Source organism: Lachnospira pectinoschiza (assembly GCF_020564355.1).
Taxonomy (GTDB): domain Bacteria; phylum Bacillota; class Clostridia; order Lachnospirales; family Lachnospiraceae; genus Lachnospira; species Lachnospira intestinalis.
In genome coordinates this window covers 288,357-519,042 of the sequence record NZ_JAJCRR010000002.1, presented here as the reverse complement: position 1 = coordinate 519,042, position 230,686 = coordinate 288,357, and the positions used below count along the sequence as shown (strand labels likewise).

The window sequence follows — 230,686 nt, the reverse complement described above, 5'->3', positions numbered from 1 at the left end:
AGACTGTGCATGGTCTGGCTGGCTACCTGACCGATACTCTCTCCAGTAACAAGTCCCAGACAGCCGCTTTCTTTACCGAGTTCTTCGGCAATGCGCATCATGTATCTTCTCATGATGATTGTCAGTTCGTCATGCGGGCATTTCTCGTAAATGGCAAGCTGGATATCGGTAAAGTTAACAACATTTAATGTAATCGGACCGGAATATTTTGCAACCAGCTTTGCAAGGTCAATAACCTTCTGCTTTGCCCGCTCGCTCGTATATGGCGGTGCATGGAAATACGTTGCTTCCAGTTCGACACCGCGCTTTGCAACCATGTATCCGGCAACCGGGCTGTCGATACCGCCCGAAAGCAGTAACATTGCTTTTCCGGCTGTGCCGACTGGCATACCGCCCGGGCCCGGAATTTCTGTTGAATAAATATTAATCTTATTACGGATTTCAATCTGAAGTAAAACGTCCGGATTATGTACGTCAACGCTTAATTCAGGAAATGCGTCTAATAATCTTCCGCCCATTTCCATGTTGATTTCCATGGAATCCATCGGGTAATTCTTTCTTGCACGTCTGGCATTGACCTTAAAAGAAAAATGCTTATCCGGGTATGCGGAGTCGAAATACTTAATAACAGTATCGGCAAGGTCATCAAATCCGTTGTCTTCAATCTGTACAACCGGGCAGATGCCGATAATACCGAATACGGTCTTTAAGGCTTCTACGGCTTCATCAAAATCAAAATCGCTGACAGCCGTTGCATAGATACGTCCGTTTTCTTTGGTTACTTCAAATTCGCCGTCTGTTTTCTTTAAGGCATAGCGAATCTGTCTTACAAGGGCGTCTTCAAAAAGATAACGGTTCTTTCCTTTGACACCGATTTCTCCGTATTTAATCAAAAATGCTTTATACATAATTCTCCATTCCGGGAACACTTATATTTCCCGCCGGATAACTTTGGCGGAAGCTGTAAGGAATAATGACCGGTGGTGTTCCCTGCACCGCTCATTGATGTATTATATCATGATATTTTAGTGCCGTGTATATTTACGCAGTACCGGAAGCAGTTCTTTTAAAGCTTCCAGTGTCATATCCAGTTCTTCCTTTGTTGTTTCAAAGCTGAAACTGAAACGGATTGTGGAATCCAGCAAATCCGGGTCTAAGTGGATTGCAACCAGTGTGTTGCTTAATCCCGGTTTATTGGACGAGCAGGCAGAACCGGAGGATACGTAAATCTTCCTATCTTCCAGCGCGTGTAATAAAACTTCCGCGCGGACACCGCGAAATGATGCACTGACGATATGCGGTGCGGATTCCCGTCCCATACAGCCGTTGATTGTCACGTCTGGAAGCTTTTGCAGTTCTTCGATAAAATAACTGCGCAAATCATACATTTTCTGTATTTTTTCATCGAAGGCGCTGTTATAAATCAGTCCTGCGGCAACGCCCAGTCCTGCGATTCCCGGCACATTTTCCGTACCGGAACGCATGGCTTTCTGCTGTCCGCCGCCTAAAATAATGGGCTTTATCTTTGTTTTTTCTTTCACATACAAAAATCCGGTGCCTTTCGGTCCGTGGATTTTGTGTCCGCTGACAGACAGTAAATCAATATTTAACTTTTTCGGAACAATTTTAAATTTTCCATATGCCTGAATGGCATCTACATGATATACAATTTCAGGATTGAACTGCTTGACAATCTGACCGATTTCTTCAATGGGTTCAACCGTTCCGATTTCGTTGTTGGCATACATTACCGATACAAGAATCGTTTCCGAATCGAGCGCTTCACGCAGGGCATCTATGGATACTCTGCCCTGTGCATCAACCGGAAGGTAGGTTACGCGAAAGCCCTGCTCCTCCAGAAAGTTAAACGGCTCTTTGACGGAAGAATGTTCCACGCTTGATACGATAACGTGATTCCCGCGGCGCTTGTTTGCCATAGCTGTTCCGATAATTGCCATATTGTTGGATTCCGTTCCGCCGGACGTAAAAACCAATTCTTTTTCCTGACATTTCAGGCTTCTGGCAATCGTGGCGGCGGCCTGTTTGATATACTGTTCGGCATCGACACCTTTCATATGCTTAGAGGACGGATTGCCATAATCGTCCTGCATTGCTTTTACAACCGTTTCAACAACTTCTCTGGCACATTTCGTTGTTGCGGAGTTGTCTAAATATGCTTCCATGATTTTCTCCCATGTGATTATTGTTCTAAATGATACATCAGGACGGATAACAGCATCATGCCGGCGGTTTCTGTCCGCAAAATGCGTTTTCCGAGCGTGATGATTTCACAGCCTGCTTCTTTTGCAAGCTCTAATTCGTCCAAATCAAAGCCGCCCTCCGGACCGATAAAAACAGCGATGTCCTGACCCGGGGTAATATTTTCAATAAGCCGTTTGGTCTTTTCCATGCCGTCTGCACATTCATACGGCAGTAACTTTATCTGACAGTTTTCTGCCATTTTCACTGCCTGTGCAAAGGTTACAACATCGGATACCTGAGGCAGGATACTGCGTTTACTCTGCTTTGCCGCGCTTTCTGCAATGGCATTCCAGCGTTTGACTTTGGATTCGGCTTTTTTGGCATCGAGTTTGACGACACTCCGCTTCATGGCAACCGGAATTACCTCAAAAGCGCCAAGTTCAACCGCTTTCTGAATGACCAGTTCCATTTTATCTGCTTTGGGAAGTCCCTGAAACAGATAGATTTTGGAAGCCAGTTCCCTGCCGCGCTCGTCAACCGAGTCAATGTCCGCACGGATATGCTCTTCGTCAATCTGTGCGATATGGCAGGTGTAGTCAATATTATCCCCACTGCTGATTAACAAAGAATCTCCTGTTTTTAAGCGCAGTACATTTTTAATATGATTCACGTCCGAACCTACAATATCAATATAGGTGTCATGAATATGCTCATGCTCTGAAAAAAAATGATACATTTCCTCTCCGTTCCGAGAACATTTTTCTCTGAATCCTGCTTATCTGCGGCGGGCAGTTACGTTGACCCATTCGCCGTCATGATTTACTTCTACAATTTCAAGTTCAGGGTTCTTTTTAAAAGCGTCAACGACTTCCTGCTCTTTGGTGTTGATAATACCGGAAGTGATAAAATATGCGCCGTGCTTCATATGCTGTGTAATTTCTGCAGAAAGCGGCTCTAATACATCGGCTAAAATGTTGGCACATACAATGTCGTAACATTCGTATCCGCATTTGTCCTGAACCGCCTTGTCGTCAATGATATTTCCTTCAATGACTTCCAGCTGTGCGGCAGAAATGTCGTTCTGCTCTGCATTTTCATGGGAAGCAATAATCGCATTCGGATCAAGGTCTGTGCCAAATGCATGCTTTGCGCCGTATTTTAAAGCAACAACGGATAAAATACCACTGCCACAGCCGACATCAAGGACTTCTTCACCGCCCTTGATATATTTCTGAAGCTGGCGGATCACCATACGGGTCGTTTCGTGAGAACCCGTACCGAATGCCGTACCCGGATCAATGCTTAAAACCGCATGTCCTTTCATTTCTTCTGTTAACGGCTCCCATGTCGGTTTGATATATAAGTCACCGATGGTAAAGGTATGCCAGTACTGCTTCCAGTTGTTAATCCAGTCCTTATCTTCTGTCTGGGATTCGGAAATTGTTCCTGCACCGACATTGCAGAACAGGCGCAGTTCTTCCAGACCGTCCTTGACCTTGTCCATAATTGTATTGTCGTCTTCATCGGAGTCAATATAGAAATTGACTTTTGCACTGCCGTCATCCGGCGGTAAATCCGGGATAAAATCGACAAACATCGTCTTTGCTTCTTCCTGTGTCAGCTGTACATTATCTTCAATTTCGATTCCTTCAATGCCCAGTTCTCCGAGCATACTGCTGATAAAATCAACAGCTTCGGTTGTTGTCTGGATTGAGTATTTATTCCACTTCATTTGTTTTCTCCATTCATATAAACATTTACATATGCAGGAAAGCTTCGTAACCTCTGTAGGTTTCGTAAAGGTCTGCCTTGCTGATAACTTCAAACGGTGCGTGCATGTTCTGTACGGCAACACCGCTGTCAACGACATTCATGCCATAATTGCCCATGATATAAGCAATGGTTCCGCCGCCGCCTGCATCGACCTTGCCAAGTTCTGAAGTCTGATAGGTAACATTGGCATCATCCATAACCTTTCTTAATGCGGCAAGGTATTCTGCCGAAGCGTCATTAGAACCGCTCTTTCCGCGAGCGCCGGTATATTTCATAAAGACCATGCCATTTCCGAAGAAGGACGTATTTTTCTTTTCGCTGACACTTGCGTAGTTCGGGTCAAATGCCGCATTGACATCAGATGAGAGCATATTGGAAGCGGTCAGTGCGCGGCGCAGCTTTAATTCAGAATACTGTCCCATGCGTTCCATAACTTCTGCTGTCATATTTTCAAAGAAACGGGAGTGCATACCGGTTGCACCGACACTACCGATTTCTTCTTTGTCGACAAGTACGCATACACCTGTTTTGTCCAGATTATCTGCATTTAACAGGGCGGCTAAGGAAGGATAAGCGCAGACTTTATCGTCATGGCCGTAACCCATAATCATGCTTCTGTCGATACCGTAATCTCTTGCAGGACCGGCAGGAACAGCTTCAAGCTCGGCAGAGATAAAATCTTCTTCTTCAATGCCGTATTTTTCCTTTAACAGCGCAAGAATATTTTTCTTAACGGCTTCCTTTGCATCTTTTCCGTCTTCTTCTTTTTCATAAGACGGCATACTGCCGACAAGAATATCTAAATTTTCACCTTCAATAACTTTGTCGGCCTTTTTGCTCATCTGTTCACCGGCAAGATGAATCAGCAAATCCGATACGCCGACAACCGGGTCAGAAGCATCTTCACCAATGCAGACTTCCACGACACTGCCGTCTTTTAAAGCAACTACGCCGTGTAAGGCAAGCGGAAGTGCAACCCACTGATATTTTTTAATGCCGCCATAGTAGTGCGTATCCATTAATACCAGTTCAGAATCTTCATATAACGGCACCTGCTTAATATCAAGGCGTGGGGAGTCGATATGTGCGCCTAAAATGTTCATGCCCTTTTCTAACGGTTCTTTTCCGATGTGGTATAATACAACGGCTTTTTCCTTATTAACCGCATATACTTTATCACCGGCTGACAGTGTCTCATTTTTGGCAATGACATCCTGTAAATCACGGTAGCCCCGTTCTTTTGCAAGCCGTACTGCCTCTTTTACACATTCACGTTCTGTTTTACAGCAGGAAATGAACTGTCTGTACGCTTCAGAAAAATCAAAAACTGTTTTTAAATCCTCTTTGCCATATTTTTTCCATGCGTTTTTTCTTTCCATAATGATTGACTTCCTTTCTAAAATCTTTTTATATATCGAGTGTAATCTGTTCCGATTCGTCCGCTGCCTGCTCCTGTGCCTGCCGTTCATCAGCTTCGACTTCCATCTCAACCTCATCCTTGAACTGCTCTACTAAATCTTCACTGATGACAGGAAGCTCATCAATCGACTGTACACCGAATACTCTTAAAAATTCTTCTGTTGTACCGAAAAGCATTGGGCGTCCCGGTGCATCAAGCCTGCCAAGTTCTTTGGCAAGTCCGAATTCAACCAGCTTGTTTACAGCATGGTCACTGCTCACACCACGGATTTTTTCAATCTCCATTTTGGTAATAGGCTGTTTATAAGCGATAATCGAGAGCGTTTCCAAAAGCACATCGGACAATGCATATTTTCGCGGCTGGCTGGCAACTTTAATCAGATTTTCATAATATTCCTGTTTGGTGCATAACTGAAATGCATTCTCCAGTTCAATGATTTTAATGCCGCGGTCTTCCGCTTCGTATTTATCCATCATATTATGTACAATTTTTCTGGTGGTATCCTCATCGTGGTCAATGGCAGCGGCAAGTTTTGATACCTCCACCGATTCTCCCATTGTAAACAGCACCGCTTCAATCGCGGCTTCTGCCTGTTTTAACTCCATTTCCATTTTTTATTCCTCTTCAATATCTTCAATTAAATCCGGGTCTTTTACAACCGTGATTTCGATGTCTGCCATCGTATTTTCCTGCTGTACCGTGACAAAACCTGTTTTAATCAATTCCAGTATGACAAGAAATGTTACAATCACCGAAACTTTTGACGAATTTTTACTTAACATCTGACGGAAGCTGAACTGCTTATGTTCTTTTAAATAAGAACGTACCTGCACCAGTTTTTCTGACATACTGACTTCTTCTTTTTCGATTTTTCCGAATTTGCTCCGGATTGGGTCAATCTTTTCTTCCTGACGCTTTAAAACGTCCTGAAAAATCTGATTGAGCCGGTGCAGTGTTAAATCTCCGATAAGCTCCTCTAAATTGACAGGCGGGCGGTATGCGGCGACTTCTTTTGGAACGGTTGGTTCTTTATAAAAGGCGCGCTCCGCATCAATCTGCCGGTCCTTTAATTCATACGACATATATTTGAAAAGCTTGTACTCCAGCAGTTTTTCAACAAGTTCGGCTCTCGGATCTTCCTCAACACCTTCTTCGTTGACTTCTTTTGGCAGAAGCATTTTAGATTTAATATCCAGAAGGGTCGCTGCCATGACTAAAAATTCACTGACAACGTTTAAATCCTCTTTGTCCATCTGATTGACGTATTCCATGTACTGTTCCGTAATCATTGCAATCGGAATATCATAAATGTTTACTTTGTTTTTATCAATCAGGTGTAGTAAAAGGTCTAATGGTCCCTCGAACACCTGTAATTTTACATTAATTCCCATTATTTTTCCCACTTCTGCGTATACTAATTTTAACCGTACTTTATATTGTAACGAAAACCTGCAACAAATGCAATATTTTTATCTTTATCTTATCCGAAAAATAGTTTATAATAATAAAATCACCGTAAAGAAAGGGTCATTTTATGAGAATTATCTTTATGATTCAGGAAATTGCGCGCAAGCTGACAAAGGATAATCTTACCGGCTATGCGGCACAGTCCTGTTTTTACATTATATTAAGCATTTTCCCGTGTCTTTTGCTGCTGATGAGCTTGTTTAAGTTCCTTCCGCTGACAGAAGATGCCCTTTTACTGATGCTCAAAGGTGTAATTCCTGTCCAGCTGGAACCATTTCTGGTTTCCATTATTGAAGATTTATATGATAATTCATCGGCAGCATTAACATCCATTACTACGGTTGCAACCATTTGGGCGGCAGGAAAAGGCTTTCTTGCAATCATGCAGGAATTAAATATTATTTACGATACCCAAAAGAAACGAAACTGGCTGTTACAGCGGCTGATGTCTACGGTCTATACAATTGCACTGCTGGTTTTAATTATTGCGACCCTGCTGCTGCTGGTCTTTGGCAACCAGCTGATCGGATTGATTGAAGTTTTTATTCCTCGGCTTGCAGTGATTTTATCGGCAATATTAAATAACCGTATGATTTTATTTCCGTCATTTATGATTCTGCTGTTTTTGCTGATGTATTTATTTATTCCAACAAGAAAGTCCAGCATTACAAAGGAATTTCCGGGAGCGGTTTTCTCGGCAGTCGGCTGGTACGGATTTTCCTACTGCTATTCGCTCTACGTTGCACATTCACCGAATTTTTCATATATGTACGGCAGTCTGACAACATTGATTTTTGCACTGGTGTGGATTTATGTATGTATGCTGATTCTGTTTTTTGGTGCGGAATTAAATACACTGATTGCCAGTCAGACACTCCGCCCGCTTCTGCCGAAGTTTTCACGGAAAAAGAAAAAAGAAGCGGAAAGAAAATAAGACTTGTTAAAAAAAATAACAAATTAAAAACAAAAAGCCGCAGAAGGCAGTTGACTTCATTTTCACCGGTCAGGGTGAAAACAAGAAATCAAAATACTTTCTGCGGTTGTTTTATTTTTGTTCGATTGCCGTTCCCGGATAGAAAAACTGTAAAATCTGCTGATAATTCATTGTGTCTTTTACCATTTCATTGACTGCATTCTGGCTCATGCCGATGCCGTGTCCGTATCCGCCGCCGATAATGCGGTAGCCGCTTAAAGAGCCTTTCTCGTATACCGGTTTAAAGATACAGAAGGTACTCGGAAGCGATGCCATTTTTGTCGTTCCGGTGTTGGTCGTCATTTCTGCATCTGTCATACCGAATAACCCGCGGATACAGGATTCGCTGTCAATGCGCACCGTTGCCGCACTGCCGCAGACAGTCACACTTTTTACCGCACCACCCGCCGCCCGTTCATTGACGGTAACAGATGTAATCGTGCCGATGTCCGTTATTTTCTGTGACTGGAAACTGCCGTCTGCCTGCTGTGTCAGAATTTTTGACGGAGCTGACAGATATTTTTCATACAGCTTTGCGTTAAAACTGTTGGAAAGTGCTGTAATATCTGCCTGTAATTCCCAGCGGTAAAGCGCATATCCGGCATCGTAATCATTTTCATCTTTTGACGTAATAAAAGCTTCAAAAGCGGCTTCATCCGTCAAATCCAGCTCCTTTTGTGAACGGCTGACAAAGCGGCTTACAAAATACGGATAAGACGATGAATCTGAACCCCAGATGCTGACATCCGTCGTTACACCACAGGAGGTCGAATAATAATAAGTCTGCACGACTTCACCATTATAGGTCAGAATCTGTCCGCGCGTATTCTGAATGGCTTCATTGGAAGATGACTGCTCCGATGTATTGTTGTATACCTGATACATCGTGGAATCATCCACATGCGCACCGTATTCACTGTAAGCACCGTTTTCCAGATGTTTGTAAGCATAGCTTCTGGCACAAACGGCCTGCACCTTTAAGGCTTCTACGGCAAAGCTTGCAGGCATTTCACTTGGTACAACACGCTTCAGATAGGATTCGACCGGCACATCATTGACAATCACAATGCCGTCATCTGCAGCCGCCAGTTCGATACTGCCCTCATAAGACGGCACACCCTGGCTGCGCATCACCGACAAAATAGAGATTTCACCGCCGTTATCCGGTGTGACGGTCACTCGTCCCTGTAAAAGCAGTTCATTATCCGGTGTCAGCTCAAAGACGTCCCCCGCGTTGTAGCGTGTCTGTTGTTCATTTGTACTGACCATAAAGCTTTTAGAACACGTCAGCCGTACATTTTCATGGAAAATGCTTTTAAACCCGGTATTTTTCAAAATAACGCGGATATTCTGCACATTCAGCGGTTTAGAGATAACCGCACCGCAGATTTTGCCTTCTGCAACGATAAAATCCTGTAAGGAATAACCCACAATAATATCCTGATAAGTCTTTACGGCAAAGCCGTTGTAAATGTCATAAATCATAAACGCATCGTCTAATGCGACTTTTCCGTAGCCCTGCACTTCCACATAGTCTTTTGTGACGGCCTGTACCATGCCGGTAATCGTATCGGTTTTGGTATTAATCTGTGTGACACTGCCGTTTTCCACCTTTAAATCAGCAAGCACATTTTCAACAGGCGCTGTCAGTCCCGGGATTTTAAAAATGCGGTCTGCGCCGTAGACATTGGTTTCAACTGTGGTATCCGTACTGGATTTAATCCAGATGTTTTTATATTCTACCTCGTTTTCCACAGTATCTTCAACTGCAAGAATTTCTTTGCCGCAGGTATACATTGTTACTGTCTTATCAATCTTATCGTCCAGCACAATTCCTGTAAAACGGTAGGTGCCTTTGGTGGTGTAGGCTTCCCACTCCCCCGCCTGTTTAAGCGTTGCGGGCGTGCCTGCAATCCCCGCCTGTATTTTAACAACCTGTTCACCGTTTTTCATATAAGGAAGCAGCTGCATAAATACGTCTAAAAATTCCTGTTTTGTCATCGCTTTCGCACTGTTTTGAAGTTCTGCAAGAACCGTTTCCGGCACTTCCAGTTTCTTTGCCAGTGCATATGTATCCTTAAAACGCACCGCTGCCTGCGGCTTTTTAATTTTAAGCAGACCGGCTTCGCTGACAGCATTGACATAACCGGAATACCAGTATTTACCGGTGTCATCCGTTCCGGACGTCTTAAAATCCGTTGCGGCATAAGCAAGCATTTTAGAAGCTTCTGCCATGGTAAAGATATCTGTACTTTTCTTTTTTGTAAAAAGAACTGCCGCTAAAATAAGAAAAATACAAAGAAACAGTCCTGCCATTATCCAAATTCGTTTTCGCTTTTTTAAAATCACACCCGTCCCCTTCTATACTGATTTGTATGAACCGAATAAACGCTATTCATGATTTTATGCGGTTATAAATTAAGATATAAATGAAAAAAACTTCCTTTTATCATCATTATGCGGATAAAAAGAAGTTTGTCTGTACTTTGTCAATTAAACATTCCCAAAATGCCGTTGCCTGCGTTTTCGACTCCTAGCTTAGCTAGGTGGGTTACCGCATTCATTCCGCTGCCTTCCACTGACTAAGGAGGCTTGACATTGAAAATGAAGATATAGGAGTCCCGTGCGAATAATGTAGGATCAAAATAAACAGGCTGGCGAACACCCCAGGAAATGCCCTATTCAATTGTATCTCGTTTTCGTTAAACGTATTATACAACAATCTTTGTCTTTACACAATATCTTATGTAAAATTTCATATTTTATTCTTAAATGTTGTTACTGGAAGCTGATTTTTCCAACCGGTTTATTTGGAACATCTGCCTTTGTATCTGCCTGCGGCATGGTTTTTACATAATCAATGTCTTCTATTGCTTCTGCCGATAAGCGGATTGCTTCCGTTACCTGTTCTGGGGAAATGCCCATTTTATCAGCAACCTCCTGAATGGTCGGTTTGCGTTCCAGTTCATTTCTTAAACGTTTTGCCCAATCGTTGACAAGATTGACCTTTCCTAGCACTCTGCCCGCGACCTGATTGGATTCTTTCTGTTCATCAATCATCATTTCAAGACTGCCCTCAACCAGTTCACGGACTTCTTTTTCAATGCCGTGAAGGACTTCGAGCAAATCCTGCGTATTTCCTTCTTTAATCTTATCTTTCCATTCGTAATTGTTTGCCCACTGCTTCTGGCCGATATAGGACAGCATTGCCAGATTACCTTCCTGCACCAGATCGCAGGCAAGCACACCTTTGCCGCGGTACGGGGTAATCCATTCGGTAACTTTGCCTAAAAAAGACTGCGATAAAAGTTCCAGTGAATTTTTATCATTATCTTCAACAATATTCATTAACAGAAATGCAAGACTGGTATCGGAAAGCATATCCACCTGCTTTAAATCTTCCAGATACAGCTGTAAATATTTCTCATCTTCTGCATAGTCGAGTGATTCCTCAAGCTGTTTCGCACCCGCCTGTTCTTCCTGTTTGGTTTCCTCGGCTTCCTGCTTCTGGATTTCTTCCGCTTCCGCGGTTTCCATCATTTTTAAAAATTCATTATCTTCGGAAGCTGCGCCTTTGATTTTAATATTATTTGCCATCAGATAGCCGTAAACCATCTGTAGTTTACCGTCATCTAAATCTAAATCTTTAAAATAACTGAGTACATCGTCTTTGGTAATAAAGCCGCCATTGACTTTGGCATATTCTTTTAAGCCGTTCATGGCTTCCATAAATGCCGCCTGTGTATCATTTTGTGCTGACATAAGTCCCTCCTGCAATTTGCTTGGACTATTATATAATGAATTTTATAAAATGACAATGGTTTAAATCCGAATGCATACGCTTAAATTGAAGAATTATTCACGCTGTATTCTACAAGTCCGCTGACTGCCAGCCGCTTACGCACAGCCGGACCGACTGCCGCAACGAGGATTGTTTTTATTAAATCTCCCAGTAAAAACGGAACAACACCGCCCATTAAAGCTGCCTTAAAAGAAAGCCCTGCAACATACGCATACCAGATTGTACCAAATGCCGCGCTGACTGCTTTGCCGAGCCACATTCCCGCAAAAGCAATCACAGGCTTGTTATACCAGCGGTCAATAAAGAAGCCGCTGACCATTGCCATAAAAATGAAACCGACAAGGTATCCGCCGGTCGGACCGGCAAGCTTTTGCACTCCGGATGAAAAATTAGAAAATACCGGTACACCGCACATTCCGATTAAAAGATAAATCAGATAACTGATAACAGTGCGTCTGGTTCCTGCTACATATAAAATGAAATAGATTGCCAGATTGGTCAGCGAAATCGGTACCAGTGTAAACGGCAGCCGGATTGACAGCGGCCCCATCACACAAATAATTGCTGCCATCAGTCCGATAATTACCATGTCTTTTGTTTTTTCAGCATTGATTTTATTCATTTTCTTCTCCCGTTCTATAAATTATTTTTCAGTTGGTTTCTTTTTCAAAATATATCCTTTTTCCTCTAAAATGTTTCTGTCCTGCTCCATACTGCTTCCACCGGTTGTCAGAAGATTTCCGGTCAGTGCGGCATTGATACCGGACAAAAACAGTTCCCCGCCGCCATCTTTAAAATAATTTCTGCCTGCAGCAATCCGCACATCTGCTTTCGGATTGATATAACGCAGTATGGCGACGGTTCTTAATATATCTTCCTGCGTCATCGGCTCAAGTTCTCCAAACGGTGTGCCTTTTACAGGAATTAAGATATTAATCGGGATGGAACGGATACCCAGTTCTGCGAGCGTAAATGCCATGCTAAGACGGTCTTTCCATGTTTCACCCATGCCGACAATGCCGCCGGTACAAAGTTCTAAGCCCGCTTCCTGAATCCGCTTAATTTCATGGATTTTATCTTCAAAGCTGTGTGTTGTACAGACATTCGGAAAATTTTCCTCGGACGTTTCAATATTTTCATGATACATGGAAACACCGGCTTCTTTTAACTGTTTTAATTTTTCTTCCGATACAAAACCGTGGGATGCACACAAAATCATATCCGGAAATTCCTCATGCATTTTTTTGTACGCATGAAGTGCTTTTTCAAAGTCTTCATCTTTAATGGCGCGTCCCGCCGTTACGATGCAGTAGCGGTCTACTCCCTGCTCCCATGCTTCGCGGCAGCCGGATAAAATGGCTTCTTCATCAATAAAATCTCCTGCCTGACAGGCGGTGTGATGATGTGCGGACTGTGAGCAGAATTTACAGTTTTCACTGCATGCACCGCTTTTTCCGTTGATAATTGCACACAAATCCGCGCGTGTTCCGCATAAATTTTTACGGATATAATCCGCACCTTCACACAATTCATTAATATCCGCTTCCAGTAAAAACGAACAATCTTCTTCTCTTGTCAGCCGTCTTCCGCCGACAATTTCTTTTGCAAGTTCTAACATACTAATCTCCATTTCTGAGCAACTTGTTGCGAAACGGCGATGAAAATTTGTGCATGCGTTTTCTCATCTGCCATCATAGCACTTTATTTTTGCTCATAAACAAAGTGCTGTGTAAAAAATCAGCACATCAGTGTGTTTTTTTACACGATCTCCGTTTTGTTGTAAATTGTAAACCTCTTAAAAAATTAAGTTTACAACTAATTTAATACCTGCGCCGTTAAATGTCAACATAAAAATCTACAAAGTTAACACTTGTTGTTACAAATTTCACATACATTGACAAATCTCTCATAATTGCTTATAGTTAATTTAATTGCAATATTGCAAAATAAAGAAAGATGAGGTTTTAAAATCATGAGAATTGCATTGATTAATGAAAACAGCCAGGCTGCAAAAAATGAAATGGTTTATAACACTTTAAAGAAGGTTGCAGAAAGCAAGGGACATACAGTTGATAATTACGGTATGTATGCTGCTGACGATGCTGCACAGCTGACATATGTACAGAACGGTATTTTAGCTGCTCTTTTAATTAACAGCGGTGCTGCTGATTTCGTTGTAACAGGCTGCGGTACAGGTGAAGGCGCCATGCTTGCATTAAATTCATTCCCGGGTGTTCTGTGCGGACATGTTGTAGACCCTTCAGATGCATATATGTTTATGCAGATTAATGACGGTAATGCCATTTCACTCCCATTTGCAAAGGGCTTTGGCTGGGGTGCTGAATTAAATCTTACATACATTTTTGAAAAATTATTTGAAGGCGAACCGGGCGGCGGTTATCCAAAGGAAAGAGTTGTTCCGGAACAGAGAAATAAGAAGATTCTTGATGGAGTAAGAAAGGTTGCTTTCAAAGACAGCTTAATCGACATTTTAAAGAACCTTGATCAGGACCTTGTAAAGGGTGCTGTTGCCGGTGAAAAATTCCAGGAATTATTCTTTGCAAACTGCAAGAATCAGGAAATTGCAGATTATGTAAAGACACTGCTTGCATAGTAGATTTTGTATAATTTCATCTGAAATTGTGCGATAATATAAATGCATAAAAAGCTGCCCCGCGCTTTCCGTCCGTAGAGGACATTGAAAGTGCGGGGTTTTATTAATTCTTATTAATTATTCATTTATCATATTGATTTATCAAAAAATTTTAGCGGTTATGCTACTGCTGTTTTAATAAATCCGGCATGTACCAGTATTTTATGAAGCTGTCTGCCAAGCATGACACCGGCAATCAGTTTTATACAGTCACCGATAATAAACGGAAAAACACACGCTGCCATAGTCTGCATAAATGTCGTGTGCATGATATACATAAACCACAATGTTCCAAACAGATAATCAACGGCTGTTCCGATAAACCAGCCAATCAGTGTTGGAATCAGTTTTCTGTGTGATACTTCCATCACAATTCCACCAATCAGTGCCATTGCAATAAAGCCAATCAGATATCCGCCTGTCGGTCCGGCAAGTTTGCCAAGTCCACCGGCATAGCCGGAAAAAACCGGAAGACCGACCATTCCCAGAAGCAGATACAGACAGTAACTAATGGTTCCCTGTGCGGTACCAAGCACCCCGACTGCAATATAAATAACCAGATTGGTCAGCGTAATCGGAACCGGCCCAATCGGCACGGCAAGCGGCCCTGCAATACACATGACGGCTGCCATCAGTGCCATGAAAATTAATTGTGTTAAAGAAAATTTTTTCTTCTGCATTGTTTTATCCTTCTTTTTGTCCTATAAATTGAACGGACAGTCCTTTGTCTACGATGCCTGCTGTCTGTTCTTTTATTAGTTTACAATTTGAAAGAAGAATTGTCAACCTATATTTAAAATTAGTTTACAACGTGCATTGATATGTTACTTTCCTACTACAATATTGTCCTGATATATTCTGCCTGTTTTGCAAAGGTAAAGGTCTGTACCTTTGCAAATGCCCGCGCGGCGGTCTGCGCTCTGAAATCCTCGTCCGGTACATACGTATTTAACAAATCCGGCAACGCTTCAATACGATCCAGTGAATACGCAATATAATCCTGCTGCGGCGTAAAACAGGTATCCATCATGCTGCTGGAATCCGTGATACTCACCGCACCGTTGTACATTGCATTCAGCACACGGTCATGAATACCAGATTTAAACCACGGCATAACATTTAATACAAAGGCAGATTCCGCAATGGCAGATAAACTGTCTCGATATGACATCTGCGGCAGAACTGTCACGTTTGAAAATTCACCAATGCTGCTCTCCTGATATTTTTCACCAAAAATGCGTACCGGCAAACCACTTTTGGCAGCAGCTTCCAGTACTCGCTCACGATATAATGCACGGACATAGACATCTGCCAGAAAATTGCTCTGCGCAAACACCGGAAATGTCATTCCGGTATCATATTCCTTATACACCTGCATCGCCGCAGCTTCAAAGGTGCAATGCGTATCCGAAAGCAGACAGTCTAAAACGGCCTTGGTATATTTTTGCATACTGTCTGGCAGTGCAGTGATTAATTCATAATAGTCACGTGGATTCAGATACGTTGCTGGAAATAAAATGCCCTCTTTTCTGTGCTGTTCTGATTTTACTGCATTTTCCGCTTTAGCTGCACCAACAGACAGGGTATGGACACTTTTAATATGCGGATACCATTTACTTATATATTTGTTATGGTCATCATCAATGCAGATGACATGATAATTCTCCAGCAAAACACTCAGATTCGCATGATGATATACCGGATGATCCAGAATATAGTTATAGAACGGAGCCTGTATGTGATTTAAAAAGGGTGTTCCGTCATCCAATACTGCTCCCGGCAGTTTTGAATTGTAATCAATGACGGCATCAAACGACTGTCCGCATAAAGCCTCCAAATCTTTCATCGTCTGCCTCCGGAAGTCAAACCAAGTTACTTCTATACCGGCATTTTCTAATGCTTTACCAAGACACGATGAAAAAAAGCGTGTCGAATCATAGGCAATGCCGTTCATTTGAAAAAGCAGTATTTTCTTCATGATTCCTCCACGCGGATATACTGAATCATACCCGGTCCCAGCTGTCTGGTCGGCCTTGCCGTAAATCCATGTTTTTCATAAAAAACTTCTCTGCCTTTTGCACACATCAGACAAAGCATCATCCGGGAATCTTTTAATGTAATGCTTTTCACATAAGCAATCAGTCGTTCAATCAACATACTGCCGATGTGCCGGCTCTGATATTCCGGAATAATAATCAAATCCTGAATATAGCAGATCACAGCCCCATCGCCGACAATCCGTCCCATGCCAATCGGACACTCATCATCATATACTGTAATAATCTTCAGGCTGTGGTCTAATGCCTGCTGTGCCTGTTCCGTCGTCAAAGAAACCCAGCCAACCTGTTGTCTTAAAGAAAGATATATGGAAACGTCTTTTATATCTTCTGCAAATGTAATCATAACTGTTCCACCTTCGTATATTTCCTCAAAAAAGATAACGACAGTATACACGTTTTCATATAAAAAGTCTATAAAATCAACGAATTTTATATGTGTTTTCCGTCTAAATATGATATAATAAACATAATATCGTTAATAAACGAATCGTCATATCAGGCAGGACGAAAAGCATGATAACAAAGGAGATAAACAATGATTACAGTGGCAAAAGACGGCTCCGGTGACTATACTTCTGTTCAGGAGGCCATCGACAGCATTACTTCCGTACCGGAAACGGTTTTTATTAAGAATGGTATTTATAAAGAACGGGTAGAGATTCATAAAGACAATATTACACTCATCGGTGAAAATGCAGACGGCACGGTGATTACCAATAATTATTATGCATTTATGCCAATGGAGGACGGAAGTAAACGCGGAACATTCCGTTCGTATACTTTTTTTGTGCAGGCAAATCATTTTAATGCATACAACATCACATTTGAAAATTCTGCAGGTTTCGGAAAAAAGGTCGGTCAGGCAATTGCGGTATATGCCGAAGGAGATGATCTGGTTTTTAAAAACTGTCATATGCTCGGACATCAGGACACGCTCTTTACCGGTCCGCTTCCGATGAAAGAAAAACAACCGGGTGGATTTGTCGGTCCGACAGAATTTGCACCGCGCATTCCCGGACGTCAGTTATATGAAGATTGTTTTATCAGTGGTGAAGTCGATTTTATCTTCGGCAGTGCAATCTGTTATTTTAAAAACTGTGAATTATATGCTTTAAACAGAAACGAAACGATTAACAGTTATTATACTGCACCATCTACATATGAAGGCCAAAAGTATGGTTACGTATTTGAAAGCTGCTCTTTTAGTGGGAATTGTCCGCCGCGGACAACGATGCTTTCACGTCCATGGCGGATTTATGCAAAAGTTGTCCTGCTCCGCTGTGATTTAAGTGAACAGGTATCAGAAACCGGATTTCACGACTGGAATAAACCGGAATCGCACGAAACCTGTTATTATGCTGAATATGCCTGTACAGGAAAAGGTTATGTACCGGAAAGACGCCCGGATTATGTACACCAGCTGACAGAACGTGAAGCGGGTGAATATACACGGGAAAAAGTTTTCGGAAGATAGGCTTTGACTTCTTTCATCTTTAAAATGAATTTTATAAAAAATGAGATGTCCCCTGCCGGTCTGATACCGGTAACGGAAACATCTCATTTTTTATGTTAATTTTATTGTACTTGTTGTACCTGTCGCTTATGCTGATTATTTTTTCAACTCCATCGTCCCCAGTATTGCATTAGCACTGCCAACTGTCAGAGTTGTATTTTCAAGACTCTGTGCAAAAATTTCCGGAATCTGAAAAACTGCGGCAGCAGTATAGCTTTGTCCTGCCGGTATAGTAACACTCTTTAAATTCGTCATATCATTTTTTAAAATCGTCTTTGACTTTGTAAAAGTTGTTCCTTCAATGCCAAGCTTTATCACTGCGTTAGAAGATGCAGTATTCAGTGTAATATCTGAGCCGGTTGTATTGGTCAATTCAAATTCAAGTGCTACAACCACACAGGAATTATTTGCCGGTACACTCACGGAATACTGTTCATTCGGATAACGCTGACCTGATACTGTCTGTGTATAGGAAAGTGAAATTCCCGAATTTAATCCTAATACCTGCTTTAATGAATTCAGCACCTCATCAGAGGAAGTCACTGCTTTTGTTTCTCCTGCTGTTGACTGTGTTGCTGATGCCGTTGAAGAAGGATTCTGTGCAGCTGTTGTTGCAGTCATGGCAGAAGGCCGGGTTGCAGGCTGGGTCGTCTGCTGTACAGTATTTGTGCCGGTCGCTGTATGATTCTTATTGTTGTTCCTGCTCTCACTCTGTTTTTTTGCTGCAGCAAGTTTTTCATATTCCCACTGGTTCTCATAGGAATGTTTTAAAAGAACACCCGCAATATATTCCGATACCATATCATTTTGTTCTGTATTTAATGTAACATTACTGCCACAGCCTGTTACTGTAAGCATACAGCCTACCCCAATGCATAACGCTGCAATTTTTTTCATCTTGTAACCACCTCATTTAGTCTATTCCAATATTTAACAGTTCCTACTGCTCTATTAAAATATTATACCATAGCTTTACCGTCCAGGTCAAACCAGAATTCTACACCATTGGATTTATTGATGACACCAAATCCTTTTCCATAAGAATCCATGATGGCTTTTACAATAGAAAGTCCAATACCGTTGCCGCCGTACTCTCTGGTACGCGCCTTATCAACCTTATAAAACTTCTGCCAGATATTCGGAATATCTTCCTCCGGAATATTTTTTCCGGTGTTAAATACATGTACCCGCACATCATCACCGATACGTTCTACAGAAACTTCAATCCGATTTTCAAAATCGCAGTGGTTAATGGCATTGGTAATATAGTTGGTTACAACTTCTTCTATTTTATATTCATCGGACCACACATCAATATGTTCATCGCGCTGGTTAAATTCTATCTGTATTCCTTTTTGGGATGCCCGCAGTTCATTTGCATTTACAATAGAAGTAATCAGTTCAATAATATCAAAACGCTCCATAACAAGTTCTTCGTTGCCGAATTCAATCTGATTTAATGTGAGCAGTTTTTTTACCATATTATTCATCTTACCGGCTTCATCAATGATGACACCGCAGTAAAAGTCCATACTTTCAGGGTCATCGCTGATGCCCTCTTTTAAGCCCTCTGCATAACCCTGGATTAAGGCAATCGGTGTTTTTAATTCATGCGATACATTGGATAAAAATTCCGTCCGCACTTCTTCCATTTTAACTTTGCGGTCAATATCCCTTTGCAGTTCTTTGTTCGCTGATTTTAACTGTGAGATATTTTCTTCAAGCTTCTTTGACATATTATTCATGCTGTTTCCAAGTACACCGATTTCACTCTTATCTTTTCCGTGATATTTCACATCAAAATCCAGATTGGACATTCTCTCTGCAATATCGGAAAGCTGCTGAATCGGTTTTGTAATATAACTTGAAAAAATGTATGCCGCAATGACACCAATAATCAAAATACCGATTCCCACATAAGTAATGAAGGTATTAGAAATGGATACGTTATCCTTAATCCCCTGTAATGCCATACGAAGCATAATACTGTCTCCATTGGAGAGTGTACCGAACAACTCGTAATAATCATCACCCAGACGGTTATCATAAACCTTTTGCAGTGTATATAAATCTGTCTGTGTCATAATATCACGGCTTTCTTCTATTCCACTATCTGACATATTAATGGAAACATCGTCTTTATTCTTCGGATTATTTTTATCCGGGCTGCCATTGTCTAAATTTCCTTTATCCGGATTGTTATTATCCGGATTACTCATATCCTGCATATCGCCCGGCACATTTTCATTGTTTGAATTTTGCTGCGGTGCCGAATCGGACGTTCCGAATACATCTTTATTAAAAATACTGCGGAGCAGGCGGTTTATCATATCCTGTTCGCCGTTAATATTAGAATACACGGTTGTCCAGTCACTATTTACCACGATAACAGACATTGCCGCACTGCCGGTAAGCTGTTCAATACTATCACTCATCTGGGATTCAGAAACAGTTCCCGCATCGTAATCGCTCATAATCTGATCAATTTTGGAATATGTATTTAACATACATTCCTGCTTATCTGAAAAATAAAATTTTTCAGACAGTGTACTGTTTAAAATCAGCAAAAGTACAACCAGACTGGTAATAATAACAGTCAGTAATAATGTAATTTTAACTTTAATCGAATGTCTGCCCATAACTATACCTCAAACTTATATCCCATACCCCAGATGGTTTTAATGCAGTCCCCTTTTTCACCCATCTTTTTACGCAGCTTTTTGACATGTGTATCAATCGTTCTGGCATCCCCGAAATAATCGTAATTCCATACATTATTTAAAATCTTTTCTCTTGAAAGAGCAATTCCTTTATTTTCCACAAAATAAGATAACAGTTCAAATTCTTTGAAACTCAGCTCAATTTCTTCCCCATCAATTTTAACCATGTGTGCGGCTTTATCAATTTCAATTCCGCCGATGTTAATACACTCGCTGCCATCTACCATATACGCACGGCGTACCAGAGCATCCACTCTGGCAGTCAGAATTTTCGGGCTGAATGGTTTTGAAATGTATTCATCCGCACCGCAGTCAAAGCCCTGTAATTCATCACGTTCTTCACCTTTTGCCGTCAACATAATAATTGGCACTTTGGAATCCTTGCGAATCTGTTTGCAGACTTCCCATCCGTCCATTTTCGGCATCATAACATCGAGGATTACAAGTGCAATATCTTTATCCGCATAAAATTTATCAATTGCTTCTTCACCATCACCGGCTTCAATGACTTCATAATTTTTACGTGACAGGAAATCATTTACCAGCTTGCGCATTCTGCTTTCATCATCTACCATTAAAACTTTTAATTTATTCATTCGTAATATCCTCCTGACTTTTTACCTTTGTGCCGATTATATCGTAAGAATATGTTAAAAATGTGTTTTTTAAAATTATTTTTGCTGATTTAATGCACGTTCTCTTGCATTTAATGATTCTTCCTGTGACTGCAGTTCTTCCTGCCATGAAGCATACTTATCCTGAAGGTTTACTTCGTAATTGATTACATTTGCATTGGAACTGTGCAGTGTAATATAAATCATTGCCACAATTACAACAACCAGTACAACATTTACAATCACAGATATAACAAAATTGTCTTTATAATGATTTCGTTCCTTTGTCAGCTTACGGATTTCGCTTTTATGTTCCGTAAGCTCTCTGCGGCCCTCCATCATTTCTTTTGTTTCATTATTAATCGGAATCGGCCTGATTTTTTCATTTGGCACATCCGGTGAAAGATATAAAAACTGCTGCAGCTCTTTTAAATAATTCATGCCAATCAGTGTATTAAACAGTTTTTTATCAATAATGTCATGATACAAAATATATACCTGTTTTGCATTGGTACTGTCTGTTTTTGATGACATATATTTAATTGCCGCCAGCTCATCCTTTGCCGCCTGTGCGCCTTCTTTTGTCTTAAAGGTATATCCTCCGACAGAATATTCCTTTGCCGGATTCTTTGATTCGTTTTTTGCCATATTATTCCTCATTTCTGAGCGACTTTGTCGCGAAGAGGCGATGAGAATTTCGCGCAGGCGATTTCTCATCTGCCATCATAGGGATTTGCTTTCGCCCAGAAACAAATCCCTGTGTGAAAAATAAGCACATCAGTGTTATTTTTCACACTATCCACATTTCTGAGCGACTTTGTCGCTAATTTACTATTATTTTACTTATTGTGTGCTTTAAAGTCAATAAAAGTCACAAGATAATTCTTGACGAAGCCGTTACCGCGTGCTATAGTAGTAAATAATCAGCGTTATGACTGGTTGACCGAAAATATTCCGGTGTATACACTCGGGGTAGTAAAGGTTTCGACAGGGGTTTTGAAGCTGGTGAAGCTATCCGCAGGTGATGCGTCAACTCACAAATCTAAATATAAACGCTAACGAAAATTTAGCTTACGCTGCCTAGTTGCAGCAGTCTGACCTAGAGTACCCGTACTTTAGGACCCAGGCTTCGACTATACGGGAAACGACGCCGGTAAAGCTTTGAACCGGTGGGCGTATTATGAAGCTACTAAAGGTATCAGGGTGTTGATTTCCTGCTACCGGAGGGAATGAGGGTTTACCCACAATAACCAACTATGATAGTAGAAGAACAGTGAATGGGCTTTTGGACACGGGTTCGACTCCCGTCTACTCCACTATTAAAAAAGGCTTTGAAATACCGTATTTTATGGTGTTTCGGGCTTTTTTTATTGCCATTTTACAGTATTTTAAACCGTTTTAAACCGTCTTAAATTAAAAAAAGTGTTGTCAAAATTCAGGCTATTGTAATGATCAAAACGGCTCATCCTATAAACTGAAACGGATGAAGCTAAAAATATCAGCAATGTATCAGAATAAACGTGAAAGTAAAAAGGAACGCATTGACTAAAATTTACACCACCGCTCTGCAGAACCGATAATCTGCCCTGCAAAGCGGTGGTGTTTTTATTTTATAGTTTTCTGCTTTTATTAAATTACAACGGGTTGTATATGCTTAATAGAGATTGCGTACTTTAAATTCTTTCTCTGCCTCCCGCTTCTGATCCTTCTTTGCAATGGAATCACGCTTATCGTAGAGCTTTTTACCACGACCAAGTCCGATTTCCATTTTCACACGGCCTTTGCTTAAATAAACCTGCAATGGCACAATTGTATATCCTTTCTGCGCAATCTGTCCGGCAAGCTTGTTGATTTCGCTCTGGTGCAGTAATAGCTTTTTCGGGCGGAGCGGGTCTTTATTAAAAATGTTGCCTTTTTCGTAAGGTGTAATATTCATATTATTAATAAATACTTCGCCGTTCTGAATCTGAATATATGCCTCCTTAATAGAGCATTTTCCCATGCGGATAGATTTCACTTCCGTTCCGTGCAGAACCAGTCCTGCCTCGTATTTATCCTCTATAAAATAATCAAAATAGGCCTTTTTATTATTGGAAATCAGTCGGTTTGCGTTTTTTTGTTCTGCCATTCTCCCATTCTCCTTCTGATAATTCAAAATCAATCGTTCTTAAAATTTTATTGGTTGCAACAACTTTGACCGTGACCTTCTGTCCGAGTTTGAAGGTTCTTCCGGTGGTTTCATTAACCATTTCGTAATGGTTTTCGTCATAAATGTAATACCCGTCCCGCAGCGATGTCACAGAAACCATGCCTTCAATCGTGCTTGGCAGTTCCACATACATGCCCCATGCCGTCATTCCGGAAATCACGCCGTCGAATTCTTCGCCCATGTGTTTTTCCATATATTCAACCATTTTGACTTTATCGGTATCACGTTCTGCATCATCGGCACGCCGTTCCGTTGTGCTGGTATGCTTTGCCACCTCCGGCAGAAGATTCTGATAGTGCTTGAAACGTGTCTGTTTCAGTCCACCGTGCAGATTTTCTTTAATAATCCGGTGAATCTGTAAATCCGGGTATCTGCGGATTGGAGACGTAAAATGACAGTAATATTTTGCTGCAAGTCCGAAGTGTCCGACACATTCTGTTGTGTACTGTGCTCTTTTCATTGAACGCAGTGTCAGACGTGCAATCAGATTTTCCTCGTCTGTTCCGTCAATTTTTTCTAAAAGCTTTTGCAGTTCCTTTGGATGAATTTCATCACCGGTATGAATGGAATATCCAAAATTATTAATAAATGTGCTTAGCTTTTGAATTTTTTCCATATCCGGGTTTTCGTGGCTTCTGTATAAAAATGGTATTTCCTGCCAGAAATAATCCTCTGCAACCGTTTCATTAGCTATCAGCATAAATTCCTCGATGATTTTGGTCGCAACATTTCTGTCATACGGCTTGACTTCCAAAGGATGACCGTCCTTATCCAAAATAATCTTCGTTTCAGGAAAGTCAAAATCAATCGAACCGCGCTGAAAACGTTTCTTTCTTAAAATTGCCGCAAGTTCTCCCATGCGTTCAAACATCGGAATAAGTTCTTTGTATTCTTCAATCACAGAAGCCTCTTTATCGACAAGAATTTTCTTTACATTCGTATAAGTCATACGGCGGTTGACATTGATTAATGTTTCACAAATACGGTGTCCCACCACATTTCCTTTATTATCAATGTCCATTATACAGCTTAATGCCAGACGGTCACAGCCCTGATTTAAGGAGCAGATTCCATTTGACAATTTGTGAGGAAGCATCGGGATAACACGATCCACAAGGTAAACACTGGTTCCACGCTTATACGCTTCTTTATCCAGCACGCTGTTTTCTGTCACATAATGGCTTACATCTGCAATATGCACACCGAGCTGGTAGCCCTTTTCATTTGCAGTCAGCGTAATAGCATCATCAAGGTCCTTGGCGTCCTCGCCGTCAATCGTAACCGTATCAACATCGCGGAAATCAACACGCCCCGCCTTGTCCTTTTCGTCTACCTCATCGGGAATATTTTTTAAATACTGCATGACCGCATCTGGAAATTCCACCGGTAAATCATAGGCTTTAACAATAGACAATACATCGGTGCCGGGGTCATTGATATGACCGATAATATCAATGACCTGACCTTCCGGGTTCTTGCCGTGACTGCCGTAATTGGTAATTTTTACGACAACCTTATGACCATTCATTGCACCCATTGATTTTTCCTGCGGCACAAAAATATCAACCGGAATTTTTCCATTATCCGGTACAACAAATCCGTATGTTCTGTTTTTTTGAAATGTACCGACCAGCTCGGTAAGCTGATGCTCAAGCACACCGATAATTTTCCCCTCACAGCGCTTGTTACCCTGCTTCTTATGGGTAATCGTCACCTTTACTTTATCCATATGGAATGCGCCTCCGGTGTCCGATTCCTGAATAAAAATATCTTCATCCCAGCCGTCTACCGTAACAAAGCCGAAACCTCTCCTGGTGCTGGTAAATATACCGACAACCGCCGTATTATCCGGTTTTCCGTATTTTCCTTTCTTTGAAACGCCAATCGTTCCGTCACTGACTAAGCTGTCTAACACCTCTTGAAGTTCCCCTCTCTGTGATTTTGGAATCTGCAAAAGAATCGCAATTTCCTTTGTTTTCATCGGTACATAAAATTCATTTTCCAAAATCAATTCAGCGATTAACTTTTTACGTTTTTCAAGCTGTTCTTTATTCATTCTCCACCGAACCTTTCCTGATGCGCTTTTATTTACTGATAATTTCTGACGTTAGAGGCATCTACCTTTTCAAACGGAACCCATACGTACTTTTCATTTTCTGCAGCACCGTCCAAATCCTTGATACTGCCGCCCTGTGCCAGAATCTTTCCTGCCTGAATCAGGCGTTCTCCTTGTCCTGTTGCAGACTGGTAAACCGTAAAGTTCATTGTACCGTTGGTAATTGCCGCACAGCCGTCAGCCGTTGCATCAATTCCTAATATTAAAATGTCATTTCTTCCAGCTTTTTTGCATGCGTCCGCAACACCTAATGCCATGGTATCATTGTTGCAGATGACAGCATTGCATTTCTGATTCGTCTTTAAAAAGATTGTAAACAGTTCTTCTGCACGGGTCTGGTCCCAGTCTGCATGGTCTTCAAACATATAATGAATCGTTTTTCCGGACGTATTCAGCGTATTTTTAACAGCATCTGTCCTGCCCTTTGTTGCGGAATGGCTGTCCGGTCCTTTAATAATTGCCACATTTAATTCTGAAAGCGACTTTAACTGCTCTAAAACATATTCTGCCTGATACTGTCCCGCATCTGCTTCATTTGAGCCTACATAAATGTATTTTCCGGCTTTTAAGCGGGAAGCGTCCGGTGACGTGTTAAAAAATACAATCGGAATATCGCCTGCCAGTGCCTCCAGTTCCAGTGCCGTATCGGCATCAACCATATTACATAAAATAACGTCATATTTTTCGGATACGGCTTTTTTAATATGTTCAACCTGCTTTTCAATGGAACTTTCCGCATCCAGTACGTCTAACTGTACATTATTTTCCGAAGCGGTCTTTTTTGCCTGATTCACAAGCGTGGTACGAAAGGCATCTGCCTGTCCCAGCGATAAAAGCATTTTCACACTGCCGCCCGCGGACGAACCGGATTTTGCAGACTGTGTACAGCCGCCTAAAATCAGACAGCCCGCAAGCATTGTAATACATAAAAACCAACTGATTATCTTTTTCATTTTATCTTACCTCCATACTCAGACTTTTACCGGTATCAGCTTAAATCTGGAACTGCTCTATCTGTGATGAAAGTTGATTTGCCGATACTGCTAAATTTTCAGATGCGGATTCAACCTGTTCGCTGTTTCTTGTAATATTCTTTGCCTGTGTAAGCATGGATTCCGAAGTTGCAAGAATTTCATCGGAACTTGCCGCCTGTTCTTCACAGATAGCGGCAACATTGGTTGCAACCTCATCGACTTCGCCAATCTTGCTTACAACATTTTTCATCAATTCGTTTGTATCCTGTATGTTACTGAAAATTGTATGGAAGGTGTCCACAGCCGCATGAATCAGACCTGCACTGCCGGCGATTTCACAGGCACTGCTTCCTGCCTGGGATACGGCATTTTCTACCAGCTTATTGATTTCGTTAATTAATTCCGTAATATTGGCAACGGAATCGGCACTGTTTTTAGCCAGCGTACCGATTTCGGAAGCAACAACCGCAAAACCTCTGCCCGCTTCTCCGGCTCTCGCCGCTTCAATCGAAGCATTTAAGGACAAGAGATTGGTTTCTTCCGCAATACTGCCAATCAGATTGGTAATGTCAACAATTTCACCGGAAGCGGTGCCGACCTTGTCAACGGCCTCCTGTAAGTTATGAATAGAAAGCTCAATGCCCTCCAGCGCTTTGCTGACTTTTTCCATATCCTGACGGCCTTTTTCGGATACCTCAACCGTTTCACGCATTTTAACATCGACAACATCGCTGTCTTTCTTGGTATCGGCGGCAACTCCGGCAAGCTGTGTTGCGTTTTCCGCAATTTCATTGACAGAAACCGCAAGCTGGTCTACCGTAGAATTCAACTCACCCATAGAGCGTGACTGGATTTCCGTTGCCGAATTTAACTCTGTCGATACGCTCTTGCTGGACTGCGCCTGTTCGCTTAATATCTGGGAAACCTGTCCAATCTGCGTAATCATCTGTTTCATGGATTCGATAAAATGCTGGACACTGTAGCCCATTACAGCGATTTCATCATTGCCGCGCGGATTGACGGATACAGTGAAATCACCAGATGCCATTTGTGTAATCACATTTGTCATTTCCTTAACAGGCTTTACAACAACATGTGTCATTCTTTCAATCAATACGCAGAGCAGAATAATGCAGATAACGCCGATTACAATCATTCGCGTTCTTAATGCGACCAAATCCGCGAGTACCGTACTCTTAGGAATGTAAGATACCAGAATCCAGTCTGTTCCCTGTACTTCCTGAGAAACGGTCATTTCACCGTCAATCGTTGTAAAATCGTAGTTCTGGTCGTTAATGCGCTGTGCCATGTCCTGATAAAAGCTGCTCTGCCCCGATGCACCGAGTTTTTGCGAAATCAAAGACGAATCGCGGTCGGCTAAAATCGTACCGCTGTTTTTGTCAACCAGAAATGTCTGCGCATCGTCCATTTCAATAAATGAATTGACAATGATAGAAATGCGGTCCAAAGTCATATCTGCGGATATGACACGTATTCTGTCCGAATTGTCTTTTAATATACCCGATGCACTGATGACATTGACACCCTCTGCATTTTTATAAGCTGAACCGATTGTCATATTGACACGGGTCAGACCTTCGGTATACCATGTGCTTTTTGTCGGACTGCTCTCACTCTTTGTAGATTTGGAAGCCTTTAACAAATTGCCGTTACTGTCGGATACATATAATCCGTCCGGATAATTGTCGCTGTAGCCATAATAGCTGTCCAAAATCGTCTGAAGCTGTGCATCGTCTGGATTTAACTGTTCAATCGTTGTCTTTGCCATTTGAAAAGACGAAAGATTCTCATCTAACCACGATTCAATCTTTGATGTCTGGTTTTCAACCGAAGATTCCAACAGATTCTGCGAATAATTTTCAATGATATGTGCGGATGCCAGATACGATACCAATACCAGCACAACGACAATCGCAATGACTACCGGCGTAATGACACCCAGCAATTTTGCTTTAATTGATATGTTTCCGCGTTTTTTCATAAAACCAACCCCTTTATATATTTTCACTTCTGCAAAAAATAAAACCTGAATCCTCCATTGTTTTACGGAGAATCCAGGTTTCTTTTTAAAAATTAATATTTAATATAGCTGCCAGAACAAAGAAAGCAACACCTAATATCTTTGTAAATAATACCAGTTTTCCTTCCATTGAACGGCCTTTGTTTCTGCCCCAGTAAGTATCAGCGGCTCCACTGATTGTACCAGACAGACCCTGCTGCTTGCTTTCCTGCATTAAAACAACGATTGATAATGCTATACATACTAATATAAAGATTCCCATTAAAACAATTCGTATAATATCACCAGCCGACATTCCGAACATTTATCACACCTCCTATTGTGTCGAAGCTTACGATTCTATTCATTAAATTATAATCGCATACTATTATCATTATAGCACACCTATACGTGCAACACAATAGAAATTTATGAATTCTTTTTAACAAGCAGGGATTCGCCTGTCATTTCCTTTGGTTTTTCCATACCCATAATTTCAATCAGTGTCGGTACGATATCACAAAGCTTTCCGCCTTCTTTTAATGTATACGCTTCATCGTAGTTTACAAGAATGAACGGAACCGGATTGGTTGTATGTGCCGTAAACGGTTCTCCGGTCTTATAATCAATTAACTGTTCTGCATTTCCGTGATCAGCGCAGATAAACATAGTTCCGTCAACTTCCTTTAATGCTTCTACAGCCTTGCCTACACAGGTATCTACAGTTTCAATTGCCTTTACAACGGCAGACTCAATACCGGTATGTCCGACCATATCCGGGTTTGCAAAGTTGATGATAATAACATCATACTTATCTGAACGGATAGCAGCTGTTAACTTATCGCAGACTTCCGGTGCACTCATTTCCGGCTGTAAATCATAAGTTGCAACCTTCGGTGACTTTACAAGGATTCTGTCTTCACCCTTGTTTGGTTCTTCTACACCACCGTTGAAGAAGAATGTTACGTGTGCGTATTTTTCTGTCTCGGCAATACGGGCCTGTGTCTTGTTGTTTGCTGCTAAAAATTCACCAAATGTATTGGTAATCTTTTCTTTCTTGAATGCTACATACTTATTGCCGATTGTTACATCGTAATCTGTGAAGCATACATAGTGGACTTTCTTTCTTGCGCCTCTGTCAAAGCCTGTAAATTCATCATCGCAGAAACATCTTGTGATTTCTCTTGCTCTGTCCGGTCTGAAGTTAAAGCAGATAACAGAATCTCCGTCTTTAATCGTTGCTAATGGCTTACCATCCTTCTTTACAACAGTCGGCACAACAAATTCATCCGTTTTCCCATCTTCATAAGATGCGGCGATAGCACACTTTGCACATTCTGCCTCATTTCCTTCACCCTTTACAAGTGCATTATAAGCAGCTTCTACTCTGTCCCATCTGTTATCTCTGTCCATTACATAATAACGTCCCATAATAGAAGCAATCTGTCCAACACCTAATTCTTCCATTTTGTCGGATAACTGGCTGATAAATTCTTTTCCTCCGTCCGGTGCTGTATCACGTCCGTCCATAAAGCCGTGAACATAGACATTCTTAATACCGTTTCTCTTTGCCAGTTCCAACAGGGCATATAAATGTGTAATGTGGCTGTGCACACCGCCGTTTGATAACAGGCCGAATAAATGTAAGTCTGAATTGTTCTCCTTGCAGTTTTTAATTGCGCCTAAAAGTTCTTCGTTTTCAAAGAAATCACCATCTTCTATTGCTTTTGTGATTCTTGTCAGTTCCTGATATACAATACGTCCGGCACCCATATTTAAATGTCCTACTTCAGAGTTACCCATCTGTCCGTCCGGAAGTCCGACTGCAAGACCGCTTGCATAGCCTTTTACATAAGGATATTCCTTCATTAATTTATCCATTACCGGTGTATTCGCTGCAGCAATACCATTTCCTTTTGTATTATCATTTAATCCATATCCATCAAGTATCATTAAAACAACTGGTTTTTTACTCATTGTATTTCTCCTTTTAACATTTTCCATAATCGGTACAATATACCTAAAGAATCATATCATATTTTGCGCAAAAATAAAAGTGCTAATTATTATAATTATGGCACTTCACATTAAAAAACTGCTGCAAAAAGAACTCCATCAGAAACCATTCCTTCTGCAGCAGTTATGTATTTTTATTGATAATTTACAATTTTTGAAAATTCAGGTTTTAAACTGGCACCGCCGACAAGACCACCGTCAATATCCGGTTCAGAAAACAGCTGCAATGCGTTGCCTGCATTCACACTGCCGCCATATAAAATACGGATAGCATCCGCAATCTGTGTACCATAAATATCGCGGATAATTCCACGGATAGAACAACATACCTCCTGTGCCTGCTGTGTAGTTGCCACTCGCCCCGTTCCAATTGCCCAGATTGGTTCATAAGCAATAATACAACGCTGAGCATTTTCCGGTGATACATACCTTAATGCACTTACAATCTGTTTTTTAATCAATGTAAGTGTAATACCTGCTTCTCTTTCTTCTAATGTTTCACCACAGCAGATAATCGGAATAATATCATGTTCAATGGCTTTCCTGATTTTTCGGTTTACCATTTCATTGTCTTCTTTAAAATACTGTCTTCTTTCCGAATGGCCGATAATCACATAGGATACACCGGCATCAACCAGCATCTGTGGAGAAACCTCACCTGTATAGGCTCCCTTTTCTTCATAATACATATTTTCAGCTCCCACGCTGATTTTTGTACCTTTGCAGGCTTCTACAACCGGAACGATATCAATAGATGGAACGCAAAAGATAACGTCCACATCTGAATTCTCCATATTGGGCTTAAGTTCCTTAACAAGAGCCACTGCCTCACTCGGTGTCATGTTCATTTTCCAGTTACCTGCTACAACTTTCCTGCGCATAAAATAATCCTCCTCAAACTGTATTATTTTTTGTCATACATATTTGGTTATTCCGTCGCTTTCTTTTAAGTAAATTATAACACATCTTTCTAAATAATACTAGAATTTATAAAAATTTATATCCAATTATTTCAATAAATACAATTTATAAAATTTATGCGGATTTTTTTACAAAATAAAGAAACAGTCATACGCAATATTTCAGATAAAACCACTGAATGTATGACTGTTTTCCTATATTTTTATTATGTCAGTAATATTTCATCAAATGTTACTTATTACTTATCATTAGCTGCAACAACACCCGGAAGTTCTTTTCCTTCAAGGAACTCTAAAGATGCACCGCCACCGGTTGAAATGTGAGTCATCTTATCACCAAAACCAAGATTGTTAACAGCTGCAGCTGAGTCACCGCCACCGATGATTGTTGTAGCATCCTTTAATGATGCCAGTTCTTCTGCAACAGCGATTGTACCCTTTGCAAAGTTTTCAAATTCAAATACACCCATTGGGCCGTTCCATACAACAGTCTTTGCATCTGCTAAAGCTTCCTTGTAAAGTTCACAGGTCTTTGGTCCGATATCCATGCCCATGTCATCATCAGCCTGGCAGCCCGCATCTACTACATGAAATGGTGTATCATTTTTGAATTCCTTTGTCACAACAGTGTCAATCGGAATCAACATTTTAACGCCCTTCTTTTCAGCCTTTTCCATCATTTCTTTAGCATAATCAAGATAATCATCTTCTACGAGTGACTGTCCTACATTGCCGCCCTTTGCTTTCTGGAATGTATAAGACATACCACCACCGATGATTAATGTATCTACCTTATCAAGCAGATTGTTGATAACAGAAATCTTTGAAGATACTTTCGAACCACCAAGGATTGCTACGAAAGGTCTTACCGGATTGTTGACTGCATTGCCGAGGAAATCGATTTCCTTCTGCATTAAATAGCCGACAACAGCTGTATCTACAAACTGTGTAACACCAACATTTGAGCAGTGAGCTCTGTGTGCTGTACCGAAAGCATCGTTTACGAATACATCACAGATAGAAGCTAAATCCTTAGAGAATGCTTCACCATTCTTTGTTTCTTCTGCTCTGAATCTGGTGTTTTCAAGTAAAATAACGTCACCGTCATTCATAGCTGCAACAGCAGCCTTTGCATTTTCACCTACAACAGTATCATCTGCTGCAAACTTCACTTCCTGTCCTAACAGTGCAGAAAGTCTTTCAGCAACCGGTTCAAGAGAAAATGCTGCATCCGGTCCCTTCGGCTTTCCTAAATGAGAGCAAAGGATAACCTTACCACCGTCTGAGATTAACTTCTTGATTGTAGGAAGTGCTGCAACCAGTCTTGTTTCATCTGTAATCTTCTTTCCGTCTAACGGCACGTTAAAATCACATCTGCATAATACTCTCTTGCCTTTTACGTTAATATCATCAACTGACTTCTTATTAAGCATAATGAATCCTCCTTGTTTTGCGAAGCAAAATGCGACTGCCCTATGCAGGAGCAGAGGATTTTGCCTCCTTGTTTTTGCGGGACAGTGCCACGCGATAGTAAAATACCGGAGAAAGAAGACTATAGCTTCATTCCCCGGCTTTCATTCCGGCACAAAGCCGAATTTATATTAGTTTAATTCAGCAAAATACTTGATTGTTCTTACCATCTGGCTTGTGTATGAATTTTCGTTATCATACCAAGAAACAACCTGAACCTGGCAGCCGCCGTTTGGAAGGTCATTTACCATTGTCTGAGTAGCATCAAATAATGAACCAAATCTCATACCAACGATATCGCTTGAAACGATAAGTTCTTCGTTGTAACCGAAGCTTTCTGTTGCAGCAGCCTTCATAGCAGCATTAACTTCATCAACAGTAACCTTCTTAGATACTACAGCGTTAAGAATTGTTGTAGAACCTGTAGGAGTAGGAACTCTCTGAGCAGCTCCGATAAGCTTTCCGTTTAACTCAGGGATAACAAGACCGATGGCCTTAGCAGCACCTGTTGAGTTAGGTACGATGTTGCAGGCACCTGCTCTTGATCTTCTTAAATCACCCTTTCTCTGTGGTCCGTCAAGGATCATCTGATCACCTGTGTAAGCGTGAATTGTGCACATGATACCTGATTCGATTGAAGCACAGTCATTAAGAGCCTTAGCCATAGGAGCTAAGCAGTTTGTTGTACAAGAAGCTGCTGAGATAATCTTATCATCTGCTGTTAATGTTTCATGGTTTACATTATAAACGATTGTCTTTAAATCATTACCGGCCGGAGCTGAGATAACAACCTTCTTAGCACCTGCATTGATATGAGCCTGAGCCTTTTCCTTAGATGTGTAGAAACCTGAGCATTCAAGAACTACATCTACATCAAGAGCTCCCCATGGGCAGTTGTTAGCATCTGGCTCTTTGTAAATCTTAATTGTCTTACCCTTTACTGTGATTGTACCAGCTTCGTCATCAGCTGTTACCTGGTTTTCTTCGCCGAAACCAACGTATCTTCCCTGTGATGAATCATACTTTAAAAGATGAGCTAACATCTTTGGGCTTGTTAAATCGTTAATAGCTACTACTTCGTATCCTTCTGCACCGAACATCTGTCTGAATGCAAGTCTACCGATACGTCCAAAACCATTAATCGCAACTTTTACTGACATAAAATCATTCCTCCTAAAATAGAATTTTTATTGAGTTTGTTAATAAATAATCAACTATGGTGTATTTTACCGAATTCATTCCAAAATATCAAGTATTAATTCCCTTTTTTTACAAATTACCGTCCATTTTCTATTATTTGTCCAAAAAAAACGGTAAATTTAAAAATTATTTAGCGGTATTTTCTTCTTGTATACAATCGACAATATTATTGGCGTGATCTGACATTCTTTCAAGATTAGAAAGAATATCTAAGAACACAACACCGTTTGACGGAATACAAAGCCCCGCGGACAAACGTTCGATATGTTTGTTACGCAGTTCTTCTTCCAAATCATCGACCTCGTCTTCAATTCTCAGGACATTCTGAATTGCCTGACGGCTTCCGGTTCCTCTCGCCTTAACAGCTTCTTCAAAACAATGCACAACTTTATCCCACAGCTGATTAAGTTCCTGTGTTCCTTTTTCGGAAAAAATTATCTGATGTTCAATCTTATATTTTGCCAGCTCCGCAATATTTTCCGCATGGTCGGATACTCTTTCAATATCAATAATCGCATGAAACAGATTTTTAACCAGCAGATGCTGTTCCTGTGTGATTGATAAATTGTTGACCTTAATTAAAAAGTCTGTCAGATACTTTTCATATAAATCGACTTTATGTTCGATTTCATAGACCTTATCTACCATCGTCTGGTCATTTTTCTGTGTTGCCTCTGCCGCATATTTAATATTATCCAATGCCAGATTACCCATGGCAATCACTTCATTTTTAGCCGTTTCTACTGCAACGGACGGCTGACCTAACAGACGGGAATCAAAATGTCTTGCAATTTCTGCTGCAACGGCATCTTTGGCTTCCAGTTCCGCAAAATCGTCCTGCTTTTCGTTTTCACGCACAATCAGACCGGAAATTTTTACAAGCAGATTGGCAAACGGGAACATTACCAGTGTACATGTAATATTAAAGAATGTATGGAATACGGAAATTTCCACGCTTGTAATATTATGTGCCGCAAGTGCCGGATAAATACTGAACAGAATAAATCCGACGGTACCGAATAAAAGTGCCCCTGCAATATTAAATAAAATATGCATACAGGCTGCACGTTTTGCAGTTCTCGTTGTTCCGGCACTTGAAATCAGTGCAGTCACACAGGAACCGATATTCTGTCCCAGTGTAATATAAATTGCCGCATTGGTTGTTACCACTCCGTTTAAAGCCAGTGTCTGTAAAATTCCGACAGAGGCGGAGGAACTTTGTAAAACCGCGGTTACAATAATACCAATTAAAATACCTAAAAACGGATTGCTTCCCACAATCTGGAATGCCTGTGAGAAAATAGGCGCATCTGTATACGGTGCAATCGAAGAAGACATAAATGTCAGACCTTCAAACAGCAGACCGATTCCGACGATAATCTCTCCTGCATTTTTTACTTTATCCTTTTTTGAAAATAAAATAACAAATGCACCGATACCGATTAAAAATGGGGCATAAAATGACGGATTCATTACCTTCGCCGCATCTCCAAGCTGTCCTAAAGATACAATCCATGCGGTAATGGTCGTACCGATATTGGCACCCATAATAACACCAACTGCCTGAACCAGTGTCATCAGTCCCGCATTAACAAAACCAACAACCATAACCGTTGTTGCACCGCTGCTTTGAATAATCGCTGTGATAACGGCACCTACGATGATTGCCAACAACCGGTTACTTGTAAGATAGCCCAATAATTTTTTCATCTTACCGCCGGCGGAACGCTGCATACCGTCTGCCATCGTGTTCATACCGTAGAGGAACATTCCGATTCCTCCTGCAAATTCAAACAAACTGCTGATATACTCGATATTCACTTCTACTCCTGTCTGCACATTTTCTTTCGTAATGTAAAAAGTACGTGCTTTTTGTGTAAAATTTTTTTAACAATTCCTTTACATCATAACAATTGTCTGCTTAATTTTCAAGTTGAAATCTTACACTATTCTTCAAATTTATTTTATGATATACTAAAAGAGCTATGATAAATGCCGTTAACACGGCGGATTGGAGATATAATGCAAGGCTTTGAAAATTTATCGGACTGCCACTTACACTGCCATTTTTCTTCGGATTCTGAAGCTTCACCGGAATCTATGATAGATAACGCAGTCAGACTGGGGCTGTCTCACATCTGTTTTACAGACCACAATGACTATGATTACCCGAAAGAAGATGGAAAAACCGTCTTTTTGTTGGATTTAGATGCTTATTTAGAAAAAATATCTGTATTAAAGAAAATTTATAAAGATAAAATTGATGTCCGGATCGGTGTGGAACAGGGTCTGCAGCCACATCTTTGTGAACAAATTAACAATTATGACCCTGCACACCGGCTGGATTTTATCATTGGATCAACACATTTAGTGGACGGAAGTGACCCTTATTATCCATCTTTTTGGGAACATCACTCACCAAAGGAAAGTATCTGTACTTATTTTGAAAATATTTACAAAAGTATCTGCTGCTGCGATAATTTTGACGTTTACGGACATTTAGACTACGTTGTCCGCTATGCACCTAAGAAAGATGCAGACTACCAGCCTGCGGATTACACGGACTTGCTGGATATGATTTTAAAAAAACTGATTGAAAACGGAAAAGGCATTGAAATCAATACAGCAGGACTTCGTTATGGTTTAAAAGAGGCAAATCCATGCTGTTTTATTTTGAAACGTTACCGCGAACTGGGCGGCGAAATCCTCACAACCGGTTCCGACGCCCATAAGCCGCAGGATATGGCATTTGCTTTTGATATTATTGTGGATTTACTCAAAGACTGCGGTTTTTCTTATTACACGCTTTTCCATCAGCGAAAGCCCGAATTTATCCGCCTTTAAAATATTTTCACAAAAAGTTCTGGTAATCCTCGGACTGTTCCCGCAATTGGGCAATATCATTTTTCAGGCAATTCACAACGTAATCAATTTCCTGGCGGGTGATTTCTTCATTAATGGTAAAACGGACTGTTGCGAAACTTAATTCATCCGGCAGTCCGATAGATTTTAATACGTGTGAAGGCATACCGGAGCCTGTAGAACAGGCAGAACCCGCCGATGCACAAATTCCCTGCTTATCCAGCATTACAATCAACGTCCCGCCATCAACAAACTGAAAGCTGAAATTCATGTTTCCCGGAAGCCGCTTTCTGCTGTCCCCGTTTAAACGTGAAAAAGGAATCTCTGTAAGAACTCTGTGAATCATATAATCCCGCATCCGCATTTCATATTGTGTCCGCACCGGTTTATTTGCCATGGCAGTCTGCGCCGCCTTTGCAAAACCGATAATCCCTGCCGTATTTTCCGTGCCTGAGCGCATCCCACGCTCCTGTCCGCCGCCGTGGATAAACGGTGTCTTTACACAGCCCTCGCGGATATATAAAAATCCAATTCCCTTCGGTCCGTTTAATTTGTGTGCACTGGTACTGAGCATATCAATCTGCATGGCATTGACATCAATATCCATATTCGTATATGCCTGCACTGCATCCGTATGAAACAAAATACGGTGTCTGCGTGCAAATGCACCAATTTGCGCAACCGGCTGAATTGTGCCAATCTCATTATTGGCTGCCATTACTGAAATTAAGAATGTATCCGGACGGACTGCCCGCTGAATATCCGTAAGACGGACAATCCCATTTTCAGCCGGACGGATATAAGTCACATAAAACCCTTCCTTTTCAACTGCTTCACAGCTTTTTAAAATTGCATGATGTTCCATTGCTGTTGTAATAATGTGTCCCCTGCGGTGTTCCTCGGCTGCAATTTTGACTGCCCAGTTGTCCGATTCTGTTCCACCTGATGTAATATAGATTTCTTGCGGCTTTGCCTGAATGGTCTTGGCAAGAAATGCCTCTGCGTTATTTATATCGTTTTTTACATCTGCTGAAAATGTATAAGCACCGGATGGATTGGCATACCGTTTTCCCATATAAGGCAGCATCGCATTGATAACTTCCGGGTGCAGCCGGGTTGTTGCGGCATTGTCCATATAAATCATACTGCCATCCCCTTTTTTCATTTCTTATTAATAATATATTCAATGCATGCATATATTGATAATAATTGTTTGACATTCCGGTTGGTTACAACGATGAACTTTTCATTTAATAAAAATGCTGTATTAAAAGGAACTGTAATTTTGACACTGGCTGGTATTATCAGCCGGATTGCGGGATTTTTTTACCGTATTTTTTTAACCCGCCAGATTGGTGCTGATGGTATAGGAATGTTCCAGCTTGTCACACCGGTGCTTGGCATTGCATTTGCGCTATGCTCTGCCGGTATTCAGACTGCCATTTCACGATTTTGTGCTGCAAAAAAATTTCAAAGTACATGGCTTTTTGCCGGTTTAGCCGTTGCACTTCCGCTATCTGTTCTTTTTACATTTTTCACCTATGCTTACGCAGATTTTATTGCTGTACGGATTTTTCTAAACAAAGACTGCTCCCGTTTTATCCAGATTCTTGCAATTGCTATTCCATTTTGTACTTTTCACAACTGCGTAAACGGCTATTATCTCGGAAAAAAGCAGGCTGGACTCCCTGCATTTTCCCAGCTGTTTGAACAGTTTGCACGGATTGGTGCCGTTTATTTGTACACTGTATACTGTACACAAAACGAACGTCCTGTTTCTGTTTTATGCGCCGTTTACGGTAATCTTGCCGGTGAAGCAGCTTCCTGCCTGATTTGTATCCTTGCTCTGCTGATTGATAAAACCGTAACATTCCGGTTTCATTCTTTACCTGAATGTATCAAAAAAACCGTGGTGTTTTCTATTCCGCTGACTGCCAACCGTCTTTTAATGCATCTGTTGCAAAGTGGAGAATCTATTTTGATTCCGGCACAGCTTGTGCTTTTTGGCAATACGCAGAATGAGGCTTTAAGTATTTATGGTATTCTTATGGGGATGTCCCTTCCGCTTATTTTGTTTCCGTCTGCCATAACCAATTCCATGGCTGTCATGCTTCTGCCGGAAGTTTCCGGTGCGCAGGCAGACGGTGACAATGCACGGATTGTACATACTTTGAACCGCTCCCTGCAAATCTGTATGGCAATGGGATTTTTAAGCACCGCACTTTTCTTATTTTATGGTGCTAAAATGGGGGCTATTTTGTTTAAAGAACCGCTTGTTGAAAATTTTGTCATGATTCTTGCATGGCTGTGTCCTTTTTACTATCTGACAACAACACTTGGCAGTATTTTAAACGGTCTTGGCTGTACTACCCTGACCTGTGTCCAGACCATTGCCGGAATTCTTGTGCGCATTGCTTTTCTTGTTCTGCTCGTTCCCAAAACCGGTATCCGCGGATATCTGATTGGCACGCTGGTTTCACAGATTTTGGTCTGCATTGCACATTTTCTATATTTAAACCATCTGTTTCATATCGGTTTTCCGGTCTGGAAATACATCCTGCAGCCGCTTTTATATACAGCTGTTTCAATTTTATTTTCACAGATGTTCTGCCGTTTATTGCTGTTTTTAGGAACGGACTCACTGTTTTTCCGGCTTTTTACCGGTGCCTGCTGTGCCGTCTTTATTTTTGTGGTATTAATAAAATCTTCATTTCTGACAGCAGAACGCACCCGGCTGTGAGCAGCCCCACGTAGTTTTAAATCTTTTAATTCCGGCATTATTTCATACAATTACTGCGGCAGTACGGCATCCAGCAGTGCGGGTGCCGTATCCCACTCACCCCTGCGTGTTTCATACTGCTCATGCAGCCAGTTAATTGCTTCTTTGCGGCCTTCAACACTGCTTTCAAAATACTGTGTTGTCTTTTTTTCATCTGGAACTGCTATCGAAGCATACGGTCCTAACCAAACCTGTACCATCAATTTAAAATCCGGTTTTTCTCCGGTATTTTTTATCAGATAACGCATACCGTGATGTTCACCTGTATATACTCCGCCATACTTAAAAAAATTGTATGGCATAATTTCTTTTTCATCCATCATTTTAACCTTTTCTCCTTTTCGCCGGCTTTTCCGCCATGCACGAGCAGGAAAATGAATTTTCCTGCTCTGTCGGGCGTTCGCCCTATCGTCCGGAAGTCTAGAAAAGAACTTTGTGCAAGCACAGTTCTTTTCTAGACTTCCGGACGGCATGGCTCATTGCTTACGCACATTATAACATGATTTTATATGTTTTTTTATATAATTTTATGCTGTTTAAAGATTTACACAGAACATTTGTTTTGATATACTGTTAAAAATAAGGAGGTTTTTCATGAGCGATTTTCCATCACACATTATTTATCATATTGATGTAAACAGCGCATTTCTTTCATGGACTGCTGTAAAGCGGCTTCGTGACAATCCGGAAGCGTTAGATATCCGGACAATTCCGGCTGTTATCGGCGGAGATGAAAAGAAACGGCATGGCATTGTTCTTGCAAAGTCTGTTCCCGCTAAAGCCTATGGCATCCAGACAGGAGAGCCTCTTGTACAGACCCGGAAAAAATGTCCTGATATTTTAATTGTTCCGCCTGATTTTGCAACATATGTATCCATGTCCGAACAGCTTATGAATTTTTTGAAACAGACTGCGCCTGTTGTTGAACAATATAGCATTGATGAAGCATTTTGTGATATGACAGGTACCGGTCTGTTGTACGGCGATCCGGTTGCTTTTGCACACCAGCTTAAAGACGATATTTTAAACCGCTTTGGCTTTACAGTTAATATCGGTATTTCAACAAATAAACTGCTTGCTAAAATGGCATCTGATTTTAAGAAACCAAATCTTGTGCATACACTTTTTCCTGAAGAAATCCCCAAAAAAATGTGGCCGCTCCCTGTGGGAGAACTGTTTTTTGTCGGACCTTCAATGTGCAAAAAGCTGGAAGCCCTGGGGATTCATACGATTGGTGATGTTGCCGCCAGCAATCCGCAGCTGCTTGTGAGCCATTTTAAAAAGCACGGAGAACTGATCTGGAATTATGCAAATGGATTTGATATTGAACTGCCGGTAAACCACAAAGCTGCCAATAAAAGCTTTGGCAATTCTGTTACACTGCATTTTGATGTTACAGATGCTGAAAATGCAAAGACCATTCTTCTTTCCCTCAGCGAAACAGTCGGTGCACGAATCCGCGCAGAACACGCTTATATTGGTGTGGTGTCTGTCACAATTGTTGATAATGAATTTCGACACCTATCCCGTCAATGTACGCTTTCTACACCAACAGATATAACAGAAATCATCTATGAAAATGCCTGCCGGCTGTTTGATCTGACATGGAATCATGTTCCAATCCGTCTGCTCGGTGTTTCCACGGCACATGCGACAGACACTGCTTTTCATCAAATTAACCTTTTTGATGAAGATAAAAATGAACGGTTTGCGATGTTGAATAAAGCGGTTGATTCCATTCGGGATAAATATGGTGAAGACAGTATTAAACGGGCACGTTTTTTAGATAATGGCTGCACCCATATGTCCGGAGGCTTAAACCGCGAAAAACGCAGTCACAAAAAGAACTCTTAATTTTTTGGAGATTCAGCCGATATACATAAAAGTATAATGGTACAATGCTTATACAAAAATACACCAAACAAAATGCGATTAAAATAAATGTCAGTCTGACAGAATGGAGTGTTTATAGATGTCTATTACAATTAATGCTTCGGCAATTTTAAATAATTTGACAGCAAACAATTCTTATGCTTTTTCATCGACAAAAAGAATTGTAAAGTACAACAGCGATGCAGATGAAACCCGTCAGAGTGCTTCTTCACTCAAGCATAAATTACGTTCTTTAAAAGATATTGATACATCGGACGGACCTACTGCACGTACACAGAATAAAATCAAAAGTTTTGTAAATACCTATAATGATTTAATGTCTTCCGCATCCGGTATAACCGGTTCCAAGAAACTCACAAAGTACATGGATAAAATGGACAGCCTGTTTTCCGAATATGAAGATTCATTAAAAAGTCTTGGTATTACACGTACTTCAACGAATAAATTAAAATTCGATACTACCAATTTTTCAGATGTAACAAGCACAAAACTGGATGCTGTTTTTGGTGAAGATGAGCATTTTGTAAGTGACAGCATTAAATATGCCAAAGCTATTTCTTCTGCTGCGCAGCAGGCTTTAAATACACCAGAGAATGTACTTGGAACAACCACTATTTCTGTATCTGCCGATAATACAGCCCTGGCTCAGTCTGATCAGCTCTTAGCAGCTGCCACAAAAAATCTGTATTTAACAGACTATGCATCCGTGCAGGCGCAAACCTTAGTTACCTATTTAAAAAATTATACAGAACAGTATAACAATACATTGCAAAACCATACTTCCGCTGATTTAAATTCAACAGAAAACGGTTATCTGAATGCTATGAAAAATGCAACACAGAATGTAAAGAACCAGCTTCTGCCTGTCGGCATTACAGTCACCGATGACGGTACACTTTCTTTTGACGAAACAGCCGTTTCTTCGGATAATATCGAAAATGTAAAAAATCTGTTTGGTTCTTCATCTTCTTATGGAACAATTATAAAAGGATATGCCGAAAAACTTTTTTCAAGTCTTGTGCAGGCAGATTCATCTGATTTAAATATTGATTACTACGCATAAAAAGAAGTGGGTAAACATTTTATGCTTACCCACTTCTTTTAACTATCACTATCTTAATTTTTCCAAAAACATCAGCAGAAAACTGATAAACAGCAATATGCAAGATATCCAGATAACATGAATCCCATAACAGACAGATAAAATACCACCAATGCCCGCACCAATGGCAAAGAAAAAGATAATTCCAAAATAATAAAAGGTCTGCCGCAGATGTTCAGCTTTTTTATCTCTTAAATACAAAGACAATGCGGCTGTTCCGCTTCTTAAATTTCCGATACACATTGTGCTTGCATAAGAATAGCCACCCACTTTGCGGAATGTCTGCACCTGCATTGCACAGGCAAACGATACCATTACGGTTGCTATCATATTATAAGCATTTGGAATAAATCCTACAATCGCGAGTATCCCTATTTCGGCCAACAAAATTCCCTGCCGCCAGTGCATTTTTTTAGCATACTTGAAGCGGTTCTGTACATTTTCTGCAACAAAGACCCCAAATACAAATGCCAGTAAAGGGAACAAATACCGCAGCCCAATCTGCCATTCCCGGTTCATAAAATGCTGGCTCATCAGGACAACATTTCCCGTCTGGGCATTTGAAAAAACCTCATCTCTTGTATTGTATGTATACGCATCCTGAAAGCCTCCGGACAATGCCAGAAATACACTGTTTACAAATGCTTCAGACATCTGTTTTTCTGACAGCAGATGTTTTATCCAAGTCTGTTTATGACTGCTCAATGCACGCACCTCCAAAGTCTGATTAAGCAATTTCTAATTTATCTTTAATCTTCCGGATATCATTTTCCATTATATTCGTCCGGACAAGAAGGAGTTCCTTTTCGTTTTCTACCTTCAATGCTTCATCCAGTTTTCTGCACAAATCGGCATGTCCCTCTGCAATAATTCTGATATTGCGGTTTGTTTCATTCTCAATGGTCATTTCAATACTGGATACACGGCCTTTTAAATCCCGTATGTCCGTTTTCATGCCTTGCATATCAGTCTTCATTCCCCGCATATCAGTCTTCGTACCTTGCATATCAGTCTTCATACCCTGCATATCAGTCTTCATACCTTGCATATCAGTCTTCATACCCTGCATATCAGTCTTCATTTCTTTCATATCCGACTTCATGTTCTGCATATCTGCCTTCATATTCTGCATGTCAGTCTTCATTTCCTGCATATCGTTTTTCATATTCTGCATATCAGAATAAATTGCCTGTAACATTTCGTTTTCTGTCATAGAATGTCCTCCCCTTATAATTAGTGCCACTCATACGGTGTGCTTTGGTATACGTAATAGTTGAGCCAATTCGTATATAGATTATTGGCATGGCTTCTCCATGATAATATCGGTCTTTGCGTCGGATCATCATCGGGATAATAATGTACCGGTAAAGTCGGCATAATGCCTTTTTTCACATCCCGCTTATACTCCTGATCCAGTGTCATACGGTCATATTCAGGATGTCCCATTACAAAAATCTGTTTGCCTTCCTGTGCCATGACAATATATATTCCGGCTTCTTTTGAATCCGCCAGCACTTTCAATTTCGGATTGTTTAAAATATCCTCCCGGCAGGCCTCCGTATAGCGTGAATGCGGTGCCATAAAAAAGTCATCAAATCCACGTACCAGCGGTTCTTTTTTATTCATTACATGATGGCGGTATATTCCGGATAACTTCTTTTCCAGCTGTACCTTTTTTACCCCGTAATGATAATATAATCCCGCCTGTGCCGCCCAGCAGATATGAAGTGTTGACGTAATATGTGTTTTAGACCACTCCATAATCTGAGATAATTCTTTCCAGTAATTCACCTCATCAAAATTCATCTTTTCAACCGGTGCACCTGTAATAATCATCCCATCAAATTTGCGGTGTTTAATATCTTCAAATACCTCATAAAACTTCTTCAAATGGGAAGCTGAGGTGTTTTTTGAAATGTGTGTTGCCATCTGCAGAAAAGTAATATCAATCTGTAACGGTGTGTTTGAAAGTCCCCGCAGAAGCTGTAATTCCGTATCCTGCTTAATCGGCATCAGATTCAGAATTAAAATCTGCAATTCACGGAAATCCTGTGTCATTGCTCTATGTTCATCCATTACAAATATATTTTCATTTTCCAGTTCTGCCTTTGCCGGCAAATCACTCTGTATTTTAATTGGCATAATTTCCTCATTTCCGCACAACGCTTTTATTCCTGTTGGTTTGTGCTTACGCAGTCACACTATAGCATATTTTCTCTTTATCGGCAACCGTCATCATCTGCCATCATCATTCATCGGTGCCATTTCAAGGAATTCGTTTTCTGTTATTACAGGAACTCCCAGTTTTGCCGCAGTCTTATTTTTAGATGACGTAGAATGGCTGTCGTTATTAATCAGGTATGATGTCTTTCCTGTCACAGAACCGGTCACCTTGCCGCCAAGCTGTTCAATGCGTTCTTTTAACTGATTTCTGTTTTCAAAATGTTCCAATGAACCTGTAATTACAAACACTTTACCGGTAAGAATCTGATTATTCTGATTGTCCGGCGCTTTTTCAATGTGCATTTCCTGCAGCAGCTTATAAAATTCTTCTTTATTTTTTTCATTTTCAAAATAGGAAGCAAATGTATCTGCAATGACTGCACCTACGCCGTCTATTTTCTCAAGTTCCTGTCTTCCGGCATGAATTATTTTTTCTATATCGTTACCTAATGCCTGCACAATCATCTTGGCATTGGAAAGTCCTACATTTGCAATGCCAAGTCCGTAAATAAATTTCGGCAGCGTTGTATTTCTTGAATTTTCAACAGATGTCAGCAGATTCTCATAGGATTTTTCCCCGAATCCGTCTAAAGCAATAATTTCATCACGGAATTTTTCCAAATGGTATAAATCACAGAAATTTTTTAAAAATCCGTGCTGAATAAATTTTTCCAGTGTTGCCTCTGACAATCCATCGATATTCAATGCATCTCTTGATACAAAATGGGCAAAACTTTTTACATGTTTCGCCTGACAGTCTTCATTGATACAGTAAAGTGTTTTGACATCATTAACCTGTTTAATCTGCGTTTTCCCGCCGCATACCGGACAGACTTCCGGAATCTCTAAATTACCGCTTTGTGTAAGATTTTCTGCAATCTGCGGAATAATCATATTCGCCTTAAATACTTTAATGCGATCACCAATACCAAGTTTTAAACTTTCAACAATACTGATATTATGCACACTTGCACGACTGACCTGCGTGCCTTCAAGCTCTACCGGGTCAAAAACGGCAACCGGATTAATCAGACCGGTTCTTGAAGCACTCCATTCTATTTCTCGCAGTGTCGTTTCTGCGGTTTCATCTGTCCATTTAAACGCCATCGCATTTCTTGGAAACTTTGCTGTTCTTCCCAAAGAATCTCCATATGCAATATCATCATATAAGATTACCAGACCGTCTGACGGAAAATCATTTGTTACAATTGTTTTTTCAAACCATTCTATCGTGTCTAAAATCGTGTCTTTTGTAACCATTTTATATTCAACAACCGAAAACCCCTGATCTTTAAGCCACTCAAACTGTCGTTGTCTGGAATTATCAAAATCAACATCCTGTGCCGATACCAGTGTAAATGCAAAAAAATGGACATTACGCTGTGCCGTAATTTCATTATTTAACTGTCTGACAGATCCGCTGCATAAATTTCTCGGATTTTTATATTTTGCATCGGCTTCCGGAATCTGTTCGTTAATACGCTCAAAATCTGAATACGTAATAATCGCTTCTCCACGCAGAACAAGTTTTCCTTTAAAAGGAATGGTCACAGGAACATTTTTAAATACTCTGGCATTATTGGTAATAATTTCTCCTACTTCGCCATTTCCTCTTGTAACAGCTTTTTGCAGTTGTCCATTGTCATAGGTCAATACAATTGTCAGACCGTCCAGCTTCCATGAAAGCAGACCTTTCTGACTGCCAAGCCACTCTGCCAGCGCTTCCGGACTTTTCGTCTTATCAAGACTTAACATTGGAGATTCATGACGTTCTTTAGGCAGTTCACTAAGCACCTCGTAGCCGACATTTACGGTCGGACTATTTGAAAGAATATAACCTGTTTCTTTTTCAAGCATACCCAATTCATCATATAAAGCATCATATTCATAATTAGACATCAGTTCCCTGCCCTCTGAATAATAGCTTTTCCCTGCCTTATTGAGTAATTCTACCAATTCTTTAATTCTGTCCATTTTACTTTGCTGAATCATATAACTGCTCCTTTAACTGCTGATATTCTGCTTCTGTCACATTCCGGTATTCTCCGGGCTTTAAATCTCCCAATAAAATATTCATGATACGGATTCTTTTGAGCTGCACAACTTCCCTTCCCTGTGTACTGCACATACGCCGGATCTGCCGGTTTAATCCCTGTGTAAGGATAATGCGGAAGGTTTTCTTTCCCAATGCGGTTACTTTGCACGGTTTCGTTGTTCTGTCTAACTCCGCCAGATATATTCCTCCAGACATTGCCTTAATAAATGAATCATCAATCTCTTTATTTACGGTTACAATGTATTCCTTTTCGTGACCGTTGGCTGAACGGAGAATTTTATCCATCATCTCTCCGTTATTTGTCATTAAAATTAACCCTTCTGAATCTTTATCCAGCCTGCCAACCGGGTAGATTCTTTTAGGATACCCAATATAATCAACAATATTATTATCACCCTGATTTGCCGTTGTCGTACACACGATTCCCGTTGGTTTGTAAAATGCCAGCAAAATCTTTTCATCTTCTTCTATAATTGATTTTCCATCGACAAAAACTGTCTGTCCATCTGTCACTTTACTTCCCATTTGTGCAGGAATGCCGTCTATGGTTACTCTGCCCTGTTCTAACAGGCGGTCTGCTTCCCTTCTGGAGCAATATCCCGCACTGCTTAAATATTTATTAATACGAACTTCCATGTTTTCTCCAATTCTTATTTCACAAGCTATTTTAATATTTTAACAAATTTTAAAATTTAATTCAATTTGTTCTTTTAGATAAAAGCTGTGTTTTAAATTATTTCACCTGTGTGATATTACCCTGCTTGTCGATATGCCATACCTGCTCGCAAAGTTCATCCGGGTAGTTTTTCAGTTCATCGATGGTTAAATGCCCTACCGAATCATACCATTCCTCGTCACCGGGGATTCTTTTAATGATGGTGTCGTTATAGACGGTCGATGCCGCCTTTACAAGGATAATGCGGCGCTGTTTCCACTGGGCATACAGTTTTACCGTGGCGTGGTTTACGGTTGTAAGGTTCTTTACCGTATCCTGCGGCTGGTATTCCGTTCCCTGTCCGTCCGTTCTTGTATTCCATCCCATAAAGGTAAATCCCGTCCTTTCCGGCTTCTGCTCCGGAAGAACGACTTCCTCTCCATACTGCACTTCCATTCTTTCAGGCACGTTTCTTGCGGCAGTGCCTGCATTGCCGTCAAATTCGATATAGTAGGTAATCGGTGTCACCGTTTCATCCCAGACGGCATACATGACCGTATTTTTCTTTAAGACATAATCTGCATTGCATGGGAAGCGTGTTTCGCTCTCCGGGCTGTTTTGGGCCCATATCGCAAATGCATAGGAATGGGTATAGCCGTCAAGGTCAACGGATTCCTTTACACTTTCGCCAAGCTGTAATTTAAAGCCCTTTACTTCCTGCGGGGCAGCCGCATTGCAGTACACGGTTTTCGTTACCGGCTTTGTGGTGTCATTTTCCGTTCCGCCGTTTAATTCATAGGTCAGTGTTACGTCTGCCCGGCACACGGTATAGTAGGTAATGCTGTCCGGGATTTTTAAATGTTCCTCCCCGGACTTTACCTCCATCTTTTCAGCACCTTCCGCGATGATGTCTGCCCTGCTGTTAAATCCTACTGCCGTAACATCCGACACATTTTCCCATCCGCCATAGGCACTGCACTGTGGCGCATCGATAAGGGCATAGGTGTCGTTGTTGTACATGGAGCCTTCCCTCTTATAGGTCTGTGCAAAGTCCACGAATGTCACGGTGATGTCCTTGCGGTACACGGCATAGAGTGTGACGTTTCCGGTGACGGTGTACCGGGTAAGTCCTGTTTCTGAATCACTTTCTGTATTCCATCCGGCATGTTCCCAGCCGTTTTTGTATGCTGCAACGGAAATGTCGGCATCCGCACCGTAGTAGGTCTTTACGGTTTCCTTATCCGCCGACGTACCGCCGTTTGTTCTGTAGTCATAGGTAACGGTGCATACCGTCCTGTCATAATAAAGTCTGACCGTGGTATTTCCCTTAACTTCCGTCTGCGTGCGGTTTCCATTCTCCTGAATCGTCTTATTTTCATTGAATGAAAGCCCCTTTATTTCACGGGCAAGGGTTTTATGTACCAGTGTTTCGCCGTAGTACGGTGTTAAAGCTTCTGCCACGGACGGTTTGTCCGGATAGTTTCCTGCCGTATCCATGTAGTAATGCTCAACGGTGACGGTATATTCATTGGTCTGTGATGCAGAACATGCCTTTAACGTGACATTTTCTTCCGGCATGACAAATGTTACCGGATTTGATGTCTTTGATGTGCCGTTTCTGAAGGTAAGGCGGGACTCCGTTTCAAATCCTGCCCACTTATAGGTATACTGCGCGGTCTTTTCACTGAGCGTAACGGATGCCGTTACATTTTCTCCCCAGCGGTATGTACCCTCCCCGCTTTTTGCACTGAAAGCATCGGCATTGTCGTATGTTACTGTTACATTGTAAGTCTGTCTGTAAATATCAACGCTTGTTGTATAGCCCTCGGTCTGGTACTGTCCGCTGACTGTATATTTTACTACCGCCGGTCTTACCCACTTATCTGTATCAAGACTGCCAAAATCATAATCAACCGTATCCCCGGTCCTGAAATCCTTATCAAAAATGGTGGTGTATGAAGTCCATGTGCCGTCTGCATTTTCATAACGTACACGTATCTTCTGGTTAAAAATAAGGTTTTCAGACCGTGTTGTATATTTTGCATACAGCGTTGTATTTCCTGCCGGTGTATATGTATCTCCTGCGCCGCCGACACGATTTGTAAGGGCAGAATCCAGATACCAGCCGTCGAAAGTATAACTTACATTCTTTCCGTCAATCTCAACGGAAGCTTTTTCTGCATTTGGAAGTGTAACTGTGCCGTTGGTATAATCTGCTTTTACATTTACCGTGCCGCCGTTTGCGGTCAGGTTTTTAAACCTCACGGACGGCAGCCAGTAGGAAGCACCGGTAAACTGTCTGTTTTCCGATATGCCGAATGCCCTGTAGTGCATGATTGCACGGATGGTATCATAGACATTTCCCGCGGCATTTAAAATGTCGGGATTGCCGTTGTAATATGCCGCCCAGTTTAATGTCCCGATCGTCCAGTCATATAAACCCTGCACCTCACCGTGAGTGGTATTGCTGTCCAGCTGTTCATTCCAGCCGTTAAATTCTGCCTGTGCATTGGTGTTTTCTTCACCGGTTGCTGCCGTGCCGCCGTTGGTTTCATAGCTTACGGTGTAGGCTCTTTTGGCTTTCAGGAAATCATAGGTTTTGTCATATTCGTATGTTCTTACCGTATCTATTGTCGCATTTCCGTTTTCATCAAGAAGCGTGCCGCCGTCTGCGTTGTAGTCCACTTTATAATTACTGTTTGTCCATTCTGCTGATAAGTTGATGGTGTTGTCCCACAGATACCACTGCTGGTTTTCGCCACCGTAGTAGTTACACAGCTGGAGGTTTGTGCCGTTGTCCGTGCTTCCGTAGAGAAGGTCTAACACAAGGTTTGGGTCAAGCTTTGAGCGGATATAGAAGTATCCGTCCCCCGCCATCTGAAGCGTCCACTTTTGGTTGTCACCGCCGTGGTATGCCCACTGCTGGATGTTTGCGCCGTTATTTCCGCCATCTATGCCTGTGCCAATGGCGGCATCCAGTACCTTTCCCGTTGCATTGTTCCGGATGACCCAGTACGGCAGTCCGTCTTCAAAGCCCGCAAACACAAAGGCATACATCTGTGCATTGCCGTTTACACAGTCCCATATCTGTGCATTTGCGCCGTCCGCATAGCTTGCCGCGCTGATGTCAACGCACTGATACCTGCCGCCGCATTTTGTACGGATACTGGTAAGCGTGCCGGAAGACGGAAGCGTACCGCCGCCGTCACGGCCTCCGGTAAGATTTAAGAACTGGTCTTTTATTTCCCATGTACTTCCGGATACCGATGTGTAGCCTGTTCTCTTAAATAAGAAGTTTTCCGCAGTGTTTCCGTCATATGCCGCATTATAGGAACGGTAAAAATCAGACATGTTGTCAGCTCCGTTTCCCATGTAGCTTACAAAGCAGTCTGCCTGTACCCACTGGGCTTCAAAGGTGGCATCCTCAAACAGGGATGACCAGTATTTTCCATCAGTGAACATTTCTGCGAGCTGTCCGGCATCATAAACCTTTCCTGCCTGCTTGCCGCCTGTGGATGTAATCTTCCAGCCAGTGAAGACATAACCGTTTCTTGTCGGTGTCTGCGGTACGGATACGTTTTCAATTCCTAACCGCTGCATGGTAACTGCACTGCCTGAACCATTGACCTGTCCGCCGTTTAAGTTAAAGGTATAGGTAAATGGGTCTGTTATCATGGTGAAGACATGAAAACGGTCTGGAATATCCGCCTTTTTAAGTGCTAAATTACTACCACTTCCCACAGTTTCATCTCCATTATTCCACCTAAAAATTGGCACAACATATCTTACCTTATTCTGTCTGGTACTTATATCCTCGCCATTCGGGTATCCACTCTTACCATATCCTGTATCACCGTTTTCCGTAACTCCGACCGTCCATGTGCCGCTTGAGCCACGCCAGCCACCGTCAAATACAATATTTCCGTTTTCATCATACTCACCTACAGACCAGTAAAACTGCAGCCCTGCATTTTCAGTTAAACCGCCTGCATCTGCTGTATCTTCCTGTGCTGCTACAATCGTAAGCCGCTGACCGGAATTAACCCTTATTTTTCTAGTATAGGTAACTCTTGATGAAGCTTCCAATCTGATATCATCAAAAAAATGGCTTCTGTCAGAGTAGATTTTCCCAACATCATTCGTATAATTACCACCATATGTCCTAACATCAGTCATAGAGTGCTGTCCTTCACCCAATCCTGTTCTAAACTCCATATATGCAAGACTGTTCCATGTGTCATAAGCCGCCCATGTCTGGCTTACATATGTGCCTAAACTTACTGCAATGAGTAACACCGCCGTAAGCGCTGTAATAAGTTTCTTATGCTTTTTTATAAATCGCATACTTTATTCCTCCTTTTAAATAGAATCTGTTGTAAATGAGTTACAAATAAACCCGATTAATAGTTACAATATAAATATACTAGACAAAAACTTTAAAACAGATAAACAAAATACCGCCTGTGGAAGTTTCACAAGCGGTATTTCATATATCTTATATTTAATTGTTTTATTATTATCCTACATATCTGAACCAGTTTAAATAAACATCAACTACTCCATTGTGAATATATGGGCGTAAATCTTGAACATCAAAACTACTTAAATCCGTTTCCTCTTTGGTACAGAAAAATTTTCCATCTTCAAGTACAATCGAATTAATCACATAACAATCATCAGTACTAGGATAATCAGATGGTTTCCATCTATTTTCTGCATACACCGGCTCTGCGATATTGCCATCCTTATCTACTTGTACTGTAACATATTCAATATATTCAACAGGTCCGGTCAAATCCGGCTGAGCTGTGACATTCCCTGTTGTATTTGCCAGTTCCGGTGTTCTGCCATGATGTCTGACCTCAATCACAACCGTATCAATGACCTGACCGTTTCTGACTTCCTTGCCGTCTACCGTGCCGGAGTATTCTGTCGCTACCCTGCCGTTTACGACGTACCATGTATTTTCGCCGTCTGCGGCAAATCCGTTGTAACCAAAGTCAACCGTTCCGTTATTAAACTTCCATGTGCCGTACTCGTTGCTGCATAAGCCGTTAAAGCCGAAGTTTACCGAACCGTTATTGACTTTCCACCAGCCGTAGTCATTTAATGCCATACCGTCAAATGCGAAATCAATCGCACCGCCGTTAAAATACCACCATGTATTGGTTGCTTCATCAAAGTCCAGTCCGTTGACGCCAAAATCAATGCTGCCGTTTACAAACTTCCACCAGCCATAGTCATTTAAGGCAATGCCGCTGTAGTTAAAGTCAACCGTTCCGTTGTCATACTTCCACCAGCCGTACTCATTTACACCCATGCCGCTGTAGCTGCCGTCCAGTCCGCCGTTATTGACATACCACCAACCGTACTGGTTTAACACCATTCCTGAATAAGAAAAATCAACTTCACCGTTATTAACCTTCCACCAGCCGTATTCGTTTAAGGCAATGCCGTCATAGTCATAGTCAATCTGTCCGTTTTTGTAGCAGTGCCATGTATCCCCGTCAAGCACAAGGCTTTCATCGGAACTGTCCACATACTTCTGTACGGAATAATCGGATGCGTAAGTCTTTACCCCTCCTGCACCCAGTGTCGCCATTGCTACTACCGCAGCTGTCATGCCGATAACTGCCGCCTTGTCTGCTTTTTTTAATAATGCTTTTAATCTTGTCATAAAATTTTTTTTCCTTTTTTAGCGTTGTATTTTATTATAATGGAACAGACCCCGCCTGTCTATCGATAAATTACCGTGCAGCATTAAATTTTCAAGGTGCTTTTATTTTTTTTAATTTAATTCAATTAATCATTGCCAAAAATGATTTTTTGTTGTAAAATAATTGAGTTCGTACATGTAGCTCAGTGGATAGAGCGTTCGCCTCCGGAGCGAAAGGCCGTGGGTTCGACCCCCATCATGTACATCCATTTTACAGCGGCAGTGTTACTGCCGCTGTTTTTTGTTCTATCAGAAATTGATGTGTAATATTTCTTTAAGTCCCCAATATCCTGCATAAATGCCGATTCTGTTTTAAATACCACACAGCATTCCGGCTGAAAAATCCGGTATTTAAAATGACATCGTAATAAATCCATCACTGCGGCGGTATATATACACTTTATCCGACAATACTTCTTCCCTTGATACGCCGTCAGTATTGACTTCCCGCACCATATCCTCCAGATTCATCGCATCGTAACGTGCCAGTTTGGGCAGCAGAATCACCTCATGAATGGAGGAGGGAAGAATATATAAGTCTGTCTGGAGCGTATCGGCAAACTTTTTCAAGACATCCTCATAAAAGATACACGCTGCGCCATTAAGCCTTGTATTATTGGTCAGCACATACATTTCCGCTGCCATAAGCAGTTCCTTTTCCATTTTTAAATCCTCTAATACCAGTCCTATCAGGGAAGACAGCGGATAAATCTGGCTCTGCAACAAGCCCGGCGTATTACTGACAGCAATTTCATGCACCTGCTGTTCTGTCACATGCCAGCCCTCCAGATGGTTGTTATATATTAATGCCGTTGCCGTTTCTCCTTCTGACTGGCTGAGCAGGCAATAATATACTACTGCAAGGTCTAATACCCTCTTATGCGGAATCTTTTTTAATAATTTTTCGTTCTTGGAATAATTAATGACTTTATATGCGATGGTTTGTTTCACCCTATCGAAATCCTGAAACCAGTCCGGACAAATTTGAATGTTATCTTTATTTTCATTATATATGTGAAGAATCTCTCTGACAATATCCTCTACCGTCCTGCCGTTTTGATACTGTTTATAAAACCCGTTCAGATAAATTGTCGGCGATATATGTTTTCCTTCTTCCATAATGACCAGACCGTCCAGTTCACAGCCATTATTTTTGATAACATGATTAATGCTTACAACACCTCCTCTGCCTGTTTCTTTTTTTGCATACTCCTGTACACACTGTAAAAAATCCCCGTACTCCATGTTACTCTCCTTTGCATAAAATATTAATTTAAATATACTTGAAAATTCAAGATATTCACAAATAAATAATGGATTATTCCGGACGTGCCGGCTGATTTATGGATTGCTCCCTTGTTGAATTTTAAGAACCTTTTACACAAAATACTGCCTGTGAAAAAGGATTATTGAAAATCTGTTATTAGTATATGCTATCTTTTGATATTTGTCAACTAATATTTTTTTGTTATGAATAAGCATTTACATTCCTGCCGGAAGCGATTATAATTTCTAATATATACTACAGCAAGGAGAACCATATGCTTACTTACTCTTTTGATAATACCGGCTCTGACAGCCTTTACGAACATTTATACAAATGTATTAAAAATGATATATTATCCGGTGAACTTGCACCGGATTACAAACTGCCTTCCAAGCGCTCTTTTGCCAAAAATCTCGGCATCAGCACCATTACCGTTGAAAATGCATATGCCCAGTTAATTGCCGAAGGATACATCTATTCCCTGCCCAAAAAAGGCTACTATGTGACCGATATTGCGGCTGTAGGACAGCCTGTTTTTGCTGCTTCCTATTCACATTCACAGCCTGAAAATACGAATTTTTTGTCTGCCGCCCATACATCTTTAACATTTTCAAAACAACCTGATGCAAATACTTCTTATCAGATTGACTTTTCGACCAATCACGCAAGCGGCGCCAATTTTCCGTTTTATACATGGGCAAAGCTGATGAAGGAAGTCATGTCTGACTGCAGCAGCGAATTGCTGACCCCTTCTCCTGCTGCCGGCATTTTAGAACTGCGTGAAGCCATAGCACGGCATTTGTCCGATTTCCGCGGCATGAAAGTCCTGCCGGAACAGATTATTGTCGGTGCCGGTACGGAATACCTGTACGGTCTTTTAATCCAGCTTTTCGGAACAGATCAGACCTTTGCCGTTGAAGACCCCGGATACAGCAAAATCCGCATGATTTATGAAAGCCACGGCGTAGACTGTCTGTGTCTTCCTTTAGATAATGAAGGAATTCATATGGCGGCGCTTTCTGCCTGCAATGCGGACATTTTACATTTATCGCCGTCACACCACTATCCGACCGGTATCGTAACCCCGGTCAGCCGCCGCTACGAACTGTTAGGCTGGGCTTCCAAAGAGCCTTCCAGATACATCATTGAAGACGATTATGACAGTGAATTCCGCCTGCTTGGCAAACCGATTCCGTCATTGCAAAGCATTGATGTGATGAATAAGGTTATTTATATGAATACCTTTACCAAAAGTCTCGCACCGACAATCCGTATCAGTTACATGGTTCTGCCGCTCCCGTTAATGGAGCAGTTTAACCGGCGGCTTGGCTTTTATTCCTGTACGGTATCGAATTTTGAACAGTACACGCTGGCGCGCTTTATCCGTGAAGGACATTTTGAAAAGCATATCAACCGTATGCGCATTTATTACCGCAATCAGCGCGACTTTCTAATCTCTGCCATTAAAAAAAGCCCGCTTGATGCACTTGTAACTATTCAGGAAAAGGATGCCGGTCTGCATTTCCTGATGAAAGTAGATACGTCTATGAGTGATGAACAGCTTACACAAAAAGCAAAAGAGGCAGGTCTTAAAATCACCTGCCTCTCCCAGTATTATTTTCATCGGGACATTGCCGTAAACCACACGCTCGTTATTAATTATTCTGCCTTAAAGACAGATACGATTGCCAAAGCTGTTGAACTGCTGTACCAATGCCTTATTTAAGTTTTTCAAGCACTTCAAGAATCAGCTTCCATGTTCTTTCTACAGATGCAATATCAAGATGTTCATTTGTTGTATGAATATCCAAAATATTCGGACCGAATGAAATGCAATCCAGTCCCGGAATCTTTTCAGAGAACAGTCCACATTCCACGCCTGCGTGAATTGTCTGAATCAGCGGTTTTTCATGATAAAGTTCTTCATAAACCTCACAGATAATCTCGCGCAGCTTGGAATCTTTCTTATATTCCCATGCCGGATAAGGACCGTCTATTGTACAGCTTCCACCTAAAAATTCAGTCAGGCTGTACAGCTTTTCAATGAGCCATTCTTTTTCGGAACCTACACTGCTTCTTACAGAATAACACAATCTGACACAGTCTTGCGTTTCCTTAATAATACCCAGATTTAAAGACGTCTGTACCAGTCCCTTAATATCATTGCTCATCTTTACAACACCGTATGGCAGATGTACCAGTGCAAGCATTAACTTCATCGTGCAGGATGGGTGATATACGAGCGTTTCTTTTTCTTCATTATCTTCTGTTATCACAATCTGCATATCCGGGTCGGTTACTTCGTATTCACGCTTTAACGTTGCCGTAATCTTTTCCATAGTTTCTGTAAATGTCTGCGCATCCGACGGCTGGATTAATAATTCCAGTTTACCGACCTTTGCAATCGCATTATCTTTTTCACCGCCGGAAATTGATGTCACAAAGAAAGACATTTCATTGTTTAATTCCATTAAAATTCTGCCCATTAAGACATTCGTATTGGCACGCTGGCAGATGATTTCCGTACCGGAATGTCCGCCGGTAAATCCTTTTAAAGTGAGTGTACGTCCGACACCGGTTTCTGTACCTTTTGTCACAGGAATGTCACAGCGTACGGAAGCACCGCCCGCACAGCCTGCTAAGAAAATACCTTCATCTTCGGAATCCATATTCAGCATGATTTTTCCATTTAAATCAGAAAGGTCGATTGCCGCAGCACCCAGCATACCGATTTCTTCATCAACAGTAAATACGGCTTCCAGCGGCGGGTGTGGAATATCCGTAGACGCTAACAGGGCAAGGCTGTATGCAACCGCAATACCGTCATCTCCACCGAGTGAAGTCTGTTTTGCAGATAAATATCCGTCCTGAATCTCTAAATCCAGTCCTTCTTTTTCCATATCCTTTACACAGTCTTCTTCTTTTACCGCAACCATATCAATATGTCCCTGCAAAATAACTGCCGGGCTGTTTTCATATCCTGACGTACCGTCTTTCCAGATAATTACATTCAGACTTTCATCCTGTCTGTATTTTAATCCGTGCTGTTTTGCAAAATCAACACAATAATCACTAATCTGCTTTACATTTCCTGAACCGTGTGGAATCTTACAAATTTCTTTAAAATAATGAAATACTTCTTTTGGCTCTAACTGTTCTAATGTCATATAACTCTCCATTCCGCAGACATTGAAAATCCAATCTCCTTGCCACACCCGCCCCAAAGAACGGATTACAAAAAAGCCTTTTTACTGTAATGTCTGCAACATCATCATTTTATAAAATGCATTTTACCACTGCATTTCGTTACTAGTATAGTGCAAATGTCTTATTTTATCAACTCTTATTCATACACTTTTTCACCGCTTAAAAACTTGTTTAAAATGTCCGCCAGCGGCTCCATGGCATTTTTAACTTCTTCTACCGTATTGGTCTGTGCCCCGGCTTCAATCAGCATGGAACGTCCCCGCTCATGCAGACAGTAACGGTATGCGTTGACATAAATATTTCTCAGAAAATCCGGATAATAAGCCTTTCCAATCAGCTGCATCTGAAGGCTCATCGCCAGATTGTCATCACGATACGGATTGTACAGATAGCCGATATCCCCATTGACACGACTGTAACTTAAACCGTTAAAAAACATAATTTTAGCCATTTTTTTGCCATCAACTTCCGTTAAAAGATGCGTGGTTTCCGCCACACCGTCCCGGTGCAGATCAATCACAACCTCTATCGACGGATTTTCCTGCAAAATCTTTGCAATACCTTCTTCCGCATATGTATACGCCTTGCTTCTGTCAAGCTTACCGTCAACATAATCGTAAACACTCGTATCATGAATCACCTGATAACCGTACTTTTGTGTCAGCAGCTCCGTCAGATAGTCGCCCACCCCCACAATCGTTGTTGTGGGGTCACCTGCCACGGAATCTGCAAATGTTTCCTGCGAATGGGTATGGAAAATCAAAATCTGCGGCTTGGTGACATCCTTTGTAATAGACAAATCTTTATTTAAAAATTCTTCCGGTCTTAAAATATTTTCTGTCAACGATGTAATGCTTGTTACCGTATAGAATTTGGAAACAAACGAAAAATCACATAGCTGGGCTTTAGAAAATACCGTACCTGTTACCGTATTTCTTGAAATAACCTGGCGGGCATCCGCATTTTTTCCCTGCTGTGCCTGTGTGTCTGCATTTTGCGCACTGTTATCCGGCTGTGCCGCATTTGAAGTATTTTCCTGCGATGGTACCGTCCGGTCTGTCTGCTCAGCTGAGATTTGCACATCCGCAGCATTTTCGGAAGATTTACCGGAAGTATTTTCCGAATCCTGCGCCGGATTTCCCTGTGCAATGCCATCCGCCGCAGTGTAAACCGCTCCTGTATTTTCATTTGCCATTAAATACTCATTAATAGGACAAATATCATTGATTACATTTTCAAAAAATGTGAAATCGTCATTGTCCACATTTTTAATATAGGCATAGGACGGTACACCGGTCTGTAACAGCAGTTCTTTACAGACCTCTGTAAGAACCGTCTTCATATTTGTCTTATTCCAGAAAATCAAAACACTATACACCGCACAAAATATTACGATAACACCTGTAAGCCTGTACTTATTTTTATTCATATTAATACCCATTTCTGAGCGACTTGTCGCGAAGATGCGATGAGAAATTCGCGTAGGCGATTTCTCATCTGCAATCATGGCTATTTGTTTTCGCTCAAAAACAAATAGTGGTGTGAAAAATAAGCGCATCAGCGTTATTTTTCACACTAACTCCGGCTGTTTAATTAAACCCTCTTTCAGGTTCAACACTATCCTATTCTGTTCTGCCGCCGGATATACCTTTAAATCCCAATCATCTGTAAATCTTCACACGCCATATCAATCGCTTTTGCAAGAATATGCCCGATTGCCTTGATATTGGCATCGATATCTTTCGGTGTCACATACATATTCACCATTTCCGGCGAAATGACTTCCCGTATCAATTCATATTTTTCCCGTGGGGAATATTCTGAAAAAATACGGCTGACAGACTTTAATTCTTTCGACTGTGCAATGGCTTTTAAAAAATTTTCCATCGTATCATTGACAATTGTCGGGGCGTCCACCACGGTCGGCACTCCGATTGCAAGCACCGGCACACCGACAACATCTTCCGTAATGCCAACACGGTGATTGCCGACACCGGACCCCGGATGAATTCCCTGACTGGATAACTGGATTGTCGTATTTAAGCGGCTGCTGTCCCGCGCCGCCAGCGAATCGATTGCAATTAAAACATCAGGCTTTAACTGACGCACCACGCCACGCACCAGTTCCGCCGTTTCCATGCCGGTCTGTGCCATAACACCCGGTGCCAGTCCCGCCACTGCAACTTGTATACCGGCTTCCTTTGCATAATGGCGGTTAATTTCAATATTTTTTACAACATCCGGTCCGAGTGCATCGGCTGTCACATCAGCATTGCCAAGCCCCAGCACCAAAACAGTCGCTTTTTCTTTTTCGCGGATATACCCGGACAAGAGTTCTTCGAGATTTTTGGCAAGAATAACTGCCGTGCGCTGGCTGTATTCATCATCGGTTGTTCCCAGCTTTCCGGCTTCAATTGTAATATACTTTCCTTCCGGACGGTGCAGTGCCTTGACACCTTCTTTCCCGGTAATTTCAAGCACCGTGACCTTAATCCCTGTTTTATTATCCTTCATTTCATTTATAATAACACCTTTTAATCTTCCCTTTTCCCTATTAACCTGCTCATTGACCTCTAATGCAAGGTCTGTTCTGATTTCAAATACATTTTTCATTTTTAACTGCCCTCCATTTTCTAATCTCACAAAGTGGCAGTTTCATGTTCAGTTTTTTATCTGCCATTAGAAGTTAATACTAGTATGTGTCGTATCTTTTTAAAAATCCGTTAAAAAAATGGAAAATTTTATTGACATCCTTTCCCCTTCCCGCTATAATACAGTAGTATGTTTACATTAGAACGTCCGTGTCCGGATTTAATGCAAAACAGATTAATCTTTTAAATATAATTTTTTTGGAGGTGTACGGATTGGCTAACATCAAATCTGCTAAGAAGAGAGTTTTAACAAGTCAGATCAGAGCTGATAGAAATAAGGCTGTTAAGTCTAGAGTTAAGACTTATGTAAAGAAGGTTGACGCTGCTGTTGCTGCAGGCGATAAGGCTGCTGCTGAAGCTGCATTACCAGTTGCTATCGGCGAAATTTCTAAAGCTGCTTCTAAGGGTATCTACCACAAGAACACAGCTGCAAGAAAGGTTTCCCGCATTACAAAAGCTGTAAACGCTATGGCTTAATTTTATAATGTATTTTAAAGAAGCAGATGTTGTCACCCACTCACATCTGCTTCTTTTTTTACTTTTGGCTGTATTTTATAATCATCAGTTCAACACCAAGCTTGTCTTCTATTTTACCGGTCTTTACCGCTTCCTCTGTTTCCGCAAAATCCTGGAGTGCTTCTTTTATCTGTGCACTTTCAAAATATTTTGCCTGTGCGGCATATTTGCCGACAATAAACGGTGCAACCCCCATTTCTCTTGCAATCTGTGCATTGGCATTGCCACGCATTAATGATTCCTTGACCTGCAAAATGCCGTTAAACTGTCTTGCCAGCAGATATAAAATACGCATCGGCGGTTCTTTTAACAGCAGTAAATCATAGTATAAATCCAATGCCTGCTTCTGCTTTTTGGTTGCAATCGCCGTAATCATATCAAAAATACGGCTCGTGGTCTGTGTTGTACATACGGCTTCAACATCCTCCGCGGTTATCTGCGGTCTGTCGATACAGTATGAGACCAGTTTTTCGACCTCTGCATAGATTAAATCCATGCCTGCGCCGGTTTTGGACAGCAGCAAATCGACCGCCGGACGGTCAATGGTCTTCCCTTCGTTTTTTAAAAGGGTTACAATCCACTGCACAAGTACGGAAGTGCTCTGCTGTTTCATTTCACAGATATATCCTGCCGTGCTGACTGCCTTGTATACTTTATTTCGCTTATCAACTTCCGATTCAACAAAAACAAAAATAAGATAATCCGGCATATTTTTTATAAAATCTGCCAGTTCTTCCTGTGAAGATTTAAAAAAGCCGCTGTTTTCAATGATAATTAACCGCTTCTGTGCAAAAAACGGCAGTGTATTTGCCATATCTATCACTTCTTTTACCACGATTTTATTTCCCTCAAAATAAGAATAATTCATGGTATCGTCCCCGCTGATTGCCTTTTTTAACTTATCACGGTATTGCTTTTTTAAATATTCCTCCTCACCGTATAAAAGATATACGCTCTGAAACTCCCCTGTTTTAATCTGTTCATTAATTACTTTCACAATAATCTCCATTCCGCAGGCATTTTAATGCCGGAGGAATCGCGAGCCAAATCTTATTTGGCTCTGCGATAAAAAGCGACTTTGTTGCGCCTGCGGCACAAAGTGCTGTGTGAAAAATATGCTATCAAGCATATTTTCACACTAATCTCTCTTTTCCGCAGGCCTTCCAATGCCGGAGGATTCGCGGACTGAATTTATTCAGTCCTGCGATAAGGCAGATTGATGACACCTGCCTCATCAATCTGTCTTGTGAAAAATCTTAGATTTAAGGATTTTTCACACTTTCCTCTCTTCTATGCAGCCTGCTTCCGCTTTAGAAACAATCATAACATATTCCTGCCGTTATTGCCACTGCATAAGCCGATAAGTTTTTCCGTCACTTTTAACAGTAATCTGACCGCACTGCGCCGTTACCTTTGTCTGTATATCCATTTTTTTTAAACGCTGTATTACTTCCTCCGACGGATGGTGATAACGGTTATTGACCCCGCATGAAATCAGTGCCGCCTGTGGACGGATTTTCTCCAAAAATGCTTCACTGCTGGCACTTTTTGAACCGTGGTGCCCGGTCTTTAAAATCGTAACCGGCGATAATACACCATTTTCCAGCAATTCATTTTCAACGTTTATTCCTGCATCCCCCGTCATCAGCATAGAAAATTCTCCATAGTCAATCCGGTAAACCGCCGAAATATCATTCACTGAATCCGTGTGGTATGATATTTCCGGGTGAAGACACTGCACCGTAACCTGACTGTTTCCGACAAAATCTCCGGTTTTGACATGCCACACCGGAATATTACAGTCTTGCGCAATCTTGATAAATTTAATGTAATTTGCATCATCACAATTTTTCAATGCCTCCGGCAGCAGCACTGCCCCGACAGTAATTTCATCTCCCTGCATCAGTTCCATAATGCCGCTGATATGGTCTGTATCGGTGTGACTGACCAGTGCATAATCTATCCGCGCAACACCTTTGGATTTTAAAAACGGTACCAGCGTATTTTGTGCCAGATTTTTCTCATCACTGCTCCCGCCGTCAAATAGATACGTTTCACCTTCCGGTGTCATCATATAGATGCCGTCCCCCTGCCCCACGTCCAGCATATCAATTTCAAAAGACGGCTTTTTCGGCAGCATGATAATCATGATAGCAACAGCTAAAAATATTAGCTCACACTTTTTTACAATCTTTGAATATTTCACTGTTTTTGTGTCCTCTGCTGATTTTTTTAATTCTGCAGCACATTCACCTTTTGTTGATTTTTCAGATTCAATAGTTCTTGTATTTTTAGGCTCTGTATTTCCTGTGCTTTTTGTCATTCTATTAAAATGTGCAGCTCCTTCCCTCTTTTTGTGTGTTGCATTAAAAAGAAGTTTCTGCCAAAAATCCGACGGAAAATGCGACAACGCAACAAACAGTGTCAAAACCAACAGATATACTACACACTGCCATAGCTTTGGCTTTCCTGCAACAATTCTTGCATACGGCAGTTTTCCAGCTGTTCCGCATAAAACTTCATAAAATTCTAAAATAAAATGGGCTGTTCCCAGTAAAAACACACCTGCCGGTTTACAAAAAAGTCCTGTAACGCCAGCGCTCACACTGCATAACATGACAAGCGGCATCAACGGAATCACCAGAAGATTTAAAAATACACTATATAAAGGAAATTCATAATAACAATTCAAAATGACCGGCAGCGTTGCTGCCGTAACAGAAAAACTGGTTAAAAAAGAAGCTTTTACAGTATCCCTCAGTGTATCTATAAAACACCGTTTTTCTGCATGGTTACTCTGCGGACGATCCGGCAGAAAAACACGTTTCAACGCAGGCAGAACGACCGCAATTCCCATTATTGCACAAAAAGACAGCAAAAAGCCGCTGTTATACAACACATATGGATTATTCCAGATAAACATCACTGCTGCTGTACTTAACGCAGACAGCATATCATATGTTCTTCCTAGCACCTGTGCATACATCATCAAAAGACACATCACCAATGCCCGCAGTCCTGACAGCGCATTTCCTGTCATCAGAACATATCCGGTTATAAAAAGCGTTCCTGCCGCAAAAGAAAATACATATGACGTTCCTGCGCGGCGCAGCAGCCTGTATAATGCCATTCCCACAAGCGATATGTGCAGTCCGCTGATTGCCAGCAGATGTGCAATTCCGTTGCGCTGGTAAAGCTTTTTAATATCACCATCCAGACTGCTCTTGTCGCCAAGAACAATCGAGCTGTACAAACCTGCCTTTTCTTTTGTGCCAATCTGTTCATAGACTTCTTTAATTTTCAAGCGGAATTCTGATAACAAATAGCCTGCCGTCTGTCTTTTCCTGGTAAGCACCGTCACATCTTCGGCTGTCATTTTATAATGAATCCCGATAGATTTGTAATACATTCTGCTATCAAAACCGCCCTCATTGCGTGAAGTTTCAAAACACTTTAATGTTCCGGACACTAAAAGCATATCACCGGGTGCAATCTCAACTGTTGACACCGTTTTTCCATCCCCCTGTACCCCGCCTTTATCAGAATATGTATTAACAATGGATACAAGAAGCTTTCCTGCTCTTTCTTCCGGATTTTCAGTTTTGTCGCTATTCTGTATGGATACCGTTGTATTTTTTAATATAATACAGTCATATCCATCTTTTTGTTCCACGGCACAGACCGTTCCTGTAACCGTACTTTTTTGTGCCTTTTGCTGTATAACGGAATCAAAGGATGCCGGTTTTGACCGGACAGAGATTATTCCATAAGAAATCAAAGAAAAAAGAAAGGACAGGCAGACAGTCCATTTCCTGCCTGTTCTCTTAACAATTACCAGAACTGCTGCCGTCATAACAAGCAGCCCACAAAGCAGATATATTTTGCCTGCAGCAGTCATACACAGCGCAATATATACCGTGACAAGTGCCGCAAATACCATCGGTCTTTTAATAAAATCCCCTCCTGTTTTATGCATAATGCATTTATGAACTTACAATTGCTTCATTAAATGTAAATGTACTATCTAAACTGATGCTTTCACGGAATGTCTTACTGGAGTCCCCGTTAATCATAATTTTAACAGCATCCACACTATCCAGTTCACACAATGAATTCACAATAGAATACACCGGTATTTCATTGGACACGTTAACCATTTCCGTTAAAAATGTCGTGCTTAAATTGACATAACACACGCGGTTACTTACGGAAATATTGAGCAGTTTTAAATCCGTTGGCAGTGTTGCATATACCGACGTATCAGAAGGACCTTTAATCAGCCGTTCTACAACCATTTTTTCCAAGGATACGTTCTTGCTGTAAGCGACTGCAACCGATGTTTTTACCAGTTTATCCCCAAGCTTGTCTGCATAATACAAATTGAGATTCTTCCATTCAATATTTCCCATTGCTTCATTCGAGTCATCGACTAAATCTTCCATGGACAGCAGTCCGATCTGCGTTCCGTCAGGGTACTCCGCTACACTGCCGTCCGCATAAAACTGCACATAAGAAACACCGTTAATCTGTGTGAGCATTTTTACAATTCCCGCATTTAAAAGCAGTTTAACAGAATTGTCACATTCGTTATATTCCCTGCTGAAATAAATATTCGCCGTGCTTTTGGACGAATCAAAAGTCACATGGTCTAAACGGACCTGCTCCGGCTTAATGACTTCACAGTCTTCCTTTTTCTGACGTGTATTCATCTGCTGCATCAATTCCCGCATCAGCACCAGCGTATCTGATGTTTCCGTTTTATATGTTTTTTCTACCAGTTTATTGGCCGAACTATTCATATAATAAACTTTATACACCTGGCTTTCCGATGTGTTTTTCTGACATCCGGTATACGCAAAACAACTGCTGACAGCCAGCAATAAAACCAGTATATATCCAACTATTTTTTTCACGAAAGCCGTCCCTCCTGTTCTGTATCGGACTGAACATAATTTAACGGAATTCTGACCGTAAATGTCGTTCCTACATCTTCTTCGCTGTGCATTTTTATCGTTCCGTGGTGCATAAGGATAATTTTCTTTACAATTGCAAGTCCCAGACCCGTTCCTCCGGTTTCTCTGGAACGTGCCTTATCCACACGGTAAAAGCGTTCAAATACCATATCCTGATTTTCCTTCGGGATACCAATTCCCGAATCCTCTACACGCACATAAAAATACTGATAATCGGCATTTAGGGCTACATGCACCCAGCCGTCTAAATTGTTGTACTTTATCGCATTTTCAACAAGATTGGATACAACCTGTGTAAACTTGACTTCGTCAATTTCTGCAACGACCGGGCGGAAGCTTTCAAACAGCAGTTCGATATTCTTTTTCTGTGCAATCGGCTTTAAACGCTTAAGTACAATCTCCATTAATTCATTCAGATTCACAGACGAAATATTCATCGCACCGGACGGCTTGTCCATCCGCACAAGCGAAAGCAGATCGTCAATAATTTTACTTTCGCGGTCAATTTCATTGACAATATCCTGCATAAACTCCTTATACAGTTCAATCGGCACATCTTCCTGCAAATTCAGGGAATCTGCCAGCACCTTAATCGATGTAATCGGCGTCTTTAATTCATGTGACACATTAGATACAAATTCCTGACGGCTCTCATCTAATACACTTGCCTTATCCATAATCAGATTAAAATTGCGGGCAAAATCCTGTAATTGTGTGTCTCCTTTTATGCTGAGCCTTTTTTCTGTATGTCCGTTTGCAATTTCCTCGACCGTATGGAACTGCTTTCTTAATGTCTTTCCATACAGCTTGGATATAATATATGCTCCTGCCAACAGTATCGTTACCAATGCCGTTCGGATAATTCCGGTACGGTAACTAACCTCGCTTTGGAACTTATCAATCTCGGAAACATCAACACCCACAGAAAGTACCCCCATGAGTTCATTATTTTTATTGTACAGCGGCACAACAGCTTCTATTGTTCCGGTTGTTTTATCATATCCTGAAAAACTCTTTTTGGAATTACATGCGCTGATGACACGTGAATTAATAATCGTCTTTCCTGTTTCAAAAGAATAAGAATCCGACTGTATGACAAAATTCGTATTAATAACACGGATACGCATGGTTTCAAATGCGGAGTAGCGCACCATCTGATTATACATACCGGCTTTTTCTGCCTCGGCAAGCGACTCAAAATCCGCATACTCTCCGGCAACGACAGCTGCTTTCGTCTGCAGGTCTGCCTTTCTGTCCTTAATCATGGAGCTTCTGTAATAATATGGAATCATGACATCCACGAAATACAGTGGCACAATTGAAAAGACTGCCAGTATCATAAACAGCCGCACCCTTGCACTTTTGAGTTTTCTAAAAACCAATCTTACAAGTTCCAGCAGACTTTTTTTATGAAATTTTACGATTTTTAACCGATCCGGTTTTAAATTCTTAAACATTGAAATAATATCCTACTCCCCACTTAGTATGAACATACTTTGGCTCACTCGGATTTTCTTCAATCTTTTCACGCAAACGGCGTACATGTACATCTACTGTCCGTGCATCCCCCGGATAGTCATAACCCCAGATCGTATTAAGAAGTGTTTCCCGGCTGTAAACTTTATTGGGATTTAACACCAGTAATTCCAGTAAATCAAATTCTTTTGCCGTAAGATACACTTCCTTATCATGGATAAATAAACTGCGGCTGTCACAGTCCATACGCATATCTCCCGTTTCAATCTGGCTGCTTGCTTCCGTTTTAGCTGATGCCTTTGAATTCCGGCGTAAAATTGCCTTAATCCGTGCCTTTACCTCTAAAATGTTAAAAGGCTTTGTAATATAGTCATCTGCACCGTATTCCAGACCGAGAATCTTGTCCATATCCTCACCCTTTGCAGTCAGCATAATAATCGGAACATCTGAAAATTCACGTATCTGCTGGCACACTTCCATGCCATCCATTTTTGGCAGCATAATATCTAAAAGAATCATATCATATGAATTCTTTCTGGCACATTCCAGTGCTTCCTCTCCGTCATATGCACATTCTACCTGCATGCCATCCTGTTCCAGACTAAATTTTAATCCCTTTACAATCAGCTTTTCATCATCCACTACTAAAACTTTGTTTGCCATGTTTCTCCTCATCCCTCCGGCCTGCAGGTTTTCTCAAACACAAATCAACTCTTTGATTTTGTTAAACGCAGCATCTTTAATACCGGAAATTTTTTTAATATCTTCAATTTTTTGAAAAGACCCGTTTTCTTTTCTGTATTGTATAATATCCTCCGCTTTAGACGCTCCGATTCCCGGAAGTGTCATCAACGCCGTTTTATCTGCTGTATTAATATTCACTTTCCCCACACCTTGCACATCCTGTGCCGTATCTGCTTTTTCTGTTATTTCTCCCTGCTTGGGAATATAGAGTTTCTGCCCGTCCAACACGTTTTCTGCAAGATTTAATACCGTATCATCTGCTTCCGGCGTAAAACCGTCCGCCAGTTCAACAACTTCATAAATTCTTGTATGCTCCGGAACTTCATATACACCGGGACTTACAACCGCCCCACAGATATATACGTAACAAAGTGCTTTCTGTTCTTCCTGCCCGGTTACATTTTGTATGTTTTCTGTTTCTTCCTGTGTAACAGATTCTTCCGTATGCACAACCGCTGCCTTTGCTGCCCCGGTTTCAGATTGCTGTTTTACTGTATAAAACACCCCTGAAATTAAAATTACGGCTGCAATGGCAGCAGCTTTAATAACCTGTTCTTTTTTCATTGACCACATCTCCTTATACTTTATTTTTTACAAGTATAAAGCCCCCTTTGTGCTCATTTTTTATTTTACCGAAATCAATCGTAGATTACAAGCAGAAAATCACAAAACAAACGAAAGTACCAGAAACATTTTATTTAACAAAATGTTTACAGAAATTTCCCATTATAGTAAAATAAATTATTATTATGATTCGAGGAGGCGCATCTTGTCAAAGAAAATCAAGTCAGCAAAGGCTGACACTAAGAAAAGATTTCATTTTTCACTGCTGGATGATGAGAACGGTTCCATTCCAAGCGGTAATATTACCTTTGTAATGGCATTTCTGATTCCGGTTATTATTTTGGCTGCACTGTATTATGTGCGCGACATTTTCCCATTTGGTTCAAACTGCTATCTGCGTTCTGATATGTATCATCAGTATGCACCGTTTTTTTCGGAATTCTGGCATAAAATCCGAAGCGGCGAAAGCCTGACCTACTCATGGGATATCGGCATGGGAACGAATTTCACTTCCCTGTTTGCCTACTATCTTGCAAGTCCTGCCAACTGGCTGATTGCACTGTTTCCGCAGCGTTCCATGATTGAAATCATGAATGCAATGATTATTGTAAAGCTGGCAGCAGCTTCTGTCTCCTTTGCATATTATATTGCAAAGCATTTTCACACAAAAAGCTGTTCGATTGCATTATTCGGAACATTTTATGCACTCTCCGGCTTCGTTGCCGCATACAGCTGGAATATTATGTGGCTGGACTGCGTTATTTTAGTACCGCTGATTATGCTGGGACTGGAACGTCTGGTCAATGAAAATAAATGCCTGCTGTACTGTATCAGTCTCGGACTTTGCATTTTCACCAATTACTATATTGCAATCATGGTATGTATGGCGGTTGTATTGTATTTCATTGTTTTAATGGTTTCTTACAACGGCACACGCCATCCGCGCATTTATTTAAAGAAATTTATTCACTGGTGCGTATACTCCCTGCTTGCGGGCGGTCTGTCTGCCTGTCTGTTACTGCCGGAGCTGTATACATTCTCGTTATCCGCTTCCAGTGACGTGTCTTTCCCGAAAACGTTAAGCGTGTATTTTTCCATGCTTGAAATGCTTACCAGACAATTGATAAACATTCCGGTACATCTGGGACTGGACCACTATCCAAACATTTACTGCGGTGTCTTTATCTTTTTACTGATTCCGCTGTATGCCATGAATAAAAAAATTCAGCCAAGAGAACGTATCGGAAAATTCTGTATTTTACTGGTCTTTTTGCTGGCATTTAACATTAACATTTTTAATTTCATCTGGCACGGATTCCATTATCCGAACAGCCTGCCATGCCGTCAGTCCTTTATCTACGTTTTCTTTGTGCTGACGATGGCATTTGAAGCCTTTTACTATTTAAAAGAAACAACAGACAAACAGCTGGCAGCGGCTGTGTGGATTGCTGTCGGACTTTTATTTGTAATTGAACAGATGTTTACGACAGACAGCACTTACGATGCAAAGAGCGTTTATATCAGCGGTGCATTTATCTTAGCTTACGCCTTGCTGATTCAGCTTCACCGCCGGACAAGCTTTAAAATTCCGGTTATTTTATTTGCAGCATTTGCCGTCAGCATCATTGAATGTACGATGAATATGGAATCGACAGGTCTTGGCACAACGAACCGTACCGCTTATCTGCTCGATTACGATGCCGTGAAAACGGTTACCGATACGATTGCCGCATCGGATTCCACCTTTTACCGCATGGATAAGATAACGGGTGCGCGCTCCAAAAATGACGGGGCATGGCACAATTATCACTCTCTTGCAACATTTTCATCAACCTCCAACGCAGGCATTTCCGATTTATTCGGTTATCTCGGATTTGAACATTCAACCAATGCGTATGGATATGAAGGTGCTACCATGGTAACGAATTCTTTGTTTTCCGTAAAATATGTTATCAGTAACCAGCACCTGGCAGAAAGCCGGCTATTACAGTATGTGACCGGAAGTGACGGTGAATTTATTTATAAAAATAATTATACACTGCCACTGGGTTATCTCGTACCGGCGAATTTTGAAGATGAATGGACAACCAGTTCGATGTATAACGGCATTGAAAGCCAGAACAGCCTGATTAAGGCTGCCACAGGCATTGCCAATGTCTTTACGCTGACTTACGAATATACATCGGAAACAGATGTTAATATTGAACCGATTAAAAACGGTCATATGTATCTTGCCGTATCCGGTACAAATGTCGATTCTGTCGGTGTTAAAGTCAACGGATCGGTCAATAACTACTCCGGATTAAAAAACGGCAATCATTTAATTGACATCGGCTATGTTACAACTGCCGATTCCATTGAAGTATACGGCGATACCCCAATGGGGCTTTCCGTTTATACGTTAGAAGAAGAACGTTTTATCAACGCCTATAACATTTTAAATAACGGCGGATTAAACATCACTTCACACTCTGATACGAAAATAAAAGGCACCGTAACGGCACAAAGCGACAGTACAATGCTGTTTTCAATTCCGTATGACGGCGGCTGGAGTGTTTATATAGACGGTAAAAAAGTGAATACTTATGCAGTAAAAGATGCCCTGCTTGCAGTTTCTGTTTCAGCCGGAGAACACACAATTGTACTAAAATATATGCCGGTAAATCTGATTAAGGGTTGCATAATTACACTTTTATGCATTATTATATTAGTTGCGGTACATTTATTCGGAAAATACCGGGTTAATGGAAAGATTGACACCACAAAACTTCCACCGCTGCTTCAGGAATATCTTTCTGAAACAGACACATTATTCATGCACCGCAAGACAAAAGTTATCATGACACAGTCCGACATTAATCAAATAAAACAAGATACTGCCCCTCCGGTAGATATTGACACTTTAGATGATTTTGAAAATATGGATATTACGGACGATACCAAATAAGCATTACTTAAAAACTTACACAAAATTACAGCGCCAAAACGGCAGAATGGAGGACACTATGAAACTCTGGGGAGGACGATTCACAAAGGAAACAGACCAGCTTGTAAATAACTTTAACGCTTCTATTTCTTTTGACCAGAAATTTTACAGACAGGATATCCGCGGCAGTATTGCCCATGCAACAATGCTCGGAAAGCAGGGTATCATTTCAGAAGACGAAAGCAAAAAAATTGTTGACGGATTAAACGGAATCCTTTCCGATATTGAAAGCGGTAAGCTTGAAATTACAGACGAATATGAAGATATTCATACCTTTATGGAAGCAACTCTGATTGAGCGCATCGGTGACACCGGCAAAAAGCTGCACACCGGAAGAAGCCGTAACGACCAGGTTGCACTGGATATGCGCCTTTATACACGTGATGAGGTCTTAAACGTCAATCAGGAAGTCAAAGAACTCATGGAAGTGATTTTAAAAATCATGAAGGAAAATACCGAAACCTATATGCCGGGCTTTACACATTTACAAAAGGCACAGCCGGTTACGGTTGCACATCACTTCGGCGCTTATTTTGAAATGTTTAAGCGTGACAGAAGCCGCCTGCATGACATTTACGAAAGAATGAACTACTGCCCGCTCGGCGCAGGCGCACTTGCCGGAACGACTTATCCGCTTGACCGTGAACTGACTGCCAGCCTGCTTGATTTTTACGGTCCAACTTTAAACAGTATGGATTCTGTTTCTGACCGTGACTATCTGATTGAATTTTTAAATGCACTTTCTACGATTATGATGCATTTAAGCCGTTTTTCAGAAGAAATCTGTATCTGGAATTCCAATGAATATAAATTCATTGAGTTAGATGACGCATACAGCACCGGCAGTTCTATCATGCCGCAGAAGAAAAACCCGGATATTGCAGAACTCGTCCGTGGAAAGACTGGACGTGTCTACGGCGCATTAATGAGCCTGCTGACAACCATGAAAGGTATTCCGCTTGCTTACAATAAGGATATGCAGGAAGATAAGGAACTCTCCTTTGATGCGATTGATACGGTAAAGGGCTGTGTCAGCCTGTTTAAAGGCATGATCGCCACAATGCGTTTTAATCCGAAGCGCATGGAAGACAGCGCAAAGCACGGTTTTACCAATGCAACAGATGCTGCTGACTACCTTGTAAAAAAAGGTGTTCCGTTCCGCGATGCCCACGGCATTGTCGGTCAGCTTGTATTAACCTGTATCGAAAAGGGAATCGCATTAGATGACCTTACATTAGACGAATACAAAGCAATCAGTCCTGTATTTGAACAGGATATTTACGATGCCATCAGCTTAAAGACCTGCGTTGAAAAACGTCTGACCCTCGGCGCTCCGGGACCTGATGTCATGAAGCAGGTTATTGAAAAATATGAAGAATATTTGTTAAATGACTAAATCAGATAAATATCTCAGTTTTATGGTGATAATATCCGTCAAAAAGAGTCCGCAAAAATCAGGCAGAATGCCTGATTAAGCGGGCTCTAATACTATATATCATATTTCATACTTTCCATTCCCGACACACCATTACTCCCGACCTCTCCTCCGTACAACCTCAGCCACCCACTACACAGAAAAAATAATCTGCTGTACCGAAGTCAAGTAACACGTTGAGGTACAGCAGATTATTGTTTCAGACTCGTATTTTCGTTCCTTTCGTATCCCTATGCGCCATTTTTAATCGGGCAAAGTCTACGTTTTTACCACGGTATTCTATCGTGAGTTCATCCCCCTGTGTAAGCAGATACACATCTTCGACCGTATCTTTTCCGGTCAGTTTGATTGCGCGCACACCGACCGCACCCTTCTTCTTTTCAGGCACATCTGAAAGCGGAAAGCGTAAAAAGTATCCGTCCGCTGTCTGCACGATAACATGCTGACTGCTCACAATCATTTCTTCTTCTTTGACTTCCCCGTCCAGTGAAAATCTTGAGAAAACTTCTTTTACCGCATCAGTCACATAGATGCCGACCAGTAAATCGTCTTCCTGTAATTTGGTCGCGGCTACGGTACGTTTACTGACTTCAAATTCTGAGGTGTCCACCAGCTTTGCCATACCCAGTTTTGTCATAAACAGCATTTTTTTACCCTTTAACTGTTCAAACGGTGTCAGATAAAGGATATTTTCACCACTGCTGTCATAGTTGCCCAGATTGTCAATCGGCGTTCCCTTGTCACGGAATCTCGTAAATGGAATATCCAGCACCTTAATCTGATGCAGACTGCCGTTGTCCGTGAAAATGCAGATTTTATCGGTATTCATGCAAGAGAATACATAGCGGTTCTCATTATGTACCGCCTCCTTATTTCTTTCATACGCCGACATATCAATGGTCTTTGCATAGCCGAAGCGGTCCATAATAAACATCACTTCCTGCTCCTGCACCTTTTTCTCCTCTAATACAACCGCCTTGGCATCTTCAATCTGCGTTTTTCTCGGCAGTGCATATTCTTTCTTGATTTTGAGTAAATCTGCCTTGATGACCTTTGCCATTTCTTTTTTACTGCCTAAAATGCGCTCGTATTTTGCAATTTTTTCCAGACATTCTTCATATTCTTTCTGCAATGCAAGAATTTCAAGTCCAATCAGCTTGTACAGGCGCATTTCCAAAATTGCCTGTGCCTGACGTTCCGTGAAATTCAACCCTGCCGCCTGCTTTTTTGAAGCTTCGGATTTAAACTGAATGCCCTCGGTATTGCCGTTTACAAGACAGTCCTTTGCCATTTTTAAATTCTTACTGCCGCGCAGGATTTCAATAATTAAATCAATAATATCGCAGGCTTTGATTAACCCCTCTTTGATTTCCTTATTGTCAAGTTCCTTATTTAAAAGGGTCGTATATTTACGGGTTGTAATCTCATACTGGAAATCAATATGGTGTTTGATAATCTGCTTCAAGCCCAGTGTTTCCGGTCTTCCGTCAACAATCGCAAGCATATTGACACCAAACGTATCTTCAAGCTTTGTCTTTTTATATAATACATTTTTTAAATATTCCACATCCGCATTTTTCTTTAATTCAAGCACAATGCGAATACCTTCTTTGGAAGAAGCATTGGAAATATCTACGACATCTGTAATTTTCTTTGTTTCAATCAAGTCTACCACATCGGAAATAAATTTTCCGATATTCGCACCGATCATGGTGTATGGAATCTCTGTAATAACCAGTTTGTCACGCTCCGAGCGTTTTGCCGCCGGTTCAAATTCAACCTTGCCGCGCAGCTTGATTTTACCGTTTCCGGTTTCGTAAATCTGTTCCAGCTCACTTTTATTGATGACGATACCGCCGGTCGGAAAATCCGGACCGATACAATACTGCATAAGTTCTTTGGTCGTAATCTCCTCATTGTCCATATACGCACAGACCGCGTCAACCACTTCGCCGAGGTTGTGTGTCGGGATATTGGTTGTCATGCCGACTGCAATACCGTCCGCACCGTTTACTAAAAGATTCGGCACTCTGACCGGAAGCACTGCCGGTTCCTTTTCCGTTTCATCAAAGTTCGGTACAAAATCGACAACATTTTTATCCAAATCCGCAAGGTAGACGTCCTGCGTAAATTTCTTTAACTTGGCCTCCGTATATCGCATGGCGGCGGCACCGTCCCCTTCGATTGAACCGAAGTTGCCGTGTCCGTCCACCAGTGCCATGCCCTTTTTAAAGTCCTGCGACAATACGACCAGCGTTTCATAAATGGAACTGTCGCCGTGCGGGTGATACTTACCCATTGTGTCACCGACAATACGTGCCGACTTTCTGTGTGGTTTATCATAATTTAAGCCCAACTGATCCATTGCATACAAAACACGCCGCTGTACCGGCTTTAATCCGTCTCTGGCATCAGGAAGCGCTCTGGCTGTGATGACACTCATGGAATAGTCGATATAGGACTTCTGCATGACCTCGGAATACTCGGTCTTTACTATCTGCTCTGCCATTTTATTCTCCTCTTGATTTTTCAGTTCTTATTATCTCTGCATTTGAAAATCAGTTTTTATTATCTTTTCATTTCAAAAAACAATGAACTGAATTTATTAAATTCTGCTGATTATATTTATTAAATCATATCGTTTTATTTACTATACCAGAAATGCTCTACGCATCAATTTCCGCCTCGTCTGCATGTGCATAGATAAACTGCTTACGCGGCGGTACTTCACTGCCCATTAACATCGAAGTTACCTCTGTTGCCAGTCTGGCATCTTCGATTTCAACCTGTTTTAAAATACGCGTTTCAGGATTCAGCGTAGTTTCCCAAAGCTGTTCCGGATCCATTTCTCCCAGACCTTTGTAACGCTGTAATGAAAATGAGCCGCTTGGATGCTTCTTTCTGTACTTTTCAAGTGCCTTGTCATCATACAGGTATTCGACTGTTCCCGCCTTTGCGCCTTTTTCCTTTTTCTTTAACTCGGCACGGTAAAGCGGCGGCGTTGCAAGGTATACGTGTCCCTGCTGAATCAGCTCCGGCATAAAGCGGTAGAAAAATGTCAACAGCAGTGTATCAATATGTGCACCGTCCACATCGGCATCGGTCATTAAAATAATTTTATGATAACGCAGTTTGCTGATATCAAAGTCGTTGCCGTAGCCTTCAAGAAAACCACAGCCGAAAGAATTAATCATCGTCTTGATTTCCGCATTTGCAAGAACCTTATCAATACTTGCTTTTTCTACATTTAAAATCTTACCACGAATTGGCAGAATTGCCTGTGTCCGTCTGTTTCTCGCTGTCTTTGCCGAACCACCGGCAGAATCTCCCTCGACAATAAAGACTTCACATTCCTCCGCATTACGGCTTTCGCAGTTTGCCAGCTTTCCGTTGCTGTCAATCGAAAATTTCGGCTTTGAGAGCATATTGGTCTTTGCCTTTTCTTCGGCACGTCTGATTTTTGCAGACTTTTCTGCGCAGGCAAGCACAGCCTTCAAGTCGTCCAGATGTTTGTCAAAATAAAGCTGGATTTCGTCATTTGTCACGGAACTTACTACCGTTCCCGCGTCCGGGTTGTCCAGTTTGGTCTTTGTCTGTCCTTCAAAACGCGGCGCCGGGTGCTTCACTGCTACAATCGCCGTCATACCGTTGCGGACATCAACACCGGTGAAATTCTGGTCTTTTTCCTTTAAAATACCAAGCTCCCTCGCATACTGGTTCATGACCATGGTAAATTTCGTCTTAAAACCGGTGATGTGCGTTCCACCCTCCTGTGTATAAATGTTGTTGCAGAAGCCTAAAATATTTTCTTCAAATTCATTGACATACTGGAATGCAACTTCCACTTCAATGCCGTCTTCGCTCTTTTTATAATACACAATATCCTGCACCGGCTCTTTGCCTGTATTTAAGTCCTTTACATATGCCTTAATGCCGTCCGGCTCATGATATGTTGCTTCTGCTGCCGGTTCAATGCGGTTATCCGTAAAATGAATCGTCAGTCCGGGGTTCAAATAAGCCGTCTCATGCAGACGGCTTTGAATAGAATCGGCTTTAAAACGTGTTTTTTCAAAAATTTCTTTATCCGGCAGGAAAGTAACTGTCGTTCCCGTATCGCTCTTTCGGCAGGTACCGGTCTTTTCAAGCGGATACATCACTTTACCGCGCTCATAACGCTGACGGTATATGCCGCCGTCTACGTGAATTTCAACCTCCAGCCATTCTGAAAGTGCATTGACAACAGATGCACCTACACCGTGAAGTCCACCTGAAATCTTATATCCACCGTCACCGAACTTGCCACCCGCATGCAGAATCGTAAAGACAACCTCCACTGCCGGGATTCCTGCCTTCGGGTGAATCCCAATAGGAATTCCTCGTCCATTATCCTTAATTGTTGCCGTGCCGTCCTTATTTAATGATACGTCAATCTGCGTACAGTATCCTGCCAGATGTTCATCGACCGCATTATCCGCAATTTCATAGATTAAATGATTCAGCCCCTTTGTTCCGACACTTCCGATATACATGCCGGGACGTTTGCGGACTGCTTCCAGCCCCTCCAAAATGGAAATACTGGACGCATCATATTTCTTTTCTGCCATGATTTTCTCCATTCTTTTTCTTATTTCTATTTTATATTTTTTATCTTTTAAATATCTTTGCTGTCAGAATCACATTACAAATACGTAATTTATTTTACCAGCTCATTAAAAACTGTTTCAAAGCTTACCGGCAGTTCTGTGGCATTGGCGGTCTTCTTGCTGTTCCAGACCTTCTTATTCATTTCCACATACTTAGAAGCTTCATAGCTTTCAAAGACACTGTTAAAATATTCCAGCTTCTTTTCATCCATCAGCGCCGTTTTATTAGCTTCCGTTTTGGACTTTTCATTGTCACTGGTACAGCGGATAATGTAATATTTTCCGCCTGCTTCAACAATACTGCTGGTTTCGCCTGTCTTTAAATTAAAGGCTGCCGTTTCAAATGCCTGTTCCATTTCACCGCGCTTGCATTCTGTTTCGGATTCTTCTTCCCCGCCAAAATCCTTTGCTACGGAATAGAACGACTCTCCGTTATCCAAACGCTCTTTTGCGGAAGAAATGTCCGACTTGGAACCCGCACAGATGTACTGTATTGTAATCACTCTTGCATCATCGGAGCTGACTTCCGTATTAATCTGCGAAGTCACATCGTCATATAATGTATCTGCAATTGCAAACTCCGTAAACATTTTTTCAATCTGATCTTTTGTAACATTTAAAGCAGAAACCTGCTCCTGTGTCAGTGCATTAAAAAATGTATCTGCCGCACTGCTTACAGCATCTTTCTGGGTACGCGACAGCACCACACCCTTTTCTTTTGCCATGAGATTCATACATTTTACGCGGATTAACTTGGAGCGCACCTGGTCCTTTACATAGTCATCCATGTTGACACCTTCCATGCTCTGACTCCACACACCGCTTCCGAAAACATTTTCATATTCTTTTTTGGCATCGGAAAGCAGAATATCTGCCTCCCATGTGTAGGCTTTTGAATTGCCTGCTTTTAATACGACATCATCTTTTAAACCTGTCGAAATGTATAAAAATGTTCCGTTAAAAAATTTTATATATCCTGCAATCAGCGCCACTGCCACTGCAAATATAACCAGTCCGATAATTCGTTTTTTTCCTCTTTTCACCACAATCCTCCTGCTGTTCCGGCTTTTCACCGATTTTTTCAGTCCCCGGAACGAAAATATTTCATGTTATTATAACATTAATTTTCATTTTAGAAAAGCTATTTTGGGTTGATTTTCTTTGTTTTAAGTTTGCTTCTTGTAAAATGTTCTGCTATAATATTTTTAATTAAATGCTGTTTGGATTCAACAATTCCATACAGGCTGTTACGCAGAACAATATAATAAATATAGAAAAGGAATATATGCTTATGAACGGTAAAATGAACATGTCTATTTCGCAGATTTTTCAAAAAGACGGCAAACCGACAGCTTTCGTACTGTTTAGCGAAGGCAGAAAAAGTGCCGAGGGTAAAATTCCGGACTGCACGATTATTTCCAATGACGGCTTTTCCGAAAAGGAAGTCAAAGCACTGGAACTGTATCTGAAAATGCAGCAGGAGTCTATTTTAAAGACTGCAAAAGAAGTGAATATTATGAAAGCGTTTATGCAGAATTAAAGGCAAAAGTTAAACCAATCCGCCGATTCTTTTTATTGTGATTGAATCGGCGGATTCCGACAGCATCAGCTATCTGATTTGATGTATAGCCTATCTTATGCATATTTTCCTTTCCAATCATACGGTTCTAACATTTCATCTTTAACAAAATGTATATGGCTCATACTGTTAGAATCCATATTCATACAAAGCCAAATACTAAATACCTGCTTAATATCGTCATAGTTACTATTTACAAAATCTCTTTCCCTTTGAGATGAAATAAGCCTGCTTTTTAACCTCCACTCTTGACAAAGAGCCTTTTTATTGTCAATACAAAAACACCCCAGTAATATATAAGCCCAACCGCCTGATATATTCCCGGGGTATCATCTATTCTGTCAATTACCTTACATCACTGCCTGAATATCCTCTGCAATCTGCTCCGGTGTCAGATGATTTGCCTTTAAGACATCTTCGACATTATATCTGTCTAAAAATTCCTTCTTTAATCCGAAGTTTAAGGTCTTGATATCCGAAGCACCGTAAAAACGTGCGATTTTTTCACCGAAACCACCGTCTAACACGCCGTCTTCAAGTGTCACAACCATACTGTGTTCTGCTTTCAGATTTTCTAACAGTTCACTATCTAAGCCTGTGATAAATCTCGGATTAATCAGTGTTACATGGATACCGGATTTCTTTAAAAGTTCTGCTGTTTCCTCGCCTAATGTATAGAAATCACCCAATGCAAGAATTGCCACTTTACTGCCTTTTTCTGTAACTTCATAGCGGTTTAATGTGCTGTAATCCGCATCAACCGGTCTGCCGGAAGTTGCCACACCTGTTGCAGGTACACGGATCGCTACCGGGTGGTCTTTCTGCTCTACTGCCCAGTCAAGCATTGCAAAATATTCTTCCTTACAGGTCGGTGCAAGGTATACTAAATTCGGAATATTTGCAATCATCGGAATATCGAAAAATCCGATATGGGTAATATCGTTCATTCCGTATACGGAAGCACAAAATGTCAGAATTGTTGCAGGACTGTTATTGACACATAAATCCTGTGATAACTGGTCATAACATCTCTGTAAAAATGTGCTGTACACACCGTAAACCGGCTTTGCACCGCCCGTTGCTAGTCCGGATGCAAGTGCAACCGCATGTTCCTCCGCGATACCTACATCCACAAACTGTCTTCCCGCCTGCTCTCTCTTATCATTTGTAAAACCAAAAACCGTCGGTGTTGCGGAAGTAATTGCTACAACAGAAGCGTCTTCTTTCATTTTCTGTAACAGATAATCTGCGGTCAACGTACCGTAATCTTCTCCACCGTCATAATTTCCTTTTGTTTTGCCGGTTTCAATATCAAATGGCATATGCCAGTGCCAACTTTCCTTGTTTTCTTCTGCCAATGTATATCCCTTACCCTTTAATGTATGGATATGCACTGCAACCGGCGCCTTAGAATCCTTGACCCTTTTAAATGCGTCAATAAGCTGTGTCAAATCATTGCCGTCTTCCACAAAAACATAATTTAAGCCCATTGCCTTAAAAATGTTGCATTCTGCCTGCCCTTTTGTATCACGTAACAACTTTAAATTTTCATATAAACCGCCGTGGTTTTCTGCGATAGACATTTCATTATCATTGACAACCACAATCAGATTGCCGTTTAATTCCTTTGCAAAATCCAGTCCTTCCAGTGCTTCGCCACCGCTTAAAGAACCATCTCCAATAACTGCAATAACATTATAATTTTCATCTGCCAGATCTCTCGCCTTTGCAAGACCGCAGGCAAGACTGACTGAAGTTGACGTATGTCCGATGCAGAAAAAGTCGTGTTCACTCTCGGACGGCTCAGAATATCCCGATACATCATCATATTTTGCTTCATCTAAAAATGCATCTGCACGTCCTGTCAGCATTTTATGGCAGTAACTCTGATGTGAAACGTCAAATACCATTTTATCCTTTGGTGAATCAAATACATAGTGCATGGCAATTGTGGCTTCAACCATACCAAGGTTCGGACCGACATGTCCGCCGTGGACACTTAACTTCTGAATCAGTGCCTGGCGCATTTCGCCTGCAAGCACCTTTAACTGTTCTACATCTAATTTTTTTACATCTTCAGGTGACTGAATCTTTTCCAAATACATAAATTCCTCCATTCCACAGCCATAGTAATGCTGCGTAGTCATTTTTTGTTATTTATAGCATACAACTTAAAGTTTACTTAAAGTCAAGTCTTCTTTTATTTTTTTATTGTTTTTATAAATCCTTAATATTTTATACACCTGTGCTTGCACATTTTTCACGCTTCTGTTATGATAATAATCTGTTTGTAAACTGTCTTTGGGCAGTATCAGCATTCAACAACAATAATTTGATTCAATAATGGAGGTTTTATGGAAAAGAAACATAGAGGAAGCTTTACCGGCGGGCTTGGATTCGTACTTGCCGCCGCAGGAAGTGCTGTCGGACTCGGAAATCTGTGGCGGTTCCCTTATCTGGCTGCACAGTACGGCGGCGGCATTTTTATCTTAGTTTATATTATATTGGCACTGACGTTTGGATTTACACTCATGACCACCGAAATTGCAATCGGACGGAAAACCAAATTAAGTCCTACAAGAGCCTATGCAAAAGTGCATAAAAAATTTGGATTTATCGGACCGATTGCTTTTATCATTCCGGTTATTATCCTGCCGTATTACTGCGTAATCGGCGGCTGGGTAACAAAATACATGGCTGTATTTATCTCCGGACAAAATGAAGCCGCCGCAGAAACTTCGTTTTTTTCAAACTTTATCAGTCAGGAATACGCACCACTCATTTTCTTTTTTATTTTCCTTGCACTGACCGCATTGATTGTCGTGTGTGGAGTTGAAAAAGGAATCGAAAATGTCAGCCGTGTTTTAATGCCGGTTTTAATCATTCTTGCAGTTGTTATCTGCATTTACGTTGTATTACTGCCGGGTTCTGCCGCCGGATTAAAATATTACCTGTTACCGGATTTTTCAAAGTTTTCATTGAAAACCGTCTGTGCCGCAATGGGGCAGATGTTTTATTCCATGAGCCTTGCAATGGGCATTATGATTACGTATGGTTCTTACACACGTGACGATGTCAGCATGGTAAAATCTGTCAATCAGATTGAAATTTTTGATACGGTTATTGCCCTGCTTGCCGGACTGATGGTTGTTCCTGCCGTATACATTTTCAGCGGAGAAGCCGGAATGTCACAGGGCGGCGCCGGACTGATGTTTATTACACTGCCGAAGGTCTTTTCACAAATGGCAGGTGGACGTTTTATGGGTGCACTCTTTTTTACACTGGTATTGTTTGCCGCACTGACAAGTTCCGTATCTGTCATGGAAGCAATTGTTTCGATGATGATGGACCGCTTTGGGCTGAGCCGTATTAAATGCTGTATCGGTATTGTACTGTTTTCCATTCTGCTCGGTGTGCCATGCTCTTTAGGCAACGGTATATGGTCCGGATTTACAATCTTTGGCATGGATTTCCTGACTTTCTGTGATTTTATCAGTAACAGTATACTGCTGCCGGTTGTTGCATTTTTAACCTGCATTATGATTGGCTGGTTTGTCGGCGCCGATTACATTATTGCAGAAGCCACCAAAAACGGCGAAACCTTCAAGCGCAAAAATATTTACCGCATGATGATCCGCTATATCGCACCGGTACTGCTTTTAATTATTTTAGTTTTCTATACACTGGCGCAGTTCGGTGTCATTCAGTATTAATAATGAACAGAATAATAAGTCTGTAAAAATAAAGACTGTGTCTTAACGGCTTTTGATATGTCCCCGGAATCGGGAGTATATTGAACCGTTAAATTCACAGTCTTTTTATGATAGCTCATATTTTTATACTCTGCTTGACAACAATATCTATACACACATTTTAGATTTTACAATTCATGATAATGCGGGCAGAAATCTTCATGATATCTGTCTTACATGCGGAAGCTATCACTTTGTATATAACTTTCAACCGCTTCTTTGTTCAACCGTTCCCCGATTACAATCAGTACATCCTGCCCCTCGGCTATCGGCTGTAAAGTGATTTTGCTATGTGTGGCATTTAATTCCAGCCACTTGTCATTGTCTGCTTTTAAAAATCCTTTTATTCTGAAAATATTACCGCAGTTTTCATCTTCAAACAGCTTTTTTACTGCCGCTTTTAATGTTTCTTCCGACATTGTGCTGTTCATAAAATAAAGCGATTGAAAAACGTTCTGCTCCGATAAATCCATTTTCTGATAATTTTCATAAACGTATCCGCACAGGGAAAAGCTTTCTAAATCCGAATTGGTAAGCTGTATCGTTCCCTTTTTTACAATCTCCGTGTCAAATCTTCTTTTACAGCCGATTTGCGCCATGGCACGGTTTAAATGTGCAATCGTCTGTTCTATCTGCGCTCCGTCTGCTTCGTCTGCATGGCTTAAAAGAATCTTTCCGGCATTGGCGGCTTCCGAAGCCAGCAGATAATCTGCCTCCGCCGACAGTTCATTTTCAAGTTCAGCATCAACGACCGTTATTACATTACCAATCTCATACCAGTTATCCAGCGGTTCTTCATGCAGTACGTCAAAAAATTCGTCCACATCAAAAATACCGGAAGGCTCGACAATCACACGGTCATAGCCACACATCCCCATTGAAATCAGCTTTGTACGAAAACGGCGGATATGCGTTTCTTTATCACAGCCGCCCGAAATCATTTCCAGTTCGCACTGTTCTCCCATTAAATCCTGCAACAGCATCATATCAACATTGACTGCACCGTAATCATTTTCAAGAATTCCGATATGAAATCCCTGTGACATCAGATACTGTGCGTATTTTTTGATAAATGTTGTCTTGCCTGAACCCAGAAATCCTGTAATCAAATCTATCTTTACCATGAATATAATCCCCGTTTCCAAATAATCATAACCTAATCTATTATATGCCATTCATCACCGGTTATCAATGGGGAGTCCTCAAAAACAAAGAAGCAGATACGGCTTCTCCATGTCTGCGGCATCCGGCCAAATCAGTGTGCCTTTTGTATCGACAATCACTTCATAACCGGCACAGTCTGCCTTTTTTGAAAAGCCTTCCTGTCCGTAAATTTCAGTGTTTGACACAGCGAACTTTCCCGGCTCTGCCATTTCAAGTTCTGCTGTCACTCTTCCGCTTACCGTAGTCGGCACATTAATCTGAGCCAGCGTGGTGTAATAATCGGATACACCGCTTAACTTTGACGTCATGGCACAGTCAATTCTTCCGTCCACAGATGTCATCATATGGCATATAATATATGGCTTTTTCATTTTACATTTTTCCTCTGTATACCGGGAAGATACCACTTTCACCATAGCTTTCAATTTTTTTGAAATTTTTGAGTATCTTCATATCTTCATCACTAATTTCAAAATCCACCTGTGAATTAGATTTCATATGCTCTGGATTAGCTGTCTTTGGCAGTGAAACTGTACCAAGCTGGATTGTATAGCGGATACAAAGCTGTGCAACGGTTACGCCGTATTTATCTGCTATAGCCTTAATTTCCGGCTGTTTTAAAATTTCACCATGTGCAATCGGTGAATATGCTTCAACCGTAATGCCGTTTTTCTGGCAGTATTCTACTAGTTCAAGCGGCGTATTACTGATATGAAGTAGAATCTGGTTTACCATCAGCTTGATTTTTGATGTTTTAACAAGGCTTTCAATATCACCAATCTGGAAATTGGATATGCCGATTGCTTTAAGTATGCCTGCCTTGTAAGCATCTTCTAAGGCTCTCCATGCAGCCCGGTTGCCTTCCACATACCGGTCATCACTCTGATTGACCTTATCCCAAGGCTGCGGAGAATGAATAATCATCAAATCAAGATAATCCAGTCCCATTGTTTCAAGTGTTTTATCAATGCCAGCCATCGCTTCTTCATAGGTCTTATGCTCTGCCGCCACCTTACTTGCAACAAAAAGCTGTTCTCTTGCCACACCGCAGGTTCTGACACCTTCGCCAACACCGCGCTCAGAGGCATATTGTCAAGTGTGTATGTAAGATTTTATGAAATTGCTTCTATTTTCATCTGAATCCACTAAACTAAAAAATTAAATCTTCCGCCGATTTTATTCTCATCAGCTTTCTTTTCCTGAAGCTTTTCAAGATATTCTTTCTGACTGGCTGATGATTTTTCTAACTCTGCAAAGAATGTGGTAGTTCCGTCACTATTAAAAGAGATGCCAAATTTTGTAATTTTTGTATCAGTATCTGCATTGTCGTTAGTCTTACCGAATACTCTTTCAAATCCGAACTGGGCATTGATTTCATCTGACATACGCAAGGCTCCCTCAATGCTATGCATTTTTTCTGCATAATACTTCGAATCTGATTATTTACACCTTCAAATCGACATTGTTCTTTTTTGAAACTTCTTTATGCTTTTTCATCGAGAATACTTCTTTTTCTTCCTTTGTATCCTTTGCTTTTTCCAACTGCTTCTGTAGGATTTCTTCGGCTTTTTCACTCATATTCTGAAGAAACGATTTTACTTTTGAATCTTTATGTCCTATTGCCCATGAACTAATATTTCCATCTTTATCTATTGCCCATCCCTGTTCAACTCTCCATCCAATATCTGCTTGTTGCTTTGCAAACTGCTCATCTAATTTTTTCATGTTACCAATTTCTTTTATGTACTCATCTTCTAAGTCTGAATCATTTGCCATTTTTGTTAAAAACTGAGGAGAAATCGCTACATTCGTGGTAATTGATTTACCATATTTCATCCCCGGACTATAATTTGCTGATACAAAACTATAATTGTCAAATTTTTTAGAAAGATAGGAAAGTTCATCCGCTGCAGTTTTTCGGGTTGTCCCTGTCTTTACATCTTCTGTTTGCTCCACAACCTGCTTTTCTGTGGTTTCCTTAGCATTATTTTTCCGTATATTACCGGTATAAGCATTTGTGTAAATATTAGAGTAATTGTTTACACCTGTAACTGCCATACTAACATCTCCTTTCGTATGACAAAGCTTTCATTACCTTTTATTAGCATAATAATCCCAAATACCATTAAGCATTTTCCGATCACCATCTGATACATTCAGATTTAGCCTTAAATCTTTCCAGTCACCCGAATACTGCTGCGATAATTTCTGGTTATCCGACTTGATGGCGGATAAAAATGCCTGATATGCCGAATTTTGGATAACCCCCTTTTCTTTAGATTTTGCAGTATTCTCCTGATTCTCACCTATGTTCTGTTCATTTGCTGTCTGTTCACTTCCTTTATGGTAAACTACCGATGGGGTAAAATCCTGTAATTCTGACCAGATTTCTGTTGAAGTTGCCATAAAATTACTGTGATTTTCATATGCCTGATTCAGCATATCCAGTTCTTTTTCTTTGGTTAATTCCTCAATTTTGCCCGATTCTGTCACATAATACTCCGGCTCATAATCTTGTTCCGCATATTTTTCTTCAATGCTGTTTTTCATTTTGTTATATGCTTCTGCCATTCTGTTTACATGATGTTCAAAGGAATCAGTTTTTACACTCTCTGTATCTTCTTTGACAAATATATCCGTCACTTCCTTCTCAAAACGGTTCTGATAATCCATAGAACTGACAGAAGATAAATGTCGAAAGCTCTCCTGCCCTGTTTTGGAAATGGAAAGTGTATCTGTATACTGTGTCATTTTCTTTTCTAAATCTGCCGGAACATTTTGCTTTGTATTTTCCCTGCTGTTATGTTCGATTGCAGAATATGTAATATTTGTATTATTGTAAATCTTCATAGCTGTTTCCTTCCCAGATAAATACCATTAGACTCTAATATCAATCGGCACATACCTTTTAATTGTGTCTGTTTGTACCATTTCTGCTGCCTCTAAACTATCTGTAGCAAGCTGCTCCTGCAAAACCTCGTCTGGAAGTTCTTCCATATTCTCCACAGTTTTTTCCGTCATCTGCTCTGTCATTTCTTCGGTTGTCTCCGAAAGTTCGTCCATGATTTCAGACATCATGCCCTTGTTTTCCTCTGTTCCAAGAGCTTCATCCACCATTTCTTCCTTTCGTTCTTCTTCTGTTTTAGGCTTATTCCTCTCAGCAGCTTCCGCAATCTTTTCGCCATGTTCTTCTGCCTCGTCCATGACATGAAACATCTGTGAATTATTATACTCCTGATTTGCTGCCGCAATTTCATCCTCATAATTATGAAACATTTCCAGCTTTTCAGAGATTTCTTCCAAACTGTCAGCCTTTCGGTTTTTCAAATTTTCTTTTTGTGCTTCAAAAAAAGCCACCTTATTATCCCGTTCCTGCTGTCGCTGCAATTTTTCCTGTGTACTTTTCAACATATTAGAACTATTAAATCTATTTATCAGTAAACCTCCACCGGATAAATTGACTGTAAAACTCATCTGGTTCCTCCTTCCCGACAAATTAATACAAAAGATTTTTCTTCTTGTCATTTAGGCTTAACATACTATACTTCCTTATCTATCTTACTTGACGTTAGAGAAGAATTCGTTTTAGAATATGTACCATTGTTTGTATAAGTTGCACTTGCCCGGTTCGCAGCATTTGATATACCAGTTGCTTTCTGGGCTGTTTTGCCTACAAAGGAATTGTAACCTGTAAAAACCGTTTTCAGTGAACTGATATCTGCTTTCTTCAATTCATCTTCATCTAGCTCCAACTTATTCCCCTTTCCTATGGTAATACCTATTTTAGAAAGTAAATGACTGGTTTTGTCTGTCATGCCTGTCATCCATGAAGCATTTCTAAGAACATCTTTTGTATTGGATTCTCCTGCCTCCTTAACAACGTCATTATAATCATCAATAAAAGATTTCACTTTTTTGGTAATTGCATCCCAGTCATAATCCTCTACCTCTGTTTCTTCCCCGGTCTTTTCATCCTTCTTTTTTATTTTCTTTTTTTCCCAGAGTGACGCATCGTTTAGTGCATCTGCTGATTTTTTCAGGGAATCCGCACTTGTTTTCATCAGTGTAAGCTTCTGTGAAGTATCGCCTTTACCCGATAATTTTTCTGCATCCTGCTTTGCATAATATGCTTTCATAAGTTTTCCATAGCTTCCGTTTTTAATCGCAGCATAATCAGAAAGCATATTGGTGTTTCCTACGGATGAACTGTCGGAAGTTCCTCCAAATAATGCGGAATAATCTACATTGCTGTTATATTTACTTGTGTAATCACTAAAACTCTTAATCTCTGACATAATACCATTCTCCTTTACCAACTATAAACGAATATCAATCGGTGTATACACTGCCTGCTGTGTTGCATTCTGTGCATTTTCCAGAGTCGGTGTTTCTACTGTCACCTGTGTTTCCCCTTTGATATCCGTATTCTTTACGCTGTCTGTCTCCTCTGCCGCAGCCCCCGCAGATTCCTGTGTTTTCTCGGATTTATCAGTATTGTTCTTTGTTGCAGTGTCTTCTGTATTGCTGTTCTCCGCTTTTGCAGCTTCTTCTACTGATTTATTTGCATCTGCAAGTGTAGACATCTGTGCTGCTGTCGCAGACTGTGCCTTTGCCTGCAGCTCTGCCAGTTCTTCTTCCTTCTTCTCAGTATTTCCTTTTCCGGCATCCTGTTTGATTTCAGATTCAAGCACACTGGCACGTCCCTGTATCTGTGTTGCCATACTTTCCTGCACCTTTGCCTGTTTCATGGAAGAATCTGCGGAAATCATCGCCTGCATACTTGCCTGTGACAATCCGGTGTCTTTCTTTTTAGAAGTGCTACTTGTTCCAGCCACCATATCATCCATAGATGACGAATTTTTACTCTGCTGTTCCTTTCTCTGCTCGATCTGGTGCCGTCTTAACTGCTGATTGAGATTGTTAATCTCCTGCTGTATCTCCTGACGCTTTTTCATCTTATCCTCTAATGACATTTCTTCATTTGATGATAAATCCTGTAGCTTCTGCTGTGCATTTGCAATCTGATTCTGAATATTTTTACTTACAGAATCATTCCCCTGTGACATTCCCATTGTTCCTGTCTGCGTATTTGTCCCACTAAATCCATTGATTCTCATTTTAATCCTCCTTGTTTTGCGAAGCAAAATCCGAACCCTTTGGTGAGGAGAGGATTTGGCCTCCTTGAGCTTAAATTCTGAAATCCGTTTCCTTAAAAATCTGTACAACATGATTTCTCTTTACTGATTCTTTCGGCATATCTTTCTTTACAATAAACAGCGATGTTGTGAACCGCCCTTTTTTTGTTGTGAAGCAAATAAAAAACACTAAATATTCTGATGTTTCACAGATTACTTAGTGCTTTTTGTCCTTATTCTACCTGTAACATAATACTTAGAACCACTTCCTGATTCTCCTGCTCTAAAGATATATCTCCCATATACATCCTTGCAACCCTTCGGATATTATGCAGTCCAATTCCATGCTCCTTCCCGGATTTCGTTGTTTCCGGCAGATCACTGTCCTTATAATTTAACTCTCCCTCATATCTGTTCTTTATGGTTATCATAAAAATACTGTTTTTCCGAAAAGAAGAGATACAGATATAAGGATTTTCTCCACTTACATTTTCCATGCAATTATCCAGTGCATTGTTTAAGATCACGCTTAAATCAAATGCATTTAATTTCGTATCCCCCGGATAATGAAAATCTGATATAAAACGAATCTGCTTTTCCTTTGCTTCTCTTAACTTTTCCATCAGAATCACATCAATGACAGGACTCCCCGTTTTTATCTCAGGAGATATTTCATTCCACTCCTTTTTCAAATGCTCCATATATTCTGCTGCATCATCCATATGATTCTCTGCCACAAGATGTTCCAGCATCTGTATATGATTCCCCATGTCATGACGCAGGCTGCGGATATCCTGATACAGCTTTTCCACTTCCCCGATATGCTTTTTCATATTACTGACCTGATTTAATACCAGCTCCTGCCCTGTCTGTTCTTCCTGTGCCACCTTCCAGTTTTGAAACATCGTAGTCATAACAAGAATTGCTATGATAGAGATAAAATAATGCACAAAGCTTAAAGCTCCATAAAATCCATAGGTATCTGTCAGGCTCTTTCCTGTATCTTTTTCATAAATATTCAGATAATATTGCAGAATGCCATATCCTGTAACTCCCACAAGAGAAGGTATGATAAGCATTACCAGCTCTTTAACGCTCATTTCATCATTTTTGTATACATATGCTTTATTGATCAGACCGATTGCAACTGCAAGGAAAACGATACAAAGCACAATATCCAGAATTCTCGTTCCAGCATAAAGTCCATATTGCAGCCATTGTCTTCCTGCAATCGTATTCCTAAAAACCAGAGCTTTTGTGATAAAATCATCCAGTCTGCCTGCCATTGCAACCGCAAGCCAACGGATAGAAAAAAATGTCACTGCAAGAAATATTTTCTGATAGATGTTTCTTCTGTCCCGTACATACATCACAAAAAATGCAGCCACAACCCCCAGCATATATGCAGAAAAATTGCCAATCTGCTGCGGTATCAGATACAGCACAGACATAATTCCAATATAAACAATACTGACCAGAGCAGCTTCCCTTTTCTTTTTCATATATGGATATACAAAAACACCAAAACAGATTCCTGTAATAATCAAAATTGCAATAACAGAAAACTTCGATGTGATCATCCAGCATCTTTCCACTAAACTCATCTGACTTCATTTCCTTTCCTCTGGTTATACTTCAGATATTGCTTCACAAATTCCGGATAATTCTTTTTTGCAATCAATGCAGTTCCATTTTTCATAGTTACACAAGTTGCATCATATTTTTCTACATATTTAAAATGCACAAGATAGGCTCTGTGTGTTCGGAAAAAATCTGTTCCTGCCATATCACTTAATTCCTGTAATTTACCATAGTATTCAATATCCGTACTTCGTGTATGGATAATAACTTTTCTGTTATACACCTCGGCATACACAATATCACGCAGGAAAATTTTTATATGACTTCCGGCGGTCTGTACCATGATATACTTTTCGTCTTTTTCAAGTCTGGAACTCCTTTTTATGTTATGGACTGCCTTTGTCACAACCTCTTTCAATTTCTCGTCGGAAAACGGTTTAACCAGATATTGAAATGCTCCGACATCAAATGCCTGAAAGACATACTCCTCTGCTGCTGTCACAAAAATGAGTATCATATCCTCATTGTCCTGACGAAGCACCTTTGCCGTTTCCATCCCATCCATTCCCGGCATCTGAATATCCAGAAAAAGAATATCCGGCTTACTGCCACTTGCAATCAGTTCATCACCTGATAAATATTTCTCTATAACCGCATCCGGCAATAGCTTTTTTATTTTTTCTTCCAGTATCTGAACCATAGATACTTCATCATCGCAGATAGCAATTCGCATATTGTCACTTCCTTGCTTACATATATTTATAGCTATTATATCGGATAAGTTCATGCAATATCTATCTGGAATGTTGTGAAATGACCTTTTTTTGTTGTGAAAAGGGCAGTAAACCATTATTGGTTCACTGCCTTGTCTTCTAATCATGTCTGCAATATTAAAGAAATGAAAGCTTGCCCAACAGTTACGCGAGCTTGAAAGTGATAACTTAATCATCAAAAAAATATATCCTATAATTCCTCCCAAAACAGAATACAGCTTAAGTGAGTTAGGCAAAACACTGATTCCTTTATTGAACTCTATGTGCGAATGGGGACAACAATTTATGGCGGATTAAAAAGCATTTTCTTACTTCAATTTGCTTTGACAACTCCTTTTTCTTTGCTTCTTTCTTCTCCTCCGCTTTCTTTTATCATACGCAAAGCGCCTCAATATCATGCATTTCTGCATAACGCTTGCACGCTTCCACTATAATTCCAGCATCTACTCCACTTCGTTTACGCAAGATATCACATAACGTTCGCTCCATATTATATACTTTTATATTATTTTCTCCAGGAGATCTTACTTGTAATATTCCTTCTTCGTACCACTCTTTCTTCACAGTCAATGCAATGATTTGTTCTTTTTTAACATTCGTAAGATTATAAGTTGCAGGAAATGTCATGTCAAACCTATTTGGCGTTCTGTCAGTTAAATCCAATAAAAAAAGTGCTGTCTCGTTAGAAAAAATTCCTTTTCTAAAACGAGCCTGCAAATTCACAAACTCATCCTCCCATATTTCCGGCAAAATATAAACACCTCGTGCTGTTCGTTCTAATTTTCCCGAATTCAAAAGAGTTTTTATATTTCCACGAAGAATTCCCCTTTCTGTGATATCCGCAGTTGTTACAACTCCATTATTTTCTTTTGCAATCTGGATTATTTGATCTGATACATTCCTTTCATTTTTCTCTTTGACTTTTGTGCTTATTATTATATTATTTTCGAGCATGAAAGTTAATTTGTACTTCTTACAAATTACAACATAAAAAGCAGATACATAACTTCCACCACATATCTGCTTTACTAAAGCTCCAATTCTGCCTCAAATTGGGGCAGAATTGCAATCGACTTCTAACACCGATACCGTATCCACACCGCATCACTGTCAAATTTTTTCACATCAATTAATTTTAAAATCACATATCTTATTGTAAATCCGTTTACCTATTCATATACAATATATATATCGGCGTAATTGTTTCAATTATAAATCCCATCCCAATTTGTTCAAAACAAAAGACCGAACAGATTATCTCTGAGCGGTCTTTTTCCAGTTACACTATTTAGTTTCGATGGTCAAGAACCCATTGCAATAGGTCTTCATATTCTATTTTCCCAGCTGCAACATCAAGAATAGTTTCGTATAATTCTTTTTGCATATACTTAAGTTCTATCCCGTTCAAAGCAAGAAAAACCAACATTGCATGCGTTCCAATCCTTTTATTCCCATCTATCATACAATGGTTTTTAATCAACCCATATCCTAATCTTGCGGCTTTCGCTTGTATCGTAGGATACAATTCATCCCCTCCAAAAGACTGAAAAGGAGTTTCTAAAGCTGAGTCCCGTAAATTGTAATCTCTAACTCCTTCGCTTCCACCAGTCTGCTAAATCAATTGAGTGTGAAGCATAAGAATCTGCTTTTTGCTCAGTTTTTTCATTTAGCCAGTACCTCATATGCTTCCTTATTCTGCTCCATAAGCTGCTTTGAAATACTTAACACATCTTCATCAGATGCAGTAAAATCCTTATCTGCTTTACTAAAGTCTATAATAAGATATCTTGGTACATTATTCTTCAAAATCACTGCTGAACCGCATTCGTCCACTAATCTTGCTACTTTAGAAAAATTCTGGTTAGCGTCTGAAATAGACACCATTGTTTTTGTATCTATAGTCATATGATCACCTCCGTGATTTATTTACTATAGTATATACAAATTTTAGGATAAATACAACCTATTATTCACATTATATCTTTCCATCATAAACAGGAAAACCTCTGCATTTGTCTTCATAAGTTTTGTGCCCTGCAGCTACTTTTGATACTACCAAAAGTTCCTCTCTTTGCACGCCACCGGTGCGAATTCCTTCACCAACACCTCTCTCATTACCATACGCCTGTGCTGTATCAATCAGACGGTATCCGGCTTTTCTGCTGCCTTGTCATCATCAATAAACCATGTTCCAAGTCCTAACTTTGGAATCTGCTTTCCATTACTTAAAGTATATGTTTCCTGTAACATTTCTTTTCCTCCTGATTTTAACCTAATTTTCCGTATTCTTCATCAGATACCGGCTCACACCACTCATTACTGCAATTTTCACCCGGCACTTCTACGGCAATATGTGAAAACCAGCTGTCCTTCTTTGCTCCATGCCAGTGCTTGACTTCTGCTGGAATTGTAATAACCGTTCCCGGAACTAAGCTGACAGCTTCTTTTTCTTCTTCCTGATACCAGCCTTCACCTGCTGTACAGACAAGCAGCTGTCCACCGCCCTTTGTTGCATGATGAATATGCCAGTTATTTCTGCAGCCCGGCTCAAATGTCACGTTTGCAAGAAAAACGCCTGTTTCCGGCTTTGTCAGCGGATTCAAAAAAGATTCACCGCTAAAATACTGTGCATATGCCGTATTGGCATTTCCCATACCAAATACATTCTGTTTTTCAAATTCTTCTTTGTTTGTTGTCTTCATATGAACCTCCATTCCAATACCGGAGAAATTGCGGACGGAACTGATTTTTATTCTGCAATAAAGGATATTTGTGATGCCTGCGGCGCAAACACCCGTGCCAAACGCAGCTAAACTACTTTTTTAAGTTCCGGCAGTTCCTCACGAACCTTTACAACCTTATCATACAAGTTAAACTTAACTTTAAGTCAAGTATTTTTGAAAAAAAAGATATTCCCAAAGAATTTCATCTTTAAGAATATCTGTCTTTCATCTGCTCTTTATTTATGATACGGCGCTCCCGTCATAATCCGGTACGCACGATAAATCTGTTCTAAAAGAATTACCCGCATCAGCTGATGCGGAAATGTCATCTTAGAAAAACTCAGTTTCATATCCGCACGGTTTAAAACACGTGAATCCAGTCCGAGCGAACCGCCGATGACAAATGCCACATGGCTGCTGCCCGAAAGCCCAAGCTTTTCTATTTTTTCAGAAAGTTCAACGGAATCCAGCATCTTCCCTTCAATTGCAAGTGCAATGACATACATATCCTCTTTGATTGCAGAAAGAATCCGCTCACCTTCTTTTGCCTTGACCAGTTCTATTTCATGCGCACTGGCATTTTCCTTCGTCTTTTCGTCTGCCAGTTCTACAATCTCTAATTTGCAGTACTTTGACAGCCGCTTCCGGTACTCCGCCAGCGCATCTGTATAAAATTTTTCTTTAATTTTGCCAACACAGATTACTGTTATACGCATTTTTCGCTGTATCCTTTCTGTCCTGTCTTATGCTTTTACCGTTTACGCTTCAACAACAAAGTATCTGCCGTCTGAAATGGCAAATACCTCCAGCTCGTCTGCCAGTTCTTCATCGGATACACCTGATACGTCCATGCCTTCTTCGTCTAAATATGCCCGCACCTCTGAAATATTTTCAAATACCTGTGCAAAGCAGTCTTCCAGAAATTCTTTTGCTTCTTCTATCGTTTCCGCTACCGGTTCATCAAATAGCTTTCCCTGCTCTTTTAAAAATACTTCTGCACATTCTTCTAAATACTGCTCCATAATTTTTCACCTGTTTCCTTTTAAAATATTTGTCGTGATGATTTTATATTCTTCTATAAATGAAATACATCTTTTAAAGTATACTCAACATTTGCCGTAATAAACTGACTGTGCTTTTTTATGTCATCGACTGCCTTTTCCATGACATAGGCATGTCCCACACTGTCTAACATCGGTATATCATTATAATTATCGCCAAACGCCATACATTCTTCCGGTAAAATATTCATTGACTGCTGAATCTGTTTCATGGCATTGCCTTTGCTGACCTTTAAATCCATAAAATCCAGATACAGCGAACCGGATACAACTGCTGCTGCTTCATTTCCCCAGCGCTTGAAAAAATGCTCCTTTGAATGTTCAATGCCCGACAAATCACAGACTGCAACCTTTAAAATGTCTTCCTGAATCTCCGAAAAATCCGACACCAGTGTAGTATGGTAATTTACCACCTTTGTCATTCTGTCGTGATACTCTTTGGTCTTCGGCTTAATATATGCCGTCTTTTCGCCGGATACCAGCACTTCACAGTAATCCTGCGCGAGCACATCTTCAATAATTTCCAGTGCCAGTTTCCGCTTCATCGGTGTCTTTGCAATCGTCTTTCCTTTATAGGAAACCAATGCACCGTTCTCACTGATATATACCAGTTCTTCCGCCACCGGTGCGAACAGCCGTTTTAAACTTGTCATCTGTCTTCCACTTGCCGGCGCAAATAAAATTCCTCTGTCCAAAAGCCTTCCAATCGTTTCAAACATGGAATCCTCTACACTCTGCGCACCATTTAACAAAAGTGTGCCGTCAAGGTCACTTGCCACCAGTTTTATCATTTCAATCCTCATTTCTAAGTAACTTGTTGTAAAGATGCGATGAGAAATCCGCGCAGGCGGTTTCTCATCTGCCGTCATAGCACTTGTGCATTTTTTAATTCCTGATAAACTCTCGCCACCGGAAGTCCCACAACTGCATTGTAATCGCCGCTGATTCCTTTGACAAATGCGGCAAATCTGCCCTGAATACCGTATGCCCCCGCTTTATCCATCGGTTCACCGGTCGCAATGTAGCGTTTAATTTCTTCCGCAGACATCTCATATACCGATACCTTTACCGCCTCGGCAAAACAAATCTGCTTCTTCGGTGTCAGTATTGTAACTCCAGTATATACAAAATGCTCTTTCCCTGCAAGACTTTCAATCATCGAATACGCATCTTCTTCGGATTTTGGCTTGCCAAGGACTTTCCCGTTGTGATACACAATCGTATCTGCACCAAGAATCACCGCGTCCTGATACGTTTCTCCTTTTTCCTTACAGAGTTGTTTCACGGCTTCTGCTTTTATTTTTGACAATTCTTTCACAATCTCATCAGGCTGTACCGCCGAAGTAACTTCCGCCGCATTACTTGTAACGACCTCAAACGGAATACCTATCTGTTCAAGCAGTTCCCGTCTTCTCGGCGACCCCGATGCCAATATAATCTTATTCATACTAATCTCCATTCCTGAGCGACTTAGTCGCGAAGCTGCGATGAGAAATTCGCTCAGGCGATTTCTCATCTGCAATCATAACTGTTGGTTTTTGTTCAAAAACAAAAACCGCCACATCGGTCCCGCCTGTTTTAAGGCAATCGGTCCGGTGTGGCGGCCCTGCATTTTATGATTTATTCTTCAATCAGGCTTCTGTTCATTGCTGATTCAAGTGCATCAATGGAAGCACGGATAATATCGTGGTCGATGCCGATACCGAAGCTGCCCTTTGCGCCGTGTTCAATGCCGACATAAGCAATGGCGCTGGAATCTGAGCCGTCTTTTAAAGCATGTTCTTCATAGCACATAATTTCACAAGGCTTGTTGAAATGCTTTGCAAGAGCATTGCTGACTGCATCTAAACGACCGTTGCCGCTGGCTTCGATTTCAACCTTTTTACCGTCCTGCTCAATCGTTACAACGGTCTGGATACCGTCCACCTGTTTGAAATGAACTTCCGTAATCTTAAATACCGGTGTAAATTTCTTATAACGCTTTTCAAAGATTTCAAGCACTTCGTCCGGCGCAATTTCCTTATGCTGTACATCGGAAATATCCTTGACTGCATATCCCAAATCTTCACGCATTTTTTTCGGAATAATCATGCCGTAGTTATGCTCTAAGACATATGCAACGCCGCCCTTGCCGGACTGACTGTTAATACGGATAACATCGGAATCATAAGTACGTCCAACATCTTCCGGATTAATTGGCAGATACGGTACTGTCCAGTGTGCAGGGTCTTTTTCCACACGATAATGCATACCCTTTGAAATCGCATCCTGATGAGAACCGGAAAATGCTGCAAATACAAGCTTTCCGCAGTACGGATGTCTTTCATGAATCTTCATCTTTGTCAGTCTTTCAAAGGTTTCAGCAAGCTTTGGCATATTGGATAAATCTAATTCAGGATTGACACCCTGTGCATACATATTCATTGCCAGTGTGATAATATCGACATTACCGGTACGCTCGCCGTTGCCGAATAATGTTCCTTCGATTCTGTCTGCGCCTGCAAGCAGCCCGAGTTCCGCATCGGCAACACCTGTTCCTCTGTCGTTGTGTGGGTGAAGTGAAAGCACTACATTGTCACGGAAATGTAAGTTTTTGCTCATATATTCAACCTGACTTGCAAATACATGCGGCATAGACATTTCTACGGTCGCCGGGAGATTGATAATCGCCTTGTTATCAGCGGTCGGTTCCCAGACGTCTAATACGGCATTACATACTTCCAACGCATATTCCGGTTCTGTTCCCGTAAAGCTTTCCGGGCTATATTCAAACGCGAAGTTGCCCTCTTCTTTTTCAGCCAATTCCTTTAACAGCTTTGCACCGTCAACGGCAATCTGCTTGATTTCTTCCTTAGACTTTCTAAATACCTGTTCTCTCTGTGCCAGTGAAGTTGAATTGTATACATGTACAACAGCTCTCGGCGCACCCTTTACCGCTTCAAAAGTCTTCTTGATGATATGTTCTCTTGCCTGTGTTAATACTTGAATTGTTACATCGTCCGGAATCATATCCTTTTCGATTAATGTCCTTAAAAATTCATATTCTGTTTCTGAAGCTGCCGGGAAACCGACTTCAATTTCCTTAAATCCGACCGCTACAAGAAGTTTGAAAAATTCAAGCTTCTGTTCCAGGCTCATCGGCTCAACAAGCGCCTGATTGCCATCTCTTAAATCCACGGAACACCAGACCGGTGCTTTATCAACATACTCCTTCTTTGTCCAGTCCATGCAGGAAACCGGCGGCATAAAATAACCTCTCTGATACTGTCTGTAATCGAACATTCTTCATTCCTCCAATAATATTATTATGATGCCCGAAGCAAAAATCTAAAAGCTATTGCCCCTGCATCTGATTATAATAAGTAAAACAAAAAGTCTTCCGTCCCAGCATATCAAACCTATGCCAAGAGACGAAAGACCATAATCTCACGCGTTACCACTCTTATTTCACGAAAATCCTCGTGCACTCACTGAATACGGGCAAAAACCTTATATTCTGTCCACTATAACGGCTGGCTCCCGGCTACGCCTACTCAAAACAATCTTATATGTCATGCTTTTTTCAGATAGCAGCTCCAAGGCGAGTTCAATGCTTCCCTTCCGTTATCTCACACCAACCGATAACTCTCTGACTCCGGTAGACATCTAATATTCCTCTTCATTGCATTTACTTATTATGGTAATCATCATACATGATTGACTTTAAGATGTCAAGTCTTGTTTTAACATTTCTTTAAAATGCTTTGTTTCCTCTTTGGAAACCGGCTCTTTCGCATACCGTGCCTTTTCATATAACTGCGTAATCTGCGCACCGTATCCATCGTCCTTTGTAATATATTCTGCCGTAAGCTCCTGTGGGGTCTGTGTACCGTCCGGCCGGTGTTCTTTTGCCTTTTTTAGCACCTGCCGCTTATACGCTTTTCGCAGACTTTCCGTTTCCGGTGCCGTCTTTATGGTATCTGTTTCTGTTTTCTGCTTTCTGACACGCACGGTTTCTTTTTCAAGCGTTGTAATTTCTTCAATATAACCCTGTGGTTTTCTCTTTTTATTAAAGTTCTTTACATAGCGGTAAATCAGATAACAGATACCGGCAGCTGCCGCAATGATTAAAATAACCGCAAGTGCTTCCAAAACAGCCGATGCCGCCGCAGAAGGTTCATAAATTTCCTCCACATCACTCAAATCCGCATCAGTTTCAGCCTGCGTTGTCTGTTCTTCCGCAACGGTCGAATCTCCACCTCCACTGCCCCATATTGCAAGAATAACTTTTAACAGTCCTTTCAGCGCCGCCATGCCACCGGCACCTATCACTTGAAATATATTGCCGTACTCGCCGTTATAGAACAACAGCATTGCAATCAGCATTAAAAATACTGTTGTGAGAATAATCCGGGTGTTGACCTGCTTTAACTGCTGTACCGGAAAATGGGTCTTATCTTTGTTAGTAAGAAATACTGTGTTTAATTTCTTTAAATCCCGGTAGACAACCTCCAGCAGAACAAACAACACAAACAGCACAACTTCGCTGTTCATGACAAGATTACTCTCCACAAGGTGTCCAATCATGTATCCTAATATCATAAATGCACAAAACGGCAGCGGAATCTGTTCGCTTGCCACCAGATTTTTTTTGATTTCAAGCTGTTCCGCCAAATCCAGTCCGTCGGCATCATCGGATAACGGCGTATTGCTCAAATCATTCTTTTGCAGTGTAATTGTTTTTAAACGAATCGAATACCCCGCAATCAGTGCCGCAATTAAAAAGTATGAAAACCGCTCCGCATCGGTTGTTCCCATAAAAAATGCCGCCGCAATAATCGCAATATGAAGCACGATAAACGGCTTAAACAGTTTGATTTTTCTGCGGCTGTAATATGCCGCCGCCACAAACACAAAGATAATCAGGGATTTCCACAACTGTGAAACCGGCTTTTGCAATGCACCGAAATAAACTGCCATAAATGCACTGTAAAATGTAATCATCTGAATAACAACTTCCAAGATTTCCATGGAACGTGATAGCTTTTTATCCGTCATTTCTGTCCACCTCCCATGCCGTAAAATCCATACTGTCGGTCATTCCCGCCGGGAATACTTCTTCTCTTTCATCAATAAAGTACGGCACAATCCACATTCCGCCGTTTCCCGCGCCGCCTGACACATTACCCGATATGCCGCCGGTAAGCTGTCTGTAGCCTTCTTTTAAATTTTCACGGCGATTCTGCGAAATCATAATATACGTCATATTCGTACTGCCCGGTACCGCCCGGTAATCCTCACCGTACACACCGTTTTGCATTTCCTTTATAATGTCCTTAAACTCCCGCACGGAAAGGCTTAAATCAAGTCCCGCAAGCACCGTATTCACATTGTTTAAATGTGCCAGCCCGCTTGCGCCGTAAACAACTGCTTCTTCCCCAGTTTCACCGTTTCTTGCATTGCTCAATAACGATACCTGTATGCCCTGTTCGATAAACATCTGCGCCAGTCCTGATGCAATGGAAATGCTCTCCTCCGATAATTTTTCCTTTGGAATCATGCCCTCCGGCTCAACATTTAACAAAATGCAAACCTGCTGGCAGGTGCTTTCATTGTACTGGTTGACCATTAACTGCCCGCTTTTGGCGGTTGCCGGCCAGTTGACCTGATTCATGGAATCGTAGCTTTGATACTCCCTGATTCCACGAAACATAAAATGGTCTTCATACAGATATTTATTGCGCTCCACCGTGCCCATCATCTGAAAAAACGGCACTGCCAGCCTATCCGTGTCTGCTGTTTTCGGATAAACGGTAATGACAGCATCCTGCGCTGACTCCGCAGCAAGCACATCTCCCATAAATGCACCGGTAGACACCATTTGTACATTACGGATACGGTATATGCCTCTTTTCGTACAGCGAAGCGGAATCCGCCGTACCGCCTGCTGATAATTCATTAATGAAAAGACGTCATTGCGGTATGCCTTATCCGATACCGCATTGCTTCCATCCTTTCCTAAAAAAAACAGGCTTTTATCCGTCTGAAATTTCACATAAATATACGGCAGTGGCAGATATTTTCTGTTTGCCACGGTTTCAATCAATTCAATTTCATCGCCTTTTACGGCATGGTCTGATGAAAAACGGATTTCCACGGACAGCCCCTTATTCCAATAACGCGCATACAGCTGCCCGACTGCCCAGTACACCAGACCTGCCCCAATCAGCATTATCAATACTACCATTATTTACCCCAGTCTTCGGTTGGTACTTCTACCGATTCCATAATTGTCTGCATAAGTGCATTTCTGTTGTCCTGATAAGTCAGTCCGTGTCTTAATACCAGTCTGTGTGCAAAGACCGGTTCTGCGAGTATGCGGATATCTTCCGGCACAATATATTCCCGCCCTTCAATATACGCAAATGCGCGTGCGGCATTAACCATGGTAAGCGTTCCTCTCGGACTGACGCCGATTGCCACACTGCTGTGTTTTCTTGTTGCCGCTGCAATATCTACAATGTAGCCCATAAGGGACGGATGTACATACACCTCTTTTGCTTCCTGCTGCATTTTAAGGACTTCTTCCTTACTGCATACACGCTCCACTGATGTAAGCGGACTTGCCTTTAAGAAACGGTTTAAAATCTCGATTTCTCCGTCCTTTTCCGGGTATCCCATACAGATTTTCATCAGAAATCGGTCAAGCTGTGCTTCGGGAAGCTGATATGTACCCGCTGTTTCAATCGGATTCTGCGTTGCGATTACTAAAAACGGTTCTTCTAACCGGTACGTATCGGAATCCACCGTCACCTGATGTTCCTCCATACATTCAAGCAGTGCCGACTGTGTACGCGGCGTTGCACGGTTAATCTCATCTGCCAGCAAAATGTTGGAAAATACAGGTCCTCTGCGGAAGACAAATTCACCGGCCTTCTGATTGTAATAATTAATTCCCGTTACATCCGATGGCAGTAAATCCGGTGTAAACTGAATCCGGCTAAACTGTGCATCGACAGACTTTGCAACGGTCTTTGCAAGCATTGTCTTTCCGGTTCCCGGAACATCTTCAAGCAGGACATGTCCCCCTGCAATCAGGCTTGTCAGAACCAGTTTTGTCACGTCTTCCTTTCCTACAATCACCTTGGAAACATTATCCATAATTTCTATTACTTTTTTCTGGTAATTCATACCCATTTTTATATCCTCCGATTTTTTAATTCAACTGTTATGAGTATAACAAAAAAACTGTCATTGCCGCAACACAATGCCAGTTTTTTCATACTTTTTCATTCTTTTCTTATAATTTATTCGTCTGCAGGCATTTCTGCATTGACATCAATTCCTCTTGGTGCAACCGGTGTCGAGAAAACTATCTGTGTACTGGTTCTGCCGAACTTCTGAAGCTGTCCGATAAACGTATCCAGCTCCATTGTGCTTGGGAACACCACCTTTAACAGCATGGAATACGTCCCTGTAACACAGTTACACTCCACCACATTCGGACAGGATTTAATAAACGGATAAAACTCCGGCTTCTGCACCGGCGCAACCTCCAGATTAATAAATGCCGTAATATGGTAGCCAAGCTTTAACTGGTTAATCTTTACTTCATATCCCTCAATAATTTCTTCCTTCTCCAGACGCTCAATTCTTGCAGAAACCGCCGGTGATGATAAAAACACCTTTTCGGCAAGTGCCTTTAACGGCATTCTCGCATTCTGCTGTAATAATGTAATGAGTTTTTTATCAATCTTATCCATCTTGCTCTCCATTCCGTCGTTTTTACGACATTTATTTCTCAAGTCTTCGTATATAAAATACATAAAAAGGACAATTCTAAAGTATGGTTTAAATAATATACCGCCTTTAAAATTGTCCCCATTGACATCGTTATTTATTTACTGCTACTATACAACAATTTATCCGTTTGCGCAATAATTTTTTTAATATATAAAAAATTCCATCTTTTTGCTTAATATTCTTTATTGCAGTTGCTTTTTTTTGCTTCTTCTGCTAAAGTTTTAATGAACTGTACACTTTAATAAAAAGCCGTATCTACGGCAGAATGGAGATTTTTATGTCAGAACAGACAAACAATAGTGAATATAATACCGTAACCCTTTCTTTAGATGACGGAACTGAATGTGAATGTGCGATTATCCGCATTTTCCCTGCCGGTGAAAATGATTATATTGCCCTGCTTCCGTTAGAAGGCGAAGCCGCCGAACAGGACGAAGTTTATCTGTACCGTTATGTTGAAAATGACGGCCGGGAGCCTTCGCTTTTAAACATCGAATCCGATGAAGAATACGAACTGGTTTCCGAAGCTTTTGATGAAGAATTAGATGCGATGGAATATGAAGATTTATATGCACAGGAAGACGAAGAAAACGAAGAAGCCTAAAACGCTTCATCCCTGAAAATCATCCCGGCGGCAATTGATATTTACTTCCGTCGGGATTTTTTATTTATCCTCAATCAGTTCCCATACGGCACTGCTTCTGTCTATTTCCTGTAAGAAGCGGGATATTTTCTGTGCTTTTCCTGCACGCTCCCTTGGAAAATATAAATGCAGTTCTTCCTTTGCCCTTGTCATTGCTACGTAAAACATTCTGCGTTCTTCTTCAAGTTCCTTTTCCAGTACCGCCTTATGGTACGGCACATTTCCCTCATTTAAACCGACAAGAAAAACTTTTTTATACTCCAGCCCCTTTGAGGCGTGCATGGTGCTGACGGTGACACTGTCCATGCTGTTTCTGCCTCTGTCGCCACCTGCATTATCCGGCTTTTTATTCTGCAACTGCTCTGTATATGCTTTAATGTATTCAAACCATTCCGGAAAAGTCCGACACGTTTTTGTGCTTTGTGAAATCTCGTCCAGTATTTCATAAAGTGATGCTTTATCCTGCTTTTTTTCATCTGCATACTGGCGGATGTAGTCCTCGTATCCAATGGCCTTTCGTATATAATTGACTGCGGCAAACGGTGAAAATTTTGACAAGATTAAAATATCATCTTCCAACTGTTCTACCCGGTCTTTCAGCGCACTTTTTTCTGCATAAAAAGCTTTTGCCCTTTCAAAATCAACTACTGTATCCGCAAATGCTTCTCTGGATAAATACCTCACCGGACGGTTGATAATACGAAAAAAATATTTTCTTTCACGGCTTCCCATTGCCAGATGAATATATGCCAGAATATCCTGTGCAATCCAGTGTTCAAACGGATTTAAGAAATGCTCTTTAATTGTAAATGGAATTTTATATTGCAGAAATGTCTGTAGAAAATCCTGTGCCCCGGTATTTGTCCGCACCAGTACGGCAATATCGGAAAATTTCCCCTGCTTTGAATGTTTTAAGATTTGTTCTGCCAGAAACTGATTCTGTTTTTCTGTACTTTCAAACTCTTTGACGACAACACACGCGGTCTGCATTCCGTACCCGGTCTGCGCCGCCACAATATCTTTTTCATAACGGTTTTTATTATGTGCAATCACAGATTTTGCCGCCGCCACAATCGGAGCCCTGCACCGGTAATTCACACACAGATTAATCTGAACCGCTTCAGGATAAATCTTTTTAAATTCCTGCATATAATCCGGACAGGCTCCGCGGAATCCGTAAATACTCTGGTCATCGTCACCAACGATAAAAAGATTGCGATATCTGTCTGCCAGTAACTGCAACGTCTGAAACTGCTGTGCATCAATATCCTGAAATTCATCCACTAAAATATATTGATACTGTTCCTGCCACTGCCACAAAATATCTTTCCGCTGTGAAAACAGGTCATAACAATACACTGTCATATCTTCAAAATCAATCAGCCGCTTTGCCGTAAGATATTGTTGATATTTGTGATAGATTTCACAAAGAATCTCCTGCGGGCAGATTCCCGCAGCTGCCACCGGCTGTGTATCCGGGCTTTTCCCACTCCTCTTTACATTGCTAATCCACGCCGTAGCGTGCCGAATCAGTTCCATGGTATCTGTAATTTCCAGTTCATACTCATTTAAAATATTTTTAAAAAACCGTGTCTGCTCCTGCTGTGTAATAATGTTATCTGCACGGTATCCGTATGCTTTTCTTAAAATCATAAAAAAGAAGCTATGGAACGTCTGAAAGCAGACACCCGAATACCGGTTATCCGACAATTTCAAAAATCGTTCCTTCATCTCTGTTGCCGCCGCCCTCGTAAAAGTAATCACTAAAATATGCTCCGGCGCAACACCGCATTTTTCAATCAGATTTAAAATGCGGTATGTTAATACAGTGGTTTTTCCACTTCCCGGCCCTGCCAGCGTAATACACGGTCCGTTAAAATGCCGGATTGCCTCTAACTGTGCTTTGTGAAATTCCAATCTCCTGCCTCATCCTTTCTTTTGCTTTCTTTTAATAGCTCTGGATTTTATCCCCCGAATCATCTGTTTTCTGAATCGACTTTATCACAACATAATAGCTGATATGGTCATTCACCTCTACGAGTACACGGTCACCGACCTTATGTCCGAGCAGTGCCTTTCCCAGCGGACATTCAATGCTGATATAGCCTTCCAGCGAATCGCCGCGCACCGTCGTAACCAGCTTAATTGTTTCTGTCGAGCCATCGTCTTCATAATAGATTTCAACCGTATTATTGACCCCTGCCTCATCTTCTGCCGATTCATCGGAAATGACAACCGCAGATTTAATCATTCTCTGCAAATATCGGATACGGCTTTCATTCTGGTTTTTAAATTTTTTAGCGGCATGGTATTCAAAATTTTCACTTAAATCCCCATGCGCTCTCGCCTCTTTTACATCCTCCAAAGCCTGTTTCCTGACAACCTGTACACGGTACTCAATTTCATCTTCCATTTTTTTTATATCATTTTTCGTCAATTCGTTGTGCATACTACTCTCCATTCCGCAGGCGATTTTTGTGTCTGCTCATAAAACTCCCAGCCCTCAAGAAATGCTTTCTTATCTTTCTCTAAAAATTCGGCTGCTACATTCTGTTCCAGTGCCTTTATTCCGTCCTCCCTTGAAAATCCAAGGCATCCTGCTGCCGCACCGACCATACGGACGTTTAATGTCTTATCCCGAAGTGGAATTTCTTCCATATAATATACGTAGTATTTCTGTTCAAGCTGTGTGCGGATACTCTGCGGATATATACCGCCGTCTGATGCTGTCGGTTTAATCCGGCAGTTACACATCAGCAAAATTCCATTTTCTTTTAAATATGATGCGTACCGCAGGGCTTCCAGTTCTTCCAAGGCAATCAGTACATCAACCTCTCCGGCTTGTGCAAGCGGCGCATATACATGTTCCCCGAAGCGCACCTGTGTCACGACACTGCCGCCCCGCTGGGACATTCCATGAATTTCCGATATTTTCACATGCAGCCCTGTCTGATATGCCATTGTGCCAAGTATCTTTCCTGCAAAGATCGTACCCTGGCCGCCTACTCCTGCAATTATAACATTTTTTATCATTCTCTGTGCCTCTTTCTTAATACACACGGTGCCTGTGCAATAATAACCGTAACACTTTTCCGCGGAACTGCTTCCAACAGCAGTTCCTTCATTTTCTTTGTATCAAATGCATTGACCTCGTAAACATCCAAAATACCCAGTGAACGACATAATTTTGCAATAGAAATGGGCATAACCTCGCCCTGTTGAAGCGTTGCACCCGAAGAGGCATGGTCCTGATGTCCGGTCATTGCTGTTGTACCGTTATCCAGTATAATCACTGTGCCTGTGCCTTTATTGTACACCATATTTATCAGACCGTTTATTCCTGTGTGCATAAAAGTTGAATCCCCAATTACTGCAACCCAGTCTTTGATATACGCACTGCCCTTTGCCTTTTCCATGCCGTGCAGGGTTGAAATTCCCGCACCCATACACACCACGTCATCTATCACTTCAAACGGCGGAAGTGCTCCAAGCGTATAACAGCCGATATCCCCCGCCACATGATAATTCATCTGCTTTAACAGTGAAAAAACTGCCCTGTGCGGACAACCCGGACAAAAAGACGGTGGTCTGCGCATCAAATCTCCTGTTATAGCTTCTTTTAACGGTTCATTTAAAATGCCATGGCGAATCAGATTCACACTGTATTCTCCGTGTCGTGTAAAAAGTTCCTTTCCCTGACAGGCAATTCCCCACGACTGCACCTTTTCCTGTATCACCGGTTCTAATTCTTCAACAATATAAAGCTGCTTTACCTTTTTTGCAAATGCAGTAATCAGGTCTTTTGGCAGTGGATTGACAATACCCAGCTTTAAAACCGAAGCCTGTGGCATGGCTTCCTTGACGTACTGATAGGCTATACCGCCTGTAATAATACCGATATCCATGTCCTGATATTCTATGGTATTGATGTCAAAATCAGAACACTCCCGCTCCAACTGTTCCATGCGTTCTTCAACAAATATATGCCGTTTGCGGGCAAAACCCGGAAGCATAACATTCTTTGCCGCATTTTTCACATAGGGCTTTTCTGTATTCGCAATGCGTGGTTCTTCCGTAACCGGTTCTCTGGAGTGGGAAAGTCTTGTGGTTGTATGTAAAATTACCGGCGTATCGTACTGTTCACTGTATTCAAATGCTTTTTTCATAAATGCCTTAGCCTCACAGCAATCTGCAGGCTCCAATACCGGTATCTGTGCCGCTTTTGCAATACAACGCGTATCTTGTTCATTCTGCGAACTGTAAATTCCCGGATCATCTGCCGCTACCAGCACCAGTCCACCGTTTACCCCCATATACGCTGCCGTATAAAGCGGGTCACTGGCAACATTGACTCCGACCTGCTTCATGGAGGCCATAGCACGCACACCCGAAAGCGACGCGCCGATTGCCGTTTCCAGTGCGGTCTTTTCATTGGACGACCACTCGCAGTATACCTCACGATACTGCGCAAGACTTTCATTAATCTCTGTACTCGGTGTTCCCGGATATGCCGCCGAAACCTTTACCCCCGCTTCATAAGCTCCTCTTGCAATCGCTTCGTTTCCAAGCATTAACCTGACTTCCGACACCGCTTTAATCCCCCTTCCGTATATCTGATTGAATATGTTTTTGAATGTCCTGTCCGATAAATTCTTTACGTTCTTCTTCGTCGAGCCGTGTGTATTCTTCATAAGGCTTGCTGAGTTTTATCATCGGTTCTGAACAGATTTTGCAGGAAATATCCGTTTCCCGCTGTAGATAAAATATTTTATTGCAACTTTTACAATAATAAACCTTCAACATTCGTATATTTCCTCTCTCTGTCGGGCATTCGCCCTATCAGACGAATGCGTCTAAAAGAGCTTTGTGCAAGCACAGCTCTTTTTTCCGCTTCCCTTCGGCTCTCTTTCGCCGTGCATGTGCAGGAACGCTTCGCGCCCCTGCACTGTCGGGCGTTCGCCCTATCAGACGAATGCGTCTAAAAGAGCTTTGTGCAAGCACAGCTCTTTTTTCCGCTTCCGTCTGGCACGGCTCATTGCTTACGCACATTATAGCACAATACGTATGTGGGGCAAATTATTTTCAGAAAATATTTTATTAAATTTTTCAATATTTTACGGGCTGCTTTTGCCGATAACGCAAAATGAGCCTTGTTGAAATACTCTGTAATGTATTTCAACAAGACTCATTTTCTTCTTTCATTTTATCTGTTTTTTACAACTTTTGATAAGCCTGTGCCTACAACTATAAATACAATAAGGTTGACAACGGATTTTAACAGCAGTCCCGGTGCTGATGCCAGTCCTAATGCCCAGCTTCCGTACAGGATTCCGCCGAAAAATACATATCCTGCTGTCATAAACAGCAATGTCACAACTGCTCCCACAAGAACGCGTACCGATATAACCGGCTTTCTTGAAACCTTATTCTGAAAAATATAGCAGGCAATGAGCGGCATTATTGTCTTTATCAGAAGTGTCGGTACTGCCCACACCGGATATCCTGTCAGAATATCTGCCATTGCCGAGCCGATACCGCCTGCAAGTGCTCCAACCACCGGTCCGAATAAATAAGCGGTTATTAAAATCACACTGTCGCCAAGATGTGCATATCCCAGTGGAATCGGTATCTGAATCAGCATGGTTGCGATACAGGTCAGTGCCATACACACCGCCGTCATACAAAAATCCGTCATACTCAGATGGATACTTTCTCTTTTTACTGCATTTGTACTACTACTCATATTATTGTCCATTCCTTCCCGTAATTCATTTACATAATAGAATAACGGACATTGGTCTTTTCGTAAATACTCATTTCAGCTTTATCTTTTATAGCCAGATAGTCGCGGCTTTATGGTCAGTTTTATATCAGCGACCCCGCCGGTGCCGCAGCATCGGATACACCTCTGGAATTGGCAATCACCGTAATAATCATAAATGCAACCTGTATAAAACCGTCCTGCAGTGCCACCGGAATCCCAATTTTTAATACCTGCCCGTTGTTAAATCCTGTTCCATATCCTATGTTTCCTCATTTCCATATCATTTTTGCACTTTTTGTATTTTACATTTATTGCTTACACAGTATAAACTCTATAACGATTGTAGAGTCAAGGCAATTTTTTTTATTTTGCATTATTGGTTTGGAACAAATATATTATGTAATTACTGGTTTTACGCCTCACAAACCAGCTTTTTTACTGCCTGCATTGCCTCATTGACCGGCGGAAGTGCCAGCACAATTAATGTAATTGCTGCTTCCAGCCCGATATAAGCACCGTTGTATGCCAGCGAATATAAAATGGCACTATTAAAAAAATCCGGTGTATACACGGCAAAGAATATCCATCCGGATAAAAATGAGAAAAAGTACCGTCCTAAAATACCGGCAATATATCCCTTTATCAGACCCTTTTTCTTATTGGAAAATAATCCGGCAAGTCCTAATGCGCCAAATGCAAAAACATAGTCCATTAACATCTGCCAGATACTGATAATGTACGGATTAATCAGTAACTGCAAAATGCCGTATGCCACTGCCGTTGTAATACCGGTTCTGACACCGAACCAATAGCCTGTCAGCACGATAAACAGCATACTAAACAATGTCACCGAACCACCCATTGGCATATCAATAATTTTAAACATGGACGTAACAACTGCAAGTGCCATTGCCATGGCGCAGAATGCAATCTGCTTTGCATCCATTTTTTTATTTTCGTCCCGAAACATACAGCCTGCCGCAAATACGACCAGCATCACTGCCGCCAGTGCCACATATCCCGCCACGGTCAGGTTATACGTCACATCCGAATCTTCAACGATTTTTGTTACAAAAAAATTCATTTCTTTCTCCTATTCTGTCCAGAGTATTTTTGTACTGCAACTGATATTCTATGCTTGTGCAATAAGTACATTTTTTCCTTCAAACGCAAATCCATAATGTTTTATTCTTTCCTTTGAAATGCCCCTTGCAATAAGCTCTGCATCATATCTTCCAAACCCGCTTTCCCGGTTGGAACGGATTTCATAGCTTTCTGACTGCTCAGCCATAAGTCCCAGAACGAAACCGTGATAAAATCTTTCCGGCTCACTTTCACCTGTTTTCCCCCAAACATCAAAAAAGCTGAATATTTCTGATGCAACTTTATTCATATAATAATTTACCGCTTCAATATCTCCTTGCCAGCAAAAGGCTCCAGATTGCACTCTCATCAATGTCGAGCTGTCCAAATACCATCTGTTCATCATTTTATGCTGATGTAATTATCCTATTTAATTTCCTATAAAGTAAAAAACAGGATAAATCAAACCGAATTACATCGAATCTGATTTACCCTGTAAACTCCACGTTAAGCGGTTTTATTAGATTTTAATTCCTGACAAATTATTTTTAATTAGAACTTACCGTTGTCAGCAGCTTCCTGGATAGCAACTGCAACTGCAACTGTAGCACCAACCATTGGGTTATTACCCATACCGATAAGACCCATCATTTCTACGTGAGCAGGAACTGATGAAGAACCAGCGAACTGTGCATCTGAGTGCATACGTCCCATAGTATCTGTCATACCGTAAGAAGCAGGACCGGCTGCCATGTTATCCGGGTGAAGTGTACGTCCTGTACCACCGCCTGAAGCAACTGAGAAATACTTCTTGCCGGCTTCTAATCTTTCCTTCTTATATGTACCTGCAACCGGATGCTGGAATCTTGTAGGGTTTGTTGAGTTACCTGTGATAGAGATATCAACATTTTCCTTCCACATGATTGCAACACCTTCTGTTACATCGTTTGCACCGTAGCAGTTTACCTTAGAACGGAGTCCGTCAGAGTAAGCTGTTCTGGAAATTTCCTTAACTTCGCCTGTCTTGTAATCCATTTCTGTTTCAACAAATGTAAATCCGTTGATTCTTGAGATAATCTTTGCAGCGTCCTTACCAAGACCGTTTAAGATAACTCTTAAAGGCTTTTTACGAACCTTGTTTGCCTTTTCTGCGATACCGATAGCACCTTCGGCAGCGGCAAATGATTCATGACCTGCTAAGAATGCGAAACATTCTGTATCTTCTTCAAGAAGCATCTTACCTAAGTTACCATGTCCTAAACCAACCTTACGCTGGTCAGCTACAGAACCCGGAATACAGAATGCCTGAAGACCTTCACCTAAAGCAGCAGCTGCTTCAGAAGCCTTTCTTGCACCCTTCTTGATTGCGATTGCTGCACCTACTGTGTATGCCCAGCATGCATTTTCAAAACAAATCGGCTGAATGCCCTTTACCATATTGTATACATCTAAGCCTGCATCCTTAGTAATCTTTTCTGCTTCTTCAATAGAAGAAATGCCATAGCTGTTCAATACGGAGTTAATCTTATCTATTCTTCTTTCATATGATTCAAATAAAGCCATTGTCGTATCTCCTCCTTACTTTACTTCTTCGTCTGTTCTTGGGTCAATAATCTTTACAGCGTCAGCAACTCTGCCGTACTGTCCACTTGCTTTTTCATAAGCTGTGTTCGGATCATCACCCTTCTTGATGAAATCTGTCATCTTTCCAAGACTTACGAACTTGTAACCAATAATCTGGTTATCCTTGTCAAGAGCGATACCTGTTACATAACCTTCTGCCATCTCAAGATAACGAGGTCCCTTCTTTAATGTACCGTACATTGTACCAACCTGAGAACGAAGTCCCTTACCTAAATCTTCAAGACCTGCACCAACTGCAAGACCGTCTTCAGAGAATGCACTCTGAGTTCTTCCGTATACGATCTGTAAGAAAAGTTCTCTCATTGCTGTGTTAATTGCATCACATACAAGGTCAGTATTTAAAGCTTCCATTACTGTGAGGCCCGGAAGAATTTCAGCTGCCATCGCTGCTGAATGTGTCATACCTGAACATCCGATTGTTTCAACGAGTGCTTCCTGAATGATACCTTCCTTTACATTCAGAGTGAGCTTACATGCACCCTGCTGTGGTGCACACCAGCCTACACCGTGTGTAAAGCCTGAAATATCCTTAACTTCCTTGTTCTGTACCCATTTTCCTTCTGTAGGAACCGGGGCTGCGCCATGATGAACGCCCTGTGCTACTGGACACATATTTTCTACTTCTTGTGTATAAATCATTTTCATACTCCTTTCGTAACTTAAAGCAAATATACAGTACTTACTTTATTCGTACTTTGCTTATTTTCTCACAATCTCTGTAATTAGTCAATGTGCTTTATTGATTTTTTTCGACGATTTCCGTCTTATTCTTATAAATGCTTCCCGCCGGTACAAAGCCACGCACACTCGAAAGCGGGTAAATGTTGCTGTTTTTGCCAACAATCGTACCCGGATTTAATACGCTTCCACAGCCGACTTCTACACCATCTCCTAAAAATGCACCGATTTTTTTGATTCCGGTATCGATTGGCATATCCGGCGCCTTTATTGTAATCAGCTTTTTATCGGACTTGACATTGGATGTAATCGAACCGGCGCCCATGTGTGCCTTATATCCCAAAATGGAATCGCCCACATAGTTATAATGCGGCACCTGTACTTTATTAAATAAAATCACATTTTTTAATTCTGTCGAATTGCCGACAACAGCGCCCTCTCCGACAATTGCCTTGCCGCGGATAAATGCGCAGTGACGTACCTCCGCCTCTTTGCCGATAATACACGGACCGTTAATATACGCTGTCGGATAAACAGTTGCACTCTTTGCAACCCAGACATCTTCTGCCCGCTGTTCGTATTCATCCTCCGGCAGGGTCTTTCCCAGTTCTTTGATAAAATCACCAATTTTTGCAAGCACTTCCCACGGATAAGTACAATCCTTAAAAATGTCTGCGGCGATTGTTTCGTTTAAGTCATAAAGTGCAGAAATTGTAATCTGTTCGTTCATGAAATTTTCCGCCTTTCCTTTTTATTCTACCGTAACCGATTTTGCAAGGTTTCTCGGCTTATCTACATCATTGCCCTTTAAAACAGAGGTATAATAAGCAATCAGCTGTAACGGAGCTGCCGCTGCCATCGGCATAAGCTGTTCGTCGGTCTGCGGAAGACGGATAATGTAGTCTGCCACACCTTCTCCCACTTCAATACTGTTGTCGCAAATCAAGATAACCATCGCACCACGGGCTTTGACTTCACGGATATTACTTACCGTTTTTTCAATCAGCTTTTTCTGCGTTGCCACGGCAATGACCGGCATTCCCTCCGTAATCAGTGAAATTGTCCCGTGCTTTAATTCACCTGCTGCATAGGACTCAGAATGAATATAAGAAATCTCTTTTAATTTTAAAGAGCCTTCCATACTCAGTGCATAGTCCAGTCCCCGTCCGATATATAACAGACTTTCTGCATTGACAAGCTTTGAAGCCACAAAGGAACAGGTATCCTTTAATTCCAGCGTTTCTCTGATAATATCCGGCATCTGACCAAGCTGTGCCGTCAGTTCCATGCACCTTTCCTTGTCAATTGTACCGTTTGCATATGCCAGTTCAAATGCCAGCAGATACATCACCGAAATCTGTACCATATAGGCTTTGGTTGAAGCCACGGAAATTTCAGGACCGGCATGGGTATAGATGACCATATCGGCTTCTCTTGCAATTGAAGAACCGACCACATTGACAACTGCCAGTGTTGCCGCACCGACTTCTTTTGCAAGACGCAGTACTGCCATGGTATCTGCCGTTTCACCGGACTGTGAAATCACAATCATCAGATCGTCCTTTGTGATAATCGGATCACGGTAGCGGAATTCCGATGCAATATCAACTATCACCGGTTTTCTTGCAAGCTTTTCAATCACGTACTTGCCCACCATACCTGCATGCATCGCCGTACCACAGGCAACAATGAAAATCTGACGGTAATCCTTTAACTTCTGCATATCAACGCCGTCCTGTGACAAGTCCGGCATACCGTTTATAATACGGGGGCTGACCGTATCTCTGACTGCCGCCGGCTGTTCATGGATTTCCTTGAGCATAAAATGTTCATATCCGCCCTTTTCAGCCGCATCGACATCCCAGTCTGCTGTATTAATTTCTTTATGCACCGGTTCTTTGTGCATATCATAAATCTGGACACTGTCTTTTTTTACCACGGCAATTTCATTTGCCTCTAAAAGATAATAGTCCCTGGTGTACTTAATAATCGCAGGTACATCAGATGCGAGAAAATTCTCATTTTCACCGACACCGACAATTAACGGACACTCTTTGCGGACAGCAAATACAGTATCCGGATAATCACGGAACATAATGCCGAGTGCATAAGAGCCTTTAATTTCGGAAAGCACCTTAATAATGGTGTCAACCGGGTCATCAACATAATAGTAATCTAACAGCTTTGCTACGGTTTCCGTATCCGTTTCACTCACAAAGCTGTAGCCTTCTTCAATCAGGAAGTCCTTAATCTGCTTGTAATTTTCAATAATACCGTTATGTACAATTGAAACACGCTTATTGCCGTGCGGATGGGAATTAATATCAGACGGTTCTCCGTGGGTTGCCCAGCGGGTATGTCCGATACCGCAATGCCCCTGCGGTTTCCCGTCTACTGCCATTTTATCAACTAAATTAGCAAGACGTCCCTTGCATTTTTCAACCTTAATAACTCCTTTTTCAACGACAGCAATTCCTGCCGAATCATATCCTCTGTATTCCAGTTTTGACAGCGCATCCACTAATACATCCGCGCAGTCCCTGTCACCTACATAGCCAACAATTCCACACATTGTTTCCAGTCCTTTCTGTTACTTATAATTTTTCGCAGACTCATCAAACATCATAATCAGCTGTCTTTGATTGTTGAGTCCCATTACTGCCTGTGTTCTTCTTCCTACAAAGCCTTCGAGTTTATCCATATATTCCTGTGAGGTGATACTGCCCTCTGCGACATAGGTCAATCCCTTTTCCCAGCTTGCCGTCAGCTCCGGATTTAAAAGCTGCTTCATGGAACATTCCACCACATCGTAAATAATTTCACCAAGTAATGTTGGTGTAATAACCTGTGTCTTTTTATTTGTAGAAATATATTTTATGGTATTTAATTTTTTTAAAATTTCTGCTCTTGTAGCACTGGTTCCGATACCGCTTCCCTTAATCTGCGCACGCAGTTCTTCGTCCTCAATCAGCTGTCCTGCATTTTCCATTGCAAGAATCATCGAACCGGAATTATATCTTTTCGGCGGCGAGGTTTCACCCTCTTTGATTTCAAAACCATTAAAATCTATCATATCGCCTTTTTTATATTTTTTCAATGCCTCTAAGACTTCCCGGGTACATTTTCCATCTTCATCCTCTTTGGATGGCTTGGAAAATGAGTTCTTAACAATCTTTAAATAGCCCTCATCTGTCAGCACCTTAAAGGTTGCATAAAATGCTTCCGCCTTGCATTTGGAAGTAATGCTTACTCTACTGTACTGTGCTGCAGGATAAAATATACTTAAAAAACGTCGGACAATCAGCTCATATGTCCGTACTGCGGTCTGTGACAAACGGTTTAAATTAGAAAGTCCCTGCCCGGTCGGGATAATTGCATAGTGGTCGGTAATTTTCTTATCATCGCAGTACCGCGTTTTTGCAATATTTTTATGAAGCTGTTTTTCTAAAATTTCTCCCGCAAATTCCGCGGCAGGCTGATAATTTTTCAAGCCGCCGATATTTTTATGAATCTCTTTACAGACTGCCGTTGAAAGCACTCTGGCATCGGTTCTCGGATACGTTACCAGTTTTTTTTCATACAGTTCCTGAATAATATTTAACGTTTCATCCGGACTGATTTTAAACTGCTTTGCACATTCATTCTGAATTTCAGCGAGGTTAAATAACAGCGGCGGATTTTTTGTTTCTTTTTTCCGCTCTATTTTTTCAATGACTGCCTGTGCCGGAAGCGGGTCTGACAAAAATGTAACAAGCTCCTGTGCTTTCTCTTTATCAACAAATCCGTTATCCTTATATAAATACGGCGTGTTGTAATATTTACTCTGCTCACAGACGCGCCATTCAGCATCAAAATTCGCCGTTTTACCGATAACTTTAAAAAACGGTGTCTTTACAAATGCGCGGATTTCCCGTTCACGGCGCACTACCATGCCCAGCACGCAGGTCATTACACGGCCGACCGATACAACGGCACGGTCCATTTTTAAATAATTGGAAATGTTTCTGCCGTATTTTAACGTCAGTACCCTTGAAAAATTAATGCCCATGAGATAATCTTCCTTTGCCCGCAGATAAGCGGCTTCACAGAGATTATCATATTCTGACAGATCTTTTGCCGTTTCGATTCCTTTTAAAATTTCTTCTTCTGTCTGGGAATCAATCCAGACACGTTTTTCCTCTTTATCCTTAACGCCTGCCATACGTTCAACAAGACGATATATGTACTCTCCTTCCCGTCCTGAGTCGGTGCATACATATATCGTCTTGACGTCTTCACGGGTCAGCAGACCCTTTACAATCTGAAACTGCTTTTCCACCGCAGGAATGACTTCATATTTGAATTCCTTCGGCAAAAACGGCAGTGTGTCAAAACTCCAGCGTTTTAAACGTTCATCATACTTATCAGGATAGCTCATTGTCACAAGATGTCCGACACACCATGTCACAATATACTGTTCTGATTCCAAAAAGCCGTCCCTTCTTTTAAAGTCCGCATGCAGGGCTTTGGCAAACTCCTGCGCAACGCTCGGCTTTTCCGCTATAAATACTGATTTTCCCACATTTATTCTCCATTCGTTGCTGCATTTCCCGACCGGTCAATCGTTTCTGTATATGCCGGAATAAAATGTTCGCAGAAATAATCTGCTTCGGGAAGCTGCATTTTTACCAATTCGTTTTGAATTGTACACTCTGCATCGTAAAAATCGGTATTGCCCATTTTCCGTTCCTCAATACATTTTAACCATGCAGATAATTTATCCGCTGCTTTGACAAAGCGGTAATCTTCCTCATTCCATGAGGACTCCAAAAGCGGTTCTTCATAACGGCTTCTAAGTTCTTCCGGTATGGCGGTCAAAAGCTCGCGCCCCGCAATATCTTCGACTTCGCCGTATGCCCTGCGGATCTGCTCACTGTAATACTTGACCGGTGTCGGCATATCACCCGTGATAATCTCCGTTGCATCATGATACATTGCAAGCACTGCCAGATGTTCGGCATTCACACTGCCATGAAACACTTCATTATTAATAATGCCCAATGCATGTGCAATAAATGCCGTTTCCAGACTGTGCTCGCTTAAATTCTCATTTTTCGTATTGCGCATCAGCCCCCAGCGGTTAATATATTTCATTCTGGAAAGCATCGCATAAAAATATCCGCTGTTCATCTGATACTCCATTCTCACAATATTCTGATATTCCGATTTCACATCACAGCTCTGCCGTGATGTCATTTCAGCTCTTATTTAATCATTACATAACTTTATTCTTACCGCTCTTTTTACCTTCATACAGCTTCATATCCGCATTGTTGATAATCTCATCCAAAGACATATCCTTTGCAAACGCTGCCATACCGATTGTTACGGAAACACTTAATCTGTTTCGGTCATATAAAAACTGTGCCTCGTAAATCTTCATGCGGATATACTCCAAGAGCATATAAAAGTCTTCTTTATTCTCGCCGTAATACAGAATCAGGAATTCCTCTCCACCCCATCTTCCGGCTACGATCTGTCCTTCGCATTTTCTTACAATGCCGTCTACAATGCCCGCAAAACGCTTTAGCACAAAGTCGCCTGCATTATGTCCATAACCGTCATTAATTTTTTTAAAATCATCAATATCCATAATAGCAACGCCAAACGGATTATTTCCCTCTTTTGCTGCCGCATAATTGTGTTCTAAAATAAAACGGATACGGTTTCGGTTATACAGCCCTGTCAGTTCATCATAATCAGCTTTCTGCCGTAAAAATTCTTCACTCTTATTAATATATACTGCATAACTGCTTAAATAATAAAAGATATATATAATAATAAATGCTGTATTGGCAAAAAAAACAACATTCTGTAATATCGAATTATGCAGAATAATATGTCTGCCAAAAAAACTGTCATGATAAGTTCCCAATTTCATCATGACATAAACAATAATTGTTGCAGCAACTAAAAAAACTCCCTCTTTTTTCGTAAAACTGCATTTAAAAAAGCGCGTATCATTCCCCAAATTTTCTGTATTGACAGCCAGTGCTACCGGCAGCAGCATTGCAATCAATGCCAGATGGAATCCGTATTCCGGTCCCATAATACAGGCTGAACCTGCCGCACATATCCAGATTTCATAATACGTAATCTTGTAATAGTGTTTATTCATCTGATTATCTAGCAGCCGGTATGAAAAGATATATACAACAATCCCCGCCGCACAGAAAGCCACCATGACATAAACCCTCATCACAACAAAGAATACCAGCAACGCCATGTGTAATGCAATCAGCATCTTATTTACAGTATAGTAAATGCTCATAGAATTTTCTGTTTTTTCAAACTGTTCATCCATTGCTTTGTCCACCTCATATAGAAATTGCTTCCATAATTTTTTGCACTGACGCATCATCCGGCATCATAATAAAATGCCCGACATCGCTAAGTCCCCCGCCATTTGCATCAATTGTAGAAAGTCCGGTATTAACACAAATCGCTTCATTGCAGCATAAATTCAAATTCTGCAACGCATCCTCTACCAGTTCATCCGCATAGCCCAATTTTACACTTACCGGTGTCACAAAAATACGGATTCCCGTATAACTTCCCATTGCATTCATGTAAGACGCCACAATAATGTTGGCAAATTCTGCAATGGCAGATGCACTTTCCTCATCCGTGAGCAGCTTCTGCTCTGCTACAGGCTGTTCCAGCAGTACTTCCACAATCTGATGAATGAACTGCATATCCATCAATAAAAGAACCGCACCGTTAAGTGTATTAGCAAAATTCAGATAGATTCCTATCTTTTCAGTCTGCTTTTTATCAATCTGTTCCACAATATGCATATCTGCTTTTGTAATCACCGGGATACCGATTTCAGCCCGCACACCAAGCATTGAACCAATCGTTGTGCTAACCATTCCTACGCCGACATTTCCCAGTTCATATAATATGTCTTCGACGTCTTCATCTAACTGGCCATTTCCTTGAAATAATTCCATTTGCTTTCCCCCTTATCAATTCCCCTTCATCACTTTAACGATTTTCTCTATAAATTCTTTCTCCTTAAAAGGCTTTGTAATAAAATCTCTTGCTCCCGCATTCAGTGCATCCTGAATAATCAGTTCCTGGCCGATTGCCGAATTCATGACAATCTTTGCTTCCGGGCGGATTTTTATCATTGTCCGCAGCAGTGTCAGATCCGAATTATCCGGCAGTGTAATATCAAGCAATGTCAGCTCCGGTGCCTGCTCCTCAAAAATCTGCAATGCCTCTTTTGCAGTCTTTGCCTCTACAATGTGTTCAAACCCCGCATCCTGCAAAGCTTTTGTTTCTATTCTTCTTGCAAAGCGGGCATCATCTACAATTAAAATCAAATCTTCCATACTCATTTCCTGCTTTCCCCTATTTTTGTTTTTTCAATACACGCTCATATTCTTCAATCGGCATCGGTCTATAATATAAAAACCCCTGTGCAATCCTGCAGCCCATTTTTTTCAGCAGGTCTGCCTGCGCTTCGGTTTCCACGCCTTCCACAACAATTTCCAGTCCCAGCTGGTCTGCCATCTGCGTTACACTTCTTAATATAATATCTGCCCTTTTATCATTCTGGCTGACCGGCAGGAATTTAATATCAATTTTTAAAATATCCACACTCAGCTCACGCAGTGCATTCAATGATGAATAACCACTTCCGAAATCATCCATCAGTACTCTGAAATGATTCTTTTGGAGCTGTTCCATCAACTGATTCAGATGAATATTATCAACTGCAAATGCGCTTTCCGTAATCTCAAATTCAATCAAATCATGTGGCACGCTGTATCTTTCCACACAGGTCATAATGTCATTTAAAATACGCGGGCTGTAAAGATTGCTGCGGGATAAATTTACTGATACCGGTTTTGCTTCAAGACCTTTATCCAGCCATCTGCGGATCATTTTGCAAACCTGCTCAAGCATATAAAAATCAATTTCCGAGATAAAGCCGTTGCCTTCAAATATCGGCACAAAATCCACCGGGGAAATCACACCTTTTGTCGGATGAATCCAACGCACAAGTGCCTCTGAACCGACAATTCTGCCTGTAATCATATCAACCTTTGGCTGTAAATAAATATGGAACTGGTCACTACCAAGTGCATTATTCATCTCCATAATCACATTCTGTTCCGCATATTCTTTTTCAGCAATTTTATCATCAAAAACGGCAATTTTATTCATGTAATTATTCTTAACCCGCTGTGCAATTGCCGCACGGTCAACCATCGTTACAACCGGAATTCTTTCCTGCTTATCCTTTTCCGTAATGATATAGATTCCAAAGGACATGACCATTTCAAAATTAACCGGATAATGGTTCATCGAAGTCTGGATGCTGTCAATCACGCGGCAAATGCTCTCCATGTCACTGGACATACAGACTGCAAAAATATCTGAAGTCAAATGACAATATGTATACAATTCTTCCGAATCCATACACTCCTGTAATTTCACACCCAGAAAACGGAGAACATTATCGCCCTCACTTGTCCCATAAAACTCATTCAGCAGGCGGAACTTCCGGATATCCATCCGCACAATGGCATATTCACGCTCCGGATGATTCTTTAACAATTCCCATGTCTGCATGGAAAAGGTATTGATATTCGGAAGCTGTGTCAGGGAATCCACGGTTACCAACGATTTCAGTTCATGCACAGCCTCCAGCTCTTTCTCGGCATTGGTAAATGCCAGCACAATCCGGTCTCTTTCCCCGTCCTCATCAATATAATACAGCACTGAAATCCGAAACCACTCATAAATATGCGGCACAACATACAGACGGATATTGGCATCCCGCTGAACACTGTGTGTCACCCCTGAAAAATCAATCAACTGCTGGTACAGTGGCAAATCCCGTTTAAATACAGTTTTATAAAAGGCATGTTCAAAATCCGTATCCAAAGACTTTCTATCAAAATCAACAAAATGGCCATCTTCCGGATAAATTTCCAGCTGTCCTGTCTTATAAGAATATTCTGCAATAAATGTATGTGTATGTTCCAGTAATAATTCTTCCCGTGTCATTGAGTGATCTAATAATTTTTCCTTTAATTCTTCATTACCATCCATATTTTTATCCCTTGACCTCATAACCGTTCAACAAATTATATGAATTTAGTTTACCATTCTGCCGTACTAATGTCAACTAAAGTGCGGGATTTCAAAATAATATACATAGCAAAAAAAGACTGTGCTTCGACGATTTTGAAACATCAAAGCAACAGTCTTTTTCTGTGCCATGTATTATACTTTTTATTGCATATTACTGCTTAGAAGTAATATATCCCTTTGCCTTTAATAATTCTGCAATTAATACAGCACCACCTGCTGCACCTCTTAATGTATTGTGTGAAAGACCGATGAACTTATAGTCAAACACAGAATCTTCTCTTAAACGGCCCAAAGAAACGCCCATACCGTTTTCATAGTTAACATCTAACTGTACCTGTGGTCTGTCATCTTCTTCTAAATACTGGATAAACTGCTTTGGTGCACTTGGAAGGTCTAATTCCTGTGGTTCGCCACGGAAGCTTCTCCACTTTTCAATAATCTGCTCCTTTGTCGGCTTCTTTTCAAAGTTCACAAATACAGCAGCTGTATGTCCGTCTAATACAGGAACACGTACACACTGGCAAGTAATAACAGTATCTGTAGCCGGAACAATCTTTCCGTCTTCTACTTTACCCCAGAGTCTTAATGGTTCTTTTTCACTCTTTTCCTCTTCGCCGCCGATGTAAGGAATGATGTTTCCTACCATTTCAGGCCACTGTTCAAAAGTCTTTCCTGCGCCTGAAATTGCCTGATAAGTTGTTGCAACAACCAGCTTTGGTCCGAATTCTTTTAAAGCAGTTAAAGCCGGTGTATAGCTCTGAATTGAGCAGTTTGGCTTTACACAGATAAAACCTCTTGTTGTGCCAAGACGCTTCTTCTGTGCCTCAATAACCTCTAAGTGTTCCGGGTTGATTTCCGGTACCACCATTGGTACGTCCGGTGTCCAGCGGTTTGCACTGTTGTTAGATACAACCGGCACTTCTGCCTTTGCATATTTTTCTTCTAATACCTTGATTTCATCCTTTGGCATGTTTACTGCACAGAATACGAAATCTACCTTTGATACGATTTCATCGAAATCCTTATCCATATCATAAACAGTCATCTTCTTAACGAATTCAGGCATCGGTGCTGTCATCTTCCATCGTCCGTCTACAGCTTCTTCGTAAAGCTTTCCTGCGGAACGGCCGCTCGCTGCAACCAATACAACCTCAAACCAAGGATGATTTTCAAGCAGTGTAATAAATCTCTGTCCTACCATACCTGTACCGCCAAGGATACCAACTCTTAACTTCTCACTCATGTTCTTTCTCCCTTTTCTTTTTTCAAGAACAAATTTCCGCTTTTGTCTTTGTATGGCGGACATTTGTCTTTTTGTTCTGAAAGGATATTATCACAGTAACTTACAGAATGCAACACTTTTTGCAAAATTACTTTATTTTGTTATTAAACATCAATAATATAACGTTCATATCCGTTAATAATCGTTGTTTCGTTGTACTGCTGTTCCCGCACGAAGTTTGCCTGATAATTCTTATGTATGTGACCGTGAATAAAATAAGCCGGGTGATACGTGTCAAGCAGTTCGTTAAATACCGTAAATCCCTGATGTACACTGTCAAAGCCGTCATTAATGCCCGCAGCAGGCGAATGGGTCAGCAAAATATCAAAGCCTTTTTTACATTTTAACTGGAGCCACATACGGCTGACACGATGCTGCATCTGTCGTTGTGTATACTGGTTGATACCTTTTTTATAACGGATTGAACCGCCAAGTCCCATAATCCGCAGCCCCTTATACGTATAAATCTTATCCTCAATGCAGATACAGCCCTCCGGCGGTGTCTGTTCATAGCAGTCATCATGATTTCCTCTGACGTAAAGCACCGGTGACTGCGTAAAGGATGCCAGAAAAGACAGATACTGCGGATTTAAATCACCGCAGGATAGGATTAAATCAACGCCTTCTAATTTACTTTTGTCAAAATAATCCCATAAGTATTTTGACTCCACATCTGCTAATATCAGTATCTTCATATTTTCTCATTGTGGCAGCTTCTTTTTGCCGCCTTCCTACTTTCTACATTTATAATCCGTGGTGAATAATGCCCTGTGCCTTTACAATCGGCTCACAGCCTTCTTCAAGTTCCTCCAGTTCCGGTATTTTACCAATCACATTATCCAGCAGCCAGTCCATGGTAATAATCTGTTCCGGTGTCAGATTCCTGCCCTTCTGATTACGTACCTTACCTTTCTGATCTTTTAATTCGTCCGCAAAAGGTTCAAATAAATCCTTTGAAATCATCTCTTTAAAGGTTGTAACCATCCGCTGTGTTTCTACCGGAAGCTTCGTTGACATAATCAGGTCAACTACATCTGCAGACAGTCCCCACCAGTAATTAAGTGCTTTTACATTATCCGCATCCTGCTCCCTGTTCCATGAGCCGCTTAAAATACTCTGAATCATTTTTTCATAAAATGCACCCCAGTGCCACATCGGCATCGCGATATGCTGGGTTGTTTCATCATCTATGCTGTACAATCCAAACCTGCGTGCCGTACTGGTCGGCGTAATCATATCCTGATCCGATACATAACGGATACCCTCTCTTTTAAAAGCTTCCGCCGGATTGCTATTCTTTACAGAGGACCATTCAAGATAAATCTTTGCCCGTGGATTAACAAATTTTGCCCCCAGCGCAAAAGCATTGATATTTGCCGTCACACCGTACACAGGATACCCTGCTACATAACCGATTTTATCATTATCAGTCAACGCACCTGCAATGAGTCCCGTCAAAAACTTTGCTTCATACATTCTCGCATAGTAGGTACGGATATATTTGTGTGACGTGTTCAGCGAACAGTTCAATATCTTGACCTCCGGATGCGCAATCGCTTCTTTTAAAGAGGCCATAATCATGGACGGTGATGTCACAAAAACTAAATCTGCCTTATTTTTAACCATCATTTCAATGGCAGCCACATCATCTTTATCCGGTTTGACATTCGTAATGCTTAATGTTTCAATCTGATCGCCAAATGTATCGTCAATATACTGCCGGCCAAGCTCATGCGTATAGCACCAGTCCGAATCCTGCGGTGTATTTTCGTAAATGAAACCGACCTTTAGCTTTCTGTTTCCATTTCCCGGTTTTGGCAGCAGATAACTTAAAATATTCTTTTTCGGTTCGTTTAATGTCGGATCCATACGAAGCTCAACGGCATTGTTTTCAGAAAGCAGTTCAAACTCTGCCCACGTCTTTGCCACATTTTTTGCCATTTCCGACGGCAGCATATCCTTTACATGTTCATAACCGTGAATATGAATAAAGCGTAAAAATGCATCGCCCGCCGGATAATCAAACCGTTCGCCTCCTCTGGCATCATATGCGTTTTTAAAAGATAGAAAACAGGATACAAAATCCTTTTTCGCATCTTCATCCATGTTTTCCCCCTTTTTGATGCCGACCAGCTTCATCAGGGTCGGAAAACTGCCGACGTTGCTGAAATAAATGTCATTAAGCTTCGTACATTTATAAAATTCCATAAACTCATAATAAATCTTAACATCCGGGTCTTCTGAATACTTCGGCACTTTACGGATTACTTCGGCATTGACTGTCACAGCCTTAAAATACTTTAAAACGCTGACTCTTTTATTGCCTTCCAGTACATAAAACTTGTTCATATACTCATAGACCTTAATCGGGTCGCGGATGCCTTCGTTTTTCTGGCTGTCACTTAAGCTCGCCCATTTTGCTGAAAATTCCGTTCCCCAATCCAGAATCGGCATAAAATTATCTGCAAAGGCATTGGTCCGTCCCGCATTACACGTTCCCACAACCAGCCGCAACGGAATCTGGTCGATTCCCAGACTGACCTCTGCCTCAATGTCTGATTCATCTACAATATTTTCCAATACCGGAAGATATGGATACCTGCCTTTGTTGACACAGGCATGATATGCTCTTTTTCCGATTTTAGATGCACTCATATAATCCTGAACTGACATACTTCCCTCCATTTCTGCCGCAATACGCAGCCTGTATTACGCATTTCTATCTTAAAATTAGCACATTACACCCTAAATGTCCATGTTTATCTGATTTAGAATTTCTGCTGTTTTTTCTTTTTCTTTGCAAAATGCAAGCACGGAAACATAGACGGCTTCTTCCGATAAGTGCAGTTTTGCAAGCATTTCCTTGTCCTTTGTGGTCTGTCTGCCTGCGCAGTATCTTCTGACAATGCCGTTTAATGTTTTAAACAGGTGCATATAATCTTCAAATGCGCAGCTTCTGTCTAAAATGCTTGTGCCGGTTGTGGCAAACTCCCGTTCCGCAGTTGCAATTATCTGCATACAAATCCGCAAATCGCCCGTAATGTCCGACGCTTCCATTAAAACATCCGGTCGTTTCGTATACATTTCCATAAAATACTGCTTTGCACCCACAATATCTTTTTCCGCAAAATAATCCGCAAGCCGCTGTTTCATTTCTTTTGTTTCTGCCTTTTCGCCAATCATACCCACCATACACTCATATGCGCGCAGCTTGTGTTTTGTCACCCACACATAAAGCAGAAATTCCGAAATAAAACCAAATACCCGCTTATGATAGCTGTCATAGGAATCGATGTCAATCCGTTTTCGCACTTCGGCAAAAATGTCAAACAGCCATGCACAGTACGCATCAAAGAGCGGCTTTTTCATCACGCAGATGTTGCCAAAATACGTGTGGTTTTCATGGACAAGCTTTTCAAACAGCGGATAATCCTCCGGATATTTTTCACGGATAACTTCACCTGTCACGTCCAAATCCCGCACATTGTGATTGTCGGAAAATCCGTAATGATATGAAAAATCCAGTGTCAGCAGGCGGCTGGTCAGACAGTCATATTCGGAAAGCAGTTTTTCAATCTCCTCTTTACGGAACATCACACCTTTTTCATTTAACAGATACCGTCTGTAATGGCAGACACCGACAATATCCGATTCAGTATCGTTTTTCCATATCCAGTATACTCCGGTCAATTCGCTGTAATAACAATTTAACGCGGAAATATTTTCCCCGGTGTTATCCCTCACATAGCCGAGCGGTTCTTTTCCTTCTGCGCCGACCTGTAACGGAACATACATCGGGTCGTTTGGCACATCGAATTTTTTGTGGGTCATTGTATATATTTTTACTGACATTTGTATACTCCTTTTAATCGTTATTGCGGCTGCCGCATTTCGGGCAGATATTGCCGCCCTCATAGACATAACCGCAGCGGTAACAGCATTTTACCGGATGCTTTTCTTCGGCAAGGTATTCCACGCTGCGGGACTCCGGCTTTTCCTGCAAATACTGGATAAAGCGGTTTAATTTAGCAAGAAAATGTTCCATTTTTTCTTTATCTGCCTTGTAGTTTCCGGTAATTTTCATTTCTCCGTTATTCATGGTACGGATATAAATGCCCTTGTGGAACAATCCGCTCTCTGCGTAAAATTCCTTGATATTCCGCACCTTTACCGTTCCCGCCATCATACTGCCGTTGTAGTAGACATGATCCGGTGTCAGCACAAAGCCTTTTTTACCGTTTTCACCTTTTGTTGAATCAAATATCAGAAGCGGATACTCAAATGCTTCTCCGCCCGCATAGGTATTGAGTGCATTATTTGCAATAATGGCATCGATATCTTCACAGGCTTCATTGCTCATGCGGCGGATATCATACGGATAAAAGCCTTCCATGGTCTGCTCCGAAATACCGGTATCGCGAATCATTTTATTGACAAGACTTCTGCATTCATCCTTTTTCATGGCTTCAAGCCGCTTGCGGATTCTGCCTAACATATCCGTCTTTAGCTCCGGCAGAAAATCTCCTGTCGCAATTCTTTGATAGGCTTCTTTCCCCTCGTCAAAGGACATCTCAAAAATGTCCGGACAGATTTGTTCGATTGCTTTCCTGTCAATATCTTTTACGCGGTCTTTTAGCTGGTCAATGATGATTTGTTTATTCTTTTCTTCATATTCCATAGGACGGATTGCTTCTGCCAGTGACAACAGCTTTTTTCTATCCCCCGGGCGGATTTTCTGCTGGTTGACAAATGCTTTCAACGCGCTCTGCTCTGCCAAATCACGCTTTTCCTCAAGCTGCTTCATATATTTTGTATTATCAATATCGTTATATTCCTCAAATTTTTGACGAAACTGCTGATAGACTTTCTTTTGATACTGCTGTGGGAAATGTTCTGCCAACACCTGCAGTTCTTTCTCACCGCGCTTCTGCATCCAGTCTTTGACATTTTCTGCCACACTATCTTTGACCGACTGCGGACAGTCTTTTTCAAGAATCGTATGATAGGCCTTTTTTAATTCCGCATAGCTTTTGTTTTTTGCTGCCAGTGCGATAGACAACACTTCCTTCTGGGAAGCCGCAATTTCTTCTTCGGAAGTTCTGCGTGACTGTGGTGCGTCTGCCCCGCCGGTCTGTAGCTGTACATGTGTACCCTGCTTTTGTGTCCGGGTGTCGGCTGTAGACGGTGCAGCTTTGTCCTGTGATGTCACGTAATCGTCTGCTGTTCTGTCCGGTCGGTTCGTTCCGTCTTGCGGCACAGTCTGACTGTCCGTAAATGTCCTGTCTTTGACTTGTCCGCCATCCCACTGTTCCTGCGGATTCTGCGTACTGTATCTTGCTGACGGTTCTTTCTCATCAGACCGTCCCTGCGCAGATTCTGACCGCTCTTTTTCCTTTTGTGCCTTTTCGTTCTTTTGTTTTTCTTTCTGCACTTTTTCCCGGTGCTTCTGCCAGTTTTTCGGCGGAACGTTACGGTCCATGCCTTTATCTGCCGCCGCTTTGTCTACCTGTTCTTCAATTGCTTCCCGCCGGGACAGCGGATAGAATTCCGAATCCAGCATGTCAGCAATATCAAAAATTTCTTCTACAGACATTTCAGGCATATTGTTATAGAGTTCTTCCAGACGGTCATCCGCTTCATTTTCAAAATCGGACTGTGGCGCACTGCTCTCATAACGGTTAAACCGGCTGTTGGATATACGCTGTCCGTCTGCGCCGAGCAGTTCCTGATAATCCTCATACGCCGTGTTATCGTCCTCAAAATCCATCATATAAATACTGCCTTCCATCAGCAGTTTGTAGGGCTTTGGCGTATAAAAACGATGACAGTCCATACAGGTATATGCCCTTGCAAGAATAACCCTGCCCTCGTCCGTGTCGATATGAAACTCTTTATTTTTCGGATAAACCACCATGTACATTGGCTTTTTACATTCCGGGCACTGATAGCCCGTGATGTAAAAGTCATTTCCAATTCGCCCTGCCGCCCGCTCTTTGGCGGATAACTTCTTTTTGCTAATACCGGTTTCGTAGGATTTCCAGACAATTTTATGCCACAATCCGAGCTGATACTTTTTCTCCCAGTCGGAAACATCGTGAATCTCCGTATCGTCTTGTTCTTCTTCCTCCTCATTTAGATAATCCGGCTTCATGTATTCTAAAATCCGCTCAATCACTTCTTCATAGGTAATGCGTATTCCCTCATGATAGAAACGGCACTGCGTGGCATCTAAGGATGCCTGTACTTCTACTTCCCGCAGGATGTCATTCATCTGTTGTTCTAACTGTCTGTAATCCTTTTCAACGGTTAGCCCTTTAATTTTTCCCCACTTACCAAATATGTAAAGAACTAAATTAATGGTATTTTCAAGCAGGGCATTTCCAAGCATTAACCGTGGTTCTTCTTTAATGGGTTCTTCTATGACATTTCCAAGCACTTTTTTATTATCAAAACTGAAAAACAACGATTTTAATGTACCGGGCAGAATCAGCGTGTTATTATTAATTGCAAATGTTTCATTCCACTCTACATTCTGTTCCATGACTTTTATTGTTTTATGAAAGACTGCCGCAAGTGTGCCTTCCGCTTTTAAAATAATCATATCGCTCTCCATTCACATTTATCTATTCGCCTATTTACCGTCAGTATACCACAAAGTCAAAAGACAAGTGAATATTTATCTTGAAAATGATTGATTTTTGCGGTATGCTAGGCAACAGAAATTCACAGACTGCTTTCAAAGCAGTTTTGTATCAAAAGGAGATTGTATGACTATGGCTCAGTTACCAAAAGATCCCGTTATGCTGCTTTCATTTACAAATACACAGCTTCGCGACTTTTATCCGAATCTTTCAGAATTCTGCAAAGCCTTTATGGTAGATGAAACGGAAATCGTACAGACTTTAAAAGGAATTGATTACGAATACGATACTACACGCAATCAGTTTATCTGATGTTTGGCGCACGTAAAAAGCGGGTGGCACTGAAATATAACAGTACCACCCGCCTTTTCTTTGTTTTTTATAATCTTATGCTCTTTACTGCCGTTTTATTTTTCTTCGATGGCTTTTCTGCCCTCGGCTCTTGCCGTAAGTTCACCGTTTACAACATCAATCACAATGTCATCACCCGTATTGATGTCACCCTTTAAGATTAACTTTGCCGCCAGTGTTTCTACCGTCTTTTGAACGTAACGCTTTAACGGTCTTGCGCCGTACATCGGGTCAAAGCCGTGTTCTGTAATATAGCTTTCTGCCGCATCTGTCAGACGTACCTGCAATTCCTTGTCTGCCAGACGTCTGTTGACGTCTGCAATCAGCAGATGAATGATATTGCCGATATTGTCTTTTGTGAGCGGCTTGAACAGAATAATCTCGTCCAGACGGTTTAAAAATTCCGGTCTGAAATGTCCGCGCAAATCGTTCATAACGAGTTCTTCTGTTTCCTGCTTAATGCCGCCGTTTTCATCAATACCGTCCAGCAGATAGGTTGAACCGATATTACTTGTCATAATAATAATTGTATTCTTAAAGTCTACCGTTCTGCCCTGCGAATCGGTGATTCGTCCGTCATCAAGTACCTGTAACAATACATTGAATACATCCGGGTGCGCCTTTTCAATTTCATCAAAAAGAACAACAGAATACGGTTTTCTTCTGACTGCCTCAGTCAGCTGACCGCCTTCATCGTATCCGACATATCCCGGAGGCGCTCCGATTAATCTCGAAACAGAATATTTCTCCATGTACTCTGACATATCAAGACGGACAATATTGCTTTCATCATCAAACAGGCTCTCTGCCAGTGTCTTTGCAAGCTCTGTCTTACCGACACCGGTAGGTCCTAAGAACAGAAATGAACCAATCGGTTTGGTCGGGTCTTTAATGCCTGCCTTTGAACGGATAATTGCCTCTGTTACTTTCGTAACAGCCTCGTCCTGTCCAACAACTCTCTTATGCAGAAGTGTGTCCAGATTCAGGGTCTTTTCCCGTTCAGATTCGCTTAACTTGGCAACCGGGATTCCTGTCCATCTGGAAATAATCTTTGCAATTTCTTCTTCGGTAACACTCTCATGTACCAAATCCAGATTTTTATTCTGTACCTTCTTTTCGGCCTCTTCCAGACGTTTCTGAACCTCCGGCAGTCTGCCGTACTGTAACTGTGCCGCCTTTTCCAAATCGTAATTTCTCTTAGCTTCGTCAATCTCATGGTTGACCTGTTCTAACTCTTCTTTGATCTTGCTAATCTGGTCAACACTGGACTTTTCATTGTCCCACTTTGCCTTCTGCTGTTTAAATTCAGAACGCATTTCCGATAATTCCTTCTGCAAGGCTTCCAGACGTTCCTTACTGAGATTGTCGGTTTCTTTCTTCAATGCAGCTTCTTCAATTTCTAACTGCATGACCTTACGCTGTAATTCATCAAGCTCAGCCGGCATAGAATCCAGTTCGGTCTTAATCATTGCGCAGGCTTCATCGACAAGGTCGATTGCTTTATCCGGCAGGAATCTGTCGGAAATGTAACGGTCTGAAAGGGTTGCCGCAGATACCAGTGCGCCGTCTGTAATTTTTACACCGTGATATACTTCATAACGGTCTTTCAAACCACGTAAGATAGAAATGGTATCTTCAACGGTCGGTTCATCAACCATAACCGGCTGGAACCGTCTTTCCAGTGCCGCATCTTTTTCAATGTACTGACGGTGTTCATCCAGTGTTGTTGCACCGATACAGTGGAGTTCACCACGCGCAAGCATTGGCTTTAACATATTGCCTGCATCCATAGAGCCTTCTGTCTTACCGGCTCCGACAATTGTATGAATTTCATCGATAAACAGAATAATCTGCCCTTCGCTTTTCTTGACTTCATCAAGCACCGCTTTCAAACGTTCCTCAAATTCGCCACGATACTTCGCACCGGCTACCAGTGCGCCCATATCCAGCGCAAAGATTTTCTTATCCTTTAAGCCCTCCGGTACATCGCCACGGACAATCCGTTCTGCCAGACCTTCGACAACGGCTGTTTTACCAACACCCGGTTCACCAATCAGCACCGGATTGTTTTTTGTTTTTCTTGAAAGAATCCGGATAACATTACGGATTTCATTATCCCTGCCGATAACCGGGTCTAACTTACCGGACTTTGCCTTTTCAACTAAATCCTGTCCGTATTTTGCCAGTGTGTCATACGTTGCTTCCGGGTTATCACTTGTTACGGACTGATTACCACGGACCGTTGCCAATACGGAAAGGAACGAATCTCTTGTAATACCGTAGGTCTTAAAGAGCTGCTTAATCTGCTTATTGGGTGATGCAATCATTGCCAGCATCAGATGTTCAACAGATACATACGCATCTCCCATGCGCTTTGCTTCGTCTTCAGCATTGATTAATACTTTGTTTAAGTCATTGCTCACGTAAAGCTGTACGTTTCCGGATACTTTTGTTTTTTGTGAAAGCAGTGTTTCAATATTGGAAATAAATGCTTCTTTATTAATCTGCATTTTTTCAATCAGGTTTGCAATCAGACTATCGTCTATTGTCATTAAGCTGTAAAGAAAATGTTCCTGGTCAATTTCCTGATTGCCATAATCGTAAGCAATCTTTTCACACTGGTTCACCGCTTCAATGGACTTCTGTGTAAACTTGTTAATGTTCATAGTTTCTGCCTCCTTTTTCTCATTCTCTATTGTATACAATCACTTTGAAACCATTCCTGCCAGCCTTTTTCTTCTTCGATTCATGCAGGATTTTTGTTTTTATGATTGCTGCTTTATTGTTCTATTTGTTATGTAACACACAAGGCTTAATTGTGTTATATCACATGTTGTTAGCACTGTCAAGAGGTGAGTGCTAATTTTTTGAAAAACTGCTATTTTTGCTGTTTGACACCAATTCCTGCTTTGTAAAACGTGACCGCAAAGCACACATAAAAATCCCACAGGTCGTCATTTCGCAGCCTGTGGGATTTTTCACTCAACTAATATGTGTGTTTTTTATGCTTTGATGAAACTTCCTGCTCACCTTCCATATGGTTTGCAGTTGCATTCACCTTCTGTACAACTTTCTTCTTTTTTAATGGATGTTTTGGATTCTTATCCATAACAATCGCTTCCTTTCATATTCATTCATTTATGTTGAGCAGCCTCATATGAAACTGTATCAGCCTTTAATTGTAAAACATCTGCTGTTTTCAACTTACTTTGCTTTCTCTTTTGTTCTATCTGTACTATAGCACCTATTATTAGTACTGTCAATACCGGAGTGCCAATTTTTTTAAAAATGGAGCAGTTCCATATTGGATTTCTGCTCCATTCCCATGATTTTATTATATTTTACTGGCAAAACCGCTATTTACCATATACCATTGTCCGCCATCATTATAGCTTCCTGTGTACTCAAAAGCGATTCTCCCGTCCTTAAAGAACCAGTCACCGTATTCATTACTGCCAATACCGGTAAATCCTAAATCCAGCTGTCCATTCTTAAAATACCACCAGCCGTACTCATTTAAAGCCATTCCGGTATAGTTAAAATCCAGTGTGCCATTGTTAAAGTACCACCAGCCATATTCATTTAATGCCATTCCGGTATAAGTGTCACTGATATATCCATCTGTAACATATACCCATGTACCACCATTTAATGTCATACCGGTAAATCCCGTATTTAAAATACCGTTTGTAAACAGCCATGTACCATATTCATTTGCGGCAAAACCGTTATAGCCAAAATCAATCTGTCCGTTGTTAAAATACCACCAGCCGTATTCATTTGCCGCCATCCCGATATATACAAAATCAATTCTGCCATTGTTAAAGTACCACCAGCCGTAGTCGTTTAATGCCATTCCGGTATAATCTGTCAGTACCTGTCCGTTCTGAACATAGAGCCACTCGTCATCCGGAATAATCATCCCTGTAAAACCGAAATTTAACTGTCCGTCCGTATAGAACCATGTTCCATATTCATTGTTTGCAAGACCGTAAAATGTCGTATCCAGCTGTCCGTTGTTGAAGTACCACCAGCCGTACTCATTGCATGCCATACCTGTATATGTAAAGTCTACATCACCATTCTTGATATACCACCAGCCGTATTCATTTACTGCCATGCCACAGTAATCCGCTGCAATGGTATCATTTGCATAGTAATGCCAGTTACCATCTGCATCCTGACGCATTTCATAAATGACCTTTTCATCTGTTTCCGGCTTCTGTGTCGGGGCTTCTGTCGGCGCTTCCGTTGGTTTCGTTACTTCTGTTGGCGCTTCCGTCGGTTTCTGCGTTGGCTTTGGCGCTTCTGTTGTACCTTCGGTTGTGCTTTCCGTCGTCGCCTGTGTCGGCTTCTGCGTTGGCTTTTCCGTCGGCTTTGTCACCTCGGTCGGCGCTTCCGTCGGTTTTGTTACCTCTGTCGGCGCTTCCGTTGGTTTCTGCGTTGGCTTTGGCGCTTCTGTTGTACCTTCCGTTGGCTTTGGCGCTTCTGTTGTACTTTCCGTTGTTGGCTGTGTTGCGTGTACAATTGTAACGCTTACCTGTGTACGGTTTCCGGCTTTATCAACGGCTGTGATTGTATGCGCTCCTTCAACATCTGTGACCGTATAACCTCCGTTTTCACGACCTGCTAAAACACCGTCAATCTCCACATAGTCCAGATTGTCATCGTTTACCGTAAACTGAACACTGCCGCCGTATGTTTCATTATGCTTTATGCCGCTGATAACCGGTGAAGAACCGTCAAATACCAGTCCGTCTGTAGACAGATAGGCTGTATTACCGCCCTTATCTGTAATTTTAACATAAACAATACATTTTTTATCCGGATCAATTGCAAAACGCTGTTCGTAAACCGTCCAGTCTGAAGCCTGAATATTTTGCACTTCTTCCAACGTCTTTGCTTCCTCTGAAATCAGATAAAAAACCTTATCGATACCCAGCCCCAGATCATCTGCATGAATACCGACTTCCTGTCTTTCCTTGAAAAACTTTCCAAATGTCACTGCATTGCAGAATACGTTCCACTTATTTGTTGATACGGTAATCTCTCCTGTCGGAGCCGAAATGTCTTTATATTCTGCATTGATTTCGACATCACCGTCCGGCATGATAAATACAGCTGTTGCTGAATGGCTGTCCGTGTTCTCTGTAAAATCAAGTGCAGTATTGCCTGCCCACCGGTCAAATGCCATACCCTGTGCCGCACCTGCCGCAGTTATAGTGACAATGTCGCCTGCTGCATATTCTCCCGAACCGGTTCCATTGCCTACAATCACCTGATGCTTCTGCACCGGTTCAATATCTTTATCGGTAAATTCCACCGTACATTCTGCAAATATCTTATCTTTCTGGGCTTTTACCGCGCCGACTGTTTCAATATCGCCTTCATCATATCCGTTCGGGAAAAATAAAAAAGTATATGTTCCCGTCTTTGCCCCCGGATATGCTTCTAAAAAATAACGGTTTGGATAATTCTCTCCGTCCGTTACCAGCGCGACAGCTTCGCCCCAATTGGTTTCATTCAGACTTTCCGCATCTTCACTTTCCCAAAGTGACGTTTTCATAACCAAAACACTGCTTCCAAGCCAGTCGGTCACATCAGCACCGTCCATTAATACTCCCTGACTGTTATAACAGTCAATATCAAAATACACCGTGTCATCAGGAATTGAGCCGTCTTCCTTTTGGAAAATGCGGTTGATATTTACCGTTTGCGGTGCAGACTGAATCACCAGTCTGCCAACAGATAAGTCTTCTTCCTCCGGCTGCTTTGTCGTTGCTGTCCAGTTCGACTGTGTATCCACGGTATATTTAAAAAACCAGCCTGCTTTTGCCGGTGCAAAGCTTTCCTTAGCTGCCTTGCCCTGCGCCGTTATATAAGTATAACCTTCCGTGAAAACGGATGGAAACAGCTTATTACCGACTGCCGCCTTTGTTGTACCTGTTACATCCTTATCAATAATGACCTGATTATCCTTTTTTAATACAATATAGCCGTCTGCGATATTGTCTGACGTCTGATTTCCGGTGAAATTTCCTTTAATTTCAACGAAGATACTTTCATCATACTCTGTCAGATTTAAAGAGGCTTTATTTTTTACCTCTATATTTTTTAAACTGCCGGATACCAGGCACAGTTCCGCTTCATCATCCAATATAACATTTTCAACATTCTGGATATTGCCGTCTACAGAACATTTCTGTAAGGTCAGACTGGTGTTTTCATTGCCGTAAAAATCTTTTATTTTCGCACTGGCAATAATACTCTCTCCCATGCCTTTCAGCGTAATATCTGCACAGCTGTTATTTTCTGTATGAATTCCTTCACGAATAACCGTTTTTGCATCTGCATAAACTTCTGCGCTGCCTGTATATGCGGTTTTCCCATCACTCCCGGAATCATGGCTCATGTAAACGGCCTGAATCTTTGTATTTTCAACCGCATTGGTAACAGTCAATGATGCATTTTGTCCGACAACCGTATTTTTAAATCCGCCTGCATAGACTGTTGGGAGCAGTTCTTCTTCTGTTCCCCCAAAACCTCCCAGTCCGGAACCTGCACCACCTTTAACATACGTATCCACACTATCCAGTACCAGACTGTGTCCAGCCAGAAAAATCTCTCTATGTACGACGCTTTGTAAAGCATTCGTGGAAATAAAATGCAATTTTACATTTTGAATCGTAACATGATCACCGGTAAGCTGTACTGCACCTCTGATAATCAGTTCACTGTTGCTGTCCGCCCCTGTTATCGTCACATTTCCCGGTATCATAAGAGGTGTTCCCGCAGCATCCTCTGCAACCGTAATACTCCCACTGACAACAATTAAACTGCTGCCCGCCTGCAACGCCTGACGAAGCTGGCTTTCACTTGTAACAGTAACTGCCCCTGCACGTATATTCGCTGTATCTGCGTATGCATAAGTCATAAATGGAACAACTGTATTTGTTGTCATACACACTGCTGTCACTACGGCTGCTGCCGCAAAAATTCTTTTTCCTCTTGTAATGTTTTTTCTCAATAGCGCCTGCCTTTCCATACATTATTGTACATGTTTTATTCTTTCGTTTTTATAGTAGCAATTTAATATACCATATCTATTGATTGGTGTCTATAAAAAATTATTATTTTTTATCCTGATTTTTTATCCTGAAACATATTTTGCTATCGTTTCTATCAGCTTATCCGCATCCAGCGGCTTTGACACATGCTCATTCATTCCCGCCGCTTTGCAGTCTGCCACATCATCCGAAAAAGCATTGGCCGTCATTGCTATGATTGGTATCGTCTTTGCATCCGGCCGCTGAAGCGCCCGGATATTTTTTGCCGTTTCAAGTCCGCTCATAACCGGCATCATCAAATCCATCAATATAATATCAAATGTGCCGGGTTCAGCCTGTTCAAACAACTCCAATGCTTCTTTTCCGTTCCATGCTTTTGTAACAATCATGCCTTCATTCTCACAGATGAAATCTGCAATTTCCATGTTAAGTACATTGTCTTCCGCCAGCAGAACTTTCATGCCGTCAAGTACAACAGTTTTTGCTTCTTCATCCTGCACTGTATACTGTTCCTTCTTCTTATCCACCTGAAACGGCAGTCTTATTACAAATGTTGTGCCTTTCTCTTTTTCACTGGTATAATCAATTGTTCCCTGCATTACCTCTATAATTTTTTTGACAATCGGAAGTCCCAGTCCCGTGCCGCTGTAAACGGTCTGCATCATCTCTTTTTCCTGGGCAAACGGTTCAAACATATGCTCCTGGAAATCTTTACTCATACCAATTCCTGTATCCTGACATATGAATTCCAGCATGACTCTGTTAAAATCAGATGTACTCTCCGTTTCTGTCACCGAGGTCGTCACCGAACCACCTTCTTTATTATACTTAATGGCATTTCCCATAATATTTAAAAGAATCTGCCGCAGATGTAACGGACTGCCGATTAAATGCCAGTGCATGATCTGTGTCTGTATCGGATAAAAACAGACATTTTTCTTTTTTGCCTGTACCGTTAAAATGGACGTTACTTCATTTAAAATATCCTGCAAATCAAAAGAATCTTCTGAAAGCTGGATTTGTCCGGATTCCAGTTTATTCATATCCAGAACATCATTGACCAGATCCAGCAGAAAGCCGGAAGCCTCCCAGACTTTTTCACGACAATCGCTCTGTTTTTCCAAATCATCCTTATAATACCTACCGATTTCTACCATACCCCTGATTCCGTTAATCGGTGTACGGATATCGTGGCTCATTCTGCGCAGAAAATCTGTCTTTGCTATATTGGCACGGACTGCTTCTTCCATGGACTGCTTTAATTTTAACTGATATTCCACCTCTTTTTTCTGCTGTGCTTCAATAATCTTTAGCTGCTCATTTAATTCCCGCATATGAACCCGCCCGGATTTATTTCTTGCCACCGTTGCAGCTGCCCAGATAAGCATAGAAATACATAATGCCAAAAGAACTGTCCTGCGTGTTGCCGCAAACACTTCTTTCTGTGGATAATATACATATAAATTATAATCCCTGTATCGTCCTTTTCCGCCACAATAACGGTGTCCGTCACTTGTAAAATATACCAGATTATCTGAGCGTTCTATGGAACGTAATTCCTGTATAACCGGAATTTCCGTGGTTTGACAATTCTCGTATTGCGCATCATTTGTTCCGTAAATTTTATCATCAGCTGCTATAAAAAGGGTACCATTCATATTCATGGCATATCCGGCAAGCAGATTATTGACTGCCGCATAACTGTCTGTCAGACGGTCTGTATCCTGATAACAGTAGCAAAATACAACTCCCGGACTGTCTGTTCTGGATATTGCTGCCAGATCATACCATTTTTTGTTTTTCTGAATCCGTTCTGCATAGATTTTTTTAGAATATTTTGTAATCTCGCTGATTTTTTTATCCTGAATCAGTTCCTTCCATGCATCATAATCCAATCCGACATTGCTGTATTGACATTCCGGCTGCATATCTTCATCTAAAATGATAATTCCTGCCATCCGCTGTGCCTCTGTATAGTTCTTTAAATATACTGAATCAATTAACTCAGAATCCCTATGGATATCCGCTCCTACTTCAACTGCCTGTTCTGTCAGCCGTACCAGGCTCTTAATTTTATCTGCCTGTACGACCTCATCGTAGCTTAAGCACTGACTTTTTAAATAAGTCAGTGTATTGTCAAAGGTCTTCTCAATATTTTTTTTATCCGAGCGGACCGCCAGTATCAGAACGACAATAACCACTATAATGACAACCACGAGGAGTCCTTCGTATAACTGCACCTTCATTTTAGACTGTCCTGATTTTTTCATGGTGTAATCCCCCCTGCTGCCACGCGGTCTTCCATCCCATATTTTTCCAGAATACACTGAACCGTTCCGTCTTCAAGCATCTCCGCCATCGCCTGACGAAGCTGTTCTGCCTTCTGGGTGTCTTTATTTTTTGAAAAAGCCACACCCAGTTTTGAATCAATGATTTCCTCATCTAAAATGCGGTATTTCTGACCGGACTGCCTTAAATATTCCTGCATCACAATCTCATGTCCCGCACAGGCATCGACGTATCCCTTGCGCAGTGCAGCAAATAATTCATTCATCTCTACAAAGGAATACACATTTTTCACCTTGGGAATTATATCGTAACCCTGCCCTAAAAAAATCCGTTCAGGCTGTGTACTGGACTGTACCGCAACATTTTTCCCGGCTAAGTCATCCAGCTTATAAATATCACTGTCCGCCCGCACCATCACAACTTCCCTGCTGTACATATAAGGTCCGACCCAGATATAATCATCCTCCCTGCCATCCATTGAGAAACTGCCCCACGCACAGTCAACTTCACCGTTTTCTAAATAAATATCTTTATCATCCCACTGAATCTGTTTAAAGACCGGTGTATAGCCTATCCGGCGGCAAGCTTCTTTTGCCAGCTCCACATCAACACCTGCATAATCGCCATTCTCATCCTGATAATTATACGGCTCATAGTCATCGCTTCCGATAACCAGTTCGGGCTGTACCGTTACAGCTTCCTTTTTCTCCCTGCCACAGCCACACAGTGCCATACTCATCAGACATACAATACCAAAAGGCAGTACACTCCTTTTTATCCAATATTTCATTATTATCCATCCCCCTCATATTTACACTTGAACTGTTTTTATCATACTATATTTTTTATAAAAAATCAACATTCTGACAAAATCCGTTTTCCATAAATGGACACGAAAATGTACCTTTTATACATTTCCGTGTCTTAGCTGCATTCCGCCCTATATTTTAATCTTCATGCGGCAGATGCGGAATGATAAATTTTTCCCGAATATGAACTTTTTATAAACTCCTAAAGAAAAAGTTGACATTTAAAAATCTTCTCCCTATAATATCAAAAGTTAGGTTGCTAACCATTTCTTTAGAAAGGAGTGTGATTGGATTGCAGAATTTTGATGAAAAATCCGCTAACATGCACATGGGACGACTGATTCAGATGCTTTCCCACCAGATGAAACGAAAAAACTGCATTGTCACTATGATTGACGGTGACAGTCTGACCGTTATGCAGAAGCACATTCTTAAGTTCATTCTTTTGGAAACACTGCATCGGGAAATTTATCAAAAGGATATTGAAGAAGAGTTTCAGATCCGCAAGTCTACTGTAACCGGCATTTTACAGCTGATGGAAAAAAACGGATTTATCTACCGCGAAAGTGTTGAAAAAGATGCCAGACTCAAACGGATTGTGCCTACCAAAAAGGCAGAGGCGCTTCGTCCCAGTATCCTGTCCCACATCAACGAATCAGAAGCCCAGATGACCCAGGGCATTTCCAAAAAAGATGTGGCAGTCTGCAAGCAGGTGCTCCTGCAAATGTTACAAAACCTTTCTGAAAATAAACTATAAAATTAAGGAGAATCAAACCATGAACAAAACACTGTTAAAGTCCGTGCGTGAATATAAAAAGCAGTCCTTTCTGACACCGTTTTTTGTTATTCTTGAAGTTTTTATGGAAGTTCTGATTCCGCTTGAAATGGCTAAAATTATTGATGTGGGCATTGCAAACGGAAATTTAAACTACATTATCCAGCGCGGTATTATTTTAGTTGCAATGGCAATGCTTGCCCTGTTTTTCGGTGTGACTGCCGGTAATATGGCGGCCGTTGCGGCGGCAGGTTATTCCAAAAATCTGCGCCACGATATTTTTTATAAAATCCAGCAGTTTTCATTTAAAAATATCGACCACTTTTCTACTTCCGGTCTGGTAACCCGTATGACAACGGATATTACCAACGTACAGATGGCATATATGATGAGTATCCGTCTTCTTGCCAGAGCGCCGATTATGATTATTTTATCATGGGTTATGACACTCGTTTTAAATAAAACGGTTGCTATGCTGTTTTTAATCGTTATCCCATTGCTTGGCGGAACACTGATATTTATTGCCAAAAAGGCGCACCCGCATTTTATCAAGGTATTTGATGAATATGATGTTTTAAATAATTCCGTACAGGAAAATGTCAATGCTTCCCGTGTGGTAAAGGCATTTGTCCGTGAAGATTACGAAATTGACAAATTCCACATCATTTCCAAATATGTATACAGCCTGTTTACAAAGGCGGAAAAAATCGTTGCATGGAACTCTCCTGTCATGCAGTTTACCATGTACGTTGTTATTTTAGTCATTGTTGCGATTGGCGGAAACAGCATTGTTACCGGTACAATGCAGACCGGTGAACTGACCAGTATCATCGTCTACTCACTTCAGATTCTGATGTCCCTGATGATGGTAACTTTCGTATTCGTTATGATTATGATTGCGGAAGCTTCTACCGACCGTATCGCAGAAGTTTTAAATGAAGAACCTGAAATGCAGGATTCTGACGATGCTGTAAAGGATGTTGCAAACGGAGAAATCATTTTCGACCATGTAAACTTCAGCTATGCAGGTAAAGACGGTACTCTTTCTTTAAAAGATGTCTGCCTTCACATTCAATCCGGTCAGACAATCGGTATCATCGGTGGAACGGGAAGTGCCAAATCCACACTCGTACAGCTCATTCCAAGACTGTATGACGTAACCGGCGGCGCTGTCAAAGTCGGCGGTGTCGATGTACGCAATTACAATCTGGAAGCCCTGCGTGACCAGGTTTCCATGGTTTTACAAAAAAATGTTCTTTTCTCCGGTACTATTTATGAAAATATCCGCTGGGGAAATGAAAGTGCAACCGACGAAGAAGTACAGAATGTATGTAAACTGGCACAGGCTGACGGCTTTGTCCAGGAATTTCCAAACGGCTACAATACACAGATTGTCCAGGGCGGTAACAATGTATCCGGCGGTCAGAAACAACGCCTTTGTATTGCAAGAGCGTTGCTTAAAAAACCGAAAATCCTGATTCTGGACGATTCGACAAGTGCAGTTGATACAAAAACCGATGCGCTAATCCGTAAAGCATTCCGTGAAGAAATTCCGGATACCACAAAAATCATTATTGCACAGCGTGTTTCTTCGATTGAAGATGCCGACCAGATTATCGTGCTTGATGACGGTAAAATCACGGGTATCGGTACTTCTAAAGAACTGTTAAAGACCAATGAAATTTACAGAGAAGTTTATGAATCACAGGTAAAGGGAGGTGCTGAAAATGAGTAATGAAAAGAAAACAAAAAAGCCGTCCCGGCTTTCAAAAAATACACTCAAAACAGCCAAAAGACTGCTCAAATACGTAACCGAAACGTATAAGTTGCGTTTTGTGCTGGTATTTGTGTGCATTTTAATCAGCTCCGTTGCTTCTATTTCTGTGTCCTTGTCACTGAAATATATGCTCGATGATTTCATTATTCCGTTAATCGGACAGGAATCACCGGATTTCACAAGATTTTATCAGGCACTGGCTGTTTTAGGCTGTGTCTTTTTAATGGGTGTACTTTCTACATTTATTTATACACGAATGATGGTATACATCGGTCAGGGAGTGTTAAAGCGTGTGCGTGACGATATGTTTGAGCATATGCAGACACTGCCAATCCGCTACTTTGACCAGAATACCAACGGTTCTATCATGAGCCTTTATACGAACGATACGGATACCCTGCGCCAGATGATCAGCCAGTCGATTCCGCAGGCGCTGATGTCCTTTTTTACAATTATTGTAACGTTTATTGCCATGCTGGTGTTAAGCCCTCTGCTGACACTGCTTGCAGTTGCCGTTATCGGCATCTTAATTCTTGTAACAAAAGCTATCGGCGGAAACAGCGGTAAATACTTCGTGCGCCAGCAGGTAGCACTTGCCGACGTTACCGGATTTGTCGAAGAACGCATGAACGGTCAGCGTGTGGTAAAGGTTTTCAACCACGAAAGAAAGTCCGAAGAAGAATTTGACGCATTAAACGAAGCTTTATTTGAAAGCGCCGCAAATGCCAATAAGTACGCCAATATCATGGGACCTGTTATCGGTAACATCGGTAATCTCCAGTTCGTATTAACCGCAGTTTTAGGCGGTACGCTCTCCGTTATGGGTGTCGGCGGCATTACACTGGGTGTTATGGCTTCTTATTTACAGTTTACAAAAAGCTTTACACAGCCTTTCATGCAGGTCGCACAGCAGTTTAACTCTATCGTTATGGCGCTTGCCGGTGCAGAACGTATTTTTGCGCTGATTGATGAAACTCCGGAAGCGGATGAAGGAACGGTTACACTTGTCAATGCCACAAAGGATGACAACGGCATTCTTCATGAATGTAAGGAAAGAACCGGTATCTGGGCATGGAAGCAGACGGCTTCTGACGGCACGGCTTCTTATACCGAATTAACAGGGGATGTCCGTTTTAAGGATGTGACCTTCGGTTACAACCCGGATAAGATTATTTTAAAGGATATCAGTCTTTTTGCAAAACCGGGTCAGAAGCTTGCCTTTGTAGGTTCTACCGGTGCCGGAAAAACAACGATTACCAACCTGATTAACCGTTTTTACGATATTCAAAACGGTGAAATCCGCTATGACGGCATTGATATTACAAAGATTAAAAAAGATGACTTACGCCGTTCACTCGGTATTGTTCTTCAGGATACGCACCTCTTTACCGGTACGATTAAGGACAATATCCGCTACGGTAATCTTGATGCAACCGATGAACAGATTTACAATGCGGCAAAGCTGGCTCACGCAGACCAGTTTATCAATATGCTTCCGCACGGTTATGATACACTGTTAAGCGGTGACGGCGAAGAATTGTCACAGGGACAGCGCCAGCTCATTTCCATTGCCCGTGCCGCTGTTGCCGACCCGCCGGTTTTAATTCTGGACGAAGCGACTTCAAGTATTGATACACGTACAGAAAGTATCGTACAGAAGGGTATGGATAACTTAATGAAGGGACGTACCGTATTTGTTATTGCGCACCGCCTTTCTACTATCCGCAACAGTAACGCAATTATCGTATTAGACCACGGTCAGATTATTGAGCGCGGCGACCACGAAGATTTGATTGCACAAAAGGGAACGTACTATCAGCTGTATACAGGAAAACTGGAGTTATCATAAATTACCAATCCAAAATCCAATCCATGCAAAAAAAGCCGGACACGCTCTTTACGGACGTGTCCGGCTTTTTTTCTCTACCCACTCGTCTGCTTTTTCAACCAGCAGTGTCAGGTAGCGGAATAAGGATTCTGCCGCAAATCCGAATACGATTAATAACAGCATACAGATTGCCGACAACTGGCTCATTGCAAACAGGTGATTCAGCATAATACCGCAAAACAGCAGTCCTGCGATATTGCCAAATAATATGGCATATTTCATCTTGTTAAACGGTTCACTGATTTTAATTAAAATCATAAATCCGACAACCGCCAGTAACAGTGTCGCCGCTGTCGCAATATCCGCTGACGGCAGTGAAAAGACATCGCCGCATATCACCAGCGCACCAACCACAAAGACATCGGTCAGTCCGGCTGGCAGTGCTTTTAACAAAACTTTTTTGATAAATTTCCCTTTGATTCGTTCCTTGTTTGGCTCTAATGCCAGCAAAAATCCCGGAATACCGATTGTAAACATACTAATCAATGAAATGTGTGCCGGTTCCAGAGGATATGTAATCATAAATACCGCCGAAAATACCGACATCAGCAGGGAGAAGATATTTTTTACCAAAAACAGGCTTGCCGAGCGTTCCACATTATTGACGACACGTCTGCCCTCCCAGACAACCGAAGGCATATGTGCAAAATCCGAATCCAGCAGGACAACCTGCGCCGCCTGCGAAGCCGCTTCACTGCCCGATGCCATTGCTACACTGCAATCCGCATCTTTCATGGCAAGAATATCATTGACACCGTCACCCGTCATTGCAACTGTGTGTTTATCTTTCTGGAGTGCCTGCACCAACTGCTGTTTCTGCTTTGGTGTTACCCTGCCAAAAACCGTATACTCTCTGACCGCTTCTTCAATTTTAAATTGTGAATCTAACCGCGTGGCATCAATATAATTTTGCGCCCCCTCAATGCCTGCCTGCTTTGCAATCTCCGAAACCGTTTCCGGGTTATCTCCTGAAATGACTTTAATCTGTACACCCTGTGCTTTAAAATACGCAAATGTTTCCTTTGCGTTAGCACGGATTGGATTGGACAGCACAATAAAGCCCAATGGTGTCACTTCTTCCGTCAATCCGTTTTTCAAATCCCTGCCTGCATAGCGGGCAAATATCAGCACACGGTATCCTTTCTTTGTATAAGGAAGCAGTTCCTGTTCTACCTCGGAAAAATGGGACTGCATGACAAATTCAGGCGCCCCCAGTACATAAGCACCGTCGTTAAATACAACACCGCTGTACTTTACAGCCGATGAAAACGGAAAGACTTCCACTACCTGTCTGTTTTCTGTATCTGTATTTTTATGATTGACAGCATTGTCATTTTTTCCAATATTCTGCGCCATATATGCTTTTAATGCCTGCATGGTCGCATTGTTATCCTTTGATGCCCGGACATAGTCTTCCAACAAGGCTTCCAGCTCTGTTTCATGAAACCGCGTGGACTGTTCTGCTTCATCAAACCGGCTATATTGTCCCGCTGTATGCTCATTTTCCCCTGAAAATGCGTGAATCTCTTTGACACACATGGACGGCTCTGTAATTGTTCCCGTCTTATCCACACACAGCACGTCTACTCTTGCAAGTGTTTCAATACTTTTCATATCATGCAGTAACACTTTGTTTTTTGCAAGCCGCATGGTACTTAATGCCAACGCAATTGTCGTCAGCAGATACAGTCCCTCCGGTATCATGCCAATGATTGCAGCAACGGTTGACGTGACACCTTTTTGCAAGGTTGTGTGATTGATATAAAAACTCTGGTAAAATAAAATAATGCTAATCGGAATAATTATAATACCAACCCATTTGACAATCTGGTTAATCGAGCGCACCATTTCTGACTGCTCTCCACTACCCATGGATTTTGCCTGTGTCGCAAGTCTTGAAATATACGAATCCTTTCCCACTTTATCAAGCCGTGCGTAACATTCTCCCGCAACCACAAAACTGCCGGATAACAGCGGCATGCCTGCCTTTTTTTCAACTTCATCGGCTTCGCCTGTCAGAAGCGATTCATTGACCTGCACATTTCCCTCAAGCACTGTCGCATCGGCACAAATCTGATCGCCCGCGCGCAGTACCACAATATCGTCTTTTACCAGTTCTTCCGATAAAATCTGCTTTTGCATGCCTTCTCTTAATACGGTTGCATGCGGCGCGTTTAACAGATTCATTTTATCCAGAATCTTCTTTGCACGCAGTTCCTGTACAATGCCAATCAGCGTATTTCCGATAACAATCGGCAGAAATGTCAGATTCCGGTATGATTTTACGCATAGCAGCAATATTGAAATAATTAAAAATATTAAATTAAAATATGTAAATGCATTGGAAAAAATTATTTCTTTGATAGATTTATCCGTCGTCGTATCGGCACGGTTATCCAGTCCCTGTTCTACCCTGAGTTCCACTTCCTGTTCGGTCAGACCTTTAAGTTCTTTTACCGGCTCATTTGTTTTATCCCTCATTTTATCCCCCATGTCGTCACCTCGTTATTTATCACATATTTTTATTATAATCCGCCGCTTTCTCTGTTGGTATCAAAAAATTTATGAAATTTATTAAAATTGTATGTCAATTCTTACCATTTTACATGTGGTTTTTTCTGGAAATTTTTACAGAAAATGAAATCTATCCACCTTAAATACGATATGCCGCAAAATATGCCAAAAAAGGGACCGGCACTTCATTTTGTGCCGGTCCCGTAAAATTACATATTATCTTTTAAAATATCGTGGTCACGCAGTAATTTTTCAATGACATTGCCTTTTACAAGCTTTAATAAAGGCTTCTTTAAGGCATTGAGTGGTCCAGGCAGCTGAATTTCAAGCGGAGATTTTCCGTCCATCAGCTTTACGGAGCTGTCAAGCAATTCACGGACATCGTAAACACTGCCCCATACTTCCGGTACGCCACGGTCAACACCGAGCAGTCCGTAAACCGCTTCCATTGCCGTTCTTACAGAATACTCTGTTGTAAATACAGTATCTCTTGGTGTATCCGCAAACTGTCCGAGGAATGCAAAGTTTACACAGCCGTCCGGAATAACGTCCGGTCTGTCTCCCTTGGTTCTTGGCATAAAGAATGCTGTAATATACGGCATCATTGTCGGTACGCAGACTGCACTGTTTTCAGCGAGGTCTTCGATTTCTTCAACCGGCACACCTAAGTGATACAGCCATTCTTCTGTGATTTCCTTACCGGTACACTCTTTCATCGGCTTTTTAACATAATCGCCCGGTACATCGGTAAACAGTCCATATACCCATACGCAGACCTTATCTTTATCCTGGTCCTTAAACTGTCCCTGTCTGTTAATCGTCCAGCTCAACAGCCATTTAGAATCCTGACAGCTTACAATACCGCCTGTTACAACTTTTCCGCTCTTTGGGTCTCTCTTACAAATCTTTGTGATATATGGAATAATCTTATCATCAAGTGTTGTAACCGTTGCAGATTCCCAGTTCGTCTTTGCTACATCTGAACAGAACTTTTCAGGATGTCCGAATGACGGGTCCTGCTTTGCAATATTTTTCCAAAGGCTCCAGCAGCCGCTTGTGCGCACTTCTGCATCACCGTTTGGTGCATGGTTCTGGTCGCCGTAAATCGTTCCCTCCGTACAGCTTCCGTTTGTAACAAATACAAGGTCATTTTCAGTCAGGACAATGCCCTTTTCAACACCTTTTTCCTTACACTCAATCGCCGTTGCAATCTTTTTGCCGTCCTTATGCTCAAAAATAACATTTGTTACTTCTGTATTAAAGCGGAATTCTACGCCCGCATCTTCCAGATATTTCTTCATCGGCAGAATCAGGGATTCATACTGATTGTATTTTGTAAATTTTAACGCACTAAAATCAGGCAGACCTGCGATATGATGAATAAAACGCTGGAAATACAGCTTCATTTCCAATGCACTGTGCCAGTTTTCAAATGCAAACATCGTTCTCCAGTATAACCAGAATGTCGAATCAAACACTTCGTCATCAAAAACATCTTCAATCGTCTTGTCGTATAAATCTTCGTCCTTGGTCATAAAGAGCTTCATGATTTCCATACAACCCTTCTGGCTTAAATTAAATTTGCCGTCTGTATGGGCATCCTGTCCACGTTTTACCGTTGCACGGCATAATGAATAGTTCGGGTCTTTTTTGTTGAGCCAGTAATATTCGTCCAGCACGGAAACGCCCGGTGTTTCAATTGATGGAATACTGCGGAATAAATCCCACAGGCACTCAAAATGATTTTCCATTTCACGGCCGCCGCGCATTACATAACCGCGGGAAGCATCGTAAATACCGTCACACGCACCGCCTGCAATGTCCATAGCTTCTAAAATGTGAATGTTTTTGCCCGGCATCTGTCCGTCACGTACAAGGAAACACGCCGCCGCAAGTGAAGCCAGCCCGCTGCCTACAAGGTATGCATGCTTATCGTCAACACCTTCCGGTTTTTCCGGACGGGCAAATGCTTCGTAGTTGCCGTTGCTGTAATAAATACCTTTGCTGTTTTTTTCATACTTACCGCGTTCTGTATTGCGGTACTCGTTTCGTTCCTGTGTTTCGTCTGCCTTTTTTCCTGTCTGTCCGTTTTTTGCCTGCTTGTTTTCACTCGCCTTTTTTGCATATAATGCGGCTGCTCCTGCGCCGACTACGATTGCAGATGCAACACCCAGTTTTGATTTTTTTGCCATAATGACTGCCACCTTTCTGAATTCTCTAAAATTTATTATGAACGTTCCTGATGGTTTTATCATAAAGAATCGGCAAATCTTTTTCAATTTACAAAATCGTAAATTTGATTAAATTTTTATCAAATGCGGAAAGTTGTAAGGTTTTTATTTGCAAAATTATGAATCGAATTAGTAATACTGCCGTCCAGCGTGGCGCTCATTCTGTCTGTAATCTCTGTGTAATCCTCTTTCATTCCCTTGCCAATCCAGTCAAGCATGACACCGACAAACCCATATTTGTAAAAATCAGCAATGAAACTTTTTTCTCCTTCGGTAATGTCAAGTCCTTTGGATTTTTCCTCAACAACCCCCATGAGCAGATTGTGTGTCAGCATAAACAGATAATTTTCAATCTGTTCCCGGCTCAATGCATGATATGCGTTCATGATAAACGGCTTATTTTCAAGAACCGCTTCAAATATCTGTTTTAATCCTTCATGCCATGTGTCATACGTCTTTTTCCCCTGCAATGCCCTCGTTGCATCTTCCATGCAGGACCATTCTACCAAATCATAAATGTCCTTAAAATGATAATAAAATGCCATGCGGCTGATTCCGCAGTCGTCCGTCAAATCGCTGATTGTTATTTTATCCAGCGGCTTCTTTAAAAGCATCTGCTTGAGTGAATTTTCCAATGCACGTTTGGTTGTGTTTGACATAGCTGGCTCCTTTTACATCATAATTTACTTTTTACACTCATTATAACAGAACTCCCCACAAAAATCACCCGCATTTTCCCCACCGTAAAAAACGATTCTAACCCCCACCCTTGCCAAAGCGTAAAAAACAGCCCGCATACACCCACCGGATATTTCCCCCGGCAGGCGCATACAGGCTGCTTTGCCACTTATTTACTTTGCCGCCAGCTCTAACATTCTCTTTAACGGCTTTGCGGCTGCCTCCAATACATCCTGCGGAACTTCAACGTATGGCTGCATTTTTTCAAGTGCTTCTTCGACACGCTCTAATGTCACTTTCTTCATATTCGGACAGAACTGTCTGTGTCCGACTGAATAAAATTTCTTTTCAGGGTTCTTCTGCTGTAACTCAAAGAACACACCCATTTCCGTGCAGATAATAAAACGGTCGGCAACACTCTTTGTCGCGTAATCAATAATTTCTGATGTACTGCCTACAAAATCCGAAAGTTCGATAACATCTTCCGTACATTCCGGGTGCGTAAGCACCAGTGCTTCCGGATGCGCTTCCTTTGCTGCCTTTACATTTTCTGCATGAATACTCTTATGTACATGACAAAAACCGTCATGGAAGATAAAATGCTTTTCCGGCAGCTGTTTTGCCACATATCTGCCTAAATTGTTATCCGGCACAAAAAAGATATTCTGCTCCGGAAGATTTTTTACAACCTTCACGGCATTGGATGATGTAACACAGACATCGGACACTGCCTTAATTTCTGCGGTTGAATTGACATAACAGACTACGGCAACGTCAGGATTTTCTTTTCTGACCTGTTCTATCTGTTCTACCGTAACCATATGTGCCATTGGGCAGTCTGCGTGGGCATCTGCCATTACCACGTTCTTTTCCGGATTTAAAATTTTGGCACTTTCGCCCATGAAGGATACACCGCAGAACAAAATATTCTGCTGTATAACCTGTGTGGCAACCTTACTTAAATAAAACGAATCTCCTACATAATCCGCAATTTCCTGTACGGCACCGTCCACATAATAATGGGCCAGAATGACAACATCTTTTTCCTTTTGCATTTTCTTTATTTTTTCAATTCTGTTTTCCATGAGTTTTTCTGCGACTCCTTAGCGGTTAAATAACTGTGTTGATAAATATCTGTCACCTGAATCCGGTAATAATGCAACGATTGTCTTGCCCTTATTTTCCGGTCTTGCGGCTAAAATAGAAGCCGCCTTTAAAGCTGCACCAGATGAAATACCGACAAGAATACCTTCGCTGACTGCAAATCTTCTGCCCTCATCAAACGCATCTTCGTTTTCGATTGTGATGATTTCATCATATACATCTGTGTTTAACACTTCCGGAACAAAGCCTGCGCCGATTCCCTGAATCTTGTGAGGACCTGCTGTACCTGTTGAAAGTACCGGGCTGGATGCCGGTTCTACAGCAACAATCTTTACATCAGGATTCTGTGATTTTAAGTATTCGCCGACACCTGTGATTGTTCCGCCTGTACCGACACCTGCTACAAAAATGTCAACCTTGCCGTCTGTCTGTTCCCAGATTTCCGGTCCTGTTGTTGCCTTATGAGCCGCCGGATTTGCCTTATTGACAAACTGTCCTAAAATAACAGCACCCGGAATGGAATCTCTTAATTCTTCTGCCTTTGCGATAGCGCCCTTCATGCCCTTTGCGCCTTCTGTCAGCACCAGTTCGGCACCATAAGCCTTTAACAGGTTTCTTCTTTCTACGCTCATTGTTTCAGGCAGTGTAAGGATTGCCTTATAACCCTTTGCTGCCGCAACAGCCGCAAGACCGATACCGGTATTACCTGATGTCGGTTCAATGATTGTTGCACCCGGTTTTAAAATACCGTTCTTTTCTGCATCTTCAATCATTGCCAGTGCGATACGGTCCTTTACGGAACCTGCCGGATTCAGATATTCCAGCTTTACTAAAACATCTGCCTGCTCTGCTCCAACGTTTTTTGCATATCTTGACGCTCTTAATAACGGTGTTTTTCCAACTAATTCTAATGCGCTTTCTGTTATTTTACCCATATCAATTTCCTCTCTTTTCTTATATCATATATGTTTAGTAGGATTACTGTGAATTAATAGTACATCGAATATATCCATTTGTCAAGCAGCAATTTCTGTTTTTTACATTTTCTCCGTATCACGCAAAAAAAGGACAGCAATCGTAGATTGATTGCTGTCCTGTTATGCTGCTTCTGTTTCAATAATTTCAAAACCAGTAATTTTTATTACTGTCTTTTACAATGTAATCATAACATAGAAATTATGCTTTTGTAATTATCTACATATAAAAATTTTCAATAATGTATATACTATTATATGCACATTTTAAAAATAAATGTCTATTTTCAAGGCTTTACCCAAACACCTCCAGCAGTTCCTCCGGTGTTGCCACAATTTCATCTGCGCCTGCTTCTTCAAGTTCGCCCGGCTTTGCAAATCCAAAACGCACACCGACCGACTCAATCTTACACTTCTTTGCACCTTCAATATCATGCACGCGGTCGCCAATCATTACCGAATCGGCTTCAATTTCTGCCATGTCCTGCTCCGGGTGCTTTTGTGCAATGCGTCTTAACACTTCCGCAATGACGTCTGCCTTGTACTTAAGTTCTCCGTTCATGCCACTGCCCACTTCAATCTCAAAATACTGTGCCAGATGAAAATGCTTTGTAATACGCAGTGCAAATTCTTCCGGCTTAGATGTTGCCAGCGCCATGACATAGCCGCGCTTCTTTAATTCCTCTAAAACTTCCGGGATTCCCGCAATCACTTCGTTTTCAAAAATTCCCGTGTCGCGGAAACGCTCTCTGTACTTAGCCACACCGATTTGCGCCTGCTCTAAGCTTAAACCGTGATAACGCTGAAAGCTGTCGATTAACGGCGGTCCGATATAACACTCCAGCTTGTCTAAATCCGGTTCGTCAATGCCCAGTGATTTCAGTGCATACTGCACACATCTAGTAATGCCAAGCTTAGAATCCGTCAGTGTTCCGTCTAAGTCAAATAATAAATACTTCTTCTGCATTTCTACTCCAATTCTTCATATCCATAAATATATCTGTCACACAATTTTTTAATTTCTTCCTGCTCCTGCGCGGATGCCGCATCATACACGGCAACCGTATAAAATCCGCCTTTTTTTGCGCCCTGCACTGCCTTTAAAATGTCTTCAAACACGATACAGTGTGCCGTATCCGTCTGACAGCGTAAAGCTGCCAGTTCATAGACATCGGGATATCCCTTGCCACGCTCTACCTCATGCGTTTCCGTAAAGCTGTCAAACAAATCATAGATGCCGTTGCGTTTTAAGCATTTTTCAAACAGCGTATGCGTAGACGAGGTTGCCACCGTCAATTTCATGCCCTGTGCCTTTAATTTTCTTAAAAATGCACCGGCTCCCGGTTTTAACGTAATCACATTATCGTACTGCTCCTGTGCCATTTCATGCCACTCTGCTGCAATATCCTCTGCATTTTCATTCAGATGAAAACGTTCAATGACATATTTTGAACCAGTAATAAAATTGTGGTTACGGATTTCCTGCATATAATCTGCCGGAACGGCGATTCCACGTTTTGCAAGAAAATCAATATCAATCTTTTCCCACACCCACGTAGAATCAAGCAGTGTTCCGTCCAAATCAAAAATTGCACACCGATAATTTCCCAAATCCAGTTTCACTTTGCCATAATCCTTTCTTATTCTGAAAGCATTTTAATTCTGTTTTTGATATTGTTTACACTCATATTGTCTGTGTAACCGGTAATCAGCTCGTTATACTTCTGCGAAAGAAGCTGGTTTGCAATCGTTGTATTGTTGCTTTCATCATAACTGCGACTGATAAAATATGCCACAATGTAAGCTGAATTGTCTGTATCTTCAATGACCGTTACTTCACCGGCTTTTCTGTCCTGTGTAAATAACCAGTCTGCAAGCGATGAATTGGTTACGGAAGATTTTTTTGCACTCTTGCTTAAAGAAGCTGTTTCGTCTGCATATTTTTCCTTATCTTCATCGGTTGCGGCATACTGGGTACATGCCTGTGCAAAGGAAGCTTCATCTGTTACAGCCGCCGCCATGGCATCTGCTTTCGTCTTTGCCGCCGCCAGACTTGCCGTATCACCGGCTGTTTCTGCCGTAATTGTAAATGAGCGGTAATCTACCGTATCGTAGTTATCCTTATTTTCGGCATAATAAGCCGCTACTTCATCATCGGTTGCCGCCAGTGTTGTCTGTAATTCTTCCTGATAAGCCGCCGCTTTTAAATATTTCTCTACATACGGCTTAATACTGCTTTCTGTTGCATGACTGCCAAACAGCTCCTTATAGGCTTCCCCTACACTGATACTGTTGCTGTCTGCTTCGGATGCAATATTTTCAATAAAACTGTTATAATCATCTTCCAGCGTATTATATGTAAAACCGGCATCGTCCGCTGCCTTGTTTAACGCCTTAAATTCCTTGATTTTCGTAACTGCCGTATTGGCAAAATAGTCATACCATGTGTTATCTGATGAAGCGTATTTCTGGCTTGCATCGGATTTACCTGTATCATATCCCATATAAGATGTGAAATAAGATGCGTATGTCATTGTGCCGTATAAAGAAGAATTTAACAAATCTGATTTTGCCACGCCGTAGTAAAAGTCAAATTCAATCTGGCTGACCGGTGTGTTATCGACTTCAATAAATTTCTTATGCACCTTTGTATAATTGGATACCGCAACACACACTGCTATCACGATAATTGCCGCTGCCGCCGCAATGCAGGCAAATACGGCTATTTTTTTATCCCGCTCTGCCTTGCGCTGTGCTTCTTTTCGTTTCTGTACTTTCTTGTCATACTTGGTCACTACTTTTTGTTCCTGCTGGTTTTGTGGCCGGTTGTTCTTTGCCATTTTTCATGTCCTCCATTCATGCGGTCTTCTGCCGCTCTTTTCATAGTAAATTAAAAATGATATTCTTCCCGGATATCATCTAACTGCTTTATCCATAACTGCACCGCCGCATCACTTGGCATACGCAAATCACCTCTCGGCGAAACGGCAACACTGCCCACCTTTGGACCGTCCGGCAGACACGAGCGTTTAAACTGCTGTGCAAAAAAGCGCCATACAAATGTCCGAAGCCACTTATAAATTACCTCCGGCGCATATTCACCGTCAAATGCAATCTTTGCAATACGGAACAGCTTCTTAGGCTGTACCCCGAAACGCAGCATATGATACAGATAAAAGTCATGTAATTCATACGGACCGACCAAATCTTCGGTCTTCTGCGCAATCGTTCCATCTTCCTGCGGCGGAAGCAGTTCCGGACTGACCGGTGTGTCTAAAATATCAAGCAATGTATCAGACAATTCCTTATCCTTACAGTTATCCGCATAATACCGTACCAAATGACGCACAAGTGTCTTTGGAATTGAAACATTGACACCGTACATCGACATATGGTCGCCGTTATATGTTGCCCAGCCGAGCGCCAGCTCGGACATATCGCCGGTTCCGATAACCATGCCATTTGTCTGGTTTGCAATGTCCATTAAAATCTGTGTACGCTCTCTTGCCTGTCCGTTTTCATAGGTTACATTGTGCAGGCTCTCATCGTGTCCGATATCCGCAAAATGCTGATGTACCGCCGCTTTGATATTAATTTCACGAAGTGTACAGGACAGTCTTTTCGTCAATGTCACTGCATTGCCATACGTTCTGTCTGTTGTACCAAAGCACGGCATTGTCACGCACGTAATACCGCTTCTGTCCAGTCCCAGCAAATCAAATGCACGTACGGTTACAAGCAGTGCCAGTGTGGAATCCAGTCCGCCGGAAATACCGATAACGGCACTCTTGCACTTTGTATGCTCCAGACGTTTTTTCAGTCCGTATGTCTGAATATCTAAAATTTCCTCACATCGGCTGTTACGTTCCGCTATATCTGACGGCACAAACGGTGCTTTGTCAAAATACCGGATTAAATCCAAATCCTCCACGACCGTTTCAAATTCCGTCACCGTATAGCCGGAACAGTCTGTATCCACCGTAAATGTAGACATTCTTCTTCTTTCAAATGCAATTCTTTCCAAATCAATATCGGCATACACATTCTGATTGGCAAATTTCTCTGCCTCTGAAAGCAGTGTGCCGTTTTCCGCTATCAGGTTGTGTCCGCTAAAGACAATATCCTGCGTGGATTCGCCCTCGCCTGCACTCGAATAAATGTAGGCACTCACCAGTCTTGCCGACTCGCCCTTTACCAATTCCCTGCGGTATGATGCCTTGCCAATCGTTTCATTGCTGGCAGAACAATTTACAAGCATCGTTGCGCCATGCATGGCATGTGCCGTTACCGGCGGATTCGGTGTCCACAAATCCTCACAGATTTCTGCCGCAATTACAAAATTCTTCATATTTTTGCATACAAATAACTGATTCATGCCAAACGGAACACGCTGTCCAGATATTTCAACCGTTACACACGTTTCAAAGCCCGGTGTAAACTGTCTTCTTTCATAAAATTCGCCGTAGTTTGGCAGGAATTTCTTCGGCACAAGCCCCAATAATTTTCCGCCACAGAAAACTGCCGCCACATTGTAGAGTTTTCCCGCATAAGTAAACGGAAGTCCGACTACATTGACCATGCCCGGCATTTCTTTCGATGATGCAACCAGTTTTTCCAAGCCCTCTAATGCACCGTTTATTAATACTTCCTGTAAAAATAAATCATTGCAGGTATATCCCGTCAGACACATTTCCGGAAATACGGCAACCTTCGCCTTTTTTGCAAATGCCTCCTTCATGCCTTCTAATACCTGCTGTGTATTATATTCGCAGTCCGCCACCCGGATAACCGGTGTCAGCGCCGCTGCTCTTACATATCCATGCTTCATAAAGCACCTTCCTCATTTCTGCAATCCTATATTCGCTGTCTGTTCATGCCGCACAGCAATTCCTTCCGATTTCCTCCGGTACGGCACACGACATGCTCACAGTATATCATATCTCATGCCCTGATGTCTACAAATCCGCACCGCCTGTCCAGCACCAAAACTGTTCTGACACTAAAATCACAATGATAAGTGCCATGTTCCCAACGGCAAAAGACATGAGCTTTACGAAAAACTCATGTCTTTTACAACTCGTCTATGATACTGCCTATCTTGGCATTGTCTGTTCCAGTGTGGAATCGGTCATCTGCTCCTCGGCATTTCCGCTAAACAAATCCTCCACACCGCGTCCGGCATCTTCTAAAATTGTACCGGCTTCCGTAACCGCATCCTTCACACCGGTTGCCGCATCAGTTACAATTTCTTCAATCACACCGGTTGACTCATGGTTGTTTCCTGAATCAGTATTACTCCCGGTTTCTTCATTTTTTTCATTTCCGCACGCCACAAGTACGCCCATACTCAGTACAAGCAGTAACCCGACCAGTGCCAGTTTACATTTTTTCATAAGAACCTCCACACGTTAAAAGATTTCTTCTACAGTATGGACATCTTTTTGAAAATTTATACCGTTTCCTTTAAATGTCTGCTTAAATATTTGTACAAAACAAATGTCACTACGCCGTCAATCGCTGATTTTATCAAATTAAACGGTGCAACTGCCAGTGCAACAAACGAAAAAAGATTGTGGATTGAACCGTTAATCTTACTGCCCATTTCAATAAACGCCGAAACCGGCATACCGTATAACTGCGAATATTTCGGCAGCAGATAAAAGGCATTTAACAGTGTTCCGCTGATAATTAAAATAACACCGCCTGCTATCAGTGATACAACCGCCATTTTTTTCGTTTTATGTAAATGATAAATCACTGCCGCCGGTACAACATACGCACAGCCTAAGATGAAATTTGCAAAATCCCCGACAAATGCCGTGGTCGTTCCTTTCAGACACATATGCAGTAACACTTTGACGGCTTCAATAATGACACCCGCACACGGTCCTAATAAAAATGAACCGATTAAAACCGGAACTTCACTGAAATCCAGCTTATAAAATCCCGGCGCTAAAAATACCAGCGGGAAATCAAAATACATCAATACCACTGCCACCGCAGAAAGCATTGCCATAATCACCAGCTTGTTGACCTTCGTCTTTTCCGATGAAAATTTGACATGAGTTTTCTTTTCAATCAGCTTCTCACAGCCAAATGCCACAAAATATGCCATCACAACCATGATTAACGATATCACAATAAAATATACGGTATCTTTCATAACCACGCTCCTACTGCTTCTACAGCCTTTTTAATTTCTTCCGGTGGAAGTACCAACGCAAAACGCACATGACCTTCGCCCTCGCTTCCGAATGCACTGCCCGGCGTGCAAAGCACCCCTGTATTTTCCAGTAAATCCATGCAGAACTTTTCTGATGAGGTATATCCCTTTGGAAGCGGCGCCCATACAAACATCGTACCTTCTGAATACGGAACCTGCCAGCCGATGCCGTTTAAACCGCCGCACAGCGCATCCCTGCGCTCTTCATAAGCCGCACACTGCTTTCTTACTCCGTCCTGTGGACCTGTCAGTGCAGCAACAGCCGCCTTCTGCACAATAAAGCTCGTTCCGTAGTCAAACTGTGAACGGACTGTCTTAAACTTCTGAATCAGCTCTTTATTTCCCAATGCAAAGGAAATGCGGATTCCCGTCAGATTATAGGTCTTTGACAGCGAATTAAATTCAATGCCGACCTCTTTAGCTCCCGGCACGGAAAGGAATGAAAATCCCGTTCTGCCGTCATATTCAATCTCTGAATACGCATTATCATGAATAATTGCAATATTATACTTCTTTGCAAATGCAATAATCTTTTCGTAATCTGCCTTTTCAATGCAGGTGCAGGTCGGATTGAGCGGATAAGAAACCACCATCATCTTTGCTTTTTTTGCAAGTTCCTCCGGAATCTTATCCAATGCCGGTGCGTAATGATTTGTCTTATCTAACTCATAATACGCAATCTTCGCATCGTTTAAAAAAGGACCCGCTTCAAATACCGGATAGCCGGGATTCGGCACTAAAACCACATCACCGGGGTCGCACAGTGTCAGTGCGACATGGGCAAAGCCCTCCTGCGAGCCTGCCAGTGATAAAATCTCATCATCCTGCAAGGTAACACCGTAGCGGTTCTGATACCAGCCCTCTACAGCCGATAACAGCTCCCCGGTATCTCCCAGCGAATACTTGTATTCCTCCGGATTTTTTGCCGCTTCACTGACTACGTCCAATACATGCTGTGCCGGCGGAAAGTCCGGTGTTCCTACAGACATATTGTATATCTTTTTTCCACTTTCTATGAGCGCCTGTCTTTTTTCATTTAAAATGTTAAAAATATTGGGCTGAAAGCTTTCCGCTCTTTTAGAAAACTGAAATTCCATAACCTTATCTCCATTCCTACAATCATTTTCCTCAAAAACCAATTATCCAACATCAAGCAAAGCTTGATGTGTGAAAAATGCCGCACGGAAACTTTTAAAAATTTCCGTGCAGCCTGTTATTTTTTATTTTGTTTCAGGAAAATGTGTGTAATCCGTAATATCCGCAACACTGACTTCCAGTACGCGGTGACCGTTTAACAGCTTGTTCTGAATTGTGAAAAATGCAACAATCATGCGGATTTCTCCGGTCTTTGATACAACCTCATGACGATAGCAGGCATATTTTTTCTCAATAAACTGCTCTCTTAATTCTGCAATAATTTCACTGTATTCTAAATCCGGTACAAACTGCTTAAATACCAGACCATTCTTTACATCGTCTTCTGTGTAGCCTAACAGCTTTGTAAATCCGTCATCGATTTTAATAATCTTACCGCTGCGCATTTCTGTTGAAAACTGTGCATATGGAATTGCATGCATCTTTTTTGCTGACATAACAACCTCTTTTCTGCCGTTTGCACGGCGTTTGCTTATACTTTCAGTAACTATTTTTAGTATATCAGCCGTATGCTTATTTGACAAGTGTCTTTAAACGTTCCTGTACCTGTGCAAGCATCTGTGTATACTTTTCAAGCTTTGCTTTTTCTTCGTCAATCTTTGCCTGTGGTGCTTTGGATGTAAACTTCTCATTGTTTAACATACCGTTACATCTTGCGATTTCACCGTTTAACTTCTTTTCTTCCTTCTGTAAACGTTCAATCTCTTTGTCGATGTCTACAAGCTCTGCAAACGGAATATAGATAACTGCATCCGGGATAACCGTTGATACGGCATCATCCGGGATTCCGCTCTTATCCTGCTGAATAACCACTTCACTGGCATAACCGAGTGTTGCAAAGAAGACTTTACCGTTTTCAAAAATATCACGAATCTTCGCATCTTCGGATACAACAAATACCTTTGCCTTACGGCTCGGTGCAACATTCATTTCCGCACGGACATTTCTGATATTACGTACTGCCTGCTTAATGGTTTCGATTGCATTTTCATCTTCCGCAAAATTAAATGCTTCTGAATATACCGGCCATGCAGAAATCATAATAGATTCTTCTTCATCCTGAATATTACAGAAAATTTCTTCCGTAATAAACGGCATATATGGATGAAGCAGCTTTAATGCATCAATCAGTACCTTCTTTAATGTCCAGATAGCTGCCTTCTTTGTGGTATCTTCATCATTGTACAGACGTGGTTTTACCATTTCGATATACCAGTCGCAGAATTCTTCCCAGATAAAATCATTTAACTTTGCAACAGCAATACCGAGTTCGTATTTCTCCATATTATCTGTTACTTCCTGAATCAAATTGTTCATCTTAGAAAGAATCCACTTATCTGCTGCCGTTAAATTCGCCGGCTGTGCATCGGTTGCCTTTACTTTATTATCCGGGTCATTCATCATAATGAAACGGGAAGCATTCCATACTTTATTTGCAAAGTTACGGCTCGCTTCAACTCTTTCCCAGTAGAAACGCATATCGTTACCCGGTGCATTTCCTGTAATCAGTGTGTAACGGAGCGCATCTGCACCGTACTTATCAATAACTTCCAGCGGGTCAATACCGTTTCCTAAAGACTTACTCATCTTTCTGCCCTGTGAATCTCTTACAAGACCGTGGAATAATACCTTGCCAAACGGCTTTTCACCCATATGCTCATAGCCTGAGAAAATCATACGGATTACCCAGAAGAAAATAATATCGTAACCGGTTACAAGTACATCTGTCGGATAGAAATATTCCAGCTCCGGTGTCTTATCCGGCCAGCCCAGTGTTGAGAACGGCCACAACGCAGATGAGAACCATGTATCAAGTGTATCCGGGTCCTGCTCTACATTTTTACTGCCGCACTTCGGGCAGGTGCATACTGCTTCTCTTGAAACTGTCATCTCGCCGCAGTCCTTGCAATAATATGCCGGGATTCTGTGTCCCCACCAGAGCTGTCTTGAAATACACCAGTCCCTGATATTGTCTGTCCAGTTAAAATAAGTCTTGTCCATAGAAGCCGGCATTAATTCGATGTCACCGTTCTTTACGCCCTCTACGGCAGGCTTAATCAGCTCGTCCATTTTAACGAACCACTGCTGTTTAATCATCGGTTCAACCGTTGTCTTACATCTGTCGTGTGTACCTACATTGTGTACATGGTCTTCTACACGAACCAGTAAGCCCTGTGCGTCCAGGTCTGCCACCATGGCTTTTCTGGCTTCATATCTATCCATGCCTGCGTACTTGCCGCCGAGATTATTAATTGTTGCATCATCATTTAAAATGTTAATCTCCGGAAGGTTGTGGCGCTTACCGACTTCAAAGTCGTTCGGGTCATGTGCCGGTGTAATCTTTACGACACCTGTACCAAATTCCATATCAACATATTCATCTGCAATAATCGGAATCTGTCTGTCTGTTAAAGGCAGTTCAACCATTTTGCCGACTAAATCCTTGTAACGGTCATCGTTTGGATTTACAGCCAGCGCACTGTCGCCGAGCAGTGTTTCCGGTCTGGTCGTTGCGATTTCAACAAATCTGCCTTCTTCGCCAACTACCGGATAATTAATGTGCCAGAAATGTCCTGCCTGTTCCTCATGTTCTACTTCTGCATCGGAAATGGAAGTATTACATACCGGACACCAGTTGACAATACGGGACCCCTTGTAAATCAGTCCTTTTTCGTATAATTTAATAAATACTTCCTGTACTGCCTTTGAACAGCCCTCATCCATTGTAAAACGTTCTCTGTCCCAGTCGCAGGAAGAACCGATTTTTCTTAACTGGCTTGTAATCGTACCGCCGTATTCTTTTTTCCATTCCCATGTTCTTTTTAAGAAGCCCTCTCTGCCGAGTTCATGCTTATCAATGCCTTCATCTTTTAAAGCATTTGTAACTTTTACTTCGGTAGAAATACTTGCATGGTCTGTGCCCGGAACCCAGAGTGCTTCATATCCCTGCATTCTCTTAAAACGAATGAGGATATCCTGCATCGTGTTATCGAGTGCGTGTCCCATATGCAGCTTACCTGTAATGTTTGGAGGCGGCATAACAATTGTAAATGGTTTCTTGTCACGGTTTACTTCAGCATGGAAATACTTCTTATCCAGCCATTTCTGATACAGTCTTTCCTCAATTTCGGAAGGATTGTAATTCTTCTCTAATTCTTTGCTCATGGGTTAAAATCCTTTCTTTGTAACTTTTTACAAAAAACGCCCTTTACAGCGTCTTTCGTTGCTGCAAAGGGCGTATATAACGCGGTACCACCTTTGTTCAATCATGCGGCTGTTTCTGATATAACACCTACTATTATATAGAAGAAACGCATAATCCTCATTCTCCTTTAACGCAGGATACGTCACTACCTACTTTCCAGACCATGCCGCTTGTGCCGTCTGTGTTCAGCTGTGCTGCTCCAAAGCTACCTTCAACAGTTCTGATCCGAAACCACCTTCCAGCCCGTGAATGGTTCTCTCTTGCGGCAGAAGCCTGTCTACTCCTCTTTTTCCTCGCATTTATCTCATTGCTTTCTATCATAATATGAAGTTTAAAAAAATGCAAGCAAATCGGGGAAAAAATAAAATTATTTGTTTTCTATTGCTCAGATTACAATCCGCTTTAAAGCCTGCCTGCGCACTTTATAATCCGGCAGAACCTTTTCCACCTCTGCCCAGAATAACTTAGAATGATTCATCTGCCGCCTATGCGCCAGTTCATGCACAATAACATAATCCCGCAGTTCCTCAGGCAGAAAAAAGAGCCTGTAATTGAAATTCAAATTGCCCTTACTGCTACAGCTTCCCCAGCGGGTCTGTTGGTTGCGAATCGTAATTCTTCCGTAGGTGACATTCATCTGCACCGCATATTTTTTTGTCTTTGTTTCAAATTCCAGCTTCATCTGTTCTATCTGGCTTTGTGTGAGTTCCTGCGGTGCCGGAATCCGGTAAGCCGTCTTTTGTTGCTGCCGCTGCTTATCTTCGGACAGCTTTTTTATAATCCAATCCGTGTGCTTTGCCACGAAACGCTCGGCTTCCCGCTCCGGCAGTCGGTCCGGTACACGCACCGTCACTTTCCCGTCCCGCACCTCAAGCCCCAGTGTCCTGCGGGCGGAGTGGATGATTGTGTAGGGAATGGGTGGGGTGGTGTCTGGAATGTAGTGGGTGGTGGTCATGGGGTATCCTTTCCTCAATTCTATTTTTGTTTTATCTAACTTTCCATATTTTTCATCAATTTATCAAAATCGCTTTCATAAAGAGAATCCTGTATTACCCTGTATTTTTCAAATTCACTTTCTGCAAACTCTTTTGCTATCGCGGCAGTTACTTTTCCTTTATCCTGCAATACTTCTGCATCATTAAATCTTAAAAACGCATCAAGCTTTGTCTTCCAATCTTCCATTGTCATCGGAATATGTCTTCTTGCCTGTCTGGTTGCATAATCAAGATACATTGTTACAATCTCATTTAATTCTGCAAGTTCTTCTTTTTGCAAATAGTTTTTGGCAACCGTTACGTCCGTCTTCACGATTTTTCCGTCTGGCGCATTTTTCCATGATGTAAGTCCCATATGTTCTTTATTGTGGTTTGCCCTGGCAACTATCACCTCTGCCGCCGTATTGCCATGAACAGCATAATGCATTTTATTTTGGACTGTTGCATAAAATTCTCTAGTCACCTGCGAGTTTTTATCATAATCAACCGCTGTTGCATAAATATCTGTAATTTTCTGATAAAATCTTCTTTCACTTGCCCTGATTTCCTGAATTTCAGCAATAAGATGTTCAAAGTAATCCTCATCAAAAATCTGTCCGTTAATCAATCTGCTTTTATCCAGCACATATCCCTGCTTTGTAAATGTTTCAAGTACCTTTGTTGCCCATGTTCTAAACTGAACAGCCCGTTCAGAATTAATACGATATCCAACTGCAATAATAGCTGCCAAAGAATAAAACTTGTATTGGTATATTTTCCCATCGTCAGCAGTTTGTGCAAATTTTGCACAAACTGAATTTTCATCCAATTCTTTTTCTTCAAAAACATTCTTTAAATGCTTCGTAACAACACTTCTGTCTACATCAAAAAGCTGCGATATAGCTTTTTGTGTCAGCCATACATCATGATTCTGTACTCTGACCTCTATTCCGTCTTCTCCTGCATCACGGGTAAATACAAGAAAATCAACTGTACTATTTCTTATTTGTAATTCTTTCCCCATAAAACTGTCCTTTCTATAGTTTCAAACTTCTTCATAAATAATAACCCCGTCCCTTTCTATTTCCTGCAACAAATCTTTCGATATATTTTTCCTGTCCATGTCAATAACATCAAACATTAATAATGTATTGACCTCCTCCTCAATATCAAAATAAAACTCCGTAACATCAGAACAGCCATATACCGCCAAATCTATGTCGCTCTTTTCACGATTGGTTCTTCTCGCCCTTGAACCGAATAATACAACTTTTTTCGTCTGATATTTCTTTGCATATTCTTGTATTTCCTTAAATATCTTTAATTCTCTTTCTGTAAATGCTGTTTCATCTAATTTTTTCATTATTAACCACTATCTTTCAAGAATTATTTTTGCCATAAATATTAGTCCGGAAATAAAAATTTTTCTGTAATCCCCTTTTTTTCAAGTTGCATCATTATTTCATTTTTCAAATGAAAAGGAATAATAATCTTCACTAAAAAATGGCCTTTATCTAATTCTTTAGGTACAACTACATCATGTGGACAAAATATATTATTTCCAGCATTAAAACTTGTTCGCATTTCATTAATCGGAGTTTCAAATTTTACTCCACACACATATAAACAACCTTTTTGTCTCTGTATTCTCAAATTGCGTTCTCGCGGATTCTGAGACGGAGTTATCATAAATCCATGTTCTAAAAACGATACTAATTCAGCACAAAAATCCCGAATACAGTTGTATTTATCTTTCAACTCCGAATATTTATCTAAAAGTTCTTCTGCAAATTCACTGACGCTAATTCTATCTCTACATATATTAACCAGTTCACACTGAATCGTTGTCCTAATCCATTCTGAATCATATGGTGAATATGACCATATAAATATCGCAGCATCTTTATTCATATTATCACAACAGGCAAAATACATAGCAACATCTAAATCTGTAGTAAAATCAATTAATCTCGTTGGTTCAATATAATGTTGCTTATATGCCATTTCCTCAAATAATAAACTTCCTCTTGCAGATATACTTTCATCAATATTTTTATTTCTACATATGCTAGGTACTATATTCCAAAACGCATCACTTTGTCCCCGATAAAATGCCTGTAAATATGTACGTCTATCATTTATATCTCCTCGTCCATGCCGCGGCAACTTATAAAAAACATTATAGTCATTTGCTATCTCATAAATTTCATTTATATCTTCAATAGTAATCTGTTGGTAATCATATTTTCTGATAAACTTCGACATCTTATCCCCTCTTTTCTACGCTGTCCATATTGAATCTTATTTTTCATAAAACCCATTATTACTATACTTTGCCCAACGAATATACATATCTTTATAATTATCCTTAATAAATTGCTGTATTTTCAATATTTCTCTATCATTAAGCACTCCTCGGTTCTGCAAAACCGTGTCACCATTATCTTTTACAAAAAATTTTGCCGAACCTGATTCTGTTAATTTTCTGTCGCTTGCATGAACATGCATACATTCTACCGTACAAAATGATGTAAAATACAAATAATATCCTGCGACTTTAAATTCGTAATATTTTGGCATTAATCCTCCTCCATATATTTTTTATTTTTCACAAAATAATCCTTTACAATTTGAATTTCTATATCATCCATTGTTGTTTCTAGCGTTTCGCCTTCTTGTGAAATCACAATCGCATGTTCCGGACAATCCAAATTCAAAACCCGATAACCCAAGTCACATTTTTTAAATGCATATCCATTTACAATCAAATCCGCTTCATCTGCAATTTCTTTAATATTAATCATTTTCTAGCTTTACCTCCTTAATCGGCTTTAAAAATTCCTGTGGTGAAATATAAAGATTTTCCAATATCGGAACAAGGTCGATATATTCTTCTTCGCTTTCGCTATTATGTGCATATTTCGCCAGCACAACCAGATACCCGTCTTCCCATTCTTTTACCGCTGTAAAATATTCTAATGAATATGGTGCTTTAAACCGTATAATCCGGTTTCCATATTTAAAAATTATAAAGTCTTTGTCTTTACTCAAAACGGCATAATCCATATCATTCTCCTAATTCCATATAATTCTGCTATTTACAATTATTTTTATTATATCAAATCCTTTCCCAAACCGCAATTTATCCTCCCCTCCCTGTCATTTGTCAAATTTGTTCATACAGCAAAACAAGGCACCGTCCAGCCCGCGCTTGCAGTCTGTCCGATGCCTTATCATTTCATTTTATTATCCAGCCACCACTTTCAGGCAGTCTTATCTAACGAAACAGTATCTTAATTTTTATATCTTGTACAACAGCTCTTACTTTCCCAGCAGTGCCTTTAAATCTTCCTCCGGTGTTGTAATCGGCGCAATGCCGTAATTTTCTACGAGGAAATTTAAAATATTCGGTGAGAGGAACGCCGGTAAAGACGGACCCAAACGGATATTTTTAATGCCTAAGTGCAGAAGTGTCAGTAAAATGCAGACCGCTTTCTGCTCGTACCATGACAGTACGAAAGATAACGGTAAGTCATTGACGCCGCAGCCGAACGCATCTGCGAGGGCAACTGCCACCTGAATTGCGCCATACGCATCATTACACTGTCCCATATCCATAATTCTTGGCAGTCCGCCGATTTCTCCGAGGTCAAGGTCATTAAAACGATACTTGCCGCAGGCAAGTGTTAAAATAATACTGTCCTTCGGGGTCTGTTTTACAAATTCCGTATAATAATTTCTGCCCGGTCTTGCGCCATCACAGCCCGCTACTAAGAAGAAATGGCTGATATCGCCCGCCTTTACGGCTTCCACAACCTTATCCGCTACAGATAAAATCGTGCCGTGTCCAAAACCGGTCTGTACCTTATTTCCGCCATTGATTCCGGTAAACTCCGTATCTTCCGCAAATCCGCCAAGCTCCAGTGCCTTTTCAATAACCGGCGTGAAGTCCTTGTCTTCCCCGATATGAACGGTATCTGGAAATGCCACAACTTCTGTTGTAAACACGCGGTCTGCGTAGCTTGCCTTTGGCGGCATCAGACAGTTTGTTGTAAATAAAACCGGCGCCGGAAGATTTGCAAATTCCTTCTGCTGGTTCTGCCATGCCGTACCGAAGTTTCCTTTTAAATGCGGATACTTTTTCAGCTTCGGATAAGCATGCGCCGGAAGCATTTCTCCGTGTGTATAAATGTTGATTCCCTTATCCTTTGTCTGCTCTAACAGCAGTTCTAGGTCTTTTAAATCATGACCTGTGACAACGATAAACGGTCCTTTTTCCACGGTCAGCGGTACGACTGCCGGTGTCGGTGTTCCATAGCTTTCTGTATTGGCTTTATCAAGTAGTGCCATACATTTTAAATTAATTTCTCCGACCTTTAATACGGTTGGGAGCAGTTCTTCCATTGTATTTTCATAACCGACTTTAAACAGTCCTTCACAGAAAAAGTCATTCACTTCATCATCTTGATATCCAAGCATCTGCGCATGATAAGCATATGCCGCCATGCCGCGCAGTCCGAATAAAATCAGCGATTTCAAAGAACGAATGTCTTCATTGTCATTCCAAAGCTGCTGCATATCATAATCTTCTGTCTTGCCGCAAGGCGCACCACAGCTTCCGCAGCCCGGCACCAGTTCTTCCTTTGCCGCATGGGTCTTTTCAATCTGCCTGATAATGGCATCATCGTCAAAACTTACATTAGTAATTGTTGTAAAAAGTCCTTCGATAATTGTCTGATACGTATTTTGTGTTGCCGGATTACTCTCCGTTGCACGCGCAAGACCGATTAACGCACCGGTCAGCTCATCCTGTAATCTGGCTGTATCTGCTGATTTTCCGCAGACACCTGACTGTGTACAGCCTGTACACCCTGCCGTCTGTTCACACTGATAACAAAACATTTTATTTTCCATCACTTTTCTCCATTCCGCAATTCTTATTCATCAATAATATTTCCGTCAATCGAAATCGTATAGCACTGCCATGGCAGGAACTTTCCGCTGTCCTGAATGGCCTTTTTCACAGCGTATTCAATGCCGCCACAGCAAGGCACTTCCATGCGGACAATCGTAATGCTCTTGATATTGTTATTGGCAATAATCTGTGTCAGTTTCTCCGAATAGTCAACATCATCAAGCTTCGGACAACCAATCAGCGTGATATGATTTTTGATAAATTTTTCATGGAAGCCTGCATAAGCATATGCCGTACAGTCTGCCGCAATCAGCAGCTTTGCGCCGTCAAAATACGGTGCATTTACCGGCACCAGTTTAATCTGAACCGGCCACTGTGAAAGCTGTGACACCGGCGAAAACGATGCTGCATTTGCCGGTTCTGTACCACTGCTTTGACCTGCGATATTATTCATTCCCATTACACCGTTTTGACCCGCGTTATTATTCAGCCCAGCTATACTGCCTTGTCCTGCCGCACTGTTATTTTCCGCATGGTGCATACGGCGCATCTGCGTACCCGGACAGCCTGCATGAAGTGGCATCTGTGTGCCGGACTGCCCCTGTGCCTGCATTTTCTTTCTTTTATTTTCCAGAACTGCCTGCTCATCATAAGCCGCCGCTTCGCGTTCTACAAATGTAATTGCCCCTGTCGGACAGGCAGGAAGACAATCACCCAGTCCGTCACAGTAATCGTCACGCATCAGTTTTGCCTTACCGTTTACCATTCCGATTGCACCTTCGTGGCACGCATTGGCACAAGCACCACATCCGTTACATTTTTCTTCATCTATCGTGATAATTCTTCTTTTCATTTCAACAATCCTTTCTGAGTGTTTTTATTGTTGATGAACGGCTATACTATTTTTATTGCACAGCCGCTCTTGCGTTTCTGTGATGATTTTATTATAATAATTCAAACAAGTATGTTTGATTTCAAACAAAGTAAAAATAATATAAAAAAATTACTTTGACAACAATCAATTACCTTTGAAATTATCACCTACGGAATGGAAATTAGCAACAAGTCGCTCAGAAATGGAGATTCATATGAACACTACTGACAATTTAGAACAATTTTTACCGATTCTTAGGACAGCTTCTATTTTTTCGGGCATGTCCGATTCAGAAATATTATCTGTATTACACTGTATGGGGGCTTTTGTAAGCGATAAAGAAAAAGACAGCTACCTTTTACGTGCCGGAGATATGACATCAACTATGGGACTGCTGTTATCGGGAAGTGCGATTGTAATTCAGGAAGATGTATGGGGACACAGAAATATCATGGCGCAGATTCTTCCGGGACAGACCTTTGCCGAACCCTTTGCCGCTTCCAACGGTACTGCATTAAATATCAGTGTCGTAGTAACGAAAGACTGTTCCCTGCTGTACTTAGATATTCACCGCATTTTAGGGGTCTGCCCGTCTGCCTGCGAACATCACACACATTTAATCCAGAACCTGATTTCTGTTCTTGCCAAAAAGCTTTTACTGTTTAATGAGAAAATCACACATATGAGCAAGCGCACAACAAAAGAAAAACTGCTTTCCTACCTGTCTGCCGAAGCCCAGCGGCAGGGCAGTCTTTCCTTTGATATTCCTTATGACCGCCAGCAGCTTGCCGACTATCTGTGCGTGGAACGTGCTGCCATGTCCGCGGAGCTGTCGCGCCTGCAAAAGCAGGGACTGCTTACCACAAATAAAAATCACTTTATACTACAGTCTGTACCGGATGATGTAAATGCAGATATTCTATCTTAATCTGTCCGACAAATTTTTACTTCTGATAAAATGCCATTTTCATTTCCGGTAAAATGCTAAAATAAAAGCCTGAAACCACCCGTGCCGCCATGTATTCCAACTCCGCATACATAACATAACCCCTGTGATTTCAGGCTTTTACTATATTTTATTTTGCTATATTTAATTTATATTTTATTTTTACTGTATTTTATTTTTCAAATGGAAATTTCATATTCCAGCCTGCACGGATATCATCAATCAATGACAACGTCTGCAAGGACATCTGCGGTGTGTAGATACCGCTGTGGGTTCTGCCCTCTCTGATACAGTTGGAAGCTTCTCTTATCTGGTACTCAAAGCCGTTGATTTCAAACGGAATTTCAATTTCATATTCTTCTCCGTCCGATAAAGAAACCGTCATTGTTTCCGCCTTTTGAAAATCGTCCAGATAAATACTGCCCTTTGTACCGATAACTGCGGCTTTCCGCTGGATATCCAGCCCGATTGCCGTTGTGACAACCGCTTCTGCTCCCTGTCCATTCTCCTGCGAATAATGCAGATGAATCACGCTGAAATCATCTGTGCCAACGTCTGTCATATGGACGTCGCTGGTAAATGAATCGGGATTCTTTCCCATAATCATATTTAAAAAACCGAGGTTATAGATACCGATATCTAACAAGGCGCCACCGCCAAGCTGCGGATTAAACTTGCGCACTTTTCTGTCCCCTTTTGCAACAAATCCATATTCGGAACGGATATAGCGGATTTCTCCTAACTTTCCCTCCTTGATGAGTTCCTGCATTTTCTGTAAAACCGGAAGAAAACGAATCCAGAAACCTTCCATTAAAAACAGACCTTTTTCCTCTGCCAGCGCATAGAGTTCCTGCGCCTGTGCCGCACTGGTTGTAAACGGCTTTTCGCAAAGAACGTGTTTTCCTGCCAGAAGACACATTTTTACATTTTCATAATGCATATTGTTGGGTGTTGCAATGTAAATCACATCGACACTGTCGGACTCCGCCATAGCCTTGTATGAATCAAATACCTCCGGAATCCGGTGCTGTCTTGCAAAATTTTCCGCAGATTCCTTTGTTCTGGAAGCCACTGCCTGTAAGATTTCTCCTTCGTCTGTCATACGATTCACGGTTGACGCAAATTTCTGTGCAATACTGCCTGTTGCCATAATACCCCACTTCATCGTAATCCCTCCGTTTCTCATTTTCTTATTCTCTCATTTTCTTATCTTCCTTCAATCTTCCTCTCAAATTTAACCCCAGTGTACACGCTTTCGTACAATTAATCAAGCAGTAATTGATCCACGGTAACAAAAATGAATCCCTTCGCTTTTAATTCGTCCACAATTTCCAACGCCGCCGCCACCGATGAATCATAAATATCATGCAGTAAAATAATATCACCGCATTTTACATTTGCGACAACAGACTTTACAACCTGCCCTGTATTATCCGTATTCCAGTCTTCGGGGTCTACGCTCCACAAAACCGGTGTCATATTAATCTGCATTAAAAGACTGTTGGAATACGAACCGTATGGCGGACGGATATATCGGACAGGTTCGCCTGTAATTTCTTCAATCAGTGTATTGGTCTTCACAATTTCCTCCAGCGCCTGCTTTCCGTCCACCTTACTAAGCTGTACATGGGTAAATGTATGATTGCCAATCAGATGCCCCTCCGCATACATTCTTTCCACCAGTTCACGGTTGTCTTCAATTTTTTCACCAACTAAAAAAAACGTCGCTTTTACGCCACGTTCCTTTAGTCCGTCTAATAACTTTTCCGTTGTGCCTTTACCCGGTCCATCGTCAAATGTAATTGCAATCCTGTTCTCATAACAGTCATTTGCAGAAATCGCCGCCGTCTGCTCTGCCTTGCCGCCTACACCGCTGACAATCAGCATCAGCAGGACACACAGACAATATACGCCCCAAATACAAAAACGCCGCATCAGTTTTTTCTTCATACCAATCCCCATTCCGCAGGCATTCTAATGCTGGAGGAATCGCGAACTGAATTTATTCAGTTCTGCGATAATCAATCCTGTCTGATTTATATCTATGAAAAACTGTATGCGGTTATTTCTATATTTTTTGTAACATTTTTATTGTACGGATTTATTAATTCTGTCCAAGATATTGATCAAGTAAATCTGACATTTCACTGTAATCTTTTCCCAGTGCAACAGCCAGTTCACCGTAAAGCAGTTTTCTTGCCGTTACTAACATTCTGCCGTCTGCCGACTTCATTTTGCGCAGCTCCTTTGCACGTTCGTTTTTTATATCATATAAAAAACGTACCAGGTGCATCAACTTTTCCGTATCCTGGGATTTTACCATTTCATCATACTGGTTCGGTGTAATCTTCTGATTAAGCAGTTCATCACTTTTACAGTTTCTGGCACGCTCTAAAAATGTCTGTGCCTCCTCTTTTGTGATAATAGTCCGCATAGACACTTTCTTACTGTCCACAGGAGAGTAGATGATGCCTTTATCATCATAAACCGGCTGTAAATAATAATACTTTCCGTCAATACCTTTAATCGGCGGTGCTGCAATGTCTTCTACTTCACACACGCCCACAACACCGTAAAATACTCTGTCGCCAACTTCAAACATACATCCTCTCTCCTTTATCTGATTGAAATAAAGAGCTGCCACACGAAAATCAACGTTTTCGCGCAACAGCTCTGTTCTGACTATATAAAGTAATTTTAGTATAAATCTACTTTACCTGCCACATTACCGTTTGCAACATAATAGCAAGCGTTATCTTCCGGCTTTACATAAAGCTTTAAATCTTCCACTGAAATCTTATCCTCACCGCAGTCCTGCATAACTCTTTCAAGTAATGCCTTTTCATCAATCTGCTTACCATGATACTGGATAAATACTTCCGTAGACGGTTCACTCTTTGCAGCTGTCTTTCTTGTTACTGCTTTTTTCACAGTTTTCTTAACTGCAGCTGCTTTCTTTTCAGCAGGCTTTGTTTCTGTCTTTTTCGCAGCTGTCTTTCTTGCCGCCGTCTTCTTTGCAGGTGCAGCTTCTGCTGCTGTTACCGCTGTTGCAGGCTCTGCTGCTTTTTCTACTGCTTTCATTTCTGCCTTTACCTCAGCTTTTGTTTCTGCAAGTGTTTCTTTAACAGCTTCTTCTTTAACTTCTACTTTCTTTACAGCTTCTTTTGCCTTTTCAGCCACTGCTTCAATAGTTGATTCTGCCTTCTTTGCAACTGTATTTACTGCATTTTCTTTTGCTGCTGTTGTAGCTCCTGATTTTCCTTTTCCTCTCATAAAACGGACCTCCTCACATTTGATCACACATTTACATTACATTGCACATTCTGCATTGCTTGTTAAGAACTGGCTGATACAGTCTACTGCTGCCTTTTCATCTGTTCCTTTTGCGGAAATGCTTACTTCCATTCCCTTTTTCAAGCCAAATGCCATAATCCCCATAAGACTCTTTGCGTTGATATTTTTTCCTTCGCTTTCAATCTCAATATGGCTTTCAAATTTGCAGGCTGTCTGCACAAGCTCAGCGATTGCATTCTTATGTGTCTTTTCAATGTCTGCTACTTCTACTGTCTGTGTCATAGTTTAACATCCACCTTTAACTTTCATTTACTAATAATTTCATATATTTTAATTCACTTACAAAATATACTCTATTCGAAAGAATAAGTCAACAGGTATCCGAATTTTTGGCATTTTTCATAATAAATCAGCTAAAATTTATAAATTCTTATCATGAAATCCCATAGTAAAAAGTTCCCGCATCTGTTCGTCTGCCACAGGCGCTGCTTCATATTCTTTTAAAAGATGCACCATCTGCTTTAAGCCTGCCTCTTCCGTTTTATAATCTGCGGCTTTTTCCAAAAGCTGTTCTTTTAATGCGGCAATATCTTCATATTCTGTTATTTCGGGAAGCCCCAGCTGGGCATTTAAAATACCCAGCGCATAGGCACATTCATAATTTCCCGTCATGCCTGCATTCTGGAAATTACATTTTATCCGCACTGCATTTTTGGCAAGAACCGGTACCACTGCTGTTCACCCCCGCTTATTTGTTTTCATTTAATTCCTTTTTAAATCCGGATACATATTCTTTGACTGCATCCACGGAATAATTGCTTTCTTCTAAAATCCGCAGCAGGTTAGAGCCAACGATTGCGCCGTCCACAATATCTTCAAACGGTTCAATATCTTTTGCCGTGCGGATTCCGAAACCGACCATCACCGGAATTGCACTGGTCTGTTTTACTGCTGCCAGATATTCTCTGATATCCTTATGGAAATTGGCACCTTTGCCGGTAACACCCATCTGGGATACGCAGTATACAAAGCCCCTTGCATTTTCAAGAAGCATTGGCACACGCTGCTTTGAAACCGGTGAAACCAGCTGGATCAGAATCGGTGAAGCTTCATTCTTTGCAAGTACTGCCTTTAATTCGCCCTGTTCTTCAAAAGGTAAATCCGGAATAATCAGTCCATCGACACCACACTCGATACAGCGTGCCGCAAATGCATCCAGTCCATAATGATATACTGTATTATAATACATCATGAACACAATTGGAACCTCACATTTTTCTTTGCGGACACCCTCGACCATATCAAAAATCTTTGTAAGCGTTGTGCCTTTCTGGATTGCCTGATAAGAGGCATTCTGAATCACCGGGCCGTCTGCTACCGGGTCTGAAAACGGCACGCCGATTTCTAAAATATCCGCACCCGCTTCTTCCTGTGCAAAAATCAGTTTTGCCGTGGTCTGTAAATCCGGCAGTCCTGCCGTTGTATATGTAATAAATGCTTTTTTATTTTCCTGCTTTAATTCTTCTAATCTTTTTTCAATGCGATTCATTATTTGTTCGTCTCCTCTCCGTTTAAATACTTTTCTACCGTATGGACATCTTTATCACCACGGCCTGACAGGCAGACTACAATGATGTCATCTTTTTTCATATTCTTTGCCATCTTAAAAGTATAAGCAAGTGCGTGTGCGCTTTCAATTGCCGGAATAATTCCTTCAAGCTTGCAAAGCTCCAGCAGTGCTTCCATTGCTTCCGTATCCGTCACAGACACATATTCTGCCCTGCCTGTATCACGCAGATAAGCGTGTTCCGGTCCGACACCCGGATAATCCAGTCCGGCAGAAATAGAATGAGCCAGTTCAATATTACCGTTATCATCCTGTAACAGATAAGTCTTCATGCCGTGTAACACACCGACCTTGCCCAGTGCCATTGCACTTGCGTGCTTTCCGGTTTCAACACCTAATCCACCTGCTTCCACACCGACAAGACGTACAGACGGTTCGTCAATGAAATCGGCAAACATACCAATTGAATTAGAACCGCCGCCGACACAGGCTGTTACCACATCCGGCAGTCTGCCTTCTTTTTCAAGAATCTGCTTTTTAGCTTCTACACTGATAATCTTCTGGAATTCTTTTACCATCTTCGGATACGGATGCGGTCCTACGGCTGAACCGATAATATAGAATGTATCCTCTGCACGCTCTGCCCATGTACGGATAGCTTCATTGGTTGCATCTTTTAAAGTTGAACTTCCGGTTGTAACCGGGCATACCTTTGCACCGAGCATCTCCATACGGAATACATTTAAACGCTGTCTTTCAATATCTTCCGCACCCATATATACGGTACATTCCATGTTAAATAAAGCTGCGCCGGTTGCTGTTGCAACACCGTGCTGTCCTGCGCCGGTTTCGGCGATAACCTTTGTCTTTCCCATGCGCTTTGCCAGAAGAATCTGTCCGATGACATTATTAATCTTATGCGCGCCGGTATGATTTAAATCTTCTCTCTTTAAATAAATTTTTGTGCCATACTTTTCAGAAAGACGCTCCGCAAAATAAAGCGGTGTTTCCCTGCCGACATACTCTTTTAAATAGTAATTATAATCCGCAATAAATTTCGGGTCTTTAATCGCCTCATCAAATGCTTTTTCCAGTTCGGCCAGTGTGTTCATCAGTGATTCCGATACAAACTGTCCGCCAAATTCTCCATAATATGTGTTACTCATTTTATCCTCCTTCTGCCCGCATGATTACTCAGGATTCCAGGTAATCATGTCTTATAACCTTACACTTTCTACAAATTTTGTGATTTTTTCTGCATCTTTTCCCGCAAATGCCGCACACGGCGAAACGTCTTTTTCCACACCGGAGCTGACATCAACAACGTCCGGTGCTACGGTTTTTACCGCCTGCGCGGCATTTTCAGGTGTTAAGCCGCCTGCCAGAAACAGCAGCTTATCCGTTTTTTGTATATTCTTTAACAAATTCCAGTCAAATGTTTTTCCTGCGCCCGGCGAACTGCCGTCAAATAATATGCCCGCCGTTTTTTCATCTGCCAGAACGCTTTCTAACTGCCGCCGGATACTTTCCTTATCTTCCGCCGTTTCTCCTGCCACGTTGACTGCACGGATTACCGGAATCCTCAGCACATCGTGTACCTCATCGGACAATGTTCCGTGAATCTGTATGTAATCAAATCCCAGCCGCATAATCTGTTCTACCTGTTCCTTTGTCGGGGACACCGTCACGGCAACGCTCTTTGATACACCGTATTTTTTGAGTGCCGCAAGGATTTGTTCTGCCTGCTGTAAGGTGACATTGCGTTTGCTTTTTGGAAAAAACAATACCATGCCCGCAAATTCCACCCGGCAGTCCGCAAGCATTTCTGCCTCTTCTTTCCGCGTCAGCCCACAGACCTTTACCTTTGTCTTACCCATTTGCATAAACTTCCTTCCAGTGCTTTGTAAGCGCCCCCGGATTGTCTGATTCCATAAGCGCCGTGCCAATTAAAAATGCATCTGCATGGCTCTGTTTTAATGCTGAAATATCTCCGTCCGTGCTGACACCGCTTTCGGATACCAGCACTTTACCGCGTTCCTTGAAGTCTTTCGGAAGCATGGCTGACAGCTTCTTTGTCGTATCCATGGTCACTTCAAAGGTCTTTAAATTGCGGTTGTTGATTCCGATGATTTCAACATCTAACGCCAGCATTCTCTGCAATTCTGCTTCATCATGAACCTCACACAATACGTCCAGCCCAAGGCTGTAAGCAAGGTCATACAGTCGTTTAAAGGTTTCATCATCTAAAATCGCGGCAATTAAAAGAATCGCATCTGCGCCGATAACCTTTGCTTCATAGACCTGATATTCTTCAATAATAAAATCCTTGCGGATAACCGGCAGATTTGTCATTTTCCGGATTTGTTCCAGATACGCCGTACTACCGTAAAAATGGTCTTCCTCGGTCAGGCAGGAAATCGCATCAACCGAATCGTTATACTGCAAAATCCGCTCCTTTAAATCCACCTTGATATCCATTGCCCCGTGGCTTGGCGATGCCTTTTTAAACTCACCGATAACAGAAAGACCGTCTTTTTTTAATGCCTTTGCAAATCCCACACTTTTACGTGTACTCTGCAATGCTTTCTGTTTCATTTCTTCTTCGCTGACTGCCGCCTTATGTTCAACCAGCCGTTTTTTCTTATCTTCAACAATTACATCAAGAATCATATTAATCCCCATTCCGCAGGCATTTTTGCCCATTTCCTATGTTGTTTACAAAATTTTCTATCATTCTCTTTCCGTGCTCTGTATAAATGGATTCCGGATGAAACTGCAATCCCACAATCGGATATTCCCGGTGCTTCATTGCCATGATTTCTCCGTCCTGCGTTCTTGCCGTCACCTGTAAGCAGTCCGGCAGGGTATCCTCTATGACTGCAAGTGAATGATAGCGTGCAACTTTGACTGGTTCGTTAATGCCTTCAAAAATACCGTCTGTATCATGTTCTATCAGCGACTGTTTTCCATGACAGATTTTCTTTGCATAAGAAACCGTTGCGCCAAATGCTTCTCCGATACACTGATGTCCCAGACAGATTCCAAGCATCGGCTTCTTTCCCGCAAAATGGCGGATGGTCTCCAGACAGATACCTGCCTCCTTTGGACTTTTCGGTCCCGGCGAAATCACAATGGATTCAGGATTTAAGTCTTCTATTTCTTCTATTGTAATTTTATCGTTTCTGACGACCTTTATATCATTGTTAAATGTACCGATAAACTGATACAAGTTATATGTAAACGAATCATAGTTATCTATCAGTAATATCATAACTTTTCCTCCTCGACCAGTGTCTTTGCCAGTGCCATGACCTTATTACAGCACTCCTGATATTCATTTTCAGGAATCGAATCCGCCACAATTCCCGCACCTGCCTGTAAATAGACTTTTTCACCTTTTTTTATCATGGTACGGATTGTAATGCAGAAATTCATGTTGCCGCCAAAATCCAGATAACCGGTTGCGCCGCCGTATAATCCGCGTCTGACCGTTTCCAGTTCGTCAATAATTTCCATTGCCCTGATTTTCGGTGCACCGCTTAAGGTGCCTGCCGGAAGAAATGAGGATACCAAATCCAGTGGATGATACTCGCCTTTTTTTCTTCCCTCTACCAGTGAAACGATGTGCATAACGTGGGAATACCGCTGGATTCTCATAAATTCGGACACCTTTACCGAACCGATTTGTGCAATTCTTCCCATGTCATTTCTTGCAAGGTCGACCAGCATAACGTGTTCTGCACGCTCTTTTTCATCTGCGAGCAGTTCCTGTTCCAATGCCGTATCTTCCTGCGGTGTCTTTCCGCGCTTTCTCGTACCCGCAATCGGACAAGTATAAACTCTGTTATCTGTCTGCTTGACAATCATTTCCGGCGAACTTCCGATAATTTCAAAATCACCGAAATTGTAATAATACAGATACGGTGACGGATTTAATTCCCGCAGTTCCTTATACAGTTCAAAACCGTCCTGTTTGGTCTGAATCGTCCAGCGCTGTGAAAGCACCGTCTGGAAAATGTGTCCTTCTTTGATGTACTGTTTGATTTTTTGAACTTTCCTGCTGTACTGCTCACAGGTATCGGATTTTTTCACGATAATGCCGTCATGGACGTGTTTTTTCTCTGCCGCCTTTGGATTTTTTCTTGCCCGCGCAATCAGCTCTTTGGCTTCCTGTTCTGCGCGTTTCTTGCCTTCCGGGCTGTCTTCTTCCAGTATTACCGCTGTAAAGGTTTCTGCTACATGGTCGATTGCCAGAAACTTTGAAGCCAGCATAAGCTGAATGGTTTCAATTCCGATTTCATCTTCATTATCGTCCGGTAAATCCTCGGTATAGCGGATAAAATCATATCCCAGACTGCCGACCAGTCCACCTGTAAATTCAAGTTCACCGTCTTCTTTTACAATTTCAAATTCACTGTAATATTCTTTTAACCGCTCCAGCGGGTTACCCCTGCGCACTTCCTTTGTGCCGTCTGCCTTTGTAATTACCAGAGATTCACCGTCTGACTGAATCAGTGCTTCCGGCTCAACACCCATAAAGGTGTATCTTCCGTTTTCCTTGTCATTACTTTCCATAAGAAAGCCTTTCTTTTCTCTGCCAAGGCTTTCATACAGTGCTATCGTAGATTCATCTACGATGCTGACTGTCTTTTTATATGCTTTTAACCGTCTTTTCATCGCCATTCCTCCATAAAAAAAATCCCTTATGCAGCTATTATCACTGCATAAGGGACGAATTATCGTGGTGCCACCCTGTTTTCTCAGATACCGGATTATGTGTTTTCATTTTCCCTGTTACAAATATAGGAAAATAAAAGTCACGGATAGTCTGGCTTTTATTTTTATATTATAGAAATACTGTCATTTCCGATAAAATAAAAAAAGCATACCCGAAACCGGATATGCCACCTGTTATCTGACTCATTCCTGATACTGCCTGTGCAATACCCTGCCTCTGTAACGTGAGGTCACGTCATCAGCTACTTACTTAACCATAAAATGTTCACCAATGCATCTCCCAAACCCATTCGTTCCAGCTCTCCACACCGGTTCTCACCGCCACCGGCTCTCTGTAGTGTACCTTCTGAAAGTACTATTTTGTTCATCGACTTTAATTCTTTAATTTGTTAAATTGGTGATAGTTTAGCACGGTTTATTACGTGTGTCAATTCTTTTTTTGAGAATTTTCTTATTTACAAAAATCATCTCATTAGTATAAAGGAACTGTCTGGCAGGCGTACAGCTCTCCTGCGTCTCTCGGGTTTCCCCTGTCTGTACCAGCGGCGTGTGGATTGTACGAATTCCTCCACCTCAGACAATTCCTTTCTTACTGTATTCAAATAATAACATTCTTATTCTCTTTTGTAAAGAATTTTCTTATTTCTTAATAATCTGTTCCACTCTTTATTATCTATCTTCATAAATGTAATAACAGAATTTTTGTAATTGACATCGTCCATTGATGTGACAAGTCTGACTACCGTTTTAAAAACTTCTCCACCCTCTACAAATTCTTTTAATACAAGTGCTGTATTCTTTCGATTTGCTTCTATAATATAATCTGGGTCTTCTACTATTCTTGTTAAGTATTTCCCATAACGCTCATAATCATTCGGATGTCTTTGTTTTATATGTTCTACCTGCTTGTCTGTAATAATCACTTCATCTGTTATACAATCAGATGTTATACATTGGTATATTTCTTTTCGTATTCTCCCAACAAAATACACACTGCCCCTCATTTCTGATGCGGTTTAACCGCAAAGATACAATACAAATTTACATTTGCATATGTTATTAGAATATATATATCCAGTATATCAAAGCAATGATATTCGTCAAGTTTTGTTTTATTAAAAAAAGATTATATACCACTATTCTTATTTACAAAAAATTTATTTTTTATTCTCGTTTACCTGTTCCACCACCTCCGGCAGTTCCCGGATACTCTGTATTTTATAATCGCAGTCCCGAACCTCGCCAAAACCATACGCCGCATAGATAAACGGAATTCTCGCATCAATGGCAGACTGATAATCCCCTGCGGTATCTCCCACGTAAACCGGATTTTGTAAGTGGTTGCGCGCTATCAGTATCTTATTACTCTCACCCTTTGACAAGCGGGTTCTTCCCCAGCACTCCGTATCTTCAAAATACTTTTCCATATGATGTGCTTTGATAAATGCTTCGATATATCCGTCCTGACAATTGCTTACAATATAAAGCTTATATTTTTTTTGTAACTGTGCCAGTGTTTCTTCCAATCCGTTAAATAAAACACCGCCGCGTTTTTCCAGATATCCGTTTTCAAATTCGCATAACTCGTCCATTAACTGATTACGGATATTCTCTGCCAGTGACGGAAACAGCTTTGCTGCAATATCATACATCGGAAGCCCCATACAACTGTAAAGCTCTTCCTCTGTCACTTCCTTTTTCTCAATATTTTCATGCTTCTGTAATACAAGTCCCCACGCTTCACTGATTGCCTTAGCCGAACTCCAAAGCGTTCCATCCAAATCAAATATAATACTGTCAATTTTACTCATTATTTTCTCTCTATACTTTCCTGATTTATTTTTTAATTTCCGGCAATCGCCGCTTCCAGCTCATTTAACAGTTTTTCCGCCGACGCGTCCTGCGTAATATCATAGACAATCGAATAGCAGTCCTTTGCTAACTTATAATCGCCGTCCTTTAATAAAATTTCACCGACCTTATATACAATTCCAATCGTCTGGGAATCCGGTCCCGGCTCAATCTGTTTTTCGTCAAACAGCTTCTGAATCGCACGGATATCCGTCTGTGGTGTTTCCTGCTGAATTGCCTCGGAAATATACTTTAACTCGCTGTCCGCATTTTCCGTGTGGTAATACACGTTGCTGTACTGGTAGCATGCACGCGCCGTTTCCGGCTCATAACCGGACAGATAATAAAATGCCATATTGCGGTAGTAGCGTGCCATGGTTGCGCGTGTACAGCAGTAACGGTATGCCTGCTTTGTAACCGTCAGATATTTTTCCCGCTGATTCTGATACTTATACACCTCTGCCAGTCCCAGATAGGCGTCCAAATCGACCGGATTCCACGCAATCGCACGCTCATATGCCTTTTTTGCCCCATTGTACTTCTGCATAGAAAGTGCAAGCTGTCCGTATGTGCGGTAATATTCCCCATACGGTATGTCGGTACAGCGCACCTCTGTAGCCGGCTGAAAGTAATACGCAAAAATATAATACTCCATGACGTGATTTAAGCTCATATAAAGCGGCTGACTTTCGCCTGTTCCGTCTTCTGCTGATTTTTCTGCCGCCGGTTTTCCTGCCTGGATTTCCGATGACAGTGTAACATTTCCGTCTTTATCAATCTGCGCCGCCCTTCTTGAGGTATCCGCTTCTTCCAGCGCATCTAAAAGCTCCAGCAGTTTTTCCAGTGCCTTTTCCTTATTTCCGGTTTCAAACTCCTGCTGAAAGCCGGAAAATTCCTGTTTAATCTGTTCTAAATTATGAATGTCCATTTTCTTCACCTGTTTTTCGATTTGTTTTCTTGTTATTTTCTTTCTTTTTCCTCAACCCTGTTAAAACAGCGATACAGCGCGGCTTTACATGTACGGTTTTTCCATCTTTTCCAAGCACGGCACTTCCTTTATCACCGGAGCAGAGTGCCACCTGCCAGTCACATTCGTTATATCCGATTGGCAGTGCCAGTTCGTGTTCTTCCCAGTGCATATTGTATGCAATATAAAGAAATGTATCCGCGTCTGCATTTTCCTGCTGGCATAAATCCTCAATATATGCATACCTGCCGTAATACATCATGCCAATATGACGGTTGTAGCTTTCCATGGTATTATACCATGCACTGCTGCCGTGGCAGGAAATATCGGGATACCCACACGATAAGCTGTCATAGGATAAAAGCTGCTTTGGCATATGCAGAATCTTGTACTGTTTTCTGAATGCAATCAGTTCTTTTGCAAATGCTGTCATTTCCGCCGCCATGCCGCGGCTGTTCCAGCTGACCCACGAAAGTTCGTTGTCCACGCAGTACGGATTGTTATTGCCCGCCTGTGAATTACAGCACTCATCGCCTGCAAGCAGTAATGGTGTGCCTTGCGATAACAGCACCAGCATCAGTGCATTTTTCATCTGCCTAAGGCGCAGATGCTGTATCTTTTTTTTCTTTGAAGGTCCTTCCGTTCCGCAGTTCCAGCTATTGTTAAAATTTTCACCGTCCGCATTGCCCTCGCCGTTTGCCTCGTTGTGCTTTCTGTCGTAGCTGACCAGATCAAACAGCGTAAATCCGTCATGGCTTGTAATATAATTAATATTGGCACTCTGCACCGGATTATAGCGGCTGACATTAACAAAATCGCCAAGCTGGTTTTCATCGCCCTTTAAAAATTTACGTGCCACGTTCATAAATCCGGCATTGTAATTTGCCATGTTTTTATAATGCTTTTTTTCACCGTTCCAGAATACCGTAATCAGCTTTGTCTTTGCTAACAGTGCATCCCTTGCCGCTGCATTTAACGCCGCCTCACCGGCAAACAGATGTATTCCGTCAATGTGGTATTCCGTCACCCAGTAGTGCAGGCAGTCTAAAATAAAATCGACCGGCTCGTCCTGAAAATGCATTTCCATAAGAACTTCCATGCCCTCTTTGTGAAATGCTTTTACCATGTCCTTCATCTCTGCCGTATAGTCCGCTTTCTTTCGTCCCGTCCACGCAAACGAAGCCTTCGGCGCAAAATAAAATCCTTTGGTATATCCCCAGTAATTGATTCTGCCCGCTATCGGACCGGATGCATATTTTCCGTATCCGTTGTCATAAAGCTGCGGAAACTTTCCGATTTCGTCAAATTCATACAGCGGCATAAAAAGCACCGCTGTAATGCCCAGTTCTTTTAAATACGGCAGTTTTTCCACCACGCCCGAAAATGTTCCCTTATGGCGCACCTTTGACGTTTTTGAAGCGGTCAGTCCGCGGACACTGCATTTATAAAAAACGCTGTCATGATACGGTATTTCCGGTGCCGTATCGTCTTCCCAGTCATATTTTGAAAGACATACCCGGCTTAAATGCTGCTTGTTTTCATCTTTGCCAAAAACTTCACAGCCTGTAATCGTCTTTGCATACGGATCAATGATTTTCCTCCCGTCCGCCTCATAGCAATACAGATACCTGTCCAGATAAATGCCGCTGATATGCACCGAAAAGACATCGCCCGTCTTATAGGCTTCTGTCAGTTCAATCCGGTACTCCGGCTCGTCCGCTTTTGGCGCATACAACAGCAGATCAATTATTTCCGCCGCCGATGCAATCGCAAAATTATAGCCGTCTTTTTGTTTTGTACTCCCCTTTTGCAGCGGATTTCCTTTTTTTATGTTCATAGCTCTCCTCATTTCTACTCTTTCTGCCCCTTTTTTGTATACAATATGCTCATCGCCTTTTTATCCAGCCGGTAAAACCGCATAATAAAAATTGTGACAAACCAGCCAAGAATCGGTATAACACAGTAAAAGAACACGGTCATATATTTTAACTGCGGTGTCAGCGCATCGCCGACCTGCGGAAATACTTTTGCATAACCTGTCATGGAAAGTGCAATGCCCACAAAGCCTGTTCCAAGCGCAGAGAAGGATTTATCAATAAAAGAAAATAACGCACCCATAATGCCCGGAACAAAATGTCCGCTGAGCGTGTATTCATAATCCGTGCAGTCCGCAATCATCGGCACAACAATATTATTGGTAATGGATTTTACGCCGTTTAACAGGGCAAATACCAGTAAAAATGCTATGGTAATCCCGTTAATTTCCGCAAGTGAAACCTTTGTCAGATCGGTGAATAACATCATATACATCATGACCGCCTGAAATGCAATGGCAAACCATGTGGATACCACCATTGCTTTTTTCTGCCCCACTTTTTTCGCATAACGGATACCCAGATAAATAATGCCTAGATTAGGAATTCCCACAATAACACCGATAATGCCCGCCAGCGGGTAATTGTTCATTAAAATGCCAAACAGCATGACAAGCACCGTGGAGTTGCTGTATACCATGGATGCAAATTTATTGGAGGCCGCTGCAATGACCAGCATACGGATTGGCTTGTTGTGTTTCATAATCTGCCAGTAGTCGCGGAAATGAATATTATTTTTCTTTTCCTTATCAAGCTGGAAATATCGGCTGTTGTCCTTGCCCCATATCCCGATAACCGCCAGTGCCGTGCAGATACCGGAAAGCACAACCACGGTAATCACAAATTCCTCAAAAAGCGCACGGCTGTTGAAGTTGCCGTATTTGCGAATCAGGTAGACCGACACATAAAATGCCGTCAGTCCATGTGCCAGCATAATAAAGGTCGAATCAAAAAATGTAATCATCGGGCGCTGTTTCACATCATTGGTAATAACAGACTGCCCCGACTTTACAACCGCCGTCTGAAACGTATATCCGATAATGTATACAGAATACACGGCAATAAAATACGGAATTCTAAAGAACGCAGGCACCAGATGAGTCGTAAAAAACAGCACCAGCGAACTGCCCGCAAGCAGAACATATCCTGAAATCATAAATGGACGGAACTTTCCGAAACGTCCGTTGGTTTTATCAATCACATAACCGATAACCGGGTCTGTAACACCGTCAAAGATTCTCATTCCGGTCAGAATAAAAGAAATTACCACAACAGACAGCCCCGCAATTCCGTTTGCATAATATGACACGTAGCCCATCATGGCAAGATACAGATTCGTAGACGTATTATTTAATGAAAATAATGCAATCTGCCACAAATGTGCACGGTTTAATTCAATTACTGCATTTTCTGACTGCATATCCTGCATACTTTATCCTCACATCACTTATTCTGCCACAAAGCTTCTTAATTAACAGTATCCCCTATCTTTGCGGCAGTTTCAAGCATTTTTATAAATTTTTAAGACTTCTGTTTTTATTCCAGACCCTCACCCGAAAATTCGGGGATAAAGCTTTCCTTTGCCGTACCGCCCTCCTGAATAAAGCCGTTTACCACGCCTAAACCAATCGCATAATCCACGGCTTTGTCGTATTCCCTGTGGGTAACTTTCCGGTTTAATTCGGGGATATTTTCCACAAACGGCATCGGTGTATACTGGTTCATAATGCTGATATAAATACTGTCACCATATGTTTCATATAAATACCGTATTACTGCTTTTGTATCCTTTAACAGCCCCGGCAGCATCAGGTGCCGCACAATCACGCCGCCTGTCATGATTCCTTCTTCAATTCCGCGCACCGCCGCTTCCTGCTTATCTGTAAACTGCGGTGCCGGGTGCTGGCGCACCATTTCCGCAAGCGCCGCTTTGGTTACGTCAAAATAATCGGGTGCATTGGAATAGCGTTTTGCATATGTAGTATCTGTATATTTAAAATCTGGCAGATATACATCCACAATCCCTTCAAGATTTTTCAGCGTTTCCACGCGCTCATAACCGCTTGTATTGTACACCACGGGAATTTTTAATCCCTGCACTTTTGCTTTTTTAACTGCCGCAATAATTGGCAGAACATACTGTGTGGGTGTCACCAGATTAATATTATTGGCTTTCTGCTGCTGCAATTTTAAAAAAATCTCCGCCAGATGCGATTCATCAATCTTCTGTCCACGTTTTCCCGCGGCAATTTCGTGATTCTGGCAGAATACGCACCGCAGGGTGCAGCCCGTAAAAAATACGGCACCTGAACCGTTTTCTCCCGAAATGCACGGTTCTTCCCACATATGCAGAGCCGCCCTTGCCGCGTAAATATCCCACGGCATCCGGCAGACTCCTTCCTGTTTTTCCCTGTCCGCATTACATTTGCGCGGACACAAATTACATTTCATCTTTTCTCCGTTTTACATTAAATTTTCGCATTAAAATTAAAAAAGTTTCAATCAGCCATTAGCGACCTTAATTTCTCAAGCGCCGCGCTGATTCCGCCGACTTCGTCAATCAACCCCTGCCGGACCGCTTCTTTCCCGACCAGAATCGTTCCTAAATCCTTGGTAAGCATTCCGGTATTTATCATCATCTGTTCCAGTTTTTCCTTTTCGACACGTGAATGTCCGGCTATAAAATGCACAATTCTGTCCTGAATCAGCTGAAAATAGTCGAATGTCTGCGGCGCACCGATAATCGTTCCGTTCATGCGCACCGGATGGACAATCATCGTTGCCGTCGGCGCAATAAAGGAATAATCTGTGCTGACTGCAAGCGGCACTCCGATACTGTGTGAATCGCCAAGCACCAGTGAAACGCTCGGTGTCTTCATAGATGCAATCATCTCCGCAAGTGCCAGTCCTGCACTCACGTCCCCGCCAACCGTATTGATTAAAAACAGTACACCGCCGATTTTGGCACTGTCTTCAATTGATGCAAGCTGCGGTAAAATATGCTCGTACTTTGTCGTTTTGCTCGCCGCCGGAAGGACGTCATGCCCTTCAATCTCGCCGATAATCGTCATCAGCTGGATTTTACCGTTGTGTTCGTCTTCTCCTAAAAGTACCTGTCCATAGCTTTCTATTTTTTTATCCTTCTGCTCCTCTTTTTCCTGTTTTTCCGCCATAATTCCTCGTTTCCGCTGTGTTACAGCTTTTTTATTTCTTATTTTGTAACGGACAGCGAAATTTATTTATAGCGATTTTTGGGAATTAGGCTTGACAGCAAAATCATTTTGTACTATAGTAACAAGGTAAATGCTTCTGTGGCTCAGTTGGTAGAGCAACGCATTCGTAATGCGTGGGTCGTGGGTTCGAGTCCCATCGGAAGCTTTTTTATTTTACCCATTTTCAATTTTTTGAAGAAATCTTTTCTTCATTTCTTTTAAAAGTCCCTCAGCCCTTTGTTCAACCGGCTGATTTTCCACTGAAACGGCATGATTGATATCTGTACTGCTGCTATTGGCATCACTGTTCTGTGGTATATTCCCGAATGGAATAAATCCACCTGCCATATGCTCATGCCCGCCGCCGTTTCCAATGCCTTTTAATGCTTCATTAGTAAGCTTACCCGCATTGCACCACGGCGCACTGCTTCTCACTGACAGCTTTATGCCATCCTCCCGGTAAGACGATACAATAACCACATCGACTTCATCCAGCGCCAATATAAAATCCGAAATGGATGCTGTCAGTGCCTCATGGCAGTCTACACCGGTATTGGCAAAGCAGACACGGTTCACATTTTCAATCGTATCTATTGCATTGGCATAGGCGCGCAAATCCTTCATGTGCAGGACACTCGTATCCAGCTTTTGCAAAAGTGCATGCTCCGCTAACGGAAAGAGCCGGTAAAACATTTCCAGATCCAGCGGACTCACCCCTCTTGTCATATTGGCAGTATCCACCTTTATTCCGTATAACAGTGCCGTAGCCGTGCGTTTATCAACCGGTATCCCACTTTCCATAAAGTATCCGGCGATAATAGATGCACACGCACCAACCTCCACACGGATATCCGAATAACGATAATCCTGATTTTCATAGGTCGGATGATGGTCAATGCAGAGAACTTCGTTGCCCTGCATATCTATGACATTCGCGTTGCCCTTTTGGGAATCCACCAGAATAATCTCGGATTCTGCGGACATATCCGTAATTTCCTCCTGCTCAACAATGTCAATTGCAAGCAGCTGTGCCATCTTTGCCGTAATCGTATCGTCAATTCTTCCTTTATAACAAATCGTTGCCCCAATTCCCTTTTTTTCAAGCAGTACCTTTAACCCGTATGCACTTGCAATCGCATCGGGGTCCGGGAAGTTATGTGTCTGTATAAAAATGTGTTTATCATGAATACATTCTAAAATGTGTTCCAAATGCTGCATATTTTATCCCTCATATTTCTCTTTATTTTATTCGTTCTATCGTAAATATGATTTTCCTTATATAGTATATCTATTCTTTGCGCGATTTGCAATTGCATTTGACACCGTATGCCCTATTTTACCATAAAATATATCAAAAGGATTGGAGGCTGCTTTATGAATCCAGTTTTAACCCTTGACCATGTATCTTATTCATACCATACGCCCTCCGGGGAAACACCTGCATTAAAAGATGTTTCTTTTTCTGTCCGGCCCGGCAGCTTCACCTCGATTGCCGGTCCTTCCGGCTGCGGAAAATCCACACTGCTTTCCTTAATTGCCGGATTAATCGCACCCGAAAAGGGCTGTATCCGCTTTTATAAAAGTGATGCAATGCCTGCCGCTGCCCGGATTGGCTATATGCTCCAGCACGATACTCTTTTAGAGTGGCGTACCATTTATAAAAATATTCTGCTTGGTCTTGAAGTAACCCACCAGTGTACGGAACAGAAAAAAAGACTTGCCGCCGATATGATGCATGACTACGGACTTGCTTCCTTTAAAAATGCCCATCCTTCTGAGCTTTCCGGCGGCATGCGCCAGCGGGCGGCACTGATCCGCACCCTTGTTTTAGAACCGGACATTCTGCTTTTAGACGAACCGTTTTCCGCATTGGATTATCAGACAAGACTGGAAGTAAGCGACGATATTTTCCGCATTATCAAGGAGCAGGAAAAAACGGCACTTTTAGTCACGCATGACATTTCCGAAGCGATTGCCATGGGTGAACAGGTGATTGTTTTATCCAGCCGTCCTGCCGGTATCAAAAATGTTTTTGACATTCACCTCTCCGTGGATAAGCGCACACCGTTTTCCTCACGGACTGCCCCTGAATTTTCTGCTTATTTTCATCAAATCTGGAAGGAGTTGTCATAATGTCTGCCATTCAAATGCATTATCTTAAACAAATGAAACGGTTAAAATACAAAATTACTTTAGCAAGGATTCTGCTTTTTGCCGGTTTTATCACACTTTGGGAAGTGGCTGCATACACAGGCTGGATTGATGATTTTATTTTCAGCAGTCCGTCCCGCATTATAAAAACCCTGTTTGCAATGATTTCTGACGGCAGTATTTTTTACCACACTGCCGTTACCGTAGCCGAAACCGGTATCAGTTTTGCACTAATTGTACTGCTCGGTGTCGGCACTGCCATTTTACTCTGGAGCAGCAAAACGATATCTGCCGTATTAGAACCGTATCTTGTGCTGCTGAACAGCCTTCCAAAATCTGCCCTTGCGCCTATGATTATCGTGTGGCTCGGCAATAATGCCAAAGCCATTATTGTCACCGCCATTTCCGTCGGCGTATTCGGAACAATTTTAAATATTTACACCAGCTTTGCAGAAACCGATTCCGACAAAATCCTGCTGATTCAGACTTTGGGCGGCTCAAGAAAAAACATTTTAACCAAAGTCGTCCTGCCCGCTTCATTAAAGACAATTATCAGCAACATGAAGGTCAACATCGGTCTGTCGCTTGTGGGTGTGATTATCGGTGAATTTCTCGCTGCCAAAGCCGGACTTGGCTACTTAATTATTTACGGCAGCCAGGTTTTTAAAATGGACTGGGTCGCAATGTCTATCGTCATTTTGTGTATCCTGTCCGTGATTCTTTTTAAAATCGTTGACTTCATTGAAAAAATTGTTTTATAATAGTTAAAATACAATATCAAAAACGGAGGAATTATGCTCTCACTTACTATAAAAGATACGAAAAATTTTATGTCACAGCTGCTTATTAAAGAAGCATTTGACGGGCTGTTTTTATCCGAAGCCGTGATAAAAACAGCCAATTCCTATACCATCAGCGGTGAACTCAACAAAGATTTCTTTTCCGAAGAAGAATGGAATGAACTTCCCGAAAAGTCCTATTCGCGATGGTCTTCTGTCAAGCCATTCTGCTTCCAGCTCATCAAAGGCAGTAAGGTCCCTTCCTATATGAAAATGGTCTTTCTGCTCCCGCCGGAACAGGTTACAAAGCTGCTGTCCGACAATCAGACTGCACTGACACCCGATGACATTAACGGACTGTTTTTAAATATCAAATATCAGGACGGTGCCGTTTCCGTTGTTACCGGCACGTCTATCAAAGTTTTTTCACTTGATAAAACCCTTGAACACAGCTTTGATGCCTTTGCAAAGGACTTTTTATTTTCCCATGGCATGGACTTTGAAGAAGTCTGAACCCGCCAGTTCATGATTTTTTTAGAATTAGCGCAAATGCACTGATTTTGCGGGCTTCCGCTATTCTTGTTAGCACTCAAAATGAATGAGTGCTAATTTCTTCTTGACTTTCCATTTTGCTTGTATTAAATTACATCTTAACAGATTATTTTATGAATGAAATGAAAAGAGGTAATGATACAATGGCAAATGAACATGGTAATTTATCAATTAACAGTCAGAATATTTTCCCAATCATTAAAAAATGGATGTATTCCGACCACGATATTTTTTACAGAGAATTAATTTCAAACGGCTGTGATGCCATTACTAAATTAAAGAAGCTGGATTTAATCGGCGAATATGAGGCACCGGACGATATTGAATATAAGATTCAGGTCAAGGTAAGCCCTGAAAAGAAGACAATTCAGATTATTGATAACGGTATCGGTATGACAAAGGAAGAAGTCAACGAATATATCAATCAGATCGCTTTTTCCGGCGCAGAAGCATTTCTTGAAAAATACAAGGATAAGACCAACGAAGACCAGATTATCGGTCACTTTGGTCTTGGCTTCTATTCTGCTTTCATGGTAGCCGACAAGGTAACGATTGATACGCTTTCTTTCAAGGACGGCGCTTCTGCTGTTCACTGGGAATGTGACGGCGGCACGGAATATGATATGCAGGATACCACTAAGGAAGAACCGGGTACTGCTATCACTTTATATCTGAACGAAGACAGCTATGAATTTGCAAATGAATACAAGGCACGCGAAGTCATCGAAAAGTACTGCTCATTTATGCCAATTCCGATTTTCCTTGAAAATGAAGATGCCGGCGAGCAGACCGAGGAAATCCCGGAAGAAGAAGTAACAGAAAAAGATAAGGTGCTTGATACCTTTATCAAAGATGCCGTTACCGAAGAAGTGGAAAAAGAAGACGGTACAAAAGAAACCGTTGAAAAAGTTCCCGCAAAGAAAATGGCAAAAATCGTAAAACGCCCTGTTGCATTAAACGATATTCATCCGCTTTGGACAAAGCATCCAAACGAATGTACCGATGAGGAATACAAGGAATTTTACCGCACTGTATTTAAGGATTACAAGGAACCGCTGTTCTGGATTCATCTGAATATGGATTACCCGTTTAACTTAAAAGGTATCCTCTACTTCCCGAAAATTAATACGGAGTATGAAAGCATCGAAGGTACTATTAAGCTGTACAACAATCAGGTATTCGTTGCCGATAATATCAAAGAGGTCATTCCTGAATTCTTACTGCTGTTAAAGGGTGTTATTGACTGCCCTGACCTGCCATTAAATGTATCCAGAAGTGCCTTACAGAATGACGGTTTTGTTAAAAAGATTTCAGAATACATTACAAAGAAGGTCGGCGATAAGCTGTCCGGCATGTATAAGACCGACAAGGAAAATTACGAAAAATACTGGGATGACATCAACCCATTTATTAAATTCGGCTGCTTAAAGGACGAAAAATTCTATGAAAAGATGAAGGATTTCATCATTTTCAAGAACTTAGACGGCAAGTACCTTACACTTCAGGAATGTCTGGACGAAAACAAGGAACACCACGAAAATACAGTCTTCTACGTTACAGATGAAACCGAACAGAGCCAGTATATCAATATGTTTAAGGAAGAAGGCATTGACGCTGTTATCCTGACACACAATATTGACCAGCCGTTTGTTACACACTTGGAGGGCAAGAACGAAAACTTAAAATTCCAGCGTATAGATGCAGACCTTTCTGACAGCTTTAAGGAAGAAACAAGCGAAGACGAATTAAAAGAGCTTACAGAAACACTTTCCGATGTCTTTAAGAAGGCTTTAAACAACGATAAGTTAAATATCAAGGTCGAAAAGCTCAAAAACGCTTCTATTTCTTCCATGATTACGCTCTCCGAACAGGACAGACGTATGCAGGATATGATGAAGATGTACAATATGTACGGCATGGATCCGTCTATGTTCGGTGCAAACGGACAGACACTCGTATTAAATGCCAACAATGATCTGGTTAAATATATCGTTGACCATAAAGACGGTGAGAACACTCCTGTTTTCTGTGAACAGCTCTACGACTTAGCATTACTGAGCCACGCACCGCTGACACCGGAGCAGATGACAAACTTCATCGCAAGAAGCAACAAAATTATGGAACTGCTTGCCAAATAATATATTTTGAAGTATTATTATAGGTAATCAGGTAAATTGCCGCATTCGGATTTTCCCGATGCGGCAGTTTTTCTGTAATCCATTGCAATTGAGGAGGAAAATATGTCATCATACGATAATAGATACAATGACATCGATGACGAACCGGATTTTGATTACGTCAATGATGATTACGGCTTTGATATGGACGATGATAAAGAACCGTCTGCCCGTACTTCTACCGGAGCTTCCAAAAATCACAAAAAGAAAAAGGCTTCAAAACCGGTAACAATCTGGTCAGAAATTTTCAGTTATATTAAAATTTTAGCTGCTGCTGTGATTATTGCATTTGTATTTACGCAGTATATTATTGTCAACGCAGAAGTTCCTACCGGTTCTATGAAAAATACAATTATGGAGCATGACCGTTTAATCGGTTTTCGTCTTGCCTATTTATTTGATGAGCCGGAACGCGGCGATGTCGTGATTTTTAAGTATCCTGATAATGAAGAACAAAATTATGTCAAAAGAATTATCGGCACACCCGGTGATGTTGTCCAGATTAAAAGCGGACATGTTTATGTAAACGGTGAAGAACTTTCAGAAGACTATTTAAAAGAACCGATGGCAGAATCTGAAACGGAAGAAACGTATGTTGTCCCGGAAGGCCACTATTTTATGATGGGCGACAACCGCAACTCCTCTCTTGATTCGCGCTACTGGAAAAACACTTACGTTGCGAAAGATAAGATTCTTGCCAAAGTCATTTTCCGGTATTACGACGGTTTCAACGGAAAAATTGATTTTAGCCTGATTCATTAAACGGCTTTACGCGATAAATTTTAAAAATTACATAAGAATGAAAAAAATATGCATTCAATTGTTGAATTATCACTTTTGATTTGCATATTTTTTTATTGCTCCGGCCATACTAATTCATGCAACGCAAAAACAAAATGCAAAACAAGGAGGATTGTATGGCTCAATTAGATTGTAATGTTAAAAGCTGCTGCCACAATGAGGATAACTGCTGCTGTTTAAGTTCTATCGAGGTGAATGGCTCTAATGCCTGCAACTGTGAAGACACCTGCTGCGGAAGTTATTTTGAGGACAAGTCCGGTGAGAAAAACAGCGCCCAGACACCGCATGTTTCCTTATCGATTGCATGTCAGGCAACCAACTGCATGTATAACGATGATAAGGTCTGTCACGCTGACCATGTCGATATTTCCGGTATCCGCGCAACAGCTGCTCACGAAACCGTCTGCGCAACTTTTCAGGAAAAGTAGGAAAATATCTGCAAAATGCAGATTTATATGAGGGGAATTTTTTATGAAGAATTTTTTTATGGTGGGCTTTGGCATATGTTATGTATGTTTTAAAATTTTTGCATTAAATCGCAAAGCCGGACACACCGTTTAAAAGAGCAGGCAGCTATCCGATATTGTTTTGATAAATGATATCGGACAGTCTGCCTCTATACGCTGTGATAGCTGTTGTAATTCTATATTTAACGCAGGTGCTGCATACATCACATACGGCAGAAACCCGCAGACATTGTTATTCGAATGTATAAATCTCACACTTCCGGTTCAACAGCCCATTTTTAAAGACCAGCACATGCTCCTTATATGTGATTGAATCCTTGGCATACATAAACGGTTCTTCCCTGTAAAGCAGACACGCCTGTCCTTTTTGTAAAAATGAATTCATGGCATTTTCTGCTTTCTGATGAACCTTTTTATAATGCTGTTTTTCCTGCTCTTTAAAGGTTCTTTGCGGATAGCCTGCCGAAATTGCTCTCATATCCGCAATAATTTTATCCACGAACCGGCTGTGTGCCTTTTTATGAAACATTCTGGCAAGCACATTACACTGAAAAGCCGTCGGTTTTCTTTGATAATGTTCAAGCTTTGCAGACATCTTCTTATCGCCGACATTCTCTGCTGTTTCGATCAGATACCGGACTGCTTCCGGATAAACAGAATCCGGATATGGCACATAATACTGCTCCGGCACCGACCTGAATTTCTTAATCGGCGGGAAGTCCGCAAGCTGCATAAAAATCAATTCCTGCTCTGTGCAAAAATCTTTTCCCAGATAACGATACTTATCCCGGATATCCGCGAACTGATATTCCAGCTGGCGCAAATACTCATATCCTTTCACCCAGAAATGTCCCATGCAGCCGTAATCAAAACAGGTTGTCTGCATATGCAGATTGGTAAAACGGATTGTAAACCGGTTCTCTCCGCTCTGATTGACTATCAGCATATATCCGTTATCATCATGGACAATACTTGCCGTCTGTTCACATTCAAGCTCTTTGTATGAGCCGGTCATGACAGATTGTTCAAAAACAAAATAGCTTTCAACCGCATCATTCATCAGATAGGCGGCATAAATATCTTTTTTGCCTTCCATGTGAATCGGTTCAAATACACTCAGTTCAAAAACCTGAGCCAGCTTAAAAAATTCTTCCGGCATATCTTTTGTCAATCCGTCCAGACAATTCTTATACTGTTCTATGTTATCCGTCATCTTTTCTCTCCCGGTTTGCTGCTCATTCATTTACTTTGCCTTCTTCTCTCTCCGTATAAAAAGACAGACACATAAAACGGCAAAAACCACTGTTGCAGCTATCAGCACCGGCCATACAGGGATTGGACAGACACTTGCCCCTATAAGTTTCAGTCCCTGATAGAGAGTATATACCCCAAATACAGAGAATATTACGAATGCAAGTGTATTGAGCAGTCCGTCCGGAGTCTTGCTCTTTAAAAGGTAGCCGACTAACATACCAAGAATATCTGCTGCGAAAAGTCCGAGTGAACAGCCAATCCACACAATAAGCGCTGCGCTCATCCCTTCATTTGCACCAAAGGTTATAGCCGTAAGCTGTGTCTTATCACCAAGTTCTGCTACAAAAAATGTACAGAAAACCGCAAGCGGTGCAAACTTAATTTTTGTTTTGCCCCCTTCTTCTTCCTCATCGTCATCATCACCGGCAATCGTTGATGTGGCAAAATAAAGAAATGCAAGTGCTGCAATTGTCTTTATGAGCCAGTCCGGAATAAATTCACTGATCAGCCCGCCTGCAAGAACTGCCAGACCGTTTAATACAAGAATTGCGGCAGCTGTTCCTAATATAATATCTCTTAACTTATATTTAGAAGTAAGCGCAATAAGCATCAGCTGGGTTTTATCTCCCATTTCCGCTATAAATTCAGTAAAAAATACTTTTAAAAATAGCAGCATTTGTATGCTATCTCCTTTATCTTATTATGATGTAAACTGCATATGCTGCGTAAAATGCAACCATGCAGATTCCTTCGACTCTTCCGATTTTCTTTTTTGTCCCTGCAAATATCCATACACACACCGTAAATACAATCAGCACGCATAAATCAATAATATTTTCCGTGATGATGCTCACCGGGCTGATTGCCGAAGCCATGCCAAGTACCATAAGGATGTTAAATACATTTGAACCAATCGCATTTCCAAGCGCCATATCGACTTCATCCTTTTTGGCAGCAACGATTGAGGTCACAAGTTCAGGAAGGGATGTTCCTATTGAAACGATTGTAAGTCCAATCAGTGTCTGGCTCATTCCCAGATCACTGGCTATTCTCGCCGCAGCATCAACGGTTATATCACCGCCGACCGCAATGGCCGCCGCACCGCCAACGATGAAAAGAATACTAAGCGGCACTGAAATCAGTTTGATGTCTTCATCTAAACCGCCCTCTATCTCAACTTTCCTGCCTTCCCTGCTTGCTTTTAATGCAATTTTAATCATATAAAAAATATAGCCTGCAAAGAATCCCAATAATATTACGCCGTCAAGATGTCCGAGTGTCATGCCGGATTTGTCGCCCAGTCCGATAATTCCTAAAAGCATTAAAAGCGCTGCACATATGAGTGAAAGCGGAATATCCCGTTTTATGGTTTCTTTTGCAACATTGACTGTTGCCAATACTGCACACACACCAATTACAACCATCAGGTTAAATATATTGGAACCGACTACATTACTGACCGCAAGCTCATTATTGCCTGTAAGTGATGCTGATACACTAACCGCTGTTTCCGGAAGTGATGTTCCCATTGCGACAATTGTAAGTCCGATAATGATAGACGGAACATGCAGTCTTTTTGCTACACTTGAACTTCCCTCTACGAAAAAGTCCGCTCCTTTAATCAGCAGTACAAAGCCTATTACGAGAAATACAAGTACAAGCGCAAATGGGGCATTGTTAATAAATTTTTCCATGTTTCCTCCTTTTTTCCATAACCGTGTGCCAGCCGAAATCTCTGCTCTTATAAGTATATCCGGCAGATAAAAAAAGACTCATGTATATCAATGCCCGCCCGTATATAACACATAAGCTGTTCACCGATATACATGAGTCTCATTATTTAAGATTTGCCAGATTATACTCTTTAATATAATCAGGATGTTGACAAATCACACTTTCGCGCTAACTACTCCCTCATGGAATATTAAGTTACCTGATAAAGATTATCAAATACATTGAGGTTTGTCAATAAAAATTCGACATTTTTCGCACAAACTATTTTTCCCCAATGTTATATCACCACTCCATTGCAGTGATCAATTTCATGTTGAATTATCTGTGCCGTAAATCCGCTATACTTTCCATGCTGCGGTTTAAAGCTGCTGTCAAGGTAATCCACCTCTATTTCTTCATATCTCACACAGGCTCTGACTCCATCCAGCGATAAACAGCCTTCTTCCGTCTTATACTCGCCGGACTTTTGGGTTATAACGGGATTTACCATTGCAAACTGGAACGGACCTGCCGCCACTACAATGACTGATTTATTCACGCCTATCATATTGGCTGCCATTCCGACACATGTTTCCCTGTTGGCTCTTAACGTATCAATCAAATCCGTCACAACCTGTTTGTCTGCTTCTGTCGCAGGCTGTGCTTTTCTTGCAAATATATGTTTCCCTTTTACAATTTTTTGAACCATATTTCTACCTTCTATTCCTTACATTTCTTTAAATTTTTTGACCTATCATGACTTTCATTACCAAAAGAACAGGCACTTTTAATAAAACTTCGCTATCTCCGAAACGCTCTTTCTTTTAGGCATCTGCACGTCCTTTGCACCATATCCGACCGCAATCACAGATACTACCTGCTCATTTTCCGGCACATCAAGGAAATTTCTTATTGCTTCACCGTCACGAATTCCCATAATCAGTGTATCAAGCCCTAATTCTTTCGCTTTAAGAACGAAATTTTCATTTTGCAGACCAAGGTCATAGTAGCCCCAGCCATTGCCACATTCATTAACCGGTTCACCGGATAATCTGTCAAATCCAACGCAGCCTTTTACAAATGTTGCTACAACAAGTGCCGCTCCCTCGGCATTCTTCTGATTAAATTCCGGCAGACACTTCTGTCTGAATTCTTCAATTTTTTCATCTGATAAAATGCAGTAATATCTTGATGTCTGTAAATTCTTCCATGAAGGAGCCAGTATCGCCGCATTGATAATTGTTTCAACCTGCTCCTTTGTAACCTTTTTTGCCGCATCGTAATTTCTCATACTTCTTCTGTTATTTAATACATTTTGTAATTCCATAATGTTCTCCATTTCTAATACTCTTTATCAATACTGCCTTCTATTCCATAAATTTTCTTAAATCTTTCGATATCTGCCGCCGTTTTCACAAGCATAATATCTTCTATCTTTCCGGTATGAATATCCTTAAACCCAGCCACCTGCTCACCTGTGCATATACTGGTTTTAATTACCGGTTTCATACGCTCTTTATCATATGAATACGCTTTTACTTTCTTTTTAAATAAACCCATATGCTTTATCACTCACATTCTATGTATATTTTTGTCCCAGAAACTAAGAAGCCGATACTATCCGCTGTAAAAACGCTTCCATAATATCTAAAACTTTATCGCTGAAAAATTCACTTCCGCCGTGGTCCGCACCTTCTAGCATATATAACTGTACCTCTTTATGATATTTCTTTAACGCCTCATACACAACCACACTGACTTTTGGATTAATTATACGGTCTTTTGTTCCGTGAAACATTAATACCTGCGGCAGTGAAACATTTTCACTGATATTACACTCCACCGACATTTTCCTGCAAAGTTCAGGATTATGGTGCAAATATCTCCGCCAACATACATCTGATTCGCATCTGCCTTGTATTCTTTAGCGTGCAGCTTTACATATCTTATCGCATTTCTTGTATCTACAGCCTGTGCCGGAAAAGGTGCAATCCCGGAATGACGATACTCAACTGCACATACACGATACAAGGATATGTTTCATCACTTTCTTTAGTGTTTCTCGTCTGCGGTGTGATAATCTGCAAATGCAGTGTCGTGCCATCTATATGCGCATATTCCACATTTGAATGATTCTTTAATGCCTCTATCGGTATTTTCTTTATCTGCGCATGTTCATTATATGTATCAGAAAACGGTTCTATCAATTCAGCTTTTCCCATAACCTGTATGCTTTTCAGACTGCCAAATCCATCATACTTATCGTAAATGGCAAGACATACATTTTCGTTTTTCTCCAGACCGATAAATTTCTGTCCGCCTTCTCAAATTGCTCATGTGTCATAAAAACGCCTCCATTTCCCAGCAATTTTATCCTATATTATTAAAAATTTCTATATATATTATTGTAAGCTGTTTTGTTTAAATTTGCAATCCGGCTCTGCTTATTAAAACGCCGGACGATCCGCATTAAATACAAAATCAATTCCTAACTGCTTATGAACTCTTTTTCCTAAGATATAAAAAAGTTACTCTGACAAATAATCATCAGAATAACTTTCTCTTATTATTTAGTAAACTGGAAATTAAAATTTACTATATTCTTAATCAAATTCCACCACATACTTTCCACCTTTAATATCATATCTGTTTGCTTTAGATATCAAAAATGTCTCTCTATATAAATAATCCTAGTGATTCATACCCCCTTTGCCTGTGCAATATACATATAATGAAAAGTCTCATCGTTTCTCTTATTCTAATTTTTGTACCACCTTTTCTTCTATCTTCACATTTCTAATTAGATTGTCTAAAGTATTAAGATGTTCTATAACACTTTTTACATCATGACGATCAAATTCTTTTTGTTCATCCTCATAATGTGTACCCTTATTAAGGATTCTCCAATTGCTTTCTTCTTTCAAGCAAACTAATTCAGAATGTATATCATCCATACCTGTAATTCCTTTTGTTTTTTTAATCAATCCATCTACAATAGAACTCAAATCAGGAATACTCTTAGGACTACGCATGCCAATTGAAATCATTCCATTTGATGTCTTAGCAATCACATTCCATAAATTATATGATATACACTCCATTGCTTGACGACACTTCGATGCAGAGTCTTTAATCTCATTTTCCTTATATTTTTTCTCTGCTGCATCCAATGGAGCTTTTGCATCAGAATATTCTGCGACAACGCCTCTCTCTTCTAATGAATCTGCAGGTATAAACTTATATGTTATAGCATCTCTGTTATATCGTTTCTTTCCAAGTTTATCTTGTAATTTAAAAATAAACTGTTCTCCATGTGTCGACAAAATAATCTGAACATTACGAAAATCTTCATGATTTATTAACAAATCTGCAATGCCATTTCTATGATCATCATCTATAGCATTTACAATATCATCGAACACAATAAAATTCAAATTGTCATGTGTTGCCTTAGCTAAAAGTATAGATAAACCAAGAATTTTTATATGTCCTTCGCTTAGTACCTGTAGTGCCTCTGCGCTACTTCCATCCCTAAATGTAAGCATTAATTTATCAAAATTTGCATTAGGTAATATAATTTCCTTAATTTTTTCAAAATCTGCATCATCTTGATTTATAGTATTATAATAATTTATAATTTTTTCCTCTAAATTTTTTGATATTTTGTTTGGCAATTCATTATTGTATGAAATAATACTACTAATCACCTTATTATATGCTATAATTATTCCTTGATTAAAATTACATAAACTTTTTTCTTTTTGTATCTTATTTGAAATTTCTACACTTTGCTCATCAAACTCCTTAATTTCTTTTTCTAACGCTTTAACCTGCTGCTCTTTTTCATTTATCTGCGTTTTTAATGTCAGTAATTGATTATTCAATTCACTAATATTTTTTACCTGTTCATCATATGACTCATTATTTCTTTGAGCAGTAGCATTATATTTATTAATTTCATTCAATGCCAAAGTATCATCAATTTTATTAATTTTATCACACAAAGTTCTCCATTTTTGCATTTTCTCACTCATTGTTCTGATTTCATCAGTATCAAGAAAAACCATATCATTCACTTCAATATGTAGCAATTGAATCAACTGGGTATTTTTCTCTACAAAAGCAATCACTTTTTGAAAATATACTTTTATATTTTTTGAACAATCACTAATATTCCTCTGTATTGTTTCCAATTCTGAAAACGATTTTAGTTGCTCTTTAGCATAAGTATAAGGGTTTCTTATTGCATCCTTAATAGGGGTACCACACGCTGGGCAAGTATCTTTTTCCTGAAGATTTACTATAGCCTCATATAAAGTTCTATAATTAACTTGAATTGCTTTATTAGATAAACTATTTCTATAATCGGTTAATTTTGTAAATTCCTCTCTAATTTCTTTTATGATGTATTTTAATTCATTTATTTTTTCCCCCGAAAGTAATTCTTTATAATTTTTGTCTCGTTCAGCAATTTTTAATGATAATATTCCAGTTTTAGGATTTTGAAGATAGTCCAAAGCTACGTCTAACTTTGTAATCTCTGGTTTTTCGATTTTTCTAATTATCTTTTGGCATAAATCTTGAATATTTTTCAATTCTTCCTCAAATTTACTCTTCTGACTTTCCTTGGCAACTCTAACAGCTTTTCTTTCCTTAAATGCATCTTCCGTCAAAGATTTTACCTGTAAATATTTCTCATCAAAATTAGTAGTAAATCCCTGAACAAAATCATTAAATTCAGATAATCCAAATAATGCTGAAATTCTTTCACTTTGATTTTTCGAATTTAAAACACTTATATGTGAAAAATCTGAAATTCTGTTTTTTTCGACAAATGCAAACCTATATAAATCATAATCAGCCGATACCCTACCTTCTGTATCATCATCATATATACATATAATATTAGGAGCCTTTCCCTTTTTAGTCGATGTATTCTTTATATAAACAGACAACTTTATCTTATTAGCATCAGCTTCCTGAATAATATTGAGCAATCCATATTCAAGTGCCTCACTAAAACTTGATTTGCCCGAACCATTGGGTCCATATAGAAATACATACTTCTTATTCAAATTAAAATCTCTACTAACTGCAAATCCTCTAAATGATTCTACTGAAAGTTTTTTCAATCTTTTTATTCTTTTTGAATCCTTTTTTTCTCCAAACGTCAATGTTTCCAATTCCTTATCACAAACACCCTCTTTTTCATTAACATATTCAACAAATTTATTTGCCCTTTTACCGCCAGCCGTTCCTCCTGCTTCTATAAGTTCATCATAGTGATTTAATATAATGTTTATAACAGATATATCATACTCATTCAAATCATCTATATTCAATGTTTCACACCAGTTTTTTAATTCATTTCTTATAACTTCATTCATCTTACCGTTCTCCCTTAATAAATTAATCCACAGCTCCTTAACATAGTTGTTACATTTAGCCAACAGTAGCAGTTCTTAACCTTCATATTCTTTGTTTACTAATAGTTTCCGTTTTTCTTCAAAATACTTTGTACTATTTTCAAGAAATCTCTTGGATACTCTTTCGCTAAAATCTCTATATCATCCACATATCTGATACATAGAACATTTCTCTTTAAAAGCTCCTGGTCAAACTCATTCAGGTAAATATTTTCAATAAAAAGATAAATTTCTACTCTGTGACAAACCTTTCTTTCTGTCGATAATTACCCTATTTTGCATTACTCCACTTTTAGATAACAATTGTACGCTATGCTACCCCCGTTTATCTTTTATATGCCTGCAGAACAGTTTTCTGAAGATTTCATCTGCTATATTGCACTTTTGCACTCTATTTAGACAATAGCCATAACTACTATCTTTGAATAATGGCTCATATATTGACATAAGCTGCCATGTTATTGCCTGATGGTAGTTCTTTACTCCATTTACCATGTCCGCTTTTGTTTAAACCTATTTTTACTATACCCCTTTTTAATCCCCCTCTAAATTTTGCTGCCGAATCCTATATTTTCCATACTTATATCTTTAATTTTACCTATTTTTACCTTTTTAGTCCTAAAATACCCTATTTTAACATTCCATTTAAAAAGGACAGGCACTTCTGCACCTGTCCTCCAATCCAGAAATCTTAAATTTTATACCCCCGAATATGCCGAAAATCCTGCATCTATCGGCAGTATGACGCCGGTAACGGCGCTTGCCGCACGGTCATCACACAAAAAGAATACGCCGCCTAACAGCTCATTGCTTTCTACAAACCGCCCTGCCGGCGTTCCCGCTAAAATCTTTTTGGAACGGGCTGTCGGCTGTCCGTTCTCGTCAAATAAAAGTGCGCGGTTCTGATTGGACACTAAAAATCCGGGTGCAATGGCATTACAGCGGATTTTGCTTCCCGCAAAATGTGTGGCAAGCCACTGGGTAAAATTGCTGACCGCCGCTTTCGCGCCTGAATATGCCGGAATTTTGGTCAGCGGTATATACGCATTCATCGAAGAAATATTTAAAATATTTCCCGACTGCTTCTCTACCATATCCTGCGCAAAAATCTGTGTCGGAATCAACGTTCCCTGAAAATTCAGCCGGAATACAAAATCCACCCCTTCCGTATCCAAATCAAAAAACGTGGTCTGTCCTGCTTTGGCTTCATGCTGGTATTCATTATCGGTTGTTGCGCGCTTGTTATTGCCGCCTGCACCGTTAATGAGAATATCACATTTTCCCAAATCCTCTAAAATGCGGGCATGTACCGCTTTTACCTGCTCTGCTTCCAACACATTTGCCGCATATCCCTCACATACAAATCCTTCATTTTTTAATTCTTCTGCCAGTTTTTTTACCTTATCTTCATTTAAATCCAGTGCTGCTACTTTTGCGCCTGCCTGTGCAAATGCTCTTGCCATATCGCCGCACAGCACACCGCCCGCTCCCGTAACCACAACCACTTTTCCCGTAAAATCTGTTTTTAACGGCAATTCTAACACATTTTTCTCCCTTCCGGCTGCTCTACTTCTCTATCGTTCCGCCGTTTGCCTCAATCAGTCCGTTTACATAGGCCGTTCCAAGCGCCCTGTCATACAGTCCGTACCCCGGCTTTCCTGTTTCGCCCCAGATCATTCTGCCGTGGTCCGGTCGGAAATATCCGGTATACCCTGTTTCTACAAGTGCCTTGACTATTTGATTCATATCCAGACTGCCCTCGCGGCTTAAATGACCTGATTCTTCAAACGAAGTGTCCGGCAGAATTTTTACATTTCTTAAATGGATAAATGCGATACGGTTCATGGACGAATATTTACGCACCAGCGCCGGTACATCATTTTCCTTTGAACTGCCAAGAGAACCTGTACAGAAACACAAAGCATTGGACGGGCTGTCTACAATAGACAGATATCGGTCAATATTTTTTTCACCGGTAATCACACGCGGCAGTCCGAATATCGGATACGGCGGGTCGTCCGGGTGAAGTGCCATTACTACGCCACATTCCTCTGCCACGGGAATCACACGTTTCAGAAAATATTCAATATTCTGCCAAAGCCCTTCCTCACCCAGCTCGGAGTAGGCACGAATTAAATCACGGACTTCATTTTGCGTATAACTTGCATCCCAGCCCGGAAGATGAATGTCATCTTTTAACGGGTCCAGTCCTTTCATCTGCTCCCAGTACATAACAAGACTGGTTGAACCGTCCTCTGCCATTTTGTCAAGCTGTGTTCTTGTCCAGTCAAACACCGGCATAAAATTGTACGTAATACACTTAATTCCATACTTTGCACAACGGCGGACAGATTCGCAGTAATTTTGAATATGCTGCTCTCTTTCCGGTTTCCCAAGCTTTATTTCTTCAGTCACCGGAATGGACTCCACCACATCAAAAATCAACCCGTGTTCCCTGCATAATTCTGTCAGATGCCGGATACTTTCTTCCGGCCACACCTCGCCCGGTTTCACATCATATACTGCCGATACAATGGAACGCATGCCAGGAATCTGCCGGATATACTCCAGTTTTACCGGATCGCTTTCCCCATACCAGCGAAATGAACTTTTCATAAATACATTTCTCCCTTCTGTCTGATCAACTACATACAGTATTGCCCATTTAAGAAGGATTATTACAAAAATAAAGGCAGTAAGCAGACCCGCCTAAACAACGGTTTTCTGCTTACTGCCTTTTTGTATTTATCATAGTAATAAATATTATACTCTTGAGAGATATTCTCCTGTACGGGTATCAATCTTAACGGTATCGCCCTGATTTACGAATAACGGAACTAAAATCTTAGCGCCTGTTTCAACGATAGCCGGCTTTGTAGCACCTGTTGCTGTATCACCCTTAACGCCCGGTTCAGACTCTGTGATAACAAGTTCTACAGTAATCGGCGGTTCGATAGCGAATACGTTGCCGTTATGTGAACATAACTTAACCATTTCATTTTCCTTAACGAACTTTAATGAATCACCAACATTCTCCTTGCTTAAAGCAATCTGATCATATGTTTCTGTATCCATGAAGTTGTATAAATCGCCGTCAGCATATAAATACTGATATTCTTTTCTTTCAATGTGTGCAAGTGTGAACTTTTCTGTCGGTCTGAAAGACTTTTCTACAACACCGCCACTCACGATATTCTTTAACTTTGTTCTAACAAATGCTGCACCTTTGCCCGGCTTTACGTGCTGGAACTCTATAATCTGCCAGATTGCATTATCCATTTCAAGTGTAATGCCATTTTTAAAATCTCCTGCTGTTACCATTCTTTGGTATACCTCCTATAATAATCAATAACTTATATAATTCTATAATAAATTGCCGGTTTTGGCAACCACTTTTTACTAAAAGTCATGCCATGCCGCAAAATGTTGCTTCTTACGCTTTCTTCTCTGCCATATCCTTAACCGCTTCAAGCGCATATAAATAGCCTTTCAGTCCCAGTCCTACAACCTGTCCGTTACATACCGGAACAGTCACGGAAGTATGACGGAATTCTTCTCTGGTATGCACATTGGAGATGTGGACTTCAATCTTTGGAATATCCGCAACCGAAGCCAGCGCATCGCGCACCGCATAGCTGTAATGTGTAAATGCGCCCGGATTAATGATAATGCCGTCTGCCTTTTCAAAATAAGCCTTCTGAATCCGGTCGATTAATCCGCCTTCATAATTGCTCTGGAATACTTCCACGTCAACGCCAAGCTCCTTTGCCTTTTCTTCAATCATTTTTACCAGCGTGTCGTAATCCTGATTGCCATAAATGCCTTTTTCACGGATTCCCAGAAAATTAATATTTGGTCCGTTTAATACTAATATCTTCATGCTTCCCTTTTCTCCTTTAAAATATTCTCATACATTTCATCAAAACTTCTGCCGTCCGTGTCAATAATCACCTCGGCAGCATCTAAATAATCCGAAAGCCGCATATCCATAAGGTGTGTAATCTTTTCACGGATATTGCCGCCTGCCAGCAATGGTCTTGTCGTATCTCCCGCAAGGCGCTTTGTCAGTTCCTCCACCGATGTCCGCAAATACACGACCGTACCCAGTTTTTTTAACAACTCCCTGTTTTCCGGCTTTAGCGGAAGTCCGCCGCCGACCGACACTACAGTATTGTGTCTGGACTTAATTAAATCTTTGACAATTTCTGTTTCCAGTTCCCTGAAATACGGCTCGCCGTTTTCACTGAAAATGTCATTGATACTTTTCTTTTCTTTTTCTACGATGAGCGCATCCGTGTCGCAAAAATCCATTTTTTTATTTTTTGCAATCCACGTACCGAATGTGGTTTTACCGCAGCCCATAAATCCTATCAATATAATATTGTCCAACATTTTTCTTAACTTTCTTATTCTGAATTTTCTGTTTTAACCTTTTAGTATAACCTGCCGTTTCCGGCCGGCTTTCTATCCCAGCTTCTTCTGCATATTTTCATATACTTTCCGGATATTTTCTTTACTTACTTTCATATCATTCCAAAGTTCAAATGCACTGACTCCCTGATATAACAGCATTTTCAAGCCGTTGTAAGCAGGCTTGCCCTGTGCCTTCATCAGCTTCATAAATTTTGTTTCTGCCGGATTATAGATAATGTCCACACCTACAGCCGCTCTCTTATAAAAATCCTCATCCTCTATGACTGCATCATCACAATTCGGATATAAACCGACATTGGTTGTCTGAATCACCACATAATTTTCCCCGGTCAGCTTTCCGTAATCCGAAAGCTTCATGGCATATGCCGCCTTTGACTGCAAATGGCGGTTTACATCCTCTGCAATCACTGCCGCTTTTTCTTCCGTGCGGTTTAAAATGACAACTTCTTTTGCACCTTTGCTGACACATAAAAAGGCAATAGCTCTTGCCGCGCCGCCTGCACCGAGTAAAATCACAGGACTGTCCTTTAACTCAACCTGTTCTTCTTCCAGTTCGCGCTCCAGTCCTAAAATATCTGTATTATAGCCTTTATAGCCGTGTTCCGTGCGCACCAGCGTATTGACCGCACCAATCGCTTCTGCCAGCGGGTCGACACTTTCCAGCGCTCCAATGACTTCCTGTTTATGCGGCACGGTTACATTTAATCCTAAAATGTCTAATGCGTGGGCGCCTTTCACAGCAGTATCAACCGCACCCTTTTCCACCTTAAATGTCGTGTAAACCATGTCTATTCCGCACAAATCTGCCAGCGTATTGTGAATGACCGGTGAAATAGAATGTCCTACCGGATTGCCAATCAGTCCGCATACTCTTGTTGTTCCTTTAATTTCTCCCATATCTTTTCCTTTCTTGCTTCTTATAAAAATGCAGGACAATTTTTTCCAGATACCGCTTTAATACAATCTGAATCTCCTCATGCTTATCAATCGGCTTGACGAGAATTGTCATCATGCCTGCGCGGTTTGCCCCCCAGACATCCGTGAACAACTGGTCACCGACAAAAAATGTCGTATTGACATCTGTCTTCATACATTCCATAGCTTTAATATAATTCTTTGGGGACGGTTTTTTCGCATCACTGACATATTTTGAATGAACCGCCTCTGCCAGCGGTCTGACACGCGGCTCTTTATTATTGGAAATGATACAGGTATCGTATCCTGTCTTTCTTAACCGTTCAAACATCGCTATCGCCCGCTCCGTGACCGGTGCGCCGTGTTCTACAAGGGTATTGTCCACATCAAAAACAATCCCCCTGTATCCTTTTTTATAAAGTTCCTCATACGGAATCTCATATGCCGAATCCACGTAGTCATCGGGATAAAATCTTTTTAACACAAAAATCTCCATTCCTAAAATAATCTGTTTTATTTTAAAATCTTCTGAATCTCCGCCATAAAGGTATTGACATCTTTAAATTCACGATAAACGGAAGCAAAGCGTACATACGCCACCTCGTCCAAATCTTTTAATTTCTCCATAACGATTTCTCCAATCACCTTGGCAGGAATTTCTTTTTCTCCCATATTATAAATCTGCGTTTCAATTTCATCAACCATTGCATTAATCCGGATCAGCGACACCGGGCGCTTATGACAGGAACGCACAATACCGGCTGTCAGTTTTTCCCTGTCGTAAGGTTCTCTGTTGTTATCTTTTTTTATCACTATTAACGGCATGGATTCCACTTTTTCATAGGTCGTAAAACGCTTGCCACAGGCATCACACTGGCGGCGTCTGCGGATAGCGCTGTCATCTGTCGGCCTGGAATCTATAACCTTTGTATTATCTTTACCACAAAACGGACATTTCAAAACCGTTACCTCCAAACATAAAAATATACATTTATTTTAATGAAATATCTGTCTGCGGTCAATACAAAATTGGATATTCTTAGCAGTATAAATGAACGCCAGCAGGCAATCATTAATGATGAAATACATTTTTTAAGGAGGACTAACGTGGCTGGTTATAAAGTTGAAATCTGCGGTGTAAATACCGCTGCTCTCCCACTCTTAAAAACGGAGGAAAAAGAATTGCTGTTAAAAAAAATCAAAAATGGGGATACACAGGCACGCGAGCGTTTTATTAACGGAAATCTGCGCCTTGTTTTAAGCATTGTCCAGCGTTTTTCACAAAGCAGTGAAAATATTGACGATTTATTCCAGATTGGCTGTGTCGGCATGATTAAAGCAATTGATAATTTTGATATTTCACAGGGCGTACAATTCTCAACCTACGCCGTTCCCATGATTATTGGGGAAATTAAACGGTACCTGCGGGACAGCAATCCAATCCGTGTCAGCCGTTCTCTGCGTGACACTGCATATAAAGCCATTTACACGAAAGAAGCCCTTACCAGACAACATCAGAAAGAACCGACCGTAACAGAAATTGCTGATGAAATCGGCGTATCCAAAGAAGATATTGTTCTCGCCATGGAAGCTATCCAGTCGCCGGTTTCCTTATATGAACCGGTCTACTCCGAGGGTGGCGACACGCTTTATATTATGGATCAGGTCAGTGACAAAAAAAACAAAGAAGAAAACTGGGTACAGCATATCGCCCTGCATGAAGCTATGGAACACCTCGATACGCGCGAACGCCGCATTATCAACATGCGTTTTTTTGAGTGTAAAACCCAGATGGAAACCGCAGAAGAAATCGGTATTTCACAGGCACAGGTCAGCCGCCTTGAAAAAAACGCACTCAAATCCATGAAAAAATACCTCTCATAGTTTTAAGGATTTTTCACTTATTTTTGCATATAATAACACAGAGCTTTTAGGCGGAGTTTTTATGCGAATCTGTGAACTGCATAACAAGCAGGTTATCAATACCTGTGACTGCAAAATTTTAGGCTGTGTGGCAGACGTTGAATTCAATGAATGTACAGGCTGCATTCAATCGCTGATTGTTCCCGGTCCCGGAAAACTGTTCTGCCTTTTCGGGCGGGAAATCGAATATGTCATTCCGTTTTCCTGTGTGCGCTGTATCGGTCCGGATGCCGTTCTGGTAGAGGTAAATGTCGAAAAAATCATAAATAAATGCACATAAACATTGAAAACATTTTCTCTATGCCTTAAAATATATGATATCAGGGCTGCAAAGTATTTCACCCACATGAGCTTGCTCATAGGTGGGTGAAATACCTTGCAACCCACCCCAATATGAGCATAAAAGTGGGATGACAGTCCCACGATATGCGAATATTGGGTAGGATTGTGAGAGTGCGCAGCACGGAACAATCCGTAGATATCAGAGTTGGAAACTTGGGATTCCAACATCAAATATAGGTATATTTTGTATTGCCAGCCGGCAGACATAAGCTGATGCTTGCCGGCTGGAGAATTGGAGAAGGTTATGAGTGATAAATATGTTGCATATGCCGGAAGCTATACGCATGAATCCAGCAAAGGAATCCATATTTACGATATGGATGTAGAAAAGGGAAGAATTACGGAGCGAAAGGAAGTCCAGATCGACAATCCTTCTTATCTGGTATTATCCCACAGCGGAAAATTTTTATATTCTATCTGTGACCGCGGTGTTGCCGCTTACAAAATCGAAGCAGACGGTGATTTAACTTTAATCAATGTTCATACCATTAATGGTATGCGCGGGTGCCATCTGACTTTAAATAAACAGGATACATTTTTAATCGTTTCCGGCTACCACGATGGAAAAATCACCGTATTACATATCAATGAAGACGGCTCTGTCGGTAAAATTGCCGATGAAGTTTTTCATAAAGGTATCGGCAGTGTTGCCGAACGCAATTTCCGTCCGCATGTAAGCAGTTCTGTCTTTACCCCGGACGAAGAACTTTTATGTGTGTGTGATTTGGGCATTGACCAGATTAAAATTTATGAATTTAACCATACAACCGGTAAATTAAAGCTGTACGACATTATCCGTTCCCAGTTAGAATCTGCACCGCGTCAGATGACTTTCAGCCCGGACGGCAGATTTGCCTATGTCGTATGTGAATTAAAAAATTATATTAATGTATATTCTTACCACAATTCGGGCGAAAAAGGCCGTTTTGAATTTGTACAGAATATTTTCACCCTGCGCAAGAGCCACAAATCCAACAGCGCCGCCGCCAATCTGATTTTTTCAAATGACGGTAACAACTGTCTCTGCTCAAATGCAGGCGATAATACTGTAACCATTTACAAGGTTAACAAGGAAACAGGGGAACTCTATACCCTCTCCTCTCTGCCTGTAAGCGGTGATTATCCAAAGTATATCAGCATGTTCCCGGATAATAAGCATATTTTGTCCATGAATAATGAAGGAAATTCTATTACAATTTTTACCATTCATTTTGACAAGGGACTGATTGTCATGAACGGACCGGAATTAAAGATTTCCAGACCAAATAATTTAGTAATAAAGAAACTTTCATAAATTCGTTTCTGATTCTGACAGACAGAGCAGGAAAGCGGCAGTCTGAAATATCCGAATGGCTCATTTCAGACTGCCGCTTTTATTCATTTAGTATTTTATATCTTTGTAATCTTTTATCTGCACTTTTAGTCTGCACGGCTGTACTTTTCGGACTGGACTTTAATCAGTTCTGCATCATCAAAGTAATTGATTTTCATTGCCGCTTTGACCTCATTTAAAGTCTGCTGTGCTTCTGCGAAAGCCACCTTTGTACCTTCCTGTAAGATATGATATACCTCCGGAATGTCTTTTTCGTACTCATGTCTTCTCTGACGGATTGGTTCTAACTGCTTCTGAAGCACGTTGTTTAAGAATTTCTTTACCTTGACATCGCCTAAGCCACCGCGCTGGTAATGCTCTTTGAGTTCATCCAGATTCTTATAATCCGGTAAGAATTCCTTGAAATCTTCTTCCGTACTGAACGCATCTAGATACGTAAATACGCAGTTGCCTTCAATCTTACCCGGATCTTCCACACGGATATGATCAGGGTCTGTATACATACTCATAACTTTTTTCTTTACATCTTCCGGTGTATCTGAAAGATAAATACAGTTGCCGAGGGACTTACTCATCTTGGCTTTGCCGTCTGTACCCGGAAGCCGGAAACATGCCTTGTTGTCCGGCAGAAGAATCTGCGGCTCAATTAAGGTTTCGCCGTATACTGCGTTGAACTTTCTGACGATTTCCCTTGCCTGTTCAAGCATTGGTTCCTGATCCTCGCCTACCGGCACGGTTGTTGCCTTAAATGCCGTAATATCTGCCGCCTGGCTGATTGGATAGGTAAAGAAGCCCACCGGAATGCTGGCTTCAAAATTTCTCATCTGGATTTCTGACTTTACAGTCGGATTTCTCTGTAATCTGGATACGGTTACCAGATTCATATAGTAAAATGTTAATTCTGTAAGCTGTGAAATCTGTGACTGGATAAAGATATTGGTCTTTGCCGGGTCGATGCCTACGGATAAATAGTCTAATGCAACTTCGATAATATTCTGACGAACCTTTTCCGGATTGTCCGCATTATCAGTTAATGCCTGTGCATCTGCTATCATGATAAAGATTTTATCAAACTCTCCTGAGTTTTGTAATTCTACTCGTCTTTTTAATGAACCTACATAATGTCCTAAATGAAGTCTTCCTGTCGGTCTGTCTCCTGTAAGGATTATTTTAGACATTTTTTATTTCCTCCCTGTTGAACGTGTGATGGTGTGAGCTGTGTGATTGATTAGGGCGCCTTGGTGTCTGTTCCCGCAAACGTTGTGAACTAAAGTTCACTTGTTTGCTTGTGGTGATGCCCCCACTATGCTTTGGCTTTTTTGTGGCACTCCCCGCAAACTTTGCGGACTATTGTCCGCAAAGTTTGCTTGAGGTTGGCGCTGTGCCATTCGTAATCTTTCAGATTACTCATGACGGGCGTTCGCCCTATAAAACGAATTATAAAAAAAGTCTTTTGTGAGCAAGCTCCCACAGACTTTTTTTATAATTCGTTTTGCACAGCTCACTGCTATTTCACATTTTACCATATTATTTTACAAATAACAATTGAGAATTGCAGGATTTCGTAGTAGAATAGTGAACAGTAGATTACAAGGAGGAATATCATGAAACATTTACTTAGTCCGCTTGATTTAAGCGTAGATGAAACTGAAGATTTACTAAACCTCGCAAGCCGCATTGCAAAGGATCCTGAAAAGTTCAGCCATTGCTGTGACGGTAAAAAACTTGCCACTTTATTTTATGAACCGAGTACTAGAACCCGCCTTAGTTTTGAGGCAGCCATGATTAATCTTGGTGGTTCTGTTCTCGGCTTTTCTTCTGCCGATTCCAGCTCTGCTTCTAAAGGTGAAAGCGTTTCTGATACGATTCGGGTTATTTCATGTTATGCAGATATCTGCGCTATGCGCCATCCAAAGGAAGGTGCTCCTATGGTTGCCGCTGAGAAATCCGGGATTCCGGTGATTAACGCAGGGGATGGCGGTCATCAACATCCAACCCAGACTTTAACAGATCTGATGACGATTCGCGAACTGCGTGGTTCTTTGGATAATTTTACGATTGGTCTGTGCGGCGATCTGAAGTTTGGACGTACGGTTCATTCCCTGATCCGCTCCCTGATTCGCTATAAGAATGTAAAATTTATTCTTATTTCCCCGAAAGAACTGCGTGTGCCGGATTACATCCGCGAAGATGTCCTGATTCATAACAATGTGGAATTTGAAGAAGTTGAACGCTTAGAAGACGTTATACCACAGCTTGATATTCTCTACATGACACGTGTCCAGAAGGAACGTTTTTTCAGCGAAGACGAATATTTAAGAATGAAGGATTTTTATATTCTTAACAAAGAAAAAATGGCTGCTGCAAAGGACAATATGTATGTACTGCACCCGCTTCCGCGTGTCAATGAAATTTCCGTAGAAATTGATGACGACCCGCGCGCGGCTTACTTTAAGCAGGTACAGTTCGGTGTCTATGTACGAATGGCGCTGATTCTGACACTGCTCGGACTGGACAAAACAGTTTAAATTTCTGACACATCAAAAATCATGCCGCGGATACGGCAGAACGGAGGACTTTATGTTAAATATAGGCGGATTAAACGAAGGCTTTGTATTGGACCACATCGAAGCCGGCAAAGCCATGATGATTTATAACAATCTCGGACTGGACAAGCTCGACTGCTGTGTAGCTATCATTAAAAATGCCCGCAGTAATAAAATGGGTAAAAAAGATATTATCAAAATCGAAGGCGGACTCGATTTGGTAGACCTGGATGTACTTGGTTTTATTGATCACAACATCACAGTCAATATTATTAAAGACGGTAAAATTGTTGAAAAGAAACGTCTTTCACTTCCAAAAAAGATTACAAATGTGATTAAGTGTAAAAATCCTCGCTGTATTACTTCTATCGAACAGGAATTAAAGCACATTTTTATTCTGACAGACGAAGAAAATCAGGTATACCGCTGTAAATACTGTGAAGAAAAATATACCCGCTAAATGCTCCGATTATCGTTATATCGGACTGTAAATTTAAAATTTAAATAATTAGAAGCTGTTATCTGCATATATCAGATAACAGCTTCTTTGATTTATAATCTATTCACACTGTGCCTGTTCCATGTCAAAGTGTTCTTCCAACTTTGTTGAAACTCCGGCAATTTCATCAATTTCCGTTAAAATGTCTTTTACAGAGTTATTCTGTGCAGCAATCGTTTCCGAAATACTCTGAATGGTTGCTGAATTTTCTTCAGAAGTTGCTACCAGCGTCTCCATTTCTTCCTGTTTCAAAAATCTCATTATCGACTGGCATTCCACATCTGCCGCAGAACTTAGCCCCATTCTCCAGTTTCATTCCGCAATTTTTACAGTACATTACATTCTCCATTTCTTTTGTTTTTTTATTTTATATTAGTTGTCATTTTATGTATATATACATTTTTCACAATTATATTAAAAATATAAAATACCCACACCCTATTATCTCCATTCCTAATCATATACACATTTGCAATTATCTTGTCAACGACTGAATCTCTTTTTGTATAAGTCTTCCTGCCGCCTTTGCCAGCTCATCAATACGACGTATTCTTGTAAATTCTTTTCTATATATCTTTTCTGCGCTATTGGCCGCCGCATCATTTCCCATAAAAACAGCTGATACATGTATTCCTTTATCACGCAGTGCACGTACCTCATTGGCTGCATCATTAACAGAAATATCGTCGCTATAATCATGCCCAAACGGGCTGTCCTGTGATGGCAGAATACGCTGGCTGTCATTAGGCGCAGCATCTGTTAAAATAATCACAAGGTGCCTGTCAGCCACCCCCGGGTTCATATCAAGGATTTTACCAATTCCCCGAAAAGCAAGACCATCACGATTCCAACCGGCAGCATAATAATTGAAAATATTGTCGCATTTCTTATCCCTAAAAGACTTCAATATATGAAAAACTGTATATCCTCTGACACTGCAAAATCTTGTTACCCTGACCGGTATATTACATTCCACGAGGCTTTTGGCAATAATTACTCCCTGCGCAGCAAGCATTTCCTGATACTGAAGCCTTGAAGCAGATGCATCAAGAAGCAGATCCACTGTAAAGGACGGTTGATTATCATCCTCATATGTGTGAAAAATCCTGTTATCTTCTATATATTCTGCACGCCATACTTTAGTTGTATCAAGCCTTCCGCTCTGCCCTGATATTACATCTGTCTTCTGACTTATATATTCGCTATTACGGATTTGTTCAACCATATGTGCAATAAGACTATCATAAAGCCGTACATTTTTATTATAATATGAATGATTTCTTTCAACCTGCAGCTGTGACTGTTCTCTTAAATGAAGAAATTCCTTCGGTATATTTTTCTTTGTTATATATTTTCCATCAGTAAACCATAAATGGCATCCTGTATGACTGCCTGTACACAGTTCTTTTTCTATTTTAGTAAGAGTCTGCTCTGATATAACAGATCTTCCAAAACAATTCTCAATATAAGAGCAGTCATCATTTTCTTTCTTATATGTTATATTATCTTTCTTTTTACTGTAAGCTGCTCCACCAGTCATATTGTCCGCCTCAGAAGAACGCATAACCATTACATGATTATTTCTTACAGAGCTGACTGGCATTATTCTTGTCATTATCCGGGCAAATGCCCCTGTAAAATGCAGTCGTAACGCTTTTTTTTCATGTTTTACGCCATCAAAAAGATTAAATTTGCGATAAATTGCCAGCACAGTATCTATCAACCGGTCTGTTTCAGGCATTATCTGTGGTGTCAGTTCTGCATACAGCTTTTGTTCATTTGGTGTCAGCAGAACCTTCTTTTTCCCTGACACACTGCTCCATCTGGCTGACTGCATATTATATACAAGCCGGTTTTTGCTCATCCACTCCTGCCTCGACAGCTTATATTCACCTGCAAAAAAAGCCTTTCCATAATAAACCCGTAGATCAGTCATAGACGGACGTTTTAATGCTTCCTCTGTATACAGTACATGTTCCAGATAAAGCCATGTCAGATCATCCAGCATAGCCTGACTGATATCTCCGTTCCAATAACCAAATAAAGTGCTGATTGCCTTTTCACCATAATACTTATATGCCAGTCCAATTATAAGATTCATATATAAATCTGAATCTAAATCCCCTGTTTCAACAGCCAGAAACAATGGATCAAAATTATAGCGTTCCGCCGCATTCCATACCTGATTAGCAGCCCGTCTTTCCTTAGCAGTATAAGAAATGGTACGCATTATTCAAACACCTCCGTATTATGCAGCTTTAAGGGAAACCTTGAAGCTATGACATCACGTATAAGCTCTTTTTCATAGCTGTCAAATATCTTATTGGTAATTCCAAGATCCAATGCATCCCTGATTGGAATACCCTTTTTTATAAGACTTATAGCATCAATTAATCCACGCAGATCCAAAGCTTTCTCTGTAAGTTCACCATTTTCACATTTTTTCTGAAGTTCATTAAATAAAAGTGCAAACTGTTTGTTATACTTAGTAACCAGTGAAGGGAACTGATCCTTTAACAGTCTCTCAAGATCTTCCTTTGCCAGTGGCGGCATCTGTATAACTACAAATCTTGAGGCAAGTGCCTCATTTAATTCCCTTGTACCTGCATAATTATAATTCATCGTAGCAATAAAACGTGTATCATCTGCAACCTCTATCCTGTCATATCCTGGAACATCAATTACACGTCTGAAATCAAGTACAGAATGTAAGACTGCAAGTGCTTCATTCCTTGCCATATTGATTTCATCGAGAATCCCAAAGCCGCCGCTTTGTGCACAACAATACACCGGTCCGGGTCTGAATGTAACCCTGCCATCGCGAAATGTATCAGAACCTATCAGCGCAGCCGCATCCATATTAACATGGAAGGAAATATCCCATGCCGGACGTTCAAAAACTGCTGCAAGATTCTGTGCAAGCACATTTTTTCCCGTTGCCTTCTCTCCTGCCAGCAAAAGATTTCTGCCACACAGAAGCACTGCAAGAGCCTCTTCCCATACCTTATTGCCATAATAATGAAAATGTGGTACAGGAATACGTTTTTTTAATGCTTCATCTACAGTATGTTCTTCTGAATAATGCCGGACTTCTTCTACAAGCTGTGCTGAAACACCTTCCTGCTTCAAAAACTCAATCAGATTATTCAATACCAACACCCCTTTAACTGTTTTTTTATATTTTAATTATATTCTTTTTATTTATTTATTTCAAAACTTTCTTTGATATTTTCAATAATATCATATTCTTCACTTACAATACTACTCGCATCATTGGTTGCATGATTGATATTTTCAAAATATCCGAGCAGACCGTTAATCGTTGTAACGCTTTCTGCCGCTGCATTCGTACCGGTTGTAATTTCTTCATCTACCTGCTTTGTCATATCGGTAAGCCATTTTAATATATCCTGGATATTACCTGCTGATTTTGCACTTTCTTCTGATAAGGCACGGATTTCATCTACAACCACGGCAAATCCTTTTCCGTGTTCGCCTGCTCTTGCTGCTTCAATTGAAGCATTGAGTGATAACAGATTGGTCTGTGATGCAATGGAATTAATTTCCCCGAGAATATCTGTAATATGTTTCATTTCGGTCAGCAGTGCACCGGTCGTCTTGTGCGCAGCGCCAACTGTATTTTCAACAGACATTATAGTGCTTTTCGCCTCTTCAACTGCTACATTTCCCTTATTAACAGCGTCTTTCACATTATCAAATCCCTGCTCCAGCTGTCCGGCAAGTTCATTGTTTCTATGGACTTCTTCTGTTGCCGCATTGACCTTATCCATCACCGTTACCGTTGACTTCACAGATTCTTCTACAATCTGAGCCATCTGTGCAGCTGCCGAGTTGACATTGGCACTGCCGTCTGCCAGTGTATATACTGCATCTTTTCCTTTTTTTACCGTTGCAGTAAGATTCTTTGAAATATCATTTGCAACTTTTGTAAATTTTTCATACCTAAGCTCCATTCCGCAGACATTTTTAACACCGGAAATACCGTAGACTGTTTCCAGCCAGTCCTGCGGCAAAAACAGAATTCGAAATGCCTGCAGCACGAATTCCACCGTGTGAACAAATTTAACACATAAAACTCTTAATAAACGCAAAAAACAGACATATGCAATGCTGCAAATACGTTATTTCCTATAAATTCAAGTATTATTTACCACTTCCGACCATAAATTCTGCCTGAGCGGAATGGTTCCTGTCAATGTCCGGCTTCTTGTATCCGGCTGGCTTCCGCCAATATAAACGGTATAGCCATCATCGGTAAAATAGATCTGCCCATTTTCATCGTAGAGTTCAAAAGCCTCTTCTGATAACCAGACCGTTACCTGCTTTTCTTCCCCCGCCTTTAAAAAGACTTTGCCAAAGCCCTTTAACTGCGGATTCGGACTGCCATCACACAAAGCCTTTACATAAACCTGAACGGTTTCGGCACAGTCAAAGTTTCCGGTATTGCACACACGCACCGAAACCGGAAGCTGTATTTTTTCTCCGGCTTTCATTTTCTGAAACGTCTGCCTGCCTGCGCCACATTCCATATTATCATACGAAAATGAAGTATAAGTAAGTCCGTAGCCAAACGGATACAATGCTTCCTGCTTCATATAGCGGTAAGTTCTGTTTTTCATGGAATAATCCGTAAATTCCGGCAGTTCTTCCGTGCTTTTATAAAATGTAACCGGCAGATGTCCCTGCGGGCTGACTTCCCCAAATAAAATCCTTGCCGCCGCACGTCCGCCCTGAGCACCCGGATACCAACACTGCATGACCGCCGCGGCACGCTCCTGTGCCGTGTTGACCGCCAGCGCACTGCCCGATAACAGTAGGACAACGACAGGTTTTCCACTGTCTAATGCCGCTTCAAGAATCTGGTTCTGCTCTCCCGGAAGCTTTAAGTCCGGCTTATCGCCGCTTGCAAAATCATTGCCCGCATCGCCTTGTTCACCTTCAATACCTGCGTCCAGTCCCAGACACAGAATGACAACATCGCTCATTTCTGCCATTTCACGCACCTCGGCAATGCGGTTCTTCTTCCAGTTTTCTTTATACAAATCACAGCCCTCGGACACCAGCACCCGGACCGAATCCCCAACATAATCCTGTATGCCCTCGGAAATTGTAATGTAACGCGATGCCGTCCCTTCATAATTGCCGACAAGCGCTCTCCTGCTGTCTGCATTCGGTCCAATCACTGCGATTGTCCGGAGTTTTTCCCGATTCAGCGGCAGAATCCCGTTATTTTTTAACAGAACAAACGTTTTCTCTGACACACTTTCGTTGAATTCACGCATTTCTACGGAATCTACAACAGAATACGGAATTTTGTCGTAAGGATTGTCCGGCAGCTCCTTATCCTGTTCCATGCCCAGCTTCAGCCGGGTGGTATACAGATTCGTCACCGCCGCCCGCAGTCTGCTCTCCGAAACCATACCGCGCGAAACCGCTTCCGAAAGGTGCAGATACATATGTCCGCAGTTTAAATCACAGCCGTTATTCATCGCCAGAGCCGCCGATTCCACGGCATCTTTTGTTACCATGTGGTGCTGGTAAAAATCGCGCAGTGCAAAACAGTCCGACACAACATGTCCTTTAAAATGCCACTCATTCCGCAAAATGTCTGTAAGCAGGGTCTTACTGCCACAGCACGGCTCGCCGTTTACGCGGTTATACGCGCCCATGACTGCTTCGGGCTTTGCCTCTTTAATACAGGCATGAAATGCTGAAAGATACGTTTCATACAAATCTTTTTTTGTAACCTCAGCGTTAAAGCTGTGCCGCAGTCCCTCCGGGCCTGAATGTACCGCAAAATGCTTGACACAGGCCGCCGATTTTAAGTAATGTGCATCATGTCCCTGTAAGCCCTTTATGTAGCGGATTCCAAGCCGCGCTGTCAGATACGGGTCTTCGCCGTAAGTTTCATGACCGCGTCCCCACCTTGGGTCCCGGAAAATATTGATATTGGGCGCCCAGAAGGTCAATCCCTTGTAGCGCCCGACATCTCCGTATTTTTGCTGCATATTAAATTTGGCACGTCCTTCCGTAGACACGGCATCGGCAACCTGCTCCATTAAATCTTCATCAAATGCTGCCGCAAGCCCGATTGCCTGCGGAAAAACCGTTGCCGTACCGGCTCTTGCCACGCCGTGCAGTCCTTCATTCCACCAGTCATATCCTTTAATATTCAGCCGTTCAATCGGTGGCGCACTGTTTAACGTCTGGTCTGCCAGTTCCTCAATTGTCATCTGCGAAACCAGTTCTTCCGCCTTCTTACGGTACAAATCGCACAATTCTTCATTTTCTGTTAATTCCGTCTGATGATTTTTCATTATAATACCTTCTTTACTTTTCTTTCATCATAACGGAATTGCCATAGAATCTCAACGTAAATTTTGCGCTGCATTTTTGCATAAGCAAATATCTTTTATAAAAGCTTATCTTTTTACTTTAAAAGCACCCATTCCCGGATAAACTGCCGCACTGCCAAGCTGTTCTTCAATGCGTAAAAGCTGGTTGTACTTTGCAACGCGCTCTGAACGTGACGGCGCACCGGTCTTAATCTGGCAGGTATTTAATGCCACTGCCAGATCGGCAATCGTGGTATCCTCTGTCTCACCGGAACGATGGGATGCAATCGCTGTGTAACCGGCTTCGTGTGCCATTTTAATGGCTTCCAGAGTTTCAGATACAGAGCCAATCTGATTTAATTTGATCAGGATTGAATTGCCGCAGCCCAGTGAAATACCCTTTGACAGACGTTTGGTATTCGTTACAAATAAGTCATCCCCTACAAGCTGTACCTTGTCACCAAGTTCTGCCGTCAGTTTCTTCCAGCCTTCCCAGTCTTCTTCGTCTAACGCATCTTCGATCGATATAATCGGGAATTTTTCAACCAGCTTCTTCCAGTGTTCAATTAATTCCTCTGAGGTATAAACTGTTCCTGCTTTCGGAAGCTTGTATTTTCCCTTTTCTTTGGTCTTCCATTCGGAAGAAGCTGCATCCATGGCAATCATGAAATCTTTTCCCGGTTCATAGCCTGCTTTTTTTACGGCTTCAAGAATCGTTTCAATAGCTTCTTCATCGGATGCAAGCGCCGGTGCAAAACCGCCTTCATCACCGACAGAAGTTGCCAGTCCTCTTTCCTTTAAAATAGAGGCCAGCGCATGAAATACTTCCGAGCACCAGCGCAGTCCTTCTTTAAAAGACGGCACACCGACCGGCATTACCATAAATTCCTGTACATCCAGTCCTGATGATAAAGCATGACAGCCGCCGTTTACAATATTCATCATCGGCACCGGAAGTCTGTTTCCGCTGACACCGCCTAAGAACCGATACAGTGGAATATCCAATGCTGTCGCAGCCGCTCTGCAGCATGCAATAGATACGGCAAGAATCGCATTTGCCCCCAGCTTGGACTTGTCCTTTGTTCCGTCTGCCTCAATCATTGCCTTATCAATGGCATAAATGTCAGAAGCATCCAGTCCGCTTATCGCCTCGTTGATTATTGTATTAATATTTTCTACTGCCTTTTGTACGCCTTTTCCCAAATATCTGCTCTTATCGCCGTCACGCAGTTCCAGTGCTTCAAATTCACCTGTCGAAGCACCGCTTGGCGCTGTTCCTCTTGCAACCGTTCCGTCTGCGAGATAAACTTCCGCTTCTACTGTCGGATTGCCTCTTGAATCCATAATTTCACGTCCAATAACCTTTTCAATCTCTAAATAATCCATACTGACCTCTTTCTGAGCGATTTTATCATGAAGCAGCGGCAAAGATTCCGCATAAACGGTTTCTCATCTGCTATTCAGAAAATCTGCTTTCGCCCGGAAGCAGATTTCCGTGTAAAAAATTAACACCTGTTTTTCTTTGTTCTGCCTCCGTCTGCCACAGTCCGTCCTGCGGACTGCAACAGTTACGCTGTAAGTTCAGCAGTCTTACAGTTTCCTTTTATCCTGTATTATGGACAATCCTGTATATTTTATCCAAAATATTTAAAAGCTTTGCTCTTATAATAAAAGCACCGCAGAAAACATATTCCTACATTTTCTGCGGCACTTGTACCTGCCGATATTTTTATCTGCATTTTTTACCTGTTCTTTTTACAAATATTTTTACAAACAACTGAGCAGCACTATAAGCCGGGTTATGTATCAGATGATTATCTATCTAGTCCTGCTGTTACCAGCAGGCTCAAGCAACCTACCTAAAGCACGACGGGCCGCCGTATCGCTTTTATTCGGTCTTGCTTCGGATGGGGTTTACATCTGCCGCTTCTGTTACCAGCCGCGCGGTAGTCCCTTACACTGCCTTTCCACCCTTACCAGCATATGCTGGCGGTTTATTTCTGTTGCACTAGCCTTGGAGTCACCTCCACCGGACGTTATCCGGCATCCTGCCCTGTGAAGCCCGGACTTTCCTCACCTGCTGCCTTTCGGCAATTGCAGCCGCAATCATCTGTGCTACTCAGTCTTTTTTAGTTTGTATTTTCTTTTACCATACGGAATACATCAATACGGAACTGGGCTTCTTTGCCAAGTCCTACAAAACGGCAGCCGTACTCCGTGCCGTCTTCGTCCTGTGATGCAATCCGCACAACTTCAATAACGGTTTCAATTTTATCACATCCGCTCATTTCAAGCAACATGTCATAAAAAGAATGTAATGGCAGAACGTCTTTTGTTTTAAATGCAATTCCGCCGCTTGATACATTCGTTGCATGAACAGCAATAAATTCTCCCTTAGTATCCTTATCTGTAATCGGACGAATTGACAAATTCGCTTCTACATCTATTCTTTTGGTTCTTCTTCTTTCATTACCCATAAGTACTCCCCCTGTTATGATCCTTAAAAAGTAAACTTTTAAGTTACTTTATTAACATAGCATCTCCAAAACTGAAAAACCTGTACTTTTCCTTTACGGCTTCTTCATAAGCCGCAAGAACGTGTTCCCTGCCTGCCAGTGCTGAAACCAGCATCACCAGCGTGGATTCCGGCAGATGGAAATTGGTAATCAGGCTGTCAATAACCTTAAACTGATATCCCGGATAAATAAATATCTGGGTCCAGCCGCTGCCGGCTTTTACTGTACCATCTTCTGTCCCGACAGATTCCAGTGTACGTGTACTTGTCGTACCGACTGCAATAATCTTTCCGCCGTTTTTGCGCGCCGTATTAATCTTGTCTGCTGCTTCCTGTGTCACCGTATAAAATTCTGAATGCATATGATGCTCCAGAATGTTTTCTGTCTTTACCGGACGGAACGTTCCAAGTCCGACATGCAGCGTGACACGGGCAATTTCAATACCCTTCTCCTGTATCCTTTCCAGCAGTTCTTTTGTAAAATGAAGACCCGCTGTCGGTGCCGCTGCAGAACCTTCATGCTTTGCATAAACGGTCTGGTAACGGTTCTTATCCTCCAGACGGTGTGTGATATACGGTGGAAGCGGCATCTGACCCAGTTCATCGAGTATTTCTTCAAAAATACCGTCATAAGTGAATTGTATCATACGATTGCCTTCTTCTACAATATCCACAATCTCTCCGATTAATTTTCCACCGCCAAAGCTGATCTGTGTACCGATTTTTGCCTTTTTACCCGGCTTTACAAGCACTTCCCATGTGTCTTTTAAATCCTGCTTGCGGGTAAGCAAAAGCACTTCGATTGCCGCGCCCGTTCCGACTTTTTCGCCTATCAGTCTAGCCGGAATCACCTTGGTATCGTTAATGACCAGACAATCTCCCGGATTTAAGTAATCAATCACATCTTTAAAAATTTTGTGCTGTATTTCCCCTGTCTTTTTATCCAGTACCATCAGTCTTGAACTGGAACGGTCTGACAGCGGGTCCTGTGCAATCAGCTCCTGTGGCAGATCATAATAAAAATCATGTAAATTCATTGATTCCATATGCTGCTCCATTCCTATCTTTTTCCGCTTCGCGGCAGTTAGCTTTTCTGCCGCAGAACGGGCTGTTTTTTATTTATAATTAAGAACGAAGTTCGATGCCCATGCCGGAAAGGTCTCCCAGAATCTTTTCCATAATCGGCTGGATATCTTTATCTTCTAATGTTCTGTCCTTTGCACGGAAAGAAATGGTATAAGCTACGGACTTGAAACCTTCCTTAATCTGTGCACCTTCATAAATATCAAACAGGTTATATTTTTCAAGAAGCTTTCCGCCTCTCTTTTCAATAATCTTTTCTACTTCACCGACAAGTACCGTCTTTGGCATTACCATACTGATATCTCTTGTAACAGCAGGGAATTTTGCAATGCCTTCGTACTTTCTGTCAAATGAAGCAAACGGTAAAATTTCCGGTAAATCAAGTACGGCAATATATGTTCTCTCGCCCAGTCCATAGGTGTCTGCAACATCCGGGTGTACTTCACCGAGATAACCGATTACAGTATCTTTGTAAAGAATCTCTGCCTGACGTCCCGGATGTAAAAATGTCTTTCCGGCTTCCGGATCATATTCCGGTCTTGCACTCATACCGATTTTTTCTAAGAATTCTTCAACAACACCCTTCATTGTAAAGAAATCGCCGTCGCCGTAGAAGCCCAGTGTGAACTGTACTCTCTCATCCGGAAGGTCTTCTCCTTCTACCGGAACATAAACCTTTGCCAGTTCATAAAGCTTTACATCTTTATTTCTACGGTTGTAGTTGATTGCAAGCGAATTCAGCATTCCGTTTAACGGCAGTGTTCTCATAATGGAGAAATCTTCTCCCAACGGATTGGAAATGACAACTGTCTTTCTTTCCTCTGCATCTGCTGCCAGCTTTAACTTATCAAATACCTTCGGACTTTCAAATGAATAAGTCATTGCCTGTGAGAATCCGCAGAACTGTGCGATTTCTCCGGCTACATCTTCCACTCTCTGCTTGAAGGAAATCTTACCCATTGTAGAAGCTCCGTGTGGCAGTGTTGTAGGAATATTGGCATATCCGAAAAATCTTGCAACTTCTTCCGCAATATCCGCTGTTCTTAATAAATCCTGACGGAACGTCGGAATAATCAGTTCCTGCTTTGCTTCATCATAGTCTAATTCAAGCATCTTAAAGTATCCAAGCATTTCTTCCACGGAAACATTTGTACCCAGTAGTGCATTGATTCTTTCCGGTTCAAACGGCACTCTGACTCTTTCCTTCTTATTCGGATATACGTCAACCACGCCGCCGACAATTTCACCTGCTCCAAGTTCTTCAATTAACTGGCATGCTCTGTTCATTGCCGCCAGTGCATTTTCAGGATCTAAGCCCTTTTCAAACTTACCGGAAGCATCTGTACGAAGACCCAGGCGCTTTGTTGCCTTTCTGATATTTGTGCCATCAAAGGTTGCAGCTTCAAATAACATGGTCTTTACGTCATCCGTAATCTTGGAATTTTCACCGCCCATGATACCTGCAAGACCGACAGCCTTTTCACCGTCACAGATCATCAGCATATCAGAATCAAGTGTTCTTTCCTGTCCATCCAATGTCATGAACTTCTCACCGTCTTTGGCACGTCTTACAACAATCTTACCGCCTGCAAGGGTGTCATAATCATAAGCGTGCATTGGCTGACCGTATTCTTCCATAACGTAGTTTGTAATATCCACGATGTTGTTAATCGGACGGATACCTGCTGATGCCAGTCTGCGCTGCATCCACTTCGGTGACGGAGCAAGCTTGATATTCTTTACAAGTCTTGCGGTGTAACGGCTGCAGAGGTCTGTGGCTTCCACATCAACCTTTACATAATCGTTAATGTCTTCTGCGTTGCCTGTTTCTGTTACAACCGGCGGTGTAAACGGCTTTCTGAAGGTTGCCGCTGCTTCCCTTGCAATACCGATAATACTGTAGCAGTCTACACGGTTGTTTGTAATTTCATATTCAAATACGGTATCATCCAAACCGAGATAGTGAACGGCATCTTCTCCAACCTGTGCATCATCACCTAAAATGTAAATGCCGTTTTCCGGTGCATCCGGATAAAATTCACGGGAAGAACCGAGTTCTTCAATGGCACACATCATACCGAAGCTTTCTACACCTCTTAACTTACCCTTTTTAATCTTAATGCCGTCTTCCGGAAGTGCGCCGCCGTCATGACCACCTGCCACACGTCCGCCATCTAATACAACCGGTACTTTCTGTCCTGATGAACCCACCGGAATATTCGGTGCGCCTGTTACAATCTGAACAGTTTCACTGCCGACATTCACCTGGCAGATTACCAGCTTATCTGCATCCGGGTGCTTTTCGACCGATTCAATCTGTCCGACAACGATTTTATCAAGATTTTTGTCAAAAGCGGTAAAATTTTCCACCTTTGTTCCCGAAAGTGTCATTGCGTCCCTGAATTCCTGGTCTGTTACTTCCAGTCCCGGAACCATTGCCTTAATCCAATTTAATGATGTATTCATGATTCAATATCCTTTCCTCGTATCCAATTTCTTTGCTGTCTTACAGCCGTCGTTCTTTTTAGAACTGTTTTAAGAATCTTACGTCATTTTCATAGAGAAGTCTCATGTCATCAATTTCATACTTCAGCAACGCAATTCTTTCCAAACCGATTCCGAATGCAAATCCTGTATATTTGTTCTGGTCAATACCGCTCATTTCAAATACATGCGGGTGAATCATACCACAGCCAAGAATTTCAATCCAGCCTTCGCCCTTACACATACGGCAGCCCTTACCGCCGCACTTAAAACATGTCACGTCCATTTCTGCACTTGGCTCTGTAAATGGAAAATGATGAGGACGGAATTTTACTTTTGTTTCCGGTCCGAATAACTCTCTTGCGAATTCAGCCAGTGTTCCTTTTAAATCTGCAAATGTAATACCCTCATCAATAACCATGCCTTCAATCTGATGGAAGCATGGAGAATGGGTTGCATCGACTTCATCTGCACGGAATACCCTGCCCGGCGCAATCATACGGATCGGCAGCTTGCCTTTTTCCATTTCACGGACCTGAACCGGTGAAGTCTGGGTTCTTAGTACAACTTTATCATTAATATAAAATGTATCCTGTTCATCTTTTGCCGGATGATTTGCAGGGATATTTAACGCTTCAAAATTGTAATAATCATATTCTACTTCCGGTCCTTCTACGACTTCATAACCCATGCCGACAAATATTCTCTTTACTTCATCGAGTGCAACAGTGTTTGGATGTCTGTGTCCGACATTGTTTTTCTTTGCCGGAAGTGTTACGTCAATCACTTCGCTCTTTAACTGGACTTCACGCATTTTTGCGGAAAGTTCCTTTTTCGCGTTTTCCAGTACTTCCTCAATTGCCTGTCTGGTTTCATTTACGATTTGTCCAACTGCCGGTCTGTCCTGAGGTGCAACGTCTTTCATGCCCTTTAAGACTTCTGTAAGTTCTCCCTTTTTACCCAGGAAAGAAACTCTTACCTCATTTAATTTTTCAAGTGAATCAGTGGAATTAATCTGGGCTAATGCCTTTTCTCTGATTTCATGCAGTCTTTCTTTCATCATTTTCTTTTCCTCCAATTGCAAAACCTAACTTTTATTTTATCATATGACTACAAATTGGCAAGCAGTTTTTACTGATTTCTTACGTTTTTACTCTCAAACTGCTCAATAATATGGATTGCTTCGTCCATACAGTCGGGATTACGGACCGCTGCCTCTTTAATATTCTTCTTTGCTTCCTCAATCCTGTTTTCGTTATATTCTATCTGTTTGCGCAGTTTCTGGCGCTGTGTATTCAAATCGTGCCGCACTTCCACCATATCCTTGCTGTATACAAGGGCACGTACCTGTGACAGCCACAATTTGGCATCATAGAGTCCGAGTTTTTTAAGTAAATCCAGTAAATCTTCTTCTGCTTCACTTAATTTGGTCGTCATCTGTACAATCTTGCGCTGCTCATTTTTCATGTCCATATAAACTTCATATTTCTTTGACAGTTCATACGAACTTCTGACATGATATTTATGATATTCATAATCAAGCGTATTGGCTGCGTTGATATACTTAATCTTTGTTTTATTCAGTAATGTCGTAGCTTTATTGAGTTTGATTTCCGTCACCAGAACCTGCCGTTCCGTATATTTTAGCAGGGCAAACATGCCAAGGGCAAGCACCGCTCCCAGAAAGGCAACGACAATATAAAGCATGGTATTTTGTGTATCTTCCGTTACGGAAAGCGCAATGAAAAATACCATAAATACGAATGCCAGCCCGACAATCGCGGCAAGGGCAAGGCTTCTGATACGCAGCTGGCGCGTTGTGAGTGCCGCAGCCTCCATGCGCAGACTCATGCGTTCCCCTTCAAGAATCCTCATATCCCGTTTGACGGTTTCATAATACGATTCCTGTTTTTCCAGATACTTCATACCACGCGGCAGTTCATCTTCAAACTGTTCCATGCGGTGATACGTATGGGTGGAAAGCTTATGCTCGCCGGATTTAAAAATCCGCCGGTCTACCGTCAGATTATCTACACGGTCTGCCGTTTCCGTAATCCTTCTGCGGATATTGTCCGGTGCCGTATCAATCAGCTGGATATCCGAAAAATGTTCCGTAACGACATTGTATTCTTCCATCGCCAGTTCAATGTGTCCGGTGGCTTCTTCCATGATTTCACACTGGCTGCGGATATAGGCTTTTGTTTCTTCCTTATCGTAGTAATCCGTATTAATATTGTCCAGACGGCGAGGTGTTCTGGATACATCCGGGATATGTACGGCACTGGCATCGAATTCTTTATCTTCTTCCGAATAATTTAAAACTTCCTGAATCCGCTTTTTTTCTTCTTTTTTTTCAAGCTGTTTTAAATATTCCGTTTCTTCT

General features: G+C 41.4%; 203 protein-coding genes, 2 tRNA genes, 3 other RNA genes, 5 pseudogenes and 3 other annotated features (2 of these 216 only partly in view). Of the genes and pseudogenes, 34 read left to right on the top strand and 179 right to left on the bottom strand.

Annotated elements, in window-relative coordinates; translation table 11 throughout:
• The 7 genes from thiI to LI288_RS05580 form a co-directional block, all read right to left on the bottom strand.
• Window positions 1–908, bottom strand: the 5' portion of a protein-coding gene (thiI, locus tag LI288_RS05610) for a tRNA uracil 4-sulfurtransferase ThiI (RefSeq protein WP_227089718.1). Its footprint begins 271 nt before the window's first position; the window shows 908 of its 1,179 coding nt (coding positions 1–908); the start codon lies at window positions 906–908; its stop codon lies off the left edge, out of view.
• A 117-nt stretch (window positions 909–1,025) separates the two neighbouring features.
• Window positions 1,026–2,183: a cysteine desulfurase family protein gene (locus tag LI288_RS05605; RefSeq protein ID WP_022431238.1), complete on the bottom strand. Its 1,158-nt coding sequence runs from the start codon at window positions 2,181–2,183 to the stop codon at window positions 1,026–1,028.
• Window positions 2,184–2,200: 17 nt separating this feature from the next.
• Complete coding sequence (locus LI288_RS05600; protein WP_227089717.1) at window positions 2,201–2,938, bottom strand: 16S rRNA (uracil(1498)-N(3))-methyltransferase; 738 nt, start codon at window positions 2,936–2,938, stop codon at window positions 2,201–2,203.
• A gap of 39 nt (window positions 2,939–2,977) precedes the next feature.
• On the bottom strand, window positions 2,978–3,934 hold the full coding sequence (gene prmA, locus LI288_RS05595; protein ID WP_227089716.1) for a 50S ribosomal protein L11 methyltransferase: 957 nt from the start codon (window positions 3,932–3,934) through the stop codon (window positions 2,978–2,980).
• A 25-nt stretch (window positions 3,935–3,959) separates the two neighbouring features.
• The gene (locus tag LI288_RS05590; RefSeq protein ID WP_227089715.1) at window positions 3,960–5,354 is read right to left on the bottom strand and encodes an aminopeptidase; all 1,395 of its coding nucleotides are present in this window, start codon (window positions 5,352–5,354) and stop codon (window positions 3,960–3,962) included.
• A 28-nt stretch (window positions 5,355–5,382) separates the two neighbouring features.
• Window positions 5,383–6,000: an SMC-Scp complex subunit ScpB gene (gene scpB / locus LI288_RS05585; protein WP_227089797.1), complete on the bottom strand. Its 618-nt coding sequence runs from the start codon at window positions 5,998–6,000 to the stop codon at window positions 5,383–5,385.
• A gap of 9 nt (window positions 6,001–6,009) precedes the next feature.
• The gene (locus LI288_RS05580; protein WP_227089714.1) at window positions 6,010–6,786 is read right to left on the bottom strand and encodes a segregation and condensation protein A; all 777 of its coding nucleotides are present in this window, start codon (window positions 6,784–6,786) and stop codon (window positions 6,010–6,012) included.
• A gap of 158 nt (window positions 6,787–6,944) precedes the next feature.
• Here LI288_RS05580 and LI288_RS05575 point away from each other — a divergent pair, with 158 nt between their 5' ends.
• Window positions 6,945–7,796, top strand: coding sequence for a YihY/virulence factor BrkB family protein (locus LI288_RS05575; RefSeq protein ID WP_227089713.1), 852 nt, complete (start codon window positions 6,945–6,947; stop codon window positions 7,794–7,796).
• Between the two features lie 111 nt (window positions 7,797–7,907).
• On the opposite strand, the gene LI288_RS14405 is transcribed toward LI288_RS05575, so the two are convergent.
• The 5 genes from LI288_RS14405 to bioB all read right to left on the bottom strand — a co-directional run bounded on the left by LI288_RS14405 (window position 7,908) and on the right by bioB (window position 13,255).
• The gene (locus tag LI288_RS14405) at window positions 7,908–10,184 is read right to left on the bottom strand and encodes a SpoIID/LytB domain-containing protein (protein WP_227089712.1); all 2,277 of its coding nucleotides are present in this window, start codon (window positions 10,182–10,184) and stop codon (window positions 7,908–7,910) included.
• A gap of 147 nt (window positions 10,185–10,331) precedes the next feature.
• A non-coding RNA gene (gene ssrS, locus LI288_RS05565) (6S RNA) lies at window positions 10,332–10,511 on the bottom strand.
• A gap of 102 nt (window positions 10,512–10,613) precedes the next feature.
• Window positions 10,614–11,597 carry a sigma-70 domain-containing protein gene (locus LI288_RS05560; RefSeq protein WP_227089711.1) on the bottom strand — a complete coding sequence of 328 codons (984 nt, stop codon included), beginning with the start codon at window positions 11,595–11,597 and terminating at the stop codon, window positions 10,614–10,616.
• An 80-nt stretch (window positions 11,598–11,677) separates the two neighbouring features.
• Window positions 11,678–12,259, bottom strand: coding sequence for a biotin transporter BioY (locus tag LI288_RS05555; RefSeq protein WP_227089710.1), 582 nt, complete (start codon window positions 12,257–12,259; stop codon window positions 11,678–11,680).
• A gap of 21 nt (window positions 12,260–12,280) precedes the next feature.
• Window positions 12,281–13,255, bottom strand: a complete 975-nt coding sequence (gene bioB / locus LI288_RS05550) for a biotin synthase BioB (protein WP_227089709.1) — start codon at window positions 13,253–13,255, stop codon at window positions 12,281–12,283.
• A 354-nt stretch (window positions 13,256–13,609) separates the two neighbouring features.
• Between bioB and LI288_RS05545 the strand changes: the two genes are divergently transcribed.
• Window positions 13,610–14,251 (top strand): RpiB/LacA/LacB family sugar-phosphate isomerase, encoded by a 642-nt coding sequence (locus tag LI288_RS05545; RefSeq protein ID WP_022431249.1) that lies wholly within the window; start codon window positions 13,610–13,612, stop codon window positions 14,249–14,251.
• Between the two features lie 158 nt (window positions 14,252–14,409).
• On the opposite strand, the gene LI288_RS05540 is transcribed toward LI288_RS05545, so the two are convergent.
• The 3 genes from LI288_RS05540 to LI288_RS05530 form a co-directional block, all read right to left on the bottom strand.
• Entirely contained in the window at window positions 14,410–14,970 is a 561-nt protein-coding gene (locus tag LI288_RS05540) for a biotin transporter BioY (RefSeq protein ID WP_022431250.1), read from the bottom strand.
• A gap of 155 nt (window positions 14,971–15,125) precedes the next feature.
• Window positions 15,126–16,268, bottom strand: coding sequence for a glycosyltransferase (locus LI288_RS05535; RefSeq protein WP_227089708.1), 1,143 nt, complete (start codon window positions 16,266–16,268; stop codon window positions 15,126–15,128).
• Window positions 16,265–16,693 carry a GNAT family N-acetyltransferase gene (locus LI288_RS05530; RefSeq protein WP_022431252.1) on the bottom strand — a complete coding sequence of 143 codons (429 nt, stop codon included), beginning with the start codon at window positions 16,691–16,693 and terminating at the stop codon, window positions 16,265–16,267. Before LI288_RS05530 ends, LI288_RS05535 begins: the two co-directional genes overlap by 4 nt.
• 192 nt (window positions 16,694–16,885) lie before the next feature.
• Between LI288_RS05530 and LI288_RS05525 the strand changes: the two genes are divergently transcribed.
• On the top strand, window positions 16,886–17,824 hold the full coding sequence (locus tag LI288_RS05525) for a pectinesterase family protein (RefSeq protein WP_227089707.1): 939 nt from the start codon (window positions 16,886–16,888) through the stop codon (window positions 17,822–17,824).
• Window positions 17,825–17,959: 135 nt separating this feature from the next.
• On the opposite strand, the gene LI288_RS05520 is transcribed toward LI288_RS05525, so the two are convergent.
• The 4 genes from LI288_RS05520 to LI288_RS05505 form a co-directional block, all read right to left on the bottom strand.
• A complete protein-coding gene (locus LI288_RS05520) occupies window positions 17,960–18,760 on the bottom strand; it encodes a hypothetical protein (protein WP_022431254.1) in 801 nt (266 codons plus the stop codon).
• A gap of 62 nt (window positions 18,761–18,822) precedes the next feature.
• Window positions 18,823–20,502 carry a sensor histidine kinase gene (locus LI288_RS05515; protein ID WP_227089706.1) on the bottom strand — a complete coding sequence of 560 codons (1,680 nt, stop codon included), beginning with the start codon at window positions 20,500–20,502 and terminating at the stop codon, window positions 18,823–18,825.
• A 2-nt stretch (window positions 20,503–20,504) separates the two neighbouring features.
• On the bottom strand, window positions 20,505–21,179 hold the full coding sequence (locus tag LI288_RS05510; protein WP_022431256.1) for a response regulator transcription factor: 675 nt from the start codon (window positions 21,177–21,179) through the stop codon (window positions 20,505–20,507).
• Window positions 21,180–21,254: 75 nt separating this feature from the next.
• A complete protein-coding gene (locus tag LI288_RS05505; RefSeq protein ID WP_227089705.1) occupies window positions 21,255–21,845 on the bottom strand; it encodes a hypothetical protein in 591 nt (196 codons plus the stop codon).
• A gap of 321 nt (window positions 21,846–22,166) precedes the next feature.
• Between LI288_RS05505 and ssrA the strand changes: the two genes are divergently transcribed.
• Window positions 22,167–22,516, top strand: a transfer-messenger RNA (tmRNA) gene (gene ssrA / locus LI288_RS05500).
• A 335-nt stretch (window positions 22,517–22,851) separates the two neighbouring features.
• Here ssrA and smpB read toward each other — a convergent pair.
• The 10 genes from smpB to LI288_RS05450 form a co-directional block, all read right to left on the bottom strand.
• The gene (gene smpB / locus LI288_RS05495) at window positions 22,852–23,325 is read right to left on the bottom strand and encodes an SsrA-binding protein SmpB (RefSeq protein ID WP_022431258.1); all 474 of its coding nucleotides are present in this window, start codon (window positions 23,323–23,325) and stop codon (window positions 22,852–22,854) included.
• On the bottom strand, window positions 23,285–25,462 hold the full coding sequence (rnr, locus tag LI288_RS05490; RefSeq protein ID WP_227089704.1) for a ribonuclease R: 2,178 nt from the start codon (window positions 25,460–25,462) through the stop codon (window positions 23,285–23,287). The genes smpB and rnr overlap by 41 nt, the downstream gene beginning before the upstream one ends.
• 32 nt (window positions 25,463–25,494) lie before the next feature.
• Window positions 25,495–26,475, bottom strand: a complete 981-nt coding sequence (locus tag LI288_RS05485) for a sugar ABC transporter substrate-binding protein (protein WP_022431260.1) — start codon at window positions 26,473–26,475, stop codon at window positions 25,495–25,497.
• 40 nt (window positions 26,476–26,515) lie between these two features.
• The gene (locus tag LI288_RS05480) at window positions 26,516–28,498 is read right to left on the bottom strand and encodes a methyl-accepting chemotaxis protein (RefSeq protein ID WP_227089703.1); all 1,983 of its coding nucleotides are present in this window, start codon (window positions 28,496–28,498) and stop codon (window positions 26,516–26,518) included.
• Window positions 28,499–28,583: 85 nt separating this feature from the next.
• Entirely contained in the window at window positions 28,584–28,841 is a 258-nt protein-coding gene (gene secG, locus LI288_RS05475; protein WP_022431262.1) for a preprotein translocase subunit SecG, read from the bottom strand.
• Window positions 28,842–28,945: 104 nt separating this feature from the next.
• Window positions 28,946–30,493 carry a 2,3-bisphosphoglycerate-independent phosphoglycerate mutase gene (gene gpmI / locus LI288_RS05470; protein ID WP_227089702.1) on the bottom strand — a complete coding sequence of 516 codons (1,548 nt, stop codon included), beginning with the start codon at window positions 30,491–30,493 and terminating at the stop codon, window positions 28,946–28,948.
• A 173-nt stretch (window positions 30,494–30,666) separates the two neighbouring features.
• Window positions 30,667–31,413 carry a triose-phosphate isomerase gene (tpiA, locus tag LI288_RS05465; protein ID WP_227089701.1) on the bottom strand — a complete coding sequence of 249 codons (747 nt, stop codon included), beginning with the start codon at window positions 31,411–31,413 and terminating at the stop codon, window positions 30,667–30,669.
• Between the two features lie 278 nt (window positions 31,414–31,691).
• Window positions 31,692–32,885, bottom strand: coding sequence for a phosphoglycerate kinase (locus LI288_RS05460; RefSeq protein WP_022431265.1), 1,194 nt, complete (start codon window positions 32,883–32,885; stop codon window positions 31,692–31,694).
• 168 nt (window positions 32,886–33,053) lie between these two features.
• Entirely contained in the window at window positions 33,054–34,082 is a 1,029-nt protein-coding gene (gap, locus tag LI288_RS05455) for a type I glyceraldehyde-3-phosphate dehydrogenase (RefSeq protein ID WP_022431266.1), read from the bottom strand.
• Window positions 34,083–34,248: 166 nt separating this feature from the next.
• Entirely contained in the window at window positions 34,249–35,943 is a 1,695-nt protein-coding gene (locus LI288_RS05450; RefSeq protein ID WP_227089700.1) for a Na/Pi cotransporter family protein, read from the bottom strand.
• A gap of 201 nt (window positions 35,944–36,144) precedes the next feature.
• On the opposite strand from LI288_RS05450, the gene LI288_RS05445 reads away from it, so the two are divergent.
• Complete coding sequence (locus LI288_RS05445) at window positions 36,145–36,966, top strand: histidinol-phosphatase HisJ family protein (RefSeq protein ID WP_227089699.1); 822 nt, start codon at window positions 36,145–36,147, stop codon at window positions 36,964–36,966.
• Window positions 36,967–36,973: 7 nt separating this feature from the next.
• Here the strand turns inward: LI288_RS05445 and LI288_RS05440 are convergent, their stop codons facing one another.
• A complete protein-coding gene (locus tag LI288_RS05440; protein ID WP_022431269.1) occupies window positions 36,974–38,128 on the bottom strand; it encodes a cysteine desulfurase family protein in 1,155 nt (384 codons plus the stop codon).
• Window positions 38,129–38,221: 93 nt separating this feature from the next.
• Between LI288_RS05440 and LI288_RS05435 the strand changes: the two genes are divergently transcribed.
• Entirely contained in the window at window positions 38,222–39,724 is a 1,503-nt protein-coding gene (locus tag LI288_RS05435; protein WP_227089697.1) for an oligosaccharide flippase family protein, read from the top strand.
• Between the two features lie 50 nt (window positions 39,725–39,774).
• Here the strand turns inward: LI288_RS05435 and LI288_RS05430 are convergent, their stop codons facing one another.
• Window positions 39,775–40,086 (bottom strand): hypothetical protein, encoded by a 312-nt coding sequence (locus LI288_RS05430; protein WP_227089696.1) that lies wholly within the window; start codon window positions 40,084–40,086, stop codon window positions 39,775–39,777.
• A gap of 271 nt (window positions 40,087–40,357) precedes the next feature.
• On the opposite strand from LI288_RS05430, the gene LI288_RS05425 reads away from it, so the two are divergent.
• Window positions 40,358–41,617, top strand: coding sequence for a DNA polymerase Y family protein (locus tag LI288_RS05425; RefSeq protein WP_227089695.1), 1,260 nt, complete (start codon window positions 40,358–40,360; stop codon window positions 41,615–41,617).
• 118 nt (window positions 41,618–41,735) lie between these two features.
• Window positions 41,736–42,719 carry a hypothetical protein gene (locus LI288_RS05420; protein WP_227089694.1) on the top strand — a complete coding sequence of 328 codons (984 nt, stop codon included), beginning with the start codon at window positions 41,736–41,738 and terminating at the stop codon, window positions 42,717–42,719.
• 48 nt (window positions 42,720–42,767) lie between these two features.
• On the opposite strand, the gene LI288_RS05415 is transcribed toward LI288_RS05420, so the two are convergent.
• The 7 genes from LI288_RS05415 to LI288_RS05385 form a co-directional block, all read right to left on the bottom strand.
• Complete coding sequence (locus LI288_RS05415; protein WP_227089795.1) at window positions 42,768–43,412, bottom strand: YoaK family protein; 645 nt, start codon at window positions 43,410–43,412, stop codon at window positions 42,768–42,770.
• Window positions 43,413–43,485: 73 nt separating this feature from the next.
• A complete protein-coding gene (locus tag LI288_RS05410) occupies window positions 43,486–43,971 on the bottom strand; it encodes a hypothetical protein (protein WP_227089693.1) in 486 nt (161 codons plus the stop codon).
• Window positions 43,972–43,991: 20 nt separating this feature from the next.
• On the bottom strand, window positions 43,992–44,900 hold the full coding sequence (gene metA, locus LI288_RS05405) for a homoserine O-acetyltransferase MetA (protein ID WP_022431276.1): 909 nt from the start codon (window positions 44,898–44,900) through the stop codon (window positions 43,992–43,994).
• 93 nt (window positions 44,901–44,993) lie between these two features.
• Complete coding sequence (gene ligA, locus LI288_RS05400) at window positions 44,994–46,973, bottom strand: NAD-dependent DNA ligase LigA (protein ID WP_227089692.1); 1,980 nt, start codon at window positions 46,971–46,973, stop codon at window positions 44,994–44,996.
• Window positions 46,957–47,673, bottom strand: coding sequence for a pseudouridine synthase (locus LI288_RS05395; RefSeq protein WP_227089691.1), 717 nt, complete (start codon window positions 47,671–47,673; stop codon window positions 46,957–46,959). The genes ligA and LI288_RS05395 overlap by 17 nt, the downstream gene beginning before the upstream one ends.
• Before the next feature lie 97 nt (window positions 47,674–47,770).
• The gene (locus LI288_RS05390) at window positions 47,771–52,036 is read right to left on the bottom strand and encodes an InlB B-repeat-containing protein (RefSeq protein ID WP_227089690.1); all 4,266 of its coding nucleotides are present in this window, start codon (window positions 52,034–52,036) and stop codon (window positions 47,771–47,773) included.
• Between the two features lie 172 nt (window positions 52,037–52,208).
• A complete protein-coding gene (locus LI288_RS05385) occupies window positions 52,209–53,369 on the bottom strand; it encodes a hypothetical protein (RefSeq protein ID WP_227089689.1) in 1,161 nt (386 codons plus the stop codon).
• Between the two features lie 171 nt (window positions 53,370–53,540).
• Here LI288_RS05385 and LI288_RS05380 point away from each other — a divergent pair.
• Window positions 53,541–53,613: transfer RNA gene (locus LI288_RS05380), tRNA-Arg, on the top strand.
• Window positions 53,614–53,759: 146 nt separating this feature from the next.
• Here LI288_RS05380 and LI288_RS05375 read toward each other — a convergent pair.
• Window positions 53,760–54,653 (bottom strand): DUF5688 family protein, encoded by an 894-nt coding sequence (locus tag LI288_RS05375; RefSeq protein WP_022432943.1) that lies wholly within the window; start codon window positions 54,651–54,653, stop codon window positions 53,760–53,762.
• A gap of 296 nt (window positions 54,654–54,949) precedes the next feature.
• Here LI288_RS05375 and pdxR point away from each other — a divergent pair, with 296 nt between their 5' ends.
• Complete coding sequence (gene pdxR / locus LI288_RS05370; RefSeq protein WP_227089688.1) at window positions 54,950–56,401, top strand: MocR-like pyridoxine biosynthesis transcription factor PdxR; 1,452 nt, start codon at window positions 54,950–54,952, stop codon at window positions 56,399–56,401.
• On the opposite strand, the gene LI288_RS05365 is transcribed toward pdxR, so the two are convergent.
• From LI288_RS05365 to gpr, 3 genes are all read right to left on the bottom strand, one after another.
• Window positions 56,394–57,842 (bottom strand): aminoacyl-histidine dipeptidase, encoded by a 1,449-nt coding sequence (locus LI288_RS05365; protein WP_022432945.1) that lies wholly within the window; start codon window positions 57,840–57,842, stop codon window positions 56,394–56,396. The two genes, pdxR and LI288_RS05365, sit on opposite strands and share 8 nt — an antisense overlap.
• Window positions 57,843–58,018: 176 nt before the next feature.
• Window positions 58,019–59,311 (bottom strand): stage II sporulation protein P, encoded by a 1,293-nt coding sequence (locus LI288_RS05360; protein WP_227089687.1) that lies wholly within the window; start codon window positions 59,309–59,311, stop codon window positions 58,019–58,021.
• A gap of 221 nt (window positions 59,312–59,532) precedes the next feature.
• Window positions 59,533–60,495: a GPR endopeptidase gene (gene gpr / locus LI288_RS05355; RefSeq protein WP_227089686.1), complete on the bottom strand. Its 963-nt coding sequence runs from the start codon at window positions 60,493–60,495 to the stop codon at window positions 59,533–59,535.
• Window positions 60,496–60,746: 251 nt separating this feature from the next.
• On the opposite strand from gpr, the gene rpsT reads away from it, so the two are divergent.
• The gene (gene rpsT / locus LI288_RS05350) at window positions 60,747–61,010 is read left to right on the top strand and encodes a 30S ribosomal protein S20 (RefSeq protein ID WP_022432948.1); all 264 of its coding nucleotides are present in this window, start codon (window positions 60,747–60,749) and stop codon (window positions 61,008–61,010) included.
• A 58-nt stretch (window positions 61,011–61,068) separates the two neighbouring features.
• Here rpsT and holA read toward each other — a convergent pair whose 3' ends face one another.
• The 6 genes from holA to LI288_RS05320 all read right to left on the bottom strand — a co-directional run bounded on the left by holA (window position 61,069) and on the right by LI288_RS05320 (window position 68,806).
• A complete protein-coding gene (holA, locus tag LI288_RS05345) occupies window positions 61,069–62,046 on the bottom strand; it encodes a DNA polymerase III subunit delta (protein WP_227089685.1) in 978 nt (325 codons plus the stop codon).
• A 342-nt stretch (window positions 62,047–62,388) separates the two neighbouring features.
• Window positions 62,389–65,025, bottom strand: coding sequence for a ComEC/Rec2 family competence protein (locus tag LI288_RS05340; protein ID WP_227089684.1), 2,637 nt, complete (start codon window positions 65,023–65,025; stop codon window positions 62,389–62,391).
• Between the two features lie 7 nt (window positions 65,026–65,032).
• Entirely contained in the window at window positions 65,033–65,962 is a 930-nt protein-coding gene (locus LI288_RS05335) for a GerMN domain-containing protein (protein ID WP_022432951.1), read from the bottom strand.
• A complete protein-coding gene (locus tag LI288_RS05330) occupies window positions 65,959–67,479 on the bottom strand; it encodes a sensor histidine kinase (RefSeq protein WP_227089683.1) in 1,521 nt (506 codons plus the stop codon). The genes LI288_RS05335 and LI288_RS05330 overlap by 4 nt, the downstream gene beginning before the upstream one ends.
• A complete protein-coding gene (locus tag LI288_RS05325) occupies window positions 67,472–68,161 on the bottom strand; it encodes a response regulator transcription factor (protein ID WP_227089682.1) in 690 nt (229 codons plus the stop codon). Before LI288_RS05325 ends, LI288_RS05330 begins: the two co-directional genes overlap by 8 nt.
• A gap of 33 nt (window positions 68,162–68,194) precedes the next feature.
• Complete coding sequence (locus tag LI288_RS05320) at window positions 68,195–68,806, bottom strand: helix-hairpin-helix domain-containing protein (protein ID WP_227089681.1); 612 nt, start codon at window positions 68,804–68,806, stop codon at window positions 68,195–68,197.
• 205 nt (window positions 68,807–69,011) lie between these two features.
• On the opposite strand from LI288_RS05320, the gene LI288_RS05315 reads away from it, so the two are divergent.
• The gene (locus LI288_RS05315) at window positions 69,012–71,753 is read left to right on the top strand and encodes a YfhO family protein (protein ID WP_227089680.1); all 2,742 of its coding nucleotides are present in this window, start codon (window positions 69,012–69,014) and stop codon (window positions 71,751–71,753) included.
• A gap of 58 nt (window positions 71,754–71,811) precedes the next feature.
• Window positions 71,812–73,188: an argininosuccinate lyase gene (gene argH / locus LI288_RS05310; protein ID WP_022432956.1), complete on the top strand. Its 1,377-nt coding sequence runs from the start codon at window positions 71,812–71,814 to the stop codon at window positions 73,186–73,188.
• 238 nt (window positions 73,189–73,426) lie between these two features.
• On the opposite strand, the gene LI288_RS05305 is transcribed toward argH, so the two are convergent.
• From LI288_RS05305 to LI288_RS14400, 3 genes are all read right to left on the bottom strand, one after another.
• A complete protein-coding gene (locus LI288_RS05305; protein ID WP_227089679.1) occupies window positions 73,427–75,736 on the bottom strand; it encodes a DNA gyrase/topoisomerase IV subunit A in 2,310 nt (769 codons plus the stop codon).
• Window positions 75,737–75,893: 157 nt separating this feature from the next.
• The gene (locus LI288_RS05300; RefSeq protein ID WP_022432958.1) at window positions 75,894–77,831 is read right to left on the bottom strand and encodes a DNA gyrase/topoisomerase IV subunit B; all 1,938 of its coding nucleotides are present in this window, start codon (window positions 77,829–77,831) and stop codon (window positions 75,894–75,896) included.
• An 89-nt stretch (window positions 77,832–77,920) separates the two neighbouring features.
• Window positions 77,921–78,913, bottom strand: a complete 993-nt coding sequence (locus LI288_RS14400; RefSeq protein ID WP_227089677.1) for a peptidylprolyl isomerase — start codon at window positions 78,911–78,913, stop codon at window positions 77,921–77,923.
• Window positions 78,914–79,161: 248 nt separating this feature from the next.
• Between LI288_RS14400 and LI288_RS05290 the strand changes: the two genes are divergently transcribed.
• Window positions 79,162–79,410 carry a hypothetical protein gene (locus LI288_RS05290; protein WP_022432960.1) on the top strand — a complete coding sequence of 83 codons (249 nt, stop codon included), beginning with the start codon at window positions 79,162–79,164 and terminating at the stop codon, window positions 79,408–79,410.
• Between the two features lie 389 nt (window positions 79,411–79,799).
• Here the strand turns inward: LI288_RS05290 and LI288_RS05285 are convergent, their stop codons facing one another.
• Window positions 79,800–81,554 carry a 1-deoxy-D-xylulose-5-phosphate synthase gene (locus tag LI288_RS05285; protein WP_227089676.1) on the bottom strand — a complete coding sequence of 585 codons (1,755 nt, stop codon included), beginning with the start codon at window positions 81,552–81,554 and terminating at the stop codon, window positions 79,800–79,802.
• A 249-nt stretch (window positions 81,555–81,803) separates the two neighbouring features.
• Here LI288_RS05285 and LI288_RS05280 point away from each other — a divergent pair, with 249 nt between their 5' ends.
• Window positions 81,804–83,162, top strand: a complete 1,359-nt coding sequence (locus tag LI288_RS05280) for a sodium-dependent transporter (RefSeq protein WP_022432962.1) — start codon at window positions 81,804–81,806, stop codon at window positions 83,160–83,162.
• Window positions 83,163–83,374: 212 nt separating this feature from the next.
• On the opposite strand, the gene LI288_RS05275 is transcribed toward LI288_RS05280, so the two are convergent.
• The 11 genes and pseudogenes from LI288_RS05275 to LI288_RS05225 all read right to left on the bottom strand — a co-directional run bounded on the left by LI288_RS05275 (window position 83,375) and on the right by LI288_RS05225 (window position 91,814).
• Complete coding sequence (locus tag LI288_RS05275; protein ID WP_227089675.1) at window positions 83,375–84,325, bottom strand: GTP-binding protein; 951 nt, start codon at window positions 84,323–84,325, stop codon at window positions 83,375–83,377.
• A gap of 78 nt (window positions 84,326–84,403) precedes the next feature.
• The gene (locus tag LI288_RS05270; protein ID WP_022432964.1) at window positions 84,404–84,736 is read right to left on the bottom strand and encodes a hypothetical protein; all 333 of its coding nucleotides are present in this window, start codon (window positions 84,734–84,736) and stop codon (window positions 84,404–84,406) included.
• 1 nt (window position 84,737) lies between these two features.
• Window positions 84,738–85,439: pseudogene (locus LI288_RS05265) on the bottom strand (aldo/keto reductase); the annotation flags it as partial.
• 71 nt (window positions 85,440–85,510) lie between these two features.
• A pseudogene (locus LI288_RS05260) lies at window positions 85,511–85,792 on the bottom strand (DUF6033 family protein); the annotation flags it as partial.
• A 16-nt stretch (window positions 85,793–85,808) separates the two neighbouring features.
• A complete protein-coding gene (locus tag LI288_RS05255; protein WP_227089673.1) occupies window positions 85,809–86,423 on the bottom strand; it encodes a DUF6033 family protein in 615 nt (204 codons plus the stop codon).
• Window positions 86,424–86,456: 33 nt separating this feature from the next.
• On the bottom strand, window positions 86,457–87,215 hold the full coding sequence (locus LI288_RS05250; protein ID WP_116443693.1) for a hypothetical protein: 759 nt from the start codon (window positions 87,213–87,215) through the stop codon (window positions 86,457–86,459).
• Between the two features lie 27 nt (window positions 87,216–87,242).
• Window positions 87,243–87,839, bottom strand: coding sequence for a hypothetical protein (locus LI288_RS05245; protein WP_006859435.1), 597 nt, complete (start codon window positions 87,837–87,839; stop codon window positions 87,243–87,245).
• A 65-nt stretch (window positions 87,840–87,904) separates the two neighbouring features.
• Window positions 87,905–88,660 (bottom strand): hypothetical protein, encoded by a 756-nt coding sequence (locus LI288_RS05240; RefSeq protein WP_227089672.1) that lies wholly within the window; start codon window positions 88,658–88,660, stop codon window positions 87,905–87,907.
• A 21-nt stretch (window positions 88,661–88,681) separates the two neighbouring features.
• Window positions 88,682–89,482, bottom strand: a complete 801-nt coding sequence (locus LI288_RS05235) for a FlxA-like family protein (protein ID WP_227089671.1) — start codon at window positions 89,480–89,482, stop codon at window positions 88,682–88,684.
• 251 nt (window positions 89,483–89,733) lie between these two features.
• The gene (locus tag LI288_RS05230; RefSeq protein ID WP_227089670.1) at window positions 89,734–91,104 is read right to left on the bottom strand and encodes a GHKL domain-containing protein; all 1,371 of its coding nucleotides are present in this window, start codon (window positions 91,102–91,104) and stop codon (window positions 89,734–89,736) included.
• Window positions 91,101–91,814 carry a LytR/AlgR family response regulator transcription factor gene (locus LI288_RS05225; protein WP_227089669.1) on the bottom strand — a complete coding sequence of 238 codons (714 nt, stop codon included), beginning with the start codon at window positions 91,812–91,814 and terminating at the stop codon, window positions 91,101–91,103. Before LI288_RS05225 ends, LI288_RS05230 begins: the two co-directional genes overlap by 4 nt.
• 184 nt (window positions 91,815–91,998) lie before the next feature.
• Between LI288_RS05225 and LI288_RS05220 the strand changes: the two are divergent.
• A pseudogene (locus tag LI288_RS05220) lies at window positions 91,999–92,151 on the top strand (winged helix-turn-helix transcriptional regulator); the annotation flags it as partial.
• A 75-nt stretch (window positions 92,152–92,226) separates the two neighbouring features.
• On the opposite strand, the gene LI288_RS05215 reads toward LI288_RS05220, so the two are convergent.
• From LI288_RS05215 to LI288_RS05150, 14 genes and pseudogenes are all read right to left on the bottom strand, one after another.
• A complete protein-coding gene (locus LI288_RS05215; protein ID WP_022433334.1) occupies window positions 92,227–92,808 on the bottom strand; it encodes a type IV toxin-antitoxin system AbiEi family antitoxin domain-containing protein in 582 nt (193 codons plus the stop codon).
• A gap of 334 nt (window positions 92,809–93,142) precedes the next feature.
• Window positions 93,143–93,433, bottom strand: a pseudogene (locus LI288_RS05210) (type II toxin-antitoxin system death-on-curing family toxin); the annotation flags it as partial.
• A gap of 83 nt (window positions 93,434–93,516) precedes the next feature.
• Complete coding sequence (locus LI288_RS05205; protein ID WP_227089668.1) at window positions 93,517–93,759, bottom strand: type II toxin-antitoxin system Phd/YefM family antitoxin; 243 nt, start codon at window positions 93,757–93,759, stop codon at window positions 93,517–93,519.
• A 70-nt stretch (window positions 93,760–93,829) separates the two neighbouring features.
• A complete protein-coding gene (locus tag LI288_RS14585; protein WP_334301371.1) occupies window positions 93,830–93,994 on the bottom strand; it encodes a hypothetical protein in 165 nt (54 codons plus the stop codon).
• Between the two features lie 127 nt (window positions 93,995–94,121).
• Window positions 94,122–94,556, bottom strand: coding sequence for a cupin domain-containing protein (locus tag LI288_RS05195; RefSeq protein ID WP_022433330.1), 435 nt, complete (start codon window positions 94,554–94,556; stop codon window positions 94,122–94,124).
• Between the two features lie 257 nt (window positions 94,557–94,813).
• Window positions 94,814–95,293: a 23S rRNA (pseudouridine(1915)-N(3))-methyltransferase RlmH gene (rlmH, locus tag LI288_RS05190; RefSeq protein WP_227089667.1), complete on the bottom strand. Its 480-nt coding sequence runs from the start codon at window positions 95,291–95,293 to the stop codon at window positions 94,814–94,816.
• 42 nt (window positions 95,294–95,335) lie between these two features.
• On the bottom strand, window positions 95,336–95,599 hold the full coding sequence (locus tag LI288_RS05185; protein WP_227089666.1) for a glyoxalase: 264 nt from the start codon (window positions 95,597–95,599) through the stop codon (window positions 95,336–95,338).
• 53 nt (window positions 95,600–95,652) lie between these two features.
• Complete coding sequence (locus LI288_RS05180; protein ID WP_227089665.1) at window positions 95,653–96,429, bottom strand: HAD family hydrolase; 777 nt, start codon at window positions 96,427–96,429, stop codon at window positions 95,653–95,655.
• A gap of 74 nt (window positions 96,430–96,503) precedes the next feature.
• Complete coding sequence (locus LI288_RS05175) at window positions 96,504–97,085, bottom strand: Maf family protein (RefSeq protein ID WP_227089664.1); 582 nt, start codon at window positions 97,083–97,085, stop codon at window positions 96,504–96,506.
• A 173-nt stretch (window positions 97,086–97,258) separates the two neighbouring features.
• On the bottom strand, window positions 97,259–98,920 hold the full coding sequence (locus LI288_RS05170) for a 2-isopropylmalate synthase (protein WP_227089663.1): 1,662 nt from the start codon (window positions 98,918–98,920) through the stop codon (window positions 97,259–97,261).
• Between the two features lie 121 nt (window positions 98,921–99,041).
• Window positions 99,042–99,309, bottom strand: a binding site (T-box leader).
• A gap of 31 nt (window positions 99,310–99,340) precedes the next feature.
• On the bottom strand, window positions 99,341–100,675 hold the full coding sequence (locus tag LI288_RS05165; protein ID WP_227089662.1) for a DUF4129 domain-containing protein: 1,335 nt from the start codon (window positions 100,673–100,675) through the stop codon (window positions 99,341–99,343).
• Entirely contained in the window at window positions 100,665–101,864 is a 1,200-nt protein-coding gene (locus tag LI288_RS05160; RefSeq protein ID WP_227089661.1) for a DUF58 domain-containing protein, read from the bottom strand. Before LI288_RS05160 ends, LI288_RS05165 begins: the two co-directional genes overlap by 11 nt.
• The gene (locus LI288_RS05155) at window positions 101,864–102,814 is read right to left on the bottom strand and encodes an AAA family ATPase (protein WP_227089660.1); all 951 of its coding nucleotides are present in this window, start codon (window positions 102,812–102,814) and stop codon (window positions 101,864–101,866) included. Before LI288_RS05155 ends, LI288_RS05160 begins: the two co-directional genes overlap by 1 nt.
• Window positions 102,815–102,924: 110 nt before the next feature.
• Window positions 102,925–103,380, bottom strand: a complete 456-nt coding sequence (locus LI288_RS05150) for an Lrp/AsnC family transcriptional regulator (RefSeq protein ID WP_022433322.1) — start codon at window positions 103,378–103,380, stop codon at window positions 102,925–102,927.
• A gap of 317 nt (window positions 103,381–103,697) precedes the next feature.
• Between LI288_RS05150 and LI288_RS05145 the strand changes: the two genes are divergently transcribed.
• On the top strand, window positions 103,698–104,024 hold the full coding sequence (locus tag LI288_RS05145) for a DUF1292 domain-containing protein (protein ID WP_022433321.1): 327 nt from the start codon (window positions 103,698–103,700) through the stop codon (window positions 104,022–104,024).
• A gap of 60 nt (window positions 104,025–104,084) precedes the next feature.
• On the opposite strand, the gene LI288_RS05140 is transcribed toward LI288_RS05145, so the two are convergent.
• The 22 genes and pseudogenes from LI288_RS05140 to LI288_RS05035 form a co-directional block, all read right to left on the bottom strand.
• The gene (locus LI288_RS05140; protein WP_227089659.1) at window positions 104,085–105,980 is read right to left on the bottom strand and encodes an ATP-dependent helicase; all 1,896 of its coding nucleotides are present in this window, start codon (window positions 105,978–105,980) and stop codon (window positions 104,085–104,087) included.
• Window positions 105,981–106,011: 31 nt separating this feature from the next.
• The gene (locus tag LI288_RS05135; protein WP_022433319.1) at window positions 106,012–106,512 is read right to left on the bottom strand and encodes a GreA/GreB family elongation factor; all 501 of its coding nucleotides are present in this window, start codon (window positions 106,510–106,512) and stop codon (window positions 106,012–106,014) included.
• Window positions 106,497–107,096, bottom strand: coding sequence for an indolepyruvate oxidoreductase subunit beta (locus tag LI288_RS05130; protein ID WP_227089658.1), 600 nt, complete (start codon window positions 107,094–107,096; stop codon window positions 106,497–106,499). Before LI288_RS05130 ends, LI288_RS05135 begins: the two co-directional genes overlap by 16 nt.
• Entirely contained in the window at window positions 107,093–108,652 is a 1,560-nt protein-coding gene (locus LI288_RS05125; RefSeq protein ID WP_227089657.1) for a thiamine pyrophosphate-dependent enzyme, read from the bottom strand. The genes LI288_RS05130 and LI288_RS05125 overlap by 4 nt, the downstream gene beginning before the upstream one ends.
• Before the next feature lie 614 nt (window positions 108,653–109,266).
• Window positions 109,267–109,806 carry an ECF transporter S component gene (locus LI288_RS05120; protein ID WP_022433315.1) on the bottom strand — a complete coding sequence of 180 codons (540 nt, stop codon included), beginning with the start codon at window positions 109,804–109,806 and terminating at the stop codon, window positions 109,267–109,269.
• 433 nt (window positions 109,807–110,239) lie between these two features.
• Window positions 110,240–110,911, bottom strand: coding sequence for an energy-coupled thiamine transporter ThiT (locus LI288_RS05115; protein ID WP_022433314.1), 672 nt, complete (start codon window positions 110,909–110,911; stop codon window positions 110,240–110,242).
• 48 nt (window positions 110,912–110,959) lie between these two features.
• Window positions 110,960–111,247 (bottom strand): annotated as a pseudogene (locus tag LI288_RS05110) (PD-(D/E)XK nuclease domain-containing protein); the annotation flags it as partial.
• Between the two features lie 215 nt (window positions 111,248–111,462).
• Window positions 111,463–112,473, bottom strand: coding sequence for a GGGtGRT protein (locus LI288_RS05105; RefSeq protein WP_227089656.1), 1,011 nt, complete (start codon window positions 112,471–112,473; stop codon window positions 111,463–111,465).
• Window positions 112,474–112,488: 15 nt separating this feature from the next.
• Entirely contained in the window at window positions 112,489–113,193 is a 705-nt protein-coding gene (locus LI288_RS05100) for an iron-sulfur cluster assembly scaffold protein (RefSeq protein WP_022433311.1), read from the bottom strand.
• A gap of 97 nt (window positions 113,194–113,290) precedes the next feature.
• A complete protein-coding gene (locus LI288_RS05095; RefSeq protein WP_022433310.1) occupies window positions 113,291–113,962 on the bottom strand; it encodes an acyltransferase in 672 nt (223 codons plus the stop codon).
• Window positions 113,963–113,983: 21 nt separating this feature from the next.
• Window positions 113,984–115,804 (bottom strand): glutamine--fructose-6-phosphate transaminase (isomerizing), encoded by a 1,821-nt coding sequence (glmS, locus tag LI288_RS05090; protein ID WP_022433309.1) that lies wholly within the window; start codon window positions 115,802–115,804, stop codon window positions 113,984–113,986.
• An 18-nt stretch (window positions 115,805–115,822) separates the two neighbouring features.
• Window positions 115,823–117,793, bottom strand: a complete 1,971-nt coding sequence (locus LI288_RS05085) for a DNA topoisomerase (RefSeq protein WP_227089655.1) — start codon at window positions 117,791–117,793, stop codon at window positions 115,823–115,825.
• 2 nt (window positions 117,794–117,795) lie between these two features.
• Window positions 117,796–118,467, bottom strand: coding sequence for a 5'-deoxynucleotidase (yfbR, locus tag LI288_RS05080; protein WP_320055221.1), 672 nt, complete (start codon window positions 118,465–118,467; stop codon window positions 117,796–117,798).
• 19 nt (window positions 118,468–118,486) lie between these two features.
• Window positions 118,487–119,575, bottom strand: a complete 1,089-nt coding sequence (locus LI288_RS05075) for a GGDEF domain-containing protein (protein ID WP_227089654.1) — start codon at window positions 119,573–119,575, stop codon at window positions 118,487–118,489.
• A gap of 13 nt (window positions 119,576–119,588) precedes the next feature.
• Window positions 119,589–120,224, bottom strand: a complete 636-nt coding sequence (locus LI288_RS05070) for a chemotaxis protein CheC (RefSeq protein WP_022433305.1) — start codon at window positions 120,222–120,224, stop codon at window positions 119,589–119,591.
• Between the two features lie 15 nt (window positions 120,225–120,239).
• Window positions 120,240–120,608 (bottom strand): response regulator, encoded by a 369-nt coding sequence (locus tag LI288_RS05065; protein WP_022433304.1) that lies wholly within the window; start codon window positions 120,606–120,608, stop codon window positions 120,240–120,242.
• Between the two features lie 19 nt (window positions 120,609–120,627).
• Entirely contained in the window at window positions 120,628–122,337 is a 1,710-nt protein-coding gene (locus LI288_RS05060; RefSeq protein WP_227089653.1) for a putative bifunctional diguanylate cyclase/phosphodiesterase, read from the bottom strand.
• Between the two features lie 193 nt (window positions 122,338–122,530).
• The gene (gene asd / locus LI288_RS05055) at window positions 122,531–123,622 is read right to left on the bottom strand and encodes an aspartate-semialdehyde dehydrogenase (RefSeq protein ID WP_227089652.1); all 1,092 of its coding nucleotides are present in this window, start codon (window positions 123,620–123,622) and stop codon (window positions 122,531–122,533) included.
• 143 nt (window positions 123,623–123,765) lie between these two features.
• Window positions 123,766–124,356 (bottom strand): metallophosphoesterase family protein, encoded by a 591-nt coding sequence (locus LI288_RS05050; RefSeq protein ID WP_022433301.1) that lies wholly within the window; start codon window positions 124,354–124,356, stop codon window positions 123,766–123,768.
• A gap of 49 nt (window positions 124,357–124,405) precedes the next feature.
• Window positions 124,406–126,334, bottom strand: coding sequence for a BMP family ABC transporter substrate-binding protein (locus tag LI288_RS05045; RefSeq protein ID WP_227089651.1), 1,929 nt, complete (start codon window positions 126,332–126,334; stop codon window positions 124,406–124,408).
• A gap of 72 nt (window positions 126,335–126,406) precedes the next feature.
• Window positions 126,407–127,513, bottom strand: coding sequence for a DUF4422 domain-containing protein (locus LI288_RS05040; protein WP_227089650.1), 1,107 nt, complete (start codon window positions 127,511–127,513; stop codon window positions 126,407–126,409).
• Window positions 127,514–127,526: 13 nt separating this feature from the next.
• Entirely contained in the window at window positions 127,527–130,262 is a 2,736-nt protein-coding gene (locus LI288_RS05035; RefSeq protein WP_227089649.1) for a hypothetical protein, read from the bottom strand.
• A gap of 172 nt (window positions 130,263–130,434) precedes the next feature.
• Between LI288_RS05035 and LI288_RS05030 the strand changes: the two genes are divergently transcribed.
• On the top strand, window positions 130,435–130,614 hold the full coding sequence (locus tag LI288_RS05030) for a DUF4250 domain-containing protein (protein WP_331464603.1): 180 nt from the start codon (window positions 130,435–130,437) through the stop codon (window positions 130,612–130,614).
• Window positions 130,615–130,709: 95 nt separating this feature from the next.
• Here the strand turns inward: LI288_RS05030 and clpB are convergent, their stop codons facing one another.
• The 5 genes from clpB to LI288_RS05010 all read right to left on the bottom strand — a co-directional run bounded on the left by clpB (window position 130,710) and on the right by LI288_RS05010 (window position 140,799).
• Window positions 130,710–133,319, bottom strand: a complete 2,610-nt coding sequence (gene clpB / locus LI288_RS05025; protein ID WP_022433296.1) for an ATP-dependent chaperone ClpB — start codon at window positions 133,317–133,319, stop codon at window positions 130,710–130,712.
• Between the two features lie 320 nt (window positions 133,320–133,639).
• A complete protein-coding gene (locus LI288_RS14290) occupies window positions 133,640–133,762 on the bottom strand; it encodes a hypothetical protein (protein WP_264473911.1) in 123 nt (40 codons plus the stop codon).
• Window positions 133,763–133,987: 225 nt separating this feature from the next.
• Window positions 133,988–137,680 carry an InlB B-repeat-containing protein gene (locus LI288_RS05020; RefSeq protein WP_227089802.1) on the bottom strand — a complete coding sequence of 1,231 codons (3,693 nt, stop codon included), beginning with the start codon at window positions 137,678–137,680 and terminating at the stop codon, window positions 133,988–133,990.
• A 123-nt stretch (window positions 137,681–137,803) separates the two neighbouring features.
• Complete coding sequence (locus LI288_RS05015) at window positions 137,804–139,990, bottom strand: ATP-binding protein (RefSeq protein WP_227089648.1); 2,187 nt, start codon at window positions 139,988–139,990, stop codon at window positions 137,804–137,806.
• The gene (locus tag LI288_RS05010) at window positions 139,987–140,799 is read right to left on the bottom strand and encodes a substrate-binding periplasmic protein (protein WP_227089647.1); all 813 of its coding nucleotides are present in this window, start codon (window positions 140,797–140,799) and stop codon (window positions 139,987–139,989) included. The genes LI288_RS05015 and LI288_RS05010 overlap by 4 nt, the downstream gene beginning before the upstream one ends.
• A 311-nt stretch (window positions 140,800–141,110) precedes the next feature.
• Here LI288_RS05010 and LI288_RS05005 point away from each other — a divergent pair, with 311 nt between their 5' ends.
• Genes LI288_RS05005 through LI288_RS04995 form a run of 3 tightly spaced genes read left to right on the top strand, consistent with a single transcriptional unit; the run spans window position 141,111 to window position 145,219 of the window.
• Window positions 141,111–141,575: a MarR family winged helix-turn-helix transcriptional regulator gene (locus LI288_RS05005; RefSeq protein WP_227089646.1), complete on the top strand. Its 465-nt coding sequence runs from the start codon at window positions 141,111–141,113 to the stop codon at window positions 141,573–141,575.
• A 19-nt stretch (window positions 141,576–141,594) separates the two neighbouring features.
• Entirely contained in the window at window positions 141,595–143,328 is a 1,734-nt protein-coding gene (locus LI288_RS05000; RefSeq protein WP_227089645.1) for an ABC transporter ATP-binding protein, read from the top strand.
• Entirely contained in the window at window positions 143,321–145,219 is a 1,899-nt protein-coding gene (locus tag LI288_RS04995) for an ABC transporter ATP-binding protein (protein ID WP_227089644.1), read from the top strand. The genes LI288_RS05000 and LI288_RS04995 overlap by 8 nt, the downstream gene beginning before the upstream one ends.
• A 48-nt stretch (window positions 145,220–145,267) precedes the next feature.
• Here LI288_RS04995 and LI288_RS04990 read toward each other — a convergent pair whose 3' ends face one another.
• The 23 genes from LI288_RS04990 to LI288_RS04880 form a co-directional block, all read right to left on the bottom strand.
• On the bottom strand, window positions 145,268–147,739 hold the full coding sequence (locus LI288_RS04990; protein WP_227089643.1) for a cation-translocating P-type ATPase: 2,472 nt from the start codon (window positions 147,737–147,739) through the stop codon (window positions 145,268–145,270).
• A gap of 242 nt (window positions 147,740–147,981) precedes the next feature.
• On the bottom strand, window positions 147,982–149,964 hold the full coding sequence (locus tag LI288_RS04985) for an oleate hydratase (RefSeq protein WP_227089642.1): 1,983 nt from the start codon (window positions 149,962–149,964) through the stop codon (window positions 147,982–147,984).
• 119 nt (window positions 149,965–150,083) lie between these two features.
• Window positions 150,084–150,662, bottom strand: coding sequence for a TetR/AcrR family transcriptional regulator (locus LI288_RS04980; RefSeq protein WP_227089641.1), 579 nt, complete (start codon window positions 150,660–150,662; stop codon window positions 150,084–150,086).
• 192 nt (window positions 150,663–150,854) lie between these two features.
• Window positions 150,855–151,766, bottom strand: a complete 912-nt coding sequence (gene nadA, locus LI288_RS04975; RefSeq protein ID WP_227089640.1) for a quinolinate synthase NadA — start codon at window positions 151,764–151,766, stop codon at window positions 150,855–150,857.
• An 18-nt stretch (window positions 151,767–151,784) separates the two neighbouring features.
• Entirely contained in the window at window positions 151,785–152,720 is a 936-nt protein-coding gene (gene cysK / locus LI288_RS04970) for a cysteine synthase A (protein WP_227089639.1), read from the bottom strand.
• Window positions 152,721–153,054: 334 nt separating this feature from the next.
• Window positions 153,055–153,726: an HAD hydrolase-like protein gene (locus LI288_RS04965; RefSeq protein WP_022433281.1), complete on the bottom strand. Its 672-nt coding sequence runs from the start codon at window positions 153,724–153,726 to the stop codon at window positions 153,055–153,057.
• A 2-nt stretch (window positions 153,727–153,728) separates the two neighbouring features.
• Window positions 153,729–154,382, bottom strand: a complete 654-nt coding sequence (locus LI288_RS04960) for an HAD family hydrolase (RefSeq protein WP_227089638.1) — start codon at window positions 154,380–154,382, stop codon at window positions 153,729–153,731.
• A gap of 17 nt (window positions 154,383–154,399) precedes the next feature.
• On the bottom strand, window positions 154,400–155,599 hold the full coding sequence (locus LI288_RS04955) for a peptidyl-prolyl cis-trans isomerase (protein ID WP_227089637.1): 1,200 nt from the start codon (window positions 155,597–155,599) through the stop codon (window positions 154,400–154,402).
• A 50-nt stretch (window positions 155,600–155,649) separates the two neighbouring features.
• Window positions 155,650–157,587 carry an NAD(+) synthase gene (locus LI288_RS04950; protein WP_022433278.1) on the bottom strand — a complete coding sequence of 646 codons (1,938 nt, stop codon included), beginning with the start codon at window positions 157,585–157,587 and terminating at the stop codon, window positions 155,650–155,652.
• A gap of 265 nt (window positions 157,588–157,852) precedes the next feature.
• Complete coding sequence (locus LI288_RS04945; RefSeq protein ID WP_022433277.1) at window positions 157,853–158,152, bottom strand: hypothetical protein; 300 nt, start codon at window positions 158,150–158,152, stop codon at window positions 157,853–157,855.
• A gap of 56 nt (window positions 158,153–158,208) precedes the next feature.
• Window positions 158,209–158,922, bottom strand: a complete 714-nt coding sequence (locus LI288_RS04940; RefSeq protein WP_227089636.1) for an ECF transporter S component — start codon at window positions 158,920–158,922, stop codon at window positions 158,209–158,211.
• Complete coding sequence (locus LI288_RS04935; protein WP_022433275.1) at window positions 158,919–160,079, bottom strand: pyridoxal phosphate-dependent aminotransferase; 1,161 nt, start codon at window positions 160,077–160,079, stop codon at window positions 158,919–158,921. Before LI288_RS04935 ends, LI288_RS04940 begins: the two co-directional genes overlap by 4 nt.
• Before the next feature lie 123 nt (window positions 160,080–160,202).
• Window positions 160,203–160,574, bottom strand: a complete 372-nt coding sequence (locus LI288_RS04930; RefSeq protein ID WP_022433274.1) for a PAS domain-containing protein — start codon at window positions 160,572–160,574, stop codon at window positions 160,203–160,205.
• Between the two features lie 76 nt (window positions 160,575–160,650).
• The gene (locus tag LI288_RS04925) at window positions 160,651–163,302 is read right to left on the bottom strand and encodes a valine--tRNA ligase (protein WP_227089635.1); all 2,652 of its coding nucleotides are present in this window, start codon (window positions 163,300–163,302) and stop codon (window positions 160,651–160,653) included.
• 63 nt (window positions 163,303–163,365) lie between these two features.
• Window positions 163,366–163,645 (bottom strand) — a binding site (T-box leader).
• Between the two features lie 82 nt (window positions 163,646–163,727).
• Window positions 163,728–164,297, bottom strand: a complete 570-nt coding sequence (locus tag LI288_RS04920) for a M48 family metallopeptidase (protein WP_227089634.1) — start codon at window positions 164,295–164,297, stop codon at window positions 163,728–163,730.
• A gap of 35 nt (window positions 164,298–164,332) precedes the next feature.
• Window positions 164,333–165,340, bottom strand: coding sequence for a virulence RhuM family protein (locus LI288_RS04915; protein WP_227089633.1), 1,008 nt, complete (start codon window positions 165,338–165,340; stop codon window positions 164,333–164,335).
• A 21-nt stretch (window positions 165,341–165,361) separates the two neighbouring features.
• Window positions 165,362–165,679 (bottom strand): nucleotidyltransferase family protein, encoded by a 318-nt coding sequence (locus LI288_RS04910; RefSeq protein ID WP_227089632.1) that lies wholly within the window; start codon window positions 165,677–165,679, stop codon window positions 165,362–165,364.
• 41 nt (window positions 165,680–165,720) lie between these two features.
• Window positions 165,721–166,581: an FRG domain-containing protein gene (locus tag LI288_RS04905; protein WP_227089631.1), complete on the bottom strand. Its 861-nt coding sequence runs from the start codon at window positions 166,579–166,581 to the stop codon at window positions 165,721–165,723.
• A 36-nt stretch (window positions 166,582–166,617) separates the two neighbouring features.
• Window positions 166,618–166,896: a DUF4160 domain-containing protein gene (locus tag LI288_RS04900; RefSeq protein ID WP_227089630.1), complete on the bottom strand. Its 279-nt coding sequence runs from the start codon at window positions 166,894–166,896 to the stop codon at window positions 166,618–166,620.
• Complete coding sequence (locus LI288_RS04895) at window positions 166,896–167,120, bottom strand: DUF7723 family protein (RefSeq protein ID WP_227089629.1); 225 nt, start codon at window positions 167,118–167,120, stop codon at window positions 166,896–166,898. The genes LI288_RS04900 and LI288_RS04895 overlap by 1 nt, the downstream gene beginning before the upstream one ends.
• Window positions 167,113–167,382, bottom strand: coding sequence for a DUF7724 family protein (locus LI288_RS04890; RefSeq protein WP_227089628.1), 270 nt, complete (start codon window positions 167,380–167,382; stop codon window positions 167,113–167,115). The genes LI288_RS04895 and LI288_RS04890 overlap by 8 nt, the downstream gene beginning before the upstream one ends.
• 255 nt (window positions 167,383–167,637) lie before the next feature.
• Window positions 167,638–169,230, bottom strand: coding sequence for a hydroxylamine reductase (gene hcp / locus LI288_RS04885; protein WP_227089627.1), 1,593 nt, complete (start codon window positions 169,228–169,230; stop codon window positions 167,638–167,640).
• Window positions 169,231–169,253: 23 nt separating this feature from the next.
• On the bottom strand, window positions 169,254–170,084 hold the full coding sequence (locus LI288_RS04880) for an ATP-binding protein (protein ID WP_227089626.1): 831 nt from the start codon (window positions 170,082–170,084) through the stop codon (window positions 169,254–169,256).
• 235 nt (window positions 170,085–170,319) lie between these two features.
• Here LI288_RS04880 and LI288_RS04875 point away from each other — a divergent pair, with 235 nt between their 5' ends.
• Window positions 170,320–171,033 (top strand): Crp/Fnr family transcriptional regulator, encoded by a 714-nt coding sequence (locus tag LI288_RS04875; RefSeq protein ID WP_022433265.1) that lies wholly within the window; start codon window positions 170,320–170,322, stop codon window positions 171,031–171,033.
• A gap of 190 nt (window positions 171,034–171,223) precedes the next feature.
• On the opposite strand, the gene LI288_RS04870 is transcribed toward LI288_RS04875, so the two are convergent.
• The 19 genes from LI288_RS04870 to LI288_RS04780 form a co-directional block, all read right to left on the bottom strand.
• A complete protein-coding gene (locus LI288_RS04870; protein ID WP_227089625.1) occupies window positions 171,224–172,216 on the bottom strand; it encodes a Gfo/Idh/MocA family protein in 993 nt (330 codons plus the stop codon).
• 98 nt (window positions 172,217–172,314) lie between these two features.
• Window positions 172,315–173,001: a polysaccharide deacetylase family protein gene (locus tag LI288_RS04865; RefSeq protein WP_227089624.1), complete on the bottom strand. Its 687-nt coding sequence runs from the start codon at window positions 172,999–173,001 to the stop codon at window positions 172,315–172,317.
• Between the two features lie 154 nt (window positions 173,002–173,155).
• A complete protein-coding gene (locus LI288_RS04860; protein WP_227089623.1) occupies window positions 173,156–173,653 on the bottom strand; it encodes a CarD family transcriptional regulator in 498 nt (165 codons plus the stop codon).
• 95 nt (window positions 173,654–173,748) lie between these two features.
• Window positions 173,749–174,324 carry a DUF6465 family protein gene (locus LI288_RS04855; RefSeq protein WP_227089622.1) on the bottom strand — a complete coding sequence of 192 codons (576 nt, stop codon included), beginning with the start codon at window positions 174,322–174,324 and terminating at the stop codon, window positions 173,749–173,751.
• Window positions 174,325–174,360: 36 nt separating this feature from the next.
• Window positions 174,361–174,627, bottom strand: coding sequence for an HPr family phosphocarrier protein (locus LI288_RS04850; protein WP_022433260.1), 267 nt, complete (start codon window positions 174,625–174,627; stop codon window positions 174,361–174,363).
• A 138-nt stretch (window positions 174,628–174,765) separates the two neighbouring features.
• A complete protein-coding gene (locus LI288_RS04845) occupies window positions 174,766–175,077 on the bottom strand; it encodes a DUF3837 domain-containing protein (RefSeq protein WP_022433259.1) in 312 nt (103 codons plus the stop codon).
• A gap of 16 nt (window positions 175,078–175,093) precedes the next feature.
• Window positions 175,094–175,894: a tryptophan synthase subunit alpha gene (gene trpA, locus LI288_RS04840; protein WP_227089621.1), complete on the bottom strand. Its 801-nt coding sequence runs from the start codon at window positions 175,892–175,894 to the stop codon at window positions 175,094–175,096.
• A complete protein-coding gene (gene trpB / locus LI288_RS04835; protein ID WP_022433257.1) occupies window positions 175,894–177,078 on the bottom strand; it encodes a tryptophan synthase subunit beta in 1,185 nt (394 codons plus the stop codon). Before trpB ends, trpA begins: the two co-directional genes overlap by 1 nt.
• A gap of 51 nt (window positions 177,079–177,129) precedes the next feature.
• Window positions 177,130–177,789 carry a phosphoribosylanthranilate isomerase gene (locus LI288_RS04830; protein ID WP_227089620.1) on the bottom strand — a complete coding sequence of 220 codons (660 nt, stop codon included), beginning with the start codon at window positions 177,787–177,789 and terminating at the stop codon, window positions 177,130–177,132.
• On the bottom strand, window positions 177,782–178,582 hold the full coding sequence (gene trpC / locus LI288_RS04825; RefSeq protein WP_227089619.1) for an indole-3-glycerol phosphate synthase TrpC: 801 nt from the start codon (window positions 178,580–178,582) through the stop codon (window positions 177,782–177,784). The genes LI288_RS04830 and trpC overlap by 8 nt, the downstream gene beginning before the upstream one ends.
• Window position 178,583: 1 nt before the next feature.
• Entirely contained in the window at window positions 178,584–179,183 is a 600-nt protein-coding gene (locus tag LI288_RS04820) for an anthranilate synthase component II (protein WP_022433254.1), read from the bottom strand.
• Window positions 179,180–180,589 (bottom strand): anthranilate synthase component I, encoded by a 1,410-nt coding sequence (gene trpE, locus LI288_RS04815; protein ID WP_227089618.1) that lies wholly within the window; start codon window positions 180,587–180,589, stop codon window positions 179,180–179,182. The genes LI288_RS04820 and trpE overlap by 4 nt, the downstream gene beginning before the upstream one ends.
• A gap of 47 nt (window positions 180,590–180,636) precedes the next feature.
• Window positions 180,637–181,026: a binding site (T-box leader), on the bottom strand.
• A gap of 237 nt (window positions 181,027–181,263) precedes the next feature.
• Window positions 181,264–181,653: a PBECR2 nuclease fold domain-containing protein gene (locus LI288_RS04810; RefSeq protein WP_227089617.1), complete on the bottom strand. Its 390-nt coding sequence runs from the start codon at window positions 181,651–181,653 to the stop codon at window positions 181,264–181,266.
• Between the two features lie 153 nt (window positions 181,654–181,806).
• The gene (locus LI288_RS04805; protein ID WP_022433251.1) at window positions 181,807–182,460 is read right to left on the bottom strand and encodes an HAD family hydrolase; all 654 of its coding nucleotides are present in this window, start codon (window positions 182,458–182,460) and stop codon (window positions 181,807–181,809) included.
• Between the two features lie 32 nt (window positions 182,461–182,492).
• On the bottom strand, window positions 182,493–183,428 hold the full coding sequence (locus LI288_RS04800; RefSeq protein ID WP_022433250.1) for a tetratricopeptide repeat protein: 936 nt from the start codon (window positions 183,426–183,428) through the stop codon (window positions 182,493–182,495).
• Window positions 183,415–185,304 (bottom strand): alpha-amylase family glycosyl hydrolase, encoded by a 1,890-nt coding sequence (locus LI288_RS04795; RefSeq protein WP_227089616.1) that lies wholly within the window; start codon window positions 185,302–185,304, stop codon window positions 183,415–183,417. Before LI288_RS04795 ends, LI288_RS04800 begins: the two co-directional genes overlap by 14 nt.
• Before the next feature lie 14 nt (window positions 185,305–185,318).
• Window positions 185,319–186,770: an MFS transporter gene (locus LI288_RS04790; RefSeq protein ID WP_227089615.1), complete on the bottom strand. Its 1,452-nt coding sequence runs from the start codon at window positions 186,768–186,770 to the stop codon at window positions 185,319–185,321.
• Window positions 186,771–186,877: 107 nt separating this feature from the next.
• Window positions 186,878–187,792 carry a radical SAM protein gene (locus tag LI288_RS04785; RefSeq protein WP_227089614.1) on the bottom strand — a complete coding sequence of 305 codons (915 nt, stop codon included), beginning with the start codon at window positions 187,790–187,792 and terminating at the stop codon, window positions 186,878–186,880.
• Window positions 187,793–187,839: 47 nt separating this feature from the next.
• Window positions 187,840–188,514: a ClpP family protease gene (locus LI288_RS04780; RefSeq protein ID WP_022433246.1), complete on the bottom strand. Its 675-nt coding sequence runs from the start codon at window positions 188,512–188,514 to the stop codon at window positions 187,840–187,842.
• Window positions 188,515–188,646: 132 nt separating this feature from the next.
• Between LI288_RS04780 and LI288_RS04775 the strand changes: the two genes are divergently transcribed.
• Window positions 188,647–188,719: transfer RNA gene (locus LI288_RS04775), tRNA-Thr, on the top strand.
• Window positions 188,720–188,727: 8 nt separating this feature from the next.
• On the opposite strand, the gene LI288_RS04770 is transcribed toward LI288_RS04775, so the two are convergent.
• A complete protein-coding gene (locus tag LI288_RS04770) occupies window positions 188,728–189,771 on the bottom strand; it encodes a DHH family phosphoesterase (protein WP_227089613.1) in 1,044 nt (347 codons plus the stop codon).
• 156 nt (window positions 189,772–189,927) lie between these two features.
• On the opposite strand from LI288_RS04770, the gene LI288_RS04765 reads away from it, so the two are divergent.
• The 6 genes from LI288_RS04765 to LI288_RS04740 all read left to right on the top strand — a co-directional run bounded on the left by LI288_RS04765 (window position 189,928) and on the right by LI288_RS04740 (window position 195,441).
• A complete protein-coding gene (locus LI288_RS04765; protein WP_227089612.1) occupies window positions 189,928–190,686 on the top strand; it encodes an ABC transporter ATP-binding protein in 759 nt (252 codons plus the stop codon).
• The gene (locus LI288_RS04760; RefSeq protein WP_227089611.1) at window positions 190,686–191,465 is read left to right on the top strand and encodes an ABC transporter permease; all 780 of its coding nucleotides are present in this window, start codon (window positions 190,686–190,688) and stop codon (window positions 191,463–191,465) included. Before LI288_RS04765 ends, LI288_RS04760 begins: the two co-directional genes overlap by 1 nt.
• Before the next feature lie 33 nt (window positions 191,466–191,498).
• Window positions 191,499–191,996, top strand: a complete 498-nt coding sequence (locus LI288_RS04755; RefSeq protein ID WP_227089610.1) for a DUF5721 family protein — start codon at window positions 191,499–191,501, stop codon at window positions 191,994–191,996.
• A gap of 182 nt (window positions 191,997–192,178) precedes the next feature.
• A complete protein-coding gene (gene htpG, locus LI288_RS04750; RefSeq protein WP_022433241.1) occupies window positions 192,179–194,173 on the top strand; it encodes a molecular chaperone HtpG in 1,995 nt (664 codons plus the stop codon).
• A gap of 183 nt (window positions 194,174–194,356) precedes the next feature.
• Window positions 194,357–194,974, top strand: coding sequence for a signal peptidase I (gene lepB, locus LI288_RS04745; protein WP_436970246.1), 618 nt, complete (start codon window positions 194,357–194,359; stop codon window positions 194,972–194,974).
• Between the two features lie 155 nt (window positions 194,975–195,129).
• A complete protein-coding gene (locus LI288_RS04740) occupies window positions 195,130–195,441 on the top strand; it encodes a DUF1540 domain-containing protein (protein WP_227089609.1) in 312 nt (103 codons plus the stop codon).
• A 271-nt stretch (window positions 195,442–195,712) separates the two neighbouring features.
• Here the strand turns inward: LI288_RS04740 and LI288_RS04735 are convergent, their stop codons facing one another.
• The 18 genes from LI288_RS04735 to nrdR form a co-directional block, all read right to left on the bottom strand.
• Window positions 195,713–196,693 carry a DUF3878 family protein gene (locus LI288_RS04735; protein ID WP_227089608.1) on the bottom strand — a complete coding sequence of 327 codons (981 nt, stop codon included), beginning with the start codon at window positions 196,691–196,693 and terminating at the stop codon, window positions 195,713–195,715.
• A 30-nt stretch (window positions 196,694–196,723) separates the two neighbouring features.
• Window positions 196,724–197,410, bottom strand: coding sequence for a TMEM165/GDT1 family protein (locus LI288_RS04730; RefSeq protein ID WP_022433236.1), 687 nt, complete (start codon window positions 197,408–197,410; stop codon window positions 196,724–196,726).
• Window positions 197,411–197,426: 16 nt separating this feature from the next.
• The gene (locus LI288_RS04725; protein ID WP_227089607.1) at window positions 197,427–198,428 is read right to left on the bottom strand and encodes a calcium/sodium antiporter; all 1,002 of its coding nucleotides are present in this window, start codon (window positions 198,426–198,428) and stop codon (window positions 197,427–197,429) included.
• Between the two features lie 317 nt (window positions 198,429–198,745).
• Window positions 198,746–199,156: a peptide deformylase gene (locus tag LI288_RS04720; protein WP_022433234.1), complete on the bottom strand. Its 411-nt coding sequence runs from the start codon at window positions 199,154–199,156 to the stop codon at window positions 198,746–198,748.
• 78 nt (window positions 199,157–199,234) lie between these two features.
• Window positions 199,235–199,774, bottom strand: coding sequence for a nitroreductase family protein (locus LI288_RS04715; protein WP_227089606.1), 540 nt, complete (start codon window positions 199,772–199,774; stop codon window positions 199,235–199,237).
• A 14-nt stretch (window positions 199,775–199,788) separates the two neighbouring features.
• Window positions 199,789–200,007, bottom strand: coding sequence for an aspartate dehydrogenase (locus tag LI288_RS04710; RefSeq protein ID WP_227089605.1), 219 nt, complete (start codon window positions 200,005–200,007; stop codon window positions 199,789–199,791).
• A gap of 43 nt (window positions 200,008–200,050) precedes the next feature.
• Entirely contained in the window at window positions 200,051–200,326 is a 276-nt protein-coding gene (locus LI288_RS04705) for an alpha/beta hydrolase family protein (RefSeq protein ID WP_331464602.1), read from the bottom strand.
• Entirely contained in the window at window positions 200,245–200,478 is a 234-nt protein-coding gene (locus LI288_RS14705) for an alpha/beta hydrolase fold domain-containing protein (RefSeq protein ID WP_227089603.1), read from the bottom strand. Before LI288_RS14705 ends, LI288_RS04705 begins: the two co-directional genes overlap by 82 nt.
• Entirely contained in the window at window positions 200,412–200,654 is a 243-nt protein-coding gene (locus LI288_RS04695; protein ID WP_227089801.1) for a hypothetical protein, read from the bottom strand. Before LI288_RS04695 ends, LI288_RS14705 begins: the two co-directional genes overlap by 67 nt.
• Window positions 200,655–201,200: 546 nt before the next feature.
• The gene (locus LI288_RS04690) at window positions 201,201–203,834 is read right to left on the bottom strand and encodes an AAA family ATPase (protein ID WP_227089602.1); all 2,634 of its coding nucleotides are present in this window, start codon (window positions 203,832–203,834) and stop codon (window positions 201,201–201,203) included.
• 737 nt (window positions 203,835–204,571) lie between these two features.
• Window positions 204,572–205,417, bottom strand: coding sequence for an SDR family oxidoreductase (locus tag LI288_RS04685; RefSeq protein WP_227089601.1), 846 nt, complete (start codon window positions 205,415–205,417; stop codon window positions 204,572–204,574).
• 22 nt (window positions 205,418–205,439) lie between these two features.
• Entirely contained in the window at window positions 205,440–206,489 is a 1,050-nt protein-coding gene (locus LI288_RS04680) for a mannonate dehydratase (RefSeq protein ID WP_227089600.1), read from the bottom strand.
• A 147-nt stretch (window positions 206,490–206,636) separates the two neighbouring features.
• Window positions 206,637–207,194, bottom strand: coding sequence for an elongation factor P (efp, locus tag LI288_RS04675; RefSeq protein WP_022433225.1), 558 nt, complete (start codon window positions 207,192–207,194; stop codon window positions 206,637–206,639).
• A gap of 112 nt (window positions 207,195–207,306) precedes the next feature.
• A complete protein-coding gene (aroQ, locus tag LI288_RS04670; protein ID WP_227089599.1) occupies window positions 207,307–207,753 on the bottom strand; it encodes a type II 3-dehydroquinate dehydratase in 447 nt (148 codons plus the stop codon).
• Entirely contained in the window at window positions 207,750–208,247 is a 498-nt protein-coding gene (locus LI288_RS04665; protein WP_227089598.1) for a shikimate kinase, read from the bottom strand. Before LI288_RS04665 ends, aroQ begins: the two co-directional genes overlap by 4 nt.
• Window positions 208,248–208,337: 90 nt before the next feature.
• Window positions 208,338–209,204, bottom strand: coding sequence for a shikimate dehydrogenase (aroE, locus tag LI288_RS04660; protein ID WP_227089597.1), 867 nt, complete (start codon window positions 209,202–209,204; stop codon window positions 208,338–208,340).
• Window positions 209,191–209,706, bottom strand: coding sequence for a YqeG family HAD IIIA-type phosphatase (locus tag LI288_RS04655; RefSeq protein ID WP_227089596.1), 516 nt, complete (start codon window positions 209,704–209,706; stop codon window positions 209,191–209,193). The genes aroE and LI288_RS04655 overlap by 14 nt, the downstream gene beginning before the upstream one ends.
• 29 nt (window positions 209,707–209,735) lie before the next feature.
• Window positions 209,736–210,182, bottom strand: coding sequence for a transcriptional regulator NrdR (gene nrdR / locus LI288_RS04650; protein ID WP_022433220.1), 447 nt, complete (start codon window positions 210,180–210,182; stop codon window positions 209,736–209,738).
• A gap of 147 nt (window positions 210,183–210,329) precedes the next feature.
• Between nrdR and sigG the strand changes: the two genes are divergently transcribed.
• From sigG to LI288_RS04635, 3 genes are all read left to right on the top strand, one after another.
• Window positions 210,330–211,106, top strand: coding sequence for an RNA polymerase sporulation sigma factor SigG (sigG, locus tag LI288_RS04645; protein ID WP_022433219.1), 777 nt, complete (start codon window positions 210,330–210,332; stop codon window positions 211,104–211,106).
• A 61-nt stretch (window positions 211,107–211,167) separates the two neighbouring features.
• Window positions 211,168–211,425, top strand: coding sequence for a PRC-barrel domain-containing protein (locus LI288_RS04640; RefSeq protein ID WP_022433218.1), 258 nt, complete (start codon window positions 211,168–211,170; stop codon window positions 211,423–211,425).
• A gap of 306 nt (window positions 211,426–211,731) precedes the next feature.
• Window positions 211,732–212,781: a lactonase family protein gene (locus LI288_RS04635; protein WP_227089595.1), complete on the top strand. Its 1,050-nt coding sequence runs from the start codon at window positions 211,732–211,734 to the stop codon at window positions 212,779–212,781.
• A 125-nt stretch (window positions 212,782–212,906) separates the two neighbouring features.
• Here LI288_RS04635 and trpS read toward each other — a convergent pair whose 3' ends face one another.
• Window positions 212,907–213,998, bottom strand: coding sequence for a tryptophan--tRNA ligase (gene trpS, locus LI288_RS04630; RefSeq protein ID WP_022433216.1), 1,092 nt, complete (start codon window positions 213,996–213,998; stop codon window positions 212,907–212,909).
• Window positions 213,999–214,424: 426 nt separating this feature from the next.
• On the opposite strand from trpS, the gene pyrB reads away from it, so the two are divergent.
• Entirely contained in the window at window positions 214,425–215,348 is a 924-nt protein-coding gene (gene pyrB, locus LI288_RS04625) for an aspartate carbamoyltransferase (RefSeq protein WP_227089594.1), read from the top strand.
• 52 nt (window positions 215,349–215,400) lie between these two features.
• Window positions 215,401–215,826 (top strand): aspartate carbamoyltransferase regulatory subunit, encoded by a 426-nt coding sequence (locus tag LI288_RS04620; protein WP_022433214.1) that lies wholly within the window; start codon window positions 215,401–215,403, stop codon window positions 215,824–215,826.
• Between the two features lie 99 nt (window positions 215,827–215,925).
• Here the strand turns inward: LI288_RS04620 and LI288_RS04615 are convergent, their stop codons facing one another.
• From LI288_RS04615 to LI288_RS04555, 13 genes are all read right to left on the bottom strand, one after another.
• A complete protein-coding gene (locus LI288_RS04615) occupies window positions 215,926–216,102 on the bottom strand; it encodes a hypothetical protein (protein WP_227089593.1) in 177 nt (58 codons plus the stop codon).
• The gene (locus LI288_RS14700; protein ID WP_227089592.1) at window positions 216,077–216,202 is read right to left on the bottom strand and encodes a zinc-ribbon domain-containing protein; all 126 of its coding nucleotides are present in this window, start codon (window positions 216,200–216,202) and stop codon (window positions 216,077–216,079) included. Before LI288_RS14700 ends, LI288_RS04615 begins: the two co-directional genes overlap by 26 nt.
• A gap of 138 nt (window positions 216,203–216,340) precedes the next feature.
• Window positions 216,341–218,095 carry a hypothetical protein gene (locus LI288_RS04605; RefSeq protein ID WP_227089591.1) on the bottom strand — a complete coding sequence of 585 codons (1,755 nt, stop codon included), beginning with the start codon at window positions 218,093–218,095 and terminating at the stop codon, window positions 216,341–216,343.
• Window positions 218,095–219,015 (bottom strand): AAA family ATPase, encoded by a 921-nt coding sequence (locus LI288_RS04600; RefSeq protein WP_227089590.1) that lies wholly within the window; start codon window positions 219,013–219,015, stop codon window positions 218,095–218,097. Before LI288_RS04600 ends, LI288_RS04605 begins: the two co-directional genes overlap by 1 nt.
• Window positions 219,016–219,062: 47 nt before the next feature.
• Window positions 219,063–219,926, bottom strand: coding sequence for a methyl-accepting chemotaxis protein (locus tag LI288_RS04595; protein WP_227089589.1), 864 nt, complete (start codon window positions 219,924–219,926; stop codon window positions 219,063–219,065).
• A 96-nt stretch (window positions 219,927–220,022) separates the two neighbouring features.
• On the bottom strand, window positions 220,023–222,203 hold the full coding sequence (locus LI288_RS04590; protein WP_227089588.1) for a glycoside hydrolase family 3 C-terminal domain-containing protein: 2,181 nt from the start codon (window positions 222,201–222,203) through the stop codon (window positions 220,023–220,025).
• 105 nt (window positions 222,204–222,308) lie between these two features.
• The gene (gene eno / locus LI288_RS04585; RefSeq protein ID WP_227089587.1) at window positions 222,309–223,607 is read right to left on the bottom strand and encodes a phosphopyruvate hydratase; all 1,299 of its coding nucleotides are present in this window, start codon (window positions 223,605–223,607) and stop codon (window positions 222,309–222,311) included.
• A 388-nt stretch (window positions 223,608–223,995) separates the two neighbouring features.
• Window positions 223,996–224,343: RNase P RNA component class A (gene rnpB, locus LI288_RS04580), an RNA gene on the bottom strand.
• A gap of 7 nt (window positions 224,344–224,350) precedes the next feature.
• Window positions 224,351–224,698, bottom strand: a complete 348-nt coding sequence (locus LI288_RS04575; RefSeq protein ID WP_022432740.1) for a PilZ domain-containing protein — start codon at window positions 224,696–224,698, stop codon at window positions 224,351–224,353.
• A 43-nt stretch (window positions 224,699–224,741) separates the two neighbouring features.
• A complete protein-coding gene (gene queA, locus LI288_RS04570; RefSeq protein ID WP_227089793.1) occupies window positions 224,742–225,773 on the bottom strand; it encodes a tRNA preQ1(34) S-adenosylmethionine ribosyltransferase-isomerase QueA in 1,032 nt (343 codons plus the stop codon).
• Window positions 225,774–225,861: 88 nt separating this feature from the next.
• Window positions 225,862–228,285, bottom strand: a complete 2,424-nt coding sequence (pheT, locus tag LI288_RS04565) for a phenylalanine--tRNA ligase subunit beta (RefSeq protein ID WP_227089586.1) — start codon at window positions 228,283–228,285, stop codon at window positions 225,862–225,864.
• A gap of 58 nt (window positions 228,286–228,343) precedes the next feature.
• A complete protein-coding gene (pheS, locus tag LI288_RS04560; protein WP_227089792.1) occupies window positions 228,344–229,363 on the bottom strand; it encodes a phenylalanine--tRNA ligase subunit alpha in 1,020 nt (339 codons plus the stop codon).
• A 71-nt stretch (window positions 229,364–229,434) separates the two neighbouring features.
• A protein-coding gene (locus LI288_RS04555; RefSeq protein ID WP_227089585.1) for a hypothetical protein crosses the window boundary here: on the bottom strand, window positions 229,435–230,686 show its 3' portion. 407 nt of this gene lie beyond the right edge of the window; 1,252 of the gene's 1,659 nt are visible here — the last part of the coding sequence; its start codon lies off the right edge, out of view — the gene reads right to left on this strand; its stop codon occupies window positions 229,435–229,437.

Excerpts from the sequence above, each read along its gene's own strand:
- trpA (WP_227089621.1), bottom strand. The coding sequence starts at position 175,894 with ATGAATCGCATTGAAAAAAGATTAGAAGAATTAAAGCAGGAAAATAAA.
- LI288_RS04920 (WP_227089634.1), bottom strand. The coding sequence starts at position 164,297 with ATGACCACCACCCACTACATTCCAGACACCACCCCACCCATTCCCTAC.
- glmS (WP_022433309.1), bottom strand. The coding sequence starts at position 115,804 with ATGTGTGGAATTGTTGGCTATGTAGGTGACAGGGACTGCGCGGATGTA.
- LI288_RS05135 (WP_022433319.1), bottom strand. The coding sequence starts at position 106,512 with ATGCACAACGAATTGACGAAAAATGATATAAAAAAAATGGAAGATGAA.
- LI288_RS04755 (WP_227089610.1), top strand. The coding sequence starts at position 191,499 with ATGCTCTCACTTACTATAAAAGATACGAAAAATTTTATGTCACAGCTG.
- LI288_RS05445 (WP_227089699.1), top strand. The coding sequence starts at position 36,145 with ATGCAAGGCTTTGAAAATTTATCGGACTGCCACTTACACTGCCATTTT.
- trpS (WP_022433216.1), bottom strand. The coding sequence starts at position 213,998 with ATGTCTAAAATAATCCTTACAGGAGACAGACCGACAGGAAGACTTCAT.
- LI288_RS05505 (WP_227089705.1), bottom strand. The coding sequence starts at position 21,845 with ATGGCAAAAAACGAATCAAAGAATCCGGCAAAGGAATATTCTGTCGGA.
- tpiA (WP_227089701.1), bottom strand. The coding sequence starts at position 31,413 with ATGCGCAGGAAAGTTGTAGCAGGTAACTGGAAAATGAACATGACACCG.
- LI288_RS04605 (WP_227089591.1), bottom strand. The coding sequence starts at position 218,095 with ATGCGTACCATTTCTTATACTGCTAAGGAAAGACGGGCTGCTAATCAG.
- LI288_RS05030 (WP_331464603.1), top strand. The coding sequence starts at position 130,435 with ATGGCTCAGTTACCAAAAGATCCCGTTATGCTGCTTTCATTTACAAAT.
- LI288_RS05290 (WP_022432960.1), top strand. The coding sequence starts at position 79,162 with ATGAACGGTAAAATGAACATGTCTATTTCGCAGATTTTTCAAAAAGAC.
- LI288_RS05555 (WP_227089710.1), bottom strand. The coding sequence starts at position 12,259 with ATGAATAAAATCAATGCTGAAAAAACAAAAGACATGGTAATTATCGGA.
- LI288_RS05560 (WP_227089711.1), bottom strand. The coding sequence starts at position 11,597 with ATGTCAGCACAAAATGATACACAGGCGGCATTTATGGAAGCCATGAAC.
- gpmI (WP_227089702.1), bottom strand. The coding sequence starts at position 30,493 with ATGAGTAAAAAACCAGTTGTTTTAATGATACTTGATGGATATGGATTA.
- asd (WP_227089652.1), bottom strand. The coding sequence starts at position 123,622 with ATGAGTGAGAAGTTAAGAGTTGGTATCCTTGGCGGTACAGGTATGGTA.
- LI288_RS04810 (WP_227089617.1), bottom strand. The coding sequence starts at position 181,653 with ATGAGGGGCAGTGTGTATTTTGTTGGGAGAATACGAAAAGAAATATAC.
- LI288_RS05250 (WP_116443693.1), bottom strand. The coding sequence starts at position 87,215 with ATGAAGATTTACAATAATACAAATATTACATATTCTGCAATCGAACAT.
- trpC (WP_227089619.1), bottom strand. The coding sequence starts at position 178,582 with ATGATTCTTGATGTAATTGTTGAAGATAAGAAAAAACGGCTGGTTGAA.
- LI288_RS04855 (WP_227089622.1), bottom strand. The coding sequence starts at position 174,324 with ATGAGAGGAAAAGGAAAATCAGGAGCTACAACAGCAGCAAAAGAAAAT.
- LI288_RS05120 (WP_022433315.1), bottom strand. The coding sequence starts at position 109,806 with ATGAGTAGTAGTACAAATGCAGTAAAAAGAGAAAGTATCCATCTGAGT.
- LI288_RS04955 (WP_227089637.1), bottom strand. The coding sequence starts at position 155,599 with ATGGCAAAGAACAACCGGCCACAAAACCAGCAGGAACAAAAAGTAGTG.
- gpr (WP_227089686.1), bottom strand. The coding sequence starts at position 60,495 with ATGAAAAATGTATTTGAAATCAGAACAGACCTTGCATTAGAGGTCAAT.
- rlmH (WP_227089667.1), bottom strand. The coding sequence starts at position 95,293 with ATGCGTATAACAGTAATCTGTGTTGGCAAAATTAAAGAAAAATTTTAT.
- LI288_RS04980 (WP_227089641.1), bottom strand. The coding sequence starts at position 150,662 with ATGTCAAACACAACCAAACGTGCATTGGAAAATTCACTCAAGCAGATG.
- queA (WP_227089793.1), bottom strand. The coding sequence starts at position 225,773 with ATGAATTTACATGATTTTTATTATGATCTGCCACAGGAGCTGATTGCA.
- LI288_RS05325 (WP_227089682.1), bottom strand. The coding sequence starts at position 68,161 with ATGGCAAACAAAGTTTTAGTAGTGGATGATGAAAAGCTGATTGTAAAG.
- LI288_RS05070 (WP_022433305.1), bottom strand. The coding sequence starts at position 120,224 with ATGGAATTATTTCAAGGAAATGGCCAGTTAGATGAAGACGTCGAAGAC.
- LI288_RS05185 (WP_227089666.1), bottom strand. The coding sequence starts at position 95,599 with ATGGAGCAGTATTTAGAAGAATGTGCAGAAGTATTTTTAAAAGAGCAG.
- pyrB (WP_227089594.1), top strand. The coding sequence starts at position 214,425 with ATGAAACATTTACTTAGTCCGCTTGATTTAAGCGTAGATGAAACTGAA.
- LI288_RS04680 (WP_227089600.1), bottom strand. The coding sequence starts at position 206,489 with ATGAAAAGTTCATTTCGCTGGTATGGGGAAAGCGATCCGGTAAAACTG.
- LI288_RS04620 (WP_022433214.1), top strand. The coding sequence starts at position 215,401 with ATGTTAAATATAGGCGGATTAAACGAAGGCTTTGTATTGGACCACATC.
- yfbR (WP_320055221.1), bottom strand. The coding sequence starts at position 118,467 with ATGACATCACGGCAGAGCTGTGATGTGAAATCGGAATATCAGAATATT.
- LI288_RS04795 (WP_227089616.1), bottom strand. The coding sequence starts at position 185,304 with ATGAACATAAAAAAAGGAAATCCGCTGCAAAAGGGGAGTACAAAACAA.
- LI288_RS04990 (WP_227089643.1), bottom strand. The coding sequence starts at position 147,739 with ATGAGGGATAAAACAAATGAGCCGGTAAAAGAACTTAAAGGTCTGACC.
- LI288_RS05580 (WP_227089714.1), bottom strand. The coding sequence starts at position 6,786 with ATGGGAATTAATGTAAAATTACAGGTGTTCGAGGGACCATTAGACCTT.
- LI288_RS05605 (WP_022431238.1), bottom strand. The coding sequence starts at position 2,183 with ATGGAAGCATATTTAGACAACTCCGCAACAACGAAATGTGCCAGAGAA.
- LI288_RS05460 (WP_022431265.1), bottom strand. The coding sequence starts at position 32,885 with ATGCTTAATAAGAAGTCAGTTGATGATATTAACGTAAAAGGCAAGAGA.
- LI288_RS05510 (WP_022431256.1), bottom strand. The coding sequence starts at position 21,179 with ATGAATAAATTAAAAGTTTTAATGGTAGATGATGAAAGCAGAATGCGC.
- LI288_RS04915 (WP_227089633.1), bottom strand. The coding sequence starts at position 165,340 with ATGGGGAAAGAATTACAAATAAGAAATAGTACAGTTGATTTTCTTGTA.
- LI288_RS05145 (WP_022433321.1), top strand. The coding sequence starts at position 103,698 with ATGTCAGAACAGACAAACAATAGTGAATATAATACCGTAACCCTTTCT.
- LI288_RS04770 (WP_227089613.1), bottom strand. The coding sequence starts at position 189,771 with ATGCAGCATTTGGAACACATTTTAGAATGTATTCATGATAAACACATT.
- cysK (WP_227089639.1), bottom strand. The coding sequence starts at position 152,720 with ATGGGTAAAATAACAGAAAGCGCATTAGAATTAGTTGGAAAAACACCG.
- LI288_RS04720 (WP_022433234.1), bottom strand. The coding sequence starts at position 199,156 with ATGGTTCAAAAAATTGTAAAAGGGAAACATATATTTGCAAGAAAAGCA.
- LI288_RS05180 (WP_227089665.1), bottom strand. The coding sequence starts at position 96,429 with ATGATAAAACTGGTGGCAAGTGACCTTGACGGCACACTTTTGTTAAAT.
- LI288_RS04925 (WP_227089635.1), bottom strand. The coding sequence starts at position 163,302 with ATGAGCAAAGAATTAGAGAAGAATTACAATCCTTCCGAAATTGAGGAA.
- LI288_RS04880 (WP_227089626.1), bottom strand. The coding sequence starts at position 170,084 with ATGAAAAGAAGAATTATCACGATAGATGAAGAAAAATGTAACGGATGT.
- LI288_RS05540 (WP_022431250.1), bottom strand. The coding sequence starts at position 14,970 with ATGCAGAAGAAAAAATTTTCTTTAACACAATTAATTTTCATGGCACTG.
- LI288_RS05150 (WP_022433322.1), bottom strand. The coding sequence starts at position 103,380 with ATGGATAAGATTGATAAAAAACTCATTACATTATTACAGCAGAATGCG.
- LI288_RS04870 (WP_227089625.1), bottom strand. The coding sequence starts at position 172,216 with ATGAAGTGGGGTATTATGGCAACAGGCAGTATTGCACAGAAATTTGCG.
- LI288_RS05600 (WP_227089717.1), bottom strand. The coding sequence starts at position 2,938 with ATGTATCATTTTTTTTCAGAGCATGAGCATATTCATGACACCTATATT.
- LI288_RS04935 (WP_022433275.1), bottom strand. The coding sequence starts at position 160,079 with ATGGAATTTCAGTTTTCTAAAAGAGCGGAAAGCTTTCAGCCCAATATT.
- LI288_RS05360 (WP_227089687.1), bottom strand. The coding sequence starts at position 59,311 with ATGAATAAAAATAAGTACAGGCTTACAGGTGTTATCGTAATATTTTGT.
- LI288_RS05010 (WP_227089647.1), bottom strand. The coding sequence starts at position 140,799 with ATGAAATATTGGATAAAAAGGAGTGTACTGCCTTTTGGTATTGTATGT.
- LI288_RS05415 (WP_227089795.1), bottom strand. The coding sequence starts at position 43,412 with ATGTCTGAAGCATTTGTAAACAGTGTATTTCTGGCATTGTCCGGAGGC.
- LI288_RS04760 (WP_227089611.1), top strand. The coding sequence starts at position 190,686 with ATGTCTGCCATTCAAATGCATTATCTTAAACAAATGAAACGGTTAAAA.
- LI288_RS05515 (WP_227089706.1), bottom strand. The coding sequence starts at position 20,502 with ATGGGCAGACATTCGATTAAAGTTAAAATTACATTATTACTGACTGTT.
- smpB (WP_022431258.1), bottom strand. The coding sequence starts at position 23,325 with ATGGCAGAACAAAAAAACGCAAACCGACTGATTTCCAATAATAAAAAG.
- LI288_RS05225 (WP_227089669.1), bottom strand. The coding sequence starts at position 91,814 with ATGCGAATTGCTATCTGCGATGATGAAGTATCTATGGTTCAGATACTG.
- LI288_RS05130 (WP_227089658.1), bottom strand. The coding sequence starts at position 107,096 with ATGATAAAAAATGTTATAATTGCAGGAGTAGGCGGCCAGGGTACGATC.
- LI288_RS05245 (WP_006859435.1), bottom strand. The coding sequence starts at position 87,839 with ATGAGTTTTACAGTCAATTTATCCGGTGGAGGTTTACTGATAAATAGA.
- LI288_RS04940 (WP_227089636.1), bottom strand. The coding sequence starts at position 158,922 with ATGAAAGATACCGTATATTTTATTGTGATATCGTTAATCATGGTTGTG.
- LI288_RS05590 (WP_227089715.1), bottom strand. The coding sequence starts at position 5,354 with ATGGAAAGAAAAAACGCATGGAAAAAATATGGCAAAGAGGATTTAAAA.
- LI288_RS04930 (WP_022433274.1), bottom strand. The coding sequence starts at position 160,574 with ATGTCAGCAAAAAAGATGCATGCAATTCCATATGCACAGTTTTCAACA.
- LI288_RS04730 (WP_022433236.1), bottom strand. The coding sequence starts at position 197,410 with ATGCTGCTATTTTTAAAAGTATTTTTTACTGAATTTATAGCGGAAATG.
- LI288_RS05100 (WP_022433311.1), bottom strand. The coding sequence starts at position 113,193 with ATGATTTATACACAAGAAGTAGAAAATATGTGTCCAGTAGCACAGGGC.
- LI288_RS04865 (WP_227089624.1), bottom strand. The coding sequence starts at position 173,001 with ATGAAGAAAAAACTGATGCGGCGTTTTTGTATTTGGGGCGTATATTGT.
- LI288_RS05175 (WP_227089664.1), bottom strand. The coding sequence starts at position 97,085 with ATGAATAAGATTATATTGGCATCGGGGTCGCCGAGAAGACGGGAACTG.
- LI288_RS05280 (WP_022432962.1), top strand. The coding sequence starts at position 81,804 with ATGGAAAAGAAACATAGAGGAAGCTTTACCGGCGGGCTTGGATTCGTA.
- LI288_RS05075 (WP_227089654.1), bottom strand. The coding sequence starts at position 119,575 with ATGGATGAACAGTTTGAAAAAACAGAAAATTCTATGAGCATTTACTAT.
- LI288_RS05105 (WP_227089656.1), bottom strand. The coding sequence starts at position 112,473 with ATGGCTTTATTTGAATCATATGAAAGAAGAATAGATAAGATTAACTCC.
- LI288_RS04740 (WP_227089609.1), top strand. The coding sequence starts at position 195,130 with ATGGCTCAATTAGATTGTAATGTTAAAAGCTGCTGCCACAATGAGGAT.
- LI288_RS04735 (WP_227089608.1), bottom strand. The coding sequence starts at position 196,693 with ATGACGGATAACATAGAACAGTATAAGAATTGTCTGGACGGATTGACA.
- LI288_RS04640 (WP_022433218.1), top strand. The coding sequence starts at position 211,168 with ATGCGAATCTGTGAACTGCATAACAAGCAGGTTATCAATACCTGTGAC.
- LI288_RS04860 (WP_227089623.1), bottom strand. The coding sequence starts at position 173,653 with ATGTTTGAAGTTGGCGACAGAGTATTTTACGGTGTTGTGGGCGTGTGT.
- nadA (WP_227089640.1), bottom strand. The coding sequence starts at position 151,766 with ATGGAAAACAGAATTGAAAAAATAAAGAAAATGCAAAAGGAAAAAGAT.
- secG (WP_022431262.1), bottom strand. The coding sequence starts at position 28,841 with ATGTTCGGAATGTCGGCTGGTGATATTATACGAATTGTTTTAATGGGA.
- LI288_RS04905 (WP_227089631.1), bottom strand. The coding sequence starts at position 166,581 with ATGTCGAAGTTTATCAGAAAATATGATTACCAACAGATTACTATTGAA.
- LI288_RS05395 (WP_227089691.1), bottom strand. The coding sequence starts at position 47,673 with ATGGAAGTTCGTATTAATAAATATTTAAGCAGTGCGGGATATTGCTCC.
- LI288_RS05385 (WP_227089689.1), bottom strand. The coding sequence starts at position 53,369 with ATGACAAGATTAAAAGCATTATTAAAAAAAGCAGACAAGGCGGCAGTT.
- metA (WP_022431276.1), bottom strand. The coding sequence starts at position 44,900 with ATGCCAATTAAAATACAGAGTGATTTGCCGGCAAAGGCAGAACTGGAA.
- LI288_RS05240 (WP_227089672.1), bottom strand. The coding sequence starts at position 88,660 with ATGTCAGAGATTAAGAGTTTTAGTGATTACACAAGTAAATATAACAGC.
- LI288_RS05485 (WP_022431260.1), bottom strand. The coding sequence starts at position 26,475 with ATGAAAAAGATAATCAGTTGGTTTTTATGTATTACAATGCTTGCGGGC.
- gap (WP_022431266.1), bottom strand. The coding sequence starts at position 34,082 with ATGTCAGTAAAAGTTGCGATTAATGGTTTTGGACGTATCGGTAGACTT.
- LI288_RS05375 (WP_022432943.1), bottom strand. The coding sequence starts at position 54,653 with ATGGAGTACGGGGATTTTTTACAGTGTGTACAGGAGTATGCAAAAAAA.
- LI288_RS05340 (WP_227089684.1), bottom strand. The coding sequence starts at position 65,025 with ATGCATAAAACAGGAGGGGATTTTATTAAAAGACCGATGGTATTTGCG.
- LI288_RS04805 (WP_022433251.1), bottom strand. The coding sequence starts at position 182,460 with ATGAGTAAAATTGACAGTATTATATTTGATTTGGATGGAACGCTTTGG.
- LI288_RS05425 (WP_227089695.1), top strand. The coding sequence starts at position 40,358 with ATGAGCGATTTTCCATCACACATTATTTATCATATTGATGTAAACAGC.
- LI288_RS05420 (WP_227089694.1), top strand. The coding sequence starts at position 41,736 with ATGTCTATTACAATTAATGCTTCGGCAATTTTAAATAATTTGACAGCA.
- LI288_RS14290 (WP_264473911.1), bottom strand. The coding sequence starts at position 133,762 with ATGGATAAGAATCCAAAACATCCATTAAAAAAGAAGAAAGTTGTACAG.
- LI288_RS05255 (WP_227089673.1), bottom strand. The coding sequence starts at position 86,423 with ATGGCAGTTACAGGTGTAAACAATTACTCTAATATTTACACAAATGCT.
- LI288_RS04715 (WP_227089606.1), bottom strand. The coding sequence starts at position 199,774 with ATGGAATTACAAAATGTATTAAATAACAGAAGAAGTATGAGAAATTAC.
- LI288_RS04965 (WP_022433281.1), bottom strand. The coding sequence starts at position 153,726 with ATGCAGAAGAAGTATTTATTATTTGACTTAGACGGAACACTGACGGAT.
- LI288_RS04710 (WP_227089605.1), bottom strand. The coding sequence starts at position 200,007 with ATGGGTTTATTTAAAAAGAAAGTAAAAGCGTATTCATATGATAAAGAG.
- LI288_RS04910 (WP_227089632.1), bottom strand. The coding sequence starts at position 165,679 with ATGAAAAAATTAGATGAAACAGCATTTACAGAAAGAGAATTAAAGATA.
- prmA (WP_227089716.1), bottom strand. The coding sequence starts at position 3,934 with ATGAAGTGGAATAAATACTCAATCCAGACAACAACCGAAGCTGTTGAT.
- LI288_RS04635 (WP_227089595.1), top strand. The coding sequence starts at position 211,732 with ATGAGTGATAAATATGTTGCATATGCCGGAAGCTATACGCATGAATCC.
- LI288_RS05050 (WP_022433301.1), bottom strand. The coding sequence starts at position 124,356 with ATGAAGATACTGATATTAGCAGATGTGGAGTCAAAATACTTATGGGAT.
- LI288_RS05545 (WP_022431249.1), top strand. The coding sequence starts at position 13,610 with ATGAGAATTGCATTGATTAATGAAAACAGCCAGGCTGCAAAAAATGAA.
- LI288_RS05155 (WP_227089660.1), bottom strand. The coding sequence starts at position 102,814 with ATGGGTATGAATTACCAGAAAAAAGTAATAGAAATTATGGATAATGTT.
- efp (WP_022433225.1), bottom strand. The coding sequence starts at position 207,194 with ATGGTAACAGCAGGAGATTTTAAAAATGGCATTACACTTGAAATGGAT.
- LI288_RS05195 (WP_022433330.1), bottom strand. The coding sequence starts at position 94,556 with ATGAAGACAACAAACAAAGAAGAATTTGAAAAACAGAATGTATTTGGT.
- pdxR (WP_227089688.1), top strand. The coding sequence starts at position 54,950 with ATGCTTACTTACTCTTTTGATAATACCGGCTCTGACAGCCTTTACGAA.
- LI288_RS05230 (WP_227089670.1), bottom strand. The coding sequence starts at position 91,104 with ATGAGTTTAGTGGAAAGATGCTGGATGATCACATCGAAGTTTTCTGTT.
- LI288_RS04950 (WP_022433278.1), bottom strand. The coding sequence starts at position 157,587 with ATGAAGCATGGATATGTAAGAGCAGCGGCGCTGACACCGGTTATCCGG.
- LI288_RS04820 (WP_022433254.1), bottom strand. The coding sequence starts at position 179,183 with ATGATATTACTGATAGATAACTATGATTCGTTTACATATAACTTGTAT.
- scpB (WP_227089797.1), bottom strand. The coding sequence starts at position 6,000 with ATGGAGTTAAAACAGGCAGAAGCCGCGATTGAAGCGGTGCTGTTTACA.
- lepB (WP_436970246.1), top strand. The coding sequence starts at position 194,357 with ATGGACGATGATAAAGAACCGTCTGCCCGTACTTCTACCGGAGCTTCC.
- LI288_RS05480 (WP_227089703.1), bottom strand. The coding sequence starts at position 28,498 with ATGAAAAAACGCGGAAACATATCAATTAAAGCAAAATTGCTGGGTGTC.
- LI288_RS05305 (WP_227089679.1), bottom strand. The coding sequence starts at position 75,736 with ATGGCAGAGCAGATAGTAAAGACCGAGTATTCCGAGGTCATGCAGAAG.
- LI288_RS04780 (WP_022433246.1), bottom strand. The coding sequence starts at position 188,514 with ATGGCGGAAAAACAGGAAAAAGAGGAGCAGAAGGATAAAAAAATAGAA.
- LI288_RS05390 (WP_227089690.1), bottom strand. The coding sequence starts at position 52,036 with ATGCGATTTATAAAAAAGCATAAGAAACTTATTACAGCGCTTACGGCG.
- LI288_RS14700 (WP_227089592.1), bottom strand. The coding sequence starts at position 216,202 with ATGTACTGTAAAAATTGCGGAATGAAACTGGAGAATGGGGCTAAGTTC.
- LI288_RS04895 (WP_227089629.1), bottom strand. The coding sequence starts at position 167,120 with ATGATTAATATTAAAGAAATTGCAGATGAAGCGGATTTGATTGTAAAT.
- trpB (WP_022433257.1), bottom strand. The coding sequence starts at position 177,078 with ATGAGTAACACATATTATGGAGAATTTGGCGGACAGTTTGTATCGGAA.
- LI288_RS05205 (WP_227089668.1), bottom strand. The coding sequence starts at position 93,759 with ATGACTATAGATACAAAAACAATGGTGTCTATTTCAGACGCTAACCAG.
- LI288_RS05015 (WP_227089648.1), bottom strand. The coding sequence starts at position 139,990 with ATGAAAAAATCAGGACAGTCTAAAATGAAGGTGCAGTTATACGAAGGA.
- LI288_RS05575 (WP_227089713.1), top strand. The coding sequence starts at position 6,945 with ATGATTCAGGAAATTGCGCGCAAGCTGACAAAGGATAATCTTACCGGC.
- LI288_RS05000 (WP_227089645.1), top strand. The coding sequence starts at position 141,595 with ATGAACAAAACACTGTTAAAGTCCGTGCGTGAATATAAAAAGCAGTCC.
- LI288_RS05535 (WP_227089708.1), bottom strand. The coding sequence starts at position 16,268 with ATGAAGAAAATACTGCTTTTTCAAATGAACGGCATTGCCTATGATTCG.
- LI288_RS04785 (WP_227089614.1), bottom strand. The coding sequence starts at position 187,792 with ATGAAATGTAATTTGTGTCCGCGCAAATGTAATGCGGACAGGGAAAAA.
- LI288_RS05520 (WP_022431254.1), bottom strand. The coding sequence starts at position 18,760 with ATGAAAAAAATTGCAGCGTTATGCATTGGGGTAGGCTGTATGCTTACA.
- argH (WP_022432956.1), top strand. The coding sequence starts at position 71,812 with ATGAAACTCTGGGGAGGACGATTCACAAAGGAAACAGACCAGCTTGTA.
- LI288_RS04945 (WP_022433277.1), bottom strand. The coding sequence starts at position 158,152 with ATGAAAAAATGTAAACTGGCACTGGTCGGGTTACTGCTTGTACTGAGT.
- LI288_RS05065 (WP_022433304.1), bottom strand. The coding sequence starts at position 120,608 with ATGGAAGATTTGATTTTAATTGTAGATGATGCCCGCTTTGCAAGAAGA.
- LI288_RS04850 (WP_022433260.1), bottom strand. The coding sequence starts at position 174,627 with ATGACACAGACAGTAGAAGTAGCAGACATTGAAAAGACACATAAGAAT.
- LI288_RS05270 (WP_022432964.1), bottom strand. The coding sequence starts at position 84,736 with ATGAAAAAGCCATATATTATATGCCATATGATGACATCTGTGGACGGA.
- eno (WP_227089587.1), bottom strand. The coding sequence starts at position 223,607 with ATGGATTATTTAGAGATTGAAAAGGTTATTGGACGTGAAATTATGGAT.
- LI288_RS04995 (WP_227089644.1), top strand. The coding sequence starts at position 143,321 with ATGAGTAATGAAAAGAAAACAAAAAAGCCGTCCCGGCTTTCAAAAAAT.
- LI288_RS05320 (WP_227089681.1), bottom strand. The coding sequence starts at position 68,806 with ATGAAAAAAGAACAGGTTATTAAAGCTGCTGCCATTGCAGCCGTAATT.
- LI288_RS05285 (WP_227089676.1), bottom strand. The coding sequence starts at position 81,554 with ATGTATTTGGAAAAGATTCAGTCACCTGAAGATGTAAAAAAATTAGAT.
- pheS (WP_227089792.1), bottom strand. The coding sequence starts at position 229,363 with ATGAAAGAAAGACTGCATGAAATCAGAGAAAAGGCATTAGCCCAGATT.
- LI288_RS05365 (WP_022432945.1), bottom strand. The coding sequence starts at position 57,842 with ATGACATTAGAACAGTTAGAGCCAAAAGAAGTATTTCATTATTTTAAA.
- LI288_RS05035 (WP_227089649.1), bottom strand. The coding sequence starts at position 130,262 with ATGATTATTTTAAAAGCGGAAGGCACACTTGCGGCAGTCTTTCATAAA.
- LI288_RS04590 (WP_227089588.1), bottom strand. The coding sequence starts at position 222,203 with ATGAAAAATCATCAGACGGAATTAACAGAAAATGAAGAATTGTGCGAT.
- LI288_RS04575 (WP_022432740.1), bottom strand. The coding sequence starts at position 224,698 with ATGGGTAATGAAAGAAGAAGAACCAAAAGAATAGATGTAGAAGCGAAT.
- LI288_RS05045 (WP_227089651.1), bottom strand. The coding sequence starts at position 126,334 with ATGTCAGTTCAGGATTATATGAGTGCATCTAAAATCGGAAAAAGAGCA.
- aroQ (WP_227089599.1), bottom strand. The coding sequence starts at position 207,753 with ATGAAGATATTAGTATTAAACGGACCAAATATTAATTTTCTGGGAATC.
- clpB (WP_022433296.1), bottom strand. The coding sequence starts at position 133,319 with ATGAACATTAACAAGTTTACACAGAAGTCCATTGAAGCGGTGAACCAG.
- LI288_RS05160 (WP_227089661.1), bottom strand. The coding sequence starts at position 101,864 with ATGGTAGTATTGATAATGCTGATTGGGGCAGGTCTGGTGTACTGGGCA.
- LI288_RS05040 (WP_227089650.1), bottom strand. The coding sequence starts at position 127,513 with ATGTCAGTAAAAATATATACAATGACCCACAAAAAATTCGATGTGCCA.
- LI288_RS04985 (WP_227089642.1), bottom strand. The coding sequence starts at position 149,964 with ATGGCAAAAAAATCAAAACTGGGTGTTGCATCTGCAATCGTAGTCGGC.
- LI288_RS05330 (WP_227089683.1), bottom strand. The coding sequence starts at position 67,479 with ATGTTTAAGAATTTAAAACCGGATCGGTTAAAAATCGTAAAATTTCAT.
- LI288_RS05215 (WP_022433334.1), bottom strand. The coding sequence starts at position 92,808 with ATGCTCGAAAATAATATAATAATAAGCACAAAAGTCAAAGAGAAAAAT.
- LI288_RS05115 (WP_022433314.1), bottom strand. The coding sequence starts at position 110,911 with ATGAATTTTTTTGTAACAAAAATCGTTGAAGATTCGGATGTGACGTAT.
- LI288_RS05525 (WP_227089707.1), top strand. The coding sequence starts at position 16,886 with ATGATTACAGTGGCAAAAGACGGCTCCGGTGACTATACTTCTGTTCAG.
- trpE (WP_227089618.1), bottom strand. The coding sequence starts at position 180,589 with ATGAAAAGACGGTTAAAAGCATATAAAAAGACAGTCAGCATCGTAGAT.
- LI288_RS05435 (WP_227089697.1), top strand. The coding sequence starts at position 38,222 with ATGAACTTTTCATTTAATAAAAATGCTGTATTAAAAGGAACTGTAATT.
- LI288_RS05170 (WP_227089663.1), bottom strand. The coding sequence starts at position 98,920 with ATGTTCGATTACAGACAGTATCAGAGAGGTTATTTTATGCCGCCGGTT.
- rnr (WP_227089704.1), bottom strand. The coding sequence starts at position 25,462 with ATGAATAAAGAACAGCTTGAAAAACGTAAAAAGTTAATCGCTGAATTG.
- LI288_RS04765 (WP_227089612.1), top strand. The coding sequence starts at position 189,928 with ATGAATCCAGTTTTAACCCTTGACCATGTATCTTATTCATACCATACG.
- LI288_RS04800 (WP_022433250.1), bottom strand. The coding sequence starts at position 183,428 with ATGGACATTCATAATTTAGAACAGATTAAACAGGAATTTTCCGGCTTT.
- LI288_RS04690 (WP_227089602.1), bottom strand. The coding sequence starts at position 203,834 with ATGAATGAAGTTATAAGAAATGAATTAAAAAACTGGTGTGAAACATTG.
- ligA (WP_227089692.1), bottom strand. The coding sequence starts at position 46,973 with ATGATTCAGCAAAGTAAAATGGACAGAATTAAAGAATTGGTAGAATTA.
- LI288_RS04875 (WP_022433265.1), top strand. The coding sequence starts at position 170,320 with ATGAACACTACTGACAATTTAGAACAATTTTTACCGATTCTTAGGACA.
- LI288_RS04615 (WP_227089593.1), bottom strand. The coding sequence starts at position 216,102 with ATGGAGACGCTGGTAGCAACTTCTGAAGAAAATTCAGCAACCATTCAG.
- htpG (WP_022433241.1), top strand. The coding sequence starts at position 192,179 with ATGGCAAATGAACATGGTAATTTATCAATTAACAGTCAGAATATTTTC.
- LI288_RS05165 (WP_227089662.1), bottom strand. The coding sequence starts at position 100,675 with ATGACGGATAAAAAGCTATCACGTTCCATGGAAATCTTGGAAGTTGTT.
- LI288_RS05235 (WP_227089671.1), bottom strand. The coding sequence starts at position 89,482 with ATGAGAATCAATGGATTTAGTGGGACAAATACGCAGACAGGAACAATG.
- LI288_RS04790 (WP_227089615.1), bottom strand. The coding sequence starts at position 186,770 with ATGCAGGATATGCAGTCAGAAAATGCAGTAATTGAATTAAACCGTGCA.
- LI288_RS05275 (WP_227089675.1), bottom strand. The coding sequence starts at position 84,325 with ATGGTAAAGATAGATTTGATTACAGGATTTCTGGGTTCAGGCAAGACA.
- LI288_RS04900 (WP_227089630.1), bottom strand. The coding sequence starts at position 166,896 with ATGCCAAAATATTACGAATTTAAAGTCGCAGGATATTATTTGTATTTT.
- LI288_RS05410 (WP_227089693.1), bottom strand. The coding sequence starts at position 43,971 with ATGACAGAAAACGAAATGTTACAGGCAATTTATTCTGATATGCAGAAT.
- aroE (WP_227089597.1), bottom strand. The coding sequence starts at position 209,204 with ATGGGAGAAATTAAAGGAACAACAAGAGTATGCGGACTGATTGGCAAT.
- bioB (WP_227089709.1), bottom strand. The coding sequence starts at position 13,255 with ATGTTAGAACTTGCAAAAGAAATTGTCGGCGGAAGACGGCTGACAAGA.
- LI288_RS04830 (WP_227089620.1), bottom strand. The coding sequence starts at position 177,789 with ATGGGTAAGACAAAGGTAAAGGTCTGTGGGCTGACGCGGAAAGAAGAG.
- LI288_RS05430 (WP_227089696.1), bottom strand. The coding sequence starts at position 40,086 with ATGATGGATGAAAAAGAAATTATGCCATACAATTTTTTTAAGTATGGC.
- hcp (WP_227089627.1), bottom strand. The coding sequence starts at position 169,230 with ATGGAAAATAAAATGTTTTGTTATCAGTGTGAACAGACGGCAGGGTGT.
- LI288_RS05440 (WP_022431269.1), bottom strand. The coding sequence starts at position 38,128 with ATGATTTATATGGACAATGCCGCAACAACCCGGCTGCACCCGGAAGTT.
- LI288_RS05530 (WP_022431252.1), bottom strand. The coding sequence starts at position 16,693 with ATGATTACATTTGCAGAAGATATAAAAGACGTTTCCATATATCTTTCT.
- LI288_RS05060 (WP_227089653.1), bottom strand. The coding sequence starts at position 122,337 with ATGGATGGTAATGAAGAATTAAAGGAAAAATTATTAGATCACTCAATG.
- LI288_RS04890 (WP_227089628.1), bottom strand. The coding sequence starts at position 167,382 with ATGGATTATGCCGTTTTGAGTAAAGACAAAGACTTTATAATTTTTAAA.
- LI288_RS05300 (WP_022432958.1), bottom strand. The coding sequence starts at position 77,831 with ATGGCAGAAAAGAAATATGATGCGTCCAGTATTTCCATTTTGGAGGGG.
- LI288_RS04725 (WP_227089607.1), bottom strand. The coding sequence starts at position 198,428 with ATGGAAAAATTTATTAACAATGCCCCATTTGCGCTTGTACTTGTATTT.
- pheT (WP_227089586.1), bottom strand. The coding sequence starts at position 228,285 with ATGAATACATCATTAAATTGGATTAAGGCAATGGTTCCGGGACTGGAA.
- LI288_RS05095 (WP_022433310.1), bottom strand. The coding sequence starts at position 113,962 with ATGAACGAACAGATTACAATTTCTGCACTTTATGACTTAAACGAAACA.